Source organism: Thioalkalivibrio sp. ALJ7 (genome assembly GCF_000376865.1).
Lineage (GTDB): Bacteria > Pseudomonadota > Gammaproteobacteria > Ectothiorhodospirales > Ectothiorhodospiraceae > Thioalkalivibrio.
This window is the reverse complement of the sequence record NZ_AQXQ01000012.1, coordinates 286,280-514,598: the sequence shown is the minus strand read 5'-3', so window position 1 is coordinate 514,598 and position 228,319 is coordinate 286,280. Positions and strand designations below refer to the sequence as shown.

Here is a 228,319-nt window from a genome sequence, read left to right as displayed (position 1 = left end):
CCCTGCGCGGCCTGCCGCCGCTGGCTAGCATGATCCTGACCGTGGCGCACAAGCGAGTGGATATGCCCTTGCGTCCGGCGCAGCGCTTCCGCTTTGCGACCCCCAACCCCGCGATGCGACCGGGGCTGGTATCCTCGCGCTCCTCCCATTCCCATTTCCATTCCCAATCCCGAGCGCGCTGAACCGATGGCTGACGAACGCGTGTACATCTATACCGACGGGGCCTGCCGCGGGAATCCCGGGCCGGGTGGCTGGGGCGCGATCCTGCGCTTCGCCGGACGCGAGCGCGAGCTCTACGGGGCCGAGGCGGAGACCACCAACAACCGGATGGAGATGACCGCCGCGATTCGTGCGCTGGAGACCCTGAAGCGGCCCTGCAAGGTGGAGCTGGTGACGGATTCCAAGTACGTGAAACAGGGCGTGACCGAGTGGCTGCCCGGCTGGAAACGGCACAACTGGAAATCCGCCAGTGGCTCGCCGGTAAAGAATCGCGATCTGTGGGAAGAGCTGGATGCGCAGGCCCAGCGCCACGACATTGAGTGGTACTGGGTGCGCGGTCATAGCGGCCATCCGGAGAACGAACGCGCCGACGAACTCGCCAACGCGGGCATCGATGCCCTGTTGGCCGGCGAACCGATCGAGAACTGAAGGAAGCCGCGATGCGCCAGATCGTGTTGGATACCGAGACCACGGGCCTTGAACCCTCCGATGGCCACCGCATCATCGAGATCGGTTGCCTGGAGCTGGATAACCGCCGGCCGACCGGGCGCAAGCTGCATGAATACCTGCAGCCGGATCGCGAGATCGATGCCGGTGCGATCGAGGTGCACGGTATTACCAATGAGTTTCTGGCAGACAAGCCGCGGTTTGCGGACGTCGTAGGCGAGTTCATCGAGTTCATCCGTGGCGCCGAGTTGATCATCCACAACGCACCGTTCGATGTGGGCTTCATCAACCATGAACTGGTCCTACTCGGTGACGCCGCCCCGGCGTCCGAAGTAGCGGAGGTCTCCACGGTGCTGGATTCGCTGGTGATGGCGCGGCGTATGCACCCAGGGGCGCGCAACTCGCTGGATGCGCTCTGCAAACGCTACGAGGTCGATGGCTCCGGGCGCACCCTGCACGGGGCGTTGCTGGATGCCGAGCTGCTGGCGGATGTCTATCTGGCGATGACCGGTGGGCAGGTAGCCCTGACCCTGGATGCCGGAGGCGATGGCGGGGCCGCGGCGGGTCCCGTCAAGGCGCGGCGCTCGGGCAAGCCACTGCCCGTCATCGAGCCGACTCCCGAAGAGCAGGCCGCCCACGAGATACTCCTGCGGACCCTCGACGAAGCGGCCGGCGGTCCCTGCCGCTGGCGCTCTCCTCAAGGCAGCTGAAGTGCGCAGCAGTGCCCGTGAACTCGGTTGCATTTCCTTCCAGGCCGGGTGATCGGGGTCACAGTTACTGCCCGAGATCCGGATAGCGATCCCGGATGAGGGCCGGTATGGGGCTAGGGTAGAAGGAGATCTATACCCGAGGCCTTTGTGGATCCAAATCAACCGCTTCGTTTGACAACCCTTGAGCGCGCGCTGTTGCGCTATTCCATCGTGCTCACATCGGCCGTGGTGCTGGTGGGGCTGGTGGGGCTGATTGTGTGGGCCCTGGGGCAGGTCGTTTCCTTTTTCTATGCCCTGTTGCTGCCGCTGTTGGTGGCCGGTGTGCTCGCCCTGATCCTTTATCCCGTGGTGTGCTGGATCCAGCGCGTGACGCGTTGGCCCCGGGTGACCGTGGTGAGTGTCCTGTTTGCGGCAGTGTTGACGGTCCTTGCGATGGTGGTGGTTGTGGTGGCGCCGGCCGCGAGTGATCAGATTCGGGATTTTGTTGATACCGCGCCCGAGTTGGCCGAGAACGCCTACGACTCGCTCTCGTGGCGTTTTCCGAAGGCGACCGAGTTTATGGCCGATACGATCTCCGAGATGGATTTGGAAAGCCTGCTCCCCAACGTGGAAGGTATCGGCAGCCGGCTGCTGACCTATGCCGGGGTTGTGGTGGGGCTGGGCTTTGTGCCCCTGTATTTGTTCTTTGCATTGCTGTCGGGGGAACGGCTGAAAGATGGCGCGCGCGAGTTGCTGTCGATCTTCAGCCCCCAAGTTCAGACCGACGCGATGTACCTGATGCGGCTGTTCATCGGTTATATCACCGCGTTTTTCCAGGGGCAGGTCGTGATCGCGCTGATCATGGGCGTGTTGCTGGCCATCGGGTTCACCATCGCGGGGCTGGAGGCTGCGATTCTGTTCGGCTTGTTGTTGGGAATGCTGAACATCGTTCCATACCTGGGCACGATCGTGGGACTGCTTCTCGCCCTTCCGGTTGCGTACCTTCAGCCGGGTGGTGGGTTGCTGCTGGTGGCGCTCGTGTTGTCAGTATTTGTGGTGGTTCAGCTCATCGAGAGCTGGTTGCTGACCCCCAAGATCATGGCCGATCGATCCGGTCTGCATCCCGCTATTGTCGTGATCTCGATCTTCTTCTGGGGTACGGCCTTGGGCGGCATCATTGGAATGATTCTCGCCGTCCCGTTGTCTGCATTTTTAGTAAGCCTGTGGAAACACGCCAAGGAGAAATGGGCCTCGGCGGTGGTGGATACCCCTGATCTGCAGCATTCGGAACTGGATATGTCGACCGACTGGCGTGACGCCAACTTGCATCAGGGCCGCGACCACCGTTCCGATTGATGTCCCGCGACGGCAGCCAGCGGGAGCCAAATGGCTGCCATCGGGTAATGGAGACAGTGCAATGGCAACGAAAAGCAGCTCGCAAAAGACGTCGGAGAAGGCGAGCACCGAGAAAGAAGCCGATAGCGCGCCGAATACGACACAGCGCGTTGCCGAGCAGGCCCACGAGGCCGTGGACTGGGCGGCCGAGCATGCCGGACAGGCAGAGGAACGAATCCGCGAGGGCATGAACTCGGCGGATGAGGAGGTCCGTGAACGGGCCGCCAAGGCACGCCAGGGATCGGAGGACGTTCTGCGTGCGGTGGGAAACTATATTCGGGAGAATCCTCTTACGGCAGTGGGTCTGGCATTTGTCGCCGGCTCGCTGTTTTCGTCGCTTACGCGGCGCCGCTAGTCGTTTCCCATGAGTAGTGGTGAAGGCCGCGAGGCGCCGAATCCCCCCAACGAGGATGCGGCGGAGCCGACGGCCGACCCGCAAGCCCTGGCGGATGATGTCGGGCGCATGCTGGCGGATTCGGGTCGTCTGTTCGGGATCGAGACCCGCCGCTTGATCCGAAACACAATCGGTGTGTTGGTGCTGGCCGTTGGGCTGGGTGTCCTGCTCGTGTCGACCTGGTTGGTGGCATTGGCTGCCGGGGTTTTTTGGCTGCACGCACAGTTCACCCTGTCGATGATGCAGGCGTTGCTGCTAACGGCGCTGGGCACCCTGGTGTCCGCGGCGATCGCGATCTGGGGGCTGCGGCAGTTGCTGCGTGGGATGACCTATCCTGAGACTCGGGCGCTCATGCGCGATTTTTTGGCGGCGGTTGGCGCCCGCGGGGAGGCGTAGGTCATGTGGCGTGACTGGATGGGACTGGACCGGCGCGCACGCGGCCTGCGCCGTCAGGTCAAGCAGGACGCTCGTCAAGCGGCGGGTCGGCTGCAGGCGTCCGGTTGGTGGCGGGCCGGACAACGCGTGGCCTCTCCGGAAATGATCCCGAAGGCCTTTCTGGCCGGCTATGCCATGGATCAACTCCGGGCATTGCTGGGCCCACGGCCCGTGCGGGCTGTGGGCGCTGGATTGCTACTGACCGGGAAGCTGATCTGGGTCGCGCGGCACTGGTTACGATAGTGGTGCTGTCCTCAGGGAGACGCTGATTGAATCGCGCGTTCGCGTTAGCCGTGTTTTAGAATACGCGCGCGTTCGCGCTCCCAGTCTTTGTCCTTCTTGTCGGCACGCTTGTCGTATTCCTTCTTCCCCTTGGCCAGCCCGATCTCGAGCTTGGCGCGACCGCGCTTCCAGTACAGCGCCATCGGAACCAGGGTGTAGCCCTTGCGCTCCACGGCGCCGACCAGACGGTTGATCTCGGAGCGGTGCAGCAGCAGCTTGCGCGTGCGGCTGGGATCCGGATTGATATGGGTGGAGGCGGTGGGGAGCGGCGTGATGTGGGATCCGAACAGGAACGCCTCGCCGTTGCGCAGCAAGACGTAAGCCTCGCTGAGCTGCGCGCGCCCGGCCCGCATGGATTTGACCTCCCACCCCTCGAGCTCAAGCCCCGCCTCCAGCCGATCCTCGATAAAAAACTCGTGGCGCGCCTTGCGATTGAGGGCGATGGTGCTGGAGTTGTCTCCGCCTTGTTTCTTCTTCTTTCCCATAGCCCGCGCAGTGTACTGCACGCAGCCGGCAGAAGCAGTTTGCGTCGGTGCCTGCCAGAAACACGCTCGTTGATGTGCACGTTGATCAGCTGCTCTGCAGGGGGAAAGTTGAGCCTGGCGACCCGCTGCCCCACAATTCCCGCGGACTCGGCGATGCGTGTGTGCGGCCAGCCCCGGAGGATTGCGGGCGTGGCGGCGGCATGCGCGCCTTCCGTCTCCGCTCAAAGAGGAGCCACAGATGCCTGCCACGACCTCGATCCACGGGCAATGGACGACCCGCCTGGCCTTCATCCTAGCGGCTACTGGTTCGGCCGTTGGCCTGGGCAATATCTGGCGTTTTCCCTACATCGCGGGCGAGAACGGCGGCGGGGCCTTCGTGCTGGTGTACCTCGGCTGCATCCTGCTGATTGGCCTGCCGGTCATGATGGCGGAGATCCTGCTGGGCAGGCGTGGCCGCCAGAGCCCGATCAACACCATGTCGGCCTTGGCGCGCGAGGAAGGATTGACGCGCTCCTGGGGCATGATCGGCTGGATCGGGGTGTTGGCGGGGTTCCTGATCCTGTCGTTCTACAGCGTCGTCGCCGGCTGGTCGCTGTCCTACGTCTTCAAGTCGGGGACCGGCGGGTTCATGGGGCTGGACTCGGATGGTTCGGAGTCCATGTTCAGCAACATGCTGGCGGACCCGGAAGCTCTCCTGGCCTGGCACACCATCTTCATGGTGATGACCGCGATGGTGGTGGCACGTGGGGTCCAGTCCGGCCTGGAAAAGGCGGTGACCATCCTGATGCCGCTGCTGTTTGTGATGCTGGTCGTGATGGTCGGCTATGCGATGGTGCAGGGGCAGTTCCTCGCCGGATTGCAGTTCCTGTTGTATCCCGACTTCAGTTCGCTCTCTGCGAATGCGGTGCTGCTGGCCATGGGGCAGGCCTTCTTTACGTTGAGCCTCGGCATGGGCGCGATCATGATCTACGGCAGTTACTTGCAGAGCGAGGCGTCCATCGCGCGTACCTCCGCAGCTGTGGTCGGGGCGGATACTCTCGTTGCGATCATGGCCGGGCTGGCGATCTTCCCGATCGTGCTGGGGGCGGGGCTTTCCGCCGAGCAGGGGCCGGGGCTGATCTTCGTGAGCTTGCCACTGGCGTTTTCGGACATGCCGGGGGGGCTGTACTTCGGCACGATGTTCTTTGTGCTGCTGGTATTCGCGGCCTGGACCTCGGCGATCTCCATCATTGAGCCAGCGGTCGCCTTCCTGGTCGAGAACATGGGCTTGAGCCGTGTGATGGCCACTTCGTGGATTGCCATCGCCGCCTGGCTGCTCGGTATCGCGGCGTTGCTGTCGCTGAACGTGTGGTCCGGCTACACCCTGTTCGACATGGGGGTCCTGGACCTGATGGACTACGTCACGGCCAACATCCTGCTTCCGCTCGGCGGGTTCCTGATCGCGATCTTTGTCGGCTGGCGCATGACCGAGCGATCGGTGCAGTCCGAACTGCGCATGAAAAATCCCGTCCTCTACCAGGTCTGGTATTTCCTGGTGCGCTTCGTGGCCCCAGTCGCGATCCTGTTTGTGTTCCTGCGTGCGGTGGAGCTGATTTGATGGCCTCGAAGATTCGCCGCTACGCGGATGTGCCCTACACCCGTGAGCAGATGTTCAACCTGGTCAACGACGTTGACTCCTACCCGGAGTTCCTTCCCGGCTGCCGCAGTGCATCGGCGCGCCCGCGCGGTGAGCACGAGGTCGAGGGGACGATCGAGCTGGCCAAGGGCGCGCTGCACAAATCGTTCACCACCCGTAATACCCTCAAGCGCCCGGAGAGCATCGACATGCGTCTGGTCTCGGGGCCGTTCCGGCGCCTGCACGGCACCTGGACATTCAGCCAGGTCGAGGGGGGCAAGACCCGTATCGCCCTGGAGCTGGAATTCGAGTTTGCCAACCGCATCATGGCCTTTGCGATTGGACCGGTGTTCAACCAGATCGCCAACTCGCTGGTCGATGCGTTTGTTCAGCGTGCGCGTGAGGTTCATGGTGGCGGATAGTCGGGAGGCCCCAGCCGCCGAGGGTGGCATGATCCGGGTAGAGGTCGCGTATGCGTGTCCTGATCGTCAGGTGATCCTGCCATTGGTGGTGCCCGAGGGGACGACGGTGGACACCGCGCTGCGCCAGTCCGAGATCGAAACGCAGTTTCCCGAGATCGATCTGGAGAACGTGAAGGTCGGGATCTTCGGCAAGATCACCCGGCGCGATACCGTGCTCCGCCCGCGTGACCGAATCGAGATCTACCGTCCGCTGATTGCAGATCCGAAAGAGGTGCGCCGCCAGCGCGCCGGCAAGGGGCGCAAGAAGAAGCCGGGCAAGGGCGGTACAGAGACGGACGGCGAGAACACGAAGGACGCGACGGGGGAGTCCGCCGAGGAATAGGCAAAGGCGGCTTAGCCGCCGAAGCTAGTCGTCCATGTCCACCGGGTGTTCGTCCAGCGCGACCGGCTGCGGGATGTCGGCATCCACGTGGCTGACCACGCCGTGGTCGAAATGCACCGTGACCCGCTGGCGCTCGGTCGAGCCGAAGCCCGGGCGGCGGTAGTAGACGTAGTCCCAGCGGTCGTCGGCCCGGAAGGCGGGCTCCAGCTGGGGCGATCCCATCAGGAAGCGGACCTGCTGTGGGGTCATGCCGGGCTGGATCTGCGCGACCTGTACGGGATCGATCACGTTGCCCTGCTGTACGTCCAGACGGAACTGGTTCAGGCCGCCACAGGCGCTCAGCAGGCTTGCGGCCACGGCGATAGAAATGAGAATCTTGATCATCTGAGCGGGCGGTCCTCGGCGTCTGGTGGGCCGTGAACGCGCATGGTACACCAAAGCGTCCTGTAGCTCTCAAGCCAAACGGACCGGGGAATCGAGTGATGGAAACCAGCAATCTCAAGAAGGCGGGGCTCAAGGTCACGCTGCCGCGGATGAAGATTCTCGAGATCCTCGAGAATTCGGAAACGCGGCACCTGACGGCCGAGGCGATCTACCGCGAGCTGCTCGATTCCGGCGAGGAGATCGGCCTTGCGACGGTGTACCGTGTGCTGACCCAGTTTGAGGCGGCGGGGCTGGTTTGCCGTTTGCATCTGGAGGGGAATCAGGCGGTATTCGAGCTAGAGCGCGGTGGGCATCACGACCATATCGTCTGCAACCAGTGTGGCCGGGTCGAGGAGTTTTTCGACGAGACCATCGAACGGCGCCAGCGTGAAGTCGCACAGCATCACGGCTTTGCCATCAAGGACCACGCCCTGGTCCTGTACGGCGATTGCACCGACAACGCCTGTCCGCATCGCCCGGCCTGACTACGCGTCCTCTGCATTCGCGGCGGATCTCCACCGCCATCGCCTGACGTTTCCGGTGGCCTCATCCGGCCGCCAGCCACGGTTGGCTGGTCCTGGTTCATCGCCCGGTGTTTGCGGTGCTTCCGGTCCACATACTGCCCGGCGCTGACTCGCCAGCGCGCCCCGAGTGACTTCTTTGCTCGTGCAAAGAAGTACCCAAGAAACACGCCCGACTGCCGCGACCCCGGCCCGCTGCGCGGGCCGGGGTTTCCCTCGCTCCGAGGCTTTTCGCGGGCGGCGCTGAACTCGCTACGCCTTCGGCTCCGCTCAGACATCCAGCACCTTGAATCCCGCGAAAACCCTCTCCACTCGGCGCGACGACAACGGGGGTTCAAGGTCAAGACAACGGCGGTCCTGACATTCGCGCTATTGGTTGGAGGCTAGGCTTTCCAGCATCTGGGCACGCGCGGCCTTTGGCCGTTGCGTGCCGCGCCCGCACGCGGGCGCCGGGGGCTTTCAGGCGGCAGGGCCCATTGTTGTTTCGTAGAGCCGGAATACCTTCTGTCTTGACCTTCCCCTCCCGTATGGAGCCCCTCGTGGAGGGCGTGATGGGCCGGGAGAAGGCGCTGGATGTTTGAGCGGAGCGCAGCGCAGCGAGTTCAGCGCCGCCGGCCCAGCGCGTCCGGAGCGAGGTTCCCGGGCGAAATCCGGGTGCCCTTCTTTGGGTCCTTTCTTGGGCAAGCAAGAAAGGACCTCGCGGCGCGCTGGCGAGTCAGCGCCGGGCAGTATGCGGACCGGAGCCACCGTAAACACCCGATGCAGAACCAGGACCAGCCTCAACCCGGCAGGCGACCGGCCGGAGGCAGTGCAAACACCCGATGCCGAACGGGGCACGACCCAAGGGGTGAGTGGCCGGTGAAAACCCGGGTCAGGCGGAGGCGTCGAGCTTCGCCGCGAAATGCGCCGGCGCGAAGCCTTCCTGGGCGCGGAGGTAATCCACCAGCTGCGCCGTGAAGTCGGCGGGTACCGAGTCCCGCACGGCCGGCATCTGGCGCAGCTCGTCCCAGCGCGCGGCCAGGCGCGGGAAGGCATCGGCCTCCCAGGGACTGTCCGGATCGGTCAGCAGCGCATAGCGCATCAGGATCGGCGCCAGGGCCGCGTCGATCAGCGAGAATGCGGACCTTCCCAGGCGATCGTCCTGGATCATTTGCTGCTCCAGGCGCTCCAGACCGCGCGCGGCATTGTGGCGCGCCAGCTCGAAGGCATCCTCGGTGGCTGCCGTCATCCAGTGGTACTGGGCGAAGGTCTGCTCGGATAGATACTCGATCCACGCCCGGGTGCGCGCCTGCTCCAGCGGGTCTGCGGGCATCAGTGCGGGCGGGGTGATCGCGTCAATGTACTCATTGATGACCGCCGACTCGAACAGCGCGGTGTCCTGGTCAACGATGAGCACAGGCACTTTTCCCAGCGGCGAGCGCCCGCGGAACCAGTCCGGCGGGTCGGCCAGGTCGATCAGGGTCAAATCGAATGGCGTCTGCTTGTATTTCAGCGTGATCACGCTACGCTGGACGAACGGACAGATGGCGAAACTGATCAGGTGCAGATGCGGCAGATTCATCTTGATTCAAAGCGCCCGCTGGCGGAGACAAACCCACTGGGGATCTCTCCGGGGCGTCAGCTCCTTGTCTCGAAAAGTTGCGCATTGTCCTCCCTCGTGACGACCTGGGAAAGCCTTGGGGCCCGGGACCGCCTTGGGTAAGGGCGGCGGCCACCAGGAACCGCCCAGCCCGGGGCTGCGGGTCGACAAGTGGCTGTGGGCCGCGCGCTTCTACAAAACGCGAGCCCTGGCCAGCGAGGCGGTTGGCGGTGGCAAGGTCCATGTGAACGGCGAGCGCTGCAAGCCCGCGCGACGGGTGCACCCCGGTGATCGTCTGACCGTGCACCGCGGCACGCAGGTCTGGGAGCTGGACGTCGTCGACCTCAACGAACAGCGCCGCCCGGCCCGGGAGGCGCAGGCCCTGTACGAGGAAACCCCGGAGAGCCAGGCTCGGCGCGAGGCCGAAAGTGAACGTCGGCGCGCCGAACGTGCGGTGGCCGACAGCGCGCCCAGCCATCGACCGGACAAGCGCGAGCGGCGCAAGATTCGTCGCTTTATTCGCCAGGAAGACCACGACAGGAGTGGATCCGAGTGACATCTCCCGAAGGCAGTGGCGGCCCACCGGTAACGCCCCTTCTGGCGGTGGATCTGGTGATCCATCATCCGGCCCATCCGGGGCAGGTGCTGGTCATCGAACGGCGTAATCCCCCGCACGGCTGGGCGCTGCCCGGCGGCTTCGTCGACGTCGGCGAGACCACCGAGCATGCAGCGGTGCGCGAGGCGTACGAGGAGACCGGGCTGGAGGTTGAGCTGGAGACCTTGCTGGGCGTCTACTCCGATCCGGAACGCGATCCGCGCGGACACACGGTCAGTGCGGTATACGTCGCCAAAGGTCGGGGTCAGGCACAGGCGGCCGACGATGCCGCCGTCTGCGCCTGGCTGGCCCCGGACGATCCGGGGCAGTCCCTGGCATTTGATCACCGGCGCATCCTCGACGACTACCTGCGCTGGCGCCTGACCGGGGAGACCGCGGCCCTGCACGGCGGGTCAAAGGCAGGATGAAGCCGTTGAAGCTGTTACCATACGGCGCTTTCGACCACCGATACGGTTTCGTGTGACTCAGGCTGACCCCGCAACCCGATCCCGGCCCGACAGCGACCTGCCGGAACCGCGCGTCTATGACCGTGCGGAGCACGGCATCTCGCGCGCTGCGATTGACGACAACGCCCTGAAGGTGCTCTATCGCCTGCGCGATGCGGGGTATCGCGCCTGTCTGGTGGGCGGGGGTGTGCGTGACCTGCTACTGGGGCGCGAGCCCAAGGACTTCGACGTGGCGACGAATGCCACGCCGGAGCAGGTGCGCGGGTTATTCCGCAACTGCCGCCTGATCGGACGACGCTTCCGCCTCGCGCATGTGCTGTTCGGGCGCGAGATGATCGAGGTCGCCACCTTCCGCGCCCCGCACGACGACGAGTCCGAGGACGAAGGCCAGGTCGCGTTGAGCGAGGAGGGCCGCATCCTGCGCGACAACCGCTACGGGACGATCGAGCAGGATGCGATTCGCCGCGATTTCAGCGTCAACGCGCTGTACTACGACATCGAGGACTTCTCGGTGCTGGACTACACCGGCGGGGTCGAAGACCTGCGCAAGGGCGTGCTGCGCCTGATCGGCGACGACGTCGAGACCCGGCTGCGCGAGGATCCGGTGCGTATGCTGCGCGCGGTGCGTTTTTCCGCCAAGCTGGGGCTGAGCATCGCACCGGAGGTCGAGGCCGGCATCCACGAACTCGCCACACTGATGCAGACGGTGGCGCCCGCGCGGCTGTTCGACGAGGTGATCAAGCTGTTCCACAGCGGTGCGGCGGTCACCTGTCTGGACGAGCTGGAACGCTTCGGCCTGTTCGAGCCGATGTTCCCGGAGGCTGCGACCTGCTTCGCCGACCCGGATGCCGGCGCCGAGCGCCGCCAGTTCCTGGTCGAGTCGTTGCTCAATACCGACAAGCGCATCAACGAGGGGTTGGGTGTGAACCCGGCGTTCCTCTATGCCGCGATACTCTGGGCCCCGGTGCAGATCGCCGCGGCTCGACGTATCGAGGACGGCGAGCAGGAGATCCCGGCCTGGCAGCAGGCGATGGCCGAGGTGCTGGAGCGCCAGGTGAAGACCGTCTCCATTCCCAAGCGTTTCAGCCTGATCGTGCGCGAGATCTGGGAGCTGCAGGCACGCCTCGAACGTCACCGGGGGGCACGCGCGCTGCGCCTGTTGTCACACCCGCGCTTTCGAGCTGGCTACGACTTCCTCTGCCTGCGGGCCCGTGCCGGCGATGCCGACTCGGAGCTGTGCCGCTGGTGGACCGAGATCCAGGAACAGGACGAGGCTGGGCAGAAGGCCCTCGCGGGGGCTGCGCCTGGCAAGGGCGCCAAGGGCAAATCCCGCCGCGGCGGGCGTCGCCGCCGACGCGGTCGCAAGGGTGGCGCGGACGGCGCGGGCGATACCCAGGGCAAAGGTTCCGGGGGCGAGAAGGGAGAAGGCGCATGACGGTGGCCAGTGGTGTGCAGGCCTATGTCGGCATTGGCGCGAATCTCGGCGATCCCGAGGCGCAGGTTCGTGAATCCTTCTCCCGTCTGGCCTGCGAACTGCCGCAGACGCGCCTGACCGGGCGCTCGCGGCTGTTTCGCAACCCGCCGATGGGTCCGCAGGACCAGCCGGACTACGTCAATGCGGTCGCCCGCCTGCATACCCGCCTGGAGCCCCTGGCGCTGCTGGAGGGCTTGCAGGCGATCGAGTGCGCCTGCGGGCGCGAGCGCGACGGTACCCGCTGGGGACCGCGCCTGCTGGATCTCGATCTGTTGCTGTTTGCGGATCAGGTGCTGGATCTGCCCGGGTTGCAGGTTCCGCACCCAGGGATCGCCGAGCGCGACTTCGTGATCCTGCCGCTACTGGAGCTGGCGTCGGGGTTGCAGGTGCCGGGTGTGGGCGCGCTGGAGCAACTGGCCGAACGTTTTGATGGGGCGAGCCTGGTCCCGATCGTGGAACCGGGGGAGGCCGTGGCGACCGCGGAGGGGCGCGGATGAGCCTGACCGATTTCGACTTCATCGCGGTGGAGGGCCCCATCGGGGTTGGCAAGTCGAGCCTGGCTCGGCGGTTGGCCGAGCACCTGCAGGCCGAGGGGATCTTCGAGCAGCCGGACGAGAACCCCTTCCTTGATCGTTTTTATCAAGAACCACAGAAACACGCGCTGGCGACCCAGCTGCATTTCCTGGTGCAGCGTGTGCGGCAGCTGACCCCGGTGGCGCAGAAGGGGTTGTTCGAGCAGCGTCATGTGTCTGACTACCTGATGGACAAGGATCCGCTGTTCGCCGAGTTGAACCTGCACCCGGACGAGCTGGAGATCTATCGCGAGATGTTCCGCCACCTGCGAGGCGGGCTGCCGCAGCCGGACCTGGTGATCTACCTGCAGGCGCCGGTGGATATACTGCAAGAGCGCATCCGCCGGCGGGCGCGACCGTACGAACGTCACATCGAGGCCGGTTACCTGGAGCGATTGAACGCCGCCTACGCGGAATTCTTCTATCATTTTGAAGGACCGGCGCTCGTGATTGTGAACGCCACCGAGATCGACTGGGTGAACAACCCCGCCGACTTCGACCAGCTGGTGCAGTTCCTGGAGCCGATTCAGGGTGGGCGGCACTACTTCAACCCGTTGCCGATCACGCTCTGATGGCGGCAAGCCGGACTGCCCGGGAGGCATGACCATGCGGCCGATTACCGTGAACACCCTGGCCAAGCGCAAGCAGGCGGGCGAGCCGATTGCCTGCCTCACGGCCTATGATGCCGCTTTCGCCGGGCTGCTGGACCGCTGCGGGATCGACGTGATCCTGGTGGGCGATTCGCTGGGTATGGTGGTCCAGGGCCATTCGACGACGTTGCCGGTCACGCTGGAGGACATGGTCTACCACGTGACCAGCGTAGCGCGTGGCAGCGAGAACGCCATGATCATGGCCGACATCCCGTTCCTGGGCGACGTCGATCCACCCACTGCGCTGGCTCAGTCTGGGGCATTGCTGCGGGCTGGTGCGCATATGGTCAAGGTCGAATGTGGGGCGGTCGAGGTGCCCATCGTGGAGCGCCTGGTCTCCGCCGGGATCCCGGTCTGTGCGCACTTGGGACTAACGCCGCAGGCCGTGCATCGCCTGGGCGGCCACCGGGTGCAGGGGCGTGACCCGCAGGCCGCGGCCGAGATGGAATCCCTGGCTGCGCGGCTCGAAAATGCCGGCGCGCAGGCCCTGTTGCTGGAGGGCATCCCCGAGAACCTGGCCGATGCCATCGTTCGCAGTGCCGGCATCCCGGTGATTGGCATCGGTGCCAGCCCGCGCTGCGATGGACAGGTGCTGGTGCTGTCGGATGTGCTGGGGTTGACCCCGAACCCGCCGCGCTTTGCCCGCGATTTTCTTGCCGATGGCGGCTCTCTGGAAGGGGCTGTCCGCGGCTATTGCGAGGCCGTCCGCGCCCGCAGTTTTCCTGAATCCGGCGTGCATACGTTCAGTTGATGCTCGCCTTGCAGAGGATGGACCCTGACCCATGAGAATCCTGCGCGATCGGCCGCAATTGGTGGCCATGCACCGAGAATGGTCCCGCAAGGGGCGTGGCACCGTGGCCCTTGTCCCGACCATGGGCAATCTCCACGAAGGGCACATGACGCTCATCCGTCATGCCCGTGCACGCGCCCAGCGCGTCGTCGTGTCGATCTTTGTGAATCCCCTTCAGTTCGATCGTGCCGAGGACCTGGAGCGTTATCCGCGCACCCTGGAAGAGGACGCTCGTCTGGCCACCGATGCTGGAGTGGACGCCCTGTTTTGTCCGACGGATGACGACATGTATCCCGCCGATGGCATGCCGCCGGTCAAGGTCGTCGTCCCGGGGCTGTCCGAGATTCTGGAAGGGGATTATCGTCCCGGGCATTTCGATGGCGTGGCCACCGTGGTCACCAAGCTGTTCAATCTGGTGCGCCCGGATCTCGCGCTATTTGGCGAGAAGGATTTACAGCAGTTCAAGCTGATCGAGCGCATGGTCCAGGGGCTGGATATCCCGACCCGGGTGGAGGCGATCCCCACCGTGCGCGAGCCGGACGGGTTGGCCTTTAGCTCCCGCAACCGCCAGCTATCGGAGACCTCCCGCGCCACCGCGCCGGAGCTCAAGCGGGTATTGGACGAGGTCGCTACGGTCTGCCGCACGGCCACCGTGTTCGATGCCGACCGCATCCCCGAGGTCCAGGCCCGCGCCTGTGATCGCCTGCGCGAGGCCGGGTTCGATCCGGAATACCTGTCCATCCGCCGAGCGGACGATCTTATGGACCCAGAGACCGGTGTGCCGCTGGCCGAACAGGACCTGGTGGTTCTCGCTGCCGCCTGGCTGGAGGGCGTGCGGCTGATCGACAACGTCCGCACCCGCACCGACTGATTCCGTTATTGGATTCACCACGAAGCGCACGAAACCACGAAGAAGGTCAACTTCAAGGGCGGTTTGAACCACAGAGTGCACGGAGGACACGGAGACGATCAGGGTTGAAGGGCAAGACCCATCGAATTCCGCATTCCCCCTCCAGGCATCAGCAATTCGTTTTTTCTCTGTGCCCTCCGTGCCCTCCGTGCCCTCCGCGCCCTCTGTGGTGAAAAATCCTTTGACCTGCTTCGTCTCTTCGTGTGCTTCGTGGTGGAAAATCCATCGGTTCACAGTGGCCGGTTTGCCGTGGCGATCGGGATCGCGGATAATTTTCCGCCCCTCCGCGGTTAAGTCGGGATTGCGCCGTATGTACGTCACCATGCTCAAGGGCAAGCTCCACCAAGGCCGGGTCACGCATTGTGAGCTGGAATACGAGGGCTCGTGCGCCATCGACACCCGCTTGCTGGAGGCGGCCGGGATCCTGCCGTTCGAGCAGATCCAGATCTACAACATCGACAACGGCGAGCGATTTACCACCTACGCGATCGAGGGCGAGGCCGGTTCCGGGATTATTTCGGTGAACGGTGCGGCCGCGCACAAGGCCGCGGTGGGGCACCGCGTGATCATCTGCGCGTACGGCCAGATGGATGCGGCGGAAGCGCGCGAATTTTCCCCCGAGCTGGTTTATCTCGACGCCAACAATCGCATCTTGCGTACCGGCCACGGCATCCCGGTCCAGGCCGCCTGAAGCAAGCTGCAAACCGCGTTTGCAGCGCCGCGCGCGCTGAGATAGCCAAGAGGGCTTTATTCAGTGCTTCCCCAGGAATTCAGAATCCCCATCTTCGCGTGCGCCCCGCAGTTGTAGGCGCGGGGTCGCACCGCTATCCTCGACGCCCATGAATCTCCATGAATTTCAGGCCAAGGCGCGCTTTCGCGACGCCGGCATCCCCGTTCCCGATGGCCGGGTAATCGAATCTGCTGACCAGGTGACTTCCGCCTGGCAGGGCCTGGGCGCCGAGCGTGTCCTGGTCAAGGCGCAGGTGCACTCCGGCGGGCGCGGCAAGGCCGGCGGAGTGGTGATGGCGGACTCCGCGGAGGCCACGCGCGAGGCGGCGGACAAGCTGCTGGGCTCGCGTCTGGTGACCGGTCAGAGCGGCCCCGAAGGCCTGCCGGTGGACCAGCTGCTGCTGGAACCGGCGGCCGAAATTGCCCGCGAGTTCTACTTCGCCATGCTGGTGGATCGCTCGCGCGAGCGCCTGGCCCTGGTGGTCTCGGCCGAGGGGGGTATGGACATCGAAACCCTGGCGGCCGAGCGCCCGGAGGCGGTGGTGACGCTTCCGATCCACCCAGCCACCGGCGTGATGCCGTTCCACGGGCGGCGCGTGGCATCGACTCTCGGGCTGTCCGGCGAGGCGGCCAAGGCGATGGCGCAACTGGTGACCAATGCCCATGCCCTGTTCCAGCAAATCGATGCGCAGCTCCTGGAGATCAACCCGCTGGTGCTGACCCATGAGGATCAGCTGCTGGCGATCGACGCCAAGCTGACCATCGACGACTCGGCCGCCTATCGCCAGAAGACCCTCTTCGCCGAGCGCGACGCGCGCCAGCGCGACCCGGCCGAGGAGCAGGCGCATGAGCATGACCTTAACTACATCCGCCTGGACGGCTCCATCGGCTGCATGGTCAATGGTGCCGGCCTGGCCATGGCGACGATGGACCTGATTCAGCACCACGGTGGCGAACCCGCCAATTTCCTGGATGTCGGCGGCGGCACGACGGTGGAGCGGGTGACCGCGGCGTTCAAGCTGATTCTGTCGGATGCGTCGGTGAAGGCCGTGTTGGTCAATATCTTTGGGGGCATCGTGCGCTGCGACCTGATCGCCGAGGGCATCATCGCCGCCATTCGCGAGGTGCAGGTCCAGGTGCCGGTGGTGGTGCGGCTCGAGGGCACCAACGCCGAACAGGGCCGCAATGCGCTGGCCAACTCCGGTCTCGACGTGATCCCGGCCGCCGATCTGGATGCGGCGGCCCGCGCCGTGGTGGAGGCGGTGGCATGAGTATACTCGTCGACCGCGACACCAAGGTGATCTGCCAGGGCTTTACCGGCAAACAGGGCAGTTTTCACTCCGAACAGGCGATCGCCTATGGCACGCGCCTGGTGGGTGGCGTGACCCCGGGCAAGGGCGGCCAGTCGCATCTGGACCGGCCGGTGTTCGATACCGTCGCCGATGCGGCGGGCCAGACCGGCGCCACGGTCAGCATGATCTACGTCCCGGCACCGTTTGCGGCGGACGCGATTTGCGAGGCGGCCGACGCCGGGATCGAGCTCGCGGTGTGCATCACCGAGGGCATTCCGGTACAGGACATGGTGCGGGTCAAGCAGGTGCTGGCGGGCAGCCCCACGCGCCTGATCGGGCCGAACTGCCCCGGCATCATCACCCCGGATGCCTGCAAGGTCGGGATCATGCCCGGCTATATCCATACGCGCGGCCGCATCGGGATCATTTCGCGCTCGGGCACGCTGACCTACGAGGCCGTCAAGCAGACCTCGGATCTCGGGCTGGGTCAGAGCACCTGCGTGGGTATTGGGGGCGATCCGATTCAGGGGCTGGATTTCGTCGAGTGCCTGCGCCTGTTCCGCGACGACCCGGAGACCGAGGGCGTGCTGATGGTCGGCGAGATCGGCGGTGACGCCGAGGAACGCGCGGCGCGCTTTATCGCGGATGAATTCGACAAGCCGGTGGCCGCCTATATCGCCGGGGCCACCGCACCGCCGGGGCGGCGCATGGGCCATGCCGGCGCAATTATCGCTGGCGGACAGGGTACGGCGGAGCAAAAGATGACGGCCCTCCGCGAGGCCGGCGCGACCGTGGCGGAGAGCCCGGCGGAGCTGGGCTCCGCGATGCAGTCTGCCCTTGCCAGCGCTTGAACCCTCGATGACCTCTGACCAGCCGCTGCGTCTGGCCCTGGCCCAGATCAATCCCGTTGTGGGCGGACTGGATGGTAATCGCCACCTGATCCTCGAGGCCATCGAACAGGCACGCGCGAGTGGGGCCCGGGCGGTCGTCTTCCCCGAACTCGCCGTGACCGGCTACCCCCCCGAAGACCTGTTGCTGCGTCCGGCCTTCCGGCTGGGCGTGGAGCGGGCGGTGGCCGCGATTACCGAGGCGGCACGGGGGATCGACGTAATCCTGGGCGCGCCCGTACGCGCGGGTGGCGACCTGACCAATGCGGCCTTGTGGCTGCGCGACGGCGCCTGCATTGCGCAGTACGCAAAGCAGGTCCTGCCCAACTACTCGGTGTTCGACGAGGAACGCTATTTCGTGGCGGGCGATACCCCCTGCGTGGTCGAGCTGGATGGCTGGCGGATCGGACTCACCGTCTGTGAAGACATCTGGCAACCCGGCCCGGCCGCGAGTGCTCAGGCGGCAGGGGCCGAATTGCTGCTGAACCTGAATGCCTCGCCCTACCACCGCGGCAAGGCTGAGGAGCGCCTGGCGGTGGTGGGCGCGCGGGTCGCCGAGACCGGGTGTCCGGTGGTCTACGTGAATCAGGTGGGTGGGCAGGACGAACTGGTTTTCGATGGCCGCTCCTTCGTGCACGACACGGTGCACGGTGCACGGGCCGTGCTGCCGGCCTGGGCTACCGGTCAGGGACAGGTAGAGGTGCGCCGCACAGCCGCGGGCATCGACCTGAAGCCGCATGAGGAGCACATGCACCTGTCCGCCTGTGGGTTGCGGCCGACGCTGACCGATCCTGGCCCGGAACCGGACGAGGCCGATGCCCGCGATCTTTACCAGGCGCTGATGATCGGCATCCGCGACTACGTATCCAAGAACGGCTTCCCGGGTGTCCTGCTGGGCCTGTCCGGCGGGATCGACTCCGGGTTGACCGCGGCGCTCGCGGTGGATGCCCTGGGCCCGGCGGCGGTGACCGCAGTGATGATGCCGTATCGCTATACCGCGTCCATGAGCATCGAGGATGCCGAGGCCCAGGCCCGGTTGCTGGGCGTGGAGTATCACGAGATCGCGATCGAGCCGATGGTCGAGAGTTTCATGGCCGGGCTGGAGGATGCGCTGGCGGCCTATCCCGCCGGGGCCGGTGACGTGACCGAACAGAACCTGCAGGCGCGCGCCCGGGGCGTGCTGCTAATGGCGCTGTCCAACCGCAGCGGCAAGCTGCTGCTGGCGACCGGCAACAAGTCGGAGATGGCGGTGGGGTACTCCACGCTGTATGGCGACATGAACGGTGGCTTTGCCCCGTTGAAGGACGTCTCCAAGCAGTGGGTCTATCGCCTGGCCCGCTGGCGCAACACCCGTGGCGCGGCAATCCCCGAGCGGGTGATCGAGCGCCCGCCGAGTGCCGAACTGGCACCGGACCAGCAGGATGCCGACTCGCTGCCGCCCTACGAGGTGCTGGATGCGATCCTCGAGGCCTTCGTTGAACAGGAACAGTCGGTGGAGGAGATCGTGGCCCAGGGCTTCGATCAGGCCACCGTGGAGCGCATCGCGCGCATGGTATTCATCGCCGAGTACAAGCGCCGTCAGGCGGCCCCAGGCGTGCGCGTCAGCCCACGCGCCTTCGGCCGCGATCGCCGCTACCCCATCACCTCCGGCTACCGCCCGGACTGATCCGCGCTGCCGCGCGTAGGGTTCACCACGAAGCGCACGAAGGCACGAAGAAGGGCAAGGTCAAGGGCGTTTGCACCACAGAGGGCACGGAGGACACGGAGAAAATCTAGGTTGAAGGGCAAGGCGCATCGAGTTTTCCCTCGCCTCCGGAGATCACAAATATCCGTTCTTTTCTCTGTGCCCTCCGTGCCCTCTGTGGTGACAAGGTTTCTGCCCTTCTTCGTGCCTTCGTGGTCAATCCAGAGCAGCGTCGAACGTCGCGAGTAGGCGAGGATCGCAGCGCGGGGCCGGGGGTTTGATACACTTCAGGTGTTGAGACAAGCGCCCGCGGAGCGGGTACAACCAAAGGGATTCGCATGAAGAAGATCGAGGCGATCATCAAGCCGTTCAAGCTGGAAGATGTCCGCGAGGCCCTGACCGAGATGGGCATCGCCGGGATGACCGCGACCGAGGTCCAGGGCTTCGGTCGCCAGAAGGGCCACACCGAGCTTTATCGGGGCGCAGAATACGTGGTGGACTTTCTGCCCAAGGTGAAGCTGGAACTGGTAGTGGACGACGATCGCGTAGACGCCTGCATTGATGCCATCGTGAAGGCCTCCCGCACCGGCAAGATCGGGGACGGCAAGATCTTCGTGTCCGACATGTCGCGCGTGGTCCGCATCCGCACCGGCGAAGAGGGCAGCGAAGCCCTCTGAACGACCTGCCTTTCGGCGCCGCTTGGATTCACCACGAAGCGCACGAACGCACGAAGGAGGTTAAAAGCCTTTGCACCACAGAGGACACGGAGCACACAGAGAAAGGCCTAAATTGGTGATGTTCGATGACCCAGGAGGAGCTCGATGCGCCTTGCCCTGCAGCCCTGATTTTCTCCGTGTCCTCCGTGCACTCTGTGGTGCAAACGCCCTTGACCTTGCCCTTCTTCGTGTCAGCGTGCGCTTTTCGTGGTGAGTCCAGACAGCGTCGGGAGAGGCTTAGTTGGTGAGGAAGGGGATGCGGTCCATGACGCGCCACAGGCCGCGGCGTTCTTCGCCTTCCAGTTCCACCGGTTCGCCGGCGCGCACGGCCACGGCGGCATCCGGATAGTTCAGTTCCAGCACCGTCATGGTGTTGGTGGCGTGATCTTCCAGGCCCAGCTCGGTGTAGGCGCGGTGCAGTACGGCCAGGGCCTTTGGCGTCACCTCGGCTCCGGGGTAGGTGGAGATCACGTTGCGGGCGCGCTGGGCCGCGGCGACCCAGGCGGTGCGTTCCATGTAGAACTCGGCCACGCGCAGTTCGTAGGCGGCCAGCGCGTTGCGGATGTAGATCATGCGCTGGTAGGAGTCCGGGGCGTAGCGACTGTCCGGGAACTCGCGGATCAGGCGGTCAAAGTCCTGGAAGGCCTGGTCGAAGGGCTCCGGGTCCATCTCGGCGGGGTCGCGCGGGAACAGGTTGGCGAGGAAGCCTTGCTGGCGGTTGAAGTTGATCAGCCCGCGCAGGTAGTACGCATAGTCCAGGTTCGGGTGGCGCGGGTTGAGCTGCACGAAGCGGTCTACCGCGGCCAGGGCGGGTTCCGGCTCGCCGGCCTTGTAGTAAGCGTAGGGGATCTCGATCTGCGCCTGCTGGGCGTAGCGCCCGAACGGGTAGCGGGCCTCGAGTTTCTCGTAGTATTCGACGGCCTGGCTGTAGTTGCCCTCGTTCAGGGCGTTCTTGGCCTCGCCGTAGAGCTGACTGGCCGACCACCCCAGCGTTGGGTCTTCGCGCCCAGCGCAGCCGGCGACCACGAGCGCCACGATCAGAACGACAAGCAGGCGCGACAGGTGCGGGACAGAAATCACGGCGAGGCCTCACAGATGAAACGAAGTGCAGGGATTCTACAACATCAAGCCCCGGTGGCGACGAGCGGGGGTGTGCGCAATGTCCGAACCGCGTGAGGCCATTCTGCCGGACGAGGCCGCTGGACAACGCTTGGATGCGGCTCTGGCGCGGTTGTTCCCGGAATACTCGCGCAGCCAGCTAACCCTTTGGTTAAAGGAGGGGGCGCTGCGGGTGGATGGTGCCCAGCCGCGCCCGCGTACGCCCGTTCAGGGGGGCGAGCGGGTGGAGCTGATCCCGCCGGATGCCCCGGTACTGGAAGCACAGGCGGAGCCGATTGCGCTGGACGTGGTGTACGAAGACGCGGCAGTGCTGGTAATCAACAAGCCGGCTGGGCTGGTGGTGCATCCGGCCGCCGGTCACCGCGACGGGACGCTGGTCAATGCCTTGCTGCATCGGGCGCCGGAACTGGCCCAGCTGCCACGGGCGGGGGTCGTCCATCGCCTGGACAAGGACACCACCGGGCTGATGGTGGTGGCCCGGACGCCGGAGGCCCAGACCGCCCTGGTGCGTCAGTTGCAGGCGCGCAGCGTGCACCGCGAGTACCGCGCGCTGGTCCAGGGGCAGATCATTAGCGGGTCGACCATCGACGAACCCATCGGGCGCCATCCGGTCGATCGCAAGCGCCAGGCGGTAACCGGCGGTGGCAAGCCCGCGGTTACGCATTATCGTGTGGGCGAGCGGTTCCCCGCTCATACCCTGTTAAACGTGCGTCTGGAGACGGGGCGCACCCACCAGATCCGCGTGCACATGGCACATATTCGCCATCCGATTGTCGGCGACCTGACCTACGGGGGGCGTCCGCGCCCGGTCAAGGGTATGGGCGAGGCGGCCAAGGCCGCGATTGCGGCATTCAAGCGCCAGGCCCTGCATGCCGCCCACCTGGAATTCGAACATCCGCAGACCGGCGAGCCCCATGCCTTCGATGCCCCGCTGCCGGCGGATTTCGAGGCGCTTCTGGATGCACTGCGCAAGGACCGGGAGATGCATGATGAGGCATGAACCCCTGCCCATGCTGGGACCGGATCGCGGCGAGCTTCCGCCTGGCGTCTGGGCCCTGCAGACGACCCGCGACGGGGGCGTGAGTACCGGCCCCTGGCGTTCGCTCAACCTCGCGCTGCACACCGGGGACGACCCGGAGGCGGTGGCTGAGAACCGGTATCGCCTGCAGATCGAGCTGGGCTTGATCGAGCCGGTGGCCTGGCCGACCCAGGTGCATGGCACACGAGTGATCACGGCTCAAGACCTGCAGGCTGCGCTGGAGCAGGATCGCACCCCGGAGGCGGACGCTGTCGTCACCGATCAGCCCGGCTACGTCTGCGCGGTGCAGACGGCGGACTGCCTGCCGGTCGTGCTGGCGACCGAGGATGGCGAGGCCGTGGGTGTCGCGCACGCCGGCTGGCGTGGTCTGGCCGACGGTGTGCTGGAGGCCGGGGTCGAGGCACTGCGGCTGATGCGCCCCGGCGTCGGCATTCGCGCCTGGATGGGCGCGGCGATCGGTCCGGAGGCCTTCGAGGTCGGGCGAGAGGTGCGCGATGCCTTCCTCGATCATGATGTGGGGGCAGCTGGGGCCTTCCGCCCCGGGCGCGACGGGCGCCTGCTGGCGGACCTCTATGCGCTCGCTCGGCACCGTCTCGAACGTGTGGGGGTCCTTGATGTATCCGGTGGCGGCCGCTGCACCTTCACCGAGGAACACCGCTTCTTCTCCTACCGCCGTGACGGCGAGACCGGCCGCATGGGCACCCTCGTGTGGATTGCACCGCGCGACGAGGATTAACGTTGTTATGGCGACGCCCCGCAGGGGCCGTGGCTAGCGCCGGGAATGACACCCAGGCCTCGCCCCAGAGGTGTTTTCGGACATCTATCCTTGAACCAGCGGGGATTGTCCCCATCATTCGTGTCAGTTCACACCGATTTGACCGAGGGGTTTCCCAATGCGAATGGATCGCCTGACAACCAAGTTCCAGTCCGCGATTGCCGACGCGCAATCACTCGCGGTTGGCCGCGACCACCAATTCATCGAACCGTCCCACCTGCTATTGGCGCTGCTGGACCAGGATGGCGGGACCGTACGCCATGTGCTCGACCGGGCCGGCGTCAATGTCCGCCAGTTGCGCTCCGCATTGGGCGAGGCGCTGGACCGCATGCCCAAGATCGAGGGGGCGGCCGGCGATGTGCATGTTTCCAATGATCTGGGTCGCCTGCTGAACGTCTGCGACAAGCTGGCTCAGCAGAACAAGGACCAGTACATCTCCAGTGAGCTATTCCTGCTCGCCGCCATCGATGAAAAGGGCGGCGTGGGTGAGATGCTGCGCAATGCTGGCGCCAACAAGGATGCGCTGGACAAGGCGACCCAAGACATCCGGGGTGGTAACCAGGTAGACAACCCGGACGCCGAGGAGAGCCGGCAGGCGCTGGAGAAGTACACGATCGACCTGACCGAGCGCGCCGAGCAGGGCAAGCTTGATCCAGTAATTGGGCGCGATGAAGAGATCCGGCGCTCCATCCAGGTGCTGCAGCGCCGCACCAAGAACAACCCCGTGCTGATCGGCGAGCCCGGTGTCGGCAAGACCGCGATTGTTGAAGGCCTGGCCCAGCGCATCATCAATGGCGAAGTGCCCGAGGGCCTGAAGGACAAGCGCGTGCTCTCGCTGGATCTGGGCGCGCTGCTGGCCGGGGCGAAGTACCGCGGCGATTTCGAAGAGCGGCTGAAGTCCGTGCTGAAGGAACTCTCGCAGGAAGAGGGCCGGGTGATCCTGTTCATCGACGAGATCCATACGCTGGTCGGCGCCGGCAAGGCCGAGGGCGCGATGGATGCTGGCAACATGCTCAAGCCCGCGTTGGCGCGTGGCGAGCTGCACTGCATCGGCGCCACCACGCTGGATGAGTACCGCCAGAACATCGAAAAGGATGCCGCGCTAGAGCGCCGCTTCCAGAAGGTGGTCGTGGACGAGCCGACCATGGAAGACACCATCGCCATCCTGCGCGGCCTGAAGGAGCGCTACGAGGTGCACCACGGCATCGAGATCACCGATCCGGCGATCGTTGCGGCCGCGCAGCTCTCGCAGCGCTACATCACGGACCGCCAGTTGCCGGACAAGGCGATCGACCTGATCGATGAGGCTTCCTCGCGCATCCGCATGGAGATCGACTCCAAGCCGGAGGTGATGGATCGCCTGGAGCGCCGCCTGATCCAGCTGAAGATCGAGCGCGAGGCGCTGAAGAAGGAATCCGACGAGGCCTCGAAGAAACGCCTGGGCACGCTGGAGGAGGAGATCGACCGCCTGGGTCGGGAGTACTCCGACCTGGAAGAGGTCTGGAAGTCCGAGAAGGCCTCGGTCTCCGGCGCCGCGCAGTTGAAGGAAGAACTTGAACGCGCCCGCCTTGAACTGGAGACGGCTCGCCGCGCCGGTGATCTGTCACGCATGTCCGAATTGCAATACGGCCGTATCCCGGACCTGGAGAAGTCCCTGGCCATGGCCCACGAGATGGAGAGCCAGGAAACCCAGCTGCTGCGCACCAAGGTGACCGACGAAGAGGTCGCCGAGGTCGTCTCGCGCTGGACCGGTATCCCGGTGTCCAAGATGCTGGAGGGCGAGAAGGACAAGCTGCTGCGCATGGAAGAGGCTGTCGGAGAACGTGTGATCGGTCAGACTGAGGCGGTGACCGCGGTGGCTAATGCCATCCGTCGTTCGCGCGCCGGGCTTTCGGACCCGAACCGGCCCAATGGCTCGTTCCTGTTCCTCGGCCCGACTGGGGTCGGCAAGACCGAGTTGACCAAGGCGCTCGCCAGTTTCCTGTTCGACACCGAGGAGGCCATGGTCCGCATCGACATGTCCGAGTTCATGGAGAAGCACTCCGTGGCGCGCCTGATCGGCGCGCCTCCGGGCTATGTCGGCTATGAAGAAGGCGGCTACCTGACCGAGGCCGTGCGCCGTAAGCCGTACAGCGTGATCCTGCTGGACGAGGTCGAGAAGGCGCACCCGGATGTGTTCAACGTGTTGCTGCAGGTGCTGGATGACGGCCGCCTGACCGATGGGCACGGCCGCACCGTGGACTTCCGCAACACGGTGATCGTGATGACCTCCAACCTGGGCTCGCAGCAGATCCAGGAGATGGCCGGCGAGGCCAACTACGACGTCATGAAGGCCTCGGTGATGGAGATCGTCGGGCAGCACTTCCGGCCCGAGTTCATCAACCGCGTCGACGACGTGGTGGTGTTCCATCCGTTGGAGCGCGAGCAAATCCGTGCGATCACCGACATACAGCTCCAGTACCTGCGCAACCGCCTGGCGGAACGCGACCTGGGGCTCACGATCTCGGCCGCCGCGCTGGATCATCTGGGCGAGGCAGGCTTCGACCCGGTCTATGGTGCCCGTCCGCTCAAGCGTGCGATCCAGACGCAGCTGGAGAATCCGTTGGCGCAGTCCCTGCTTTCTGGCGAGTTCCTGCCGGGCGATACCATCGAGATCGACATGGACGGCGAGCACCTGCACTTCGGCAAGACTCGCGCCGCCGCTTGATGCACGTCTGCCTCAACCCACCGTGAATGCAAGGCCCGCCGCGTGCGGGCCTTTTTTGTATGGATCAGATGTGCCCCATGGCCTCCATGGCGCGGGCGACCTTGACGAAGCCGGCGATGTTGGCACCGGTGGTGTAGTTGCCGGGCGCCCCGTATTCCTCCGCGGTTTCGAAGCAGGTGCGGTGGATGTTGCACATGATCTCCTGCAGTCGACCCTCGGTGTATTCGAAGCTCCAGGAGTCGCGGCTGGCGTTTTGCTGCATCTCCAGCGCGCTGGTCGCCACGCCACCGGCGTTGGCGGCCTTGCCCGGTCCGAAGGCGATCCCGGCTTCGCGGAAGGCCTGAATGCCTTCCGGGGTCACCGGCATGTTGGCCCCTTCGGCTACGGCAACGCAGCCATTTTCGATCAGCGTCTTGGCGTCTTTTGCGGTCAGCTCGTTCTGGGTGGCGCAGGGCAGGGCGATGTCGCAGGGGATCTCCCAGATACAGCCATCTTCGTTGTATTGCGCGCCCTTGCGGCGTTCGGCATAGGCACTGATCGGGCCGCGTTCGCGCACTTTGATCTGACGTATCAGGTCCAGGTCCAGGCCGCCCTCGTCGAGGATGACGCCGCGGGAATCGGAGCAGGCGATGACCCGGGCGCCCAACAGCTGGGCCTTCTGGATGGCATGGATCGCCACGTTTCCGGCCCCGGAGACCACCACACGCTTGCCGTCCAGCGACTCCTTGCGTGCGTCCAGCATCGCCTCGGTGAAGAACACGACGCCGTAGCCGGTGGCTTCCGTGCGCACGCAGCTGCCGCCCCAGTCCAGGCCCTTGCCGGTGAACACGCCGGACTCGAAGCGGTTGGTCAGGCGTTTGTACTGGCCGAACAGGTAGCCGATTTCCCGTTGGCCAACGCCAATGTCACCGGCGGGCACGTCGGTGTACTCACCAATGTGGCGGTACATCTCGGTCATCATGCTCTGGCAAAAGCGCATGATTTCAGCGTCCGAGCGACCTCTCGGGTCAAAGTCGCTACCACCCTTGCCGCCGCCGATCGGCAGGCCCGTTAGGGCGTTTTTGAACACCTGCGAGAAGCCAAGGAACTTGATGATGCCGAGATATACCGACGGGTGGAACCGCATGCCACCCTTGTAAGGACCCAGCGCGCTGTTGAACTGCACCCGGAAGCCCCGATTGATCTGCAGCTCGCCCTTGTCGTCCTGCCAGGGCACCCGGAAGATGATCTGGCGTTCGGGTTCGCAGATGCGCTGGATGATCTTGAGCTCGGCAAACTCCGGGTACTTCACCAATACGGGCCCCAGTGATTCCAGCACGCCGTGGACGGACTGATGAAACTCGGTTTCTCCGGGATTGCGATGCAGCACTTCCCGGTAGATCGGTTCGAGTTTCTCGTCGAGGCCTTCGCTCATGGATCCGCTCCTTGTCGCCAGAGTGACCTCGCATTAGGACATACCGGTGTGGCCGGAACAATCGTGCCGAGCACTCGTTGAGGGACATCACAAGTCAGCGCGGCGCATCGCTTTACGGTAGGGGTATGGGCTGCACAAGTCGGCCATCATCGATTGCTGGCTGAGCGCCTGCGCGATTTACTCGCTATAAGGCGATGAACAGCCAGTGGACGATTTGCGTGATCCGCGCAATGGATCAAGGAGACGAAAAATGAGTGACTTGAAAGGCAAAGTGATCGCTATTACCGGTGGTGCCGGGGGCATCGGCGAGACCACGGCGCGTCTGGCGTATGCGCAGGGTGCCAGCGTGGTGATCACCGATCGCGAGGCGGGCGCGGTGGAGGCGATCGCCGACTCGCTGGGCGAGCGGGCCGTCGGTGTGGCGGTGGACGTGACCCGGCGCGAGGACAACGAGCGCATGGTGGCGGCCGCACTGGAGCGGTTTGGCCGTCTGGATGGGGTGTTTCTGAACGCCGGGATTGAGGGCGAGGTTGGCCCGTTCGACAGTCGTTCCGATATGGCCTGGGAGAAGGTGTTTGCGGTCAATGTCCACGGTGTACGCTTGGGCGCCGAGGCGGCGCTGCCGGCCCTGCGCAAGAGCGGTGGTGGCAGTATCGTGATCACTTCCAGCGTGGCCGGGCTCAGGGGTGCAGCCGGACTTTCCCCCTACGTGTCGAGCAAGCATGCGGTGGTGGGCATGATGAAGTGCCTGGCCGCGGAGCTCGGCCCAGAAGGCATCCGGGTCAACACCCTTAACCCCGGCCCGGTCGCCAACCGCATGATGCAGTCCATCGAGGAGCAGGCGAACCCTGCTCACCCTGAAGACGTGCACCAATCCTTCGAGGCCCGTATCCCGCTCGGGCGCTATGTCAGCAACGAAGAATGTGCCGGGCTGGCTCTGTTCCTGCTCTCCGACGCGGCATGCGGGTGTACCGGCAATACCTACGTCGTCGACGGTGGCCTCTGCTCGCAGTGAGATCGGGCGTCTTGGTATGCGGCTGGACATGCTCGTGGCTCATTCGGGTCAAAGGTGGTTATGTTTCGAGGTGTGATTTACGACAAGCTGATCCTGGGGATGACCTCACAGTGGTACGGCGAGGTACTGGAGCGGGTGCCCGAGGGGGCCGTGTTGCTGGACGTGGGGGTCGGGACCGCCGGTGCGCTGCTGGCGAACGCGGGCGCGCTCGAGCGCAAGGGCCTGCGTGTCGTCGGTATCGATATTGACTCGGACTATATCGAGCGGGCGAATCAACGCTTGCGGCACGCGGGGATGGACACTCGTGTGGAGGCCCGGCTCGAGTCGGTATATGCGCATCGGGATGGGCCGTATGACGTCGTGTATTTCTCGGCGAGCTTCATGCTGTTGCCCGACCCCGAAGGGGCGTTGCGCCACTGCGCAGGCTTGCTGAAACCGGGCGGGCGCATCTTTTTCACCCAGACGATCCAGGAGCAGCCCTCTCGCTGGATGGAGCGGCTCAAGCCCGTCCTCAAGCGGGTCACGAGCATCGACTTCGGGCGGGTGACCTACCGGGAAGATTTCGAGGCCCAGATCCGCAGTGCCGGGCTGGAGCTGGAGGAATTCACGGTTCTGGGGCGGCACGGCCATCGGGCTTCGTGCCTGGCCGTGGCCACAATCAAGAGAAGCGTTGCCGATGCCCCATCTGATCCTTGAATATGCCGCCGATCGCGAGGCGGCAGTTCCAGCCGCGGCGTTGGTGGATGCGGTGCATCGGGCGGTGCGGGAAAGCGGGCTGTTCCCGGAGTCGCACATCAAGGTTCGGGCGCGCCCGGTATTGGAATATCGGGTTGGCGGTCAGGCCGCTCCCGTTGTGCGTGCCGAGGTGCGGATCCAGTCGGGGCGTGCATTGGAGGAACGGAAGGCCCCTGGCCGAGGGTGAGCTGTAGCGGCTTTTCGAGGTCGCTACACTCAGGGGTTGGAAGGACGCGGAACGGGATGTTCGGAATGGGCGGGTTGCGGGTGGTCGTGGTGCTGGGGCTGGTGATCGGGCTGGCGGGCTGTGCGTTGCTGGATGCGCGCTCGCAGCTGGCACGCATGGGCGGTGCCTGCGTGATCAGTGGCACGGTCGGGCCCGACTCGGAGGCGGTGGAACCAGAGACGCCCGGCGTATACGTGGTGGCGGTGTTCCGTGAGCCGGCCCGCGGTGGCGCGGTACCGGAATTGGTCGATCATGTGGTGCGGGCCCGCGGCGGGAACTGGTTTTTCGCGTTGGAGCCCGGTCGCTACAGCGTCCTGGCATTTCGGGACGAGGACGGCGATCGTGCCCACCCGGCCGGGGCGCCAGTCCAGTACGTGGCCGGTGGCGAGGGCATGGACTGCGGGCCGGGTGGGCGCCTGACCGGGATTGATATTCGTGTGAGGGGCGACGACCGCTTGACCCATGCGATCTACCTGCCGGATTCACGTACCCGGCAGGACGCAGCGGACGATGATGGGCCCATGAGTCTCGGGCGGGTCACGGCCTATGGTGAGGTTGTCCATTTGGACGATCCGCGCTTCGATGCCGAGGTGGCGCGGGGCAGTCAATGGCGGCCTCTGGATTTTGTCATGGACGGCTACGCCGGGGTGTATTTCCTGGAGCCCTATGACCCTGCGCGCACACCGGTGTTATTCGTACACGGGATGAATGGTTCCCCGCGCGATTTCGCGGGGTTGCTGGAGGTGCTGGATCGCGAGCGTTACCAGCCGTGGTTCTACTACTATGCCTCGGGGCTTCCGTTGCAATCCTCGGCGGCGCATCTGGTGCAGATTATCGAGGAGCTGGAAGTGCGCCATGAAATGACTCAGCTGCCAGTGGTGGCCCACAGTATGGGCGGGCTGATCGCCCGCGGGTTCCTGCGGGAGCGGGAGCGTACCGGGGTGGGAGCGGAGATCCCTTTGATGATTGCGCTGTCGACCCCCTGGGCCGGACACGAACGGGCGCAGCAGGGGGTTGATCGCTCGCCGGTGGTGATACCCGTGTGGCGTGACATGGCCCTTGGCAGCGAATACCTCGGCGGCCTGTTCGCGGACTCCAAGCTGGAGGCCACGGAGTTGCACTTGTTGTTCAGCTACCAGCGAGGAGAGACCGGTGCGCGTTCCACGGCGGATGGGGTGGTCTCGCTCGCGAGCATGCTGCACCCGCCCGCCCAGCGAGAGGCGGCCTCGATCTACGGTGTACCGACTACGCATAGCGGAATCCTCTCTCACCCGCTGGCTTTGGATCGGGTGGAGGGGTTGCTTGCGGAACCGGTTGCACCGTGATGACGCGACGCCGTCGAGGGATCGGCGTAGTCTGAACGGATGTCTGCCCCCCGGCCCCCGGGAACGGGTCGGCAAGATCAGCAGTGGGGAAGGTCATGCAGTTATTCGAGTGCGAGGTTTGCCACGCCGCGGTGTACTTCGACAACACCGTTTGCACCAGTTGCGGGCACCGGCTGGGTTTCAGGCCCGATCGGTTGGAGGTGTCGGCGCTGGAGATGGCGGGGGATGGAAACGACAGTCGAGGCCGCCCGATCCCAGGCGGGCTGTGGCGGGTCGCGGACGAGCCCGATGGACGGTTGTATCGCCAGTGCCGGCACTACGCGGTCGATGCGGTTTGCAACTGGATGGTGCCGCATGATGACCCTGACCGCTTCTGCCGGGCCTGCCGCCTGAACCGAACCATCCCGGATCTGAGCGTCCCGGGAAATGCGCGGTTGTGGGAGCGCCTGGAGACGGAGAAGCGGCGGCTGGTCTACGGCCTCCTGCGGCTGGGGCTTCCGGTGGTGCCGAAGAAGAGCGATTCCGCGGGGCTGGCGTTCGACTTTCTAGCCGACCCGGCCCCGGAGTTTCGCGAGGGTGGGGGCGTTGTGACCGGCCATGCCGAGGGGCTCATTACCCTGAACATCGCAGAGGCCGACCCGGCTGTGCGCGAACGTATGCGCGAGGCCATGGCCGAGCCCTATCGAACGATTCTGGGCCACTTCCGGCATGAATCCGCGCACTATTATTGGGACCGCCTGATCCGCGGGACTGACTGGCACGTTACCTTCCGCGATCGTTTCGGCGATGAACGCGAGAACTACGACGAGGCCTTGCGACGGCACTACACCGACGGTCCGCCGAGCGACTGGCAGGCCTCGTATGTCTCCGCCTATGCCAGCTCCCACCCTTGGGAGGACTGGGCGGAGACCTGGGCGCACTACATGCACATCGTGGACACCCTGGATACGGCTGCGGCCTATGGCATGGATATCGTGCCGCAGGCAGGACCGTCGGCGCGGCTGCGAGCGGAGGGTGGGCATCCGGCATTCAATGCCTATGCCACTGATGATTTCGATGTGCTGATCGATCACTGGCTGCCTCTGGCCGGGGCCCTGAACAGTCTTAATCGCAGCATGGGGCATCCTCATGTGTATCCGTTTGTGCTAACGGCCACAGCGATCGACAAGCTGGCCTTCGTGCACCATGTGATTCAGGATTTCCGCACCGGGACGCGCACCGATCATCAGGAAGCCGCGACGGCAAGAGTTTCGAACCTCTGATCGAACCGCGCCAAACGCCATGCCCGGGGCCGGTGCGGATCTTCGTCATTCAATCGAACAGGAAAGGGATACGGGATGTATAACGTCGCCACCCGAGGCCCGTTCAAGGGACTGAATCCAAGGGTCGCGCCGCTGGCGTTGATCTTCGTGGTCATCATTGCGCTGCTGGGGGTGTATCGCACCGAGCAGCTGGGCACGGCGGTGGGCGACGCGCGTGCCTTCGTCACTCCATTACTGGAGTGGTACTACGTGGTGGTCATGGCCTTCTTCCTGGTCATGGTGATCTGGCTCGGGGTCGGGCGGTACAAGAACGTACGCCTGGGCCGGGACGACGAAGTGCCGGAGTTCACTACGCTCTCCTGGCTGTCGATGTTGTTTGCAGCCGGCATGGGGGTGGGCCTGTTGTTCTGGGCGGTGGCCGAGCCCCTTTCGCATCATGGTGGCAACCCATTCTTGCTCGAGAATGGCGATGAGGCCGCTGCAGCCGACATGTCGATGGTCCTGACCTATTTCCACTGGGGCCTGAATGCCTGGGGCGTGTTCGCATTGCTGGCACTGATCCTGGCTTATTTCGGTTTTCGCAAGGGCCAGCCCTTGGCCTTGCGTTCAGCCCTGCATCCGCTGATCGGCAAGTACAGCCACACTTGGCCGGGTGACCTGGTGGACCTGCTGGCGATTCTTGCCACGGTATTCGGTATTGCGACGACGCTGGGTCTGGGCATCCAGCAATTGGAGGCCGGGTTGGGGCATACCGTCGGGTTGTCCTTCAGTGGTGATGTCGGTGTGCTGGTGTTGACGGCCTTGCTGACCGCCATCGCTATCCTATCGGTGGTGGCCGGGATACAGGCCGGCGTACAGCGCGTCAGCCAGCTCAACCTGTGGCTGAGTGTCGCCTTGCTGGGGCTGTTGCTGATCTGGGGGCCGACCCAGTACCTGCTGGCGTTGGTGGTGCAGTCCTCGGGCAGTTACATGCAGAACCTGCTTGGCCTCTCGCTGTACACCCATGCCCACCACATGGACGAGTGGCACTCCGACTGGACGATTTTTTACTGGGGCTGGTGGTTGGCCTGGGCGCCGTTCGTGGGGCTGTTCATCGCGCGTATCTCGCGTGGACGCACGCTGCGCGAGTTCGTTACGGGTGTGCTGCTGGTGCCGACCCTGATCACCTTCTTCTGGTTGGCGTTGCTGGGCGGGACGGCGCTACATGCCGAGGTCGAGGGCATTGCGCCCATCGCGGATCGCGTCGCCGAAGACCTGACCATGGCGACCTTCGCGACCATGGAAACTCTCGAGCCCTGGCTGATCGCGAAGACCGGGGCGGTGCTGATCACGGTGTTGATCGCCACCTACCTGTTGACCTCGGCGAATGCCGGGATCGTGGTAATCAACACCTTGCTGGCGCACGGCTCCACGCAACACCGGGCGATCCATCTGGTGTTGTGGGGTGCGATGATCGGGCTGGTGACCGGAGTGCTCTTGCTGGCGGGCGGCCTGGAGGTGCTGCAGAACGCGGTCATCCTCGCGGCCCTGCCATTCTCGCTGGTGATGCTGATGATGGTGGTGGGCCTGATGCGCGCACTGGAAAGCGAGCGCTTCGCCCCGCGGCCCGGCGAACACACCATCGCACCCAGTGAGCCCTGGACCATCCCACCCGATCGGGTCCAGGAAGACTTTGACCAGGACGACGACGCCCCCGAAGCCCGCGACGACGACACCGACCCCCGTCGCCCCTGACCTGCGCCCAGAATTTTCACCACGAAGCCCACGAAGGCACGAAGAAGGGCAAGACCTTTACACCACAGAGGACACAGAGAAAACACGCGGTACGAGGGCCGCGCATGACGAGGGACTACGTCGATCACCACCGGCCGATCGACACGCCATTCCGTCCAGCCCTGACCTTCTCCGTGTCCTCTGTGCCCTCTGTGGTTCAAACCGCTTTTGAAGTTGCCCTTCTTCGTGCCTTCGTGGTGAACATAAAAGTCGCGAGCGGCAGGGAAAGGCCCGTGCATCCTGCGCCCACTTTCGGGCGAGCGGGGCTTGCCGTAGCCTGTGGGCAACCTTTATTCGAACCGCGAGAGGAACCCCATGAGCGATACCCTGCAGTTGTCCGGCGAGTTGATCCAGAAGGTTCAGGATGTGTTGACCGAAGTCGATCCGAAGGCGCAGCAGCCGATCGTCGCGGTGCAGTACCTGAGTGCTATTACCGGGTTCATGGTCGCGCAGATGCCGGAGTCGGTGAATGAGCGCAAGGAGTACCTGCAGCAGCTCTCTCAATTCACCGAATCCGTGTTTGTGGATGTGGAGAGCCGCAAGCAGGCCGCCCCGCCGCCGCAGGAGGCCAGTGGCGTCTGGCGCCCCGGCGACAGCTGATCTCACCCGGCCGAACGGCCCCTGGGGCGAGGGGCCGTTCAGTCGTTTTTGGTGTCGTCGTTCTTCCCGCTGCGCATCTGGCGCAGCATGGCCTCCTGCTCGTTGAAGCTGGGCATGCGTTGCTTGCCACCCACATCGCGGTTGCGATCATTGCTTCCTGCAATACCGGACTGGCCGGGTTTCTCGCTTTCCTTGATCTTCTGGTACTCGGTCAGCTCCCGCTGTGCGTCCTCGTCGCTGGTGTAGCGACCACGGTAATCCTGTGGTGGCTTGTTGCCCTTGCGCAGGAAGACCTGCTTGCGCAGTTCCTTGTTGTAATCCGTCACGCGGCGGTCGATCCACCACAGATCCACACCGGCCCACAGTAAGCCGGCGACCATGGGGGCTAGCCACCACCCGGTGGGTGCGAGGAAGGCCAGGACCAGCGTGGCGACGCTGAGTATGAGGAAGCCCGCAGCCCCCAGGGGTTCGCGCAGGTAGAAGCGGTGCAGCCCGAGCGGGAACAGGGCCCAGGCCGCGTAGGCCGTCGGGCGGGTGCGCATCTCGCGGGCCAGCCGGGCATTGACGCTCTGCAGTCCCCCGCCTTCCAGATCCAGTTCCTTCCAGGCCTTGCTCATGCCCGCCTCCATTATTTTGGCGTGGATGCACACGGTAGCCGTATCCGGCGCTACCGGGCGATTGTGCGGGTGCCGCGCGGGGTTTTGCGCCTAGGTGTGGAGTCAGCCCGCTTCGCGGGCGGGGTCGCGTTCCAGCAGGCGGCGCACGGTGTCGTGTACCGGGCGGCCCTGATAGAGCACGGCATGCACCTCGGCGCAGATCGGCATCTCCACGTCCAGGGCCTGGGCGCGTGCCACTGCGACCCGGGCGGTCTCTACGCCCTCGACCGACTGCCCGACCTCGGCGCGCGCGCGGGCGAGATCCAGGCCCTGGCCGAGCAGTCGGCCCAGGCGCCGGTTGCGCGACTGGTTATCGGTGCAAGTCAGGATCATGTCGCCCAACCCCGAGAGGCCCGTGAGGGTCTCCGGGCGGGCGCCGACTGCCTCGCCGAAACGCTGGATTTCCGCCAGGCCGCGGGTCATCAGGGCGGCGCGGGCGTTGGCGCCGAAGCCGGCACCATCGGCGATGCCGGTGGCGACGGCCAGGACATTTTTCAGCGCCCCGCCCAGTTCCACACCGATTACGTCCGGGTTGCGGTACAGGCGCAGGGAGCGCCCGTGCAGTGCCTCCACCAGGCAGTCCATGTGCCCCTCGTCGCTGGAGGCGACTGACAGGGCGGTGGGCTGCTCCTGTGCGACCTCGGCCGCGAAGGAAGGCCCGGAGACCAGCGCTGGCGGGTGCTCGGGACCGAGTTCCTGTTCCGCGATCTCGTGCAGCCAGGCTCCGGTGGCCGTCTCCAGGCCCTTGGTGGCCCAGGCGACCACCTGATCGGATGCGATCTGCGGAGAGACCCAACGCAGTGTCTCGCGGAAGGCGCCCGAAGGGACTGCGACCAGGATCAGGTCACGTCCCTCGATGATTTCGGGAGCGGCACTGACGCGCAGGTCTTCGGGGAAGGCTAGACCTGGCAGGTAGCGGGCGTTCTCGCGCTCCGCTTCCAGTTGCTGGGCCTTGTCCTCTCCACGTACCCACAGGGCGACATCGTCGTGCAGGCGTGCGGCGTGAATGGCAAGTGCCGTGCCCCAGGAGCCCCCACCAAGGACTGCGATGCGCATGCGCGCCGTCTCGCGTCAGGCCTGCTGGGTCGGGGCTTCCTGCCCGCCGGCGGCCTGGCCCTGCTGCTGTTCCTTCAGATGCTGGGCGTAGAGCGATTCAAAGTTGACCGGCTGCAGCAGGAGCTGTGGGAATCCGCCCTTGAGCACCAGGTCCGCCACCGTTTCGCGTGCGAACGGGAACAGCACGTTGGGGCAGTAGGCGCCCAGCAGGTGGTTGCGTTGGTCCTCGGGGAAGTTGCGCACGATGAACACGCCGGCCTGCTTGATCTCGACCAGGTAGGCGGTCTTGCCTTCGGATTCCGTGGTCACGGTGAGACCCAGCTCGACTTCGAAGGCCCCGGCCGCTTCATCAATGGGGCGCGCGCCCGTGTTCAGCTGGATGTTGGTCTCGCCCTTCCATTCGTGCATGAACACCTCGGGGGAGTTCGGTGCCTCGAAGGACAGGTCCTTGATGAATACCTTCTGGATGGAGAAGTCCGGGCGCTCGGTCTGTTCGCCCTGGGCCGCGCCATTGCCGCTGTTCGGGGTGTTCTCTTCAGCCATCGTGTTGTCTCGCAGTTGTTTGGGTCGTTGTCTGGAATGGGGGCATTGTAAGGGAGCGGGGCGGGGTCATGTGGGCGCGTGGCCCCTGAGCGTTATCCACCGTGCGCTATCGAGGGCGCAGACTTATCCGGCGGCGCTGTCGGCGGGCGTTTGCAGGCCCGCCTCTGTAGCCAGGCGTGCCAGTTCGCCGCGGCTGTCCATTGCCTGCAGTTCGTCGAAGCCGCCGATATGGGTCTCGCCGAGAAAGATCTGAGGGACCGAGGTGCGCCCCCCGGCGCGTTGTTCCATCTCGGCACGCAGACCAGGCTCGCGGTCGACGGGGTATTCCGTGAACGGATAGCCACGCTGATTGAGCAGGCGGCGTGCCAGCAGGCAGAACGGGCAGCGTCCGCCGGAGTAGACCTCGAACTGCATTACTTCTTCTTGATGGGCATGTTGGCCGATTGCCAGGCCTGGATGCCGCCTTGCAGGTTGACCACGTCCTGAAATCCGGCCGCGGTGAGCTGTTGGGCGGCGCTGGCCGAGCGATTGCCACTGCGGCAATACACCACCACCGGCTTTTCCTTGTACTTCTCGATATCGCCGATGCGCTTTTGCAGGCTGCCGAGCGGGATGTGCTTGGCGCCCCCAATGCGGCCGGAGGCGACTTCGTTGTCCTCGCGCACGTCGAGTACCAGGGCATCATCCTGGTTGATGACGCGGACCGCCTCGACCGGTGACAGCGAGCGGTACTTCCGGTTGAGTCGTCGCAGTTCGACGAACAGGATCATCCCGATCACTGCCAGCAGGGCGCCGGTCAGGATGGGATGATTGGCGAGGAATTCGGGCAGGCGTTCAAGCATTCGGGAGACCGGATCGGAGGGGTGATTGTCAGGAGCTGCAGAAAACGTCCTGCATCATACCGATCAGGCGGAGCGTCCGGGAGTCCCCTACGCGGTAGTAGACCCGGTTGGCGTCCTTGCGCGTGGCGAGAATGCCCTTGTCGCGCAGGATGCCAAGATGTTGCGAGATGTTGCTCTGGGAGGTCCCGACCTGATCCACAATTTCCTGTACGCTGATTTCGCGATCACCGAGAATGCAGAGGATCTTCAGGCGCAGCGGATGGGACATGGCCTTGAGCGAGCGGGAAGCCCGCTCGATATCTTCGTCCTGGGACATCAGACCGTCTTCGACGGACACTTCGTCTTCAACCATTTCGTTGCTCACGACATGCCTCTTGTTCTCGCGAGGAGAGGGCCTACTCGCGTGGGTCAGAATATAAGTACCTAAACGTACCCCGATATGCGAATTTGCGCAATCTTGAATCTTCGAGGCGGCTTCCCTGCCCTGTTCTGGTGCGGGTGGCTGGTCGTTTTTCTGTGGCCTGGCCTGGCGCTGGCGCTGGAGCCGGAGGCCGAGCTGCGCGAGACGCGCGAGGCCATCCAGGACCTGGAGCGTAGCCAGGAGGAGCGTTCTGCTGCGTTGCAGAGGCTGGAAGAACTGTTGGCGGATGCCGCCCGCGGAACCGAGGATTCGCGTCGAGAACTGCGTGAATTGGCCCGTGCACGCTCGCAGCAGGAAGAGGCGGTGGCGGAACAGGAGCAGCGGGTGGACGAGGCCCGGGAGCAGCTGGAAGCCGAGCGCCAGGCTGCCGCACGACTGGTGCGCGATCAGTGGCAGCGCGAGCGTCATCCGGGCCGGTCGCTTGATCAGTCCGGGGAGGGGCGGCACCAAACGGCGTTCGCTAAACGCATCCGTGATGCTCGGGAGGAGGCGCTGGCGCGATTGAACGAGCGCCTGGAGGCCCTGGAAGAGGCGCGTGAGGCACTGGCGCACGAGCGTGCCGTGCTGGCGGAGCAGGAAGAACAGGCACGGGAAGCCGTAGCCGGTCTGGAGCAGGAAGAGGCCCGCCAGCGTCAGGCGATGGCCGAGCTGGAGGCCGCCATCGAGGACGAGGCCCTGGAGTTGGAGCGTCTGCAGCGTAATGCGGAGACCCTGGAGACGGTGATTGAAGAGGTCGAGGCACGGAGTGCGGCTCGGACTCAGGCTCCACGCGATGATTCGGCTCCCACGCGCCCGGACGTCGCCTTCTCTGAACTGGAAGGGGAACTGCCGCGTCCGTCCGAAGGGCGGGTGATCCGCAGCTTCAACGACTCGCGTGGCAATCGTCTGCAATCGCGCTGGCGGGGCGCCGTGCTGGAGGTGGAGAACGGCGCGGCGGTTCGCGCGGTCCATTACGGGCGAGTGGTCTATGCGGACTGGATGCAGGGGTATGGCTTTCTGGTGATCGTGGATCACGGGGAACGCTATTTGACGCTCTACAGTAACGTCGAGGAGATCCTGGTGGCCGAGGGTGACACGGTGGGCGCCGGCGAGCAGCTGGCCGTGGCCGGCGCAGGCAGCGAGGCGATTGCGCCCGGCTTGTACTTCGAAATTCGCCGTAGTGGCGGACCATTGAACCCTGAAGGCTGGTGGCCCTCTCAGTAGTGGATGGTCGTGCCGTCGAGAACGGGCAAAAAAGCCGGTGGGTGGCGTGCATTCAGGCGCCGGTCACATGGCTGGTGCTACCATCGTCACACTAATCACCTCAAGTACGAGGACAGGTAATGAGCAAGTCTTGTCGCACCGGATACGCCCTGATCGTTGGATTGGTGGTCGGGGTCATGCTGAGTGTCTCGGTGGCCGTCTACGCCGACCGCGAGAATGGCGCGCAATCCGCCCTGCCGGTGGAGGACCTGCAGCGCTTTACTGACGTGTATATGCGTATCAAGCGCAATTACGTCACCGAAGTCGAGGACAAGGACCTCCTGGATAACGCGATCCAGGGCATGCTGTCCGGGCTCGACGAGCACTCGTCCTACCTGGACGAGCAGGACTTCGAGGACATGCAGGTCGGGACCTCCGGCGAGTTCGGCGGTCTCGGGATCGAGGTCGGGATGGAAGATGGCTTCGTGAAGGTCATTGCGCCGATCGACGATACCCCGGCCAGCCGGGCGGGGATCGAGGCCGGTGACCTGATCATCCGCCTGGATGGCGAGTCGGTACGAGGGATGTCCCTGTCCGACGCGGTGGCCAAGATGCGCGGCGAGAAGGGCTCGGATATCACGCTGACCGTGATGCGCGATGGCGAAGACCAGCCGAAGGAAATCACCATTACCCGCGACGTGATCCAGGTGCAGAGCGTGCGTTCGGAGATCCTGGAAGACGGCTATGGCTACGTGCGTATCAGCAACTTCCAGCAGCGCACCGCCCGCGATCTGGTGCGAGCAGTAGAGGACCTGCAGGAAAAGGGTGAGCTCAATGGCCTGATCCTGGACCTGCGTAACAACCCTGGCGGTATTCTGAATGGCGCGGTGGGCGTCTCGGATGCCTTCCTCGAAGAGGGCCTGATTGTCTACACCGAGGGCCGTCTGGAGGATTCGCAGTTCCGCTACCAGGCGTCCCCGGGTGACGTGCTGAAAGGTGCGCCGATGGTGGTCCTGGTCAACCGGGGCTCCGCCTCCGCTTCCGAGATCGTCGCCGGTGCACTGCAGGATCACAAGCGCGCCGTGGTCATGGGCCAGAACACCTTCGGCAAGGGCTCGGTGCAGACCATCCTGCCGCTAACTCAGAATACCGGCATCAAGCTGACGACCGCGCGTTACTTCACGCCCGATGGCCGTTCGATCCAGGAGGACGGGATCGAGCCGGACATCCGCCTGCAGGACCTGGTGGTCCAGCGTTCCGGCGATGACAACGGCGGTGCCCGCATGGGCCGTGATGGCCTGCCGGAGGCTGAAAGTGAAGAGGATGACAACGGTGAGACTCTGGCCGAGCGCGATTACGGTATGAACGAGGCGCTGAATCTGCTCAAGGGTCTGACCTTCTACGGCCGTCGTTGAGATCGCGACGTATCGGGAGGATCGATGCCGAACGTACTGGTGCCCCTGGCCGCCGGTTCCGAGGAACTGGAGGCGGTCACGATCATCGACCTGCTGCGCCGCGCGCAATTCGAGGTCACCGTGGCCGGGCTGGAGCCTGGCCCGGTGACCTGCTCGCGGGGCACGGTGATTCAACCGGATACCACCATCGACGCGGTTCTGGATAGCGCCTTTGACCTGATCGTGCTGCCTGGGGGTCTGCCCGGGGCCAACCACCTGCGTGACGACGCTCGGGTACAGGGATTGTTGCGCGCGCAGGCCGAGCGCGACGGCTATCTGGCCGCTGTGTGTGCCGGGCCCAAGGCGCTGGCCGAAGCGGGTCTTCTGGAAGGCCGCACCGTGACTTCGTTCACCGGCGCGCTGGACGAGGCTGGGGTCCCGTCCACCGGGGCTCCGGTGGAGGTCGATGGTCGCCTGATCACCGGCCGCGGCCCCGGCGCCGCGATGGACTTCGCCCTGACCCTGATCGAACAGCTCGCCGGCCGCGAGGCCCGCGACGCCGTCGAAGGCCCGTTGCTACGCCCCTGAGGGATGTTTCGACCACGAAGCGCACGAAGGCACGAAGAAAGTCAAAGGCTTAGCACCACGGAGAGCACGGAGGACACGGAGAAAAGAAGATCATTCAAGGATGCCCCGGGGTCGCCGGGACCTGCATTCCTGCCGATACGCCGATCAATGGCAGTTCTCCGCAATCCTGATTCTTCTCTGTGTCCTCTGTGCTCTCTGTGGTTCAAACCGCTCTTGAAGTTGACCTCCTTCGTGTCTTCGTGCGCTTCGTGGTGAATTCCTAACCCACGGTGGCGTAGCGGGTGGCGGTGCCGAGCCAGCGTTCGATGAGGGCGCCGGTGCGTGATGGGTCGTTTTCGAGACGTGCGGCGAGGGTCGTGGCCTCGTCCAGCAGGTCCTGGTCGCGGGCCCAGTCGGCAACGCGGAAGCTGCGGTCGCCGGTCTGGCGTGTACCCAACAGCTCGCCAGGGCCGCGTAATTTGAGGTCCACTTCCGCAATCTCGAAGCCGTCGTCCGTGCGCCGCATCGCCTCTAGGCGCTCGCGTGCGGTCTCCCCCAGCGGTGGACGATAAAGCAGTACACAGGCCGACGCAGTGTTTCCGCGTCCGACCCGGCCGCGCAGCTGATGCAGCTGTGACAGCCCCATGCGCTCGGCATTCTCGATGATCATCAAGCTGGCGTTGGGGACGTCTACCCCGACCTCGATCACGGTGGTCGCGACGAGCAGGTCGATCGCTCCGGCGCGAAAGCGCTCCATGACCGAGTCGCGCTCCGGCCCCTTCATGCGCCCGTGTGCCAGTCCGATGGTCAGCTCCGGCAGTGCCTCGCGCAGGCGCTCGGCGGTGGCCTCGGCGGATTCCGCTTCCAGTTGTTCCGACTCTTCCACCAGCGGACAGACCCAATAGGCCTGGGTGCCGGAACCGCAGGCGGCGCGGATGCGGTCAATCACCTCGTCGCGGCGTTCGTGGCTGATCAGCGCGGTGCGCACCGGCGTGCGCCCGGGCGGGCGTTCGTCAATCACCGAGCTGGCCAGCTCGGCGTACAGCGCCATCGCCAGGGTGCGCGGGATCGGGGTGGCGGTCATGATCAACTGGTGCGGCATTCGGCCGTTGCCCTTGTCGCGCAGGGCCATGCGTTGATGCACCCCAAAACGGTGCTGCTCGTCGATGATCGCAAGCCCCAGTCGCTGGAACCGCACCTCCTCCTGGAACAGGGCATGGGTGCCGATTGCGACCTGGCGCTGACCCGTGGCCAGTTCCGCGAGTAGCTGCCCACGTTCACCGGCGGTCTGGCGGCCACCCAGCCAGGCGATGGACACGCCCAGCGGCTCCAGCCATTGGGCCAGGTTGCGCCCGTGCTGGCGGGCCAGCAGCTCGGTTGGGGCCATGAAGGCGACCTGATAGCCGGCCTCCACCGCCGCCAGCGTGGCGGCCACCGCGACCAGTGTTTTGCCCGAGCCGACATCGCCCTGGACCAGCCGGTTCATCGGCTGCGTGCGTGCGAGATCGGCCAGGATCTCCTCGGTCACGCGTTCCTGTGCGCCGGTGGGTTCGAAGGGGAGCTGGTCGCGTAGTTGTTGCCACAGGGTGCCGGGGGGCTGAATGACTGGCGCCTTGCGTGTGTCCTGCGGCGTGCGGCTTTGCTGGATGCGAGCGAGTTGATGGGCACACAACTCCTCCAGGGCCAGGCGCGTGCGCGCTGGACTACGGTTCTCCGGTGTATCCAGGGCAACCAGTGCATCGGCCTGAGCCGGCGGGTGGTGCAGTTGTCCCAAAGCGGCGTGTAGACCGGGCAGGCCCTGGTGGGTCAGTTCCGGCAACAGGTCGGGTAGGGCCCGCACCCCCGGCAGGGCATGCGCGACCAGCTGGCGTAGCAGTTTTTGCGAGACGCCCTCGGTGGTCGGGTAGATCGGAGTCAGGTGCGACTCCAGTGCCGGCGGGGTATCGCCCACGGTCTGAAGCTCCGGGTGTACGCATTCCAGTGCGCCGGGGATGCCCCGCGGCTCACCGAAGGCGCGGATGCGCGTGCCGACGCTCAGACGCCGTTGCTGGTTGGCGCCAAAGTGAAAAAATCGCAGCAGAATCTGCGCCTGGTCGTCACTGAGAGTGACTACCAGCATCCGCCGGCGGCGGTGGACGACCTCGGCATGCGCGACGCGACCCTCGAATAGTGCCGCCAACCCCGGTCGCAGCGCCGCGATCGGCGTCAGCCGCGTGCGGTCCTCGAAGCGCAGGGGTAGATGGAACAGCAGGTCCCCGGCCTGTTCCAGCCCGAGGCGTTCCAGTCGTTCCGCCACCGCTGGACCGACACCCTTCAGCGTTGTGAGCGGGGCCTGCAGCTCCACCAGGACGGCCTGCGCGGCGCGATCAGCTGCGCGGGCAGAAGGCGATGGCGTCCATCTCGACCTGGGCGCCCTTGGGCAAGGCGGCCACGCCAATCGCAGCGCGTGCCGGATAGGGTTCGTTGAACACCTCGCTCATGATCTCGTTGACCAGCGGGAAGTGCGTCAGATCGATCAGGAAGATATTCAGCTTGGCGATGTCCGCAGTGCTGGCGCCAGCCGCCTCCAGGACCGCCTGGAGGTTGGCGAACACCTGGCGGATCTGGTTCTCGATGCCGCCGCCCACCAGTTCCATGGTCGCGGGGTCCAGTGGAATCTGCCCGGAGAGATAAAGGGTCTCGCCCGCGCGCACGGCCTGTGAATAGGGGCCAATGGCGGCCGGGGCATTCTCGGTCTGGATGATTTCGCGCGACATGCGGGCTCCTCGTGCTGGCTGGGTAGACGGTTGCAGGGGCGGCGAAAGGCCGCGTACAGGACACCATTCTAAATCATGTGCGCGCTCCTGCTGGCAGGGGTGGGGTCGGCAGCGCTGCCCAAGTGCGGCTACACTGCGAGCCACATTTGGGAACGCGACTAAGGAATCCGACAATGACGGGATACGCACTGGCGAACGTGCTGCATGTGCTGGCGGTGGTGATTTGGGTGGGCGGCATGTTTTTCGCCTACATGTTCCTGCGGCCGGTGGCCGGGCAGCAGCTGGAGGGGATGGCGCGGCTGAAGCTGTGGGAGGCGGTCTTCGGCCGTTTCTTCCCCTGGGTCTGGGCCTCGGTTGTGGTGATCCTGGCGACCGGTTTCTACATGATCTTCGGGGTGTTCGGCGGCATGGGTGACGTGCACCCCAGCGTCCACACGATGCTGTTGCTGGGTCTGATTATGATGGCGATCTTCGCCCACGTGTTCTTTGCCCCGTTCCGCCGCATGCGTCAGGCGATTGCCGCAGACGACGCCTCGGAAGGCCTGCGCCGGCTGGGCCAGATCCGCATCCTGGTGGGAATCAATACCGTGATTGGACTGGTCACGATCCTGGTGGCATCCGGCGGCCGTCTGCCGCTTTAAGCACTGTCCCGGCCCGACACGGCCGGATGCCACACGAGTCGTGGTGCGGCCGGCGGCTCCAGTAGCACGGCCGCATTCTGGTCAAAGTGTTCCAGCCAATCCACCAGTACGGAATCGGATAGATCTGCGATCGCCAGGCCGGGTTCGTCCGGCCAGTGGCCCAGAGGGTCGCGATTGCAGGCTGGCCAGGCGCGTAGGCCGTGGTTGGCTACGGCTTGTTCCAGTCGGCGTTGACGCTGTTGATTGTCCCTGGCGGTCGCGGGCCGGCTTCCAGGGTTGCAGGCGGTGAACAACACGATCCGGCGCAGGCCGTGCGCCTTCATCCAGGATGTGACCTCGGGTGCCGGGGCGCCGATATGCAGGGTGCGGGTTCCGCTTTCGGTCTCCACGTCGTATTCCGCGCTGCGATAAACCGGCTCCAGTTCGGCCCGTTTCGCGACCGTTCGCACAGCCCGATGCCCCTCATCGCTTGAGTTTGTGGCCATCTCGCGGCACCCTCCCGCCTGGATCGTGTAGATGCGATCGATCAAACAGGGGGAAGGGGATGCGCGTCAAGGATGTGGCGGCGGTTCGAAATGCCTGGAGTGGCAGGCGTTCCCGCGCGTTCCTGAAGCCGCCCTGCGCCCTTGTGGGGTGGTGAGCTGCGATGGCTCCGCGTCCCTTTGTCTCCGGTCTGACCAGCGCCTTTGTGGTGGTGATGCTGCTGGTTGTTGCGGTCGCCGTGGCCAGCTGGCTGCGCGTGCAACAGCTGCAGAACGACGTCCAGGCCCTGACCGAGGAATACGTGAACAAGGTGGACCGCGTCCACCGCATGCGCTCATTGGTGCGCGAACGCATGTTGCGCGCATCGCTGGTTATCAGCGCCGAGGACCCGGCGTTGCAGGACCGCTATCAGCGCGAATTCCGGGATCTGGCGGAGCGTTTCCTGGAGGCCCGCGAGGGTGCGGAGCTGTTGGCCCAGACGCCACGTGATGCGGCCCTGCTGGCCGAGCTGCGTGAGCTGACTGCGACCGGCGCCCCCATCCTCTCGGAACTCGTGGACGTAGCCCTGGCCGGTGGGCGCAACGAGGCGCTGGCAATTCTGTATGCCGATGCGATGCCGGTACAGGAAGACGTACTGGATCAGATGGAGGCGATCCTCGCGGCCTTCGAGCAGGACAACGAAGAGGCGGTCGCAGCGATGGCCCAGCGTCACGAGCAGGCGCAGAAGGTGACGCTGGTCGCCACGGGTCTGATCATGATTATGATCACGCTGATGTGGCTGCGGGTGCGGCGGCGGATCTGGCGCGACCATGCCGCCTTGCGCAAGGAGCTGGAGGAACGCCAGCGCATCGAGGTGCGCTTGCGCGAGACGCAATCCGGGCTGGAGGCAGCCGTGGCCCGGCGCACCGCGGCCCTGCAAGAGACGACCGAACGCCTGGAGGAGGCACAGCGCATTGCCGGCGCCGGTTACTGGGACTGGGATATCCGCGGGCAGCGGATGAACTGGTCCTCGCATGTCTTCGAACTGTTTGGCCTGAACGCGCAGACCGATGGGGCCGGGTTCGAGGCCTATATGCGCGCCGTACACCCGGATGACCGCACCCGTGTGCGGCGTGCGACGAACGAGGCCCTGGACCGCGAAAACTTCTATCGCGTGGATCATCGGGTGGTGCGCGGAGACGGGGGCGTCCGCCATGTCCGCGTGGAGGGCGAGATCGACCGCGCTCCCGACGGGCGCCCGGTACAGGTGCTGGGCATGGTGCGCGACATTACCCGCGACAAGGATTCCGAGGAGCGCTTGTGGCATCAGGCGCATCACGACTCCCTGACGGGGCTGCCCAACCGCAGTCTGTTGCAGGAGCATATTCAGCAGGCGTTGCGTCGGGCTCAGCGCGCGGGTACCGGCGTGGCCTTGATGGTCTGTGACCTCGACGGTTTTAAGCCGATCAATGACCGTCTGGGCCACGATGTGGGGGACGTTGTCCTGGTGACCGTGGCTCACCGGCTGCGCGAAGGGATGCGTGGCAGCGACATCGTGGCGCGCGTGGGTGGCGACGAGTTCGTCTTGTTGCTGGAGAACGTGCGCGACCCGGACGCCGTGGCCGGCATCGGACTCAAGCTGATCGAACGCTTCGAGGAACCCGTGGAGGTGAATCGCGAGTCGCTGCGGGTCGGGCTTAGCCTGGGTGGCGCGTTGTTTCCGCAGGATGGGGGCGACGTCGATACGCTCCTGCAGCGGGCAGACCGCGCCATGTACGCCGCCAAGGCCGATGGTGGCAGTCAGGTAGTGCTGTACCAGGATCTGGCGGGCCTGGACCGACCGGTATCGGATCAGGCGCGGCGCCGACGCGGGGCATTGGGATGCGGGTTGGACGAGGCTCCCTGACGACGCGGTACGGGACGGCGGTCCAGGGTGTGGACTCTCACGAGGTTGTGCTCGGTCTACCTGAGGACAACCTCGTGAGACCCCACGCCTAGTTCGACTCGGAGCGCGATGGTTGCAGGAATTGCAGGCTGAAGTCCCCGGACGGGAGCGCTGGGCTGAACAGGAAGCCCTGGAAATGGCTGCAGCCCAGCGCCAGGAGTTGTTCGCGTTGTTCGGCCTGGGCCACGCCCTCGGCGATCACGTCCAGCTCCATGTTGCGCGCGATATCCACGATGTTTTCGATCAGTGTCCGGTCGCCGCCGGCCATCAGTTCGTCGACGAAGGACTTGTCGATCTTCAGTTCGTCCACCGGCAAGTCGCGCAGATAGGCGAGCGAGGAATAGCCCGTGCCGAAGTCATCCAGGGCGATGCGCACCCCGAGCCGGCGCAGGGCGCCGAGCTTGGCAATCGCATCCGGGAGATCGCGCAGCAGTCCGGATTCGGTGACCTCCAGGGTCAGGGCGTCGGCGTCCACCCGGTGCTGGCGCAGCAGGGCCTCGAAGCGGTCCACAAAGTCCGGCCGGGCGAGCTGCCAGGGGGACAGGTTCAGCGCCAGGCGCGGAGGCTGCAGGCCATCGCTCTGCCATCGCGCCAGCTGTACCAACGTCTGCTCCAGCACCCAATTTCCGATGCCGTGGATCAGGCCGGTTTCCTCTGCGATGGGGATGAACAGGGCGGGTGGGACCGCGCCCATCTCCGGGTGCTGCCAGCGCAGTAACACCTCGGCGCCGATCAGGCGGCCGGCCGCGTCGACCTGCGGTTGAAAGTGCAGGGCTAGCTCTCCGCGTTCGACGGCCTGGCGCAGACCTTCCTCGATCTGCAGGCGAGCATGGGCCTCGTCCTGCAGGGCATGGCGGTAGAACTGCACGCCCCCGCGCCCCGCGCGTTTGGCTTGATATAACGCGATGTCGGCATGACGCAGGGCATCGGCCGAGGTCTGGCCGGCATCCGGATACAGTACGCAGCCTAGGCTGGCCCCGACCCCGAAGGTGCGTTCTCCCAGGATGATGGGGCGCTGTAGCGCCTCCAGGATGCGCTCGGCGATGGCGCGGACTTCGGGCTCCAGCGCCTCGCGTCCGGTTGGGCTCGGCGGCAGCACCACCGCAAACTCGTCGCCGCCCAGGCGCACGATGAGTGCGTCCTTCGGGGCGTGACTGCGCAGGCGGTCCGCGACTGCGCCCAGTACGGTATCGCCCACCGCATGGCCGAGGGCGTCGTTGATGGTCTTGAAGTGATCCAGGTCGATCAGGATCAGCCCGCCATGCAGGTCTTCGACGTGGGCTTCCTCGATGTGCCGAGTTAGATCGTCGTGCAGCCGGGTGCGGTTGGCCAGCCCGGTCAAGGAGTCGTGGTAGGCCAGGGCGTGGATGTGCGCCTCGGTATGCAGGCGCTCTAGTTCCGCTGCGGCGCGGTCCGCCATGATCTCGAGGATCTCCATCGCCTTGTCGACATCTTCCACAGGGTGTCGATTGACCATCGCAATGTGCCCGAGCAGGGTCCCCTGGCTGTCCAGCATGGGCGCCCCCAGGTAGCTCTGCGCGTCCATCTCGACCAGCATCTCGTCCTTCGGGAAGCGTTGCTGCACGTCGCAGGGGTAGATGCAGGAGCCGATCTCGATTACCCGTTCGCAGGGGGTCTCGGCCAGGTCATAGCGCAAATTCTCCACGATGCGGCCCTGGGCGCACAGGGCGGCGGTCTCCACCACGCCGGACTGGTCAGAGGCCTCAAGGCCGACCAGGGCGTAGTCGGCGTTAAACAGGTTGCTTAATTTGAGTACAAGCTGCTGGAAGAACTCCTCGCGTGAGCGCGCCTGCAGGCCTTCGGCAATCAATCGCAGGGCGCTCTCGCTGCGATGCTCGGCGGTGATGTCCTCTTGCATCACGATCACGTCTTGCACCTCGCCCCGAGCATCCTGCAGGGGATAGATGCAGCCCCGCAGCCAGCGCTCAGTACCTCCTGTTGCGGCGCCAGAGACGTTGTCCCCGGGGATGTCGGGTGGGGTGTAGGCCAGAGGAGGGATCTCCTGGTACTGACCGCGCATCGCGGCCCGCAGGGGGGCTAGAACTTTCCGGTCGATGGCGTCCGGCCGCGTCAGAACGTTGCCGCCCGGAGCCGACGCCTGTGGACCGTGCAGGCGTTCCCAGGCCGGGTTGGTCTGGCGGATCTCGCCGGTGGGCGTCAGCACCTGGATCCCGATCGGCGATTGCTCGACCAGCGCGCGAAAACGGGCCTCCGAGTCGCGCAGACGCTCCCCGGTCTCGCGGTTCAGAACCACACTCATCATGACCACCATGACCACATAGCCAAATGGCGCGAGCTGGGGCATCTCGATGACACCCGAGCGGGCGAGTACGCCCTGCAGGGTGAACAGCACAAAGATCCCGATCCCGCCCAGCAGGAGCAGGGTGGTGCCCTGGTGATGCCGGCGGTAGTGCCGGGTTAGGTTGGTCAGGGCAAACCCGAAGACGAGAAGGACGGCGGCCACGCCAAAGACGAACCACGGACTGATAGCGCCCTCGGCCAGGGCCACGGTTTCGCCCCAGGGGAGCTCCAGTACGTGGATCGCATCGATGCTGTGGTACTGCATGCTGTAGGGCTGCAGGGCGTTGACCACCCAGGTAATGACCAGAAGTACCAGGAGGCCACTGATGATCGGGGTCGCGCGGGTGCGGGTATGGGCCGCGACAAACGCGGCGAAGAGGACGTAGAACGGAGCGAGCAGAAAAATATTGAGGGTCAAGGCCCGGGCGTAGGCGTCGACACTGGTGGCTTGATAGGTCTGGGCCGAGCTCACGGCGACCACCGCCATTAACGCGCCCATCGCGGCGAACAGGCGGTGTTCCATGCGTCGGGCGCTCTGCCGGCTATACAGCAGGTGGCTGATGGTTGCGTACACGGCGAGGCCCGCCGCGACGTAGAGAGATGGCACCAGAATCCCGTTCATGACCTTCCTGGCCGAATCTTCGACTTTCGTAACATCCCTTTACGCCCCCTGGGAAGAAACGGGTTGATGCATGTACCCGTGCACGAGTATCCCTGGTACCTACAGTACAAAAGACATCGTTGGGGTGTCCCGGTTCATCAGGGTTTACGGATGGGGACGACTAACGCCGTGTCTACGCGCGATGCAATCAGCGTTTCCCTGGGTGTGATCTCTCAATAGGTTGTCCATCGGACGACTCCACACCTAGGGAGACGCTGATTGTCACTCGGGGGTTACAGGTAGGGCGTGAGCAGGCGAGCCGCACCGTCGCGCAGCTGGGTGGCGAGTGGGCGAGTGCGGACTTCCGCGAGCGTCAGGGGGTGCGACTGTTCGCGCAGGTGGTCGGCCCACTCGGCCAGTTCCGACCCCAGTCCGCGGTCCAGACATTCCAGATTGAACTCGAAGTTAAGGCGCAGGCTGCGCGGGTCCCAGTTGGCGGAACCGACCAGGGCCCATTCGCGATCCACCAGCATCAGCTTGGCGTGGTTGAAGGGGGGAGGCGTGAGCCACAGGCGGCAGCCACGTTCCAGTAGCTCGGCCTGTTGGGGTCGGCTGGCCCATTCCACCAGGCGCAGATTGTTGAGGGCGGGAATCAGGATGTTGACCTGCACGCCCCGCAGGGCCGCGGCCTTGAGTGCCCCGGCCAGTGCGACCCCCGGCAGAAAATAAGGGGTGATGATCGTCACCTCTTCGCGGGCCTCGGCCAGAGCCGCCTGCAAGGTGAAATTCAGTACCTCGAAGTCTTCGTCCGGCCCATCGGGAAGCCCGCGACAGGCGCGTGCACCGGCGGTCTCGATGGGATCGGGGAACCAGACCGGTCCGTCCAGGCGTTCCCCCGTGGCGAACTGCCAGTCCTCCCCGAAAACCCGCTGGACCTGGGCGCAGGCGGGCCCGCGCAACTCGAAGTGAAGGTCCTGAATCGGGTGCGATCCGGGATCGATATGGCTGTGCCCCCGGCGGATATTCATGCCGCCGGTGAAGGCGCGGCGGCCATCGATTACCAACATCTTTCGGTGGTTTCGCAGGTTGAAAGCGGCCAGGCTTCGGGGCAGGTGCACCGGCATGAAGGCTGCGGCCGGGATGCCCGCACGCCGAAGCCGGCGCAGGGTATTGCGGCGGCTGTAGCGGGCCCCGACGGCGTCGATCAGTACGCGCACCTGCACGCCGCGGTCGTGGGCCTGCTGGAGGTGGGCGACGAAGCGTTCGCCGACGCGGTCGTAATCGAAGATGTAGGTCGCAAGCGTGATGCTGGCGCGGGCCTGGTCGATGGCGTCCAGCATGCGCGCATAGGTGCGATCGCCATCGAACAGCGGTTCGATGGCATTGCCCCGGACCAACCGAAACGGACTCAGTCGATCTCCGGAATGCAACAGGCGCTCCCAGCGGGCCGGGTGTTCGACCAGGGTATCGTCGTGTGCGCTGGGGTCGGTAATCAGGTAGCCCTCGCGCAGGGCGTGGGCGCGCCGACGGATGCGGTTGACCCCAAACAGCCAGTACAACGCCGAGCCGGCCAGGGGCAGGAGCACAATCAGCCCAACCCAGGCGATGATGGTGCCTGTGTCGCGGCGTTGCAGCAGCGCATGCACTACGCTGACTGCGGCGAAGCCGAAGACGGCCACCGCGACGATACTGGCAACCCAGCCTGTATCCGGCACGAAGTCCTCCTCTGACGCAGTGGTTTTCGGCGGGCCCGTGGAACGGCGGGCGCGTGCCCGCTACAGTACGCGGGCCCGGCCCGGTGTAAAACCCCGGCCCATCCACGTCCGCGAGACCGCCGATGACCGATATCGAGACCCCCAGCCTGTTCGCCAACAGCGGCGAGCAGCTGCCGTTGAAGGACTTCACCGAGAAGGCGTACCTGGACTACTCCATGTACGTGATCCTGGATCGCGCACTGCCGCACATCGGCGATGGCCTGAAGCCCGTGCAGCGGCGGATTATCTACGCGATGAGCGAGCTGGGTCTGTCCGCCACCGCCAAGTACAAGAAGTCCGCGCGCACCGTGGGCGACGTGCTTGGCAAGTTCCATCCGCACGGCGACTCGGCCTGCTACGAGGCGATGGTGCTGATGGCGCAGCCGTTCTCCTATCGCTATCCGTTTGTGGACGGGCAGGGCAATTGGGGCTCACCGGATGATCCCAAGTCCTTCGCCGCGATGCGGTACACCGAGTCGAGACTGTCGCGCTATGCCCAGTTGCTGTTGTCCGAGCTCGGGCAGGGCACGGTGGACTGGGTGCCGAACTTTGACGGTGCGCTGGAGGAGCCGAAGATGCTCCCAGCGCGGTTGCCGAACGTGTTGCTCAATGGCGGTTCCGGAATCGCGGTGGGCATGGCGACTGACATCCCTCCGCATAACCTGCGCGAGGTGGCCGCCGCCTGCGTGCATCTGCTGGAACACCCGAAGGCCACGGTGGCGGAGCTGTGCGAGCACCTTCCGGCGCCGGACTACCCCACCGAGGCCGAGATCATCTCCCCACCGGCGGAGCTCAAGAAGGTCTACGAGACCGGGCAGGGCTCGATCCGTGCGCGTGCCCGCTATGAACGGGAAGGCGACGACATCGTGGTCACAGCACTCCCGCACCAGGTCTCTGGCGCCAAGCTGTTGGAGCAGATTGCCAGCCAGATCCGGGCGAAGAAGCTGCCGATGGTCGAAGACCTGCGCGACGAGTCTGACCACGAGCACCCGACCCGCCTGGTGATCACGCCACGCTCGAATCGTGTGGATGTCGAGGCGCTGATGGCGCACTTGTTCGCGACCACCGACCTCGAGAAGACCTACCGCGTGAACATGAACGTGATCGGCCTGGATGGGCGCCCGCAGGTGCGCGACCTCGCCGGACTGCTGTCGGAGTGGCTGACCTTCCGTATCGAGACCGTGCGGCGTCGTCTGCAGTGGCGCCTGGAGAAGGTGCAGGCGCGCCTGCATGTGCTGGAAGGCCTGCTGATCGCCTTCCTGAACATCGACGAGGTGATTGCGATCATCCGCGAGTACGACGAGCCGAAGCCGGAGTTGATGAGCCGCTTTGGCCTCAGCGATATCCAGGCCGAGGCGATCCTGGAGCTCAAGCTGCGCCACCTGGCCAAGCTCGAGGAGATCAAGATCCGCGGCGAGCAGGACGAGCTCAGCAAGGAACGCGACCAGCTGGAAAAGACCCTAGGGTCCGAGCGCCGTCTGCGCACTCTGGTGCGTCAGGAGATCGAGAATGACGCCGCGGCGTACGGTGACGAGCGCCGCTCGCCGCTGGTCCAGCGGGCGGCGGCACAGGCTCTGGACGAGTCCGCACTGGTGCCCACCGAGCCGTTGACGATCGTGCTCTCGGAGAAGGGCTGGGTGCGGGCGGCCAAGGGTCACGACGTTGAGGCGAGCGGGCTGAGCTACAAGGCTGGCGACGCCTTTCAGGCCGCCGTGACCGGCCGCAGCAATCAGCCAGTGGCATTTATTGATTCCACCGGCCGCACCTACACCATCCCCGCCCATACGCTACCCTCGGCGCGCGGCCAGGGAGAGCCGTTGTCCGGGCGGGTCAACGCACCGGAGGGTGCGTACTTCGTCGGGATCGCCACTGGGGGCGAAGAGGACCGCTGGTTTCTGGGCAGCGACTACGGCTATGGGTTCATTGCCAGACTGGGTGATCTGCTCGGCCGGCAAAAGGCCGGCAAGAACGTGTTAACCGTGCCGCCTGGGGCGACGGTGCTGCAGCCCGCACTGGTACGCAATCCGCACGAGGATCACATTGCGGTGGTGACCGCGCGCGGCTACCTGCTCCTGTTCGCGGCAACGGATCTGCCCGAGTTGGCGCGAGGCAAGGGCAACAAGCTAATGGGGATTCCGGCCGCGGCGCTCAAGGATGGGTCCGAGCGAGTGCTCGGTGTCACCGTGCTGGGACCACAGGACACGCTGGTGGTACACGCCGGAAAACGTTTCAAGGCGCTGGCTCCGGCGGAGTGGGCCGAGTACGTGGGCGAACGCGCCCGACGGGGTCGCCAATTGCCGCGCGGCTACCAGAATGCGGATCGCCTGGAGGTACGTCCGAGTTGAACCCCGGCCGGCGTGGGCGGTCTTCAGATCGCCGGTTTGCGGCTGGGGTTGGCCTTGAATCTTCCGGGTTCGCCCCGATGTTTCCGATATCCTTAACCGATCCTTGCTGGAGTACAGGAAAGCTTCATGAAACGTATTGCGCTGTTTCTGGCGACCAACTTCGCCATCATCATTGTGCTCAGCATTACGCTGCGCATCCTTGGGGTGGAACGCATCCTCGACGAAGAAGGTGTCGGGCTTAACTTTAATGCCCTGCTGATCTTCGCCGCGGTGTTCGGCTTCGGCGGTTCCTTTATCTCGCTGGCCATCTCCAAGTGGATGGCAAAAAAGACGATGAAGGTCCACGTGATCGACAAGCCGCGTAACGCGACCGAGCAGTGGCTGCTGGAGACGGTGACCCGCCAGGCCCGCGAAGCCGGGATCGGGATGCCGGAGGTCGGAATCTACGACTCGCCGGACCCCAACGCCTTTGCCACCGGCATGAGCAAGAACAACGCCCTGGTCGCAGTCAGCACGGGCCTGATGCAGAACATGGGGCAGGGCGAGGTCGAGGCCGTGCTGGGCCACGAGGTTGGCCACGTCGCCAACGGCGACATGGTGACCCTGGCGCTGATCCAGGGGGTGGTGAACACCTTTGTGATCTTCCTCGCCCGCGTGATCGGCCACTTTGTCGATCGCGTGGTGTTCAAGAACGAGGCGGGGCATGGCCCGGCCTTCTGGATCACCACCATCGTGGCCGAGATCATCCTCGCGATCCTCGCTTCGATCATCGTGATGTGGTTCTCGCGCCAGCGCGAGTTTCGCGCCGACGAGGCGGGTGCCCGATTTGCCGGGCGCGAGAAGATGATCGGCGCCCTGGAGTCCCTGGCGCGCGCCTCTGGGCGCAAGGTGGATATGCCGGATCAGATGGCGGCGTTTGGTATCCGGGGTGGCGTGGCTCAGGGGCTGAAAAAGCTGTTCATGAGCCATCCGCCGATCGAAGAGCGGATTGCGGCGCTGCGCGCCAAAGGCTGAACGCGCGGTTTTATCTCTGACCCGCCTGGACCGGCGCTTGCCGGGGCCGGGCGGCAGGGGGATATCGAATCAACCCGCGCGGAGAACCCAACCCCTGTAGCAGCTTGCTCGCAGGCGAAGCAACGCCGGCTCATCGTCGGTGTTGTTCTCTCCCAGAGCGTTTTCAGTACAGCGGTCCTTCGTAGCGTCAATAGTAGCGACCCCGTCCCGTTTCGCCGCTTCCAGTCGCCAGCACGTGGTCGGCAACAAACGGGTTGCTGCGCCGCTCCTCGCCGAACGTCGACTCGGGACCGTGGCCGGGTACGAAGCGGGTGTCGTCGCCCAAGGGCCAGAGCTTGCCGGTGATGGCGCCGATCAGCTCGCGGCCATTGCCGCGCGGAAAGTCACTACGGCCGATCGCGCCGTGGAACAGGACATCACCCACCAGGGCCAGGTGGGTCTCCGGATCGTGAAAGACCACATGGCCGGGTGTGTGGCCGGGGCAGTGCAGGACCTGCAGCGTGGTCTGCCCGAGCGTAATGGTGTCTCCGTCGTCCAGCCACTGGTCTGGGACCAGCGGCGGGATCTCGGGGAAGCCGAAGACCTGGGCCTGCGCCGGGAGCTGATCCAGCCAGAAGGCATCGTCTCGGTGCGGACCGATGACTGGAACGCCCGTGCGCGCGGCGAGTTCGGCGGTTGCACCGACGTGGTCCAGGTGGCCGTGGGTCAGGAGGATCTTTTCCAGGTGGACGCCCTGTTTTTGCGCGATCCGTTCCAGATCCGCGGCGTCCGCGCCTGGATCCACCCAGGCCGCGGCCCCGGTAGCATCACACCAGATCAAGGTCGCGTTCTGTGCCAGGGGCGTAACGGGGTGGCTCAAGTGACGAAGCATGGTGGTCAATCCGTGATGGAAATCGGGTTTTCGTGGATTTTTCGTTTGATTGGCAAGTACCCGGGAATAGATCGGAAAGGTGTGCGTCTTAAAGGGTATGCAGGTCTTCAAGGGTACGTGATATGACGGAACGGTGAAGTGCGACCCCCTGCGCATAAGCCGGTTGACAATAACATCGCCATATTAGAAGATTTGCATACGCTAATCGCTGTCCCCCCTGTCAGTGGTTAGTGGACTCCTCCATCCTCCTTTGGTGGTTTTCTTGGCGCGGGCTCGACCCGCGCTTTTTTTTTTGCCCGTAATTCGCGTCCCGCCGCCTCCCATGGCTACCATGGCTACTCCCTGACCACGCTGCGGATCACTCCCCCTGTCTATGACTCGACGCCTGAACAGCCTGCGTACCGCGGTGTTGTCGTTCGTGCTGCTGCCGCTGTTGTTGCTGATGGCGGCGGTCGTGGCATTGGGGCTGCATGAGTTTCAGACACAGATGGAAAACCGCATGCAGGAGGACATCGAGCTGGTGGCACGTTCGATCCGTTTGCCCGTTGCCAGCGCGATGCTGCAGGAGGACGCGGCAGCGGTGCAGCAGTCGCTGGATTCGCTGTTTCAGATCGAAGAGGTCTTCGGGGTGTATGTCTACGATGCCGAGGGTCGCATGGTGGCGGCCAGTGGGCCGCCGAGTCCGACTCTGCAGCGCCGCGGGGAGGCGCGGGTGATCAGCGAGACCGGTAGTCTCGGGGCCTTCGGGGAGCACCGAGGGCGTGAGATCTTCTCTTTCTTTCTGCCGCTGTCCGACTCGGCAGGACGGATCGTCGGCCTGTTGCAGGTGACGCGAGATGTCACGCCCTTTCGCGCCTACGTGACCCAGCTTCAGTGGCAGGGTCTGCTACTGCTCATGGGCATTGCTGCGTTGTTCCTGTTGGTGGTTCTGTTGGGTTATCACCGGGCGGTAGGGCGGCACGTGTCGCGCCTGATGGGGGCGATGCGCGCCATCGGCGACGGGCAGCGCGGGCTGCGCGCTCCGGAAGATGGGCCGGCCGAGTTGCGCGGCCTGGCGGTGTCGATGAATCGCATGATGGAACGGCGTGAGGCCTCGGAAGCCGAGCTGGAGGCGCAGCGTCGCGAGCAGGTGCGGCTGGAAGAGAAGCTGCGGCACTCGGAAAAGCTGGCGGCCATCGGACAGCTGGCGGCGGGCGTGGCCCACGAGCTGGGTACGCCACTGGGGATTATCGCGGGGCGCGTGCAGCGCGCGATTCGTCATCTGCCCGAGGAGGATCCGGCACGCAAAGAGATGCAGGCCCTGAAGTCCGAGTTGGAGCGGGTGGAGGCCATTGTGCGGCAATTGCTGGATTTTGCCCGGCGCAATCCGTTGCAGGAGCGTTCAATAGCGCTGGGGCCGTTCATGAACGATCTGGTCGACCGCGTCCGCGCGCAACATCCATCGGGCGCGATCGAGTTCCAGGTGGAAGGTGATGCGTTATCGGTCGCGGCGGATCCGCTGCGACTGGGGCAGGCGTTGGAGAATCTGCTGGAGAATGCCGCCCAGGCGGCTGCAAGCCAGGTCCGGGTGGCCTGGCGCGCGGTGCCGGAAGGGGTTGAGCTGGTGGTCGCCGATGATGGTCCTGTCGCCGGAGGCGGGATCGAGGATGAGCAGGCCGAGCGGCTGTTCGAGCCCTTCTTTACGACCAAGCCGACCGGACAGGGAACGGGGCTCGGTCTGGCCGTGGTGCAGGTGGCGCTGGAAGATCATGGGGGGCGGGTCGACCTTGACCGGAGCAAGGCCGGCGAGACTCGGTTCGTCGTGCATTTGCCAAGGGGTTCCGGATCGCCCCCAGCGAACGGCGGAGGCATCGCCGGATGAATACGCAAGCGCAAGCACAAACCTCGTCGCCGGTGCAGGAGGCGGTCCTGGTCGTCGAGGATGATCGCGGTCATCGCCAACTACTACAGGAAGAACTGACCGATGCCGGATATGCCGTCACGACGGTGGAGAGTGCCGAGGATGCCGAGCAGGTCCTGGCACAACACGCCTTCAGTCTGGTGGTCAGCGACCTGCGGCTGCCGGGTGCCGATGGTTTCCATGTGCTGGAAGTGACGCGAGCCCGGGCCCCGGCGCCTGGATTCATCATGTTGACCGGGTTCGGAACCATCGATCAGGCCGTCGCCGCACTCAAAGCCGGCGCCGATGACTTCCTGACCAAGCCGGTGGACCTGGACCACCTGCGTCTGGCGGCCGATCGGGTCACCGAGGCGCGCCGGCTGAAGGACGAGGTGCGCCAGTACCGCGAGATCCTTGCGCAGGCCGATGGCTTCCATGGCATGCAGGGACGCAGCCCTGCGATGCTGCATCTGTTTGACCTGATCCGGCGCATCGCGGTGGCGGACGGTAGCGTCCTGATCACTGGCGAGTCCGGTACCGGCAAGGAACTGGTCGCTCGGGCCCTGCATGCCGAGAGCGAGCGGGCTGCTGGCCCGTTCGTCGCGATCAACTGCGCGGGTATCCCCGAGGCGTTGCTCGAATCCGAGTTGCTCGGTCATGTGGCGGGTGCCTTCAGTGGCGCCAAGGGGGCTCGCCGAGGACTGTTCACCGAGGCGGATGGCGGCACGCTGTTTCTGGACGAGATCGCCGAGATGCCGGTGGCGATGCAGAGCAAGCTGCTGCGCCTGCTGCAGGATGGTCGCGTGCGCCCGGTGGGGGCCAACGAGGAGATCGCGACGGATGTGCGCATCGTCGCGGCCACCCACCAGGATCTGCAGGCTCACATCGCCGATGGCCGTTTTCGCGAGGATCTCTACTATCGCCTCGAAACCTTCCGTATCGAGATTCCGCCCCTGCGTGCGCGCGGCGACGATATCGAGCGCCTGGCCTTGCAGTTCCTGCGCGAGCAGGCGCTGACACGCGGGCTCCCCGAGCGTCGCCTGAGTCCGGAAGCCCTGCGTGCCCTGGTGCGATATTCCTTCCCGGGTAACGTCCGTGAACTGGCGAGCTTGATGGAGCGCGCGGCCACGCTGGCCGCGGGTGAAGTGATCGAAACCCGCGATCTGCCCGAGCGCGTCCTGCAGGGGGCTGCCCACGGCGTCCCCGATGACGCTCCCGACGGGCGCCCCGACTCCATGCCCGTGCCAGGTGTTGAAGACGATCCCCAGTGGCCGACCCTGGAGGAACGTGAGCGTGACTATATCCGCCGCGTCCTGGAGCACGTGGATGGCAACAAGCAACGGGCAGCCCGGATCCTTGGGATCGGGCGCAAGACGCTGTACCGAAAGCTCGGGGAGTCCGACCCGACGTGACATCCTGACACGGGTCGGCCTGACTCATGTGTCATTGTGACCCGCTTTTTGTGCTTTGCATCGCCCGATCCTGGGTAGAAGAAAAACATTAAGATACTGATATTATTATAGATTCGTATTTTGTTCGGTTTTGGCACGGCATCTGCTAACTCCTTCCAGTAGCAATCGAGGGATCAAGGCCTCAAGGCCTGACCACCCTCCTCACACGGTTGCAACGAAATCGGGTCACAGGCGTAAACGCCCGTATGGCCCCGAGATCCGAACGATCATGAAAGGAAGAAGGAGCAAAATGATGAATATGCGCAAGACGATGCTCGCGATGGCCCTGACCTCCCTGTTTGCCGTTGGTGGTGCCGCTTCGGCCCAGACCGGTGGCGCCGAAGGTGGTGCTGGCGGTGACATGGGCGGTGCCCAGGGCGGACAGCCGCCGGCCCAGGAAGGCGGTGCCCAAGGTGGTCAGCCGCCGCAGGGCGGTGCTGAAGGTGGCGCGGCCCAGGGCGGCGCCCCGATGCAGGAAGCCCCCGAGGTTGACCTGAGCGAAGAAGATATCGACACCTTCGTCTCCGCGTTCGTCGCGGTTCAGGAAGTGCGCGAGGACTTCGCCGACCGTCTGCAGGGTGCCGAGGATGAAACCGAGGCCCAGTCCATGCAGCAGGAAGCGCAGGATGAAATGGTTAGCGCCGTCGAAGATGCGGGCATGAGCGTCGAGGAATACAACGAAGTCGCCATGGCTCTGCAGAACGACCCTGAGCTGATGCAGGAAGTGCAGGAACGCGCCGAAGCCCAGCTGTAACCGTTGGTGCCAAGCGCACCCGGGCACGAGCCCGGGGTTTGCTGGGGCCGGCCTTTCGGGGTCGGCCCCTTTCTTTTGCGCCGTAGCGCCATATCCAGACCCCCATACCCAGACCTGATGGGTCCGCCCAGGCGGGGCCCAGTTGTCTATCTAGGGGGCACTGATTGAGTCGCGCCCACGGCGTTGTGGCTCTACCTGTACGCAAAAGCGACCTGAGCGCGGACGCACGATTAAATCTACGTCCGCCTAGCTTGAATCGGGCGCAGGGAAGCGTTATTCTTGCGCGCTTTCTGAATCGCCCCGACCTCGGAGCATCGAACATCATGAGTACCATCAGCGCCAAGCCGGCCGAAGTCGAACGCGACTGGTTTCTCGTCGACGCCGACGGCAAGACCCTCGGTCGACTCGCCACGGAGATCGCAAGCCGCCTGCGCGGGAAGCACAAGCCCGTGTACACGCCGCATGTCGATACCGGCGACTACATCGTCGTGATCAACGCGGAGAAGATCCGCGTCTCCGGCAACAAGGCCATGGACAAGAAGTACTTCCACCACTCCGGTTACCCGGGTGGCATCAAGGAAGCCAACTTCACCCAGATGATCGAGCGTCATCCGGAGAAGGTGCTGGAGCTTGCCGTGAAGGGCATGCTGCCGCGCAACCCGCTTGGCCGGGCCATGTTCAAGAAGCTCAAGGTCTATGCCGGCACCGAACACCGGCACACGGCCCAGCAGCCGCAGCCGCTCGAAATCTGAGCCGCCAGAACCAGCAAGGGAATCGATCCGAATGGCTAGCAATCAATATTACGGCACCGGTCGCCGCAAGACCGCCTCGGCGCGCGTCTTCCTGCGCCCCGGCACGGGCAATATCACGGTCAACGAGAAGCCGCTGGACGACTTCTTCGGTCGCCAGACTTCTCGCATGGTCGTGCGTCAGCCGCTGGAGGCGACCGAGTCGACCGGCAACTTTGACGTGATCGCGACCGTCGAGGGCGGTGGTGGTAACGGCCAGGCCGGCGCGATCCGCCTTGGCATTGCCCGCGCCCTGGTGCAGTACAACGAAGAACTGCGCTCGCCGCTGCGTCGCGGTGGTCATCTCACCCGCGATGCCCGTGAGGTAGAGCGGAAGAAGATCGGCCTGCGCAAGGCCCGTCGTGCGACCCAGTACTCGAAGCGCTAATATCCGCGTCGAGTGGTAACGGGAAGCACGCGACCCGGTTTACTGGGGGATCGTCTAGCGGTAGGACTGCGGACTCTGACTCCGCCAACCCAGGTTCGAATCCTGGTCCCCCAGCCATCCATAGAAAAGGGCCCCCTCGTGGGGCCCTTTTCTATGGATATTTGAGCGAGTCTAGGGTTCGAACCTGGAAGGTTCGGCGTAGCGCAGCGGAGCACTGCACGCGCGAAGCGTGTGCAGCCCGAAGGGTGAGGCGGCGCAGCCGCCGAATCATCCTGGTCCCCCAGCCATGGCAACTCGTCCCTCGAAGGGGCGTGTCGTCATGGCTGGGCCTTGTAGCGATCGAGGACGCGGCGTCCAGGGCGTTTGCGGATGTTTCTCGTGCAGGGGCCCGTATCCTCAATCGCTCCTCGCATCCGGCCTCGGACCTGGCTCAGGCCCATGCCCTGATCGTCGGGTCACGCACCAAACCTGCAACCCCCTCAACTTCTCCCTCGCTCCACTACAATCCCCTGGCAGTAATCGGGAAATGCAGGGAATTCTCCAGGCTTTTTCCCGTCAAAGTCCGCAGAGCCTGGATTGACCGGGCCGAATGGACACCAAAATGGAATGAGGAGAAGAGCACCATGTCGGTACCCGATAACCCCTACGAGCCTGTATCCGTAGACACGACGGCCCATGAAGTGGAGGGCGCGGACACCTGGTACATGATCGGGAAGTCCGGTGTCCCCGACCCGGACAACGAGGGCCATACCTCGAATGCCGGCTTCGTGGTGACCGATGAGGGCGTGGTGGTGTACGACGCTCTGGGGACGCCGCCGCTTGGTTTTGAGATGATCCGTCGCATTCGCGAAGTGACCGACCAGCCGATCAAGTACGTGATCGCGGGGCACTATCACGCGGATCACATCTATGGCCTGCAGGCCTTTGCCGACCATACCGACGCCAAGATCATTGGCCAGTCGCGCGCGCGGGATTACCTGGATAGCCGTGGCGCGGTTTCGCGACTGGAACAGCGCCGAGGTGTGCTTGCCCCGTGGGTCGACGAGGATACTCAGATCATCCCCCCGGACGAGTTCTTCGACGATGAATACACCATCCGCTTGGGTGGCAAGACCTTTCGTTGCGTCCATGCCGGCCCCGCACATTCCCCGGACGACATCATGATGGTGGTGGAAGAGACCGGCGTGGTCTTTGCCGGCGATATCGTGTTCGATGGCCGCATCCCCTTCATGGGGGACGATGCGCTGGACTCGGAGAACTGGGTCAATCGCCTTGAGGAACTAATGGAGATGGACCTGAAGTTTTTGGTCCCCGGACACGGTGATGGTACCGACCAGGCGGCGCGGGCGGTGAAGTTTACCCACGACTACATCGTGTACCTGCGTGAGCACATGGCCACGGCGGTGGAAAACATGGACTCCTTTGACGAGGTATACGCGGCCATGGACTGGTCCGACTACGAAGACCTTCCGGCGTTCGAGGAGACCAATCGCAGCAACGCCAATGCCGTCTATCTGGAGATGGAAGAGAAACTGTTCTGAGATCGCTGAGCCGGTCGCCTGGCGTCTGTAAAGGCGCCGGTGCGATATTGTGCCCGACACGCCACCCCTGACGTACGTGCGAAAGGAGTTATCGCCCATGACGTTACAAGTTGATCCAAGCCTGCTGATGGCCATTCTGTCCCTGGTGGCTGGCATCCTGATCCTGATTCGTCCCCGGTTGTTGAACTACATCGTCGCTATCTATCTGATCGTGATTGGCGTTCTGGGTCTGATCGCCCACTTGTAGGCAGGACCGGTTCTTAGGAGAGGGCGGTCCAAGTGCGCTGACCCTTGAACGGCGCAGACCGGCTCCTCGGGGCCGTTCGCCATCGGCCGATGCCGTGGCGGATGATAGTTTGGTGCCCAAAAGCATGGACCAACAGTGCGAGTTCATGCGCAGGGCGTTCGGACCCGTTACTCTTTGGCCTCATTCTGATCGGGGGGCCACGCCTCAATGACCGCCGAACGCGTTCGAGAAATACCCTATAACTACACGTCCTTCTCCGACCGCGAAATTGTTATCCGTTTCCTGGGATCCGATACCTGGGACCTCCTCAACGAGCTGCGCGGGGAGCGTCGGACCGGTGTGTCCGCGCGCATGCTGTTCGAGGTCCTGGGGGATATGTGGGTGGTTACCCGCAACCCGTATATCCAGGATGACCTGCTGGAGCACAAGAAGCGTCGCAAGGCGCTGATTGATGCCATGCAGCATCGCCTGGACCAGATCACGGCCCGGGCCGACGGCAACGAAAAGGCATTGAAGCTCGCCCAACGCGCGCAGGCGGCGGTGTCCGCGTTTGCCAAGGAATTCACGGATACCGCGGCGTTGCGCGATCAGGTGCGCAAGCGCATAAAGGGCCTGACGCACAAGGACAACATCCAGTTCGGCGGTCTGGCGCGGGTCTCCCATGTAACGGATGCCACGGACTGGCGCGTTGAACTGCCGTTCGTGGTGCTCACACCCGATTCCGAAGAAGAGATGGGCCCGCTGGTTGCGGCCTGCATTGAGCTCGGTTTGACGGTGATTCCGCGCGGCGGAGGTACTGGGTACACCGGCAGTGCGGTCCCGCTGTCCAAGCGCTCGGCGGTCATCAACACTGAAAAACTGGAAGGGATTGGCGAGGTCAAGCGCCGGCCTTTGCCGGGTGTGGATCAGGATGTGCCGGTGGTGCGCGTAGAGGCTGGCGTGGTCACCAAGCGGGTCTCCGAGCTGGCCGGTCGCAATGGCCTGGTGTTCGCGGTGGACCCGACCTCCCAGGATGCCTCCACGATCGGTGGCAATGTGGCCATGAACGCCGGGGGCAAGAAGGCCGTGCTGTGGGGCACCGCGCTGGACAACCTCGCCGCGTGGACCATGGTGACCCCCGAGGCCGAGTGGCTGTATGTCGAGCGGCTGGACCACAACCTCGGCAAGATCCACGACGCCGAGACGGTGCGCTTTCGCGTGAACCGCTACCAGCCGGATGGCAAGACCCCGAAGGGCGACCCCGAGATCCTCGAGATGCCGGGCCAGAACTTCCGCAAGCTGGGGCTGGGCAAGGACGTCACCGACAAGACCCTGATGGGTGTGCCGGGCATCCAGAAAGAGGGCTGCGACGGCCTGATCACCTCCGCCGAGTTCATCCTGCACCGGATGCCGGACAACATCCGTACCGTGTGCCTCGAGTTCTACGGGACCGACCTGCATCAGGCGGTCCCGGCGATCGTCGAGATCAAGGACGCGGTGGATGCCGAGGAAGACGTTCTACTGGCGGGCCTCGAGCACCTGGACGAGCGTTACGTGCGCGCGGTGAAGTACACCCCGAAGGGGGCCCGTGGCGACCTGCCGAAGATGGTCCTGATCGCCGATATCGTGTCGGATAGCGAGGATGCGCTGGGTACGCTGGCGGCCAAAATGGTGCGCGCGGCCAACGCCCGCAACGGCGAAGGCTTTATTGCGGTGAGCCCCGAGGCCCGCAAGCGTTTCTGGGCGGATCGTGCCCGTACGGCCGCCATCGCGCACCATACCAACGCGTTCAAGATCAACGAAGACGTGGTCATCCCGCTGGAACGCCTGGCGGAGTACACCGAGGGCATCGAATCCCTGAACGTGCGCGAGTCGCTGAAGAACAAGCTGACCATGGTCGACGAGGTGCTGGAGTGCATGCGCGGCGACCACCCGGAACTGCGCGAACTGCTGGAGGACACCGGCGGCGAGGGCCAGCAGTGGTTCGAGTCCAAGCGCGAGCGGGCGGTGGAAGTGCTGGAGGCGGTGAAGAAACGCTGGGAGGCGATCTCGGAGAACTTCTTCACCCTCGCATCGGAATGTGACGAGCTGCTGGACGAGCCCGCCCGTGCCGATCGCCGAGACCACGACAAGCTGATGAACCTGCTGCTGCGGCGCAGCCTGCGGATCTCCTATCGCGCCGAGGTCGAACGCCCGCTGTTCGAGATCTTTGGCGGGCACCAGCTGGAGCCGGTGCGCAAGCGCCTGGCCGGAATCCACGACCGCGTGCTGACCAGCCGGCTGTTCATCGCCCTGCACATGCATGCGGGCGACGGCAATGTGCACACCAACATCCCGGTGAACTCCAACGACTATCAGATGATGCATCGGGCCGAAGGCCTGGTGGACGACGTGATGCGTCTGGCGCGGGAGCTGAATGGGGTGATCTCCGGCGAGCACGGGATCGGTCTGACCAAGATGCAGTACCTGGAACCCGAGCGCATCGAGTCGTTCGCGAAGTACAAGAAGCAGGTCGACCCGAACGGTGTGTTCAACGCCGGCAAGCTGCTGGAGGGTTCCGGGCTGTCCAATGCCTACACGCCATCCCTGCGACTGGTGAAGCAGGAGGCGCTGATCCTGGAGCAGAGCGAGCTGGGCGATCTCAACGACGAGATCAAGGACTGCCTGCGCTGCGGCAAGTGCAAGCCGGAATGCAACACGCATGTCCCGCGCGCCAATCTGCTCTACTCGCCGCGCAACAAGATCCTGGCCACCGGGCTGATCGTCGAGGCCTTCCTCTACGAGGAACAGACCCGGCGCGGGCTGTCGATGAATCACTTCGAGGAGATGAACGACGTCGCGGATCACTGCACGATCTGCCACAAGTGCCTGAATCCGTGCCCGGTCGACATCGATTTCGGCGATGTGACCATGCACATGCGCTCGATCCTCAACAAGAAAGGCAAGCGCAAGGCATCACCGGCGACTATGGTCTCCATGGCCTTCCTGAATACGAAGGATCCGGCCACCATCAAGGGCCTCCGCAAGGGCGCGATCCAGATGGGCTACGCCGCTCAGCGCCTGGGGCACTGGTCGTTCAAGACACTCGGGCTGACCGGCGAGGGCAAGACTCCGCGTTCGACGACCGGCAAGGCGCCGGTGCACGAGCAGGTGGTGCACTTCGTGAAGAAGCCGATGCCGGCAGGTCTCCCAAGCCAGACTACGCGCCAGATGTTGGGGCTGGAGGACTCGCGCTATGTGCCCATCCTGCGTGATCCGGTGAAGACGGATCTGGATTCGGATGCGGTGTTCTACTTCCCGGGCTGTGGCTCTGAGCGCCTGTTCAGTCAGGTCGGGCTGGCGACGCTGGCGATGCTCTACGACGTCGGCGCGCAAACCGTGTTGCCGCCAGGCTACCTGTGCTGCGGGTATCCGCAGAATGCGGGTGGCGACTTCGAGAAAGGCCAGCAGATCAGTACCGAGAACCGGGTGTTGTTCCACCGCCTGGCGACCACGCTGAACTACCTCGATATCAAGACCGTGGTGGTGTCCTGCGGGACCTGCATGGATCAGTTGCTGAAGTACGAGTTCGAGCGGATCTTCCCGGGGTGCCGGCTGCTCGACATCCACGAGTACCTGATGGAGAAGGGCGTCCATCTCGAGGGGCTGAAGGGTGTGCAGTACATGTACCACGATCCTTGCCACTCGCCGATGAAGTCGCACAAGCCGACGGACGTCGCCTCCAAGTTGATGGGGCAGGAAGTCCTGAAGTCGGATCGCTGTTGCGGCGAGGCGGGAACCTTCGCCATTAGCCGTCCGGACATTGCCACCCAGGTGCGCTTCCGCAAGCAGGAAGAGCTCCACAAGGGCATCAAGGAACTGACCGGTGAGGAAAAGGCCGAGAACGGCAACGTGAAGATGCTGACTTCCTGCCCGGCCTGCCAGCAGGGGCTTTCGCGCTATCGCGAGGACACCGGGCTGGACACCGACTACATCGTGGTCGAGATGGCCAATCGTCTGATGGGCGATGGGTGGCAGAAGGCCTTTATCGATCGGGCCCGCGAGGGCGGCATCGAGAAGGTCCTGCTGTAGTCCCACGGATGGGGCCCGCCCGGGCGTTCAACACGAGGCGCCCGGGTTGGCTACAATCGGGTGAGCCGGGCGGCCGGGGCGGAATAAAGCACCACTACCCCGCGTCGCTCCAACGGGCGACCAGTACGTCCGACACGGCCGCGGCAGCGTGAGCGGCATGACCACCCGTCCATGCAAGGGAGATCGCATGACATTTCGCTCTTTGAGTCCCCGTCTTGCCGCCATGGCCCTTTGTGTCGGGTTGGCGGGCGCCCCGATCGCGGCCAGTGCTCAGGCCTTTGTCGAATTCCCGGGTCGTAGCCTGTACGAACGATTCGGCGTGGATGCCGTGGATCTGTTCGACCTGCGCGGCCAGTTGTCCCGTTCCACGGTGATCGATGTCCGGCCGCGCCTGGAGTACGACATCCTGCACATTGAGGGGGCCCACCACGTACCCCTGGGCGCGCCGGACTTTGAAGACCAAGTGCGCGCACTGGAAGAAGAGCATGGCGGACCGCTGGTGTTCTACTGCAACGGTCGCGAGAGCTACATGTCGTATCGCGCGGCGGCGCGGGCCAACTCGGCCGGGCTTGGCCCGACTCAGGCCTACGATGCTGGGGTAAGGGATTGGGCGGAACGCTATCCCGGCCTGGCGATGTTGCGTGGCGAGCCGATTGAGGACCCCGAGACCCAGTTGATCGGCGATGAGGCCTTCGAGGCCCGTCTGCTGGATGCGGATACGTTCGCCCAGCGGGTGCGCGGCGATTCCGAGGCGGTGGTAGTCGATGTGCGAGGCAATGATGAACGCGACGAGATCTCGCTGTTCGCGGGCCGCGAGATCTCGTCCCCGATGGAGAACATCGACACGCTGAACCGGGTCCTGGATCGGGCCGATCGCGAGGGTCACGACCTGTTGATTTTCGACCAGAATGGCCAGCAGGTTCGGTGGTTGCAGTACCACCTGGAGGAGCGTGGCATCGAGAATTACCACTTCCTGGAAGGCGGTCTGCAGCGTTTCTACGATGAGGTGATGTCTCGCTGAGCGAGGGAACGCACTCGATTCAGGATGCGAAACGGAAAAGGGGCCGGGATGACAAATCCCGGCCCCTTTTTGCGTGTACAGCTTCAGCGCCGGAAGAGTGCGAGGACGATCGAGACCACGACGCTGATAATGATCATGGTGGTGATCGGAAAGTAGAAGCGCGCGTTCTCGCGTTCGATCACGATGTCACCCGGCAGGCGCCCCCAGGGGATCTTGCCGAGCCACGGCCAGAGCAGGCCGATCAGCACGATCAGCCCGCCGATGATGATCAGCCATTTGCCAGTGTCGGTCATGGCGATCGTCCGGGCCGATTATTTTGCGGTCATCTCCTCGACACCAGAGGACGAACCCACCAGCATTACGTCCGCCGGCCGGCGGGCGAATAGCCCGTTGGTCACCACGCCGGCGATGTGGTCCAGCTCGGATTCCAGCTCCACCGGGTTCATGATGCGCAGGTTATGCACGTCCAGGATCACGTTGCCGTTGTCGGTATTGAAGCCTTCGCGCAGCTCCGGGTTGCCGCCCAATTTCGATAGGGCGCGCGCCACATGGCTGCGCGCCATGGGGATGACCTCAACGGGCAGGGGGAATGCACCCAGATAGTCGACGACCTTGGTCTCGTCTACGACGCACACAAAGGTCTTCGAGGCGGCCGCCACGATCTTCTCGCGGGTCAGCGCGCCGCCGCCACCTTTAGTCAGGTGCAGGTGGCGAGTGGCCTCGTCGGCGCCATCGACATAGATCGGCAGCGGGCCAGCCGAGTTGAGATCCAGCACCTCGATCCCATGGCCCCGCAGACGTTCGGCACTGGCCTCGCTGGAGGCCACGGCGCCGTCGATCTTGCCCTTGATCCCGGCCAGGGCGTCGATGAAGTAATTCGCGGTGGAGCCGGTGCCCACGCCCACGATCCAGCCGCTTTCGATTCGTTCCAGGGCCGCCTCGGCAACGGCCTTCTTCATTTCGTCCTGATTCATCAACGTCTCTCGCATATACGGTCCATAACCCACTGAGGATACCGACTGCTCCGTCCCTGGGACAAGCGGGCCCGTTTCGGCGAGACGCATTGACCTCTCCGGTGCCGTTCCCGTTCATTCGAGCCACTGGCACGGACTGGTGGCGAAGCGGCGACTGCGTCGTTGCACTGGCTTCAATGGCCAAAAAGGGTGCAACCGGCCTCATAAACGTGCCTCTCCGAGCAGATTCGCATGCTATCGTTCGGGCCATGAAAGTCCCCTACCTTGAGAAAATCCTGACGGCGCGTGTGTACGACGTGGCGCGCGAGACCCCACTGGATTTGATGCCGAGCCTGTCGCAGCGTCTGGGTTCTACTGTGTGGCTCAAGCGTGAGGATCTGCAGCCAGTCTTCTCATTCAAGCTGCGAGGGGCGTACAACAAGATCGCCCAGCTGACCCCGGAGCAGCGCGCCAAGGGCGTGGTGGCGGCATCGGCCGGCAACCATGCCCAGGGGGTCGCGCTGGGTGCAAACCATCTTGGCATCAAGGCCGTGATCGTGATGCCGGTGACCACGCCGTCGATCAAGATCGATGCGGTACGGCGTTTCGGCGGCAAGGCCGTTCTGCATGGGGATTCCTTCGATGAAGCGGCGGCCCATGCGCGCGAGCTGGAAGCGACCCATGGCTACACCTTTATCCACCCGTTCGACGATCCCGACGTGATCGCGGGTCAGGGGACCGTGGCAATGGAACTGCTGCGCCAACATCCGGGCCCCTTGGATGCGGTATTCGTTTGCATTGGTGGTGGCGGGCTGGCGGCTGGTATGGCGGCCTACATCAAGCGCCTGCGCCCGGAGATCAAGGTCATCGGGGTGGAGCCGGACGATGCGCCCTCAATGTACAAGGCGTTACGCCAGAATCGCCGGGTCATCCTCAACCAAGTCGGCATCTTTGCCGATGGCGCGGCCGTTCGACAGGTCGGCAAGGAGACCTTCCGTATGGTGCGCGAGCTGGTCGACGAGGTCCTCCTGGTGGATACCGACTCGATCTGCGCAGCCATCAAGGATGTCTTCGACGATACCCGCGTGGTGGCTGAACCGGCGGGTGCGCTAGCGGTCGCGGGTATGAAGCAATACATCCAGCGTGAGGGTCTGCAAGGCGCGAATCTGGCGGCGGTGCTTAGTGGAGCCAATATCAACTTCGATCGACTGCGTCATGTGGCGGAGCGCGCCGAGATTGGTGAGCACCGGGAGGCCCTGTTTGCGGTCACAATTCCGGAACGTCCGGGAAGTTTTCGTCAGTTCTGCCAGGCGATCGGCAAGCGGGGCATTACCGAGTTCAACTATCGCTATGCCGATGACGAACGCGCCCAGGTATTCGCTGGCATCAAGCTGGAGCGTGGTGATGCCGAGCGTCAGGAGATTCTGGCGGCGCTGGGAGGGGCCGGGTACGAGGTCCTGGACATGACCGAGAACGAGGTGGCCAAGCTTCACCTGCGACATATGGTCGGGGGCCACGGCGGCGAGGTCCGCAACGAGCGGATCTATCGCTTCGAATTTCCGGAGCGTCCGGGGGCGCTGCTGAATTTCCTGACCCACATGGGGCAGACCTGGAATATCAGCCTGTTTCACTATCGCAACCATGGCGCGGCCTACGGACGGGTGCTGGTGGGAATGCAAATCCCCACCGAGGATCGTGCTCGGTTCCGCTCCTTCCTGAAGGAAGTCGGCTATCCCTGGCACGAGGAGACGGCCAACCCGGCCTACTCGCTGTTCCTGCGCTGAGCGTGTTTCGCTTGCGCTAGGGTGCAGTGGCTCGGTGCTGTTCGGCCCGGATGTTTCCGGTGGCTGCGGTCAGCCGCCAGCCAACTAGGGCAGGCGGCGGATTGACGCACTTCAACATTGGAGCCCGCACTTCACGTGGCGGGGCGGCCGATGAGGGAGCGCGCTGGACCGCGGGATTTGCGAGACTGATGGTATGGCGATGAAGAAGCGAATCACGGTTGGGCTGGTGGTGCTGGCGGGAGTGGTCGCGCTGGTCTGGGCATTGCGCCCGCAGCCAGTGCCGGTCTCGATCACCGAGGTACACGTCGGCGCCTTCGAAGAGACGGTGCGTGAGGAAGGCCGAACACGGCTGCGCGAGACATACACCGTGTCCGCGCCCATCGCCGGCTATCTGCATCGGGTGCAACTGGAAGAAGGCGATGCTGTGGGCCTGGGCGACACGCTATTCCGCCTGGAGCCCTTGCCGACGCCAGCGCTGGATGCGCGTTCGCGCGAGCAGGCGCGCGAGAATCTGGCCGCCGCGCGCTCGCGGCTGCAAAGTGCCGAAGCGAACCTCGAGAACCTGCGAGCCGAGGCGCGGTTTTCCGAGTCCGAGCATCGCCGCCACCAGGAACTGTTCGAGCGCGGCGCGGTCTCGGCGACCGAGGTGGAGCGCATGGAGACCATGCGCGATCGGGCCCGCTCGGCCGTGCGCTCGGGCGAGGCCGCAGTGGAGGTCGCTCGCAGCGAAGTTGAGAGTGCCCGTCTGGTGCTGGACATCGCCAGCGGCCAGATGCCGGAGTCCGAGGCGGGTACTTTGGCCGTACGCTCGCCCGCCGACGGGGTCGTGCTCGAACGCTATCGCTGTTGCGAGGGAACGATCGGCGCGGGCGAGCCCGTTCTGGTGGTGGGCGACCTGGACGACCTGGAGGTGCAGGTGGACCTGCTGTCGATGGACGCTGTGCGGGTCGTGCCCGGTATGCATGTGCGCCTGACCGACTGGGGCCGTGACGCGCCACTGGAGGCCACGGTGCGTCGGGTGCAGCCGTTCGGGTTCACCAAGATCTCCGCGCTGGGGGTAGACGAGCAGCGTGTGCCGGTGATTTTGGACCTGGATTCGGTAGAGGCACGCCTGGCTGGATTGGCTGTTGGTTACCGCGTGGAGGCCGAGTTCGTCCTGTGGGGGGGCGACGACGTGCTGCAGGTGCCGACCAGCGCGCTGTTTCGTGATCGCGGCGAATGGTCTGTGTTTGTAGTCGAGGAGGGTCGGGCGCAGCCGCGTCCGGTTGATGTCGGTCGCCGGGCCGGCTTTGCGACCCAGATCCTGGAAGGCCTGGAGGCGGGCGAGCGCGTGGTGACGCGCCCCGGCGATCGCGTGCAGGCCGGAACCCGCGTGACCGAGAACTAAGCCTCGATGCCCCAGGCCCCCGATGCTGCGCCGGCCGCGCAGGCGCTGGAGGATTTGCTAAGCCCCCTGGATGCCGCGCTGGCTGCCCACGGGGCGGCCGTGCTGGTGGCCGAACCGGGGGCCGGAAAGACCACACGCGTGCCGCTGCATCTGGCCGCGGGCCCGTCCGAGGGGTGGGTGATCTGTCTCCAGCCGCGGCGTATGGCGGCACGCATGGCGGCTACCTTCATGGCCGATCAGTGTGGCGAGATGGTCGGAGAGACGGTTGGCTACCGTGTGCGTGACGAGCAAAAGGTCTCGGGGCGCACGCGCGTGGAGCTGGTCACAGATGGCCTGTTCCTGCGTCGCATCCAGGCCGATCCGTTGCTGGAGGGTATCGGTGCAGTCGTGTTTGACGAATTCCACCTGCGCCGGCCCGAGGCCGAACTGGCGTTGGCCTTTGCCCTGCAGGTGCGCCGGTTGTTGCGTCCGGAACTGCGCATCGTGGTGATGTCTGCGACGCTTGATGATGAGGCGGTCGCGCGCCTGCTGGCGCTGCCGGAGGCTGATCCGGTTCCGGTGTTGCGGGCCCGGGGACGCCAGTTTCCGGTGGATGTGCGTTTCCTGCCGCCGGAGAGTGAGGCGCCGCTGTCGCACACCGTGGCTTCTGCGGTGCAGGATGCGCTGGTCGCGGAGCCAGGTTCGTTGCTGGTGTTTCTGCCCGGTGAGCGCGAGATCCGCGAGGCGACCGCGCGCCTGGGCGAGGTTGTCGATACCCCGTCTGGTCCTGCTCGGGTCACGCCATTGTTCGGGCGGCTATCTGCGCAGGAACAGAACCGGGCGGTGCGCCCGCCACCCACGGGCGAACGCAAGGTCGTCCTGGCCACCGATATCGCCGAGACCAGTCTGACCATCGAGGGCGTGCGCGTGGTGATCGACGCGGGACTGTCGCGCGAGCCGCGTTTCGATGCGGCGACCGGGCTCTCGCGGCTGGTGACGGTGTCGGCCTCAAAGGCGTCCGCCGAACAACGTGCCGGTCGTGCTGGACGCACCGAGTCCGGTGTGGCCATCCGGCTGTGGGCGCGGGGTGAGGAGGTACAGCGCCCGGACTACGCCACACCCGGCCTGCAGCAGGTCGATCTGCTGCCATTGGCCCTCGAACTGGCTGGCTGGGGCGAGGCGGTAGCCGAACTCGACTGGCTGGAGCCACCCCCTGCGCATGGCCTGGCCGCCGCGCGGGGAATCCTCACGGAGTTGGGGGCGGTGGATACTGACGGGCGGATTACCGAACACGGGCACGCCCTGTTGCGCCTGCCGACCCACCCGCGCCTCGCGCATATGCTGCTGCGTGCCCGCGAGCGGGGGCTTGCGACTCTGGCTTGCGAACTGGCGGTGGTGGTCGAAGAGCCGGGTCTGGTCGGGCCAGGAGCGCCACTGGAATTGGGGGCCCGCCTCGAGGGGGCACGACGCAGCGGCGGGCGGCCCTGGAAGAGTGGGCTGCGGCGATTGGGGCAGGCGCTGGATCGCCTGAATGGGGCTTCCGCAGAAACGACCGCTCTGCTGGATGAGCCCGTCGCGCTGGGGGTGCTGGCGGCGCTGGCCTGGCCCGAGCGCATCGCGCGACATCGGGGCCACCAGGCCGGGCGCTTCGTGATGGGCAATGGCCGAGGCGCCTTGATGCCGGAGCGCGAGCGCCTGGCCCATGCTGATTACCTGGTTGCGGTGGACTGCGTAGATGCCGAGCGCGAGGCGCGCATCCGCTGCGCGGTGGCACTGGACCTGGTTGCGCTGGAGCGTGAGGCCCCGGAGCTGTTCCACCAGGAGACACGCTGCGACTGGGTGGAGGACGGCGCGCGGCTGGAGAATGCACGCATCCGGCGTATCGGTACGCTGGTGGTGGAGCGGCAGATGGTGGCGCTGGACGACCCGTCTGCCACCATCCCGCTCTGGTGCGAGCGGCTGCGCCGCGAGGGGCTGGGGCGGCTGGCCTGGGACGATGCGGCGACCCAGTTGCGCGCCCGGGTCCAGCTACTGCATACCGCGATGCCAGAGGCCGGGTTCCCGGATCTTTGTGATGCCACGCTGCTAAGTGGCCTGGAGGACTGGTTGGGGCCGTACCTGGCGGGGGTCACGCGGATGCGCGATCTGGAGCGACTGGACCTGACGGCGATCCTGCGCGGGCGGCTTGACTGGGCGCGCCAGCAGCAATTGGACCGCGAGGCGCCATCCCGGATCGAGGTGCCCTCCGGTTCCGCGCACCGGATTGACTACACCCAGGAACCTCCGGTGCTGGCAGTCAAGCTGCAGGAGCTGTTCGGGCTGGCCGAGACGCCCGCTGTGGCCGGTGGACGTGTACCCCTCGTGCTGCACCTGCTGTCGCCAGCGCGGCGTCCGGTGCAGGTGACGCAGGATCTGGAAAGTTTCTGGGAGAAGGGTTACCCGGAGGTGCGGCGTGAACTGAAGGGGCGTTATCCGAAACATCCGTGGCCGGAAGACCCCTGGAATGCGCCCGCGACGGGGCGTTCGAAGCGACGGGGATGACCCGACTCAAACAAGGCGCGGGGGCTTCACCTGCGAATAGCCCCCCTACGGGGGCGACAGACGATGCGGCGCGTGGCGTTCTCGGGTAGTGTCGCGTTCAGTGCCGCCCGAGACCCCATGCGAGGACACAACCCCCGATGCTGAAGTTTCTGACCGTGATCCTGATCCTGCTGTTCGTCTGGTGGCGGGTGTCGCGCTGGATGGATGTGCGGCGACGCCGGGCACGCGGGGAGGATGTGTCCTACCAGGTGGACGTGAAGGGGTTTCGTCCGATTACGGTGCTCAGCATCATCTTCCTGATCCTTTATGGCGGCTACGTGATCTGGTTTGCCCTGACCGAATGGGCGGACCTGCTCTAACCGAGTGCCGGCGGATTGCCGACTATTCGATCCCAAGTTTCTTCAGGCGGTAGCGCAGCTGGCGAAAGCTGAGGCCCAGCAGGCGCGCGGCCGCGGTCCGATTGCCGCCGGTCTGTTGCAGGGCGGTGGCAATCGCCTGGCGTTCCTGGGCCGCGAGCTGTTCATCCAGCGCGGGGTCGGTGCCACTGGTCGCGGTCTCCGCGTCGGAGGTATCGTCCAGTGGAGCCTGGCTCGATGGGTGCGTTGCCGCAAAGCCATTGGCGGGTAGGTCGATGTTGTCAGCGTCGATCCGCGGGCCTTCGCATAGCGTGGCGGCCCGCTCCAGGATGTTCTCCAGTTCGCGCACGTTGCCGGGGAAGGAATGCCGTTGCAGAGCCTCCCGCGCCCCAGGTGCGAGTTCGAGTGCCTCCATTCCCCATTGCTCGCTGATGCGCTGGAGGATGTGGGTGGCCAAATGGCCAATATCGCTGTGGCGTTCGCGTAGCGGCGGTACCTTCAATTCGATGACGTTCAGGCGGTAGTACAGGTCCTGGCGGAAACGGCCTTCGCGCACCGCCTTTTCCAGGTCGTGGTGGGTCGCGCTCAGGATGCGCACGTCGACCGGGAGCTCGCGCGTGCCGCCGACTGGCTTGATGGCGCGTTCCTGGATGGCCCTCAGCAGCTTGACCTGCATCGGCAGTGGCAGATCGGCCACTTCGTCCAGAAACAGCGTCCCGCCATCCGCCGACTGGAAGAGACCGGTGTGATCCTGGTTGGCGCCGGTAAAGGCGCCCTTGCGGTGGCCGAAGAACTCGCTCTCCATTAACTCGCCCGGGATAGCACCGCAATTGACCGGTACAAATGGGCGCTCCGCGCGGGCGCCCAGACGGTGAATCTCGCGCGCGACCAGTTCCTTGCCGGACCCCGATTCGCCAGAGATGAATACTGGCGCCTGGCTGCGGGCCAATTTGTGAATCGTGGCGCGCAGCCCCTGCATGGGCTTGGACGCCCCCAGCAGGGGGCTGGTGTCGGTACCAGCGGGTACGCTCAGCGATTGGGCATCCTCGGTGGTCGGGGCCACGGGCTCCAGACGGAGGGCGGCGTCGATCAGCTCGCGGAGTTGCTTCAGGTCTACCGGCTTGCTGACAAAATCGAAGGCTCCCAGCTTCAGGGCTTGAACAGCCGTGTCTACACTGCCGTGGGCGGTGATGACCGCAACCGGCAGCTCGGGACATTGGTGCTGGATATGGCGGACCAGGTCCAGGCCATCCCCATCCGGCAAACGCATATCGGTCAGGCACAGGTCGAAGTCGCGTTCGGCCAGGAGTGCGCGCGCGGGTTGCAAACGATTGGCCGTCGTGGCCTCTAGCCCCATGCGGGCCAGGGTGATCTCGAGTAGTTCGCAGATGTCGGGCTCGTCGTCGACGACCAGCACGTGACGGATACTCATGCGCTTCCTTCCTTGTGCAGCGCTGGCATATCAGCTTCCAGGGGAGCAAACAGGACCCGGAAGCAGCCGCCGGTGGGTGTCCGGACGTACTCCAGCGATGCCCCGTTGTTTTCGCACAGCATGCGCGAGATGTACAGGCCGAGCCCGGTGCCCCCGGCACGCCCGGAGACAAACGGCTCGAACAGATCCTTTTCCTGCTCGGAGGAAATGCCTGGGCCGGCGTCGATCACATCCAGGCTGACCACCCGTGCAACCTGGCCGGCGCCGCCGCGCAGCACGATGGGCGGGGTGCCGGGTTGGTCATGGCCGCCGTGGATGCGGGCGTTGGTGCAAAGGTTCCACAGGGTCTGGTTGAGCTGGGAGGGGTCGAACTGGATCTCGGAGTCCACCGGTTCGACCCGCGCATGCAGTGTCTCCCGGGGTAGTTGCAGTGCACCGCAGAACTCTTCGGCGAAGCGGTCCAGGGCCTCCTGCAGGTTCAGGCGTTCGCGCTCTCCGGTATCCCGGCGCGACAGGCTGAGGACGTTGGAGATCAGCTCGTTCACCCGCTTGCTCTGGTTGTTGATGATGTCGAGCAGCCGCTGGTCATGGGGCTTCAGGTCCGGCGATTCGCCCAACAACTGGGCGCTGTGGCTGATGGCGCCCAGTGGGTTGCGGATCTCGTGGGCGATGCTGGCGGTGAGCCGGCCCAGCGCCTGTAGTTTGCTGGCCTGGGCCTGGCGCTGGAGCTCCGCGGCGTCTTCCAGGATCAGGAGGGTTCCCTGATCCCCTTGATCGCCGAGGGGAGCGAGGCGGATACGCAGGGCGGGCTGGTCGCGGTCCCCGGGCAAATGCTGACTGGTGTTCGGCATGCCATTGCGCTGCCAGTCACGCACCGTGCGGGCGACCGAGGGGGACAGGGACGACAGGTGTCGCCCCGGACGCGGCGGCAGCAGCCGGCGGGCGGCCTCATTGATGGAGCGGATGTAGCCGTTCGGGTCGACGGCGACGACGCCAGCGCTCATGCGCGCGATGATCTGGGCGTTGAGCTCAGCCAGGTTGGCCAGGTCTGCCTCCTGGCGTTCTACCTGGGCGCGGGTTTCACCTGCACGGCGGGCGAAATGGCGGGCCAGCAGGCCGGCCGCGAACAGGGTGGCCCCGAGCAGGCCCGCCTGGGTGATCGCGGTGTCCGTCGGGTGAAGGAACAGGGCGGTAACTCCCTCGGCCAACAACAGCGCAAGGGTCGCGATCGCCGCCAGGGTCAGAGCGAAGCGCGCGCTGGAAAGCAGCACGGTGGCCACCAGGGCGGGGACGAGCAGCAGACCGATGCCGGAGCCGACTCCGCCGGAGACCATCAGTAGCACAATCAGGCCGATGCCATCACCGGCGCCGCCGATCAGGGCGATCCGGCTGAGGCTAGCTGTGTCCGGGTTCTGCGTGCAGCGCCAGGCGAACCCGGCCGCTACCACGGCGAAGGCGAGATAGGCCGTCGCAAAGACGACGTAGAGCGGGGGGGTGAGGACCTGCAGTCCCAGCGGCGTGTCGGGGAACAGGCCGAGCAGCAGCAGGACCGCTGCGACGAACACACGGTACAGCGCGAACAACCAGGCGGAGCGCCGGGTATCGGCATCCAGCGGCGCGTTTCCCTCGGCCTCGGCGCCCATGGGTTCGGGTCAGTCGTCTTCGGTTCGGGAGTCGGCGTCCGACCGGTTGCGGTCGACCTCGGCATGCTGGGGCGAACAGTAAAGACGGTCGCCGTCCCGGTAGGCTTCGGCCTCGGGCACGTGTACGCCGCAAAAGGCGCAGCGGATGACCGCGCCGCCTTCTTTCAGGCGTTCGGGCCGTTCACCCTGATGGACTTGCTTGCGTTGGCTGGTGGAACGCACGAGCGTTCGCACCGCGAGAAATACGGCAACAATGACGACGATCAGCAGGAGCAGGCGCATGTCGGGATTCTATGGAAACACGGCTTGATGTGCACGCGCGAGCGGGTGCCGTCCCTTGCGCGAGGGCATTGCAATAAGGACTGCCGCTGGTTGCAGTCCCTATTTCGGGGGGCGTTAGCCGGTGTTACGCATACCCGCGGCGATCGCGTTGATAGAACGCAGCATGGGTGAGATCCAGGGGTTTTCGGCGTCGTCTTCGGCCTCGGCGTCAAACTGACGCGATTCGCGCAACAGGTGGATCTGGATGCTGTTGAGCGGGTCCAGGTACGGGTTGCGGCGTTGCAGCGAGCGTGCCAGCAGCGGGGTCTCGTCCATCAGGGCGTCCAGCTGTGCGACCCGCAGGACCTCGGTCACGGTGCGGCTGTGTTCTTCGCGTACGCGGGTGTAGATGCGGTCGGCCAGGTCCGGGTCGCTGCACAGGCGGGCGTACTCCGCCGCGGTGCGCATGTCGGCCTTGGTCAGCGCCATCTGGCAGTTGGATAGCAACGAACGGAAGAACGGCCACTCCTGGTACATACGCTGCAGCTGGGCGAGGCGTTCCGGGTCTTCGCCGCGCCAGCGCTCGAGCGCGGTGCCGATCCCGTACCAGGCGGGCAGCGTGTGGCGTGCCTGGGCCCAGCCAAAGACCCAGGGGATCGCGCGGATCGAGCTCTTGGAGCGGTCGGTCTTGCGCCGGTGCGAAGGGCGCGAGCCGATGTTCAGGAAGCCGATCTCCTGGACCGGGGTGACCTCATAGAAGTAGTCGAGCACGCCGTCGGTGCGGTCGATCAGTCCGCGGTAGGCATCCTCGCCGCTTTCCGCGAGCTCGTGCATGGTGGCGCGGTAGTCATCGCGGTCCTGGCGCGGTGGCCGGACCAGGCTGCGCGAGGCGAGCATCACGCCAGTCGCGCCCATACCCAACTCGTACACCGCGGTTTCCACGTTGGAGTACTTGTACGACAGCACCTCACCCTGTTCGGTGAATTTGATGCGTCCCTGCACGGTGGCCGGGGGCTGGGCGAGGATGGACTCGTGGGTCGGGCCACCGCCGCGGCCGACGGTGCCGCCACGGCCGTGGAACAACTGGCAGCGCACGCTGAAGCGGTCGGTGATGCCGACGATCTTCTTCTGCGCCTCGTAGAGGTTCCAGCTGGAGGCGAGAATGCCGCCGTCCTTGCAGGAATCCGAGTAGCCGAGCATGACGTCCTGGATGTTGCCGGAGGCGGCCAGCAGGCGGGCGTACACCGGGTTGGACAGCAGGCCCTCGAGCACGTCTTCCACGTGCAGCAGGTCTTCGATGGTCTCGAACAAGGGCGAGATGCGCAGGCAACAGAAGGGGTTGCCTTGCTCGTCGTTGCCCGCGAGTCCGGCCAGGCGTCCCAGCAGCAGGACCTCGAGCACATGCGAGGCCGCGTGGGTCATGGAGATCACGTAGGTCCCGATGCCGTCCGGTCCGACCTCGCGGCGCATGGCCTGGATCACCTCGAATACGCGCAGGGTCTCGCGGGTGCTCTCGCCGAGGGCTTCGCGGTCCAGCTCGGGGAGCGTATCGGCGGCGATCAGCTCGCTCAGGGCCTTCTGGCGACCGTTCTCGTCCAGTGCGGCGTAGTCGGTATCCGGTGCCAGTTGGCCCAGCAGTTCCGCGATCGCGTCGGAGTGGACGGTGGATTCCTGGCGCACGTCCAGGTGATGGAGGTGAAAGCCAAAGGTCTCGACCAGACGGATCAGGTCGGTTAGCGCGCCGCTGGCGATGTTGCGGTCGCCGTGGCTGATCAGCGAGTCGCGGATCAGCTTCAGGTCCTGCAGGAAGGCCTGGGCATCGGCGTAGGCGCTGTTGGTGGGGAGTACGGCGGCCTCGCCGTGGACTCGGCGCACCACGGTGTCCAGGGTCTCGCGCAGGCGGTAGCGCATGATGTAGAGCTTGCGCCGGTAGGGCTCGCTCTCGAAGCGATCCGAAGCGCCCTGAAACACCGCGTTGGCGATGTTGCCGTCGGATTCCAGGCTGTCGAGGAAGGCCTGCGACGGCTGGCACATGAAGGCCGAGTGCGTGAGCACGTTGCGCAGGTGATTCACCCGCTTGATGTACTCGCGCAACACCTGTTCCATGGCTAGACGACAGGCCAGTTCGGTGACCTCCGGGGTGACATTGGGGTTGCCATCGCGGTCGCCGCCGATCCAGGAGCCGAAATGCAGGAAGGCCGGGATACGCACGGGAAGGCTGCCGTCGGCGTTCACGCCGTAGATGCGGCGGATGGCCTTTTCCAGGAAGCGGTAGGACTGCGGGATGGCCTCGAACAGGCTCTCCTCGAAGTAGAACAGACCGTACTTGATCTCGTCCTGGACCTGGGGCTTCTTCACCCGCACCTCGTTGGTACGCCACAGCAGCTGGATCTGGGTTTCCAGTTCCTCGGTGATCAGGCGGCGTTCTTCTTCGCCCAGGCCCGGCTGGTTCAGCCGGTCGGCGGTCTCGAAGACCCGTCGCTGATTCTCCATCGTGGTCCGGCGTCGGGCCTCGGTGGGATGCGCGGTGAACACCGGCTGGTAGTGCATCTCGTTCAGCAGCCGTTCCAGCTCCTCGGCGGTGATGCCCTCGTCATGCAGTTCACGCAGGGTCTGGTCGAAGGAACCGGTCCATAGCGGTTCGCCGCTGGAGACCTGGGCACGGCGCCAGCGGTAGAACAGATCTTCCTCGGCGATGTTCACCAGACTGAAGTAGATGCTGAAGGCGCGGATCACACGCTCGGTCAGCGCGGCGTCGAAGTGCGTGATGTCGGCCATCAGCTGGCGGCGCAGCTCGGCATCTTCCTCCTTGCGCAGGCTGACGAAGCCGCGTCGCAGCTTCTCCACCGCGTTGAACACGGCCTGGCCTTCCAGCTTGTAGATCACGTTGCCCAGCAGTTCCCCGAACAGGCGCACGCGGGCGCGCAGTTCCTTGTCCTTGGGCAGGAATCGGTCGTGTTGATCGCTTCGAGTCATATCGGGCCTGTACACACAGGACGACTTCCGCCGCGGCCTGTGCTTGCCGGTTGATTGCCGTGAGAGGGTCGGGACGTCGGGAAAAGGACGAGATTATAGCGCAGATGGCGCTTTCGCACGCCGGGTGCGGCGCGGGACCTGCTGGCGGTATAACGCCAGGTAGGCGTCGGCGCTGGCGGTCCAGCCAAAGTCCTGGTTCATTCCGTTGCGTATGAGCTGTTCCCAGCGACCATCAGCGCGCGCTGTGTAAAGCCCCAGCGCTCGTTCCAGTGCCTGTCCGAGGGCGCTGACGCTGTCCGGGGTGAAGCTGAAGCCGGTGGCACTGCCATCGTCCAGGTGCTCTGGGGTTGCATCCACCACGGTGTCGGCCAGGCCGCCAGTCGCGTGTACCACGGGCGGGGTGCCGTAGCGCAGGCTGTAGAGCTGGTTCAGGCCGCAGGGCTCGAAGCGTGACGGCATCAGAAACAGATCGGCGCCCGCCTCGATCTGGTGCGCCAGCGGCTCGTCGTAGCCAATGTGCACGCCCACGCGGCCGGGGTAGGCGCGCGCCAGGGCGCCGGTGGCATGTTCCAGGTCTTTCTGCCCCGAGCCGACCAGCGCCAACTGGATGTGCCCGGCCTCCAGCAGCGGCGTGCAGGCGGCGTGCAGCAGGTCGACGCCTTTCTGCTCCACCATGCGGCCGACATGCCCCAACAGTGGGATATCTGGATTCACGTCCAGCCCCAGACGGGTTTGCAGCGCGGCCTTGTTCGCGGCCTTGCCGGCGAGGTCATCGGCGCTGTAGCGCACGGCGATGTGGCGGTCGCGGCTAGGGTCCCAGTCACGGTAGTCGACCCCGTTCAGGATGCCGTGCAGGTCCGCGCTCCGGGCGCGCAGTACGCCATCCAGTCCCATGCCGGAGGCCGGTTCCTGGATCTCTTGGGCATAGGTAGGGGAGACGGTGGTGACCACATCGGCGAACACCAGACCTGCCTTCATGAAGGAGAGCTGGTCGTGAAATTCCAGTGCCTCCGGGTGCCAGAGATCGGCGGGCAGGTTGAGCTCGTTCAGGGTGCTCGCGGGGAACAGCCCCTGGTAGGCCAGGTTGTGGATGGTGAAGATGGTGTGTGGTCGCTCGACCCCGGTGCGTTCGGGGTCCAGTAGCAGCGGGACCAGACCGGTCTGCCAGTCGTTCAGGTGCACCAGTTCCGGCGTCCAGTCCAGGCCGGCCTCGTCACGCGCCAGCGCCACGATGGCGCGGGCGAAGCCGGCAAAGCGCTGGGCGTTGTCCGGCCAGTCCATGCCGTTGCTTGCGCTGTAGGGGTTGCCGGCGCGCTGGAAGTATTCCGGCCAGTCGATCAGGTAGACCGTCAGGCGGGTCCCGGGCAGCTGTCCCTCGATAATCTGCCACGGGGCGTCCTCCGGGCCTGGGCGCACCGAGGCGTTGACCAGGTTGCGGCAGGCCTCGGGGTACGCGGGCACCACCAAGCGCACATCCTGGCGCCGCCGGCGCAGGGCGGCGGGCAGGCTGGCACTGACATCGGCCAGGCCCCCGGTCTTGACCAGACCGTAGGCCTCGCTGCTGGCGAACAGGATGCGCATGCAACAATCCCCGAATATGGAACCGGCGGGACCGGTTGGGTTTCTATCGATTGTAACGCAGGGGCCGGGGCGGCACTCTGGGCACAGGACAAGGGAGACAGGATGACAGCGGGAGCGGATGTGTCGATGGAGAGTGCCTTGCAGGTAGAGGCCCGCCGACTGGAACAGGAGACGCTGCGCGAGCTGTTTGCGCGCGATCCTGACCGTGTGCAGCGGGATGTTCAGGAGATTGCCGGGCTGCGTCTGGACTGGACGCGTCAGCGTCTGGATGCCCCGGCCTGGGAGGCGCTGTTCGAGCGCGCCGCGGCCAGCGAGGTACCGGAGGCCCTGCGGGCCCTGTTCGCGGGGGAACGGGTCAACACCACCGAAGGTCGGGCGGCCCTGCATACGGCCCTGCGTCTGCCGCGGGAGGCCCGCTGCGAGGTGGGTGGCGAGGATGTAGTGCCGCAGGTGCATGCGGAGCTCGATCGGGTGTCGGACTTTGTACAGCGTATCCATGACGGCACGCACCGCGGGTACAGCGGTCGTCCGATCCGGCGGGTGGTGAATATCGGCATCGGGGGCTCCGACCTGGGCCCGCGCATGGTCTGTCGGGCGCTCGCGCCACACGCGCAGGCCACGGCCGAGGGTGCGCCATTGGCCGTGCAGTTTGTCTCCAACGTGGACGGCGCCGCCCTCTCTGCCGTGCTGCGCGAGGCCGACCCCGAGACGACCCTCTTTATCGTCGCCTCCAAGACCTTCGGCACCCTCGAAACCCTGACCAATGCTCGCGCCGCCCGCGCCTGGCTGCTGCGGCATGCGCCCGACCAACAGGCCATCGCGCAGCATTTTGTGGCGGTGTCCACCGCACGCGATCGGGTGGTCGACTTCGGCATCGACCCCGACAACATGTTCGGTTTCTGGGACTGGGTCGGTGGCCGCTATTCGGTGTGGTCCACCATCGGACTGTCGGTGGCCTTGCTGCTGGGGATGGACGGCTTTCGTGCCTTCCTCGGCGGCGCGCACGCCATGGACGAGCACGTGCGTCACGCCCCCGTGGCCACCAATGCCGCGGTACGCATGGCCCTCGTGGACCTGTGGAACCAGAATCTGCTGGGTGCCCAGTCGCGGGCCGTGCTGCCTTATGACGAACGCCTGTCGTTGCTGCCGCCGTACCTGCAACAGGCGGAGATGGAGAGCTTGGGTAAACGCGTGGGGCTCGGTGGCGATGTGGTGCCCGATGACACCGGGGCGGTGGTCTGGGGCGCGGTGGGCACCGACGGTCAGCATGCCTTCTTCCAGCTGCTGCACCAGGGCACGCGCTTTATCCCTGCCGAGTTCATCGGGGTCGCCCGCCCGGCGCATGACCTGCCGGACCAGCACCCGTTGCTGATCGCGAACCTGATTGCGCAGACCGAGGCGCTGGCCCTGGGCCGGACCGAGGCGGAGGTGCGCGCGGAGATGGCCGCCGCCGGTCAGCCACCCGAGGTGATCGAGGCGCTGGCGCCGCATCGAACCTTCCCCGGTAACCGGCCCAGCACTTTGATCCTGTTGGAGCAGCTCGACCCGGCGACGCTGGGCGCACTGATTGCGCTGTTCGAGCACAAGATCTACGTGCTGGCGACCCTGTGGGGCATCAATGCCTTTGACCAGTGGGGCGTCGAGCTGGGCAAGCAGCTCGCCGGACAGGTCCTCGAAGACCTGCAACCGGGTACGCCACCCGCCGCCCACGATCCGGCAACCACTGCTACCCTCGACTGGCTGCGCCCACGGCTTCCGGCCCGCAGCTGATGTTCGATTGAGACAATCTCAGACGCTCAGGGCGTCGTCCGATTCCTCAATCGTGGGGACATCGGTGGGCAGGGTGATGGTCCGCGTTTCTCCGTCCAGCCAGTAGCGGATCGTGGCTTCTTCGCCTTCCGGCGTTGCCGACACCGCTTCCAGGAAGTCCATCGGGGTCTCCGGCGTCCGGTCGTTGACCTCCAGTATCAGCGCCCCTTGGGTGATCCCCGCCGTGGCGGCGCGGCCCACCGCGCGGCTGACCAGCACACCGGGCTCATCCGGAAGTTGCAGGGCTTCGCGCAAATCGTCGCGGGCCTCCACGACGGTGATGCCCAGAGCGGTTACGACCTCGTCATCGCCCGGTGGGGTGTAGTCGAACGGCACATCGGCCTCGAGGATCTCCGGGGCAACGTGGATCGACGCCCCACTGCGCACGGCCAGCGCCAATGCGTCACTGGGCCGGGTATCAATCCGCCGCGGTTCCTCTTCCCCGGCGACCCGAATCTCCAGCCATCCGAGGTAGGTCCCGTTTTCCAGGCCGTCCACGATTACTCGTTCTAGACGGGCATCCAGTTGCTCGATCAGGTCGATCATCAAGTCGTGCGTCTGTGGCCGGGACAACGGGACCTCATGCATGGCCAGCAGGATCGCACGGGCCTGATCCGTACCGATCACGATGGGCACAACCTCGCCGGAGGCGGGTTGGCGCAGCAGGGCAATCGCGGCGCCACTCCCGGCGTCGATCCCGACGGTGGCCAGCTCCACCGGCAGCAAGCGCTCTGGATCGGTTGCCATGTCGCGGGCCAGAACCTCGCTGCCGACGGCCAGCAAGAGGGTGAACAGTGCGGACAGAAACAGTCGGGGGCGAGGGGTCATGGAGTTGGCCTGAACCAAGGATGTCTCTCGATCATGGCAGCCGTATTCCGGAGCGTCCAGAATTGGGCCCTTCTTGCCCTGACGGATTCTTGCGATGGCCTCCGAAAAGCCCTATGCCCCAGCCGCGGAACAGAACCGCGCACCCATCCTCGCCGTGTTGCGGGAACAGTTTCTCGCCCATGGCCGGGTGCTCGAGATCGGTGCTGGCACCGGGCAGCATGCGGTGCACTTTGCCGCGGCGCTGCCGCACCTTGATTGGTGCCCCAGCGATGTCGCGGACAACCTGCCGGGCGTGGAGGCCTGGCGCCGCGATGCCGCGCTGCCCAACCTGCGCGCTCCGATACCGCTGGACGTGCGGCTGGATACCTGGCCGGAGGGGCCGTTCGAGTATGTGTACAGCGCGAATACCGTGCACATCATGCACTGGCCCGCAGTGGAGGTGATGTTTGCCGGTGTGGCGCGGATATTGGCGCCGGGCGGCCTATTTGCCCTGTACGGGCCCTTTGCCCACGATGGGGTGCATACCGCGGAATCCAACGCCCGCTTCGATCACGCCCTGCGAACGCAGGACCCCGGCATGGGCGTACGCGATCGTGCCGACCTGGACACCCTCGCATCGTCCCACGGCCTTCAGCGCGAGGCCATCATCGATCTCCCGGTCAATAACCAGATCCTCCTCTGGCGCAGGATGTAAACCTTCAGGGCGTGACTACCACGAAGCGCACGAAGGCACGAAGAAATTCAAAGTCGGATCGACCACGGAGTGCACAGAGATCACGGAGAAACCCGAAAGACTTTCAGAGGGGACCAATGGAGTGTTTCCTTAAGATCAGATCGGGACCAGGAACTGCTTACCGCTTGCTCTGGAACAGCCTGCGATCCCGTTAAGCTGAAACAGGGCGAGCGGCGATCAGGATAATCCGCCAGCCCTTTGTCTCTGTGTCCTCCGTGACCTCTGTGGTGGATATGCTTTTGACCTGGCCCTTCTTCGTGTCTTCGTGTGCTTCGTGGTGAATACAGGGGGAATCAGCAGTCGCCGATGCGTTCGCCGCGCATTTCCATGCGGACGTTCACCGTGCCCATGGGCGTATCCATCTCGCTGGTCATTTCGCCCTCGGCGCGATCGCCCATGAAACGCATGCGGCCCTCCATCTGCATTTGCCCGCCCTGTGGGTCGGTGCAGACCATGGTGTAGTCCATGCGGTCGGCGCTCATGTCCATCTGGTCCATGGAGCAGCCCTCGGGGGGCTCGATGATGCTCTCGCCCTGGTCGATGTCTTCCTGAGTGACGCACTCGGTGGTGGTCTCGGTCTGGTCGGGCATGTTGCCCATGCCTTCCATAATCATGGTGTTCTGGTTCTCCCACAGGCCGGGCTGGATGTTCGGGGTCTCGGCCTGGGCGGCGAAGGGCAATGCAATGAGCGGCAGGGCCGCGAAAAGGGCGCGCATCATGAGGGTCTCCTGATTGAGGCGTGTCGTGAGCCGTGCCTCAATGGTGCCTCGCGCGCCAAGAAGGGGCAAACACTGGTTCTCGCGGCAGCTGGGTGGCACCTTGTGGATAACAATTGAGGACGTGTGATGGCACTACCGTTGTGGCTGGTGGGAGGCGTGGGTGCCTTGGCGCTGGGAGTCCTGGTCTGGCAGGAGGCTGATTGGCCGGGCGGTGTTGCCGGGTACATGGTGGCTTCCGAGTGTCAGGTGCCACTGACCCTGCATCTTGAGGCGGTCGATCCCCGCTTTCGGCTGGAACCGGAGGTGGTTCAGGCCGCCCTGGACGCAGCGGTCACGATGTGGGATTCGCAGACGGATGCCGAGCTTTTCCGGCAGCGTGATAGCGAGGGGATGCCGGTGCGTCTGGTTTTTGACCAGCGCCAGGCGACGGCCGAAACGCGGGATCGAACCCGCCAGGAACTGGACAGCCTGCAGGCCGGTATCGCGGCGCGAGAGGAGCGCCTGGACCAGTGGCGCTCGGCGTTGGAAAGCGATTCTGCGAGCTATCAGCGGCGATTGGAGGCCTATCAGGCGCGTCAGCGCGAACACGAACGGGCGGTAGCGGCCTGGAACGCGGGGCGCATGGAGCACAGCGCGGCTAATCGTGATCGACTGGAGCGCGAGCGCGCCGCGCTGGACGCGGATCGGGACGGCTTGGAGCAGCGCCGCGAGGCCCTGGAACGTCGCCGCGGCGAATTGAACCGCGAGATCCGAGAACTGGGGCGCGCGATCGAGGAGTTTAACGAGCAGGTCGCGATGTTGAACCGCGAGGTCAGTGCGACTGGAAGCTTCGATATGGCGGTTTATGAGCAACAGGGGGCACGGCGGTCGATCACCGTGTTCAAGGCCAGTGACGCGGACGAGTTGCGCCTTACGCTGGCGCACGAACTGGGGCACGCACTGGGGATTGGCCACGTCGATGATCCGGCGGCCGTGATGCATTCGATGCTGGGTCCGGCCAATGCGGGGCGCCGGGATTTAAGCGCGGCGGATCGCCGGGCGTTGATGACGGTCTGCGGAGTGGCGTTACGGGACGAATAGGCCGGGGCGAGATTTCCCCGGCCTATGGGGTTCTAGAAGTGATAGCGCATAGCGGCCGAGAGGACGTGCACGTGGCCCTTGGTCGTGCCCTGCATGTTGATGTCGGTCCCATTGAAGCTGCGCGTGATGTCCAGGTCCTCGCTTTCGATGTGGATGTAGCTGTAGCCGAGGTCGAAGGTCAGGCGGTCGCTGCTGGCATAGCTGGCGCCGAAGGAGAACCAGGTGCGGTCACCATCCGGGGTGCGTGTGCTGCGCCCGTCGGTCTGGGTCGGGGTCTGGTCATACTGGATGCCGCCGCGCAGGGTCCAGCGCGGGTTCATCTCGTACTCGGCTCCGACCGCCAGGGCGTAGCTGTTGCGGTAGTTCTGTTCCAGCACCTGGTCGCCGGTTGCGAGCTCAATGCGGATTTCGTCGAAGTTCGACCAGTTGAACCAGGTGTATTGCGCGAGCCCGGTCCAGCGGTCGTTGAAGCGATGGCGGATACCGATCGAGGCAATGTCGGGAAGCTTCAGCTCTGCTTGTCCACCTTGCACGACCGTGTCGCCAACGACTGCTCGGTTGGGGTCGTTCGTAGAGAGTGTTGCGGTAGCAGTGCCCTGAAGCGTGTGCGAGATTCCATCGCGGTAATGAATCCCGAGGCGGGTGTTGTCCGTCAGGTCAAATAGCATCCCGATATTGAAGCCGACATCCCAGTTGTCGCCTTCGAGCTCGAATTCGCCATCGGTGTCTGGATTGGGTCCGGTCGGGTCCGGCGTGGCGCTGCGCAGGGTGGCATCGGCGTACTGGAGGTCGAGGCCGCCGCCGATGGAGATCCGGTCGGTCAGATCGAAGGCGATGCTGGGCTGCAGGTTCAGCACGCGCAGATCGGATTCCAGCGAGTCGTAGCGGGCGAAGAAGTCATCGTTGTATTCGTTCTTCAGGCCGAACGGGGCGCTCAGGCCAAAGCCCAGCCAGACGCGGTCGGAGTACTGTTCCGCCCAGTACAGGTTGGGCACCGGGGTCGGGTCGTAGGGGTTTCCGCTGTCGCGGCCGGGGATCTGGGTGTTGCGCTGGTTGACCTCGGCGTTGGGGATCAGCAGATGCACCCCCGCCTGCACCTCGTTGCGTTCCAGGCGGGTCATGCCGGCCGGATTGAAGTAGATGGTGCTGGCGTCGGAGGCGATGGCGGCCTCCCCGGCATAGGCACGGCCGAGGCCGGAGACGCCCTGTTCCTGGATGTAGAAACCGGCGGCCAGCAGGGTCGTAGGTGCGGCGAACAGGACGGTGCTGACGGCGGCGGTGAGTGCCAGGCGGCGCGATGGTTTCATGGTCATGCGGTCTCCCCCTATTTATTGTTTTTAGGGGCAGCCGTGGAACCATTGGCTGGCCTGTGCCGCCCCGAGCCGGACACTACCGGTTCGAGTGGCTTACGCCAACCACGTCACAGATTTTTCAGGTCAGCAGGATAAGCCCGACCACGGCGGCGAGGCCTCCGCCAATTAGTAATGCAAGCGTGCGTTGCGTAAACCGCCCGAGGAACATTCGGGCGGCGCGTTCGCGCATGCCAAAGGCATCCTGGGCGCCGACGACGACGGCGATCAGGCCGCCCACCAGCAGGATGATGCCGAGGATCTGGATCATGGTGTCTCCCTGGGAAGGTGGATGGATTAGGCTCTTTTGATCAGTCGCAACAGGCCGAGCAGCAGCACGGCCCCGAGTGTCGCAGCGGCAAGGCTGCCGATCAGCCCGCCGGCCTGGACCCCGAGCTGGGTGAACAGCCAGCCGCCGAGGAAGGCCCCGATCACGCCGACCACGATGTTGAGCAGGATGCCCTGCCCGGAGCCGTGCACCAGCAGTCCGGCGAGCCAGCCGGCGATGCCGCCGATGAGCAGGAGGAGGAGAAGGGATTCGACGGCCATGATGTCGCGCTCCTTGCGGGTGACGGAGTATTGGAGTGTGCCGAGGTCGCTGCGTTCCCCGAATCGCACGGTGACGGAGGCTTCGACTGTACAGGGCACGCGGCTGGGCCGCCCATCAGCGGTGGCCTCCGCAAGGGATGGCAACCCCTTCGTCGTGGGTATTTTTGAGAACCATTCCGCAAAACCCTAGTCTCTGTATCGGACATTCATGGATCCGTCATGGACGGGGTCAGCCAATCCGCGCGGCCTGTCGACGGGAAGGAAACCGGAATGCATGAACCGAATCGTCGCTGCGCCGCGGGCCGGCGCCCGTCATCCTGCGGACAGGGCCGCGCGCTGTTGCCTGCCGCGCTGCTGGTGCTGCTCGCGGGTTGTGGCGCCGAGGAGGGGCAATCCGACTCGATGGTCTCGAACGCCAGCGCCAGCGAGCGGCTGGCGCCGGTGGAGGAGACAGGCACGCTGCGCGTGGTGACCCGCAATGCGCCCACCACCTGGTACTTTGACCAGCATCTGGAAGCGGCGGGCACGGAGCATGACCTGGTCGAGGGCTTTGCCCAGGCGCATGGCTGGCAGGTGGAGTGGGTCATGGCCGAATCGGTCTCCGGTGTGCTCGAGGCGCTGGCCTCCGGCGAGGCGCATATGGCCGCGGCGGGGCTGACCCATCTCACCTCGCGCGACGAGCGCTTCCGGCGCGGCCCTGAGTACATGGAGATCACCGAGCAGGTGGTCTGCCATCGCGACTTCGATGCCATGCCCGAATCGGCGGACGACCTGGGGTCGGTCGACCTGGTGGTCTCGGCCGGCAGCAGCTACGTGGAGACCCTTGAGCAGGCGCTTCCGGATTCGGCCGGGTTCGAGGTCCGCGAGATCGGTACCGAGCGGCTGATGGCGCAGGTCGCCCGGCAGGAGATCGACTGCACCGTGGCCGATTCGCATATCGTGCGCTACAACCGTCGCTCCTTCCCGCATCTCGACATCGCCTTCGACCTGTCCGACCCGCGCACCCTGGGCTGGTACGTACAGCCGGACCAGGTGGCGCTGGCTGAACTGGCGGGCGACTGGATGCAGGGTGATGGCGGCCGGGAACTGCGCGAACTCGTGGATGAGCGTTACTACGCCTACATCGATCAGTTCGATTTTGTCGACCTGCGGGCGCTCAACCGCCGCATCGAGGACCGCCTGCCGCAGTTCCAGTCGTATTTCGAGGAAGCGGCCGAAAGCACCGATCTGCCGGCCGATCTGCTGGCGGCCCTGGCCTACCAGGAGTCGCACTGGGATCCGGAGGCGCGCAGCCCCACCGGTGTGCGCGGCATGATGATGCTGACGCAGCGCACGGCCGAGTCCCTGGGAGTGGATCGCCTGGACCCGGTGCAGAGCATCGACGGCGGGGCGCGCTACCTGCAGCGCCAGCACGAACTGTTGCCCGACGACATTGACGAGCCCGACCGCACCTACCTGGCGCTGGCCGCCTACAACATCGGTCGCGGGCACCTGCTGGATGCGCGCCGGCTGGCGCGCGAGCTGGGGCGTGATCCGGATCGCTGGGCCGACATGCGCGAGACCCTGCCGCTGCTGACCGAAGAGCGCTACTACCAGAACCTGCGCTTCGGCTACGCCCGCGGCTACCAGCCGGTGTACTACGTGCAGCGCATTCGCAACTACCGCGACGTGATCCGCCCGGTCTTCGTGGCCGAGGACGAGGTCCCGTCCGACCGGATCGTGGTCAGGCGCGACTGATCCCGGGCCGGCGGGCGTCGCCCGCGACCAGTGCATCCAGCGCCTGCTGCCAGCGCGGTTCCAGCCGAGCCGGCAGCCAGGCGCGCACGTCCGGTGCCGGCGGCGTGCCCTGTTGCAGCCAATGCCGCAGGCGCTCGGTCAGGGCCGCGCCATCGCCGGCGGGATAGCGGCAGGTGTCGGGATACTGCTCGCGGTAGGCCAGGGCGTCCGGGACCAGCGGCGTGGCACCGGCGGCCGTGGCCTCCAGTACGGCCAGTCCCTGGAACTCGTGCAAGGCAGTGCTGACGACAATGCCCGCGCGGCCCAGCAGGTCTTCGTATTCCCGCCGAGGCAGCTTGCCATCCGCCACGATGCGGTCACCGAGGGTGGCGCGCAGCCGCTGCAGGGCCTCGGGGGGCTGGGCGGGCCGCGCCCCCAGCAGGGCGAGCCGGAAGTCCACGCCGGTCTCCCGCAGCCGTAGCAGCGCCTCCGCGAACACCTCCGGCGCCTTGTCGTACTCCCAGCGGTGGTTCCAGAGGATCAGTCCCGGGTCGCGGACGCTGCCCGTCAGGACGGGTGGCGCGACGGGGACGGGCAGGATCTCGCTGCGTGCCTGGAGCCGGGTCCGCAGGCCGTCAGGGACATGATCCGGCATCCGGGCGAGCAGGGCGTCTATGCCGTCCAGGAACGAGTCGCGGTTGAAGGCGGAGTTGAAGGCCACGCGGTCCGCGGCCAACGCCGCGTACAGCTGCACCATCTGGGGGTCCACCGAATCCACCTGGTCGCGTCCGACCGGGTAGGCGAACTGGTTCTCGTGCACGTAGTACAGCGTGGGTGGCCTGGCAAGCGGTGGATGCAGGCCGCGCAAGGTGGCCAGGTCCACCATCGAGGTGGCGATGACCGCATCGGCCTCCACCCCCGCGAGCCGGTCCAGCCAGGAGATCGGGTTGCCGCGGATGCGCCAGCGGAAGTGCCGCCCGGGCAGTTCCAGCACCTCCCAGTCGAATTGACCGAAGGTCGTGGTCAGCCAGTCGACCCAGGCGGCGTGACTGTCGGCCCGGTAGGCGGAGAGCAGGAGGATGCGCGAGCGTGGCGGCATGCAGGCGGGCTGGCGGTCGGGAGCGAGGCCCTACCTTGCCGCTGCGCGGTGCATCCCGCAATCGCATCATCGGCTACGGCCTGCGCGGTCAACGCGCGGTTGCGCTCCAGCGTTCGCTGGCCATGGGCGCGTCGACCGGGGTGCCGGCGATGTGGTTGGTGTAGTTGGACAGCGTCTTCAGGCCGATCGCGAGGATGACCTCCAGCATCTGCGCGGCGGTATGGCCGGCGTCCAGGAAGGCCTGCTGGGTGGGTTCGTCGACCCAGCCGCGCTGTTCGAGCAGGGCGCGGGCGAACTGGCGCAGGGCCTCCAGCTGAGGGTCGTCGATCAGGCGGTCTTCGCGCAGCGCGGCGATGACGTCGTCGGGTACGCCGGTCATGCTGTGGGTGGCCATGCAGTAGTCGCATTCGTGGTAGCGGCTGACGGTCAGCACCAGGACGCCCTGTTCGGTGGGGCTCAGGGAGGTCTTCTGCAGCAGGTCGTTGAGCGCCAGGTAGGCCTCGGCCAGGGCCGGCGCGCTGGCCATCTTGCGAATCAGGTTGGGGACCATGCCGAAGGTCTGTTCGGCTCGGTCAAATACGGCTTGCGCCTCCGGGGCGCTGGCGGCGTCGTGCAGGGGGAAGCGTTCATCGTTCATGGGGTACCTCCGGGGGCGAGTGGGTCAGGAGTGTGACCAGCGCCGGGCCCAGGCGCAGGACCGTCGCCGGGTCCTGGTCGGCCTTGGCCATCACCAGGATCCCTTCCATCAGGGCCAGCCACTGTTCGGCCAGCGCTTCGGTGTTGGTATCGCCGGGCAGTTCGCCGTCCTGCACGGCCTCGTCCAGTACGGAACGGAAATGGGCGGTGACGGCGTCCAGGTGCCCCCGTATCGCCCGGCGCAGGGTCGGGTTGTGGGTCCCCATCTCCACGGCCAGGTTGCCGAAGGGACAGCCGGGCAACTGGCCGGATTCCGCCTGCATGCGAGCCTCGAAGGCGTGGATCGCATGGACGAACGCCTCGATCCGGGCGTGCAGGCCGTTGGCGCCGGCGAGCCCCGGGATCAGCACCTCGCGCTCGAAGTCCGCGTAGAGGGCGTCCAGCATCGCCAGGGTGAGCGCCTCCTTGCCGGGGAAGAAGTGGTACAGGCTGCCCTTGCGCACGCCGGCATGGGCACAGATCTCGGCGATGCCGACGGCGCTGTAGCTGCGACCGACGATCAGTTCGCGCGCAGCCGTCAGGAGTGCGTCGCGGCTGTCGCCGCGGGCCCGGTGGGTCGGGGTTGGGGCTGGGGGCGATGTCATGTCTTTGCACACTAGTTGACCGGTCGGTACAGTGCAAGGAGCAATCGTCCAGGAGGGCACAAGCCGATGTCCTGAATTCCCGACATGCATGAAGCCACTGACGCCGCCGGCGTATCCATTCCCGCGGAGTACGCGGATGCCTGGGAGGATGGCTTTGGGGTGCGTGGCTGGAAGCTGGATCTGCCGGGGCGTGGCGCGGACGTGATCGCGGCGACCCCGTATACCGGCGAGCGTATCCCGACCTCGGTGTTCGTGCATGACATCGTGGACCATCACCTGTGCGGCTTCGCCCTGTCCGGTTATACCGACGAGGCGGGGGCGCTGATTCAGCTGGCGGAACGTACCGGCTCCGATCCGGTGCCGGACTTCGTGCAGATCATCGACGAGGACCTGCTGCCGGGGGCCTTCGAAAGCGGCGACTGGCGCGAACTGCTGCCCGTGTCCCTGGTGACGGCGGTGGAAGCGGCCCCGGGCACGCGGGCCGGCATGGCCCAACTGCGCGCACAGTGGGGTGACGGCGTCCTGCGCGCGCTGTGGCTTGCCGGGTTCGTGGCGACGGGCTGGGGACGGGCCGCGGCTGCGCGCGCGGCCTGGGAACGACACGGTCTGGCGTATGCCAAGCGCGCCGCGACCGCGCGGGCGCTGCAGCGCTTGTTCGAACAGGTCGATGCGCGGGTGCGCGAACAGGGCTGGAGCCGGGCCAGCGGCGTGTTCCGGGTTACCCCGAAGGCGGTGGGCTTCCGCTTCGAGGGGCCGGCGGCCGGCCGCGAAGAGTGGCAGCCGATTACGGACTGAAGGAGACGGTCTGCCGGTTCAGGAAACGATCGCGGGGAGCTCCGGTGACGGGCGGTGCAGGTGATAGCCCTGGGCCATGTCTACGCCCAGTTCGGCCAGCATCTCGAGGGTGGCTGCATCTTCCACGCATTCGGCGATGGTGAGTTTGTCCAGCCCGCGGGCGACATCGACCATCGCACGGATAAAGGCCTGGTTGTCGCGGTTATTGGGCAGGTCGCGCACGAACATGCCGTCGATCTTGAGGACCTGAACGCCGAGGTACTTGAGGTAGGCGAAGGTGGAGAAGCCGGAGCCAAAATCGTCGAGGCAAACCGTGCAGCCGGTGTGTTGCAACGCCTCAATGAAGCGCTGGGCATCCTGCATCTCGGAGACCGCGGCGGTTTCGGTTAGCTCGATGATCAGCCGTCTCGGTTCGATGGCATGCTGTTCCAGTTGCTGGGCGATGTACTGCGGGAGGCTGGGCTCGTCGAAGCTGCGCCCGGAGATGTTGATGGCGATGCCGGCGATCGCCGGGTCGGTGGCCAGCTGGGCGATGCTCTCGCGGATCACCCAGCGGTCGATATCCAGGATCTGGCCGGTCTTCTCGGCGACCGGGATGAACTGGCCTGGCATGGCAATCGCGTCGGGTTCGCGCGGGTCACGCAAGCGCACCAGCGCCTCGAGGTGGTGCAGGCCCCCGTCATTGATGCTGTAGATCCCCTGGTAATGCAGCTCGAAATGATCCTGTTCCAGGGCGGTGCCGATGCGCTGGCTCCAGGACATTCGCTCCAGCATGTGTTCGGCCGTGTTGCGGCTGCGGTCGAACACCGCCCAGGTGTTCTTGCCCAGGTCCTTGGCCTGGTACATCGCGGTGTCGGCATGCGCGACCAGGTCTTCCACGTTGTCGCCGTGTTCGGGGTAATGGGCAATACCGATACTGGCGGTCAGGCGGTAGTTCTGGCCCCGGAAGCGGAACGGGATCGCGGAGATCGCGCGGCCGACGCGTTGCGCCAGTTCGACGGGCTCATGTTCCGACTCGCGGTCGACCAGGATGGCGAATTCGTCGCCGCCCAGGCGGGCGAAGATATCCTGGCTGCGTACCAGCGCGGCGATCTCGCCGGCGGCGCGCACGAGTACGGTGTCCCCGGCACGATGGCCGAAGGTGTCGTTGATGGTCTTGAACTCGTCGAGGTCGAAGTAGAGGAGAGCGAAACGCCCGTCGCGCCGGCGCTCGCTATGGATCACTTTCTCCAGGTGCTTCTGGAAGTGATGGCGGTTGTACAGCCCAGTCAGCGCGTCGTGCTCGGCCAGGTAGACCAGTTGCTGAGCGGTCTGACGCTCGTGCGTTACATCCTCGTACATCCATAGCCGGCCGATGGCCCGCTCGTCGGTATCCTGAACCGGGTAGGAGACCTGGGTCAGGATGCGCCCGTCGTACAGATCCACCTCGAAGCGTTCGCTGATCTCGTGGGTATCGAGTACATGGAGCACGTGACGGGAGGCATGGTCCGGTCGGGCGAATCGGTGTGTAGAGTGTTCCAGCACGTCGCGCGAAGGGCGTCCCACCAGATCCAGATCGTTCCCGATGGCCCACATTCGGCGGAAGGCCGGGTTTACGTACTCCACGCGGCCGTCGCGGTCCTCGAACAGGATCCCAATGCTCATGGCCGATAGCAGGGCAGACATGCGCCCCTGTTCGCGCTGGGTCAGTTCCAGCAGTCGGGTTTGTTCGTCGCGGGAGGATTCCAGCTCGGACAGGGCCTGCAGGAGGGCGTTTTCGTTGCGCTTGCGCTGGCTTATGTCGTGCGAGATGGCGACGTAACGGGCCGTTTCGCCGCGGGGCGCGACCAGCTGCAGGGAGATTTCGACCGGCACATCAAAGCCATCTCGGTGGCGATGCGTGGTCTCGAAGCGGAACTGGTCGCGTTCGCCGCGGCGCAGCGGCTCGATCATCTGGCGGAATTTCGGTTCTGGAAAGTCCGGCTTGATGTCGAAGGGGTGCAGGGTCAAGAGCTCGTCCCGCGGGATGCCGGTCTGATCCACCGCGCCCTGGTTCACGTAGATGAACTGTAGGGTCTCCACGTCGAACAGAAAGACCCCGTCCAGGGTCAGGTCCAGTGTGGAGTGGAAGGCCTCCAGCTCGTTCGTTCGGGCCTGCAGGCGTTCGCTGGTGGTGACCAGGTCGTCGGCGTCGACCACATGCCCTTGCAGATACTGGAGCTGACCCCGGTGGTCGTAGATGCCGACGCCGCGTTCGTACACCCAGCGTGATCCGCCGTTGCGGTGCACCAGGCGCCACTGGATCTGGTACTGTCCTTCGCGCTGCAGCCCCTCGGAGACTTCGTGCCAAACTCGGTCGCGATCATCAGGATGGACCAGGTCGTTAAACGTGAGATTCTCTTCAATAAACGCCTCGCGCGAGTAGCCGGCAAGCTCTTCCGGCGAGCCTTCGATATTGATGACCTCCCAGTTCGGCGTGTTGCGGGAACGATAGACAAAGCCGTTAAGGGTATCGAGGATGCGCAGCAGGTCGTCGCTCTGCTGGGTTCCGAGTGAGCGGGTCAGGGACACGAGCGCGATCACGGCGAGGATGGCCGCAAACATGCGCAGCATTTGCACCGGCAGCCCGATCGTCTCCAGCACATCGCCATGGGTCGGCAGCCAGCCCGGGAGGGCGGAGTCGATCGTGCCCGGAAATGGTGTGACCAGGGCGTAGCCGAGGAAGGCCAGGGCCAGTGTTGCCAGGGCGGGGTAATGGTGGGCGTGATCGTCGCTGGGTCCCTCGGTGCTCCGCAGAGCGGGGAGGCGCAGCAGGGACCAGAAGGCCAGGCCGGTCAGCAGCGCGCCGGGGACGCCCACCAGGTAGCGCCCTCCGTTGGCGAGGCCATGCGAGGGGGCTTCCGCCACCCCAAGCATCAGGATGAGCCCGACGACGATGACCGGGTACAACCACAAAGCATCCAGTTGAATACGCCGCTGCCCTATGTTCAGGGCGCGCCGCCCGAACTCGAGAAGGGGTAGGAACGAGACGAGCTTCCAGGTGGCATTAAGCCAGGGCGCGCGCGCCCACGAATAGTGGAAGCCCGCTGCCTGCAGGAACTCGTAGCTGCCATGGATGAGCCCGAACAGGGCCAGCAGCCAGAAATGTTGGGCAAACGGCAGGGTGCCATCGCCTCGCGGCAGTACCAGCGCAACGACGCCCAGCGAAAAGAACGCCAGACCGTAGACCAGATACAGGACGGTGAAGCCAGTCGTCGACAGGTCCATCAGTGACCGGCTCTCGCGTTAGCGGAAGCGCTGCAGGGCGGTCGAGGTAGGCGGTCAGACACGCAGCTCCCTTTCGGCCATTCTCGGCACTAGCCGAAGCCGTATTACGAGATCAAAGGCGTAGCTTGCGGGGTGGGGTGACGGGGATGCAAGTTGCAGTGCGGTTCAGGGGCGGGAGGTAAAGTATCCGGCCCGGAGGAAGCCGGGCCGGACGGGAGCGTCGGACTTAGGACGATACGTACTCGTCACACCAACCTTCGGCGTTGACCTGCACGCCCTGGAAGTCGGCGTGGAAGCACTGGCCCCATTCGGAGTCACCGCCACCCCAGAAGGCGCAGTTCTTGCATTTTTCGCCATCCGAGTAATCGGCATGGTCGGCGTCGGCGGCGTTGTTCACGTAGCTGTGCGCATGACCATCTTCGGCCCGTTCCTCCGCCTTGGCGTTGGACATGCCAACGAGGCTGACGACCGGGATGGCGGCTACGGCAGCGGACGCCTGACGCAGGAATTTTCGACGGTTCGCATTCGGTTTGTCGGACATGAGTCCTCCGTTTGCAGGTTGGATTTTTGATTTGTGGTCTTCTGAGTACTACGTAGAGTCACCCGGCGGATTCGGCGGGATCATCATTTTCGAGGCCTTGGAGCACCGAGGGTTCCCTCGAATTTCCAATTTTTTTCAAGGGAATGTCGGGGTAGCCCTGCGCGGAGTGATGCAGACGACCGGAAAAAAATTCCATGCCAGGTTCACGAAACGCTGGTGGATGTGATGAACATCACGCCGCTCTGATCTATCATCAGGGTTCGCTTATAGATGACCAAACGGAGGTGCGCAATGGTGTACAAGAAGACGCTGTCGACGCTGGCCCTGGGCGCTTTGGCGCTGGCGCCGTTCGTGCAGGCGAGTGCTGTGGAGCGCGGCATGGAACCCAGTGTCGCGCTACTGGGCGGTGTGGTTTCGCCGGATCTCTCCGATGCCAGCTCCGACGCGGCCTACGGGGTCGAGATCGGGGCGAATTGCCAGCTGTTCCAGCCGGCCACCGGCGTGCTGCGTCATCACCTCAGCGTGAGCCGCTACAGTGATGACCCGCTGAAGATGACCAGCGCCGAGGTGAACAGCCACTGGATGTTCGAACCGAATGAACGCCTGTCGCTGGGCTTTGGTCCGGGTATCGGTTACGTGCGTGCGAAGCTGGACGACGATACCAATGGCCTTTGGGCGGCCCAGGTGGGGGGTAGCCTGAAGTACCAGCTGGATCGTCAGTGGTTTCTGGGGCTGGAGGCGCGTTACCAGTTCACCGAGAGCGATCGCTTCGATGGTCGCCGCGCCGATGCCGACAATATGCGCGTGATGGGCAAGGTCGGAATGCAATTCTGATCCTTCGGCACGCCCGGCACCGGGGGGCTTGCCGCCCCCCCGGTGCCGGGTGACGATAGGGCGACGTTGACACAGCAGGGCGTTGCCCATGGCCGAGACCTCCGAACCCACCGACTCGGATGAAACCCGTGAAGCTCCCGCATGGCACAGCCGGACTGCGGAGGAGGCGCTCGAGCACTGGGATTCTGCGCGTTCAGGCCTGACGGCCGCCACGGCCGAAGAGCGGCTGGCGCACTATGGGCCCAACCAGTTGCGCCCGCCCGAACGGGCCGGTGTCCTGCGGCGCTTCCTGCGCCATTTCCACAATATCCTGATCTACATCCTGCTGGTGGCCGCGCTGGGGACGGCGTTGCTGGGCCACTGGGTGGATACCGGCGTGATCCTCGCCGTGGTGCTCATCAACACGCTGATCGGTTTTGTCCAGGAGGGCAAGGCCGAGAAGGCCCTGGATGCCATTCGACGCATGCTGTCGCCGCGGGCCCTGGTGACTCGGGGTGGCGAACGCCGCGAGATTCCCGCCGAGCAGCTGGTGCCTGGGGATGTCGTGCATCTCCAGGCAGGCGACCGGGTACCGGCCGATCTGCGGTTGTTCGAGACCAAGAACCTGCGTCTGGAAGAGGCGGTGCTGACGGGTGAGTCGGTGGCCGTGGAGAAGGATACGGCTGAGGTCGCGCTGGAGGCCGATCTCGGGGATCGCCGCGGGATGGCGTTCTCCGGGACGCTGGTGGCCTTCGGCCGCGGCACGGGCGTGGTGGTGGCGACTGGCGAGTACACCGAGATCGGCCGCATCTCCACCATGCTGGGGGCAGTCGAAGGTTTGGAGACGCCGCTGGTCCGGCAAATGGAGCAGTTCGGTCGCTGGCTGGCCGCGGTGATTGTGGTGATCGCGATGGCCACCTTCGCCTTCGGCTACTGGGTACGTAGCTATCCGTTGGACGAGATGTTCCTTGCGGCCGCGAGTCTCGCGGTGTCCTCCATCCCCGAGGGGTTGCCCGCGATCATGACGATCGCGCTGGCGATCGGGGTGCAGAAAATGGCGCGGCGCAATGCCATCATCCGCCGCCTCCCGGCGGTCGAGACCCTGGGTTCGGTCTCCACGATCTGTTCCGACAAGACCGGTACGCTGACCCGTAACGAGATGACCGCCCAAACCCTGCGCACGGCAAGCCGCGAGATCTTTGTCAGTGGGGTGGGGTATGCCCCTCAGGGTGGGTTCGTCGAGGACGAGCGGGACATCGATCCGGACGAGGACCCCTTCCTGATCGAGGTGCTGCGTGCGGGGTTGTTGTGCAACGACGCGCAGCTCTATCACAAGGGCGATGACTGGGTCATGGAGGGCGACCCTACCGAGGGCGCGCTGATCACCCTGGCCCGCAAGGCGGGTCTGGACCCCCATCTGGAAGAGGAGCGCCTGCCCCGCACGGACGTGATTCCGTTTGAGTCGGATCACCGCTATATGGCGACCTTGCATCATGACCACGAGGGTCATGCACGTGTGTTCCTGAAGGGTGCGCCAGAGCGGGTGCTCGAGCTGTGTGACCAGCAGCAGGTTGGTGCCGAACGCCGCGAGGCCCTCGATGCGAATCACTGGCACGCCGCGATGGAGGCGGTCGCGGCGCGCGGCCAACGGCTACTGGCCGTCGCGGTGCGTGACACCGACACCGAACGGCGCGAGCTGAACTTCGACGATGTCGAGGCCGGCGGGTTCACTCTGTTGGCCCTGCTGGGGATTATCGACCCGCCGCGCGAAGAGGCTATCCGCGCCGTGGCCGACTGTCAGGCGGCGGGCATCGATGTGAAGATGATCACCGGCGATCACCTGGCGACCGCCCGCGCGATCGGCGTGCAATTGGGCTTGGGGCGTGATGCCGAGGCGCGTTCGGGCCACGAGCTGGAGGGCCTGGAGGAGAGCGAACTGGCGGCGCTGGCAGAGCGCACGGACGTCTTCGCGCGGACCTCGCCGGAGCACAAGCTGCGGCTCGTTCAAGCGTTGCAGAAGAACGGCCGGGTGGTCGCGATGACGGGCGACGGGGTGAACGATGCTCCGGCGCTGAAGCGCGCGGACGTGGGCGTGGCGATGGGTGGCAAGGGGACCGAGGCGGCCAAGGAAGCCTCGGAGATGGTGCTGGCGGACGACAACTTCGCCTCCATCGCCCATGCGGTTGAGGAGGGCCGCACGGTTTACGACAACATTCGCAAGGCCATCCTGCACATGCTGCCGACCAATGCTGGGCAGTCATTGACCATCATGATGGCGATATTGATGGGCCTGGCTCTGCCGCTGACCCCGGTACAGGTCCTGTGGGTCAATATGGTGACCTCGGTAACGTTGGCCATGGCGCTCGCCTTCGAGCGCGCCGAGCCGGGCGTGATGCAGCGCCCGCCCCGGGCGCCGAATACGCCGCTTCTCTCCGGCTTCCTGCTCTGGCGCATCCCCTTCGTGGCCTTGCTGTTGTGGGCCGGCACCTTCGGACATTTCGTGTACATGGGGATGCTCCCAGGCGTGTCCGAAGAGGTGGCGCGCACGGTGGCAATCAACACGCTGGTGGCGGGGCAGGCCTTCTACTTGCTGAACCTGCGGCTGATTCATCAGCCCGTGTTGCCGGGTGGGGAACTGTTTCGCTCGCGCGCGATGTGGCTGGCCATCGGATTGTTGATCCTGCTGCAGCTGGCCTTCACCTACGTGCCGGTGATGCACACGTTGTTCGGCACCACGGCCATTCGTCTCGACGACTGGATTCGCATCCTGGCGTTCGGGATGCTGGTGTTCGTGATTGTGGAGCTGGAGAAACTGGTGGTGCGCCAGGTACTGGCCCGCCGTCGCGGGATATCGCCTCAGGCCGTTTGATTCATCAGCGTCTCCTTAACACCGCATCAGGAGAAGCTGTTGGCGAGCAGGGCGGTTGCGCGGGCGGCGTCTACCGGCGGGGAGTAGTGATACCCCTGGGCGCGGGTGCAGCCGAGCGCTCGCAGGGTGGCAGCGTGGGTATTGCTTTCCACGCCCTCGGCGACCGCCTCCAGTCCCAGGTTGTGGGCCATGTGGATCACGGTCTGGACAAGGCGCTGACTGTATTCGTCGTGGTCCAGGCCGGAGACGAAGCTGCGGTCGATCTTGAGGATGTCCAGCGGTAGCCGGTGGAGGTAGCTGAGCGAGGAGTAGCCGGTGCCGAAATCATCCAGGGCCAGACTGATGCCCAGGCCCTTGAGACGTTGCAGCGTCTCGATCAGCTCGTCCAGATTGCCCAGCGTGGCGGTCTCGGTGATTTCCAGACGTACCTGGGCGGGTGGGACGCCGGTGCCTTCCAGGATCGTCTGGACCTCGTCGACCAGGTCCGGGCGGGTAAGCTGGCGGGCCGACAGGTTGGTGCTGATGGTCAGCGGCTTGTCCGGATAGTCGGTGTTCCATTGCACCAGCTGGCGGCAGGCGGTGTAGAGCACCAGCATGTCGATCAGGTGGATCTGGCCGGTGTCCTCGGCGATCGGGATAAAGTCGTCGGGTGGGACCAGCTCGCCGTTGCGTATCCAGCGCACCAGCCCCTCGAAGCCGGCGATGCAATTGTCGCTCAGTGACATGATGGGCTGGAAGTGGACTTCGAAATCCCCCCGCTCCACCGCCTGGCGCAGATCGGTTTCCAGCGCCAGGCTCAGCCGGGCACGCGTCTGCATACCCGGATCGCAGAATTCGCAGCGGGCCTTGCCCAGCGACTTCGCGCGGTACATGGCCATGTCTGCCTCGCGCATCAGGTCATCCGGGGTGGCCCGGCTTTCGGACTGTCCGGGCGAGTGCCCCGAGAACTCTTGCTGGACCGGGCAGGCCTGGCCGTAGGGACGGGTCGCAATGCCGATGCTGACGGTGACGTAGACATCCTGCCCGGCGATGGAAAACGGTTCGTGCAGCACAGCCTGCAGGCGTTCGGCGACGCGCAGGGCGTCCACCGGTTCATGCAGTCCTTCCAGCAGGATGGTGAACTCGTCACCCCCTAGACGGGCGAGGGTGTCGTCCGGGCGATTGGCCGCGGCGCCCTGTGGCCGTGAGACGGTGTCGTTCTGGCGCAAAGCACTTAGCAGGCGCTGGCCGACGCGCACCAGCAACTCGTCCCCCGCCGGGTGCCCCAGGCTGTCGTTGACGGTCTTGAAGCGGTCGATATCGACGAACAGGACCGCGAACAGGTTGAAGGACTCGCGGGTCGCTCGGGCGATGGCATGGGCCAGGCGGTCGTGAAACAGCCGGCGATTGGGCAGCCCGGTCAACTGGTCGTGCGAGGCGTTGTGGAGCAGGCGTTCCTCGTGGCGGTTGCGCTCGATCACGCGGCCAAGCTGCACCCCGATTTGCCACATCAGCCAGAGCAGGTCAGGGTCGGTGGGCTGATGCTCGGTGGCAAAGAACTCAAGGACACAGGCGACCTCGTCCCCGACCATCACCGGGAAGGCAAACCCGGAACACAGATCGCTGGCGGCTGCCTGTGGTGAACGCGGGAAATTGCCGTCGGTGTTCAGGTCCTCGATCCAGGCGGGCTCGCCGTTGGCCAGCACACGACCGGGCAGGCCCTCCCCAACCTGGAACACGCGGTCCTCGGTGCTTTCGCGAAATGCGGTGAACGGTTTTGCGCTGGCGAGGTGCCAGATGCCGGTGGGATTGAGTTCGCTAGTGCCGCTGTATGCATCATGCCGGGCGAGGTAGGCGTGGCCTACCGGCCAATCGAGGAAACGCCCGATCGCGGAGAGCGCGGTGCGCAGGACATGAGCGATCGAGTCGGACTGGTTGGCGGTCGAGGCGATGGTGTTGAGCAGCTCGATCTGCTGCTGCTTGGCGTAGACGTCCTGCAGCCTGCTCTCGGCCAGGGTCTCCGCATGGCGCCTTGCCTCGCGCTCTTGTTCGGCGAGCGCTTGCAGGCGGAGCAGTTCACCATCCGCGCGGTCTTCGGCGCGTCGATTCACGCATACCCCCGCGAACCGGGAACATCGTCGTGCTGGCAGACATCAAGCATGGGCCACTCCCGGCCGTTCCCCCGAGGGGTGCGTTCCCTGTCGGTATCGACAGGACGCAGATGAGCCGCCTGTCATTCCGGGCGCATTGTACGGTTGGTGCGGGCCCGACGCATCAATGGGCGTGTTCGCCGTGTGTAACCCAGGGTTCGCCCATCGCCTCTTCCCAGTCTTCCTGGGTGGGGTGATTGCGGTCGTAGCGCTGCCAGGCCTCGAAGATCTCGTCCGGCCAGTGCGATTGCAGCCAGGCGATGATGGCTTCGACGTCGTCTTCCGACAGGGTGTCCTCGAAGCTGGGCATTGCGCCGCCGCGCGCCTCGGCCCCATAGCGGATCATGTCCTTTAGCTGCCAGTACGGGTGATGCCAGGTGTGGGCAGTGCCGTCTAGCGGAGGCGGCGGGAGTGTGCCGTCGGGATTTCGCTGACGCCAGTTCTCGGCCCCCTCACGCTGTTCCCCGTGACAGGCGATGCAGTGCTGCTGGTAGAGCCGTTCCCCGCGCTGCAGGATCTCCGGATCGGTCGTGCGCTGGAGATGTTCCGGCTCCCCCGTTGTCGCACCGAAGCCGTCACAGCCCATCAGCCCGGAGGATGCCAGGGCTACGACGATGGCGGCCCCCAGCCAGTGAGTGGGGCGCCGCATCAGTCCTGGAGGTCCGGTTCCTCGGCCTGTCCGGCCGGTTCGTCACTGCCACGGAACGAGTCGCGTACCGAGCCCCACGCCTTGCGCGAGCCGTCGCGGATGCCGCCCCAGGCGTCGCGGGCCCCTTCGCGTACGCCACCCCAGGCACTGGAGGAACGGTCGCGCATGTCGCTTGACCATTCGGCTAGGTTGTTGCGTTCCTCGACCAGGCCATCGTAGGCGCGTTCGCGGCGCTCGCGAGTGGCGTCACTCAGATCATCCCAGCCCTCGCGGATGTTGGTGCCCAGGCGATCCAGTTCGCGATCCATCGCGTCCAGGGTTTCGCGGGTACGCGACCGGGTGGCCTCGTCGGCCTCGGCACCATCTTCCTGGAGTTCCTCGCGGGTCTCGGCCCAGGATTCGCGCAACTCCTCCATCTCGCTGGCGGTGGCATCGTCGTCCATCGCTGCATCCGCGTCGTCGCTGGCCGTGGGTTCGTCCCCCGCGTGCGTATCGTGGTCGGCGCCATACAGGGGGCTTGCGGCCAGCATCAGACCACACAGCCCGGCGAGCAGGATGGGGCGCAGTTCGAGCAGGTTCATGTCGGTTCCTCCGAGGTGCCGCGGGTCGGCAGACCAATGATGTGGATCTCTCATGGTAGGACGTTTCGCGCTCCGGTATGTTTCCTGGGAGAGGATGATTTGCGAGGCAGTCCACGTGATGTACTGGAGAAGGCAGGTTGCAGGGGGTGTGCTGGCGCTGATTCTGGCGGGTTGCGCTACGTCGACCCCGGATCCGGATGATGACGGCGCGTCCGCGGGGCTGCCCGAAGGATGGGAACCCGCGCCGACAGCCTTCGAGGCCCAGGCGGTGCCGTCGCTTGAGCCGATGGTGATGCCGGGTGCCGCGGTGATGGAGTGGTTCGCGGCCAGTGGCTGGAAATCCGGCCTGGCCGTCGACTACGCGGGGCTGGAGATCGACCAGCCGAGGCCGGAATGCGCGGAGGTCCGCCTGACCGGGCTGCGTGATGATGCCGTCGAGGCCTACGAATTCCGCCTGGAACTGGAGGAGAAGGAAGCGGGCTGGGTGGTGCGCGCGGTGGAGCGTCGTGCCATCTGCCGCCGCGGCCTCGGCGACAGCGGCCTCTGCCTGTAAGGCTTCGTTGAGGATATGCGCAGGGAAAAGAATGGGTTCACCACGAAGTGCACGAAGGCACGAAGAAGGGCAAGGTCAACAGCGGTTCACCACAGAGGGCACAGAGATCACGGAGAAGGACAGGGGGGCAGGATGATTGTTCAGGCTGACCCGCAGGCTGGAACAAAGCCGTTCGCCACCAGGAACGCTTACAACAAAAGGATTTTCTTCGTGCCTTCGTGCGCTTCGTGGTGAATCAGCAGACCCTTGAATTTTGAGCCTTGAAGCTCTTCTCTGAGTCCTCCGTGTTCTCTGTGGTGAATCGAGGCTTACGGCCGGATCAGCGGCGGCGGGCGAGGGTCAGGCCGTCGCCGATGGGGGTGAGCGAGAGGTCGATGCGATCGTCATGGTGCAGGGCCTCGTTGAAGGCGCGGATCGCGAGTGTGTCGGTGCGGGTGTCGTCGGGGTCGGCGACCGTGCCGTACCACAGGGTGTTGTCGACCAGGATCAGGCCGCCTGGGCGCACCAGGCGCAGGCAGTGTTCGAAATACCCCGAATAGCCGGTTTTGTCCGCGTCGATGAAGGCCAGGTCGAAGGTGCCGGCCTCGCCGGCGGCCTCCAGCGCCTGTAACGAGTCCCGGGCTTCGCCTTGTTCGAGTCGGATGCGCCCCGCGACACCCGCGCGTTCCCAGTAGCGGCGTGCGGTGGCGGTCCATTCCGCGCTCTTGTCCAGGGTCACGATCTCGCCGTCCTCCGGCAGGGCGAGGGCAATCGCCAGGGCGCTGTAGCCGGTGAAGGTGCCGATCTCCAGGTAGCGTCGCGCACCCATCAGCTTTGCCAGTAAGGCCATAAATTGCCCCTGTTCCGGGGCGATCTGCATGTTTGCCTCGGGCAGAGCCGCGGTCTCACTGCGCAGCTCAGCCAGCAAAGCCGGTTCGCGCAGCGAGTTCTCCAGCAGGTATTGGTAAAGCGTTTCGTCGAGGCCGATGGAGCGATTGGACATTTTCTTCAGCCGCGCTGGCGGGAGATGCGGAGAACGTCGGGCAGGCGTCGCAGGCCGCGCATAATCTGCGCCAGGTGCTGACGGTCGCTTACGGTCAGCAGGAAGGTCATCGCGGTGGAGTGGCCGTCCTGCTCGTTGAACGAGATGTGTTCGATGTTGGAGCCGTGGTCGGCGATGACCGCGGCCATGTCGGCCAGCGCGCCGCGGCGGTTGGCGGTGCGGGTGCGGACCGCGGCGGTGAACTGGAGCTGCGGCTCGTGCGACCACTCCAGCGCGATGGTTCGATCGCTGCGCTCGCGGCTCTCGTGCAGCACATTGCGGCAATTCTCGCGATGTACCACCAGCCCGCGTCCGGCGCTTAGCTGGCCGATGATGGGATCACCGGGGATGGGGTGGCAGCAGCGCGCGTAACTCAGCACTAGACCTTCCGTGCCCTTGACTGCAAGGGTGGTCGTGGCCGCCGTGGTATCCGGTTCCGGACTGTCCTTGCCGACCATCTGGCGGGCAACCAGCGTCGCCATGCGGTTCCCCAGGCCGATATCGATCAGCAGTGCATCCAGATCCTCCAGCTGCATCGCGTCCAGCATCTGGTCCAGCCGCGCCGGCGAGATATGCGACAGGTGGCTGTCCAGGGTCTCCAGGGCCTTCTCCAGCAGACGCTCGCCGAGCGTGCGCGCCTCCTCCGATTGCATGGATTTCAGGCAATGGCGGATGCCGGTGCGGGCCTTTCCGGTGACCACGAACGACAGCCAGGCCGGATTGGGGCGGGCTCCGGGGGAAGTGACGATCTCGACGGTCTGGCCGCTTTGAAGGCGTACGGACAGTGGGGCGAGCTGGCGGTCGATCTTGGCGGCCACGCAGCGGTTGCCGACGTCCGAGTGCACGGCATAGGCGAAGTCGATCGGGGTCGCGTCGCGCGGAAGGACCAGAATGTCGCCGCCGGGGGTAAAGGTGTAGACCTCGTCGGGGAACAGGTCGACCTTCACGTTCTCCAGGAATTCGATGGAGTTGCCGACGCTGTTCTGGATCTCCAGTACGTCCTTCAGCCAGTCGCGTGCGCGGCTCTGCGCGGTACGCGAGGACTCACTGCCGGCCTTGTACTGCCAGTGTGCGGCGATGCCGCTTTCGGCCACGCGGTCCATCTCGGTGGAGCGGATCTGGATCTCGATGGGAATGCCCTGTGGCCCGAACAGGATGGTATGCAGGGACTGGTAGCCGTTGGACTTGGGGATCGCAATGTAGTCCTTGAAACGTCCCGGGACCGGTTTGTAGAGGTTGTGCACCAGCCCCAGGGAGCGGTAGCAGGTGTCGATGTCGTCCACGATGATGCGAATGGCGAAGACGTCGAACACCTCTTCGAAGGAGTGGCGCTTGTCGCGCATCTTGCGGTAGATGCTGTACAGGCTCTTCTCGCGGCCCGAGATGCGCCCGACGATCCCGGCGGTCTCCATCCGCGAGCAGATCGCCTGCTCGATATTGCGCATGGGTTCGCGGCGGTTGCCCCCGGCGCGGTGGACCGCGCGTTCCAGCACCGCGGCGCGCCACGGATGTTTGGCCGAAAAGCCGAGCTCTTCCAGCTCGCGGCGCATGGCATTCATGCCCAGACGCTGGGCAATCGGGGCGTAGATCTCCAGCGTTTCCTTCGCGATGCGGCGGCGCTTGTCCGGCCGCATCACGCCCAGGGTGCGCATGTTGTGGAGGCGATCGGCGAGCTTGATCAGGATCACCCGGATATCGCGGGTGATCGCCAGCATCATCTTGCGGAAGTTTTCGGCCTGGGCTTCGGCCTTGGACTGGAACTGCAGGTGGGTCAGTTTGGAGACGCCATCGACCAGCTCCGCGACCTCTTCGCCAAACTCGGCGTGGATGCGGTCCTTGCTGGTGGCTGTGTCCTCCATTACGTCGTGCAGGATGGCGGCGCTGATCGCCTGATGGTCCATCCGCATCTCGGCCATGGTGCGGGCCACGGCAAGCGGGTGATAGATGTAGGGTTCCCCGGTCTTGCGGGTCTGGCCTTCGTGGGATTCCGCACCCAGGAGGTAGGCGCGATAAACCTCCTCGACCTCGCCCGGCTCGAGGTAGGCCTCGAGCTCGGAGCACAAATCGCTAATCAGGAATCGGGTCGAGTCCCCCGGGGGCGTACTGGTGGCCCCGGGAGCAACTGGCTCGCCAGCGGCCATAAAGGAGAGCTCCTACCGTTCGTCGGCTTCCAGCTGTTCCAGATGGCGGATCGTGCTGAAGTCCAGCATCTGGTTCTGGGGCCGTTCGTCGTGTTCGTCGAACACTTCGGTACCGACCACGCCGGCGGCGATTTCGCGCAGGGCGATCACCGTGGGCTTGTCATTGTCCTCGGGGACGCGAGCTTCCTTCCCGTGGGCGATGTGACGGGCCCGACGGGCAGCCATCAGCACCAGTTGGAAACGGTTTTCGACATTTTCGAGGCAGTCCTCGACGGTGACGCGTGCCATCGGATACTCCGGTCAGTAAATCGTTGAAACTCGTGTAGGGAAAGCACCCCACATCTGCATGTTACGCCGACCCCGGCGCCCCCGCCAACAGATTCCCTATCGTGGATGCGGATCGGATCTCCTGTTCCACGGTGCGCAGGCGGTTGGCGCGAAAGATACTGGCGAGATCGCGCACGGCCTGGTCGAAATCCTCGTTGACCACGGTGTAGTCGTACTCGCGAAAGTGCGTGCAGTCGGATTCGGCGTCGCGCAGGCGGCGCTGGATCACATCTTCCGCATCCTGTCCGCGGCCGCGCAGGCGGCGCTCCAGCTCGTCGCGCGAGGGTGGCAGGATGAAGATGGAGTGGGCATCCGGCACGGCGGCGCGCACCTGGCGCGCGCCCTGCCAGTCGATCTCCAGGATCACGTCGACACCGGCCTCCAGGCGTTCTTCGACGCTGCCGCGAGAGGTGCCGTAGAAATTGTCGAAGACCTTGGCGTGCTCCAGGAGCTGGCCGTCCTCGATCATTCCAAGGAAGGTCTCTGCGCTGACGAAGTGGTAGTGCTCTCCGTCGACCTCGCTGTCTCGCGGCTTGCGCGTGGTGTGCGAGACCGAGACTTCGACCGCCCGCTCGGATTCCAGCAAGGCCGCTACCAGGCTCGTCTTGCCGGCGCCCGACGGCGCGGAAATGATGTAGAGAGTGCCGCGAACGGCCTGGGAATTGGCGGTCATGGACGTGTCCGCAGGACCTGAGCGTGATCGGGACCTGGCCGTCTCCGGGGCGGGCTTTTCAAGCCGGGCCACAGGCCGGAACACCAGGGTCAAGAAGAAGATTGGTCGGAGTGAAAGGATTCGAACCTTCGACCCCTGCCTCCCGAAGGCAGTGCTCTACCAAGCTGAGCTACACTCCGAACCGAGCCCGCTATTATGCCGAGCCTCCGAGGGCGTGTCCATGCCTCGGGCGGCCAAAAATTTGGAATGCGAGCCCTCGTCGTCAAGGGAGGCGCTGGCTAAATCGCGGGTCCCCTCCCTAATGGTTGCGTCCGACTGCGAAGCGGGCCAGATCGATCAGTGCCTGTCGGTGGGGCGAGTCGGACAGGGTGCGGATGGCCTCGATCGCCGCCTCGGTCTCGGCCTCGGCGCGGGAGCGAGTGTAGTTCAGGCTGTCGGTGTCGTGCACCACCTGCAGGACCGGCTCGACCTGTTCGCGGCCGCCATTCTCGATCGCCTGCCGCACGATTCTCTGCTGATCGGGTGTGCCCATGCGCAGTGCATGGATCAGGGGCAGGGTCGGTTTACCCTCAGCCAGGTCGTCGCCCATGCGCTTGCCGGTCACCTCGTCGTCGGAGGAGTAGTCGAGGACATCATCGATCAGTTGGAAAGCGGTGCCCAGGTGCATGCCGTAGCGGGCCAGCGCCTGTTCGTCGGCCTCCGGGCGCTCACCCATGATGGCCCCCAGCTGGCAGGCAGCCTCGAACAGCTTGGCGGTCTTCGACTGGATGACGTGCATGTAGCGCTGTTCGTCCACGTCGGCGTCGTGGCAGTTCATCAGCTGCATCACTTCGCCTTCGGCGATCACGTTGGTCGCGTGGGAGAGGATTTCCATCACGCGCATGGAGCCGACTTCGACCATCATCTCGAAGGCGCGCGAGTAGAGGAAGTCACCCACCAGCACCGCGGCCTCGTTCCCGAAGATGTGGTTGGCGGTCTCGTTCCCGCGACGCAGCTCGGAGGCATCCACGACGTCGTCGTGCAGCAAGGTTGCGGTATGGATGAATTCCACCACCGCCGCAAGCGTTACCGGGTCCTGGCCCTGCACATGGCAGGCCCGCGCCGACAATGTGGCCAGAAGGGGGCGCAGGCGCTTGCCGCCGGAATGGATGATGTAATGCCCGAGCTGATTGATCAGCACTACCGGCGAGCTCAGCCGTTCGCGTATGCACTGGTCGACGGCCTGCATGTCGTCGGCCGCCAGTTCTCGGATCGAATCAATGGGCATGGGGTCAGGCAAGCAGGCTCGTGAGGTCGTCGGGAGTGGCTCTGTAGGCACCCGGTGGGGCGGCGCACTACACTAGGGAAAGGTCGGTCAGTGTACAAGTTCGCGCGTCGGGGCGGAGCGCCCGTATCCCGTGCAGGTCCGCTTTGCCGCCCCGAGGGCGCCAGGGCATCCCGTTTGGGTTGCGTGTAAAGATTGACCCGAGAGGGAAGCGCTGCTAGCATTTCCGCCCTTTCGCGAGACCAGCTCCCAGTCGGCTGGTCCACACAAGGTATCGCAACGGAGTCCCAGGGAAATGTACGCGATCATCGCAACAGGTGGTAAACAATATCGCGTCGCCGAAGGCGACGTGCTTCGCATCGAAAAGCTCGACGCCGAGGCCGGCTCCGAGGTCGAATTCGACCAGGTGCTGATGGTCGGTGCGGGTGATGATGTCCGCGTCGGGGCCCCGCTGGTGGACGGTGGCAAGGTCACCGCCAAGGTCGAAGACCATGGCCGCGCGAAGAAGATTCACATCATGAAATTTCGGCGGCGCAAGCATTCCCAGAAGCAGATGGGACACCGCCAGCATTACACCACCGTGCGCATCACCGGCATCGCCGGCTGATCGCCCGCAGGCATTCAGGAGAGCTGAACCATGGCACATAAAAAGGCAGGCGGTAGTACCCGCAACGGGCGCGATTCCGAGAGCAAACGCCTTGGCGTGAAGCGCTTCGGCGGTCAGGTCGTGCGCGCCGGCAATATCCTCGTTCGTCAGCGCGGGACGCAGTATCATCCCGGCGAGGGCGTGGGTTGTGGCAAGGACCATACGCTGTTCGCCAAGGTCGACGGCCAGGTCGTCTTCAAGGTGGGCGGTCGTCACAACCGCCGTTTCGTGAGTATCCAGCCGCAGCAGTAAGCCGGCCGGTCAGCGAAGCGTTCGCGAAAAGCCCCGTTCGACGGGGCTTTTTTTGTTCTGTACTGCGGGAAACAAGCAATGAAGTTCATCGACGAAGCCACCATTACGGTAAAGGCCGGCGACGGCGGCAATGGCTGTGTCAGCTTCCGCCGCGAGAAGTACATCCCGTTTGGCGGGCCCGATGGGGGTGACGGCGGCGATGGCGGCTCCGTGTGGCTGGTGGGCGACGAAGGCCTGAACACCCTGGCGGATTTTCGTTACCAGCGTCGGTTTGACGCCGAGCGCGGCGAGAACGGCATGGGCCGTCAGCGCACCGGGGCCTCGGGCGAGGATCTGGAGATTGCGGTGCCGGTCGGTACCCAGGTACGCGATGCCGAGACCGACGAGATCCTCGGGGACGTGACCCACGAGGGGCAGCGTCTGCTGGTCGCGCAGGGGGGCTTCCACGGGCTCGGCAACACGCGCTACAAGTCCTCCACCAACCAGGCGCCGCGTCAGAGCAAGCCGGGTACGCCGGGCGAGCTGCGCAAGTTGTCCCTGGAACTGATGGTGCTGGCCGATGTGGGTCTGCTGGGTTTGCCGAATGCCGGTAAGTCCACGTTGCTGGCGCGTGCCTCCGCGGCGCGCCCGAAGATCGCCGATTACCCGTTTACGACCTTGATCCCGCAGCTGGGCGTGGTGCGCATCGGGATTAATCAGAGCTTTGTGATTGCTGATATCCCTGGGTTGATCGAGGGCGCGGCCGAAGGAGCGGGCCTGGGCACGCGCTTCCTCAAGCATCTGGCGCGCACCCGCTTGCTGCTGCACGTGGTAGATGTGGCCCCGCCGGACCCCGAGGCGGATCCGCTGGTGGATCTGCGCACCGCGATCACCGAGCTGGAACGCCACAGTGACGACCTGGCCGCGCTCCCGCGATGGGTGGTGTTGAACAAGCAGGAATTGCTGGACGCCGAGGATCTCGCCGCCCTGGTCGAGCGTGTGCGCGCGGATCAGGGCGAGGAGCACCCGGTGTTCACCATCTCGGCCGCGACCGGCGAGGGTGTCGATGCCCTGCTGCAAGCCGTGATGCGCCACATCGAAGAGACGGCGCAAGCCGCGGCCGAGGCCTCTCGCCGCAATGCGGCCGCCAAGCCGGAGGATACGTCGTGGTAGACGCGGCCGCTACGGCGCGTGCGCTGCCGGCCATCCGGCGGGTCGTGATCAAGATCGGCAGTGCGTTGATCACGGCCGACGGGGCTGGGCTGGATCGTCCGGCCCTGGAGTCCTGGGCGCACCAGATTGCGGCCCTGCGCCGCCGTGGGCTGGAGGTGATCCTGGTCTCCAGCGGCGCGGTGGCCGAAGGGATGCGGCGGCTGGGTATGACCGAGCGGCCGCATCAGCTCCATCGCGTGCAGGCCGCGGCGGCCGTCGGTCAGATGGGTCTGATCCAGGCCTACGAGCGCGAGTTTGCCAGCCACGACCTGCACGCCGCCCAGGTCCTGCTGACCCACGATGATTTGGCCGATCGGTCCCGCTACCTGAATGCCCGGAGCACCATCCAGGCCTTGTTGGAGATGGGCACGATTCCGGTAGTCAACGAGAACGACACGGTTGCCTACGAGGAAATCCGTCTCGGCGACAACGACACCCTGGCGGCCTTGGTCGCCAACCTGGTAGTGGCCGATCTGCTCCTCATCCTGACCGACCAGGATGGCCTGTTCGATCGCGATCCCCGCAAACACGCCGATGCCCAGCTGATCCAGGAGGGGCGCGCCTCGGATGCGGAGCTGCACCGCTACGTCGCCGCCGATTTTGGCCGTCTGGGTCGGGGTGGGATGGCGACCAAGCTATTGGCGGCCGAGCGGGCGGCACGCTCCGGCACGCATACCGTGATTGCCTCCGGCCGCGAGGCGCAAGTGATGGGGCGGGTGCTCAAGGGTGCACCGCTGGGCACCTGGCTGAAGCCGGACCGTGAACCCCTGGCGGCGCGCAAACGCTGGTTGGCGGATCAGTTGCACTCGCGCGGCCAGCTGCAGCTGGATGCCGGCGCCGTCCGTGTGCTGCGCGAATCGGGCAGCAGCCTGCTGCCGGTGGGGGTGGTCGGTGTCGAGGGTGATTTCCGCCGTGGCGAGATGGTCACCTGCGTGGACCCGGAGGGTGTGGCCGTTGCGCGCGGGCTGACGAATTACGCGGCTAGCGAGGTTCAGCGCATCCGTGGACAGCGCGCCGATCGCATCGAGGCCGAACTCGGTTACTTGCTGGAGCCGGAGCTGATCCACCGCGACAACCTCGTCCTGCTCCCCTGATTCGCCTGCGGGCGCGTACGCGTTCGTATCCAGTTGCCCTCGGCGGGACTCCATGCCCCCCTGTGGGAGCGTGCTTGCACGCGAAGCCCCTGCCAGAGTCGGACGCGGGCAGGGGCTTCGCGTGCAAGCACGCTCCTACGGCGTTTGGGGGTGCTGAACAGATATCCGGATTCCCGGCGGGGCTGGCCTTGTAGCGGCCGACCCTGCGCCGCTCCTCCTGATCCCTTCGCGCGCTTCCCGTCTTCCTGTTACACGCGATTTTCTCGGCGCCCTTTGTGCTTAAAGATCAGGAGGTCGAGCGCTTCAGTCGTCGGAGTAGGTGGCGGTCACGTCGAGGTCCAGGCGGCCGCGGGCAAGGCGGGCGCGCAGGTGCTCGCCGCTGGCGGTTTGTTCCGCGCGGCGCAGGACGTCGCCCTGTGTGGTCTGCAGGATCGCGTAGCCCCGCTCCAGTACCGCTTCCGGGTCCAGTGAACGCAACTGGCGGGCGCTGGCGTCCAGTTGTCTCTGGCGGGTGGCCAGGGCCTGGCGGGTGGCCGTTTCGAGCTGGCGATGCAGGCGGGCCAGGGTGTCGCGGCGTTGTGCGATGTCGTGGTCGGGGCGCACGCGGGCAAGGCGTTGGCGCAGGTGGTCCAGGCGCATGCGGGCGGAGGCCAGGCGGTTGCCGGGCGAGGCCCCGGCCAGGCGCAACTGGGCGCGTTGCAGCCGTGCCTGGGCGCGTTCGTACATGCGCGACCAGGCGCGGTTCATGCGTTCGCGCTGGTCGTCCAGACGTTGTGCGTCGCGTTCCAGGAGCTGACGCGGGTGGCGGCGCTCCAGGCGGGTGTGTAATGCGGTCAGGGTCTGCTGGTGACGCGCGATGTGCTGGCCCAGCAGGCCGGTCAGGCGTTCCCGGGCCCGCGCCAGTTGGTGGCGCAGGGTTGCGGCATCCGGACTGACGGCCTCCGCCGCGGCGGTGGGCGTGGAGGCGCGCAGATCGGCGACGAAGTCGGCGATGGTGGTGTCGGTCTCGTGCCCGACGCCGGTCACGACCGGGATCGGGCAGGCGGCGATGGCGCGCGCGACACTTTCCTCGTTGAAGGCCTGCAGGTCCTCCAGCGAGCCACCGCCACGGGCGAGGATGACCACGTCGACCCGGCCCTCGGCCGCCGCCTGTTCTAGCGCCGCGACGATTTGACCGGCGGCCTGCTGGCCCTGGACGGCGGTGGGATAGAGCGTGACCGGCAGCAACAGCGGGAAACGCCTGGCCAGGGTGCGCTCGATGTCGTGGCGCACGTCGCCCTGGGTGGAGGTGATCACGCCCAGACGGTGGGTCCAGGCGGGCAGCGGCTGCTTGCGCTCGGCGTCGAACAGGCCCTCGGCGGCGAGTTTCTCCTTGAGCCGCTGGAAGGCCGCCAGCAGGCGCCCCTCGCCGGCCGGTTGCAGGGCTTCGACGATGATCTGGAACTGTCCGCGCGCGCCATAGATCCCGGCACGTCCCCGGATCTGTACTGCGTCGCCGTCGGCGAAGCGTGCGGCCTGGCGGGCCTTGCCACGGAACAGCACGCAGTTCACCGAGGCGTTCTCGTCCTTCAGCGAGAAGTACTGGTGCCCGGAGGCGTACTGGCGCAGGTTGGAGACCTCGCCTTCCACGCGCACCAGACCGAGACCATCACGCAGCAGCCCATCCGCACACTGGTTGAGTTCGGTAACCGAAAAGACTGGGGGGCTATCGCTATCGCTCATGCGGGCCTCGCGGTTACAAGCGGCTGAAGACGCGCTGGAAGACGTCGGTGCCACGTCCGAACGGGTCGACGCGCAGGCGCGCCTCTTCTTCCGAGAGGGCGTGGAACAGCCCGTCCATGGTGTGTTCCAGGACGTGGCCGACCAGATCCAGACGGACATTGGCCAGGAATGGAATGTCACGCATCTGGGACTCGATCTCGCCGTAGGTGCTCAGGGCGTCGACGGTGCCCAGACTGTTCTCCACCGCCGGGCGCATGGCCTCGGTCAGGCGGGGGCGCATCTCCTGTTCGAGGTACCGGGTGGCTGCGTCCTCGGGGCCGAGCAGGATGCTGCGGGCATCCTCAAGATCCAGCGCGAAGATGGCCCGGATGAAGGGCTCCCGCGCCTCCCAGGCGGCATCTTCGGCCGCGCGGTTCATGCGTTCCTCCAGGGCGCCCAGCGGGGCGGCCATCCCCAGGCGTCCGAGCGATCGCCGCGTCGTTGCCAGCACCTCGGGCAGGGGGATACGGACATCCGGGTTGCCATAGAAGCCGTTGCGCCGGCTCAGCGTCTCGGAGGCCGCATGGGTCGCGATGACCAGGGCCTCGTGCACAGCTTCAATCAACTCCGCGGTGGAGAGCCCAGACAGGTCGGGTCGCCGGGTGATCAAGGACATGAACATGTCCTGGCCGAAGCGCCACCAGTCGGCACGCGCGCTGGCGGGGCTGACCAGCCCCAGACCAGGGGCCAGCAACAGGGCCAGCATACGGCGACGGGTGATGCGGGCCGGGGGCACGCGCTCGGGCATGGATACTCGCCTGGCGAAGGGCTCGGGGTGGATCTGCATCGTATCAGGGTACCGTGCGGGCGTCTGTGTTTGACCCGCGCCGGCGCGATTGTGCTTGTCCCGGAAGGGCCCAAATTCTATACTGAAGGGCTATTTATCTGCCCCCGGGTCTCCTCCCTCTATCGGTCCCGGTGGGCCTGGCCTGGAGTGGTGCATGCGGATACTCGGTGAAGCCCTTACGTTCGATGATGTGCTGCTGATCCCGGGACATTCGAATGTCGTTCCGCGTGATGTTGATCTGACCACGAAGATCACCCGCGAGATCACGCTTTCCGCTCCGGTGGTGTCCGCGGCGATGGACACGGTCACTGAAGCCAATCTGGCGATCGCGATGGCCCAGGAGGGTGGGCTTGGCATCGTCCACAAGAACATGTCGGTCGAGGCCCAGGCCGCCGAGGTCCGACAGGTCAAGAAATACGAAAGCGGTGTGATCAGCGAGCCGATCACCATCGGCCCCGAGGCCAGTATTGGTGAGGTGGTCGCGCTGACCGAGGCCAATCATATCTCCGGCGTGCCGATCGTCTCTGGTAACGATCTGATGGGCATCGTCACCTCGCGCGATCTGCGCTTCGAGACCCGCATGAACGCCCCGGTCTCCGAGATCATGACCCCGCGCGAGCGCCTGGTCACCGTGCCCGAGGGCGCCGACCGCCAGCATGTGCTGGAGCTGCTGCATAAGCACCGCATCGAGAAGGTGCTGGTGGTGAACGATGACTTCCAGCTGCGCGGCATGATTACCGTCAAGGATATCCAGAAGTCCACCGAGCACCCGAACGCCTCCAAGGACGAACGTGGTCGCCTGCGTGTGGGCGCCGCGGTAGGCGTGGGTGATGGCACGGACGAACGGGTGGCCGCGCTGGTCGAGGCTGGCGTGGACGTGCTGGTGGTGGATACCGCGCACGGACATTCCCAGGGCGTGCTGGATCGCGTGGCCTGGGTGAAAAAACACTATCCGGACGTGCAGGTGATCGGTGGCAATATCGCCACGGCGGCTGCCGCGAAGGCACTGGTCGCGGCCGGGGCCGATGGGGTAAAGGTCGGGATCGGGCCGGGTTCAATCTGCACCACCCGCATCGTGGCCGGGGTTGGAGTGCCGCAGATCACTGCCATCTCCGATGTCTCCGCGGCGCTTGAGGGGACCGGCGTGCCGATGATCGCCGACGGCGGTGTGCGTTTCTCGGGTGATCTGGCCAAGGCCATCGCCGCGGGTGCCAACTGCGTGATGCTGGGCTCGATGTTTGCCGGCACCGAGGAAGCTCCGGGCGAGGTCGAGTTGTACCAGGGCCGTTCCTACAAGATCTACCGCGGCATGGGTTCGCTGGGTGCGATGCAGCAGGGCTCGTCGGATCGCTATTTCCAGGACCCGAACAGCTCGGCCGACAAGTTCGTGCCTGAGGGCATCGAGGGACGTGTGCCGTACAAGGGCTCGATCGTCGCGATTATTTATCAGCTGATGGGCGGGCTGCGTTCGTCCATGGGCTATGTCGGCGCGCATAACATCGAGGAGATGCGGACCAAGCCGCACTTTGTGCGAGTGACTGCGGCCGGGATGCGCGAGAGCCACGTGCACGACGTCTCGATCACCAAGGAAGCCCCGAACTACCGCATGGACTGACCGGGCCTCGCCCAGTCCTCGTAAGCACCCCGGCCATCCCTGGCCGGGAAACCGGATGACCTCATGACCCAGGATCTTCACGCCCACCGTATTCTGGTGCTGGACTTTGGTTCCCAGTACACCCAGCTGATTGCCCGTCGCGTGCGCGAGGCCGGGGTGTACTCCGAGGTGCATCCCTGGGACATGCCAGCGGACGATATCCGCGCCTTCGATCCCACTGCGATCATCCTCTCCGGAGGTCCCGAGTCGGTGAATATCGACAACCCGCCGCGCGCCGAGGACGCCGTCTTCGAACGAGGCGTACCGGTACTGGGTATCTGCTACGGGATGCAGACCATGGCCGCGCAACTGGGCGGGCGGGTCGAGCCCTCAGAGCGCCGCGAGTTCGGTTATGCTCAGGTCCGCGCCCGCGGCCACACGCCGCTGCTGCGCGATATCGAGGATCACACCACGCCGGAAGGTTTTGGGCTGCTCGACGTGTGGATGTCGCACGGCGACCACGTGACCGAGCTGCCGGAGGGTTTTCGCCTGATGGCCTCCACTGATTCCGCGCCGATCGCCGGCATGGCCGACCCGGAGCGCGGCTTCTACGGCGTGCAGTTCCATCCCGAGGTCACGCACACGACCCAGGGCCAGCGCATCCTGGAGCGCTTCCTGCACGAGATCTGCGGCTGCGAGTCGCTGTGGACCGCGGACAACATCATCGACGACATGGCCGCGCGGGTGCGCGAACAGGTCGGGGACGACCACGTGGTGCTGGGCCTGTCCGGCGGCGTGGACTCCTCGGTGGTCGGGGCGCTGCTGCACAAGGCGATCGGTGACCAGCTGACCTGCGTGTTCGTGGATACCGGGCTGCTGCGCGAGGGCGAGGGTGACCAGGTGATGGCGACCTTCGCCCGCCACATGGGCGTGAACGTGATCCGTGTGGATGCCGAGGAGCGCTTCATGAGTGCGCTGGCCGGGGTCGAGGACCCGGAGGCCAAGCGCAAGGTCATCGGCGGGCTGTTCATCGACGTGTTCGACGAGGAGGCCGCGAAGCTGAACAACGTGCAGTGGCTGGCCCAGGGCACGATCTACCCGGACGTGATCGAGTCGGCCGACTCGAAGACCGGCAAGGCGCATGTGATCAAGTCGCATCACAACGTGGGCGGGCTGCCGGAGAACATGAAGCTGGGACTGGTGGAGCCGCTGCGCGAGCTGTTCAAGGACGAGGTGCGCAAGATCGGCGTGGAGCTGGGCCTGCCCACCGAGATGGTCTACCGCCACCCGTTCCCGGGACCGGGGTTGGGTGTTCGCATCCTCGGTGCGGTGAAGAAGGAATACGCCGATCTGCTGCGCCGCGCCGATGCGATCTTCATCGAGGAACTGCGCAAGGCCGATCTGTACGACAAGACCTCGCAGGCGTTTGCGGTGTTCCTGCCGGTGAAGTCGGTCGGGGTGATGGGCGACGGCCGGCGCTACGACTACGTGGTCGCGCTGCGCGCGGTGGAGACCATCGACTTCATGACCGCCCGCTGGGCCCACCTGCCGTACGACTTCCTCGACCACGTCTCGCGCCGGATCATCAACGAGATCCCCGGCATCTCGCGCGTGACCTACGACATCTCCGGCAAGCCCCCCGCCACCATCGAGTGGGAATAGTCCTCCTGGACGGCGTCTCCCTGGTTGGGGCAGAAAGCTGGACGTGGCAATATCGGGTATCCCCGAATCGTGCGTGGTCCAATTCCGTTGAAAACGCCTCCCTGTCCCGGCAACGAAAAAGAGCGGCTGCGAGCGCTGCGGGCTCGAGGGCTGCTGGATACCGCGGCTGAGGAGCGGTTCGACCGACTGACGCGTCTGGCGCGGCGGATGTTCGGGGTGCCCATCGCGCTGGTTTCGCTGGTGGACGAGGACCGGCAGTGGTTCAAGTCGCGGCAGGGTCTCGAGGTGGCGGAGACCGGGCGTGATATCTCCTTTTGCGGGCATACGATTCTCGGGGGCGATATCTTCGAGATTCCCGATGCGCGCGCGGACGCCCGGTTTGCCGACAACCCGCTGGTGACCGGGGAGCCGCAGATCCGGTTCTACGCCGGTGCGCCACTGACAACCGCCGACGGTTACCGGATCGGGACGCTTTGCCTGATCGACGGCCAGCCGCGGCAGTTGAGCGAGGACGAGCGACGCTCCCTGCGTGACCTCGCCGATGCGGTCGAGGCGGAAATCGACTCCACCGAGCAACGGGCGCTTGGCAATGCGCTGGGCGATCTGCGGCAGCTTGGCGAGGTGATTACCCGTGCGCAGTCGGCGTTTATTCGCGATGCCGATCAGGACCGTGGGCAGGTCTTTGACGGACTGCTTGCGGATACCCTCGAGCTGACCCACAGCGAATACGGCTTTATCGGAGAGGTACTGCACACGCCTGAAGGTTCGCCTTACCTCAAGACCAGTGCCATCACCAATATCGCCTGGGATGACGCGACCCGCGCCTTCTATGCGGCCAACGCACCCCAGGGGTTGGAGTTTCACAACCTGGAGACCCTGTTCGGCGCGGCCCTGACCGGCGCGGGGCCGGTGATTGCCAATGACCCCGCCGGAGACCCGCGCAGCGGCGGGTTGCCCGAAGGACATCCGCCGCTCAAGGCCTTTCTGGGGATACCCATCGAGCACGGGGGCGAGCGGATCGCCGTGCTGGGGATCGCCAACCGTCCGGGTGGCTACGACCCGGAACTGGTGGAGTTTCTGCAGCCGCTGCTCGCCACGCTGGGGCAGTTGGTGGATGCGGCTCGCACTCGTCGTCGTTACCGGGCGGGCCAGTTGGAGCGGGCGCGGCTGTCCCGGGTGGCGAGCGAGACGACCAATGGCGTGATCATTACCGACGCCGACGGCCGGGTCGAGTGGATCAACGACGGCTTTACCCGCTTGAGTGGCTACACCCTGGACGCAATGCTTGGCCGTCAGCCGGGTGAACTGTTGCAGGGTGCCGGGACCGATCCGGAGACGGTAGCCCGGATCGGTGGGGCGCTGGCGCGAGGCGAACCATTCGTTGAAGAGCTGTTGAACTACCACATCGACGGCCACCCGTACTGGGTGCGGATCCACTGCACCCCATTGCGCGACGAGCAGGGGGTGTTGCAGGGGTTCATCGCGATCGAGTCCGATGTGACCCGGGAACGCGAGGATGCCGAACGGATCCGCGAGAGCGAGCAACAGTTCCGCTCGCTGGTCGACAATATCCCCGGAATCACCTATCGCTGCCTGCCGGATTCGGACTGGACCATGCTCTACATGAGCGACCAGGTGGATCCGCTGTCGGGCTATCCTGCCAGCGACTTCATCGACAATGCCGTGCGCAGTTACGCCAGCGTGATCCACGAGGATGATCAGGCACGAGTCCAGGATGCGGTGGAACAGGCCTTGAGCGCCGGCAACGACTGGTCCGTTGAATACCGTATTTGGCATCGTGACGGCAGTATCCGCTGGGCCCAGGAACGGGGCTCCGCCATTCGTGATCCGGATGGCCGAGTACGCTACCTCGACGGCTTCATCCTCGATGCGACCCGGGAACGGGAACATCGTGAACAGCATCAGCGCCAGCTGGACGCGTTCGCGGCGCTCAACGAGATTGCATCCCTGGTGGCGCTGGACCTCGATGACCAGCTCGAGCGCGCGCTACAGATGGGGGCCAACTTTCTGGGGCTGGAACTGGGCATCGTCAGCCGGATCCGCGGCGACGACTATACGGTGCGGGTGTTCGTCGCGCCGGCTGGCGCCCCCCTCGAGCGTGGTCAGCGCTTTGCGCTCGGGCGTACCTACTGTGCGCTGACCCTTGCGCACAACGACCTGCTGACGATCGAGCACATGGGCGCGTCCGAGCACCAGGGCCACCCGTGTTACGCGGACTTCGGCCTGGAAGCCTACATCGGTGTCGTGCTGGAGGTTGAGGGACAGCGCTTTGGCACCCTGAACTTTTCGTCGGCGCACCCCAGACCGGCCGCGTTCAGCGAGGGTGAACGCATGTTCGTGCGTCTGTTGGGGCGCTGGGTGGCCGCGAGCCTGGAGCGGGAACAGTCGCACGAGCAGTTGAAGAAGCTGACCTCACTGGTCCCGGGTATGGTGTATCAGTATCGGCAGTGGCCGGACGGCCGCGTGGCCTTCCCGTACAGCAGCCCCGGCATCCGGGACATCTACGGCATCAGCGCAGAGGCGGCACGCGAGGATGCCAGCGCGGTGTTCCGCAGTCTGCACCCGAAGGACCGGGATCGGGTGGCGCAGTCCATCGAACGGTCGCGGCGGGAACTGAGTAACTGGCATTGCGAGTATCGCACCCTGCGGGATGATGGTCGCGTGGGGTGGGTGCAGGGTCACGCCTCGCCCGAGCCCCTCGACGACGGCAGTACGCTGTGGCACGGATATATTCGGGATATCACGGATGAAAAGGAGGCCGAGCTGGCCGTCGCGGACAGCGAGGCCCGCCTGCGGGGGCTGTTCGAGCTCTCACCGGTGGGGATTGCGCTGAACGATTACGAGACCGGGGCGTTTGTGGATCTCAACGCGGCCCTGTTGCGCCCGACCGGTTATACCCGCGAGGAGTTCGTTGCACTCAGCTACTGGGATGTCACGCCCCGGGAGTACGCAGCGCAGGAAGCGCAGCAACTGGAGAGCATGGAACAGACGGGCCGTTACGGCCCCTACGAGAAGGAATACATCCGCAAGGACGGCACCCGGTATCCCGTACTGCTCAACGGCATGGTCGTGCACGACAAGTCCGGTCGCAAACTGATCTGGTCCATCATCGAGGATATCTCCGAGCGCAAGCGCATCGAGCGCATGAAAAACGAGTTCATCTCCACCGTCAGCCACGAGCTGCGCACGCCGCTCACGTCGATCTCCGGGGCCCTGGGCCTGTTGACGGGCGGGGCGGCAGGAGCGTTGCCGGAGCGGATGCAGGAGATGCTGGAGATTGCCCACAAGAACAGCCAGCGCCTGGGGCTTCTGATCAACGACCTGCTGGACATGGAAAAGCTGGTGGCCGGCAAGATGCGCTTCGAGCTGCAAGAGCAGCCGCTGTTCCCGTTGCTGGAGCAGGCTGTGCGTAGCAACCAGAGCTATGCCGACCAGTACGGGGTGCACCTGATGCTGGATGCGGAGGACGACGGGGTCCGGGTCGAAGTGGATGCCGACCGCCTGCAGCAGGTGCTGGCCAATCTGCTCTCCAACGCAGCCAAGTTCTCGCCGGAGGGTGAGGAGGTGCGGGTGGCAGTGGAGCGTGACGGCGCCCGGGTGCGCGTCTCGGTGATCGATCATGGCCCCGGGATCCCGGAGGCGTTCCGCGAACGCATCTTCCAGAAGTTTTCCCAGGCCGATGCCTCCGACACCCGCCAGAAGGGTGGTAGCGGCCTGGGGCTGGCGATCACCCGGGAGCTGGTGGAGCGCATGGGCGGTGAGGTCGGGTTCGACTCCGTGCCGGACGCGGGGGCGACTTTCTGGTTTGAACTGGGATGCCACCGTGAGGGGGCCCGCGGATGAGGCAGCAGTGGTCAGGCTCGGTGGAGCGCGGGCTTGCGACGTTGGCGCTGGCCCTGCTGGCGGTGGCCGGCAATTTCTTCCATCTGCCGCTGCTGTTCGGTCTGGACTTCATCTTCGGATCGATCGCGGTGATGCTCGCGGTGCTGCTGTTGGGGACGCTGCCCGCGGTGATTGTCGCGATCGCCGGGGGACTCTACACCTTGGTCCTGTGGGGCGTTCCGTATCCGATGGTGGTGTTCGTGATCGAGGCACTGGTAGTGGGCCTCGTTTACCGGCGCTGGCTGTACAACGTGGTGGTGGCCGACCTGCTGTACTGGCTGGTGATCGGGGTTCCGCTGGTGTTGCTGTTCTATCGCGGCTTGATCGGGATGGACTGGGAACCCACCACCATGATCGCCCTGAAGCAGGCGGTGAACGCGCTGTTCAACACGCTGATCGCCAGCCTGTTGGTGATGTTTTGGCGGTTGTTGCGGCGCGGCGAGCAGGCCTCCCGACTGGGCAGGCCTTCGCTGGCGAGCCTGTTGTTCCACGCGATGCTCCCGGTCACCCTGCTGGCCGGGCTGGCCCCGATCCTGCACCAGAGCTATCAGCAGCGCGACGAGCAGGAGGCCTTCATGGTCGAGCGCCTGCAGGAACGCGCCGAGAGTCTGTCCGAACGGCTCGCGAGCGATTACCGCGAGGGCCGGGTCCGGTATGACTACCATCTGCGGCGGGTGCAGACGCGCGAGGATCTGGGGCTTGCGATTGTGTCCCCGGAAGGTCGGGTGCTGGCCAGTCGGGGCGACGTCCGCAGCGTGCTGGAGGCGTCGGATGGCCAGGTGGAGACCCTGGATCGCGAGCTTTCGATCTGGTTGCCGGACGGTTCAATGTCGGCTGTGGGTCGCTGGGGGCAGGGGGCCTACTTCGTTGCAGCGCCGGTGGGCCTCGTGCCGGATATCGAGCAGGTGTATGCGGAGATGCCGGCGGCACCGGTGGTCCGGGCGCTGGAGCAGCAGCGCGTGGAGTTGTTTGCCCTCCTGACGGTGATCGTGGCCCTGGCCATCCTGGTCTCGGCCGCCTTGAGTTATGCCATCAGCCGTCCCTTGCGCAAGCTGGATGCGGTCAGTGCAGGGCTGAGTTCGGACATTGCCGCGGGGCGTTCGCCGGAACTGCCGGAAAGCCGGATTCTCGAATACGACGGCCTGGCCAGGACCCTGCGCGAGATGTCGCGGCAGCTGGTGGCCAGTTTCCGCCAGCAGGCGCAGGCGCGCAGCGAACTCGAGTCCGAGGTGCAGACGCGCACTGCGGAGCTTGCGCAGACCGCCGATCAGTTACAGGCGGTTCTGGCGGCGGCGTCGGAATTCGCAATTGTGGTGACCGACCGCGATGGTCTGATCACCCTGTTCAATCCGGGTGCGGAAAAGATGACGGGCTATGCTGCCGACGAAATGGTGGGCCAGCAGTCACCCGTCCTGTTCCATGTGCCGGAGGAGATCGCAGCGCGCGCGGCGCAATTGAGCGCTGCCAGTGAACGAACGATCGATGGCTTTCGGGCCTTCGTCGAGATCGCGGATCGCGAGGGAGCGGAAACCCGGGAATGGACCTTTGTGCGCAAGGACGGCATGCGCATTCCCGTTTCCCTGACGGTGACCCCCCAGACCGACAAACAGGGAAATATCAGCGGCTACCTGGGTATCGCCGAGGACATCACCGAGCGCAAGGCCGCCGAACAGGCCCTGCGCGAGAGCGAAAAACGCTTCCGGGATGCCACCCAGCAGTTGACGCTGGCCACCGAGGCGGCGCAGCTGGGTGTATGGGATTTGAACCTGACCAGTGGGCGGCTTGACTGGGATTCCGGGATGTTCCGTCTTTACGGCGTGTTACCCCGCGATTTTGGTCACCATGCCGATGACTGGAGGCGCGCCTTGCTGCCCGAAGACGTGGAGCACGCAGAAGCCAGCCTCGAAACGATCCTTGAACGTCCCGGGACACCCCGCGAGTTCACGTTCCGAATTCTCCGGGGCGATGGGGCGACACGTCATATTCGCGCTATGGCACAGGCGATAACCGATGCGGCAGGTGTGGTCGTGCGGGCGATTGGCGTGAACGAAGACGTAACCGAGCGTATAGAGGCGGAGCGAGCCCTGGCGGAGCAGGCGCTTCGCACGCAGACGATCATCGATAACATCGTAGACGGGATCATTACGATCGATCGCGATGGGTTGATCCAGTCGTTCAATCCGGGTGCAAGTCGCATCTTCGGGTATACGCCCCGTGAGGTTGCCGGTCGCAATGTAAGCGTGTTGATGACCGGGCCTGATCGTGAGAGCCATGACGTATACCTGCGTAATTATCAGGCCACTGGCAACCGGCGGGTGATTGGCACCAGCAGGGAACTGCAGGGGCGTCGCAAGGATGGAACCGTGTTCCCGATGGAAGTTTCTGTATCGGAGGTCAGGCAACACGGCGAACCCCTCTATGTGGGGGTTGTGCGGGACATCACCGAACGCAAGCGGGTGGAGCGCATGAAGAACGAGTTCGTCTCCACGGTGAGCCACGAACTGCGTACGCCACTGACGTCGATCTCGGGGGCCCTTGGGATGGTGGCCAGCGGGGCGCTTGGTGTATTGCCGGAGAAGGTCGGCGAAATGGTCACGATTGCCCAGCGCAACAGCGAGCGGCTGACGCTCTTGATCAACGATCTGCTCGATATGGAGAAGATCGCGGCGGGCAAGCTGCACTTTAATATGCGTGCGGAGCCGCTCGAGCCGCTACTCGCACAGGCGCTCGAGAGCTATCGGGGTTATGCCGAACAGCACCAGGTCCAGCTGGTGCTCGATAGTGGCGTGCCCGGGGTTGCGGTTCGGGTCGATGACCAGCGCCTGTTGCAGGTGCTCGCCAATCTTCTGTCGAACGCAGTGAAATTCTCGCCCCCGGGCGGCAGCGTGCGGGTTTCGGTGCAGGCGTTGAATGAACCGACTGAAGGCGTCCGGGTCAGTGTGGCGGATGACGGGCCGGGTGTTCCGGACAACTTCCGCGAGCAGATCTTCGGGAAATTCGCACAGGCGGATGGCTCCGACAGCCGAACGAAGGGCGGGACCGGGCTCGGCCTCGCGATTAGCCGGGAACTGGTAGAACATATGGGCGGGCGTATAGGCTTTGACTCCGTAGAGGGTGTGGGCGCGACATTCTGGTTCGAGTTGCCGCTTGCCCGCGACACGGATGGTCATCCATCCAGTTCGGAACCAGGGTCCGGCTGCGGCCGGCACGCCACGGACCTGTAGCGGTCCACCCCAGGGGAGTCGAAAATGTCCGAGTTGCAGCGCATTCTCTATGTCGAAGACGAGCCGGATATTCAGGCGATTGCCTCGCTGGCCTTGGAGACGGTGGGTGGCTATACCGTGAAGACCTGTGCCTCGGGTGAGGAGGCGGTACGCGAGGCCGAGGCCTTTGCGCCGGACCTGATCCTGCTGGATGTGATGATGCCGGGGATGGACGGCCCAACGACCCTGGAGGCCCTGCGTGGCATTCCGGCACTGGTCGAGGTGCCGGTGGCCTTCATGACCGCCAAGGTGCAGCCCTCCGAGATCGCACACTACAAGTCGCTGGGGGCGCGTGACGTGATTGCCAAACCGTTCGATCCCATGACGCTTTCCGACGAGGTACGGCGGATCTGGAAGGCTGCGGCATGACGGACGCCACCGCCGAGCAGGCCCTGAAAGACCGCCTGGAGCAACTGCGTGCCCGATACCTGGAACGCCTCCCGGAGGAGCTGACCGGGCTGAACACGCTTCAGGACAGCCTTACCGGACAGGAGCAGGATCGCGAGGTGCTCGACGAGCTGCAGCAGCGTCTGCACAAGCTGGCGGGCAGCGGTGGCAGTTTCGGCTGTGCGGAGTTGAGTGCCGCCGCGCGTTTGCTGGAGCAGCGGATCAGCAGTTGGCTTGGGGCGGAGGCGCTGGCACTGGATGCTGCGAGTCGTCAGTGGCTGGCGGACGAGATCGCAGGACTCTCCCGCACCGTACCCGCCCAATCGATGGAGCCCTCGGAACAACCGGATGTGGGTGTGCTCCCCGAGACTCGACACGCTGTGGACCGCGTCCTGAAGGTATGGCTGGTCGAAGACGATGCGGAACTGGCTGGGCAACTCGGGCAGCAACTCCAGTCTTTCAATTATGCGGTTCGAGTGTTCGACGGCATTGATGCGCTCAAGCGCGCGGTGAAGGGTGAGCAGCCGGATCTGCTGCTGATCGACGTGATGCTGGACGAAGGCCGTGAAAATGCAACCACCAGGCTGGTGGACTGCCCCGAGTTGAAAGCGCTGGGGTGCCCGTTGATCTTTCTCTCCGACAAGGATGATTTTCCGTCGCGTGTGCGCGCGGTTCAGCTGGGCGCGCAGGGGTATTTCCTCAAACCGCTGGATGTACCCCGGCTCGTGAGCCGCATCTCGCAGATCTTCGAGGAGCGCCGTGCGCCGGCGCAACGGGTGCTGGTCGTGGACGACGACGCCGATCTTGCCGAGCATATGCGGCTGGTCCTGACGGCCGCCGGGATGGAAGCCCGGGTGCTGGACGCGCCGCGCAACATCATGGATACGATCGCCGCGTTCCGGCCGGAACTGGTGCTGATGGATCTGTACATGCCCGAATACGCGGGCACCGACCTGGCGGGGCTGATTCGCCAGCACGAGGCCTACATCCATCTGCCGATTGTGTATCTGTCCGTGGAAACCGATATCGAGCGCCAGATCGAGGCCATGGGTCGGGGTGCGGACGACTTTCTGACCAAGCCGATTTCCGACGTGCAACTGGTGGCCGCCGCTCGCTCGCGGATCGCGCGCGCACGCCAGCCGGAGGAGCGGATCAGCAAGGACAGTCTGACTGGACTGCTCAAGCACGCCAGCATCAAGGAGGCCGCCAGTCGGGAGGTGTTGCGCGCTCGCCGGATCGGGCGACCCGTCACGTTGGCGATGCTCGACATCGACCACTTCAAGAGGGTCAACGATGCTTACGGGCATGCCGTGGGAGATGTGGTGATTATGTCGATCGCGACCCTGCTGCGGCAGCGCCTGCGTCAGTCCGACGTCATCGGCCGCTATGGCGGGGAGGAGTTCGTCGCGGTGCTGCCGGAATGCGACGCGGAGAATGCCCGGCGGGTGCTCGAGGATATCCGCCGTAACTTTGCTGCTCTGAATTTCAACCATCGGGATGAGCGCTTCGGCTGCACTATCTCGATCGGCATGGTGTGTTCGGCTGACTATCCCGAGGAGGATGGTCCTGATCTACTGGTCGCTGCCGACGAGGCGCTCTACCGGGCCAAGCGGGGTGGGCGCGACCAAATCCAGCGGGCGTTCCCGGCGCCCGCGCTGCCGGAATGTTCCGAGGCCTCTACGACGTGACGAGCAGGTAGGTCGCGGCTCCGATCACGCCGAGCAAGATCGCCACCGCGACCAGGCCGATCCCGAACAGCGCACGGTTGCTGCCCCGCATGGCATCTGCCGCCTTGCCGCCCGTCGACCCCGCTCCCTCGGCAGGTGCGTTGTCCCGGCCCTGACGCAGCAGGTCCAGCATTGCGTCGATACGGTCATCGTCGAAGGCGAAGGGGTCGAACTGGCGCTGGCCAAAGCGCTGTAGCAGCTGACGGACGTCCCCCGCTGCCGGGACGTATTTCATCGACCATTCGCCAAATCCCGGGCTGTCCAGTGACTGCTCGCGCAGCACTCGGACCTCCTCGTGGCGATCGTCACGCCGGATCCGCTCCAGGGTGTCGCGTACGGCCCGGGGCTCGCCCTCCAGACACTGGAAGAAGTGGCCATCCCCGTAATAGAGCGCGCCGACAATCCCGCTGCGCGGGTTGTTCTGGCGGGACTGCATCAGGATGCGGCCGACTTCGGGCTCGATGCCCTGGCTGGAGGTGTTCTCGCGGAAGGTGGCGCGAGAGGCGTAGACGAGCTGGAGAATGGCGGGCATGCGGGCGTCCGTTCCGGGGCGATATGAAGAAGACCGCCCGCGCCCCGCGGGGTTCATTCGATCATCTGGTTGACGTGTTCCAGGCCGATTGCGTCGTCTTCCCAGTTCAGGCGGGTAGTGCCGGGCTTGGCCGCCAGACGGCGGATGGAGGCGACCGAGCTGCGGTCGATATGGGCCAGGCGATGCCGGGTGGCGTTGTGGCTCTCGATGTTGGCGGCCTGCAGGATGTCGCTGTAATTGACCGGTTCGCCTTCCTCCGGCTCGCGCTTGAGGTTTTCGTGTTCGGCGACGGCACGGATGATCTCCGGCTCGAAGTTCCAGCTCTTCAGCATCGCGCGGCCGATGGCGACGTGCGCGGCATCGGCCGCGGCCTGCAGGGCGCGTGGATCCTCATAAATCTCCTGGGTCTTCTCTGCGCGGCGCAGGATCGGGATCATGCCGATGTCGTGAACGAGTCCGGCGAGCAGAGCGGTGTCCGGGTCCAGATGGGGATGGCGGCGGGCCAGCAGGTAGCTGATGATCGCCACCTCCAGGCTGTGGTTCCACAGCTCTTCCATCCGGATGCGGATGGCCTCGTTCCCGCTCTGGAAGACCTCCTTCATGGACAGCGCGGTGATGGTCTGGCGGGCGCGCTCCATGCCCAGACGGGTGACCGCGGAGCGGATGGTCGCGCAGCGGGTCAGCCCCCGGTAGGCCGGGCTGTTGGCATGGCGCACCAGGCGCGAAGCCAGGGCCGTGTCGCGCGAGATCAGGTTGACCAGATCGGCGATGGAGCTGGATTCGTCCTGGGTGATGAACAGCGCCTGTACTGAGACATCGGGCAGGGTCGGGATCTCGATCTGGTGACGTTCGAGGTCCTCGCGCAGGCGCTCCAGGAATTTTTCGACTTCCGCTCGGGTGGCCAAGGGCAATCCGTGTCCGGCTGGGTAAAGACGCGCCGATTATGCCACAGGCGTTGGCGCGGGCGGGGTGTCGCGGGCCGGTTGACGGGCTGCCGGCCCCTGCCGATGATGAAGGGAGCCGACAGGAGGTCGTGATGCGCCGATTCGTGCTGGATACCAGCGTCTTTACCAACCCGCATGTGGCCGGACAGTTCGGCGAGGATCCGGAGGATATTCTGCGGACCTTCCTCACCCTGGCGCGCCATTGCCCCGCCGAGTTCTATATGCCGCTGTCGGTGTACGAGGAATTTCGTGGGATGCGCGATCTCGAGGCCATGGCGGCCGATTTCGAGACCGTCGTCTGGGTGCGTTCGCCACGGCGGTTCGCGCTTACGCTACCAAGCGACATCCTTTACGAGTTCATCGACGAGGTGCGCACCCGAATCGACCGCGGCCTGCGTATTGCCGAGGAGCACACGCGCCAGGCGGGTGCGGCTGAATCTCTCAAGCCGGAACTCATTACCCAGCTGCGCGAGCGCTTCCGCGAGGCGATGCGCAAGGGTCTGGTGGATTCGCGCGAAGATGTGGATGCCGTGTTGCTGGCAATGGAGCTGGATGCCGAACTGGCCAGTGCCGACGAGGGCATGCGCAAGCTGGGCAATCGCATGGGCATCAAGCTGGTGACGGCCGACTATCTCCGGCAGGTGATGGAGAACCTCTCCGAGTCGGGTCGGGGTGGAAACGCCACTTGAGACCGCGAGTCGGGGCCTTTTCCGAGTTCGCCTGCAAGCAGGCGAAGGGCCTCAGTCGTACTGACGATCGCCGGCCAAGGCCGAGGCCAGGGTACCGGTGATGCGATCGAACAGGCGTTCGAATTCCAGCACCCAGTAGCCGCCTTCCTGGTACGGGGTCCCCTCGACGAAGCGCACATGGCGCCCGCCAGTGGTCTGCATATGGTGGATGAAGCGCCGCGCGCCGGCCTCCTCACGGAAGCGGCAGCGATAGGTATGCGAGACGCGTCCCACGGTTCGGCTCTTGCCAATGGCCCCGTCCAGTCCCGCCAGCAATGCGACCCCCAGTTCCCATTCCAGGGATGCCCGATCCTCGGGCGGGTGTTCAGCCAGGTAGATCGCGAGCCGCGTCAGACGGTTGGTGAAATATTCCGGCGGCAAGTCGAGCAGCTGCTCGGCGCACACCCGGATGTCGTTGATGCAGGACTCGCCGGTCACGTATTTCGCGCGGTGGATGCCGTCGGCGGTCTTCAGCACCAGGCCCTCCGCACCCTCGGCGTCCAGTTTCCGGATCAGTTGGCCCAGGGCTTCGGTGTCCTGCGGAGTGAACTGTCCGTGCAGCGGGGCGGGCGGCAGGTGGTGGCGTTCGATCAGAGCGAACTTTTCGTCCTGGGGTAGAAAGCCGGGCTGGCCCAGGCGCATCAGGTCGAACACGAACAGTTGGACGTCCTCGCTGACCCGAGGTGTGGAACCCTCCAGGTACGGCGTGTCCGGGCCGGCGATCTCCGCACACAGCACCAGGTCCGGTTCGGCATCGAACACCGCCGGGTCGACGAAATCCGGGACCCGGTCGGTACTGAAAGCGCACACGAAACCGCCACGGCTGAAGGCGTAGAGGGCGCCGTCGAGGCGCAGCATGCGTACATTAAAACCGTCGATCTTCTCTTCCGCCCAGAACGGCTGGTCGAACTGGCGCGGGAGCCCCGCCTCCAGTGACTGGATACGGCCAATGGAGGGATACCCGGGTACCACGGCGCCCTGGGGAAGCACGACGCTACCGCGTGGGTAGTGATTGACGGGTTCCAGCAGCCGGGCGTACTCGAGGCCCTCGAATTTCAGGACCTCGGCGCGATGATGTTCGATGGCCTGTTGCAGCGTGTCGAGATCGATCATGCGTTTTCCGGTTCCAGGGTCTTGCGCAGGCCGCGGATCTGGCTTTCCAGGGCCTCGGTGTGGCGGCGCGCCTTGTCGGCCTGGGTGACCAGTCGGCGGGCCGTGCTGATGATGCGCAACTGACGTTCCATCTCGCTCATCGCCAGGGATCCAAAAGTGCCCTCGCGCAGGAGGGCGGCCTTGAGTTCGGCGTACGCGGCCTCGACGGTGCTGACGGCTTCGGTGGCCGCCAGAGCGTGCCCATCGTCACCATCGTCGGATTCCAGATTGCACAGGTCCAGGGCGCGTATGGCCTGCTCCTGCCAAGCTCGGCGCTGCTCGCTGACGATCGGGCGAGCCTCGCCACTGGCTTCGCGCCGCAGGTCGGCGATCTGATCGGCCAGCGCTGCGACTTCGCGGTGGTAGCGGGCGATGCGCACCGTCTCTGCAATACCGTTGCCCACCGCCTCGGGCATGGGGTGGTTGGCCGTGCGAATGGCGAACTCGTTGATCGCCTGCGTGAGCTGCTCGACCGCTTGGCTTCGGCGGTCGAGGGTGTCGGCCGCGGGCGGATTGGGTTGCAGGGCCTCGCGCGCGATCGAATGGCTGATGTCGGCCAGCCGACCGGTTTCCTGCAGCATAGACTGCAGGGCCAGATCCGGGATGCCGGCGCTGTTCTTGTCGAGGTACTGCGGGCGCGCGATGTCTTCCTCGGCGGTGCGGAATCGGCGTTGCAGATAGCGGATCATCGGTCCCGCAAGAGGGACCATCAGCGCCACGCCGAGCAAGTTGAAGGCGGTGTGGAACAACGCCAGCAGCATCGCAGGTGCCGGTGCCTCACCCGTGCTACCCCAGATCCAGGCGATCGCGGCCAGGAACCACGGCAGGATCAGCAGCGCGACGATCGCGGTCAGGCCGTTGAAGATGACATGTGCCGCCGCGACGCGCTTGGCGTTAGGGGTGGCGCCGATGACCACCAGCAGGGCCTTCACCGTGGTCCCGAGGTTGGCACCGATCACTGCGGCAGCCGCAGCCTCCAGCGGTACCGCGCCGCTCATCGCGGCGGTCAGAGCCATGGCCATGGAGGCCGACGAGCTCTGCATCAGTACCGTGAGCAGGGCCCCGATGCCGACCATGATCAGCAGCCCGGCAAAGCCTGGTCGCGTTAGCGCGCCGAGGTCGACGGTAGTGCTCAGGCCCTCGAAGGCCTCGCGCAGCACATCGATGCCCAGAAACAGCAGGCCGAAGCCCGCCAGCGCCAGACCCAGGTGGCGGGGACGGGCGGCCTTCATGAACAGATAGAGCAGGGCGCCGATGCCGATGGCCGGCAGGGCGAAGGCCTCGATCCGGATGTTGAAGCCGATCAGGGCGACCAGCCAGCCGGTCATGGTGGTGCCGACGTTGGAGCCGAAGATTACCCAGACCGACTGGCCCAGCGTCAGCAGGCCGGCGTTGGCGAAGCCGATGGTGGCGACCGTGACCGCGCTGGAGGACTGCACCAGCGCGGTCACGCCCATGCCCGAGGCGAGGGCGCGCGGCCGGGTGCGGGTCCACTGCCCGAGGATATGTTGCAGGGCCTTGCCGCCGGCGGTCTTCAGGCCGTCGGTCAGCAGGGTCATCCCGAGCAGGAACAGCCCGAGACCGCCGAGGAAGCCGGCGATCAGGGCATAGGTGCTGACGGCTTCGGTCTCCGGCATCGGTGCTGTGGGGGTGCCGCGCTACAGGGTGATGGTCTCGCCGAAGGCGGGTACATGCGTCTCGGCCCCCAGCTCGTCGCGCAGGCCGGCGGCCAGGGCCTCGCGCGCTTCCGGCTCGCCGTGGACCAGATGGAACACCGGCTGGTCCTGAAAACCGCGTGCCCAGTCGAGCAGCTGGCTGCGCCCGGCGTGGGCGGAAAAGCCGCCCAGGGTGTGGACCTTCGCGTTCACTGCGACCTCGTCGCCCAGCAGCTTGACTCGCTCGGCGCCGTCCACCAGCCGCCGTCCCAACGTACCCGCCGCCTGGAAGCCGACGATCACCAGGTGCGCCTCGCGCCGCCACAGGTTGTACTTCATGTGGTGGCGGATGCGCCCGCCATTGCACATGCCGGAGCCGGCGATGATGATCGCGCCGCCGGTGATGCGGTTGATTGCCATGGATTCCTCGACCGTGCGGCAAACCTGCAGCCCGGGCAGATAGCCGTTCGGGTCGCCGTTCGCGGCCTCGTGCAGCCGTTCCATGTCGTCAGGATCCAGGTTCCTGCGCAGACGCGCATAGAGCTCGGTGACCTTGATCGCCATCGGGCTGTCGAGGAAGACCTTCTGCTGCGGCAGGCGCCCGGCGTGGTGCAGCATGCTCAGGTGGTAGAGGATCTCCTGGGTGCGGCCGACCGCGAAGGCCGGGATCAGCACGTTGCCGCCGCTCTTGTCGGCCTCGGCCAGGACCTGCGCGAACTCCTCGACTGTCTCCTCCATCGGGCGGTGGTCGCGGTCGCCGTAGGTACTTTCCAGCAGCACGTGGTCGGCGTGTTCCGGGCGCGCGGGCTCGTGCATCAGCACGGCGTCGTCATTGCCGAGATCGCCCGAGAACACCAGGTGCCGGTCACGCCCGCCGGAGGGCACGATCAGATCCACGATCGCGGAACCGAGGATGTGCCCGGCATCGCGGAAGGTCAGGCCGATCCCGCCCGCGATCTTGCGCGCCTGGCCGTAGGGCACGGCCTCGCACAGCCCGAGGGTGGTGGCGACATCATCGATGTCGTAGACCGGCTCCACCAGCGGCTTGTCCGCCCGCCGGCGCCACTTGTTTTCCCACTCGATGTCCTTGCTCATCACGAACGCGGCATCCTCGAGCATGATCTCGAGCAGTTCCTCGGTGCCCGGCGTGCAGTAGATCGGACCGCGGTACCCGTCGCGCACCAGCTTCGGCAACAGCCCCGAGTGGTCGAGGTGGCCGTGCGACAGCACCACCGCGTCGAGGCTTTCCGCCAGCTCGGCGAGCGGGGCGCGGTTCGCCTCGTTCGCATCGCTGTTGCCCTGGTGCATGCCGCATTCCAGCAGGATGCGGGTGTCGTCGGTCTCGAGGAGATAACGCGATCCGGTGACCTCGCCGGTCGCCCCCTGAAAGGTCAGTTGTGCCATACGGTGAAGTGTACGCGCGACGCGGGTGCGATGGGCAAGCAACGGCCGGGGACTTGATCCCGATCAACCCGGGTCCGGATTGCCGTGTGCCCGGGTTGACCCGTATCCCGGCGCGGGCGAGCCTGTAACCGGGTCATGGAGGAGGATGCGGGCCATGCGATTGAGCAGTCCTGCCTTTGCCGATGGAGAACGGATGCCGATCGAGGTCTCGGCGCGGGATGCCAACCAGCTGCCGCAGCTGGAGATCCGCGAGGTGCCGGCGGGCGCGCGCAGCCTCGCGCTGATCCTGGAGGACCTGGACTCGCCGCTGGGGGAGGTCACCCACTGGCTGGTCTGGAACCTGCCGCCGGATACGCATTGCGTGGATGCCCTGCACCTGCCCCGCGAGGGGCGCGTGGGGATGGATGCCTTCGGCAAGGTCGGCTACCTCGGCCCGGTGCCGCCGGAGGGCTGTCACCACTACCGCTTCCGCCTGCTGGCGCTGGATGCCGAGCTGGAGCTGGAGGCGGGGGCGACCCGCAGCCAGTTCGATGCCGCGGCCGAGGGACACGTGCTGGACGAGGCGGATCTCACCGGGGCGCTGTGCTCCGCCGACGAGGGCGCGGATCCCGATGCGCCGGCCTGATCCGGCCCGCGGGGAGGCCGCGGCATGAGTGACTACCGCCCGGAGGCCTTCTTTGCCACGGTGAACCCGACGGTGTTCACCGCCTCCGCGATCATGGTCGTGGTGTTCGTCGCCTTCGGGGTGATCTTCCCCGCCACGGCCAGCGAGGTGTTCGCCAGCATCCACGGCTTCATCACCGAGTATCTCGGCTGGGGCTACCTGCTGGTGGTGACCTTCTTCCTCGGCTTTCTGATCTGGCTGGGCTTCAGCCGCTACGGCGTGATCCGGCTGGGGCAGCCGGATGACCGGCCGGAGTTCGGCTTTGCCGCCTGGTTCGCGATGCTGTTCTCCGCCGGCATGGGGATCGGCCTCGTGTTCTGGAGCGTGGCCGAGCCGATCCTGCACTATCAGCATCCGCCGACCGGCGATGGCGAGACCGACGCGGCCGCGCGCCAGGCGATGGTCTACACCTTCTTCCACTGGGGCCTGCACGCCTGGGCGGTGTACGTGGTTCTGGGACTGTCGGTCGCCTATTTCAGCTTTCGCCACCGTCTGCCGCTGACCATTCGCTCGATCTTCTACCCGCTGCTGGGGGACCGCATCTACGGCCCGATCGGGCATGTGATCGACATCCTCGCAGTGTTCGGCACCCTGTTTGGCCTGGCGACCTCGCTGGGATTCGGCGCGATGCAGCTCAATACCGGGCTCAACGTGCTGGTCGACATGCCGGTCTCACACTGGTGGCAGGTGGGCATCATCACCGCGATCACCGCGGTGGCGGTGCTGTCGGTGATCTCCGGGCTCGATCGCGGGCTGAAGTGGGTCAGCGTGTTCAACCTGGTACTGGCGATCAGCTTCATGCTGTTCGTCTTGGTGGCCGGGCCCACGCTGTTCATCCTGCGCTTCTTCCTCGACTCCACCGGCGGCTATCTGCAGCAGATCGTCCAGCTCAGCCTGCATACCGACGCCATCGGCGGCTCGCAGTGGCAGAAGGACTGGACCATGTTCTACTGGGCGTGGTGGATCGCCTGGTCGCCTTTCGTCGGCATCTTCATCGCGCGCATCTCGCGCGGGCGCACCATCCGCGAGTTCATCGTCGGCGTGCTCGCCCTGCCCAGCCTGTTCGTGTTCGCCTGGATGGCAATCTTCGGCGGCACCGCGCTGCATATGGAGCTGTTCGACGACGGCGCGGGCATCGCTGCGGCGGTCGCCGAGGACACCACCGTGGCCCTGTACGCAACCCTGGCCCAGCTACCCTGGACCACGATTGCCTCCGGCGTGGCGACCCTGCTGATCGCGACCTACTTCATTACCTCGTCGGCCTCCGGCACCTACGTGGTGGATGCGCTGATCTCGCGCGGTTCGAAGCACTCGCCGAAGCGCCAGCGGGTGATCTGGGGGATTACCGAGGGGGCGGTGGCGGCGACGCTGCTGATCGTCGGTGGCGAGCGCGCGCTGGACAGCCTGCAGACCGGATCGCTGACCGCCGGGCTGCCGGTGGCGATCATCCTGGTCTTCTGCTGCTTCAGCCTGATGCGGGCCCTGGGCCGCGAGTACCGCGTCGAGGGCGTGGACCCGCCCTGGCGTTGAGCCGGCGCCCAGGGCTCTCGGCCGCCCGCCCATGGTGTGCCATGCCCGCTCGGAAAGCCGTGCACTGAAGTTATGCTCTCGGCGTGGCGTCTCCGTCGGACGGACTCTGCTCCAGGGTCTTGCGCAGCTGCTCGATCTGTTCCGGCTTGATGCCGGCGATGTCCTTGATCGGCAGGGTCACAGCAAACCCGTGGCCCTGCCGGCTCAGTTCCAGTTCCGCGTCCAGGTGTTCCAGCATGCGGCGGGCCAGATCGGCCTCCAGCACCATTAACAGCACCTTGCGAACGGAGGTGTCCTTCAGGTCCATGACCGGGTTGCGCCGTAGCTGGGCGATGCTTTGGGCATCCAGTAGGGTCAGGCCGGCAGCCCCGTCGCGCTGAACGATCTCGATCGCGCGTTCGGCCAGGCTGCGCGGGATGATGGCGGCGAGCAGAACGAATTGCATGGCAGAGTCTCCGTATCCGGGCGCGTCAGGGCATGGTGGTCAGGTGGCCGACGAACTCCATGCCCTGAAGGGCGCTCACGTCCAGGGTGAAGGCAAGCCCGTTGTAGGGCTGGAGCAGGTCGAGTTCTAGGTTCAGGCGCTGCGCAATGCGTTCGGCCTGCCCGGTCTCCAGCTGCCAGATGCAGACCGATTCGTTGCCCTGGTAGGTCACCCCGAGAAAGATCATGTGCTCGGGGAAACCGAGCCCCGAACCCTGGATCACGGCACCGTCCGCGCCGCCTTCCTCGGCGGCGATGGCCAGGGCCTGCTCCTCACGGTCCTGGTCGACGATCGCGATCAGAAAGGTCTCCTCCATGATGCTGCCCCCCCGTGACGGGCTCCGTCAGTTGCCGAGATAGCGGCGCAGCACGCGCTGCCATTCGTCGGATTCCAGAATCTCGAGGATAGCGACGTTCATCGGGGCGCGCAGTGGCGACCCCTGGGGCAGTGCCAGGGCATAGTCCTGGCGCAGGAACTCGACCGGCAGGACCTCCAGTTGCCCCGCAAAGTGCTCGCGGACCTGATAGCGCAGCAGCGGAGCGTCGTAGACCATAGCGTCGGCGCGGCCCTCGGCGACTGCGCCCAGTGCGGTGGCGAGGTCCACATGGTCGCGGTAGGCAAAGCCCTGGTCGTCCAGCCAGGCGGCGGCACTGGAGCCGCCAATCGTGGCGATGCGCTGGCCCTCCAGGTCGGAGACATTCTGGATGCCGGTATCCAGCGAGCTGACGGTCAGCGTGGTCGCGATCGCGGCGGTGAAGGTGGAGACCAGGATCAGCGCCGCGAACATCCAGACCAGCGCGATCGCGCGGCCGGGCAGGGTGCGCGGAGCCTTGTCGCCATAGCCCACCGTGGTCATGGTCACGGCGGCCCACCAGAATGCGGAGCCGAGCCCTTGTGCGGCACTGCCGCCGAACTCGTCGGCGTTACGCCGGCGTTCGAACAGCCACAGCAGCGCACCCACTAGCAGGAGCAGTCCGGAGAGCGCGAGGATGACCATCAGGAAGGGTACGGAGATGAACGCGCGCAGGGCCCCGGCGATTGGATTGCCTTGTTGGGGCACGGCAATCGACAGCCCGGTGCTGTAGTACGGATGGGTGAAGTCGACCCGTTCGGCGCGTTCGGCGGTTGCGGTGAGGGCCGCGACCGAGATATCGATACGGTCGTCGCCCAGGCCCTCGATGAGTCCCTCGAGGCTGGTCTCCCGGTAGTCGGAGTCCAGTTCCATGCGTTCCGCGACCCGCTCCCACAGTTCGATGGCAATGCCGGAAGGAGCGGCGCCCGGCTCCTCCGGCGCAATCACGAACGGTGGCACGAAGCGCGTCCCCACGCGCAGGGTCGAGTCGGCGCCGATGCCGCTGGCTCCATTTTCCTCGGCCTGAGCGGACGGCAGGGTAAGCAACGTGGCGAACACGAGCACTGCGCCGGCCAGCAGCGACATAAACGGGAGCGAGCAGAGGGTGCGGGGCATGCGGACATCCGGTGGGGGCTTGCCCGTACCATAACCGGAAGATCGTCAACGAGGCAGTCTAGGGAAATACAGCGGGAGGGTGTTCATGCGGAATCCATTCGCCGATCCGAGCAACAGTGAAGCGCGCCCGACGCAGGGAATGGCGGTGGATGTCGGCTTCACGCTGGACTGGGCGAGTGCCGAGGCCCGTCACCGGGAGTGTCTGTTCCTGCCGTGGCTGGAGCCGGAACGGGACCGCTGGCCGGGCGATCTCGGGGCTGCCCTGCGCGGGTGGGGCGCGGGGGCGGCGCACGAGGCCTCCCGCGAAACCGCCGCGGCCCTGGTTCCGCAAGAGGAGCCCGACCGCGTGCTGGAGCTCCCGGCGTCGGCATTCAACCGGGACCTGCGCCGGCATCGCCGGGTGGAGCCCCATGCGGGGCGTTTCTACCCGCGTGCGTTCCTTGCCGGTCATGCGGGGATCGAGGCCGGGGATCGCGAGCTGTTCCGGATCGGGGCGCTGGAGGGTGATCACCTGGTGGCGGATCTGAATCATCCGCTGGCGGGGCACGACCTGCGGCTGCAGGCGCGGGTTATGGCGCGCCACGAGGTTGGGCGTGACGATGAGCGGACGGTGGATGTTGCCCGGCTGCTGACGGCCAGCGGGCCGGGCATGCAGGCCCGCTGGCGTGGACGACCGACCGACTTCTGGGTCGACGGGGCGCTGGGGCGCGAGGACCCGGAGTCCGATGCGGTGTTCTATGCCGCACCGCGCCGGGTGCACCACCTGGACGCGACCGCGCGGGCCGAGATCGCCGCGCTGTATTCCGCCTGCATTCCGGTGGGTGCGCGGGTGCTCGACTTGATGAGCAGCTGGGAGTCCCACCTGGACCGAGTCGAGTCGCCGGAAGCCGTGATCGGGCTGGGCATGAACGCCGAGGAGCTGGCGGACAACCCCCGGCTGACGTCATCCCTGGTGCACGACCTGAACCTCCGTCCGGAACTGCCATATGCGACGGCGAGCTTCGATGCCGTGGTCTGTACCGCGTCGGTCGAGTACCTGACGCAGCCCGAGGCGGTGTTCCGCGCGGTACGCGAGGTGCTGCGCCCGGACGGGGTGTTCATGGTCACGTTCTCCGATCGCTGCTTTCCGACCAAGGCGATTGCGGTGTGGGGGCGGTTGTACGACTTCGAACGCATGGGATTGGTATTGGATCTGTTCCTGCGGTCGGGCTTTAAGGATCTTGCGACCTGGTCCTTGCGCGGCTTGCCGCGTCCGGCGGACGACCCCTACGCCGGGCGCCTGGATCACGCCGATCCGGTGTTCGCCGTTTGGGGGGCGCTGCCCGTGAGCCGGGAGGTCTGCATCATCGGTGTGGATTGCGCGACCCAGCCGCGCAAGACCGGGCTGGCGCGGGCCTCCTGGTCCGGTGACCAGATTCGCCTTGAGGAGGCGCGCCGCGCCCATCCGTCGGAGCCGGTCGCCGACGTACTGTGCGCCTGGATGAGCACGCCGAATCCGGTCCTGCTGTGCCTGGATGCCCCGCTTGGCTGGCCGGCGGCACTGGGCCAGGCGCTGTCGGGCCACCGCGCCGGGGAGGGCATCGCGGAAGCCGCGGATGCGATGTTTCATCGCCATACCGACCGCGTCATTCGGGCGCGGCTGGGCAAGCGCCCGCTGGAGGTCGGCGCGAACTTCATCGCGCGAATGGCGCTGGCGGCTGTCCAGTTGCTCCAGGAGCTGCGTGCACGAAGCGGCCTCGCGTTCGCGCTGCCGCAAAGCGCGGGGCCGATCAACGAGTCCGCCGCGATCGAGGTATATCCGGCGGCCCTGCGTCGCCTGCGGGGCTGGGACGACCGCGCGGCGGTGCACTCGGGATTGGTCGCCACGTTCGCGGACCCGATGCCGAATCTCGCGGATGTCACCGACGATGTTCAGGATGCGGTGCTTTGCGTCCTTGCCGGGGCCGATTTTCTCCGCGGACGAGCGGTGGGGCCTTCCACCGACGAGTTGGTGTTGGCCGAGCGCGAGGGCTGGATCTGGTCGGCCGATCCGGACCCGCTTCTCAGCTCCGAGTCCGGGGCCCCACGCAGGGCGTCTTAACCGGTAAACTGCAAGCTGTTTCGAGATGCCCGCAACCGCGGGCTGGACCAATGGGGAGCACATGGCCGCAAGCAAGGCCAAAACCGGGGGCAAGGGCAAGAAGACCATCGAGCCGGCCGCAGCGCCCAGTCTGAGCGGCCAGTTGCTGCGTGGGCTGCGCGAGGGCGCGCTGCTGATCTTCGGCATGCTGGCGTTGTATCTGTTGGTGGCCCTGGTGAGCTACCACCCGGGGGATGCCGCCTGGTCCACCACCGGCGATGGTGAAGGGCTGCGTAATCTGGGTGGCACCACCGGTGCCTGGTTCGCCGATATCGTCTTCCATCTGCTGGGCTATCTCGCCTACCTGATCCCGCTGGCGGTCGCCGGCATCGGCTGGTGGCTGTTCCGCCACCGCCGCGAGGCGCAGATTGCGAGCCCGATGGAGCTGACGGTGCGTGGCGTTGCCCTGATCGTCGCGCTGATCTCCGGCTCCGCGCTGGCGGCGCTGCACTTGTTGCCGGGCGGAATGCCGGTGCATGCCGGCGGCATCCTGGGAGACCTCTTCGGCGGCTGGGCGGTGGCCGGGTTGAGCCTGGTCGGCGGTACGCTGGTGCTGCTCGCGCTGTTCCTTGCCGGGGTGACGCTTTTCACCGGGCTCTCCTGGTTCCTGCTGATGGACCGTCTCGGTCAGCTGGCCGTGCGCGCCTGGGAACGCACCCGCGCGGCGATCGATTCCGCGCGCGACCGGCGCATTGGCGCCCGCGAACGCGCCGAACGCGAGACCCGCGTGGAGAAGGAGCGCAAGCGCACCGAGAAGCGTGCGCCGTCGCGGGTGGAGCCGCGCATCGAGACGCCGCCCCCCAGCCCGCGGGTACAGAAGGAGAAACAGGTCCCGCTGTTCACCGAGGGCAGCGGGGCCGATCCGCATCCTCCGCTGTCGCTGTTGGACGAGCCGCCTCCACCGCCCGAGGGTTTCTCCGAGGAGTCTCTGCAGGCGTTGTCGCGGCTGGTGGAGCTCAAGCTCAAGGACTTCGGCGTGGAGGTCGAGGTCGTGGCCGTGCAGCCGGGCCCGGTGATTACGCGCTTCGAACTGCAGCCGGCGGCTGGGGTGAAGGCCTCGCGGATTTCCGGGCTGTCCACGGATCTGGCGCGCTCGCTGTCGGTGATGGCGGTGCGCATCGTCGAGGTGATCCCGGGCAAGTCGACCGTGGGTCTGGAGATCCCGAACGAGAATCGCGAGATCGTGGCCCTGTCCGAGATCCTGCGCTCGGATCTGTTCGACTCGAACAAGTCACCGCTGACGATGGCGCTGGGCAAGGATATCGGGGGTGCCCCGGTGATGGCGGATCTGGCAAAGATGCCGCACCTGCTGGTGGCCGGGACTACCGGGTCCGGGAAGTCGGTGGGCGTGAATGCCATGCTGCTGTCGCTGCTGTACAAGGCGACCCCGGACGAGGTTCGGCTGATCCTGATCGACCCGAAGATGCTGGAGCTTTCGGTCTACGAGGGCATCCCGCACCTGCTGTGCGAGGTCGTCACTGACATGAAGGATGCCTCCAACGCCCTGCGCTGGGCAGTGGCGGAGATGGAACGGCGTTACAAGCTGATGTCGGCGATGGGCGTGCGCAACATCGGTGGCTTCAACAAGAAGGTGCGGGATGCCGAGGCGGCCGGAGAGCCGCTGAAGGACCCGCTGTTCAAGCCGGAAGAGGCGATCACCGAGACCGAGGCGCCGGAGCTGGAGACGCTGCCGTTCATCGTGATCGTGGTCGACGAGTTTGCCGACATGATCATGGTGGTCGGCAAGAAGGTAGAGGAGCTGATCGCACGGCTGGCGCAGAAGGCTCGCGCCGCCGGCATCCATCTGATCCTGGCGACCCAGCGGCCTTCGGTGGATGTGATCACCGGCTTGATCAAGGCCAACATCCCTACACGTATTGCGTTCCAGGTCTCCTCGCGGGTGGATTCACGCACCATCCTGGATCAGATGGGGGCGGAGCATCTGCTGGGGCATGGCGACATGCTCTACCTGCCACCGGGCAAGGCGATGCCCGAACGCGTCCACGGGGCCTTCGTCGGCGACAACGAGGTGCATCAGGTGGTCGAGTACCTGAAGTCCACCGGCGAGCCGGACTACAACGAGGCCATCCTCGACGAGCCGGAGGCCGGCGCGGCGAGTATTCCCGGGCTGGAGTCCCCGGGCCAGGGCGAAAGCGAGAGCGACCCCTTGTACGACCAGGCGGTGCAGATCGTGATCGAGTCGCGCAAGGCCTCGATCTCGTTCGTCCAGCGCCGGCTGAAGATCGGCTACAACCGCGCCGCGCGCATGGTCGAGGACATGGAGGCCGCCGGTCTGGTCAGCCCGGTGCAGTCCAATGGCAACCGCGAGGTGCTGGTGCCGGGGTCGAAAGACTGAGGCCTCCGACTCGAACCAAGGGCCCCAAGCGAGGTCCATGTCTCGGGTCGTGTGACACCGTTCGTCATTACCTCCAACGCTATTCACGCCGGGTTAAGCGACCGGGCGCAGCATGATTGAAACGCTTTAACCGGAGTTCGCATGAAGTCTCGTTCTTCTTCGCGCCTGTTGCTGGCCCTGGTGGCCATGGCCTCCCTGATCGTCGGCGCCGCATCGGCGGCCGAGCCGGCGGCGGATGCGCGCGCCGCGCTGGACCGCTTTGTTGATGGGCTGGAGACCTTCTCGGCCGAATTCACGCAAACGGTGCGCGATGAGACCGGCTACGTGTTGCAAGAGTCCGACGGGCAGATGCAGCTCGGCATGCCCAATCGCCTGCATTGGCAGGTGACCGAACCCTTCCCGCAGACCATCGTCTCCGACGGTCAGGACCTGTGGATGTACGACCCGGACCTGTCGCAGGCTACGGTGCGCCCGCTGGGCGATGCGTTTGACGCGACCCCGATCGCCGCGATCACCCAGCCGGAACGCCTCGACGAGCACTTCCGTATGTCGCTTCGTCCGGTGCCGGATGGCGCGGCCTTGCGGTTGGTGCTGATCCCGCGGAACGAGCAGGCGGACTTCACCAGCCTCGACCTCGATCTGACCCCCGATGGGGACCTGACCCGCATGGCCTTCCGCGACATCTTCGGGCAGACGACCGAGATCCGTTTCCATGCAACCGAACGCAACGCCGATCTCGACCCCGCGATCTTCACCTTCGAACCGCCGTCCGGCACCGACATCTACCGTCCGTAACCAAGCCCGCGCCCTGGTTATTCTCCACGAAGCTCACCAAGGCACGAAGAAGGTCAAGGGCGTTTACAGGAAGGTGGGGAGACTGCAAGGAGGGCGCTGGAAGTGTGGCGCTTTGGTCTGAATCCCGACGGCCCGGGCCACGTAACGACGTTGGTGTAACCCCGAACTCCCCACAACGCCGGACCATCCGTCTTGGTGTGTCTGGACGGACGCCCTGCACGCTGTCATTCCGGCCGGAGCATTCGTACATCCTTTTTGTTGTGGAGTTCCCAACGCCAACACCAGCTCTTCTCCGTGTTCTCTGTGCCCTCCGTGGTGCAATCCGGCCTTGACCTTCTTCGTGCCTTCGTGCGCTTCGTGGTGAAAAAAGGGTTTTCGCCCGAAGGGTTACAATCTCCGTTATGAGCGATTCCCTCGATGGCGATCTGTTCGGCCCGGATCCGGACATGGCATCGCCCGAACCCGAACCGGAGCCGTCCCCCGCGGGCCCCGACCCGTCCGCGCCGCTGGCCGAGCGCATGCGTCCGGCGCGGCTGGACGAGATGCTCGGCCAGGACCACCTGGTCGGCCCCGACGCTGCGCTGCGTCAGGCGATCGAGCAGGGCCAGACGCCGTCGATGATCCTCTGGGGTCCGCCTGGGTGCGGCAAGACCACGCTGGCGCGGTTGGTCGCGGCCGCCGGGGCGCAGCGGCTGGTTACGCTGTCCGCGGTGCTCGCCGGGGTCAAGGATGTGCGCGCCGTGGTGGAGGCCGCCAAGGCGCGGCGGCGCAATGGTGTCGGGACGCTGTTGTTCATTGACGAGATCCATCGCTTCAACAAGGGCCAGCAGGATGCCCTGCTGCCGCATATCGAGGACGGGACGCTGACCTTTGTTGGCGCGACCACCGAGAACCCCTCGTTCGCTCTGAATAGTGCGTTGCTGTCGCGGGCACGGGTCTATCGCATGGGCGGGGTTGGTCCTGAGGCCATCGAGGCCTTGATCGAACGCGCGATGAATGACCCGGAGCGCGGCCTGGGTGGGCGCGGCCTGACCCTGGACCCGGAAGAACGTCAGCGTTTGGCACGGGCCGCCGACGGTGATGCCCGGCGCGCCCTGAACTGGCTGGAGACCGCCTCCGACTTGGCGCGTGAAGGCGCCATTACGGGCGACGCCCTGCGCGCGGTGATGGGGGCGCAGTCTCTGGCCTTCGATCGCCAGGGCGACGCCTTCTACGATCAGATCTCGGCCCTGCACAAATCGGTGCGCGGCTCCGATCCGAACGCAGCCGTGTACTGGCTGACCCGTATGCTGGATGCCGGCTGCGACCCGGATTACCTGGGCCGGCGCCTGCTGCGTATGGCCTACGAGGACATCGGACTGGCCGCCGTGGGCCTGGGGGCGCGGGTGCTGGCGGCCTGGCAGACCATGGAGCGCCTGGGCCGGCCGGAGGGCGATCTGGCCCTGGTGCAGGCGGTGATCGAACTGGCCGCCGCACCCAAGAGCAATAGCGCCTATTCCGCCTTGAACGGCGCGCGCGCGGCGATCCGCGACAGCGGTAGCGCGGACGTCCCGCTGCACCTGCGTAACGCCCCGACTGAACTAATGCGCGAGGAGGGCTTTGGCGCCGGCTACCGCTACGATCACGACGAACCCGACGGCTTTGCGCGCGGGCAGGTGTATCTGCCGGAGGGGCTGGAGTCGGAACGTTTCTATACCCCGCGCCACGAGGGTACTGAACGCGCACTGGCGGAACGCCTGGACCGCCTGCGCGGGGACGATGCCCCGCCCGGGAGCGCCGCGTCGGGTGGAGCCTCATGAGGATGCGCCATCACAAGCGCTGGCTGGCGGTCGCCGCGGTCCTTTCCGTGATCTCGGTGGGCTGGATTCTGCTGACCACGGAGTGGCCCAGCCTCGGGTTCCCGCTGGGCGAGGTGGAGGCCTGGCTGCGCGGTTGGGGTGCAGCTGCCTATCTGGTGTTTGTGCTGGCGTTTATGGTGCTAGCGCTGTTTCCACTGCCCAGTACCTTCTGGATTCTGTTGGGCGGGGCCTTGTTCGGGCCTTTCACCGGCGGCGCTTTGAGCCTGCTGGCGGCCACCCTGGCGGCGATCATCGCCTTCATGCTGGCCCGCACCTGGCTGCAGCCGTGGCTGGTCCCGCGCATGGGCGCGCGCAGCCACCGCCTGCGCGCGGATGTAGAGGCCGAAGGCTGGCGGGTAGTGGCCTTGACCCGGCTGGTGCCGGTGTTTCCGTTCGCGCCCACCAACTACGCCCTGGGCCTGGTGCGTCTGCCGCTGCCGGTGTTTGCGCTGACCACCGTGCTGGCACTGATGCCCAGCCTGTTCGCCTATGCCTGGCTGGGGCATGCCACGCGCGAGATGGCCGCCGGCGCCGATAGCGGCGTGCAGCTGGGGTTGGCCGTGTTGGCGGTGCTGGCCCTGCTGCTGTTGCTGCCGCGCCTGGTGCGGCGTATCTGGCTGGGTCAGAAGACGCTGCACGCCGAGGCTCCGCTGACTTCAGTGTCGCCCTCAGACCCAGGTGAGCAGGATCCCGAGACCCAGGGCGAAGAACAGCAGGGCGGCGAGCGCGCGTAGCAGTCGCAGCGGCAGGTGGCAGGCGAAGCGCTGGCCCAGCCAGACGACCGGGGCATTCGCGAGGACCATGCCGATGGTCGAACCGATCACGACGAGGACCAGGCTGTCGAAGGTCGCGGCCAGGGCGGCGGTCGCCACCTGGGTCTTGTCACCCATCTCCACCAGGAAGAACAGCACAGTGGTGGTCCAGAACACGCCGTGCTTCGAGGCGGCGGGTAGTTCGTCTTCGCCATCCGGGATCAGCACCCATGCGGCCATGATGATGAAACCGATACCCAGCCCCCAGCGCAGCCAGTCGTCCGGAACGCTGGTGCCAATCCAGATCCCGGCCAATGCCGCGAGGAAGTGATTGGCTAGGGTCGCTACCACGATGCCCCAGATAATGGGCCAGGTCTGCTGGTAGCGGCAGATCAGGAGCAGGGCCAGGAGTTGAGTCTTGTCGCCCATCTCGGCGATGGCGACGATCACGGTGGAGACGAGCAGGGCTTCCATGGCGTTCTTCCGGGCCGGGTGGGTTTGCAAGACACGTGACATCGCGTCCCCACCCGGCCAAGGATGTTGACGCAACGCCACGGGTCTCGCGGGGCCCGGTGCCGCATCGGCGGCGGGGCTGTCTGCACCACGGTCGACCAGGCGGCCGACCAAATCTGTTGATGCAGACCCCGGTGAGGTCAGGTACTCCCTGAACACCCGGGTCGCTACTCCCCTGAAGCAGGGCGAATTCTAGGTCGGCGCGGGGGTAGTCGCAAGTCGAGAGGCGCTTCAGGTAGGATGCGCGCCATGAAAGCCTTCGTAGCCTGGGTCGATCGGACGCCGTTGTGGCTGTTCGCTGTGTTCGTGGCGACCCTTGGGTTGTCACCCTATGTTCCCGAACCACACATCGTCGAGAAGATTCGCTGGCTCTTCCAGGGCGAGCTGACACGCCCGCTGGACATCTTCGACTTGATCATGCACGCCGTTCCTTGGTTGTTGATGGCTTTCAAGCTCTACCGCATGAGTATCGAGCCGAAAGACGCGCCCTGACTGGAGCGGCGCGCAGACCCGATAGAGTGACGCACTGCGCTAGTGGGAACTCGACGACACGGTTGCAGGTCGCTACGGTTCCTGTGACTTTGAGACGTGACCAAGGAGAGTCCCATGCGCTTTATTGTTGCTGTCACCGCCGGTACCGACGATCCCACCCGCGCGACCCTCGGCATGATCGCCGCGAACGTCGCCAAGCAGCAGGGCCACGACGTGACCGTCTGGCTGCAGGGCGAGGCCGTGAACATCGCCAACCGCAACGTGTACGACAAGATCGTCGGCCACAACATGCCGGCGATGAAGGACATCGTGGATTCGCTGGTGAGTGAAGGCGTCCCGTTCTGGGCCTGCGAGGCCTGCGCCAAGGGTCGCGACGTCGGCGAGCACAACTTCCTGCCGAACGCCGAGATGGCCGGCATGGGCCACTACGTCCAGGCCGTCGCCGAGTTTGATCGCTCCATGAGCTTCTGACCCGGTCGAATTCCGACCCGGGCGGGGTGTGACGCCCCGCCCGTTTGCTGTACCCACCCGGTGCCAGTCATTCGACCTGGCACATTGCATGCTTGCTGGTTCCTGTGAACCTGTCACGGAACACGCGCATGACTTCGAATACCCCCCTGGACGAGACCATCGGCGATTTCCTGGTGGCTTCGCGCAAGTGCGAGGTTGTGAGCCTGGAGCGCCTGCTGGAAGCCGTGCAGTTGGTTGGACTGATCCGCGCCCTGGTGCACCAGCTGCAGCGTGAACGGGGCGCCTCAAGTCTGTGGATCGGCTCGGGCGGGCAACATTACGCGGACGAGCTCGCGCAGTACCGGGAAGATTCTGACGTGGCGGCGGCGGGCTTTAATGGCCAACTGGGTGGCTGGCTCAAGCCGGGTGCCTGCGCCCATGCTCGCAGCCGTCTTCTGGGGCGTATGGCGTTGGCCCTGCACGGCCTTTCGGGGCTGCCAAGTCTGCGCGAGGAGGTATTCGAGGGGACCCTGACCCCGATGGAGGCTATGCGCAGCTTCAGCGAACTGATCCGTACCTTGCTCGCGGTGGTCTTCGAGGCAGCGGATTCGGCCACCGATCCGGAGGTCTCGCGGGCCCTGGTTGCGCTTTTGAATTTCATGCAGGGCAAGGAGTTGGCGGGCCAGGAACGTGCGATCGGTGCCGCCGGGTTTGGTCAAGGGGGATTCGCCGGAGAGCTTCGCCAGGCCCTGTTGCATCGTATTGATGCCCAGGAGCGTTCGTTTCGCATCTTCTCCGAGTTCGCGCCGGAGCCGGCCTGTGCCGCCTGGCGCGAGCTGCAGGGTGCGGGCTTCGCGCCCGAGGTCGAACGCCTGCGCCGCCAGGCCTGCACCCAGGCCGATGGAACGCCGGATCCAGCCCGGGCCGAGGCCTGGTTTGCCTGTACCACCGCACGCATCGACACCATGAAGGAGATCGAGGACCTGCTGGAGATGCATCTGAACGAGTGTTGTGCCGCCCGGATCGAGGCGGACCGGGCCGATCTGGGTGCGGTGCGCGACCGCATCGCGCAGCTCGCCGAATCGGAACTGCGTGACAGCGTGCCCTATGCCGTGTTCTTCGGCGCCCCGGAAGGGCTGGAGCCCCAGGGCGACGGGGATGACGGCGTGCTCGACGTACCGATCGTCGGCCATTCGGTGATGGACCTGGTGCAACGCCAGGCTAGCCGCCTGCAATCCGTGGAGGATGAACTGCAGGCGGCGCGCCAGGCCCTGGCCGAGCGCAAGACCATCGAACGTGCCAAGGCGCTTCTGATCCAACACCGCGGCCTCAGCGAGGACCAGGCCTACAAGCTTCTGCGCCAGACGGCGATGAACCAGAACCGGCGACTGGCCGAGGTCGCCGAGGCGACCGTCGCAATGTCCGACCTGCTGGGCAAGGGCGGCCTGTAGCCCATTCCCCGGGAAAGAGATGCCGCTGGGCGGCGCCTCTGTGGGAGCGGGCTTGCCCGCGAAGCCCCTGCCAGTGTCCACAGTGTCCACCTCTGGCAGGGGCTTCGCCGCCAAGGCGGCTCCTACGGGGATTATCTCACTGACGCACTATTTCAGGTCATCTGCACCGCTGGCGCGCCCCACGCTGGTGCCTCCGGGGTCGGCTTCTGGACTTCGGGCTTCCCGCAAGCGTTCGGCCCGATGTTCGAAACCATCCGATTTTTCCGCGCCATGGCGCGATTGTTTCTGTCGGGGGCGATTAGAAACGGCTAATTGGCACACCTCCTGCAGGAGTATCGGCAAGGCGAGCCAATGGCGGTTCGCCGCCTGACAACAGGGGGTCCCGATGCCCGGGACTCCCGTGGGACTGGACAAAGGCGTCCATCACTCGGCTGCGAAAGCGGTCGGGCTGATGCGACGCCTTTTTTCGTTTTTGGCCATGGGGAGCAACAAGACAATGAAATCGAACGATCGCAGTAACGGAATCTCACGCCGCCGCTTTCTGGGGGGTCTTGCCGCCGGTATCGGGGCGACCACGCTGGGCATGGCCGGCGCCGCGCCCTGGGGCTACGTCCGAGCCGGCAACGGCAAGCCGGAGACCACCGAGGCCAAGCTGGGCTTTATTGCCCTGACCGATGCCGCGCCCTTGTTCGTCGCGCTGGAGAAGGGCTTCTTCGCCGCCCATGGCATGCCCGACGTGCAGGTGTTGAAGCAGTCCTCCTGGGGCACGGTGCGCGACAACCTGGAACTGGGCTCGCGCCGCGGCGGCATCGACGGCTCGCACATTCTGACCCCGATGCCCTACCTGATCCATCGTCGCGGTACGCCGATGAGCATCCTCGCGCGGCTGAACCTGGCCGGGCAGTGCATCTCGGTGGGCGATGAGTACTCCGATCTGAAGGTCGGCCTGGATACCGGGGAGTTCAAGGAGGCGCTGGCGGAGAAGCGCGCCGGCGGCGACGAGGTCCGCGCGGCGATGACCTTCCCCGGCGGCACCCATGACCTGTGGATTCGCTACTGGATGGCGTCCGGCGGGATCGACCCGAACCGCGACATCTCCACCATCGTCGTGCCGCCGGCGCAGATGGTCGCCAACATGCGGGTCGGCTCGATGGACACTTTCTGTGTCTGCGAGCCCTGGAACATGCAGCTGATCAACCAGGGCATCGGCTACACCGCGAACACCACCGGCGAGCTTTGGCACAACCATCCGGAGAAGGCGCTGGGCATGCGCGCGGACTGGGTGGAGGCGAACCCGAACGCGGCCCGCGCCCTGGTCATGGCGGTGATGGAGGCGCAGATGTACTGCGAGGACCCGGCGAACATCGAGGAGGTCGCCGAGATCTGCTCGCGCCGGCGCTACATCCATGCCCCGTACGGCGACATCATCGACCGCATGCAGGGGCACTTTGACTACGGCACCGGCCGCGTGGTCGAGGACCACCCCGATCGCATGCGCTACTGGAACGATCAGGCCTCCTATCCCTTCAAGAGCCACGACCTGTGGTTCCTCACCGAGGACATCCGCTGGGGCTACCTGCCGCCGGACCTCGACATGCAGGCCCTGGTGGACGAGGTCAACCGCGAGGACATCTGGCGCGAGGCGGCCGACACGCTTGGCATCGATTCGGCCGACATCCCCGACTCCACCTCGCGCGGCAAGGAGGAATTCTTCGACGGCAAGATCTTCGACCCGGAAGACCCGCAGGCCTACCTCGACAGCCTGGAGATCAAGGCGCTCGCGTCCTGACGCGAAGGCCCGACGCCCCCTGCACAGACGATTCAAGAGGATTCGATGATGAGTGCCATTCTCGATCGCAATATGACCTTCGGCGCCGGGCGCGAACGCCCGGCGGCAGCGGCGACCCCCACAGACCCAGTGGCCCGCCCCGCCCCGCCGTCGGACCGGTCCGGCGGTGCCCCGCCGCCCGACCCCGGGCTCTGGGGCCGGCGTATGCGCCACGCCGCCACCGTGGTCCTGCCCCCGGTGATAGTGACCGCGATTTTTTTGTTTCTGTGGGAAATGATGACGTCCTCCCAGGGAGCCGTACTGCCCGGCCCGAGTCAGGTGATCACCGACACCTGGGAACTGATCATCGATCCGTTCTATGACTACGGCGGCAACGACGTGGGCATGGCCTGGCAGCTGCTCGCCAGTCTGGAACGTGTGGCCTACGGCTACGCCCTGGCGGTAGTCGCCGGGATCGGTCTCGGGGTGCTGGTCGGCCAGTCCACCTGGGCGATGCGCGGGCTGGATCCGCTGTTCCAGGTGCTGCGCACCGTGCCGCCGCTGGCCTGGCTGCCGATCTCCCTGGCCGCGTTCCAGGCCAGCAACCCGTCGGCCATCTTCGTGATCTTTATCACCGCGATCTGGCCGATCATCATCAACACCTCGGTCGGCATCCGGAACATCTCGCAGGACTACGTGAACGTGGCCCGCGTGCTGCGCCTGAACGGCTTCGAGTACTTCACCAAGATCATGCTCCCGGCCGCCGCGCCGTATGTCTTCTCCGGTCTGCGCATCGGCATCGGCCTCGCCTGGCTGGCGATCGTCGCCGCCGAGATGCTGATCGGCGGGGTCGGCATCGGCTTCTTCATCTGGGATGCCTGGAACGCCTCCATGCTCAGCGACATCGTGCTGGCCCTGGTCTACGTCGGCCTGGTCGGGTTCTTCCTCGACCGTCTGGTCGCGATCGTCGGCAAATGGGTCACCCGCGGCACGCAGGCCGGCTGATCCGGCCCCTCACAGGAGAATCATCATGACCAGCTATCTCTCCATCGAACATATCCACAAGACCTTTGGCGAGGGCCCGACGGCCAGCGAGGTACTGCGCGACGTCGACCTGCACGTGGACCGCGGCGAGTTCATCTCCATCATCGGCCACTCCGGCTGCGGCAAGTCGACGGTGCTCAACATCGTCGCCGGGCTGCTGGAGACCAGCACCGGCGCGGTGATCCTGGACGGCAAGGAGGTCAGCAAGCCGGGCCCGGACCGCAGCGTCGTGTTCCAGAACCACTCCCTGCTGCCCTGGCTGACCGTGCGCGACAACGTGGCGCTGGCGGTGGACAAGACCTTCAAGGGCACCAAGTCCGCCGCCGAGCGCCGCGAATGGGTGCTGCAGACTCTGGACATGGTCGGCATGAGCCACGCGCTGGACAAGCGCCCGGACGAGATCTCCGGCGGCATGAAGCAGCGCGTAGGCATCGCCCGGGCGCTGGCGATGGAGCCCAAGGTCCTGCTGATGGATGAACCCTTCGGCGCGCTGGATGCGCTGACCCGGGCGCACCTGCAGGACGAGGTGATGCGCATCCAGTCGGAGCTGGGCAACACCGTGCTGATGGTCACCCACGACGTGGACGAGGCGGTGCTGCTGTCCGATCGCATCGTGATGATGACCAACGGCCCGGCCGCGACCATCGGCGAGATCCTGGAGATCGACCTGCCGAAGCCGCGCGAGCGCCTGGCGATGGCCGACAACGCGCAATACAACCACTACCGGGCCGAGGTGCTGCGCTTTCTCCACGAGCGCCACAAGAACCCCGAGTCGGAGGCCGCGTGATGGATACCGCGAACGAGAAGCCGCGGCTGGTCCTGATCGGCAACGGCATGGCCGGCATGCGCACGGTCGAGGAGCTGCTGAAGCTCAAGCCGGACATGTACGACATCACCGTGTTCGGCGCCGAGCCCTGGGGCAACTACAACCGCATCATGCTCTCGCCGGTGCTGGCCTCGGAGAAGACCGTCGACGAGATCATGCTGAACGATGATGCCTGGTATGCCGAACGCGGCATCACCCTGCACAAGGGCAAGCGCATCGAACGGATCGACCGCGTGAACCGGCGGGTGATCGCCGAGGACGGCACCGAGGCGCCCTATGACCGCCTGCTGCTGGCGACCGGTTCCGATCCGGTGATGATCCCGGTGCCGGGGCACGAACTGGAGGGCGTGGTCGCTTTCCGCGACATCCACGACGTGGACGCGATGCTCGGGGCCAGCCGCGCACACCAGCATGCGGTGGTGATCGGCGGCGGCCTGCTGGGCCTGGAGGCCGCCAACGGCCTGATGCGCCAGGGCATGGAGGTCACCGTGGTGCACCTGATGGATCACCTGATGGAGCGCCAGCTGGATGCCGAGGCCGCCGGGATGCTGCGCGGCTCGCTGGAGGAGCGCGGCATGCGTTTTCGCATGGCGCACCAGACCGAGGCGATCCTGGGCGAGGACCGTGTCACCGGCGTGCGCTTCACCGACGGCAGCGAGGTCGCGGCGGATCTGGTGGTGATGGCCGTCGGCATCCGCCCGAACACCGCGCTGGCCGCGTCCGCCGGGCTGCACTGCGAGCGCGGCGTGGTGGTGAATGACACGATGCAGACCTATGACCCGTCGATCTACGCGGTGGGCGAGTGTGTGCAGCACCGCGGCGCCACCTATGGCCTGGTCGCGCCCCTGTGGGAGCAGGCGAAGGTCTGCGCCAACCACCTGGCCGAGTACGGCATCGGCCGTTACGAGGGCTCGATGACCTCCACCAAGCTGAAGGTGACCGGGATCGACTTGTTCTCCGCCGGCGACTTCACCGGCGACGAGACCACCGAGGACCTGGTGTTCAAGGACGCCGCGCGCGGCGTCTACAAACGCCTGGTGCTGAAGGACAACCGCATCCAGGCGGCCGTGCTGTACGGCGATACCCTGGACGGCTCCTGGTACTTCCAGCTGATGCGGGACGGAACGCCAGTGGCGGACATCCGCGAGAACCTGCTGTTCGGCCAGGCGCATATCGGCGACTCCGGCCACGGCGACGAGGCCTCGCGGGTCGCGGCCATCCCCGACGAGGCCGAGATCTGCGGCTGCAACGGCGTGTGCAAGGGCGAGATCGTCCAGGCGATCAGCGAGCACAAGCTGTTCACGCTGGAGGACGTGCGCGCCCACACCAAGGCGTCGAACTCCTGTGGCTCCTGCACCGGGCTGGTGGAGTCCGTGCTCGCGACCACGCTGGGCGGCGACTACTCCGACGCCCCGGCGAAAAAGCCGGTCTGTGCCTGCACCGACCACAGCCACGACGAGGTGCGCGCGGCCATTGCCCGCGACGGGCTCAAGACCATGGACGCGGTGTTCGAGGCCCTCGACTGGAAGACCCCGAACGGCTGCCATGTCTGCCGTCCGGCACTCAACTACTACCTGCTGGCGGCCTGGCCGAAGGACTACCAGGACGACGCCCAGTCGCGCTTCATCAACGAGCGCGCCCACGGCAACATCCAGAAGGACGGTACCTATTCCGTCGTGCCGCGCATCTGGGGCGGGGTGACCACCCCGGCCGAGCTGCGCGCGATCGCCGAGGTGGCCGAGCGCTACCAGGTGCCCACGGTCAAGTTCACCGGTGGCCAGCGCATCGACCTGCTGGGGGTCCAAAAGACCGACCTGCCGGCGATGTGGCGCGATCTCGGCGACGCCGGGTTTGTCTCCGGCCATGCCTACGGCAAGGCCCTGCGCACGGTGAAGACCTGTGTCGGCTCCGAGTGGTGCCGCTTCGGGACCCAGGACTCGACCGGGCTCGGCATCCAGCTGGAGCGGATGACCTGGGGCTCCTGGACGCCGCACAAGTTCAAGATGGCGGTCTCCGGCTGTCCGCGTAACTGCGCCGAGGCCACGATCAAGGACCTGGGCGTGGTCTGCGTGGACTCGGGCTACGAGCTGCACGTGGGCGGCAACGGCGGGGTGAAGGTCCGTGCCACCGACTTCCTCTGCAAGGTGGAGACCGAGACCGAGGTGCTCGAATACGCAGGGGCCTTCATGCAGTTCTATCGCGAAGACGCGCGCTACCTGGAGCGCACCGCCCCGTGGATCGAGCGCGTCGGGCTGACCCGGGTGAAGGAACGCCTGGTGGACGACGCCGAGAACCGCGCCGCGCTGTACGCGCGCTTCCTGGAGTCACAGGAGGTGGCGCAGGTGGACCCCTGGGCCGAGCGGGCCGCCGGGCATGCGGCGCACGAGTTCATCCCGATCACGCCGGTGGACGCGGCCCCGCGCCAGGGGGTGTCGGCATGAGCTGGCTCGCGATCTGTCCGCTCGAGGACATCCCGTCGCTGGGCGCGCGGGTGGTGGCGGGCCCGAACGGCGACATCGCCGTGTTCCGTACCGCCGATGACCGCGTCTTTGCCCTGCGCGACCAGTGCCCGCACAAGGGCGGGCCGCTGTCGCAGGGCATCGTCCATGGCGAGCGCGTGACCTGCCCGCTGCACAACTGGGTGATCGACCTTCAGTCCGGCGAGGCCACCGGGGCGGATAGCGGCTGCACCCATGCCTTCCCGATCCGGGTGACCGACGGTCAGGTGTGGCTGGACCTCTCCGGCGCCACGGCCAATTCCGCGGACGATCCCGCGGCGGTGCCGGTCGCCTGCCGCGAGGCGGGCTGAGATGGCCACGGCCGAGCCGGTGACCCGCACCACCTGCCCCTATTGCGGGGTGGGCTGCGGCGTGGAGGTGACCGCGACGCCGGAAGGCGAGTTTCCGGTCGCGGTGCGCGGCGACCCCGCCCATCCGGCGAATGCCGGGCGCCTGTGCTCCAAGGGCGCGGCGCTGGCCGAGACCCTCGGCGACGAGGGCCGGCTGCTGCACCCGGAGATCGGCGGGCGGCGTGTCGACTGGGAGACCGCGCTCGATCATGTGGCGGACGGCTTTCGCGAGACCATCGCGGCGCACGGGCCGGATGCGGTCGCCCTGTACGTCTCCGGGCAGATCCTGACCGAGGACTACTATGTGGCCAACAAGCTGATGAAGGGCTTCATCGGCTCGGCCAATATCGACACCAACTCCCGGCTCTGCATGTCCACGGCCGTGGCCGCCCACACCCGCGCCTTCGGGGTGGATGGCGTGCCGGGAAGCTATACCGACCTCGAGCAGGCCGATCTGGTCGTGGTCACGGGCTCCAACATGGCCTGGGCCCACCCGGTCCTGTTCCAGCGCCTGCAGGCCGCCCGCGCGGCGCGCCCGGAGATGAAGCTGGTGGTGATCGACCCGCGGCGCACGGCCACTGCCCAGGCGGCTGACCTGCACCTGCCGCTGGCGCCGGGCACGGATGCCTGGCTGTTCAACGGCCTGCTGGACCATCTGCGCCGGGAGGATGCGCTGGACCCCGGCTTCCTGGAGCGGCATGTCGACGGCTTTGCCGACGCCCTGGCGGCCGCGCGGTCCTCCAGCCCGTCGATCGCCGCGACCGCCGAGGCCTGCGAACTGGAGCCGGAGTTGGTGGCGACGTTCTTCCAGTGGTTTGCCCGCACCGAACGCACCGTGACCGCCTTTTGCCAGGGCATCAACCAGTCCGACAGCGGCGTGGACAAGGCCGGGACGATCCTCAACGTACACCTGGCCACCGGCCGCATCGGGCGCCCGGGCATGGGACCGTTCTCACTGACGGGCCAGCCGAACGCGATGGGCGGGCGCGAGGTCGGCGGACTGGCCAGCCAGCTGGCCGCGCACATGGGCTTCGACGAGGCGGACCTGGACCGGGTCGGGCGTTTCTGGGGCGCACCCAACCTTGCTCGCCAGCCGGGCCTGAAGGCGCTGGACCTGTTCCGCGCGGTCGAGTCGGGGCAGGTGAAGGCGGTCTGGATCATCGGCACCAATCCGCTGTTCAGTCTGCCCGAAGCCGCGCGCTTCGAGCAGGCCCTGGCCGCATGCCCGCTGGTCGTGGTCTCCGACTGCGTGCGCGAGACCGAGACCACGCGGGTGGCCGACGTACTGCTGCCGGCGACCACCTGGGGCGAGAAGGACGGCACGGTGACCAACTCCGAGCGCCGCATCTCGCGCCAGCGCCCGTTCCGGGCGCCCCCGGGCGAGGCCCGTCACGACTGGTGGGCGCCGGCCCGGGTCGCGCAGCGGCTGGGGTTCGCCGCGGCCTTTCCCTATACCCGCCCGAGCGAGATCTTCCGCGAACATGCGGCGCTGTCCGCCTTCGAGAACCACGGCACGCGCGACTTCGACATCGGCGCGCTGGCCGGGCTTTCCGACGCGGAGTACGACGCCCTGGAGCCGGTGCAGTGGCCGCTGCCGGCGGGGAGCCGGATCGGTGCCGAACACCTTTATGCCGATGGCCGATTCTTTACCGCCAATGGTCGGGCGCGGCTCGCGGCCGTGGCCCCGCAGGCCCCGACCGACCCGGTCGCTGCCGATTATCCGCTGCGCCTGAACACCGGCCGCATCCGCGACCAGTGGCACAGCATGACCCGCACCGCCAGCACCCCGCGCCTGAGTGCGCATCAGCCGGAGCCGTTCGTCGAGATCCATCCGGTGGATGCCGGGCTGTTCCGGCTCCAGCCCGGCGACCTCGCCGAGGTGACCAGTCGTCACGGACGCCTGCTGGCGCGGGTACAGACTAGCCGCGAGCAGCGCCCGGGCAGCGTGTTCGTGCCCATGCACTGGAGCCGGCCGATCGCGCGGCTCGCCCGGGTCGATGCGCTGGTGCCCGCGCATGTCGACCCGGTCTCCGGCCAGCCGGCGTTCAAGCACACGGCCGTGGCCGTGCGCCCGGCGGCGCTGGACTGGCACGGCTTCGTGCTGAGCCGCGAGCCGATCACCACGCCCGAGTCGGACTACGCAGTCACCGCCCGCGGTCCCCGACACCTGCGCACCGAGCTCGCCGGCCGGGGCACACCGCCCACGATGGATGCGTGGCGCGAACGCCTGGACGGGCCGGGGGAATGGCTGGAGTTCGCCGACCCCGCCGGGGGGCGCTACCGCGCCGCGCGGATCCACGAGGGGCGGCTCGCCTGCGTGCTGTTCGCGGGCCCCGACCGGGGCTTGCCCGAGCGCGAGTGGCTGGCCGGCCTGTTCGCGGCCGAGACGATCAGCGATACCGAGCGCATGGCGCTCCTGACCGGGCGTCCACCGAACGGCCAGGCCGCGCGCGGGCGCATGGTCTGCGCCTGCTTCGGCGTGGACGAGATGCGTATCCGCACCGCGATCCGCGAGCAGGGGCTGGCCACCTGCGAGGCCGTGGGTTCGGCCCTTGAGGCGGGGACCAACTGCGGCTCCTGCCGACCCGAGATCCAGACCCTGTTGAATGAAGAAGCCGAGACGCCCACGGACCCCGTGGCGCGGGAGGGATAAGCATGGAACACCTGCCGATCTATATGCAGTTGCACGGCCGCGAGGCCCTGGTGGTCGGGGCTGGACCGGTCGCCACGCGCAAGGCGGCGCTGCTGCTGGAGGCCGGGGCGCGGGTGCGCCTGCGGGCCCCCGAGTACAGCGACGCCTCCGAGCGCCTGCTGCGCGAGCAACCGGAGTCGATCAGCCGCGATCCGGGGGTCTATGACACCGAATGCCTAGATCGTGTGGCGATCGTGATCGCTGCCACCGACGATGCGGCGGTGAACCGCCAGGTCTCGGAGGATTGCGTTGCGCGCTCGATCCCGGTGAACGTCGCCGACCAGCCCGAGCTGTGCAGCTTCATCCTGCCGGCGATCGTGGAGCGCGGGCCGCTGACCATCGCGATCGGCTCGGGTGGCCGCGCCCCGGTGCTGGTGCGCCTGCTGCGCGCGAAGATCGAGAGCCTGATCCCGACCGGCTATGGTCGGCTAGCCGATCTCGCCGGGCGGCTGCGCGACCGGGTGCGCGCCCGTTTCGACCATGTGAACGCCCGCCGCGCCTTCTGGGAGCGGGCTTTTGCCGGGCCGGCCACCGAGCTCGCCCTGGCCGGGCGCATGGACGCGGCCGAGGCGCGCCTGGAGCAGGAACTGGCGGACGCCGCAACCAGCACGCCCGGCGAGGTCTACCTGATCGGCGCCGGGCCGGGCGATCCCGACCTGCTGACCTTTCGCGCGCTGCGCCTGCTGCAGCAGGCGGATGTGGTCGTCTACGACCGGCTGGTGTCCTCCGAGGTGGTGAACCTGGCCCGGCGCGAGGCCGAGCGCTTCTATGTCGGCAAGGAGCGCGACCACCACTGCGTGCCGCAGGAGGAGATCAGCGCGCTGCTCTCCCGCCTGGCGCGCGAGGGCAAGCGGGTGGCACGGCTGAAGGGCGGCGACCCGTTCGTGTTCGGCCGGGGCGGCGAGGAGCTGGACGTGCTGGCGCGCCACGGCGTGGCCTACCAGGTTGTCCCCGGCATTACCGCGGCCAGTGGCTGCTCCGCCTATGCGGGCATACCGCTGACCCACCGCGACCATGCCCAGTCGGTGCGGTTCATCACCGGTCATACCCGCGAAGGGCGGCTGGATGTGGACTGGTCACAGCTGACCAGTACCCGCGAGACCCTGGTGTTCTACATGGGCCGCAAGGGCGTGGGCGAGATCTGCCGGGGGCTGAAGGGTGCCGGCCGCGCCGGGCAGACCCCGGCGGCGATCATCGAAAACGGCACCACTGCCCGCCAGCGCGTCGTGACCGGCACGCTGGATACGCTGGCCGCACGTGCCGAGCGCGAGCAGGTGGGCTCGCCCAGCCTGATCGTGATCGGCGAGGTGGCGGCCTGCCACGCGCGCCTGGCCTGGTTTCAGCCGGATGCCGGGGCCACGACGGTGTTCCCGCAGCCGATGCCGATGTCGAGGGCAGGGTCGCGGGCCGCCGCGGCGAGCGCGGCGTGACGGACGCATCCGTCCTGTCGGAGGCGACGGCCAGTGGCCTCGCGGGTCGCCGCGTGGCCCTGCCGGAGAGCCGGGCGCTGGAGGTCTTCGCCGGCCTGCTGGAGCGGCGCGGGGCCGAGGTCTGGCGCTGCCCGCTGATCGCGATCCACGACAGCCCCGACCGCACGGCGATCGAGGCCTGGCTGCACCGGGCGATCGAGGCGCCGTTCGACCGCCTGATTTTTCTGACCGGCGAGGGCTTCACCCGCCTGACCGGCTTTGCGCAGTGCGCCGGACGCGAGGACACCTGGCTGGCGGCCGTGGCGCGGACGCCGACCCTGGTGCGCGGCCCCAAGCCGGGGCGGGCGATGAAGCCCTTCGGCGTGCGGCCGGATGCGGTCGCGGCCGCGCCGACGACCGAGGGCATCATCGAGACCCTTTCCGGACAGGATCGGGCCGGGCAGCATCTGGCCGGGCAGCGTATCGGGGTGCAGCTCTACGGCGCCGAACCCAACCGCCGCCTGCTCGGGTTCCTGGAGCAGGCGGGTGCCGATGTTTTTCCCGTCTGGCCCTACCGCTATGCGGACGCCGCCGAGACCGGGCGCGTGACCGGGCTGATCGCAGCCCTGATCACGGGGGAGGTGGATGCGATCGCCTTCACCAGCCAGGCCCAGGTGCGGCGACTGCTGCGCGTCGCCCGTGATGCGGGGCACGAGGATGCGCTGCTGTCAGCGCTCGGCCGAACCGTCGTCGCCGCGATCGGCCCGGTGGTGGCCGAGGAGCTGTGCACCCACGGTATTTCCCCCGCGGTGGTCCCCGAGGGCCGCTACTTCATGAAGCCGCTGGTCTCGGCGCTCACCCGGCATCTGCGGGGTACCGCGTAAGGAAGTCTGGCCGCAAATTCTGCTCTATCTTATCGTTTCGCACCCGGACGTGACCTGCACGCTCCCGGCGAAACTTGTCGACTTCCCCGGATTAGGTCCACGCATACCTGGAGGTTTCGGGCTGGTGTAGCTGCCGGTATTCGACCGGCGCCAGGTCCCCCAGGCAATAGGCCGCGATCAGACCCAGTGTTGCCCCTCAATTTCCTTCGCAACTAGTGGCTTGGCAGTGATGAAGCCCTGGTACTGGTCGCATTGAAGCTGATGCAGAAGGTCGAGTTCCTCACGCTCTTCGATGCCTTCGGCAATCACTGTCATGTTCATTGTGTGGCCTAGTTGAACCATGGCCTGCAAGAGGCGCGAATCCCCGGTGTGTGACCAATGCTGCAGGAAACTGCGATCGATCTTGAGTTTTCCCGCCTGTATGCGGTGTAGGTAACTGAGCGAACTGTAGCCGGTGCCAAAATCATCCAGAGCCAGGCAAACGCCGAGATTTCTAAGTGCCTTAATGACCACGCTGGCTTGCTCCCAGTCAGACAGAAGCAGTGACTCGGTGATTTCGATTACCACTGACTCGGGAGGCAATTTATGCTCTGCGAGCAACGCCTCAAGGTGCGCTAGAAATGTCGGCTGCTGGATGTCTATGGCGGACAGGTTCACTGACATATACAGCCCAGGTTGACGACTCTGCCAGCAAGCCAGTTGTGCCAGAGCTTGTGCGAGCATTTGGTGGGTCAGCTCCTTTATTAGGTCCTGTTCTTCCATAAGAGAGATGAATGCGCCCGGCCCAAGTACACCCTCGTCCGGATGCTGCCAGCGGGCAAGGGCTTCAAAACCGACAACGGTTGTGTCATCGATGCTCAGTATGGGCTGATAGGCCGGAGTGAATTGTCCGTCACTCAACGCCTGCCTGATACACTGCGCCCGATTGAATCGACGTTTTTCGTCATCAAGCATGGACTCATCAAAAAAACAAACACTTGCGCCAGCGGATTTCTTGGCCCGAAACAGGGCCGTGTCAGCATGATCAAGCAGCTGGGCAGCGCTTTTAATGTTCGTTGAGGCGATGGCAATGCCCATATCCACGGAAACTGCAATGATGCTTCGATCGGCGTCTACCTTGATGGTTTCCAGTGTCTGGATCATCTGCTTGGCGAAACGGCTGACAGAGTCCCGGCTGTCGTGTCCGTGGCTGAGAACTAAAAATTCATCGCCATTTTCCCGGCTCAGCACATCCGTGCTATTCAGACACCGGGATAGTTCCCAGGCCAGCTGTTGCAGGACCCGATCGCCAAAGAAATTCCCATGCACGTTGTTGATGGTGTGAAAGTCTCTGACGTCGAGTTTCATGACGGCAGAAAAGCGATCCTGAGTGGTATGTTGCAGGGCTTTTTCGGCGGCAATCCGGAATCTTGACAAAGTAGGTAAGCTAGTCAGGGGATCGTGATGAGTTGCGGCCTCAGAGGCTGTCAAAGCACCTCCCTGGGCGCGAAGCAGTCGGCCTCTCGAGACTCTGGATTTGACCACCATTAGCAACCTCCAGGGCTCAATGGGCTTGGAGACGAACTCATCGTTCGCCAGCCGGGCACAGGCCAATTGCACATCGGTGTCGGCTGCGGCAGACATAAACAGCAGCGGAATGGTTGCGTGATCCTCGTGCTGGCGAATAATTTTGCCGAGATCGAGACCACTGCAGTCCGGCATGTAGACGTCGATGATGATCAGTTCTGGCTGCTTGTATTCAAGCATCGACAACGCCTGTTTCGCACTGGTGGCGGTGGAGACGTTGTAGCCCGCCTGGGAAAGGAGCGAACCGTACAGATTGAGTAGATCATCGTCATCATCTACCAGCATGATGCGGTATGGTTCACTGGGTGCCAGATCAAGCTCAGAATGGAGCAGGGATATCAGATTGGGTATGTCCAGTGGCTTGCTTAGGAAATGGTTGCCGCCAGCCCGTGCTGCCGCGAGGCGCAGTTCGAAGGAGTCGAACGCGGATACAAAGAAGACCGGCAAGGGTGTGCCGTCAGTTCGGCGCCAGGAAAATACATGGGCTGACCCGGCAAATTGGTCGCCGTAAAAATCCATGTCCACGATCAGTGCTAGCGGTTGATGCCGCGCAATGGCCTGCTCAAGGCCTGTGATATCTTCCAGGCAATGCACCTGATAGCCACGCTCATTCAGAACTTGGCTGACTTGTGCCGAGAAGTCCGGGTCATCATCTACCAACAGGAGGTTGATGCTTTCCGCGGAGGGAGCGAGTGAATTGATGCTGGCAGGCTCGTCGGTTTCGTCGACATCCTCATCCATGCCTGTGCTGCGTTCAATGCAGCTTAGAAGATCTTGCAGTCGTTCGAATATGGTCGCGTTATATTCAGGCGGAGCGCTTTTTATGGCTTGCTCGCAGGCCCATTCTAGCTCGCTCGCCCTTTGTGATAGCTCGGCAAAACCAAAAGCTGCGCCCGAGCCACTGAGACGGTGGGCAATATTTCTGATGAGGTGCAGCGACTCTGGGATGTTCTGTGTTTCTGCCCACGCCTCCTGAAGCTGTGTTTTGTAACCCAGCAGGTTTTTTTTGTAATGGGCAGTGAGGCTGTCCATCTTTTTTTGGTTCTCTGGCTTTTCCATGCGCTAAACCCAGCCCCTTCTCTGAGATCAGGCAAACACTGATCAATGGCTCTGCATCCGCCTCAATGCCCCCCAGTGCGTTATTTGGGGGGCGGTTGGGCCATCAAGGGTCTCTTGGGGCCCTCTGTAACCGTTTGGGGCGGTCACAGGCGCGTTTTACGGCCATAAGGACACACTACCTGAATCGTACCGCCTTTTCCTGAGGCTCTGACCTGAACCGGACCGACGGTTCCGGAGGCTCTGATCCTTGGGAGGATAGATGTCTGGTAATTGTTGGGTAAAGGATGATTCTATACTGCACAAGAAGGTACTCCCGTTTCGTTGCCGGGAGTGGCTGAGTATGGTGTAGGGCGGGCCCACGCAGGATCGAGAGTATGGCGAGTACGATCCATTCGGACGCGTGCACTGCACCCCAGATCCGACGAGCGCTGCGGGAAGTGCCGCCCAGCGTGATCGATCCCGAGCTGGCCCGGGGCTACGGCATTACGCGCATGACCGTGCGCGAGTGGCGCTATGGCCGGGACGTGGAAGTCCGGGCCCAGCGCCCTAAGCGGCCGCATACCACGCGGATACCGGAGCAGGAAGCGCATCGTGGTCCAGGTCCAAGTCCGAGAATGGGCTCTGCGGTCGCTGGCTGACCTGCTGACCTTCCGCGCGTTGCGCCTGCTGCTGCAGGCGGATGTGGTGGTTTATGACCGCCTGGTCTCCTCGGAGGTGGTGAACCTGGCGCGGCGCGAGGCCGAGCGCTTCTATGTCGGCAAGGAGCGCGATCGCCACTGTGTGCCGCAGGAGGAGATCAGCGCGCTGCTCTCCCGACTGGCGCGCGAGGGCAAGCGCGTGGCACGGCTGAAGGGCGGCGACCCGTTCGTGTTCGGCCGGGGCGGCGAGGAGCTGGACGTGCTGGCGCGCGACGGCGTGGCCTACCAGGTCGTCCCCGGCATCACCGCGGCCAGCGGCTGTGCCGCCTATGCGGGCATACCGCTGACCCACCGCGACCATGCCCAGTCGGTGCGGTTCATCACCGGCCATACCCGCGAAGGGCGGCTGGATGTGGACTGGTCGCAGCTGACCAGTACCCGCGAGACCCTGGTGTTCTACATGGGCCGCAAGGGGGTGGGCGAGATCTGCCGGGGGCTGAAGGGTGCCGGCCGCGCCGGGCAGACCCCGGCGGCGATCATCGAGAACGGCACCACCGCCCGCCAGCGCGTGGTCAGCGGCACGCTGGATACGCTGGCCGCGCGTGCCGAGCGCGAGCAGGTGGGTTCGCCCAGCCTGATCGTGATCGGCGAGGTGGCGGCCTGCCACGCGCGCCTGGCCTGGTTTCAGCCGGATGCCGGGGCCACCACAGTGTTCCCGCAGCCGATGCCGATGTCGGGGGCAGGGTCGCGGGCCGCGGCGGCGAGCGCGGCGTGACGTCCGCATCCGTCCTGACGGAGGCGGCGGCCGGCGCCCTCGCGGGTCGCCGGGTGGCCTTGCCGGAGAGCCGGGCGCTGGAGGTCTTCGCCGGCCTGCTGGAGCGGCGCGGGGCGGAGGTCTGGCGCTGTCCACTGATCGCGATCCACGACAGCCCCGACCGCACGGCGATCGAGACCTGGCTGCACCGGGCGATCGAGGCGCCGTTCGACCGCCTGATTTTTCTGACCGGCGAGGGCTTCACCCGCCTGACCGGCTTTGCGCAGTGCGCCGGACGCGAGGACGCCTGGCTGGCGGCCGTGGCGCGGACGCAGACCCTGGTGCGGGGCCCCAAGCCGGGGCGGGTGATGAAGCCCTTCGGCGTGCGCCCGGATGCGGTCGCCGCGGCACCGACCACCGAGGGCATCATCGAAACCCTTTCTGGGCAGGATCTGGTGGGGCAGCGTATCGGGGTGCAGCTCTACGGCGCCGAACCCAACCGCCGCCTGCTCGAGTTCCTGGAGCAGGCGGGCGCCGAGGTCTTCCCCGTCTGGCCCTACCGCTATGCCGACGCCGCCGAGACCGGGCGCGTGACCGGGCTGATCGAGGCCCTGATCGCGGGGGAGGTGGATGCGATCGCCTTCACCAGCCAGGCCCAGGTGCGGCGACTGCTGGCGGTCGCCCGGGCCGATGATCGTCACGACATGTTGCGGGCAGCGCTGGAGCGAACCGTCGTCGCCGCGATCGGCCCGGTGGTGGCCGACGAGTTGCGCGCCCACGGTATTTCCCCCGCAGTGGTCCCCGAGGCCCGCTACTTCATGAAGCCGCTGGTCTCGGCGCTCACTCGGCATCTGCGGGCAGCTGCGTAGGGAACTTGTGGCGCGGGCGAATGGCCCACGGATTGAATCCCCTGCGGTGATCCGGGCCATGAAACCAACGTCCACACGGCATTCGCGCCGATCCTTCCTGCGGTGCATGGCCGGCGCCACCCTGGCGGCCGGGGCAGGCTGGCCGGTCGTCGCGGGCGCTTCCGAAGGCCGTGAACCGCAGCGCAAGCCGATCCCGTCGTCCGGGGAACGCATCCCGGTGATCGGCATGGGGACCTGGATCACCTTCAACGTGCCGGAGGACCCGGATGCGCTGGCGGTGCGCACGCGCATCCTCGACACCTTCATCCGTCGCGGCGGCGGGATGATCGACTCCTCGCCGATGTACGGCCGCGCCGAGGCGGTGGTCGGGCACGGGCTGCGCGAGCTGGGGCACCCGGAGGGGCTGTTCGCGGCCACCAAGGTCTGGACGCGCAGCACCGCCACCGGGCGCGAGCAGCACAAGAAATCCCGGGAACTGTGGGGCGTCGACACGCTCGACCTGCAGCAGGTGCACAACCTGCAGAACTGGGAGGCCCACCTGGAGACGCTGCGCGAGCGTCGCGCGGCGGGCGAGCTGCGCTATATCGGCGTGACCACCTCGCACGGGCGCCGCCACGACGAGCTGGAGCGCATCCTGCAGCGCGAGGACCTGGATTTCGTGCAGCTCACCTACAACATCCTCGACCGCGAGGCGGAGCAGCGCCTGCTGCCGCTGGCGCGCGAACACGGGGTGGCGGTGATCGCGAACCGGCCGTTCCGGCGCAAGGCGCTGATCAACCAGTTCCAGGGGCATCCGCTGCCGGACTGGGCGGCCGAGATCGAATGCGCGAACTGGCCGCAGTTCCTGCTCAAGTTCATCGTCTCCCACCCGGACGTGACCTGCGCGATCCCCGCGACCTCCGTGGTCGCGCACATGGAGGAGAACATGGGCGCGCTGTACGGCCCGCTTCCGGATGCCGAGATGCGCAGCCGCATGGTCGCCTACGTGCAGGACCTGTAGGGTTGGCCCCTGAATCCGAGCGACCGGGGAGGCGGGATGCTGCCGTTCGATAGCGCCACCTGGCTGGCGATCCTGGGCCAGTACAACACCGCCATCTGGCCGCTGCACGCGGTCGGCGCCCTGCTCGCGCTGGTGGCCGTCGCGCTTGCGTTCACGGGCTGGCGCGGGGCGGCCCGCGTCACGGGCCTGATGCTGGGCGTGCTGTGGATCTGGACCGGAGTGGTCTTCTTCGGCGGTTCGCTGGCACCCTTCCACTTCGCCTCTGAATGGCTGGCCGGGGTCTTCGTCGCCCAGGGCCTGATGCTGCTGTTCGCGCTGACCCTGATGGGCCAGGCCCGCTTCGACTCGCCCGGCTGGCCCGGCGGGCTCGCGGGCAGCGGCGCGGCCTTGATGATCGTCTACGCGCTGGCCGGCTATCCATTGCTCGATCTCGCGCTGACCGGCACGCCCTGGACCCAGTTGCAGTACGTCGGCGTCGCGCCCGGACCGACCATGCTGCTGACGCTCGGACTCCTGCTGCTCGCCCGCCCGCGGCCTCCGCTGGTGCTGGCCATCATCCCGCTCCTGTGGGCACTGGTCACCGGATACATCGCCTGGGAGCTGGACCTCTGGCTGGAATATCCGCCGGCTGCGCTGGGTGTGACCGCCTTCGGGTTGCTGCTGGTGCGCTGGCTGCGTTCGGGTGATCGGGCTCGTTAAGATGACCGCTGATCCCGACAAGGAGACCGTCATGTCCATCGAAGTGATCCATCGGCCGGAGCAGGACCATCTGGAACGCCTGGGGGTGTTCGACTGGCCGGTGTGGGAGAAGGAAGTCTCGACCTTCCCCTGGCACTACGACGAGCGCGAGGTCTGCTACATCCTGGAGGGCCAGGTGACGGTGACGCCGGATGACGGTGGCGAGCCCGTCACCGTGGGCGAGGGCGACCTGGTGACCTTTCCCGAGGGCATGGACTGCACCTGGGAGATTCACCGCGATATCCGCAAGCACTACCGCTTCGGCTGAGTTTCCTTACCGGGCGAGCCACTGGGTGTCGAGCGGGGTATTGAAGGTCTCCTCGACGCGGCGCAGGTAGTAGAGCATGTCGACCGGCAGGTTGATGCCGTCGTGCATCTGCAGGGGATAGAGGTCGGCGGCGATCACGCAGTCGGCGATCGACGGGTGGCCGAGGTAGTAGCGGCTGGCAGCCAGGTGTTTCGCCAGTTCCGGCAGCCGGCTGAGCCTGGCGAGCTGGTTGTAGCCGTCGTAGCGGTCGTTGGCGAGTTCTTCCAGCGACAGGCCGAAGCGGTGCTGCACCTGGGCCTTGTAGTCGGCCAGGGCCTCGGCGCTATCGCCGATGCCGTGGAAGCCCGGCGCCAGCGGCACGTACAGTCGCTCCAGTACCAGGTCGACCTTTGCGCGCCAGTCGAGCAGGGCCTGCCAGGCGTCCTCGGGGATCACGCCGTCGGACAGCGGCTCGCCGCTCGGGAGCAGGCGGTCGATGTCGTGCAGCGCGGCGAGCGTGTCGGTGACCAGGGTGCCGTCTGCCAGCTGCAGGATCGGCGACTGGCGCGCCACGCCCAGCTCGAAGAAGGTCTCGTCGTCGAACCAGTCCAGCGTGCGGGTCTCCAGCGCGACACCCTTGTAGCCACAGGCCAGGCGCAGACGGTCGGCCTTCGCGTCGTGCGGGAAGTGGTAGAGCGTGGCCACGGGTCTATTTACCGCGCTGGGCATGGCTCAGGATGAAGTCCCACTGGTCCTGGGTGATCGGCATCACCGACAGGCGGTTGCCGCGACGCACCAGCGGGCAGTCCTCGAGTTGCGGCTGCTGCTTCAGCCAGTCGAGGGTGATGATGTCGCCGAACTTCTCCTCGAAGGCGACGTCCACGCGCAGCCAGCGCGGGTTGTCCGGGTCGCTCTTCGGGTCGTAGTGCGGGTCTTCGGGGTCGAAGGCGCAGGAGTCCGGGTAGGCCTCCTTCTCGATGCGCAGGATGCCGACGATGCCCGGTGGCTTGGCGTTGGAGTGGTAGAAGAAGGCCAGATCCCCCTTCTTCATCTCGTCGCGCATCATGTTGCGAACCTGGTAGTTGCGGATGCCGTCCCAGGGCTCCACGCCGATGCGTTCCAGGTCGTCGATGCTGAACTCGTCGGGCTCGGACTTCATCAGCCAGTAGGCCATGCGGGCTCCTCGTGCCAAGTGAGCGGTGTGGTCAGGTGTGCGTATTGTGCCGCGCGCGGTCCGGCAGCGCATGCCAGCCCTGTTCGGTGACGACACCATCCAGCGGGACATCCCAGGGCTGGGTGGGAAGTGCCGGCACCCCCTGCAGCGCGTGGGCCACGCCGATCAGTTTCGGCCGCCGGGTGCCGAAGCGGCGCCGGGCGAAATAGCGGTCGTAGTAGCCCGCGCCCATGCCCATGCGGTTGCCGGCATGGTCGAAGGCGACCAGCGGCATCAGTACCACCTGCATCTCGCGGCGCCAGATGCGCGGGGCGTCGGGACAGGGCTCGGCGATGCCGAAGCCGTTGTGGCACAGCGGCGCGTCCGGCGCCCAGACGTGGAAGTGCATGCGGCCGGGGCGTTTGGCGTCCATCACCGGCAGGGCGATGCGGGTCCCGCGTCGGGCCAGGGCCACGGTCAGCGGGGTCAGGTCCACCTCGCCGCGCAGGCCCCGGTAGGCGCCGACGCAGTGTGGCTGCCAGCGCTGGAACCAGCGCAGCAGGTGCGCGCTGATCGCGGCGGAATGCCGGTCGAGCTGGTCGTTCGACAGCGCGGCGCGCTCGCGGCGCAGGCGCAGGCGCAGGGCGCGCAGATCGTCGGGCGACAGCGAATCAGGTGCGTTTTGCGCTGGCATGGGGATTCGGGATCGAAAAGAAGTGGACGCGCCCCGCAGGCGCCGGCGTGACCTTTGACCTTGAACCTGAGGTTCAGGTGGGAGAAGTCTCCGAATCTTTAGGCTTTCCGCTCGAAGACGGACCTGCACAGCGAAACGGAAGTACTCGGTCCCGTGGTGAAGAATTAAGGCTCAAGGGTACCACCGGGCCACAGTCGAACGCCGCAGCGACGCGTCCGGGTTCATTATGGACCAAACCCCCGGGGGCGCGCGCAACCCCCGTCGCAGTAGGGGATAGACAGGCTGGCGGTCAGCACTGCTCCCAGGGCAGGCCGTGGTAGCGCCAGCCGCCGCGGGTGGAACGCTGGTGGTGCTCGTCCAGCGGGCCTTCGAAGCCTTCCTCCACCGAAAAGACATGTTCGATGCCGGCATCGACCAGCGCCTGCCCGGCGGCCAGGGTGCGCTTGCCGCTGCGGCAGATCAGGTACAGCGCGGGCGCATCCGCACCGTGGTCGGCGGCGCCCCCGAGCAGCAGCTTGCGTACCTGGGGGACGAACTGGGGGTTCTCGGTCCAGTCCGGCTCGTCGATCCACGGGATGTGGATCGCGCCGACCGGATGCCCGACGAACAGGAATTCCATGGTCGAGCGGATGTCGATCAGCAGGTCGCGCGGACGCTGCTGCAGCCGCGCGTGCGCCTCCTGCGGGCTGACACGGTGCACGCCGGGAGCGGCGACGGTGGTCTGGTTGGCCAGTGGATCTTCCATAGTGTCTCCGTGGTGGCGCGGGCCGTCCTTGGCCACAAGCCCCCGGTTACATCGCGAAGTCGAGGCGTTCCTGTACGCGGTCGATCCCGGCCTGGGCGCATTCCTCGTCGAGGTCGCCACCCGGGGCGCCGGATACTCCGACCGCACCCACCATGCTGCCGGCCGCCTCGATCGGCAGACCACCGGCCAGCATGATGATGCCGTCCACGTGGTTCATCTCCATGCGGATGTCTTCGCGGTTGTCGCGGAAGTTGGCGGAGCTGGTGCCGGACATGGTCACGGCGCGGGCCTTGTCGCCGGCGATCTGGATGGTCTGCACCGCGGCCATGCGGTCACGCAGCACCACCTGGTTGTTGCCGGTTCGGTCCACGACCACCACCGCGGTCTGGTGGCCCATCTCGCGGCAGGCCTCGACGGCGCCCATGGCGATGTCGTTGGCCAGTTCCAGGGTCATGAAACGCTGGGTGTAGACATCCGCCTGGGCGCTGCTGGCCAGCCCCAGGCAGAGTGCGGCCGCAGTGCCCGTGACGAGGCGGGTCAGGGATTTGGTCATGGTGTCCTCCTTATTTTGGTTTTGGGTGCTGCATCCCGATCATGGCAGACAGGAGACGGTGTTGCCGAGCGGGCCATTCCGTTACCGTTCGACCGGCTGCAGGGTGGGGGAACAGGCGACAGCCGGGCCGGCCGCGGCTACACTACGCGCATGTCGGGAAACAGCTTTGGGCGACTGTTCGTCGTCAGTACCTTTGGTGAGAGTCACGGGCCGGCCCTGGGCGCGGTGGTGGACGGGTGTCCGCCCGGTCTGGAGCTGTGCGAGGCGGATCTGCAGTTCGATCTTGATCGCCGCCGGCCGGGGCAGTCGCGTCACACCACCCAGCGCCGCGAGCCGGACCAGGTGCGCATCCTCTCGGGCGTTTTCGAGGGGCGCACCACCGGCACGCCGATCGGGCTGCTGATCGAGAACGTCGATCAGCGCTCCAAGGACTACAGCGAGATCATGGATCGCTTCCGTCCCGGGCATGCGGACTACACCTATCACCAGAAATACGGCGTGCGCGACTATCGCGGCGGCGGGCGCAGCTCCGCGCGCGAGACCGCGCTGCGGGTCGCGGCCGGCGGCATCGCGCGGCGCTATCTGGAACAGCGCTACGGCATCACCATCCGCGGCTGGCTGGCCCAGCTGGGCCCGATCGCGCTGGAGGCGAAGCAGCCGGAGATCGCCAACGACAACCCGTTCTTCTCCCCGGACCCGGACAAGGTGCCGGAGCTGGAGGAATACATGGACGCCCTGCGCAAGTCGGGCGACTCCATCGGCGCGCGGGTCACCGTCGAGGCCATCGGCGTGCCGGCCGGCTGGGGCGAGCCGGTATTCGACCGCCTGGATGCCGAGCTGGCGCACGCGCTGATGAGTATCAACGCGGTGAAGGGCGTGGAGATCGGCGCGGGCTTCGAGTCCGTGACCCAGCGCGGCACCGAGCACCGCGACGAGATCACCCCCGAGGGCTTCCTCTCCAACCACGCGGGCGGCGTGCTGGGCGGGATCAGCACCGGCCAGGCGGTGCGCGCCAGCATCGCGCTGAAGCCGACCTCCAGCATCCGCCTGCCCGGGCGCAGCATCAACACCGCGGGCGAGTCGGTCGAGGTGGTGACCAAGGGGCGGCACGACCCCTGCGTGGGCATCCGCGCCACCCCGATCGCCGAGGCGATGATGGCCCTGGTGCTGATGGATCACGCCCTGCGCCATCGCGGGCAGAATGCCGACGTGGCGGATACGGGCCTCGCACTGCGCGATCATCCCGGCGAATGACGCGGCCGTTCGGCCGTAGTCTCCTGAACCGGTAGGGCCCTGCAATGGCCGTGACGCAGAACGCGCGCCTGTCCGGGGTCTATTTCTTCTACTTCGCCAGCCTCGGCGCCTTCATGCCGTTCTGGGGGCCGTATCTCTCCGAGGAGGGGTTCAGCGGCGCCCAGATCGGCGAGCTGATGGCGATCGTGCTGGCGACCAAGATCATCGCCCCGAACGTCTGGGGCTGGCTGGCGGATCGCGCCGGTGCGCACATGCCCATCGCGCGCTGGGGCGCGCTGGGCGGGGCCGTGGCGTTCACCGGGGTGCTGCTGTACACCGGCTACTGGTGGCTGGCGGTGGTGATGGCCGCCTACAGCTTCTTCTGGAATGCGATCCTGCCGCAGTTCGAGGCGACCACCATGCGCTCGCTGGGGCAGGATGCGCACCGCTATGCCCTGGTGCGGCTATGGGGTTCGGTGGGCTTTATCGTCGCGGTGGCGCTGCTGGGCTGGGCCTTCGACCACATCGACGTGGCCTGGCTGCCGTGGATCGTGCTGGCGATCCTGATCGCGGTGGTGGCGGCCGCGCAGTTCGTGCGCGAACCGGCGCGCAACCACGAGGAAGACAACAACGCCCCGCCGCTGTTGACCGTCCTGCGCCGTCCCGAGGTGATCGCGCTGTTCGTGGCCTGCTTTTTCATGCAGGCCAGCCATGGGCCCTACTACGCCTTCTTCACTCTGTACCTGGAACAGGCCGGGTTCTCGCGCGCGGTGGCCGGGCAGCTGTGGGCGCTGGGGGTCGCGGCCGAGGTGGTGCTGTTCCTGCTGATGCCGCGGCTGATCCTGCGCTTCGGGGCCTGGTTGCTGGTGTCGGCGGCGCTGGTGCTGACCACGCTGCGCTGGGGGCTGCTGGCGGCGGTGCCGGACTCGTTGCCGATGCTGCTGTTCATCCAGGTGCTGCATGCGGCCAGCTACGGGGTGTATCACGCGGCGGCGATCTCGCTGATCCACTATTTCTTCCCGGGCCGGCTGCAGGGGCGCGGGCAGGCGCTGTACTCCTCGCTGGCCTTCGGGCTGGGCGGGGCGATGGGCTCGCTGGTGGCAGGCTATCTGTGGGACGGCATCAGCCCCGCCTCGGTGTACGTGTTCGCGGCATTCCTGGCCGCGGCCGGGGTGATCGCCTCGGTGTACGGCGAATGGCGTTTCCGCACCCCGGTGCGAACCCTGTAACTGGCACGTTGCGGCAAAGCTTCGTAGGGTGCGCATACCCCGATGGAACGACAGAACCGGATGGAACAAACGATGATTCGAATTGCGATTGCGGGCGCCGGCGGGCGCATGGGCCAGAACCTGGTGCAGGCGGTGGACGAACACCCCGAGGCGCGGCTGGGCGCGGCCAGCGAACGCCCGGGTAGCGAGGCGATTGGCGCGCCCGTCGGTCAGGAGGGCCAGGTGCGCCTGGTCGAGGATCTGGCAACCGTGACCGACGACTTCGACGTGCTGATCGACTTCACCGCGCCGCAGGCCACCATGCAGCACCTGGATCTGTGCGCGCGCGCCGGCAAGGCCCTGGTGATCGGGACCACCGGTCTCGACGCGGATCAGGAGCAGCGTCTGCGCGACGCGGCGGCCACCATGCCGATCGTGTACGCGCCGAACATGAGTGTCGGGGTCAACCTGACCTTCAAGCTGGTGGAGCTCGCGGCGCGGGCGCTGGGCGACAGCGTGGATGTCGAGATCCTGGAGGCGCATCACCGCCACAAGGTCGATGCGCCCTCCGGTACCGCGTTGAAGCTGGGGCGCGTGGTTGCTGAGACTCTGGGGCGGGACCTGGAGCACGATGCCGTGTACGGCCGCGAGGGCCAGACCGGTGCCCGTGACCGGCGCACCATTGGCTTCGCCACGGTACGCGGTGGCGACATCGTGGGGGAACACACCACGCTGTTCGCCGGCGACGGCGAGCGTGTGGAGATCACCCACAAGGCCTCCAGCCGGACCGTGTTTGCTTCCGGTGCGGTGCGGGCCGCCGTCTGGCTTGCCGGTGCCGGGAATGGGCTGTTCGATATGCAGGATGTGCTGGGCCTGCGCGATCTCTAACCGGCGGCGCCTCGTGGCGTTTTACGGGGTGCAGCATTCCTTGTTATTCGGGTTTCGGTCCGCATACTGCCAGGCGCTGACTCGCGAGCGCGCCGCGAGGCACGTAAACACCGGATGCCGAACCGGGACCAGCCACCAGCAGGCAGGCGGCGGGCCGAACGCACGTAGAGACCGGAGGCTGAACCAGGGCCAGCTAAAATCGCCGGACAGCGAGCTCTCGCCAACCATGAATGAAGAGGCGGGTGACGTCGGAAAAGGAGCGTTCGTTGGACGTCGCGCGCGGCGCTCGCGTACACTTGAGGCCATATCCGTACCCGCTCTCGCCTGCATCGAACCGTTGCCGAAACGGGGGTTGTTCCCCGCCGAAACGGTGTGGACGAGGCCGGGTCCATGGTCCCAAACGAAACGCGTTATCGCCGCCGGCACAGGGCCGGGCGGCGGTGTCCAGACCACCCGGAGGTCCCCGTGTCCGCGCCCGCTCTGCTCGTCCTGGAAGATGGCACTGTGTTTCATGGTCAGGCGATTGGCGCCCAGGGCCAGACGGTCGGCGAGGTGGTATTCAACACCGCGATGACCGGGTATCAGGAGATCCTGACGGATCCCTCCTACCACCGGCAGATGGTCACGCTGACCTATCCGCATATCGGCAACACCGGGACCAATCCGGAGGATGACGAGTCCGCGCGTGCCCATGCCGCCGGGCTGATCATTCGCGACCTGCCGCCGCTGGTGTCGAACTGGCGTTCGCGCGAGTCGCTGCCGGATTACCTGCTGCGCCACGGTATTGTGGCGATCAGCGGGATCGATACCCGCAAGCTGACCCGCATCCTGCGCGAGAAGGGCGCGCTGAACGGCTGCATCCAGGCTGGCGAGGTGGACGAGCAAGCGGCCCTGGCGGCGGCGCGCGGGTTCCCCGGCATCAAGGGTATGGACCTGGCGCGCGAGGTCACCACGCGCAGCCGCTACGAATGGCTGGAGGGCACCTGGCAGCTCGGCGAAGAGCCAGCCCGGGTGGACCCGGAGCAGGCCGAATTTCACGTGGTCGCCTACGACTTCGGCATGAAGCAGAACATCCTGCGCATGCTGGCGGATCGTGGCTGCCGCGTGACCGTGGTGCCGGCCGAGACGCCGGTGGACGAGGTGATGGAGCTGAAGCCCGACGGCGTGTTCCTGTCCAACGGCCCGGGCGACCCCGAGCCCTGCACCTATGCGATCGAGGCGATCCGCGACCTCTGCGAGCGGAAGGTCCCGCTGTTCGGTATCTGCCTCGGGCATCAGCTGCTGGGCATCGCCAGCGGTGGCAAGAGCGTGAAGATGAAGTTCGGCCACCACGGGGCGAACCACCCGATCCGGCACGAGGAGAGCGGGCGGGTGATGATCTCGTCGCAGAACCACGGTTTTGCGATCGACGAGGACAACCTGCCCGATACGCTGACGCCGACCTACCGGTCGCTGTTCGACGGCACGCTGCAGGGCATTGCCCGCACCGACTGCCCGGCGTTCAGCCTGCAGGGACACCCCGAAGCCAGCCCGGGCCCGCACGACGTGTCCCCGGCGTTCGACGACTTCGTCGAGATGATGCGCGCCGCGCGCAGTTAGGGAAACATTTGTTTCCCTAGAGACCGTCTTTCCCGATTTCCGATTTCGACAGCCTGCGAGAGCCGTCACATGCCCAAGCGTACCGACATCCAGAGCATCCTGATCCTCGGGGCCGGCCCGATCGTGATCGGTCAGGCCTGCGAGTTCGACTACTCCGGCGCCCAGGCCTGCAAGGCCCTGCGCGAGGAGGGTTACCGGGTGATCCTGGTGAACTCCAACCCGGCGACCATCATGACCGACCCGGAGACGGCGGACGCCACCTACATCGAGCCGGTGGAGTGGGAGACGGTCGCCAAGATCATCGAGAAGGAGCGCCCGGATGCGGTGCTGCCGACCATGGGCGGTCAGACCGCGCTGAACTGCGCGCTGGACCTGTCGCGGGAAGGTGTGCTCGAGAAGTTCGGGGTGGAGATGATCGGCGCCAACGAGGCGGCGATCGACATGGCCGAGGACCGCGATCACTTCAAGGCGGCGATGGCCGATATCGGCCTGGACACCCCGACCGCGATGCTCGCGCATTCCTGGGAGGAGGCGCAGGAGGTCCAGCCGCAGATCGGCTTCCCCGTGATCATCCGGCCGTCGTTCACCCTCGGTGGTTCGGGCGGCGGCATCGCCTACAACCGCGAGGAGTTCGAGTACATCGTCAAGAACGGGCTCGACCTCTCGCCGGTCAACCAGGTGCTGCTGGAAGAGTCGGCGCTTGGCTGGAAGGAGTTCGAGATGGAGGTGGTCCGTGACAAGGCGGACAACTGCATCATCATCTGCTCCATCGAGAACCTGGACCCGATGGGCATCCACACCGGGGACTCGATCACCGTGGCCCCGGCGCAGACGCTGACCGACAAGGAATACCAGATCATGCGTGACGCCTCGCTGGCGGTGCTGCGCAAGATCGGCGTGGAGACCGGTGGCTCCAACGTGCAGTTCGCGATCAACCCGGAGAACGGGCGCATGATCGTGATCGAGATGAACCCGCGGGTGTCGCGCTCCTCCGCGCTGGCCTCCAAGGCGACCGGTTTCCCGATCGCCAAGGTCGCGGCCAAGCTGGCGGTCGGATATACCCTCGATGAGCTGAAGAACGACATTACCGGCGGGCTGACCCCGGCCTCGTTCGAGCCGTCCATCGACTACGTGGTCACCAAGATCCCGCGCTTTACCTTCGAGAAATTCCCGCAGGCGGACGAGCGTCTGACCACACAGATGAAGGCGGTGGGTGAGGCGATGGCCATTGGCCGCACCTTCCAGGAGTCGTTCCAGAAGGCGCTGCGCAGCATGGAGACCGGCATGGACGGGCTCGACGAGCGCATCGACCTGACCGCTGACGACGTAACCGACCAGTTGCGTACGAAGCTCGCGAACCCGACGCCCGAGCAGGTCCTGTATGTGGCCGATGCCTTCCGTGCTGGGTTCTCGATCAAGGACATCTTTGATCTGACGGCCATCGACCCCTGGTTCCTGGCGCAGATCCAGGAACTGGTGGATATCGAAAAGGGCCTGCGCGATCGCATCCTGGGCGAGATTGGTGCCGAGGAGATGTTCCGCCTGAAGCAGCGCGGCTTCTCCGACCTGCGTCTGGCGAAGCTGCTGAACGAGACCGAGAAGGCCGTGCGCAAGCACCGCCACGGCTTGGGCGTACGCCCGGTCTACAAGCGGGTGGATACCTGTGCGGCCGAGTTTGCGACGACCACCGCCTACATGTACTCCTCGTACGAAGAGGAGAACGAGGCGGAGCCGACCGACAAGCAGAAGATTATGGTCCTGGGCGGCGGGCCCAACCGCATCGGCCAGGGGATCGAGTTCGACTACTGCTGTGTGCATGCCGCGCTGGCGATGCGCGAGGACGGCTACGAGACCATCATGGTCAACTGCAACCCGGAGACCGTCTCCACCGACTATGACACCTCTGACCGGCTGTACTTCGAGCCGCTGACCCTGGAAGACGTGCTGGAGGTCGTGGCGACCGAGCAGCCGGCCGGCGTGATCGTGCAGTACGGCGGGCAGACCCCGCTGAAGCTGGCGCGGGATCTCGAGGCGGCCGGCGTGCCGATCATCGGCACCAGCCCGGACTCGATCGACCTGGCCGAGGACCGCGAGCGCTTCCAGGCCCTGCTGAACAAGCTGGGGCTCAAGCAGCCGCCGAACCGCACCGCGCGCAGCGAGGAAGAGGCGGAGAAGCTGGCCGAAGAGATCGGCTACCCGCTGGTGGTGCGCCCGTCCTACGTGCTGGGCGGCCGCGCGATGGAGATCGTGCGTGACCGTGAGGATCTGCGCAGTTACATGAAAAATGCGGTGTCCGTCTCCAATGACGCACCGGTGTTGCTGGACCGCTTCCTGGACGACGCCATCGAGGTCGACGTCGACGCGATCTCGGATGGCGAGAACGTGATCATCGGCGGGATCATGGAGCACATCGAGCAGGCCGGCGTGCACTCGGGCGACTCCGCCTGCTCGCTGCCGCCGTTCTCGCTGTCGATGGCGCTGCAGGACGAGATGGTCGAGCAGGTGCGCAAGATGGCGCTGGGACTGAAGGTCGTGGGCCTGATGAACACCCAGTTCGCGATCAAGGGCGACGATATCTACGTGCTGGAGGTGAACCCGCGCGCTTCGCGTACCGTTCCGTATGTCTCCAAGAGCGTCGGGCGGCCGCTGGCGAAGATCGCGGCGCGTTGCATGGCCGGTCAGACCCTGCCGGAACAGGGCGTGGGTGACGCGGTGTATCCGGACTACTATTCGGTGAAGGAGTCGGTCTTCCCGTTCGCCAAATTCCAGGGTGTGGACCCGATCTTGGGGCCGGAGATGAAGTCCACCGGCGAGGTGATGGGGGTCGGCCGCAGTTTCGCCGAGGCCTTCGCCAAGAGCCAGCTGGGGGCGGGCGTCCTGTTGCCGTCCACCGGCAAGGCCTTCGTGTCGGTGCGCGAGATCGACAAGCCGCATGTGGCCGAGGTCGCCCGGCGCCTGGTCGAGCTGGGCTTCGAGGTCCTGGCGACCCGCGGTACTGCCAAGATCCTGGAGGAGGCTGACATCGCGGTCACGCGCGTGAACAAGGTGACCGAGGGCCGCCCGCATATTGTCGACATGATCAAGAACGACGAGATCAGCTTCATTATCAATACCGTGGAGGGCAAGCAGTCGACCTCCGACTCCTACACCATTCGACGCGAGGCGTTGATGCACAAGGTGGGTTATACGACCACCATCGCCGGGGCCAAGGCCACCGTGCAGGCCCTGGATCATCTGGGGGCGAATGACGTCTTCCGGCTGCAGGACCTCCACCAGGAAAATCTCGGAGGGAAAAGCGCATGAACAAGACGCCCTTGACCGTGACCGGCGCGGAAAAGATGAAGGAAGAGCTGAAAAAGCTGAAGGGTGAGGATCGCCCGCGCGTCGTAAATGCGATTTCCGAGGCGCGCGAGCATGGTGACCTGAAGGAGAATGCGGAGTATCACGCTGCGCGCGAGCAGCAGAGCTTTATTGAAGGCCGTATCCGCGAGCTGGAGTCCAAGCTTTCCAACGCCCAGATCATCGACGTGACGACCCTGCCGCAGACCGGCAAGGTCGTGTTCGGCACGACCGTAGTGTTAGAGGCGACCGAGGACGGGCGTCAGGTGACCTACAAGATCGTGGGCGAGGACGAAGCCGACATCAAGAACAACATGATCTCGGTGTCTTCGCCCATCGCAAGGGCGCTGATCGGGAAGGAAGAGGGTGATGTCGTGACCGTCCAGGCCCCGGGCGGGGAGACGGAATACGAGATCCTGGAGGTTCGTTACGTCAACTGACGCAGCCTGGGCTCGCGTCAGGCCGGGGCCAGGGCGACCTTCGGGTCGTCCGGGTTGCGACGGAACAAGGTGGCGATGTACCCAATGCGTTGCACCCGCTCGGCGCCGGTGCGTTCGCACAGTTCGTCCACGGCCCCGTTGCGGGCATCGCGGTCGCCGATGTTCACCTTGATCTTTACCAGTTCGTGGTGGGTCAGCGCCTGATCCAGCTCCGCGAGCACGGCATCGGTCAGCCCATTGCGGCCGATGGTCACGATGGGCTTGCGCGGATGGGCGAGGCTGCGCAGATGGCGGCGTTGCGCGTCGGTCAGATTCACAGGAGGCCGTTTTTCGGTGTTGAAGCGACGGAATGATAGCACGCCGCTAACCAGTGAAAGGAGCGGGCATGCCCAAGCGTAGCCGCTCCAGCCAACGCTGGTTGAAGGAGCATTTCGACGACCCCTATGTGCAACGTGCGCAGCAGGAGGGGTACCGTGGGCGTGCGGTTTACAAGTTGCAGGAGATTGACGAACGCGATCGGCTGTTGAAGCCCGGGATGCGGGTGGTCGATCTCGGTGCCGCCCCTGGGGGGTGGAGCCAGTACGCCGCCCAGAAGATCGGGCGCAAGGGCGTGTTGGTGGCCACTGACATCCTGCCGATGGATCCGATCCCCGGTGCCGAGCTTGTGATCGGCGACTTTCGCGAGGATGCGGTGCTGCAGGAGATCCTGGCCCGGCTGGGTGATGAGCCGGCCGATCTTGTGCTTTCCGATATGGCCCCCAACCTTACGGGTACGGATGCCGTGGACCAGCCGCGGTCCATCCATCTTTGTGAGCTGGCACTGGAGTTAGCGACCGAGATTCTGAACCCCCGGGGGGCGTTTCTGGTCAAGCTGTTTCAGGGTGAAGGATCCGATGCCTACCTGGCCGCGGTCCGGGCAAGGTTCGGATCGGTCAAGGTGCGCAAGCCGAAGGCTTCGCGCCCACGGTCACGTGAAGTGTATGTATTGGCGCGCGAGCCCAGGGATGTGTAAAGCTCCCTGTAATTGACGATTGATGTTTTTCGAGGTGTCGTTTTGAACGGTCTGGCCAAGAATTTGATCATCTGGGCGGTGATTGCCGTCGTCCTGATGTCGGTTTTCAACAACTTCGGCCCGCAGCAGCAGACGCAGGATGTGCGGAGTATTACCTACTCTGAATTCATCCGCGACGTGCAGGGCGGTCGTGTCGACAACGTGACCATCAAGGGCGACAAGATCGAGGGCACCTCTCTGGAGGGGCAGAAGTTCACTACGGTGAACCCCAATGATCCGGGCCTGATCGGTGACCTGTTGCAGAACAATGTAGAGGTCAATGCCCACGAGGAGGCCGAGCGTTCTCTGCTCATGAGCATCCTCATCAGCTGGTTCCCGATCCTGCTGCTGATTGCCGTGTGGATTTACTTCATGCGTCAGATGCAAGGTGGCGGCGCCGGTGGCAAGGGCGCGATGTCTTTCGGCAAGTCCAAGGCCAAGCTGATGTCCGAGGACCAGGTCAAGGTCGGCTTTGGCGACGTGGCCGGCTGTGACGAGGCCAAGGAGGAGGTCACCGAACTGGTGGACTTCCTGCGCGACCCCTCCAAGTTCCAGAAACTCGGCGGTCAGATCCCGCGCGGGGTGCTGATGGTGGGTTCTCCGGGTACTGGTAAGACGCTGCTGGCCAAGGCGATCGCCGGCGAGGCCAAGGTACCGTTCTTCAGTATTTCGGGTTCCGACTTCGTCGAGATGTTCGTCGGTGTGGGCGCCTCGCGCGTCCGCGACATGTTCTCCGAGGCCAAGAAGCATGCCCCCTGCATTATCTTTATTGACGAGATCGACGCGGTCGGTCGTCAGCGCGGCGCCGGTATGGGCGGTGGTCACGATGAACGCGAGCAGACCCTTAACCAGCTGCTGGTCGAGATGGACGGCTTCGAGGGCACCGAAGGGATCATCGTGATTGCCGCGACCAACCGTCCCGACGTGCTCGACCCGGCGTTGCTGCGTCCAGGTCGCTTCGACCGCCAGGTCGTGGTGCCGCCGCCGGATGTACGTGGCCGCGAGCAGATCCTCAAGGTCCATATGAAGAAGACGCCGATCGCCGACGACGTGCGCCCGGACTTGATTGCGCGCGGCACGCCCGGTTTTTCCGGTGCGGATTTGGCAAACCTGGTCAACGAAGCGGCGTTGTTCGCGGCGCGCTCCAACAAGCGCCTGGTGGACATGTCCGACTTCGAGCGCGCCAAGGACAAGATCATGATGGGCGCCGAGCGCAAGTCCATGGTGATGTCCGAGGACGAGAAAAAGCTGACCGCCTATCACGAGGCTGGGCACGCGATCGTCGGCCTGACCGTGCCCGAGCATGACCCGGTCTACAAGGTCAGCATCATCCCGCGTGGTCGTGCCTTGGGTGTGACCATGTTCCTGCCTGAGGAAGACCGGTACAGCCACTCCAGGACCCGTCTGGAAAGCCAGTTGGCGAGCCTGTTCGGTGGGCGCCTGGCCGAGGAAATTATCTTCGGTAGCGAGAAGGTGACCACCGGCGCCTCCAATGACATCGAGCGCGCGACCCAGATCGCTCGCAACATGGTCACCAAATGGGGCCTGTCGGAGAAGTTGGGTCCGCTGGATTATGGTGAGGAAGAGGGCCATCCGTTCCTCGGCGGGCAGATGGGCAAGTCCAAGCCGATGTCCGACGACACCGCGCGTCAGATCGACGCCGAGGTGCGGCAGGTCATTGACGTGAACTACCAGAACGCGAAGCAGATTCTTGTCGATAACATCGACAAGCTGCACGCGATGGCGCGGGCGTTGATGAAGTACGAGACTATCGACGACAAGCAGATCGAGGACATCATGGCCGGGCGTGAACCCCGCGAACCGGCCGACTGGGATAGCAATAGCGGTTCCGGTGGCTCGGCTCAGGCATCGGATGATGCCGTGGACGGCGAAGGGGCCGACGACGGCCATAAGGGCCAGGATGACGACGACAAGGGCGTTGTTGGCGGCCCTGCGCCGCAGTCCTGATCGTTTGCTGACCGGATCGACCGGGGCCCCGGCCCCGGTCTTGGCCAAAGGCCGCCAGGCCCGGTTCCTGGCGGCTTTTTTGTTTTCATCTGGGGGATCCCGCCGTGCCCGTCGATTCGCTAGCGCTCCAATGTGGACGGCATACCCTTGATCTAGGTCGTGCCCGGATCATGGGGGTCCTCAATGTGACCCCCGACTCGTTCTCCGATGGTGGCCAGTACGACCGTGTCGAGGCCGCCCTGGTGCGTGCCCGCACCATGGTGGCGGAGGGTGCCGAGATCCTTGATATCGGCGGCGAATCCACCCGCCCAGGCGCCGAGCCGGTCCCCCTGGCGGAGGAACGCCGGCGGGTTCTCCCGGTGATTGAGGCCCTGCGCGCGGAGCTCGACGTACCGATCTCGGTGGATACGATGAAGCCGGAGTTGATGCGTGAGGCGGTCGCGGCGGGTGCCGGGCTGCTGAACGATGTGAATGGTTTCCGCGCGGATGGGGCGCTGGCGGTGGCAACGGAGGCGGCGCGTGAGTATGGAGTCGCGCTGTGCGCGATGCATATGCAGGGTGAGCCGCAGTCCATGCAGCACGCACCCCGGTATGCCGATGTGATCGCCGAGGTCCGTGACTTCCTCGATCGGCGGGTCGCCGAACTAACGCGGGCCGGCGTGCCCCGTGGGCAGATCCTGCTAGATCCCGGGTTTGGTTTTGGCAAGACGCTGGAACACAACGTCACGCTGTTCCGGGGTTTGCCACAGCTGACGACGGCCGGCTTGCCGCTGCTGGTGGGGGTGTCGCGCAAGTCGATGATCGGTCAGTTGTTGGGCGATCGTCCGGTCGCTGAAAGGGGACCCGGAAGCGCCATCGCCGCCCTTTTGGCGACGCAGGCCGGGGCGCGTGTCCTGCGTGTGCACGACGTCGCGGCGACGCGCGATGCCCTGACGCTATACTTGGAGCTTGGAGCCGCCGTAGACGATCGCCAGGGAGCACGAGGGAGCTGATGGGCAAATATTTCGGAACCGACGGGATTCGCGGGCGTACCGGCGAGTGGCCGATGACCCCCGAGTTTGCATTGCGCCTGGGCTATGCCGTGGGCGAGGTATTGGGTGAAAACGGCCAGCGTCAGGGGCCGGTCCTGGTGGGCAAGGACACGCGCGTGTCCGGTTATATGTTCGAGTCGGCGCTAGAGGCCGGCCTGTCCGCCGCCGGTCTGGATGTCGCCCTGCTGGGGCCGATGCCGACCCCGGCCATTGCCTACCTCACGCATACCTTCCGCGCGACGGCGGGTGTGGTGATCAGTGCCTCGCATAACCCGTTTCACGACAACGGCTTCAAGTTTTTCACGCCCGAAGGCGACAAGCTCCCGGATGCCACCGAGGCCGCCATCGAGGCCCGCTTGGAGCAGCCGGCACAGGCAATCGATGGCGCCCGTCTTGGCAAGGCCGTGCGTATCGCCGATGCCGCGGGGCGCTACATCGAGTTCTGCAAGAGCGCGATCCCGTCCCGCTCCGAGCTGCGGGGCATGAAGATTGTGATCGATTGTGCCCACGGCGCGACCTATAACGTCTCGCCGCATGTGTTTGAGGAGCTGGGGGCGCGTGTCGAGATCCTTGGCGCGCGTCCGGATGGCTACAACATCAATGCCGGTGTGGGGGCGTTGCACCCGGAGAATGTTGCCGAGCAGGTGCGCGCCACGGGTGCGGATCTGGGGATTGCGCTCGACGGCGATGGTGATCGCGTCATTCTGGCCGATGCCGACGGGAACGTTGTCGACGGCGACCAGATTCTGGGCATCCTTGCGCTGGCGCACCAGGCGAATGGGGGCTTTGACGGTGGCGTGGTCGGAACCCTGATGACCAACCTCGGGCTCGAGCAGGCGCTGTCTGGTGTTGGCATCCCATTTGTCCGCGCCAAGGTGGGCGATCGCTATGTGCTGGAAGAGCTCCGCCGCCGCGAGTGGACGCTGGGGGGGGAAGGTTCGGGCCATATCGTCTGCCTGGAGCACACCACGACTGGGGACGGCACCGTGGCCGCACTGCAGGTGGCCCATCTGATGCACCGCACCGGGCAACCCCTGTCGGCGCTCGCCGCGGCCATCCCCAAACTACCGCAATGCCTCATCAACGTTCCCGTCACAGGGGGTGCCGCCGGTTGTCTGGAAGCCGATCCGGTGCGCGCCGAGGTTGCCGCGATCGAACGTCAGCTCGGCCGGCGGGGGCGTGTCCTGCTGCGGCCCTCCGGCACCGAGCCGTTGGTGCGGGTGATGGTCGAGGGCGAGGATGCCGACGAGACCCGTACGGCCGCCGAGCGCATTGCGGACAGTATCCGCGCCGCGATCTGACCTACCGCGTCGCGCTCAGCCGTCCGCCGCGGGTCGGCTTGGTTGATTTGCTCTCGGTGCGCCGGTAACATCCCGCCGCTCTAACCATCATGATCGGACCCCGTGTATCTGCGTCGGGTCCGACCGCTCGCAGGAGGAAGATCCGCATGCGCACGCCGCTGGTCGCCGGTAACTGGAAGATGAACGGTTCGCGAGACGCGAACCGCGCGCTCCTGTCCTCCCTGAAGGACCGTCTGGGTGCGATCCAGGGCGTGGACGTGGCGGTATGCCCGCCTGCGGTCTATCTGCCCGAGATTGCCGAGTCGCTTTCGGGTTCGGCGATTGCCGTGGGCGCGCAGGACTGCTCCGATGAGGCCTCCGGTGCCTTCACCGGTGAGCTTGCGGGCAGCATGCTGGCCGAGGTCGGCTGCCGCTACGTGATTGTTGGCCATTCCGAGCGCCGCGAGCGCCAGAACGAATCCAGCGCCTGGGTGGCCGCGAAGTTTGTCGCCGCCCAGGCCGCCGGCCTGACCCCGATCCTCTGTGTGGGTGAACAGAAGGTCGACCGCGAGTCCGGGCGTACCGAGTCGGTGGTGTCCGAGCAGCTGGACGCGGTGCTCGATGCGGCGGGTGTTGAAGCATTTGACCGCGCCGTGATCGCCTACGAGCCGGTCTGGGCGATTGGTACCGGTTTGACCGCCACGCCGGAGCAGGCCCAGGAAGTGCACGCCTTTATCCGTAATCGGGTCGCCGGGCGTGATCCGCGGGTGGCGGCCGAGCTGCGAATTCTGTACGGCGGCAGCATGAAGGCTGATAATGCGGCCGGGTTGCTGGCGTTGGACGATATCGACGGCGGTCTGATCGGTGGAGCCTCGTTGGACGCCGAGGCGTTTACCGCGATCGTCCGCGCCGCGGGCGAGCGGGTCGGGGCATGATTTACGGCCTGCTATTGGTCGTCCAGGTGGCGGTGTCGATCGGTTTGATCGCACTGATCCTGATGCAGCACGGCAAGGGTGCCGATGCTGGTGCAGCCTTTGGTAGCGGTGCCTCGGCCACAGTCTTCGGAGCCGCGGGTTCGGCCAACTTCCTGAGCCGTTCGACGGCGTTCCTGGCCGTGGTGTTCTTCCTCAACAGCCTGACCCTAGCCTATCTGGCCGCCTCCAGTCCGGAGGCCGCAAGCCTGATGGATCAGATGGAAGAGGCGATGGAGGAAGAAGGCGATGGCCCGCCGGATCTCCCGGCCGAGGTGGTCCCGGGGCAGGAACCGGCGGACCAGGGCGCGCCGTCGGGCCGTCCGGACGACGTGCCTGACTGAGTACCGACATCCGTACGAATCGGCAGATGTGGTGGAATTGGTAGACACGCTATCTTGAGGGGGTAGTGGCGAAAGCCGTGTGGGTTCGAGTCCCACCATCTGCACCAAATTTCCGTAGGCCCCGGTGTTAGGTATTCCTCTCGCATCGGGCTAAATAATAATAAAATCATTAAGTTACGAAATTACCAATACTTGACACCGTTTTTGGGCATCACCTAGACTCCGTGCCCGGTGTACGGTCCTGCCTCGCCTCGGCGAGATCGACCTGTACCCGCGCTTTCAACCAGCAACGCTGAACGGCTCGCCGGCGCGCTCGATCCACGCGACGCCTCGCGAACCTGCCCGCCCGAGGCGGCGTACGGGAGAGAGAAATGCTGGAAGGTTATCTACCCATCCTGCTGTTCATTGCAGTGGGCATCGTGATCGGCATCGTGCCGTTGGTTGTCGGTATGGCGGTGGGGCCGCGCAAGCCGGATGCCGCGAAGAATTCCCCGTACGAGTGCGGCTTCGAGGCCTTTGAGGATTCGCGCCTGAAGTTCGACGTGCGCTTCTATCTGGTCGCGATCCTGTTCATCATCTTCGATCTTGAGATTGCATTTCTCTTCCCGTGGGCGGTGTCGCTAGACACCATTGGCCTGTTCGGGCTTCTTGCGATGGCCCTGTTTCTTGTCATTCTGGTCGTCGGATTCATTTACGAGTGGAAGAAGGGGGCGCTGGAATGGGAATAGAAGGCGTTCTTGAGAAGGGCTTCGTCACCACCTCGGCGGACAAGCTCATCAACTGGGCCCGCACCGGCTCCCTGTGGCCGATGACCTTTGGTCTCGCCTGCTGCGCGGTCGAGATGATGCACGCGGGCGCGGCCCGCTATGACCTGGACCGTTTCGGGATCATCTTCCGACCCAGCCCGCGCCAGTCCGACGTGATGATTGTGGCCGGTACGCTGGTCAACAAGATGGCGCCGGCCCTGCGCAAGGTCTACGACCAGATGCCCGAGCCGCGCTGGGTGATCTCCATGGGGTCCTGCGCCAATGGTGGGGGCTACTACCACTACTCCTACGCCGTTGTACGAGGCTGTGACCGCATCGTGCCGGTCGATGTCTACGTGCCGGGCTGCCCGCCGACGGCGGAGGCGCTGCTCTACGGCATCATCCAGCTGCAGAACAAGATCCGGCGCACGAACACCATCGCGCGCTGACGCACCCGGGATTTCAGATGGCTGAACAAGACAACTGGATCGACGCCCTGCGGGCGGAACTGGGCGACGCCCTGGAGAGCCTGCACAAGGCGAACGACGAGATTACCGTCGATATCGTGCCTGGATCCTGGCGCGAGGCCGGCGAGAAGCTCCGGGATGCGCTCGGCTTCGAGATCCTGATCGACCTGTGCGGGGTGGACTACCTCGAGTACGGGCAGGATGAATGGGGCACAGACTCGGCGACGAATACCGGTTTCTCACGTGGTGTCGAGGCGGCGACGTCGGGCCGCTTCACGTTTGACGACGCACCGGGTGAGTCCAACTGGGACGGTCCGCGCTTCACTGTGGTGGCGCACCTGCTGTCGGTCGAGCACAACCGCCGAGTGCGCATGCGCGCATGGTTGGATGACGAGGAATTTCCCGAGGTCGAATCGCTGGTGGAGGTCTGGGCCTCGGCCAACTGGTTCGAGCGCGAGGCATTCGACCTGTTCGGGATCCTGTTCTCTGGCCACCCGGACCTGCGCCGTATCCTGACCGACTACGGGTTTGTCGGGCACCCGTTCCGCAAGGACTTCCCGCTGATCGGCCACGTCGAGATGCGCTACGACGCCGAGCAGGCCCGCGTGGTGTACCAGCCGGTGTCCATCGAGCCGCGTGTGCTGGTGCCCAAGGTGATCCGCGAGGACCATCGCTACAGCGATGGCGAGAAGCCGGGCGAAGGAGCCGAGAATGCCTGAGATTCGCAACTTCACCCTGAACTTCGGGCCGCAGCATCCGGCCGCCCACGGCGTGCTGCGCCTGGTGCTGGAGATGGACGGCGAGGTCGTGCAGCGCGCCGACCCGCATATCGGGCTGTTGCATCGCGGTACCGAGAAGCTCGCCGAGAGCAAGCCGTACAACCAGTCCATCGGCTACATGGACCGCCTCGACTACGTGTCGATGATGGCCAACGAGCACGGCTACGTGCTCGCCATGGAAAAGCTGCTGGGTATCGAGGCCCCGCTGCGGGCGCAGTATATCCGGGTGATGTTCGACGAGATCACACGGATCCTGAATCACCTGATGTGGTTGGGCGCTCACGCACTGGATATCGGCGCGATGGCGGTGTTCCTGTACGCCTTCCGCGAGCGCGAGGATCTGATGGACTGCTACGAGGCGGTCTCGGGTGCGCGCATGCATGCGACTTACTACCGCCCAGGTGGTGTGGCGCGCGATCTGCCGGGCACCATGCCCAAGTATCAGCCGTCCTCCTGGAAATCCCAGGAAGTGGTGGATGACCTGAATAAGATCCGCCAGGGCTCGCTGCTGGACTTCATCGAGGCCTTCACCGAGCGCTTCCCGGGGTGCGTGGACGAATATGAGACCCTGCTGACCGACAACCGGATCTGGAAGCAGCGGACCGTCGGCATTGGCGTGGTCGATCCCGATCGGGCCAAGCAGCTGGGCTTTACCGGCCCGATGCTGCGCGGCTCCGGCATCGAGTGGGACCTGCGCAAGAAGCAGCCCTACGAGGTCTACGACCGTCTCGACTTCGATATCCCGGTGGGCGTCAACGGCGACTGCTACGACCGCTACCTGGTGCGCATCGAGGAGATGCGCCAGTCCAACCGCATCATCCGTCAGTGCGTGGACTGGCTGCGCCAGAACCCGGGCCCGGTGCTGCTGGAGGATCACAAGATCACCCCGCCGAAGCGCGAGGAGATGAAGGCCGACATGGAGGCCCTGATCCACCACTTCAAGCTGTTCACCGAGGGCATGTGCCTGCCGGAAGGTGAGGCCTACGCCGCGGTGGAGCATCCGAAGGGCGAGTTCGGGGTGTATCTGGTCTCGGATGGTTCCAACAAGCCCTATCGCCTGAAGGTCCGTCCGCCGGGCTTTGTGCACCTGTCCGCGCTGGACGAGATGGCGCGTGGCCACATGCTGGCCGATGTGGTCGCCATTATCGGGACCCAGGACATCGTATTCGGGGAGATCGACCGCTGATGGCTGCCGAACAGAAAACCGTCGCCTTCCACAAGCCCGCCGGCAAGAAGGTGGAGCTCAGCGACCACGAGCGCGAAGAGATCGACGCCTGGCTGGCGCGCTATCCCGACGACCAGAAGCGCTCTGCGGTGCTTGGCGCCCTGCGCGCGGTGCAGCACGAGGACGGCTATCTCTCTACCGCGAAGATGGATGCCGTCGCCGAATACCTCGGCCTGCCGGCGATCGCGGTGTACGAGGTGGGCTCGTTCTATTCGATGTACGAGCTGGAGCCGGTCGGCAAGCACACCATCATGGTGTGCAACAACATCTCCTGCATGCTGCGCGGCTCGGAACAGATCATCGAGCACCTGGAGAACCGTCTCGGCATCAAGCTCGGCGAGAGCACGCCGGACGGCAAGTTCTACCTGAAGATGGAAGAGGAGTGCCTGGCGGCTTGCTGTGGCGCCCCGATGATGCAGGTGGATCACGTCTACTACGAGAATCTCACCCCCGAGAAGGTGGACGAGATTCTCGACGGTCTGGAGAAGTAGCATGGCCAACCAGATCTGCTTTGCGACCCGCTACCTGGACGATCCTGCCTCGCTCGAGACCTACAAGAGCGTCGGCGGCTACCAGGCGCTGGAGAAGGTCTACAAGGGCAAGATGGCCCCCGAGGACTTGATCGAGGAGGTCAAGACCTCGAATCTGCGCGGCCGCGGCGGGGCCGGTTTCCCGACTGGGCTCAAGTGGTCCTTCATGCCGCGCAACAGCCCCGGGCAGAAGTACATCGTGTGCAACTCGGACGAGTCCGAGCCGGGCACCTGCAAGGACCGCGAGATCCTGATGTACAACCCGCATGCGCTGATTGAGGGCATGGCGATCGCCGGCTACGCGATCGGTGCGACGGTGGGCTACAACTACATGCGCGGCGAGTTCATGGACGAGGTGAACACGCGTTTCACCACTGCGCTGCAGGAGGCCTACGACGCGGGCTACCTGGGCAAGGACATCTTCGGTTCCGGGGTGGATTTTGACCTGCACCCTTCGCTGGGGGCCGGTGCCTATATCTGTGGCGAAGAGACGGCTTTGCTGGAGTCGCTGGAGGGCAAGAAGGGCCAGCCGCGCTTCAAGCCGCCGTTCCCGGCGAACTATGGCCTGTACGGCAAACCGACCACCATCAACAACACCGAGTCCCTGGCCTCGATCCCGACGATCATCCGCAATGGTGGCCAGTGGTTCGCGGATCTGGGTGTACCCAAGTCCGGCGGCGAAAAGCTGTTCTCGGTATCCGGGCACGTGAACAAGCCCGGCAACTTCGAAATCCCGCTGGGTACGCCGTTCAAGGATCTGCTGGACATGGCCGGTGGCGTGTTGAACGGCCGCAAGCTCAAGGCGGTGATCCCGGGTGGCTCCTCGGTGCCGGTGGTGCCGGGCGACGTCATGCTGAAGGCCAACATGGACTTCGACTCCATCGCCCACGCCGGGTCCATGCTGGGCTCCGGCGCGGTGATCGTGATGGACGAGACCGCCGACATGGTGAAGGCCCTGCAGCGTATCTCGCGCTTCTATTTCTCCGAGTCCTGCGGCCAGTGCACGCCCTGCCGCGAGGGAACCGGCTGGCTCTACCGCATGCTGACCCGCATCGTGGAAGGCCAGGGCCGTCCCGAGGACCTGGAACGCCTGGACGACGTGGCGAGCAAGATCGAGGGGCACACCATCTGCGCCCTGGGCGACGCTGCGGCCATGCCGGTGCGCAGCTTCGTGAAGCACTTCCGCCACGAATTCGAATACTACATCCAGCACGGCCGGAGCCCGGTGGCTAACGCCGCCTGACGCTTCGCCGCGCCATCGCATCAGGAATCGAGCATGAGTCAGGATCAGAAACAGGATCTGGTCAGCATCGAGATTGACGGCCGTACGGTGGAGGCGCCCAAGGGGGCGATGCTCATCGATGTTGCCGATGATGCCGATATCCGCATCCCGCGCTTTTGCTACCACAAGAAGCTGTCGGTGGCGGCGAACTGCCGTATGTGCCTGGTCGAGGTCGAGAAGGCGCCCAAGCCGCTCCCCGCCTGCGCGACCCCGGTCATGGAAGGCATGAAGGTCTATACCCAGTCTCCGCTGGCGCTGCGCGCGCAGAAGGGGACCATGGAGTTCCTGCTGATCAACCACCCGCTGGACTGCCCGATCTGCGACCAGGGTGGCGAGTGCGAGCTGCAGGACGTGGCGATGGGGTACGGCGAGAGCGTGTCGGCCTACACCGAGGCCAAGCGCGTGGTGAAGGACAAGGATATCGGTCCGCTGATCGAGACCGAGATGACACGCTGCATCCACTGCACCCGCTGTGTGCGCTTTGGCGAGGAGATTGCCGGCGTGCGCGAGTTGGGTGCGACTGGACGTGGCGAGCATATGCGCATCGGGACCTACGTCGAGAAGACCGTGGCCCACGAGCTGTCCGGCAATGTCATCGACCTGTGCCCGGTGGGTGCGCTGACGGCGAAGCCCTCGCGCTATGGTGCCCGGGCCTGGGAATATGCCCAGGCGGCGACCATTGCCCCTCACGACGCGGTGGGTTCGAACCTGTTCCTGCACACCGACAATGGCCAAGCCATGCGCGTCGTCCCGCGCGAGAACGAGGCCGTCAACGAGACCTGGATCTCCGATCGCGATCGTTTCAGCTACACCGGGTTATATGCCGAAGATCGCCTGACCCGCCCGCGGATCAAGGTGGATGGTCAGTGGCAGGAGGTCTCCTGGGAGACGGCTCTCAGCTATGCCGTCGAAGGTCTGAAGGAGGTCGCTCCGGAACGTGTGGGCGCGCTGCTGTCGCCCTCGCTTTCGCTGGAAGAGCACTACCTCGCGCAAAAGGTGCTGCGTGGCATGGGGGTGACCGACATTGATCACCGCGTGAACCAGCGTGATTTCCGTGACGAGGCGGCCGCTCCGTTGTTCCCCTATCTGGGGGCTGCCATCGGCGACCTGGAGAACGCGGACGCCGTACTGCTCGTTGGCAGTAATCCGCGCCGCGAACAGCCGCTACTGGCGCACCGCCTGCGCAAGGCCGCCTCGCGCGGTGCGCAGGTCTGCCTGATCAACGACATGCTGCTGGACCTGACCTACCCGGTGCAGGCGCAGCTGGTCGGGAGCGAGCGCGACCAGACCCTGGCGCTTGCCGGAATCGCAGGGAAGATCGTCGCGGCCGGCAAGGCCCTGCCGAAAAAACTGGAGAAGGTCGTCAAGACGGCCGAGACCGATGACGCCGCTACTCAGGAAGCCTTTGAGCGCGCGGCGCGCGCCCTCCTGGACGGCAAGCAGCCGCACGTGTTGCTGGGTGCCGCCGCGATGAACGGGCCGGCGTTTGCCACCCTGCGGGCGCTGGCCGGCTGGATCGCCAAGCACACTGGCGCCAGCCTAGGCTATCTGCCGCAGGGCGCCAACGCCGCGGGTGCCTGGCTCGCCGGGACGCTGCCGCATCGTGGGCCGGGTGGCACCGACCTGGATACCAGCGGGGCGAATGCCGCCGAGATGATCGAGCAGGGGCGCGACGCCTTCGTGATTGCGGGGCTTGAGCCGGGGCGCGATGGTGCTGACCCTGTGGCCCTCCGCTCGGCGCTGGAACGTGCCGGTCTTGTGGTCGCCCTGAGCAGTTTCGCCAACTCGGAGCTGGAGGCGGTGGCGGACGTTCTACTGCCCATCACCACCAGCTTCGAGCATTCCGGGACCTTCGTTAATGCTGAAGGGCGGTGGCAGAGCTTCCGCGCCGCCGCCCGTGCGCCAGAGGATGCCCGTCCGGGCTGGAAGGTCTGGCGCGTGCTGGGCAATTTGCTGGAGCAGCGTGGATTCGACTACCTGGATTCGCCCGCTGTGCGGGACGAACTGAAGGGGCAGCTGGCCGATGCCAGCTTTGATACCAGTGTGAACCTGAACAAGGTGCACGTGGATCTGCCCGAGGCCGATTCAGGTGACGACGGGCTTTATCGTGTGCAGGCCACAGCGCTGTATACCGGTGACGCGCTCCTGCGCCGAGCCGAGCCGTTGCAGGTCAGCCCCGAAGGGCAGTTGGCCGAGAGTGTGTTGGTGCACCCCGAGTCCGCCGGCGGGTATGCCCACGGTAGCCGGGTGCGCCTGCGTCAGGGCAAGGCCGAGACGGAACTGACCCTGCTGCTGGATGACTCGGTGCCGCCGGGGTTGGCCGTGACCTTTGCGGGTTCCGCGGCCATGGGGGCCCTGGGGCTGCCGAACACGACGGTCGCGCTGGCGCGGGCCTGAGGGACTTAAGACATGTTCGACTGGATGATGAACCTGTACCAAGGCTTGCCGACGATCATGCAGATCCTGATCGGTATTCAGCTGATCGTGATTCCGCTGATGCTGGCCGTGGCCTATACCACCTTCGCGGAGCGCAAGGTCATCGGCTACGCCCACGTGCGTGTGGGGCCGAACCGCGTGGGACCGCGTGGCTGGCTGCAGCCGATCGCGGATGCGCTCAAGCTGTTGACCAAGGAGGTCATCCTCCCGACCAATGCCAACCGTTTCCTGTTCCTGAGTGCCCCGGTGTTGACGATCGCCCCGGCGCTGGCGGCCTGGGCGGTGGTGCCGTTTTTCGACGGTGGTGCGCTGGCGGATGTGAATGCTGGGCTGCTGTATCTGCTCGCCCTGACGTCCCTCGGGGTATACGGCATCATCATCGCCGGCTGGGCGTCGAACTCGAAGTACGCGCTGCTGGGCTCACTGCGCTCGGCCGCGCAGCTGGTGTCCTACGAGATCGCGATGGGCTTTGCCCTGGTGGGTGTGCTGATGGCGGCTGGCACCCTGAATGTCGGCGGCATTATTGAGGCGCAGTCGGGCAGCATCTATCACTGGTTCCTGCTGCCGCTGCTGCCGTTGTTCTTTGTCTATTTCATCTCCGGGATCGCGGAGACCAACCGCGCGCCGTTCGACGTGGCCGAGGGCGAGTCGGAGATCGTGGCCGGTTTCCATGTGGAATACTCGGGCATGGCGTTCGCGGTGTTCTTCCTCGCGGAATACGCCAACATGATCCTCATCTCGGCGCTGACCGCGATCCTGTTCCTCGGCGGCTGGCTGTCGCCGTTCCAGGGGATCCTGCCGGCCGGTGCCTTCGAGCTGCCGGTGATCGGTGCGCTGCTGGATCACGGCATCCACTGGTTCCTGTTCAAGACCGCCATCTTCCTGTTCGCCTTCCTGTGGTTCCGCGCCACCTTCCCCCGTTATCGCTATGACCAGATCATGCGCCTGGGCTGGAAGGTCCTGATCCCGGTGACCATCGTCTGGTTGTTCGTCGAGGGCGTGCTGGTCGCCTTCAACGTTGGCCCGTGGTTCGCGTGAGGAGTTCGAGATGAAAGCCGTGCGCCGTTTCTTCAAGAGTTTCCTGTTCTTCGAGTTGCTGCTGGGGCTGCGCCTGACCGGGCGCTACCTGCTGAGCCGCAAGTTCACGGTCCAGTATCCGGACGAGAAGACCCCGATGTCCCCGCGCTTCCGCGGGCTGCATGCACTGCGCCGTTACCCCAACGGCGAGGAGCGCTGCATTGCCTGCAAGCTGTGCGAGGCGGTCTGCCCGGCGCTGGCGATCACGATTGATTCCGAAGAACGCGCCGATGGCACGCGTCGAACCACGCGCTACGACATCGACTTGTTCAAGTGCATCTTTTGCGGCTTCTGTGAGGAGGCCTGTCCGGTGGACTCCATCGTCGAGACGCACATCTTCGAGTACCACTTCGAGAACCGGGGTGAGCAGATCATGACCAAGGACAAGCTCCTGGCCATTGGTGACCGCTTCGAGAAAGAGATCGCGCAGGCACGTGCGGTCGACGCCCCCTACCGGTAACGCAGGGAACGCCTCATGACCTTCGAGCTTGTCCTTTTCTACCTGTTCGGCGCGATCCTGCTGGGAGGTGCGCTGGCCATGATCAGCGTGCGCAACCCGGTGCACGCCGCATTGTTCCTGGTGTTGTGCTTCGTCGCAGCCGCGGCATTGTGGTTGCTGGCCGAGGCCGAATTCCTGGGCATCGTGTTGGTGCTGGTCTACGTCGGCGCGGTCATGGTCCTGTTCCTGTTCGTTGTGATGATGCTGGACATCAACCTGGCCACGTTGCGCGAGGGTTTCACCGAATATCTGCCGGTAGGCATCGTGGTCGCGCTGGCCATGGCGACGGTCCTGGTGCTGGTCATCACCCGCTACATCACCATGGATGTCCCCGAGCGCGCCGGACCCGAGTACGCGAATACCGAGGCGCTGGGTGCGATCCTCTACACCGAATACGTCTATCCGTTCGAGATTGCCGCGGTGATTCTGCTGGTCGCGATCATCGCCGCGATCTCGCTGACCATGCGCAAGCGTCCGGACAACAAGTCGATTGACCCGGGCAAGCAGATGGCGGTGTCCCGCGAAGGCCGGGTCCGCATGGTCTCCATGCCATCGGAAAAGAAAAAGGCCCCGCGTCGGGGTGAGGGGTCCGGTACGCGGTCTCCGGACGGCGACGACGAATCCAAGTAAACGAACCGAGTAACTAGGCATCCCGGCGGCTCGTCGGGACCCGGACACCGGGGGCGGACAACGCCCCCGAATGAACTCAGGGCTAGAACATGATTACGCTAGAGCACTACCTGGTGCTGGCCGCGCTGCTGTTTTCCATCAGCGTGGCCGGGATCTTCCTGAATCGGAAAAACGTGATCGTGCTGTTGATGTGCATCGAACTGATGATGCTCGCGGTCAACATCAACTTCATTGCCTTCTCGTTCTTCCTGCAGGACCTCGCGGGCCAGGTATTCGTGTTCTTCATCCTGACCGTCGCCGCGGCCGAGGCGGCCATCGGCCTCGCCATCCTGGTGTTGCTGTTCCGTAATCGCGGAACCATCAACGTCCAGGACATGGATGCAATGAAGGGATAACGGGCCATGGATACGATTTATCTACTCATCGTTCTGGCGCCACTGTTCGGCGCGATCGCCGCCGGCCTGTTCGGCCGCCAGATCGGCCGTACCGGGGCGCATACGGTCACCATCCTTGGGGTGGCGGTGTCCTTCATCCTGTCCGTGGTGGTGTTCTGGGCCCACGTCTTCGGTGATGCCGGGGTCTACAACGAGACCCTCTACACGTGGATGGTCTCCGACGGCATCCATTTCGAAGTCGGGTTCCTGGTCGACAACCTGACCGCGATGATGATGCTGGTGGTCACCTTCGTCTCGCTGATGGTGCACATCTACACCATCGGCTACATGAAGGACGATCCGGGCTACCAGCGCTTCTTCGCCTACATCTCGCTGTTCACCTTCTCGATGCTGATGCTGGTGATGGCGAACAACTTCATGCAGCTGTTCTTCGGCTGGGAGGCCGTGGGTCTGGTCTCCTATCTGCTGATCGGCTTCTGGTACAAGCGCCCGACCGCGACCTACGCCAACATGAAGGCATTCATCGTGAACCGGGTGGGGGACTTCGGGTTCCTGATCGGGATCGCCGCGCTGGTGTTCTACGCCGGCAGCCTGAACTACACCGAGGTCTTCGCCGAAGCGGAGTCCATGCGTGATGCGACCATCACCATCTGGCCGGGCTGGACCTTCGGCCTGCTGGACTTGGCGTTGATCTTCCTGTTCATCGGTGCGATGGGTAAATCCGCCCAGGTGCCGCTGCACGTCTGGCTGCCGGACTCCATGGAGGGCCCGACCCCGATCTCCGCGCTGATCCACGCGGCGACCATGGTGACCGCGGGTATCTTCATGGTGGCGCGCATGTCGCCGCTGTACGAGTTCTCCGTGGCGGCGCTGTCGTTCATCCTGATCATCGGGGCGATCACGGCCTTCTTCATGGGCCTGATCGGCCTGGTGCAGAACGACATCAAGCGAGTGGTCGCGTATTCGACGCTGTCGCAGCTCGGCTACATGACCGTCGCACTGGGCGCCTCGGCCTATGCCGCCGGCCTGTTCCATCTGATGACCCACGCCTTCTTCAAGGCGCTGCTGTTCCTCGCGGCGGGTTCGGTGATCATCGCCATGCATCACCTGCAGGACATGCGCGCGATGGGCGGGCTGCGCCGCCATATGCCGATCACCTATGTGACCGCACTGATCGGCTCGCTGGCGCTCATCGGGTTCCCATTCTTCTCCGGGTTCTTCTCCAAGGACGCGATCATCGAGGCGGTGGGCTACTCCCAGATCCCGGGGGCGACGTTTGCCTACTGGCTGGTGCTGGCCGGGGTGTTCGTCACCGCGCTGTACACCTTCCGCATGTTCTTCATGGTGTTTCACGGCGAAGAGCGCTATGACCAGGCGTACAAGTACATGCCGGATCATGGGGATGATCATGACCACGATGACGACCATCATGATCATGGTCCGCTGCAGCCGAAGGAATCCCCCTGGGTGGTCACCGTGCCGCTGATTCTGCTGGCGATCCCGTCGGTGGTGGCCGGCTACTTTATCGGCCCGATGCTGTTTGGTGACTTCTTCGCCAACAGCCTGTTCGTGTTGCCGGAGCAGGATGTGCTGGCGACCAAGGGCGAGACCTACACCGGGGTCATCGGCTTCGTGCTGCACGGCCTGATGCTGCCAGCGTTCTGGCTGGCCATGGCCGGTCTTGCGACGGCCTGGTACCTGTACATGAAGCGCCCGGAATTGCCGGCGGTGATCGCGGAGCGTCTGAAGCTGGGCGTGCGCATCCTCGAGGACAAGTACGGCTTCGACCGCTTCAACGACTGGTTCTTCGCCGGTGGCACCGTGCGTCTCGGCCGTGCGCTGTGGCGCTATGGCGATGCGCTGATCATCGACGGGCTGTTGGTCAACGGGACCGCGCGTTCGATCGGCTGGATCTCGACGCGCATCCGCCACATGCAGTCCGGTTTCCTCTACCACTACGCGTTCGTGATGATCATCGGCCTGCTGGTCCTGATGTTCGCCTTCGTGATCTGAGCGGCTTCGACACCCATGCGCTCGAAGCCCACCGCTGTTTCAAGGAACGACCATGTTTGCTGACTGGCCTATCTTGAGTCTGTTGATCTGGCTGCCCATTCTCGGCGGCTTCCTGGTGCTCGCGGCCGGGCGCGACGCGCCCCACGTGGCACGGCGCCTCGGACTCGCGGTGGCTGTGGCGACCTTCGTGGCCAGCCTGCCGCTGTGGTTCACCTTCGAACGCGGCACGGCGGACATGCAATTCCAGGAGCTGGCGTCCTGGATCCCGGCGTTCAACGTGAACTACCACCTGGGCGTGGACGGCATCTCCATGCCGCTGATCCTGTTGACGACGCTGATTACGGTCGTCGTCATCGTGGCCGCCTGGGAGTCGGTGAAGGACCGTATCGCCTACTACATGGCCGCGATGCTGGTGATGGAAGGCCTGATGATCGGCATGTTCGCGGCGATGGACGCGGTGCTGTTCTACGTGTTCTTCGAGGCGATGCTGATCCCGATGTTCCTGGTGATCGGGATCTGGGGTGGGCCGCGGCGCGTCTACGCGACGCTGAAGTTCTTCCTCTATACCTTCCTCGGCTCGGTGTTCATGCTGGTGGCGCTGATCTGGATGTACATCCAGTCCGGCAGCTTCCTGATCCAGGACTTCCACGCCCTGCAGATCGGGCTCACCGCCCAGATACTGATTTTCCTCGCGTTCTTCATGGCGTTTGCGGTGAAGATCCCGATGTTTCCGGTGCATACCTGGCTGCCGGACGCCCACGTGGAGGCACCCACCGGTGGCTCGGTGATCCTGGCGGCGATCATGCTGAAGATTGGGGGCTACGGCTTCCTGCGCTTTTCGCTGCCGATCACCCCGGATGCCAGTGCGGTGCTGGATACGATGATGATCGTCCTGTCGCTGATCGCGATCGTGTACATCGGGGTGGTCGCGCTGATCCAGAGCGACATGAAGAAGCTGATCGCCTACTCGTCCATCGCCCACATGGGCTTTGTGACCCTGGGCTTCTTCCTCGCCTTCTACATCTACTCCAACACCGGTGACTGGGAAGGCGCGTCGCTGGGTATCGCTGGCGGCATGGTGCAGATGATCTCGCACGGCTTTATCTCCGCGGCGATGTTCCTCGCGGTGGGCGTGCTCTATGACCGCCTGCACAGTCGCCAGATCGCGGACTACGGTGGTGTGGTCAACACCATGCCATGGTTTGCTGCGTTCTTTGTCCTGTTCGCGATGGCGAATACCGGTCTGCCGGGCACCTCGGGGTTCGTCGGTGAGTTCATGGTCATCCTGGCTGCGTTCAAGGCGGACTTCTGGATTGCCTTCCTGGCCGCGACCACGCTGATCCTGGCGGCGGGCTACACCCTGTGGCTGGTCAAGCGGGTGATCTTCGGGGCGGTGGCCAACGAGAACGTGGCCGGTCTCTCCGACATGAACCGCCGCGAGTTCTTCCTGATGGGCGTGCTGGCCTTCTTCACGCTGCTGCTGGGCGTGTGGCCGGCCCCGCTTCTGGATGTGATGAACGCGACCATCGATCACCTCGTGGCGCATATCGCGCAGTCGAAGCTCTGAAGGGACGCCTGACATGAATTTCGAGATCCCCAATTTCCTCCCCGCCGTGCCCGAGATGTTCGTGCTCGGGATGGCGTGCCTGATCCTGGTGATCGACGCGTTCCTGCCGGATTCGCGGCGCGATGTCACCTATGGCCTGGTGCAGGCGACCCTGGTCGGCGCCGCCGGCCTGACCCTGTGGTTGATGGGCCCGGAGACCATCCTCACCTTCAGCGATACCTTCGTGAAGGACCCGATGGCGGACATCCTGAAGCTGGCGGTCTACGTGACCAGCTTCCTGGTGTTCCTGTATTCCCGGCCGTACCTGATGGAGCGCGGCATCCACAAGGGCGAGTTCTACATCCTGGGTCTGTTTGCCGTGCTCGGGATGATGATCATGATCTCCGGGCACAACCTGCTGACCCTGTACCTGGGTCTCGAGCTGTTGTCGCTGTCGTCCTATGCCCTGGTCGCGTTCTGGCGCGACAACAGCCGGGCGACCGAGGCCGCGATGAAGTACTTCGTGCTGGGTGCGCTGGCATCGGGCCTGCTGCTGTACGGCATGTCCATGATCTATGGCATGACCGGCTCGCTGGACATCGCCGTGATTGCCGCCGAGCTCGTGGCCGCAGACGAGAGCCTGAATATCCCGCTGGTCTTTGGGCTGGTGTTCCTGGTGGTCGCTGTCGCCTTCAAGCTAGGTGCGGTGCCCTTCCATATGTGGGTCCCGGATGTATACGACGGGGCTCCCACGGCGGTCACGCTGTTCATTGCCACCGCCCCGAAGATTGCCGCGTTCGCCTTCCTGATGAGGTTGCTCGTGGAGGGCATGGGCCCGATGCACGCGGACTGGCAGGGTATGCTGATCATCCTGGCCGTTCTGTCGCTGGCGGTCGGCAACGTGATCGCGATCGCCCAGACCAGCATCAAGCGCATGCTGGCCTACTCGACCATTGCCCATATCGGTTTCCTGTTCATGGGCATCCTGGCGGGCACCGACAGTGGCTACGCCTCGGCGATGTTCTACGTGATCGTCTACGCGATTACCGCGGCCGGTGGCTTCGGCATGATCGTGTTCTTGTCGCGCAAGGGCTTTGAGGCCGACCAGATCGACGACTTCAAGGGCCTTGCCAAGCGCAACCCCTGGTTCGCCTTCATCATGCTCCTGCTGTTGTTCTCGATGGCCGGCGTGCCGCCGACCGTTGGGTTCTACGCCAAGCTGGCGGTGATCCAGGCGGCCGTGGGTGCGGATTTGGTGTGGCTGGCGATTGTTGCGGTGATCTTCTCGATCATCGGCGCTTTCTACTACCTGCGCGTGGTCAAGATGATGTTCTTCGATGACCCGCAGGAAGGGGCCGAGGAGCCGGTGCAGCCGAGCGGCGCCCTGGCCACGGCGCTCAGCATCAATGGGCTTGCGGTACTGCTGTTGGGAATTTTCCCGGGGCTGCTGCTGTCTCTCACCCACTACGCAATTATCGGGTAACTCGTGACACAGTGGATTCCATTTGAAGTATTGGTATGGGGCTTTGTGGTTGTCGCTTTCATCAGCGCAAATCTGCCCTGGCTCAGCGAACGCATCGGCCTGATGGTCCTGCCGGAAGAGACCAAGGGTCCGTGGACCCGCATCGGCGAATGGCTGGTGCTGTACTTCCTGATCGGGCTGATCGGCAAGGGTCTGGAGTATCAGGCCACGGGTGGTATTCACACCCAGGGTTGGGAGTTCTACGTGATCACCCTGTCGCTATTCGCGATGTTTGCCCTGCCGGGTTACATCTGGCGCTATGACCTGCGCCCGCATCTGCGCTCCGGCCAGCGCCGGACCCGGTAAAATATCGACAATAATCCTTGCGGGGGCGGTGCCCGCTTTGCTATAGTTCTGCGTCTCGGATGCGGGGTGGAGCAGTCTGGCAGCTCGTCGGGCTCATAACCCGAAGGTCGCAGGTTCAAATCCTGCCCCCGCTACCAATTGTCAGAGAGGCCCCATACGGGGCCTTTTTGTTAAGGACCGACAGGGTCTTTGGCCGCAACTTCTCGCGGCCGGCTCGCAGTCCTTAAGGCCGCGCTCCCGCGCGCCTCGCAGTGGAAGGTTCACTGCTGTCATCGTGAGAGGTGTACGAGGGGCGTTCGGCGCCCTTTTTTTGTTTCCGGGTCCCGGCCAATCGGGACGGAGTCGATCGAGACGCCCTTGTCGCAAAAGGCTGAACAACTGAAAACGCTGTTAACCCCCGTGGTTGAGGGGGAGGGCATGCAACTGTGGGGACTGGAGTATCACGCCGGTTCCAAGCCGCCCGTTGTGCGTATCTATATCGATGGCCCGAATGGCGTCACGGTGGACGATTGCGCGCGGGTCAGTGATCAGGTCGGCGCCGTCATCGAGGTCGAGCAGACCCTGAAAGGCAATTACACCCTGGAAGTATCCAGCCCGGGGGTGGAACGCCCCCTGTTTACCCCCAAGCAATTCCGGCAGTACATCGGGCATGCGGTGAAGGTGCGCCTGACCTGGCCGGAGCACGACCGGCGCAATTTCCGGGGTGTGCTGCTGACGGTGGACGAATCCATGATCGAGGTGGAAGTGGACGGCATGGCCTACGAGCTGCCGCTGGCCGCGATCCACAACGCGCGTGTCCTGGAACAACTGTAGACCCGGTTGTCGTCGAGGGCGCGGCTACGCTTTTGTTGAATCGGCAGGCGACTGTCGAGTGCGGAGAGGCAAGACATGAACAAGGAGATCCTGCTGGTCGCGGATGCCGTGGCGAACGAGAAGGGCGTTGAGAAGGACATTATCTTCGACGCCCTGGAATCGGCCCTGGCAATGGCGACCCGCAAGTACCACGGCGGCAAGATGGACGTCCGCGTAAGCATCGATCGCGAGGAGGGCGACTACGAAGCCTTCCGTCGCTGGACCGTGGTGGACGACGAGGACCCGGAGTTCGAGTCCCCGGAGTACCAGATCCTGCTGTCCTATGCCCAGCAGAAGAATCCGGATGCCCAGATCGGCGACGTGATCGAAGAATCGGTCGAGGCCGTGGACTTCGGTCGCATCGCGGCGCAGACCGCGAAGCAGGTCATCGTGCAGAAGGTGCGCGAGGCCGAGCGCGCGAAGGTGGTCGCGGAATACCAGGATCGCGTGGGTACGCTGGTGATGGGAATCGTCAAGCGCACCGACCGTAATGGGACCTACGTGGATCTCGGGAGCAACGCCGAGGCCTTGATTCCGCGGGAACACATGATCCCGCGCGAGACCGTGCGCACTAATGACCGCCTGCGCGGTTTCCTGAAGGAGATCCGCCCCGAGGCCCGTGGCCCGCAACTGATCCTCAGCCGGACCGCTCCGGAGTTCCTGATGGAGCTGTTCAAGCTCGAGGTGCCGGAGGTCGGACAGAACATCATCGATATCATGGGTGCGGCCCGTGACCCGGGCATGCGCGCCAAGATCGCGGTGCGGTCCAACGATCCGCGACTGGACCCGGTGGGCGCCTGTGTCGGCATGCGCGGTTCCCGCGTGCAGTCAGTCTCCAACGAGTTGGCTGGTGAGCGTATCGACATCATCGTCTGGGACGAGAACCCGGCCCAGTTTGTGATCAACGCGATGTCGCCTGCGGAAGTCCTGTCGATCGTGGTCGATGAGGACAAGCAGTCGATGGACATCGCGGTCGAGGAAGACAAGCTTTCCCTGGCCATCGGTCGTGGTGGTCAGAACATCCGTCTGGCCTCCCAGCTGACTGGGTGGGAGCTGAACGTGATGACCGAGGAACAGGCGGCCGAGAAGAGCGAGGCCGAGGCCCAGCAGTTGGTCACGTTCTTCATGGGGGCCCTGGACGTCGACGAGGAAGTCGCGAGCATCCTGGTGCAGGAAGGCTTTACCACCCTGGATGAGGTGGCCTACGTAGAAGAGGCCGAGCTGCTGGCGATTGAAGAATTCGACGAGGATATGGTCGCGGAGCTGCGTAACCGCGCGAGCGACGCACTCCTGACCAAGGCGATCGCGGCCGAGGATGGTCGCGAGGGTTTCGAGCCCGCCGAGGATCTTCTGGGCATGGATGGCATGACCGAGGCGCTGGCGAACACGCTGGCGTCGCATGGTGTTTGCACCATGGAAGATTTGGCGGAGCAGGCATCCGACGATGTGGTCGAGATGACCGGGCTGGATACGGAGCAGGCGTCGGCGCTGATCATGACGGCACGCGCCCCGTGGTTCGAGACCGGGGACTGATCCCCGGACGTTCGAAGCACGATCCCGTATTACAGGCTGTCGGTTGGCCTGAAAAGAATCTGGAATGGAGGTAGGCGCCATGGCGCAAATGACAGTGCAGCAATTCGCGGAATCGGTGGGGACGCCGGTTGACCGCCTCATGGTTCAGCTCAAGGAGGCGGGTGTCGACGTCGATGGCCCGGAGGCCGCGATCACCGATGCCGAAAAGCGCAAGCTGCTCGATCACCTCCGTCAGTCGCATGGCGAGGGGGGCGACGCCGGGCGCGTCACCCTGAAACGCCGCACGCAAGCGCAGACCCTCAAGGTCAGCTCCGGGCAGGGACGCTCGAAGACGGTCAATGTCGAGGTGCGCAAGAAGCGTACCGTGAAGCGCAAGCCTGCCGAGGCCCCGCCCGAGGCGCCGGTAGAGGAGGCCCCAGCTACCGAGGAACAGACTCCGGCCGTCGCGGAAGAGCCGCGCGCCGCCACTCCGGAACCGGTGGCAGAGCCAACCCCCGAGACCCCGGTCGAGGACACCCCGGTGGCCGAAGAGGCCCCCGTGGAGGAGCCGGCCGCCGAGACTCCGGCGGAGCCGGAAGTCGAGGAAGTCGCGGCCGAGGCCGAGGAACCAGCGCCCGAGCCTGAGCCAGAGCCGGCGAAGCCGAAACGCCCGCTTAGCCGCACGGAACAGCTCGCCCTGCAGGTCGAGGCCGAACGCGAGGCCCAGCGCAAGGCCTCGGAGGCGCGCAAGCAGGAAGCCAGCGAGCGCGAGGAGCGCCAGAAGAAGCGCCAGAAGGAACTGGAGGCCCAGGAGGCCAAGCGCGAGAAGGAAGAACAGGCGCGCCTGGAGCGCGAGGCCGCTGCACGCCAGGCCGCCCCGGCGGCTCCGGCCGCCGATGCCAAGGCCGGCAAGGGCGCCCGCAAGGGCGGCGCGCGCAAGGACGAGCGTAAGGAACTGCACGTGGCGGGTGATCGCCGTGGGCGCCGCAAGAAGGGCGAAAGCCGCAAGGCGCAGACCGCAGCCGCTCAGGCAGTTACCAGCAAGCACGGCTTCGCCAAGCCGACCGCACCGGTTGTGCGCGAGGTCGAGGTGCCGGAGACCATCACCGTCGCCGATCTGGCGCAGGCGATGGCCATCAAGGCCCCGCAGCTGATCAAGTCCCTGATGGGCATGGGTGTGATGGCCACCATCAACCAGTCCATCGATCAGGACACCGCGATGCTCGTGGTCGAGGAGATGGGGCACACGCCGATCGCCGCGAAGGAGACCTCGGTCGAGGACGAGATCGACACCGGTCTGGAGCAGACCGCCGAGGCCAAGCCGCGTCCGCCGGTGGTGACCGTGATGGGGCATGTCGACCACGGCAAGACCTCGCTGCTGGACTACATCCGCAAGGAGAAGGTCGCCTCTGGCGAGGCCGGCGGGATTACCCAGCACATCGGCGCCTACCACGTGAAGAACAATCACGACGGTGTGACCTTCCTGGACACCCCGGGGCACGCCGCGTTTACCGCGATGCGTGCGCGTGGCGCCCAGTCCACCGACATCGTCATTCTGGTGGTGGCGGCGGACGATGGCGTGATGCCGCAGACCATGGAGGCCATCCAGCACGCGAAGGCGGCGGGTGTACCGATGGTTGTCGCCGTGAACAAGGTCGACAAGCCGGAAGCCGAGCCGGATCGGGTCATGAACGACCTGGCCCAGCACGAGGTCATCCCCGAGGCCTGGGGTGGTGACACCCAGTTCATTCATGTCTCCGCCCATACCGGGCAGGGCATTGACGAGCTGCTGGAGGCCCTGGGCCTCCAGGCCGAAGTGATGGAATTGAAGGCCCCGGACGAAGGTCCGGCCCGTGGCGTAGTGATCGAGTCGCGCCTGGAGAAGGGGCGTGGTCCCGTGGCCACCATTCTGGTGCAGTCCGGCCAGTTGAAGCACGGCGATATCCTGCTTTCGGGCAAGGAATACGGTCGTGTGCGGGCGATGTTCGACGATACCGGTGCGCCCGTGAAGGCCGCCGGTCCGTCCATGCCGGTCGAGGTCCTGGGCCTGTCCGGTGTCCCGGAGGCTGGCGACGAAGTGCTGGTGGTTGCGGACGACAAGACCGCCCGCGAGGTCGCCGAGCACCGTGATACCAAGCAGCGTGAGCGCAAGTTGGCCGCGCAGCAGGCCGCCAAGCTGGAAAACATCTTCAACCAGATGCAGGACGGCGAGATCGCCACCGTGAACATCCTGATCAAGGCGGATGTCCAGGGTTCGGCCGAGGCCCTGCGCGAGTCGCTGATCAAGCTGTCGACCGACGAGGTCCGTGTGAAGGTGGTCTCCGCCGGTGTGGGTGGGATCTCCGAGTCCGATATGAACCTGGCGATGGCCTCCGAGGCGATTGTCATTGCGTTCAACGTGCGTGCGGATGCGGGGGCCAAGCGCCTGGCCGCGGAAAACGAGATCGACGTGCGCTACTACTCGGTGATCTACGAGGCCATCGACGATGTCAAACAGGCGCTGTCCGGTCTGCTGTCCGCCGAGATTCGCGAAGAGATCATCGGTCTCGCGCAGGTGCGTGACGTCTTCAAGGCCTCCGGTTTTGGTCAGGTCGCCGGCTGCCTGGTAATGGAGGGTGCGGTCAAGCGGGGCAACCCGATCCGCGTGCTGCGCGACAATGTCGTGATCTACGAGGGCGAGCTGGAAAGCCTGCGTCGCTTCAAGGACGACGTGAACGAGGTCAAGGCCGGTACCGAATGCGGTATCGCGGTGAAGAACTACAACGACGTCAAGGCCGGTGACCAGATCGAGGTCTTCCAGCGCGTCGAGGTGGCCCGGACGCTCTGATGCCCGGCAACCGTGACTTCCACCGCTCGGACCGAGTGGGCGAGCAGATCCAGCGCGAGCTGGCCGAGCTGATCCGCGTAGAACTCAAGGACCCGCGCGTGGGGATGATCACCCTGGCCGGGGTCGAGGTGTCCCGCGACCTGGCTTATGCCAAGGTGTTCTTCACCCAGCTCGGTGGCGAAGAGAATGGCCGCGAGGCGCAAAAGGGGCTCAACAGCGCCGCAGGTTTCCTGCGCCGTGCCCTGGGCCAGCGCATGCGCCTGCGCAGCGTGCCGCAACTGCGCTTTGTCTACGACGACACCCCGGAGCGTGGGGCACATCTGTCGTCCCTGATTGACCAGGCCCTGGCCGAGGATCGCGCCCACCACGTGGACGACGACCCCGAGGCCACCGATGAGGACGCGGGCGACGACGGCCGCAACCCGGACTCGGGGCCGGAACGCGGGGCCTGAGCCCAGGCGGGTCGTTCTCCCCATGGCGAGCAGCAAGCGGCGCGAGGTCGACGGCATTCTGTTGCTGGACAAGCCCCGTGGGCGCAGCTCCAACCAGGCCCTGGGGCGGGTCAAATATCTGTTGCAGGCGAAAAAGGCCGGTCACACCGGGGCATTGGACCCGCGGGCGACTGGCCTTTTGCCGCTGTGCTTCGGGCAGGCCACCAAGGTGTCCGGCTGGTTGCTCGATGCCGACAAGCGCTACATCGCCGAGGCGCAACTGGGAGTCGAGACCGACAGTGCGGATCTCGATGGTGCGGTGATTCGCGAGGCGCCGATCCCGACGATCGACGAAGCCATGCTGCGCGACCTGGAGCGTCGGTTTAGCGGGGCACAGAAACAGGTTCCCCCCATGGTGTCGGCGCTCAAGCATCAGGGCAAGCGTCTGTACGAGTTGGCGCGTCAGGGCGTCGAGGTCGACCGCCCGCCGCGTCCGGTCCAGATTCATTCCCTGAAGATCGAGGCCGTGGGCCCGGATCGGCTGCGTCTGGAGGTCCACTGTTCCAAGGGGACCTATATCCGTTCGCTGGTCGCAGATATCGGGCATGCCCTCGGTTGTGGTGCGGCAGTGGATACCCTGCACCGGGTCGGCCATGGGCATTTCGATGCGGATGCGATGGTCTCGCTGGATGCCATCGAAGCGGCCTTCGAGGCGGGTGGGGCGGCGGCGATCGAGGCCATGCTGCAGCCGGCAGAGGCGGCCTTGGCTCACTGGCCGTCGGTCACGCTGGATGCGGCTGCCAGCGCCGCCATGCGGCATGGCAATCCCGCGTCGGGTACCGCCGTGATCGCCGCGGCGCCGGGCGCTGCCGATGCCCCGGCCGAAGAGGATACAGGGTGGCCCCTGGTACGTGTGTTCGCGGCCGATGGCGGGTTTCTCGCGGTGGGCGTTCAGGATGGCGAGGGTCAGGTGCTGGCCCGGCGGCTGTTTGTGCCCGCAGCATAGGCGATGCTCGTCGGGGCGCCTGCGCGCCCGGGGTCGTGATGCCCAGCGAAGACTCTGATTCGCACCGTTGGTTCCTGTTCACTCGCTCCCGCCTCGTGATACCATTCCCCGCCTATCGCCAGCGCCACTGGTCGGTTAACGGTTCAGAAATTTCAGGAGTCAGGTTTTAATGTCGCTCACTACCGAAGAAAAATCGGCCATTGTCGAGAAGCACAAGCGGGATCCCAACGACACCGGTTCGCCGGAAGTCCAGGTCGCGCTGCTGACGGCCCGCATCCAGCATCTGATGGGCCATTTCGAAAAGCACAAGCAGGATCATCACTCGCGTCGCGGGTTGCTGAAAATGGTGAGTCAGCGCCGCAAGCTGCTGACCTACCTCAAGCGCCATGACCAGGACCGCTATCAGGCCCTGGTTAAGGAACTTGGCCTGCGCCGCTAAGGCCGGCATAACGGGCCCGCGCCATTGGTGCGGGCCCGTTCAGTTTCGGGGCCGGGCACACAGGGGTGTTGCCGGGCCCATCGCACGTAAGAAAGACGCACGCACTACGGGAAACGGGATATAACGTGGCATATAAGAAGTCGTTCCAGTACGGAAACCATACCGTCACCTTCGAGACCGGTGACATCGCTCGCCAGGCCAGTGGCGCCGTCCTCGTCAACATGGCCGAGACCGTGGTCCTGGTCACCGTGGTGGCCCGCAAGGAGGCCGAACCGGGCCGCGACTTCTTCCCGCTGACCGTGAACTATCAGGAACGCACCTACGCCGCGGGCAAGATTCCGGGCGGGTTTTTCAAGCGCGAAGGACGGCCGAGCGAGAAGGAAACTCTGACTTCGCGCCTGATTGATCGCCCCATCCGTCCGCTGTTCCCCGAAGGCTTCAAAAACGAGACGCAGGTGGTTGCGACCGTCATGTCGATCAACCCCGAGGTGGATCCCGATATCCCCGCGATGCTCGGTACCTCGGCCGCGTTGGCCCTGTCCGGTGTCCCGTTTGCCGGCCCCATTGGTGCCGCGCGAGTGGGTTATCGTGCCGGTGAGTACCTGCTGAACCCGACCTATAGCGCCCTGGCGGAATCCGACCTTGATCTCGTGGTGGCAGGTACCGAGAACGCCGTGCTGATGGTGGAATCCGAGGCCAAGCAGCTCTCCGAAGAGGCGATGCTGGGTGCGGTGATGTTCGGGCACGAACAGATGCAGGCCGCCATCCAGGCGATCAAGGAACTAGCCGCCGAGGCCGGCAAGCCGGCCTGGGAATGGGAAGCCCCGGCCACCATCGAATCGCTGGAAGATCAGGTGAAGGGCGTAGTGGGCGACGACCTGATCGCGGCCTACCAGATTGCCGAGAAACAGGCGCGTACCCAACGTATCAGTGAGCTGCGTTCGAAGTCGGTCGAGGCGCTTGCCCGCGACGATGAGTCGGGTCCGAGCGCCGATGACGTGAAGACGGCGTTCCACGATCTCGAATACCGCCTGGTGCGTGACCGCATTCTGGATGGCAATCCGCGTATCGACGGCCGCGACACGAAGACCGTGCGCCCGATCACCATTACTACCGGGGTGCTGCCGCGCGCCCACGGGACCGCCGTGTTCACCCGCGGCGAGACGCAGGCACTGGTGGTCGCGACCCTCGGGACCGACCGTGACGCCCAGGTGATTGATGCGATCGAGGGCGAACGCCGCGATCGCTTCATGCTGCATTACAACTTCCCGCCCTACTGCACTGGTGAAACCGGTTTCGTCGGTTCGCCCAAGCGCCGCGAAATCGGCCACGGGCGCCTCGCCAAGCGGGGTGTCGCAGCCGTGATGCCGAATGACGAGGACTTTCCCTACGTGATCCGCGTGGTCTCCGAGATCACCGAATCCAACGGCTCCAGCTCCATGGCCTCGGTCTGCGGGACCTCCCTGGCGCTGATGGACGCCGGGGTGCCACTGAAGGCGCCGGTGGCCGGGATCGCGATGGGCCTGATCAAGGAAGGCGACCGCTTTGCCGTGCTCTCCGATATCCTCGGTGACGAGGACCATCTGGGCGACATGGACTTCAAGGTGGCGGGGACCACCAACGGCGTCACCGCGTTGCAGATGGACATTAAGATCGACGGGATCACCCGCGAGATCATGGAGCGGGCGCTGGCCCAGGCGCGCGAAGGCCGCATGCACATCCTCGGTTGCATGAACGAGGTGCTGCCAAGCCATCGCGAAGAGATGTCCTCGCATGCGCCGCGCTTTATCACCATGAAGATCAACCCGGACAAGATCCGCGATGTGATCGGCAAGGGCGGCGCCACCATCCGCGCCCTGACCGAAGAGACCGGTGCAAACATCGACATCCAGGACGATGGCACGGTGAAGGTATCCTCCACCGATCAGGCCGCCGGGCTCGAAGCCAAGCGCCGTATCGAAGAGCTGACCGCCGACATCGAAGTGGGTCGTCAGTACACCGGCAAGGTCGCCAAGATCATGGACTTTGGCGCCTTCGTCTCGATCCTGCCCGGACGCGATGGTCTGGTGCATATCTCGCAGATTTCCGACGAGCGCGTCGAAAACGTGAGTGATTTCCTCTCCGAGGGTGATTCCGTCACCGTGCGCGTCCTGGAAGTGGACAAGCAGGGGCGCATTCGCCTGAGCATGAAGGCGGTCGAACCCGAGTCCTGATCGGACTCGGTTCGCTTGCGGTCGCCGGAATCCCGGCGTCCGGCCATTCAGATTCAGGACGCTTCGGCATGGATCTCGTCAGTATTCGTAAGAGCTACCGGCGCTACGCCCGGCATTACGACTCGACCTTTGGGCGGGTCTTTGCTACCGGGCGGGCGAGTGCGCAGGAGACATTGGCGCCGCTGTCCGGCAAGCGCATCCTCGAGGTTGGGGTGGGCACGGGGATCTCGTTGCCGGACTACCCGGATGACTGTGAGGTGGTCGGTATCGATGTCTCGCGGGAGATGCTGGAAGTGGCCCGTGGGCGCCTGAACGGGGGGCTTCCGGCGGTGTCCGGTCTGTGCGAGATGGATGCCGAGCGCCTCGGTTTTGCCGATGACAGCTTCGATGCGGTGGTGGCGATGTATGTCGCCACCGTTGTGCCCAATCCGGATGCCCTGTTCTCCGAGATGTGGCGCGTCTGCCGTCCCGGTGGGCGGCTCCTCGTGGTTAATCACTTTGCCTCACAGCAATGGCTGTTGCGCGGCTTCGAGCGCTGCCTGCGTCCGCTCTCCAAGGCCGTCGGTTTCCGTCCGGACATGGAGTACGAGGACTTCGTGCGGGTGACCGGCCAGGAGCCCTGCATGGTCGCCCCGGCGAGCCTGTTCGGCTACTGGAAGCAGGTCGAATTCCGCAAGCCGGCCTGAGTCCGGCGCCGGGGTTGGCCCCGGAGATCGCCCCTTCACTTCGCTCCTCGCGATAACAGTGCTTCTTCCTGCCCCCCGTCATTCCGGGGCCCCGCACGGGCCGTGGCACAAAAGTGCGAAGCGCGTTGAACGGCCGCAGGCCGGCCCAAAGGGCGAGCGCAGCGAGTAACCTCCGGCCGAAACCCCCGACGTTCGTCCCGGCCGGCGCCGGGGGTTCCCACGGAGGTCGCCACGTCGCTGCGCTCCTCGCGATGACGGTGTTCCGGGTCATCGCGCCGGCAGGGCAGTCAGCGGCGGGTAAACAACGGTAACTCGTGGCGGCGTGCGTTGGCCGCGATGAAGTGACCTCTCCCTTCCTGTTCCTGGTCCAGCGCCGCCCGTTCGCTGGAGGGCTCGCCGATGATGGTCGCCAGGAACACCTCCAGCTCACGTCCGTCCACCCGCAGCGGGCCGAACGCGCTGCCGTCCGCGGCCGGATGCCAAAAAAGCCTCGGTTGCCAGTTGCAGCCCTGAATGCGGGGATGCTGGAAGAGTTCGATCAGGCGTTGGTCGAGTGTCGACGACATCGGGAACCTCGGACGGATGGCAGGGGACGAAAGTACGAGCGCCAGGCGCTCTCCGACGGTTGCACCAGCAGGGTGCGCGGCAAAGGCGTTACTGTAGAGCAACACCATCTCCACGTCAGAGGATCCGACGAATGGCCATCGACTGGAAGCGTTACGACCCCGCCCCGTTCTATGACGAACTGATCAAGAAGCCCGGTAAGCCACGTGCCCCGGGAAAGGCCCTGGCGGAGTACCTGGCCTCGCTGGACGAGGGTGAGATTCAAAGTCGCAAGCAGGCCGCTGACAGCGCCATTCTGGAAATGGGGATCAGTTTTACGGTGTACACCGAAGGCGAGAACATCGACCGCGCGTGGCCGTTCGACATCATCCCCCGCGTGATTGCCCGCAAGGAATGGGATCAGGTCTCGGCCGGCCTCGAGCAGCGTTTGAATGCGCTGAACCTGTTCATCGACGATATCTACAACGAGCAGCGGATCTTCAAGGACAAGGTGATCCCGCGCTACGTGCTGAACCAGTCCAAGAATTTCCGCGAGCAGTGCGTCGGTATCAAGCCTCCCCAGGGCGTCTGGGCGCACATCTGCGGCTCGGACCTGGTGCGTGACGGCAAGGGCCAGTTCTACGTGCTGGAGGACAACCTGCGCGTACCGTCCGGGGTCTCCTACATGCTGGAGAACCGGCAGGTCACCAAGAGGGTGTTCCCGGAATTGTTCGAAAACTCCAGCATCCTCCCGGTGGATGAGTACCCCACACAGCTCTTCGACATGCTGGCGTCGCTCTCGCCACGGCCGCAGGATTACCCCGAGATTGCGGTACTGACCCCGGGGATCTATAACTCGGCGTACTTCGAGCACTCCTTCCTTGCCCAGCGCATGGGTGCCGAGCTGGTCGAGGGTGCGGACTTGGTGGTCGGCGACGATGACTGCGTCTACATGCGCACCATTGATGGTCTGGAACGGGTGGATGTCATCTATCGGCGCATTGATGACGAATTCCTCGACCCCGAGGTCTTCAATCCGGATTCCATGCTCGGCGTGCCCGGGCTGATGCGCGCCTGGCGCCAGGGTAACGTGGGCCTGGCGAATGCGCCGGGCGCGGGGGTCGCGGACGACAAGGTGATGTACGCCTTTGTGCCGGACATTATCCGCTACTACCTGGACCAGGAGCCGATCATCCCCAATGTGCCGACCTATCTCTGCGTGAATGAGAAAGACCGGGCGTATGTGCTGGATCACCTCGACGAGCTGGTCGTGAAGCCGGCCAACGAATCCGGGGGCTACGGCATGTTGGTCGGTCCGCACGCGACCAAGAAGCAGCGCGCCGAGTTTGCCCAGCTGATCAAGAAGGACCCGCGCAACTACATTGCCCAGCCGACCCTGGATCTTTCGGTTGCACCGACCCTTTGCGGCGACGACATCGAGCCGCGCCACCTGGACCTGCGGCCCTTCATCCTGCAGGGCGTGCGCACGGACGTGACGGCGGGTGGCCTGACCCGCGTGGCGATGCGCAAGGGCTCCCTGGTGGTGAATTCCTCCCAGGGTGGCGGCAGCAAGGACACCTGGATCGTGGACGAGGAGAACTGAGATGCTCTCGAGAGTCGCAGAACGTGTGTACTGGATGGCGCGCTACGTCGAGCGCGCCGAGAATACGGCGCGCATGGTCATGGCCTTCAATCTTCTGGCGCTGGACATGCCGAAATCGGTACAGCTGTCCTGGAAGGGACTGGTCGACGTGACCGGGAACGAAGATCTGTTCGATAACCACTACCAGCGGGATGATGAACGCAACTGTGTGAAGTTCCTGCTGGCGGATTCCGACAACCCGAGTTCGGTGCTCAATTCGTTGCGCGCGGCGCGCGAGAATGTGCGGACCACGCGCGACCTGGTGCCTTCCGAGGCGTGGGAGGTGATGAACGAGCTCTATCTGTTTGCCCGCGACCATATCGATCAGGGCATCGGCAAGCGCGGCCGTTTCGAGTTCCTCTCCGCGGTGGTGCAGCGTTGCCAGACCCTGACCGGGCTGCTGGCCGGCACCATGAGCCATGACGCCGCCTACGACTTCATCCGTCTGGGCCGCAACCTGGAACGTGCCGACATGTCCACGCGGCATGTCGACGTCGGTGCGCTGAAGCTACTTAAGAAGGATGGCGAGGATCCCGAGCCCTATGAGGGGCTGCTGTGGACCAGCATCCTGCGCTCGGGGAGCGGCTTCCAGATGTACCGCCAGCACGTGAAGCGCCGGATCAACGGCGTGGACGTGGTGCGGTTCCTGTTGCAGGACACGGCCTTCCCGCGCTCGGTGACCCACGCGCTGACCCAGGTGCAGGACGCGCTGGAGAAACTGCCCAACAACGAACTGCCCCTACGTCTGGTGATTCAGGCACGCCGCCACGCCGCCAGCGCGCATGTGGACGAGCTGATCAACGAAGACGGTCTACACGCCTTTATGGATGTGTTGCAGCGGGATATCGGGGATATTCACGGCGCCAACGTCGAGACCTGGTTCCGGATCGCGCCAGCGCAGACGCAGACCCAGGCCGCATAGACCGGCATTGAAAGGCTTGCAGGCGCACCTGCGAGCCTTTCAGCGGCGGGTTTTCTTTTCCTTGCCCGCAGTGGCCGCGGACTTGCCGGAGCCGCGGCTGACCCGCGTTCCGCGCTGCTTGCGCGTGTGAGCGGACTCCCAGTCGAAGCGCGGCAGGTCGGTAAAGGCCTTCTTGATGTTTGCGTCCCAGGCCTGGGTAAGCGAGCGCAGATAGTCGTCGTCCGTCTCCAGGCACAGGTAATGGTCGAAGGTCAGGGTGCCGCGCTCGTACACCATGACCTCGATCGGCGGGCCCACGGTCAGGTTGGAACGAATGGTCGAGTCGATCGAGACCAGGGCGCAGCGAGCCGCGTCTCCCAGCGGGGTGGTCGGCTCGATGATGCGATCGAGGATCGGCTTGCCGTATTTGCTCTCGCCAATCTGCAGGAACCGCGTCTGCTGCGAGGTGGTGATGTAGTTGCCCTGCGGGTAGACCATATAGATGGCTGGCGTGTCGTCCCCGATCTGGCCACCGATAATCAGGGTGGCCTCGGCCTTGATACCGGAACGGGAGAGCGCCTCGGAGTGTTTCTCGGCCTCTTCGCGATTGAGTCGCCCCAGGTAGTCCGCCGCATCCGACATGCGCTCCACGGTCGCCAGGCTTTCCTCCGCCCCTTCCTCCATATCGCGCTTGAGCTGCTGCACCACCGATTGCGTGGTCGCCAGGTTGCCGGCGGCCAGGACCACGAAGACCCGCTGACCCTCGATCTCGAAGGTGTGCATCTTGCTGTACGTACTGACCTGGTCGACTCCCGCATTGGTACGGGAGTCGGAGGCGAAGACGAGGCCGTCGTCCAGATCAATGGCGACACAATAGGTCATGAGGGCTCGGGGTTCCGGGCAAGGCAGTGACGGCATACTAGGGCTGGTCTCGGGGGGCGTCAACGCGAGCTCCGCTGAACCGGGGCGGCTCGGCGGCGGTCCATTACCCTGCTCGATACCACTTTTTCGGAGGTTCTCATGCTGCGTCGCGGTTTGCTGTGCCTGATCCTGCTGGTCTTCCCGTTGGCGATCGTGTCCGCTGATTCCCTTGAACCAGAGGCGTTGCTGGAACGCATGCAGGAAGGTGGTTTGGTGATCTATTGGCGCCATGCCGCCACGGATCGGAGTCAGCGTGATACCGACCTGTCCGACATGAGTCGCTGCGAGGTGCAACGCAATCTGAATGACCATGGGCGGGATCAGGCGCGCAAGGTAGGTAAAGGCTTCGACGATCACGCCATCCCGGTCGAGCGCATCCTGACTTCGCCATTCTGCCGCAATATCGATAGCGCAAGGATCGCCTTCGGCGAAGAGTCCTGGGAGGTTCGCGAGGACCTCTTCAACGTGCCGCCGGTGCGTGATCGCCAGCGCCAGCAGGACCTGGTCACGGCGTTGCAGCGCTATCTGGTGACCGCCCCGGAGGATGCCGAGAAGAACGTGGTCATCGTTGGGCACAACATCAATCTGCAACGCGCCGCCCGCGTCCAGATTGACGAGGGCGAGATCGCCGTCTTCGAGCCGGGCGGTGACACACCCCGTGTGATCGGAATCCTGACGCCGGACGATTTCCGCTGACGTCGGAGTGGACAGTCACTACGCGGATCGTCTACTCATTGGGATATGCAATGCGGGAAGATCCGAAGGAGTAGACCGGTGCGACGATTGATGACTGCCAGCATGACGGGGCTGTTCATGATGCTGGCTAGCGCCGCCAGTGCCGAATCCCTGGAACCCCCGGTGTTGATCGAGCGCCTCCAGGCCGGCGGGTTGGTGGTGTTCTGGCGCCACGCGGCCACGGATCGTTCGCATGACGACTACGACCTTTCGGATATGGACGACTGCGCGGGACAACGCAACCTGAGTACCCAGGGTCGCGAACAGGCGCGGCAGGTGGGAGAGGGCTTCGAGCGCCACTCTATTGCGGTTGAACAGATCCTGAGCAGCGAGTTTTGTCGTAACTGGGAGACGGCCCACTACGCCTTTGGCGAGTACGACATCCGCTTCGAGCTTTACAATTTGCCGATCATTCGGGATGAGGAACGCCGCGACGACCTTATCGAGGGCCTGCGGCGGCATCTGAACACGCCGCCCGAGGATCTCCAAAAAAACATCGTGGTGGTGGGGCACGACCTGAACCTGCGCCATGCGGTGGATGTGGAGATTGAGGAGGCGGAGATGGCCATATTCGAGTCGCACCCGGACGGGCCGCGTCTGCTCGGTACGTTGAAGCCGGACGATCTGGGAGATTGATGAACCGATCGGGGCCGCGCCATGCCGCGGCCCCGATCGGGTTTGTTAGTACAGGAAGTCGGGCAGATGTTTGCGCAGGGTCGCCGCGTCCGTGGACTTGGTGACGTTCTTCGCCACCTCGGCGGTTACGCTCTGGGCGACGGTCGGGTCGAGCATGTCGCGCAGGGCCCCAAGGAACGAGGGCGCGGCGACAATCACGAGGCGTTTGAAGGTGCCGTCGTGGTAGGCCGACTTCAGGCGCTCGGCGACCTCGCGGGCAAAGCGGTTGCGTTCGTTGGCGGCGGGGTCGGTGCTGTCCTGCATGGCGTGGCGGGCATCCCCGCTGGCACTGCTCCAGCTGCGCCCTGGGCGATCCGAGACGAGATCCTGGTTATGGGCGCGGGACTCGCTGTGCGAGAGCGTTTCGCTCTCGTGCATTCCCTGGCAGGCGCGACCCTCGCAAGCGAAGATGCGGGCGCGTGCGGCGTCGGCGACAACGATCCAGACAGTATCCATGCAGATCCTCCTGTAGCGAAGACGGTGGCCCCTGCGGCCGATCGCCATACTGGCGTTGCCAACCGGTGGGGCCGCTAGGGGGTCGGCCCGGTTGGTGCCGGCCCCGTCTCCGAGTGTAGATGTTCTTCCGGGTGTCGAGAGAGGGTTGGGGGTGGTCGATTCGGAGTTCCGTGCGGATGCGCACAATGCGGTACGCGCTACCCTGAGCCTGTAAACCCTGTGTCCATCATCTGCGCGGAGAGTGAAACCATGAGCCTCCTGACATGGCTGGGCATCCTCGTCTGCCTGTCCCAATCGGCCATCCTGTCCGGGTTGAATCTGGGGCTGTTCTCGCGCAGCAAGCTGGAGCTGGAGGTCGAGGCGCAGAAGGGGGATGCGCGCGCCGAGCGCCTGTTGGCCCTGCGGGGTGATGCCAACTTTGCGCTGGTGACCATCCTTTGGGGCAATGTGGCGGTCAACGTGATGCTGGCACTGCTCTCGGGGTCGGTGATGGGTGGCGTGGCGGCCTTCCTGTTCTCCACCGTGGTGATCACGATCTTTGCCGAGATTCTTCCGCAGTCGTATTTCTCGCGGCATGCCCTGCGGGTGGCGGGCGCCTTGTATCCGGTACTGCGCTTCTATCAAGTCCTGATGTATCCCGTTGCGCGACCGACGGCATGGGTGCTGGACCGCTGGTTGGGGGGCGAGGAAGTCCGCTTCCTTCCCGAGCGCGATCTGCACCACCTGATCGACCTGCATATCCAGGCGCGCGACAGCGAGATCACGCGGGTCGAGGGGCGTGGCGCCCGCAATTTTCTGGAGCTGGACGACATCCTGGTCCAGCATGAGGGCGAGGCCTTGGACCCGGACAGTGTGTTGGAGCTGGAGTTTATGGAGAATCGCCCGGTGTTCCCGGCGATCCAGCCGCGTATCGACGATCCGTTCCTGCACCGGATCAATCGTGCGGGGCGGGGTTGGGTCGTCATTACCGATCGCGAGGGCGAGCCACGGGTGGTGTTACGCGCCGCGGACCTGACCCGCGAGGCCCTTTTTGCGCCGGAGGGGTTCGATCCGCAAGACCATTGTCATCGACCGCTGGTGGTGCGTGACGCCAGTCGCCGTCTGGGCAGCCTGGTGCCCTATTTTCAGGTGCGACCGGCCAGCAGCGGCGACACCGTGGTGGGTAATGATGTGATTCTGCTCTGGACTGAGGGCCAGCGCCGTCTGATCAGCGGGGCGGATATCCTCGGGCGGCTGCTGCGTGGGGTGGGGCGGTTGGCCCCCGAGGCCGAACCGGGGGATTGAGCGTATGGGACGATCGCATCAGAGCGAGCGCATGAGCTGAGGGGAGTCGATGCAGTTCAGGACCGTAGGAGGGGCCGGGATCGCGGCCTATCTGGAAGACGTGGCGCGCCTGCGCATTGCGGTGTTCCGCGAGTGGCCCTATCTCTACGAGGGCACGCCGGAGTACGAAGAGGCCTATCTGCAGGAGTATGTCGACTGCCCCGACAGCACCTTGGTGCTGGCGTTGGACGGGGAGCGCGTCGTTGGGGCCTCCACCGCGCTTCCGCTGGCTGCGGCCGAGGCGGAGTTCCAGGCCCCTTTCGTCGAGCGCGGGCTGGAACCTGCGGCGTATTACTATCTGGCGGAATCGGTGCTGGAGCCCGCCTTTCGTGGCCAGGGGGCTGGGCATCGCTTTTTCGACGAGCGCGAGGCGGCCGCCCGCAGGTTGAGTTTTGCCCATGCCGTCTTCTGTTCGGTGATTCGTCCGGACGATCACCCACGGCGCCCGGCAAACTACCGGCCGCTGGACGGCTTCTGGGCCAAACGCGGTTACGAGAAGGCCGGGGGCCTGGTCTGTGAATTCCCCTGGCCGGACATCGGCATGACCGAGGAGACCTTCAAGCCGCTGCAGTTCTGGTGGCGCCGGTTGTGAACCGAACGCGGTGGGTACGCTATTTCGAGTGGTCGTCTCGATTCAGCAGATCGGCTAGCCCGGCAAACGGGTTGTGCGTGGCCGAAGGACCTGCGGCACTGCCCCCGGTACCAGGGGTGGCATCGGTATAGCGCTGGTGCTCATTATCGTGACAGTACAGGCACAGCAGTTCCCAGTTGCTACCGTCCGACGGGTTGTTGTCATGGTTGTGGTCGCGATGGTGAACCGTCAGTTCGCGCAGGTTCGTGCGGGTGAACTCGCGGCCGCAGCGCCCGCAAACCCAGGAGTACATCTTCAGCGCCTGTTCGCGATAGCCGCGTTCGCGCTCGGCTTGGTCCTGACGGCTGCGTGCGACCAGGTCATCAAGGCGGCTGGATTTCGAATCGGTCATTGCATTGGCTCTTCCGGGGTTGCGTCTCAACCGTAACGCCGATGGCGGGCGGCGGCCAGTGTCGTGCGGTCCCTATTGCTCGCGGAGGTACTCTGCCAGACCGGTCGGGGTGCGTTCGTGCCCGGAGGGGATACGGCCCTCCGGGTCCTTGAGCCATGCGGCGATGTCCTCGAACGTGGTCGCGGCACGGGTGTAGCGGGTGAGCATGTGGTAGCCCTCGGGATACAGGACTGCGCGATGGCCCTCTACCCCTTGCCCGGTCAGCGCATCCAGCAGGCGCGCCAGGGGTTCTGGTGGCACCAGGTCATCGCGGGCCCCGTAGAGCGTCAGGCTGGGCGGGGGCAGGTCGGGTCCCGCCTCCAGGGCATGGGTCATCAGGGTGGTCAGGCCGTCCAGGGCGTCGATGCGGGCATCGCGCAGCACCAGGGGATCGTCGCGCATCTGCTCCAGCACCGCGGGGTCATCCGTGGGGTGGATGTCCAGGTCGGCGGCCATTTCTCCGTCCAGGCGCCAGCCGGGCGCTAGACGCGCCCCCAGCCAGAGGCCGAAGCGCTGATACCAGGGCATGTCGCCGCGGCTCCAGACCGCGGGGGCAATCAGCACCGTACCCGCGATGACGGGTGGTGACCCGACGCTGTCGGTGCGCGTCGCCGCCAGGAGGGCCACACCACCGCCCATGCTCTTGCCGATCAGGTAGGGCGGCTGGTCGGGATAGCGCTCGTGCAGGAGATCAAGGACGGTGCGCGCGTCCTCGGCCATTAGACGGTGGCCGGACCAGTAGCCGGCGTTGCGCGTGGCACCAAAGCCGCGTTGGTCATAGGCGTAGACCGCGATACCGTGTTCGGCCAGGGCCTCGCCCAGGGGCTGCATGCTGCCACCGTGGTCGTTGAACCCGTGCAGGGCGAGCACGATCTGCTCGGGCTGTTCCGGTCCCCAGCGGTGCAGCGGCAGACGGTCGCCGTCGGCCGCGTAGACCGCATCGGGAGCCATCGATGGTGTCCGGAACTCGCTTCCGCCGGCACTGGGGACCGTCCCGGCGCAGCCGGTGAGCATCAGGATCAGACACCCGGCAAGGAGGGACGTGCTAGCGCGCATCGGTCTCGTCGCCCGGCCCCCCATCAGAGGTGGGCGCCGTTCGGGGTGGGAACAGGAACTCGCGAGGGCGCTTCCGCAGATGACGACCGTAGGCGCGGAAGACCCGCCCGAAGGCGCCCATGCGCACCCCACGCGCACGCAGTGCAACATACAGCGCAAGACCGAAGCTGACCCACAGGTTGACCGCCCCAATCAGTAGCACGAACACCAGGAACAGCCCGAACAGGAGCAGTCCCGGGGCCTCGCTGGCGGTGACATAGCCGAGGTTGGCCGAGGCGAAGGCGACGTGCTGGATATCCAGCGGCAGGTTTAGCAGGTAGCCGACGAAGCCGGTCACCCCCAGCAGGACGCCGAACAGGAAGTTGCCGATCAGCGCGCCGTAATTGTAGCCAATCCAGTCGGCCAGGCGATGGCGGCTGGCTTCCGGCAGCAGCCGTCGCAGCAGCGGGTGCTCGCGTAGACGTCCGGGCAGGTCGAGATAGGCGCAGCGGTTGTCGAAAAAGCCGGCAATCAGCCCGGAGACGAACAGCCAGACACCCGCAATGGCGGCGAAAAACAATGCCAGTCCCATGATCGGACGCAGGCTGTCCATCAGATAGTCGATCTCGTGGCTGGACAAGACCGGGGCACTGAACAGGCTGGATGCGAACAGCCCGATCAGGATGGCGGTCGGCAACGCCACGCCGACGTTGCCCAGTACCGCGGCGAACTGCGAGCGCCCCACCCGCATGAGCAGGTCGGCCAGTTTGGAAGGATCCGCGGTTCCGCGCTCGGTTTCCTCGATGGCGGCGGCTAGGCGCGCCGCCGTCATCGCCGGCTGCTTGGTGGCCACGGTGAAGTGCAGGATATGGATCAGTACGAAGCCAAGGCCATAATTCAGGCTGACCCATAGGGTGTTCCAGCCTTCGGACAGCCCCAGGGCCTCGACCTGAATCTTGATCAACGCCATCACCGCAATGATCAGGCCAGCCCCGGCCCCGGAGCGCAGCATCTGGAAGTATTCGCTGCGGTCGCGAGTGATGTAGTGCTCGCCGGTGTCGCTGACATGCTGGGTCACGCTGCGCGAGACCAGGCGGATGTTGTCCTGCCATAGGGCGCGAACGCCGTGGCTGCGGGCACTGATCGTCACCAGATCGCGGAACACGCCGACTGCCGCCTGGCGCGGTTCGTCACCGCTGTTCGGCTCGAGCAGGTCCAGCAGTTTGTGGATACGGGCCAGGGTCTGATCCAGACGTTCCATCAGGTGGGTCAGCGACAGGCTGTTGCCATGGGTGATCGCGCGCCGTCGCAGGCGGTCGATCTGCTCTTTGCACTGCTCCAGCAGGACACGCGCATGGCGATCGTCTACCCGTTCGTAATCAGGGTCTTCCAGCCAGAGCCGGTAGTCGCGTACGTAGGCGGAGATTTCGCGTTCCTGGGCCACAAACGCAGAGTTGCGTTCGGCGATTGAAGGGTCGAGACGCAGCAGCTCCGGTTCCAGCTCCTCCGCCGCGATCCAGATCGAGAGCATCTCCAGCGCGTATAGGGCCTCTTCGCGGGCCCGCTGCAGCACCCCGGGGTGCTCACCGGACAGGCATCCCAGCGCCTGCAGCAGCCGCGACCAGGCATCGTCCGGAAGTCGTGCCACCCAGATCGCGTCTTTCGGATCGTGGAATACGTGGTAGAGCACGTCACGCAGGTCCGCGCGGTCCATCGGCCGCGGATTGATCCGCTCGTACAACAGCTCCGCCGCCTCGCGGAAAAAGCCCTTGCGTGAGAACAGCCCGATCCCGGTATACAGGGTCAGATGGCGGGCATCTTCCAGCCCCTGCTCCAGGCGGTCGCGGAGGTGTTCGCGCAGCTCTGGCCGGTCGCCAAGGGCCAGGACCAGATCCTCGATCCGCGCGATGACTGGCGCGATATTGTCAGGGTCCGGCGGACGCAACCAGCCAATGATGGCGCGCAGGGTCTCGGCGAGATCGTATTGTGGATCGTTCGCCAGCCGGTCGAGCAGCTGAGTGGCATCCTCTTGGCGGGGCATGGCCGTCCCTTGCGTTTACGTGCGTCCATTATACGGGCCTTGCCCAGGCCTGAATCAGCGTTGGCGCAGGTGGTCCAGGCGGCGGATGAGGTCCTCCAGGATGCGCTGGTAAAGCCGCTCGCCCAGTACGGCATCCTCAATCCCGGCATCCAGATTCGGGTTGTCGTTTACTTCGATGACCACCACCCCATGTGCCGTCTGTTTCAGGTCCACGCCGTACAGACCGTCGCCGATCCGGTTAGCGGCGCGCAGCGCGGTCTTGATCACGGTGGGCGGGGCCTCCTCGATGGGCAGGGTACGAAAGCCGCCTTCACGGGCACTGCCCTTGGCCGCGTGGTTCACGATCTGCCAATGCTTGCGCGACATGAAGTACTGGCAGGCGTACAGCGGCTGGCGGTTCAGGATGCCGATGCGCCAGTCGAACTCGGTGTAGGTGAATTCCTGCGCCAGGATCAGGTCGGATTCGCGGAACAGGCCCCGTGCGGTGGATTCCAGCTCGTCACGATTTTCGACCTTGAACACCCCGCGCGAGAACGAGCCGTCCGGGATCTTCAGGACGATCGGGTAGCCGATCGTCTCCTCGGCGGCGAGCAGGTTGTCGCGACTGACGATCAAGGTTCGTGGCGTGGCAATCCGGTGCGCGGTCAGCAGCTCCGCCAGGTAGACCTTGTTGGTGCAGCGCAGGATGGAGTCGGGATCGTCGATCACCACCATGCCTTCGGCCTCGGCCTTGCGGGCGAAACGGTAGGTGTAGTGATCGATGCGCGTGGTTTCGCGGATGAACAGGGCGTCGTACTCCGCCAGCCGCGTGAGGTCGCGGCGTTGGATCAGTTCCACCTCCAGGCCGAGGGCGCGGCCGTGGCGAATGAACTGCTTGAGCGCGCCACGGTTGGACGGCGGCAGTGCTTCCTCCGGGTTTTGCAGGATCGCCAGGTCATAGCGCGCGCCGCGCGCCCCGCGACGCTTGCGCCAGCGGCGCGCCAGATACCCGTCCAGGGCGGCGAAGAAGGCCTCCTCCTGTTCGCTGGTCAGGTCTTGCAGGGACAGTGGGCGCAGGGCCTCGATCCGCCATTGCCCGGCCAGCCGGAACTCGACCCGGAACATTGGGGCGGGGAAGATGGCGAACAACTGCTGGGCGATCTCCTGCATCGCTTCGGGGATGCAGTGACCGAAGAACACGATCATCTCGAAGGCGGTCGCCTGCAGGCTGGCGCGCCGGCCGAGCACTCGGGCCACCTTGCGGTCGATATCGCCGGTGTCCAGGCTGTAGATGGATTTGCGCGACAGGTCCTGCAGGGTGCGTACCGTGGGCACCACCCGGTGGTGACGGGCCTCGGCCAGCAGCGAGCAGTAGTATCCGACACTCAGGTATCGGTGCCCGCGGCACAGGTTGATGACCCGCAGGGGCGGCCCCTCGGTGGCCGGCGGGTGGGCCAGGTAGTCGCGTGCGAGCATGACCGGGTAGTCCGGAAAATGCGGCTTCCAGTCCTCGGGTTGTTCGATCAGCAGCAGGTGGTTGGCCATGTTCAGGGCAGCGTGTCGGGTCGCGGGTAGAGGATCAGGACGGCTCTGAGGCCGGCCTTGCCGTAACGCGCCATGCGGTTAAAGTCCCGGCGTGGAATCGGCATGTTGATGGAGTCCAGGGGGATTTCGTCGTTGTTGTGGTCCACATACGGGTCGTGCATGTAGACGTAGTGCTCGTCGAAGCCGGTGATTACCACCCAGTGTGGAAATTTCTCGCCATAGATACGCCAGGAGCTGATCAGCACCACGGGCACGCCGCCATCGTCGAAGCGGGCCTTCAGGTCGTCTACCGACAAGGTCCCGTAGGTCAGGGGCAGGCCCAGAGTCTGGATCTCCTCCAGCATGTCCTCCTGCACCAGGCGCATCACTTCCTTCTTCTCGGGGCTGCGCACGGAATCCAGTAAAGGCATGCGCTCGTCGTTGATGACCAGCTCCACGCCGAAGCCACGGTGGGCGGCGGCCAGCGCCAGTCCGTACGGGCCGCAGCCGCCATGGCCGGAGGTCATGTAGATGGTTGTGGCCTCGCGCCACAGGCGCAGTTCCAGCTTCCGGTCCAGCTCCAGGTTGGGGGCCAGGGCCTTCATCGCCATCATGATTGCAGCCGGCCCACAGGTGAAGTCCTGGGTCTGCTCGTAGAACGGCACGCGGACCATTTCCTGATCCAGATGCGGCGCGAGCGATTTCTCGTAGCGCCAGGCATCCATGTGGTCCGCGTAGTAGTCGCCGTACTCCCCGATACGGCGGTAGCCGAGTGCCTCGAAGAGGCCATTGGAAGCGGGGTTGTCCTTGCGCACCTCCAGTCGCAACCAGGCACACTCGTGTTCGCGCGCGGCCTCCTCCGCCGCGGCAACAAGTGCCCTGGCTAGGCCTTGTCCGCGTGCCTCGGGGCGTACGGCGATCGAGTACAGCCGTGCCATCGAGGTGCCGCGGCTGAACAGCAGCAGGACATAACCCACCAGGGCCGCGTTCTGTTCGGCCACCAGGAGCCGGGCGTTGGCCCGTGTCAGCATGTAGCGAAACTGGCGCCGCGAGAGCCGGTCGCTGGCAAAGGCTTGCTCCTCCAGCGCCACCAGGGCGGGCAGGTCGTCAAGCAGCGCGGTGCGGATCATAGTCGAAGTATGGCAGTCGGGCGGGGGTATACAAGTGATTTCGTGGGGGGTGCCTAACGGGCCCGAGGCGCCCGTTTCTGAAGGTCACAGCATGGTGGGTGTGGCCTGTCAACGTTGAGCTTCGGGGCTGGGGCGTCCACAATAGCGCCCGTTGTCACGGCCGGGCCGCATCCCGCGGGTGCTGCTCCTGGCCGTTTTCGTTTGCGCCCGGTACGGGCTGCCCTCCCGTTGGCGGGGGGCGGCCTGGTTCGACGGGCCCGAGGAAGCGCCGAACCATCGGTGCCTCCCCATTGGCGGATTCATGATCAAGCTGCGCACCTACGTCTACATGGATTCCCTCCAGCCACAGCTGGCGGAATACATGGCTACGGTCTCCCAGGGCTTTCTGCCCGTGCCGGGGGACTCGTGCCTGTGGGTGGAGGTGTCGCCGGGGATGGCGGTCCACCGTCTGACCGACGTGGCGCTGAAGGCGACCAATGTGCACCTTGCGCAGCAGGTGGTGGAACGCGAGTTCGGCTCCATGGTGATCCATCACCGCGACCAGAGCGAAGTACAGGAAGCGGGGCGGGTGCTTTTGCAACGCCTGGGTGCGAGCCAGGAGGACCGTCAGCCCTGCCGCATCCCCTGGCAGGAGACCATCCGGGGGATGACCCCTGATCACACGGTGCTGATCAACCGCCAGAACCGCCGCGGCAACATGATTCTGCCGGAGCAGAGCATGTTCATCCTTGAGGCGGAGCCGGCCGGGTACATCATCTACGCCGCGAACCAGGCGCTCAAGGCCGCCCATGTCTCGCTCATCGATGTGCGCGCGGTCGGGGCCTTTGGCCGTCTGACCCTGGCTGGCACCGAGGGCAACGTGGACGAGGCCGCGCGCGCGGCGATCCACGCGCTGCACAACCCCGCGGGTACCTGAGATGCATCGCGCCCAGCTACTGGATCTGCTCGCGCGTCACCAGACGCGGTTCATTGAGGAGACCGGCTTCGTGCGTCGGGCGCTGGAGTTCGTCAGCGAGCAACCGGACTGCTTTCATTGCGATCTGCTACCGGCCCATGTGACCGGATCGGCGTGGGTGGTCAGCCCGGATCGCGAGCAGGCGCTGCTCCTGCTGCACGGCAAGCATCACCGCTGGTTCCAGCCGGGTGGTCACGCCGATGGCCAGGCGGACATCCTGCAGGTGGCCCTGCGCGAGACTCACGAGGAGACTGGACTGGCCCCCGAGCAGATTCGGCTGGTGGCGGAGGACATCTTCGATCTCGATATCCACACCATCCCGGCCCGCCCGGATTTTCCGATGCACGAGCACATCGACGTGCGCTTCCTGCTGGAGATCGATAACCACCTGCC

The 228,319-nt window shown here is 65.4% G+C and carries 204 protein-coding genes, 4 tRNA genes, 1 other RNA gene and 4 pseudogenes (2 of these 213 cut by a window edge); 142 read left to right on the top strand and 71 right to left on the bottom strand.

The window, feature by feature from the left end:
• The 7 genes from D002_RS0111050 to D002_RS0111020 all read left to right on the top strand — a co-directional run.
• A protein-coding gene (locus D002_RS0111050; protein WP_018141988.1) for a hypothetical protein crosses the window boundary here: on the top strand, positions 1-182 show its final stretch. The gene continues 586 nt to the left of window position 1, outside the view; 182 of the gene's 768 nt are visible here — the last part of the coding sequence; its start codon lies off the left edge, out of view; the stop codon is at positions 180-182.
• 4 nt (positions 183-186) lie between these two features.
• Complete coding sequence (gene rnhA / locus D002_RS0111045) at positions 187-648, top strand: ribonuclease HI (protein ID WP_018141987.1); 462 nt, start codon at positions 187-189, stop codon at positions 646-648.
• Positions 649-659: 11 nt separating this feature from the next.
• Positions 660-1,376, top strand: a complete 717-nt coding sequence (gene dnaQ, locus D002_RS0111040; RefSeq protein ID WP_018141986.1) for a DNA polymerase III subunit epsilon — start codon at positions 660-662, stop codon at positions 1,374-1,376.
• Between the two features lie 147 nt (positions 1,377-1,523).
• Complete coding sequence (locus D002_RS0111035; protein ID WP_018141985.1) at positions 1,524-2,711, top strand: AI-2E family transporter; 1,188 nt, start codon at positions 1,524-1,526, stop codon at positions 2,709-2,711.
• A gap of 61 nt (positions 2,712-2,772) precedes the next feature.
• Positions 2,773-3,105, top strand: coding sequence for a YqjD family protein (locus D002_RS0111030; protein ID WP_018141984.1), 333 nt, complete (start codon positions 2,773-2,775; stop codon positions 3,103-3,105).
• A 9-nt stretch (positions 3,106-3,114) separates the two neighbouring features.
• Positions 3,115-3,540 (top strand): phage holin family protein, encoded by a 426-nt coding sequence (locus D002_RS0111025; RefSeq protein ID WP_018141983.1) that lies wholly within the window; start codon positions 3,115-3,117, stop codon positions 3,538-3,540.
• Between the two features lie 3 nt (positions 3,541-3,543).
• Positions 3,544-3,822 carry a hypothetical protein gene (locus D002_RS0111020; RefSeq protein WP_018141982.1) on the top strand — a complete coding sequence of 93 codons (279 nt, stop codon included), beginning with the start codon at positions 3,544-3,546 and terminating at the stop codon, positions 3,820-3,822.
• A gap of 44 nt (positions 3,823-3,866) precedes the next feature.
• Here D002_RS0111020 and smpB read toward each other — a convergent pair whose 3' ends face one another.
• On the bottom strand, positions 3,867-4,346 hold the full coding sequence (smpB, locus tag D002_RS0111015) for an SsrA-binding protein SmpB (protein WP_018141981.1): 480 nt from the start codon (positions 4,344-4,346) through the stop codon (positions 3,867-3,869).
• 238 nt (positions 4,347-4,584) lie between these two features.
• Here smpB and D002_RS0111010 point away from each other — a divergent pair, with 238 nt between their 5' ends.
• The 3 genes from D002_RS0111010 to D002_RS0111000 are packed head-to-tail and all read left to right on the top strand — an operon-like array spanning position 4,585 to position 6,765.
• Complete coding sequence (locus D002_RS0111010) at positions 4,585-5,943, top strand: sodium-dependent transporter (RefSeq protein WP_018141980.1); 1,359 nt, start codon at positions 4,585-4,587, stop codon at positions 5,941-5,943.
• The gene (locus D002_RS0111005; RefSeq protein WP_018141979.1) at positions 5,943-6,383 is read left to right on the top strand and encodes a type II toxin-antitoxin system RatA family toxin; all 441 of its coding nucleotides are present in this window, start codon (positions 5,943-5,945) and stop codon (positions 6,381-6,383) included. Before D002_RS0111010 ends, D002_RS0111005 begins: the two co-directional genes overlap by 1 nt.
• Positions 6,370-6,765, top strand: coding sequence for an RnfH family protein (locus D002_RS0111000; RefSeq protein WP_018141978.1), 396 nt, complete (start codon positions 6,370-6,372; stop codon positions 6,763-6,765). The genes D002_RS0111005 and D002_RS0111000 overlap by 14 nt, the downstream gene beginning before the upstream one ends.
• 24 nt (positions 6,766-6,789) lie before the next feature.
• Here D002_RS0111000 and D002_RS0110995 read toward each other — a convergent pair whose 3' ends face one another.
• On the bottom strand, positions 6,790-7,149 hold the full coding sequence (locus D002_RS0110995; protein WP_018141977.1) for an outer membrane protein assembly factor BamE: 360 nt from the start codon (positions 7,147-7,149) through the stop codon (positions 6,790-6,792).
• A 98-nt stretch (positions 7,150-7,247) separates the two neighbouring features.
• Here D002_RS0110995 and fur point away from each other — a divergent pair, with 98 nt between their 5' ends.
• Positions 7,248-7,673, top strand: coding sequence for a ferric iron uptake transcriptional regulator (gene fur, locus D002_RS0110990; RefSeq protein WP_018141976.1), 426 nt, complete (start codon positions 7,248-7,250; stop codon positions 7,671-7,673).
• A 907-nt stretch (positions 7,674-8,580) separates the two neighbouring features.
• Here the strand turns inward: fur and D002_RS0110985 are convergent.
• Positions 8,581-9,270, bottom strand: coding sequence for a glutathione S-transferase family protein (locus D002_RS0110985; protein WP_018141975.1), 690 nt, complete (start codon positions 9,268-9,270; stop codon positions 8,581-8,583).
• Between the two features lie 133 nt (positions 9,271-9,403).
• Here D002_RS0110985 and D002_RS0110980 point away from each other — a divergent pair, with 133 nt between their 5' ends.
• The 12 genes from D002_RS0110980 to D002_RS0110920 all read left to right on the top strand — a co-directional run bounded on the left by D002_RS0110980 (position 9,404) and on the right by D002_RS0110920 (position 20,015).
• Positions 9,404-9,844, top strand: a complete 441-nt coding sequence (locus tag D002_RS0110980; protein WP_018141974.1) for an RNA-binding S4 domain-containing protein — start codon at positions 9,404-9,406, stop codon at positions 9,842-9,844.
• The gene (locus D002_RS0110975; RefSeq protein WP_018141973.1) at positions 9,841-10,311 is read left to right on the top strand and encodes an NUDIX hydrolase; all 471 of its coding nucleotides are present in this window, start codon (positions 9,841-9,843) and stop codon (positions 10,309-10,311) included. The genes D002_RS0110980 and D002_RS0110975 overlap by 4 nt, the downstream gene beginning before the upstream one ends.
• Before the next feature lie 52 nt (positions 10,312-10,363).
• Complete coding sequence (gene pcnB / locus D002_RS0110970; protein ID WP_018141972.1) at positions 10,364-11,785, top strand: polynucleotide adenylyltransferase PcnB; 1,422 nt, start codon at positions 10,364-10,366, stop codon at positions 11,783-11,785.
• A complete protein-coding gene (gene folK, locus D002_RS0110965; protein ID WP_018141971.1) occupies positions 11,782-12,321 on the top strand; it encodes a 2-amino-4-hydroxy-6-hydroxymethyldihydropteridine diphosphokinase in 540 nt (179 codons plus the stop codon). The genes pcnB and folK overlap by 4 nt, the downstream gene beginning before the upstream one ends.
• Positions 12,318-12,968, top strand: coding sequence for a deoxynucleoside kinase (locus D002_RS0110960; protein ID WP_018141970.1), 651 nt, complete (start codon positions 12,318-12,320; stop codon positions 12,966-12,968). The genes folK and D002_RS0110960 overlap by 4 nt, the downstream gene beginning before the upstream one ends.
• A 34-nt stretch (positions 12,969-13,002) precedes the next feature.
• The gene (gene panB / locus D002_RS0110955) at positions 13,003-13,797 is read left to right on the top strand and encodes a 3-methyl-2-oxobutanoate hydroxymethyltransferase (protein ID WP_018141969.1); all 795 of its coding nucleotides are present in this window, start codon (positions 13,003-13,005) and stop codon (positions 13,795-13,797) included.
• Positions 13,798-13,828: 31 nt separating this feature from the next.
• Positions 13,829-14,707 (top strand): pantoate--beta-alanine ligase, encoded by an 879-nt coding sequence (panC, locus tag D002_RS0110950; RefSeq protein ID WP_018141968.1) that lies wholly within the window; start codon positions 13,829-13,831, stop codon positions 14,705-14,707.
• Between the two features lie 349 nt (positions 14,708-15,056).
• Positions 15,057-15,437, top strand: a complete 381-nt coding sequence (gene panD, locus D002_RS0110945) for an aspartate 1-decarboxylase (protein WP_018141967.1) — start codon at positions 15,057-15,059, stop codon at positions 15,435-15,437.
• Positions 15,438-15,585: 148 nt separating this feature from the next.
• Entirely contained in the window at positions 15,586-16,746 is a 1,161-nt protein-coding gene (gene sucC, locus D002_RS13160) for an ADP-forming succinate--CoA ligase subunit beta (RefSeq protein WP_018141965.1), read from the top strand.
• The gene (gene sucD, locus D002_RS0110930; protein ID WP_018141964.1) at positions 16,743-17,618 is read left to right on the top strand and encodes a succinate--CoA ligase subunit alpha; all 876 of its coding nucleotides are present in this window, start codon (positions 16,743-16,745) and stop codon (positions 17,616-17,618) included. The genes sucC and sucD overlap by 4 nt, the downstream gene beginning before the upstream one ends.
• 7 nt (positions 17,619-17,625) lie before the next feature.
• Positions 17,626-19,320 (top strand): NAD+ synthase, encoded by a 1,695-nt coding sequence (locus D002_RS0110925; protein ID WP_018141963.1) that lies wholly within the window; start codon positions 17,626-17,628, stop codon positions 19,318-19,320.
• Between the two features lie 356 nt (positions 19,321-19,676).
• Entirely contained in the window at positions 19,677-20,015 is a 339-nt protein-coding gene (locus tag D002_RS0110920) for a P-II family nitrogen regulator (protein ID WP_018141962.1), read from the top strand.
• 276 nt (positions 20,016-20,291) lie between these two features.
• On the opposite strand, the gene D002_RS0110915 is transcribed toward D002_RS0110920, so the two are convergent.
• Positions 20,292-21,134 (bottom strand): outer membrane protein assembly factor BamD, encoded by an 843-nt coding sequence (locus D002_RS0110915; protein WP_018141961.1) that lies wholly within the window; start codon positions 21,132-21,134, stop codon positions 20,292-20,294.
• Between the two features lie 79 nt (positions 21,135-21,213).
• Between D002_RS0110915 and rluD the strand changes: the two genes are divergently transcribed.
• From rluD to clpB, 3 genes are all read left to right on the top strand, one after another.
• Positions 21,214-22,173 (top strand): 23S rRNA pseudouridine(1911/1915/1917) synthase RluD, encoded by a 960-nt coding sequence (gene rluD / locus D002_RS0110910; RefSeq protein WP_018141960.1) that lies wholly within the window; start codon positions 21,214-21,216, stop codon positions 22,171-22,173.
• Positions 22,163-22,948: a peptidoglycan editing factor PgeF gene (pgeF, locus tag D002_RS0110905; RefSeq protein ID WP_026181668.1), complete on the top strand. Its 786-nt coding sequence runs from the start codon at positions 22,163-22,165 to the stop codon at positions 22,946-22,948. The genes rluD and pgeF overlap by 11 nt, the downstream gene beginning before the upstream one ends.
• Before the next feature lie 163 nt (positions 22,949-23,111).
• Positions 23,112-25,694 carry an ATP-dependent chaperone ClpB gene (gene clpB / locus D002_RS0110900; RefSeq protein ID WP_018141958.1) on the top strand — a complete coding sequence of 861 codons (2,583 nt, stop codon included), beginning with the start codon at positions 23,112-23,114 and terminating at the stop codon, positions 25,692-25,694.
• Between the two features lie 64 nt (positions 25,695-25,758).
• On the opposite strand, the gene gdhA is transcribed toward clpB, so the two are convergent.
• On the bottom strand, positions 25,759-27,108 hold the full coding sequence (gene gdhA, locus D002_RS0110895) for an NADP-specific glutamate dehydrogenase (RefSeq protein ID WP_018141957.1): 1,350 nt from the start codon (positions 27,106-27,108) through the stop codon (positions 25,759-25,761).
• Between the two features lie 250 nt (positions 27,109-27,358).
• Here gdhA and D002_RS0110890 point away from each other — a divergent pair, with 250 nt between their 5' ends.
• The 7 genes from D002_RS0110890 (at position 27,359) to D002_RS0110860 (ending at position 34,044) form a co-directional block, all read left to right on the top strand.
• Positions 27,359-28,123 (top strand): SDR family NAD(P)-dependent oxidoreductase, encoded by a 765-nt coding sequence (locus D002_RS0110890; RefSeq protein ID WP_018141956.1) that lies wholly within the window; start codon positions 27,359-27,361, stop codon positions 28,121-28,123.
• Between the two features lie 60 nt (positions 28,124-28,183).
• Entirely contained in the window at positions 28,184-28,819 is a 636-nt protein-coding gene (locus D002_RS0110885; protein WP_018141955.1) for a class I SAM-dependent methyltransferase, read from the top strand.
• Positions 28,800-29,045, top strand: a complete 246-nt coding sequence (locus D002_RS0110880) for a hypothetical protein (RefSeq protein ID WP_018141954.1) — start codon at positions 28,800-28,802, stop codon at positions 29,043-29,045. The genes D002_RS0110885 and D002_RS0110880 overlap by 20 nt, the downstream gene beginning before the upstream one ends.
• A 65-nt stretch (positions 29,046-29,110) precedes the next feature.
• Positions 29,111-30,409, top strand: a complete 1,299-nt coding sequence (locus tag D002_RS0110875; protein WP_196800130.1) for a lipase/acyltransferase domain-containing protein — start codon at positions 29,111-29,113, stop codon at positions 30,407-30,409.
• A gap of 95 nt (positions 30,410-30,504) precedes the next feature.
• Positions 30,505-31,671 (top strand): putative zinc-binding metallopeptidase, encoded by a 1,167-nt coding sequence (locus D002_RS0110870; RefSeq protein ID WP_018141952.1) that lies wholly within the window; start codon positions 30,505-30,507, stop codon positions 31,669-31,671.
• Between the two features lie 75 nt (positions 31,672-31,746).
• Positions 31,747-33,405, top strand: a complete 1,659-nt coding sequence (locus tag D002_RS0110865) for a BCCT family transporter (protein WP_018141951.1) — start codon at positions 31,747-31,749, stop codon at positions 33,403-33,405.
• Between the two features lie 354 nt (positions 33,406-33,759).
• Positions 33,760-34,044, top strand: a complete 285-nt coding sequence (locus tag D002_RS0110860; RefSeq protein ID WP_018141950.1) for a hypothetical protein — start codon at positions 33,760-33,762, stop codon at positions 34,042-34,044.
• Between the two features lie 38 nt (positions 34,045-34,082).
• Here the strand turns inward: D002_RS0110860 and D002_RS0110855 are convergent, their stop codons facing one another.
• The 6 genes from D002_RS0110855 to D002_RS0110830 all read right to left on the bottom strand — a co-directional run bounded on the left by D002_RS0110855 (position 34,083) and on the right by D002_RS0110830 (position 37,505).
• Positions 34,083-34,661 (bottom strand): hypothetical protein, encoded by a 579-nt coding sequence (locus D002_RS0110855; protein WP_018141949.1) that lies wholly within the window; start codon positions 34,659-34,661, stop codon positions 34,083-34,085.
• Between the two features lie 102 nt (positions 34,662-34,763).
• On the bottom strand, positions 34,764-35,756 hold the full coding sequence (locus tag D002_RS0110850; RefSeq protein WP_018141948.1) for an NAD(P)H-dependent glycerol-3-phosphate dehydrogenase: 993 nt from the start codon (positions 35,754-35,756) through the stop codon (positions 34,764-34,766).
• Positions 35,757-35,771: 15 nt separating this feature from the next.
• Positions 35,772-36,299 (bottom strand): protein-export chaperone SecB, encoded by a 528-nt coding sequence (gene secB, locus D002_RS0110845; RefSeq protein WP_018141947.1) that lies wholly within the window; start codon positions 36,297-36,299, stop codon positions 35,772-35,774.
• Between the two features lie 123 nt (positions 36,300-36,422).
• Positions 36,423-36,713, bottom strand: coding sequence for a glutaredoxin 3 (gene grxC / locus D002_RS0110840; protein ID WP_018141946.1), 291 nt, complete (start codon positions 36,711-36,713; stop codon positions 36,423-36,425).
• Complete coding sequence (locus tag D002_RS0110835) at positions 36,713-37,141, bottom strand: rhodanese-like domain-containing protein (protein ID WP_018141945.1); 429 nt, start codon at positions 37,139-37,141, stop codon at positions 36,713-36,715. Before D002_RS0110835 ends, grxC begins: the two co-directional genes overlap by 1 nt.
• Before the next feature lie 28 nt (positions 37,142-37,169).
• Positions 37,170-37,505, bottom strand: a complete 336-nt coding sequence (locus D002_RS0110830) for a helix-turn-helix transcriptional regulator (RefSeq protein WP_026181667.1) — start codon at positions 37,503-37,505, stop codon at positions 37,170-37,172.
• Positions 37,506-37,580: 75 nt separating this feature from the next.
• Here D002_RS0110830 and D002_RS0110825 point away from each other — a divergent pair, with 75 nt between their 5' ends.
• The 3 genes from D002_RS0110825 to D002_RS0110815 all read left to right on the top strand — a co-directional run bounded on the left by D002_RS0110825 (position 37,581) and on the right by D002_RS0110815 (position 40,726).
• On the top strand, positions 37,581-38,765 hold the full coding sequence (locus D002_RS0110825) for a murein hydrolase activator EnvC (protein WP_018141943.1): 1,185 nt from the start codon (positions 37,581-37,583) through the stop codon (positions 38,763-38,765).
• Positions 38,766-38,884: 119 nt separating this feature from the next.
• Complete coding sequence (locus tag D002_RS0110820) at positions 38,885-40,159, top strand: S41 family peptidase (protein ID WP_018141942.1); 1,275 nt, start codon at positions 38,885-38,887, stop codon at positions 40,157-40,159.
• 24 nt (positions 40,160-40,183) lie between these two features.
• Complete coding sequence (locus tag D002_RS0110815) at positions 40,184-40,726, top strand: DJ-1 family glyoxalase III (RefSeq protein ID WP_018141941.1); 543 nt, start codon at positions 40,184-40,186, stop codon at positions 40,724-40,726.
• A 259-nt stretch (positions 40,727-40,985) separates the two neighbouring features.
• On the opposite strand, the gene recG is transcribed toward D002_RS0110815, so the two are convergent.
• Entirely contained in the window at positions 40,986-43,142 is a 2,157-nt protein-coding gene (recG, locus tag D002_RS0110810; protein WP_081610851.1) for an ATP-dependent DNA helicase RecG, read from the bottom strand.
• The gene (locus tag D002_RS0110805) at positions 43,072-43,461 is read right to left on the bottom strand and encodes a RidA family protein (protein WP_018141939.1); all 390 of its coding nucleotides are present in this window, start codon (positions 43,459-43,461) and stop codon (positions 43,072-43,074) included. The genes recG and D002_RS0110805 overlap by 71 nt, the downstream gene beginning before the upstream one ends.
• Before the next feature lie 173 nt (positions 43,462-43,634).
• On the opposite strand from D002_RS0110805, the gene D002_RS0110800 reads away from it, so the two are divergent.
• Positions 43,635-44,102 carry a CopD family protein gene (locus tag D002_RS0110800; protein WP_018141938.1) on the top strand — a complete coding sequence of 156 codons (468 nt, stop codon included), beginning with the start codon at positions 43,635-43,637 and terminating at the stop codon, positions 44,100-44,102.
• On the opposite strand, the gene D002_RS0110795 is transcribed toward D002_RS0110800, so the two are convergent.
• Entirely contained in the window at positions 44,099-44,587 is a 489-nt protein-coding gene (locus D002_RS0110795) for a DUF3293 domain-containing protein (RefSeq protein WP_018141937.1), read from the bottom strand. The genes D002_RS0110800 and D002_RS0110795 overlap by 4 nt on opposite strands.
• Positions 44,588-44,748: 161 nt before the next feature.
• Here D002_RS0110795 and D002_RS0110790 point away from each other — a divergent pair, with 161 nt between their 5' ends.
• Positions 44,749-46,470 carry a diguanylate cyclase domain-containing protein gene (locus D002_RS0110790; protein WP_018141936.1) on the top strand — a complete coding sequence of 574 codons (1,722 nt, stop codon included), beginning with the start codon at positions 44,749-44,751 and terminating at the stop codon, positions 46,468-46,470.
• A gap of 88 nt (positions 46,471-46,558) precedes the next feature.
• On the opposite strand, the gene D002_RS0110785 is transcribed toward D002_RS0110790, so the two are convergent.
• Together D002_RS0110785 and D002_RS0110780 are read right to left on the bottom strand one after the other, a co-directional pair.
• Positions 46,559-49,453 (bottom strand): EAL domain-containing protein, encoded by a 2,895-nt coding sequence (locus D002_RS0110785; protein WP_018141935.1) that lies wholly within the window; start codon positions 49,451-49,453, stop codon positions 46,559-46,561.
• Between the two features lie 272 nt (positions 49,454-49,725).
• Positions 49,726-51,147, bottom strand: a complete 1,422-nt coding sequence (locus D002_RS0110780) for a phospholipase D-like domain-containing protein (RefSeq protein WP_018141934.1) — start codon at positions 51,145-51,147, stop codon at positions 49,726-49,728.
• Positions 51,148-51,269: 122 nt separating this feature from the next.
• On the opposite strand from D002_RS0110780, the gene parC reads away from it, so the two are divergent.
• On the top strand, positions 51,270-53,531 hold the full coding sequence (gene parC / locus D002_RS0110775) for a DNA topoisomerase IV subunit A (RefSeq protein WP_018141933.1): 2,262 nt from the start codon (positions 51,270-51,272) through the stop codon (positions 53,529-53,531).
• A gap of 126 nt (positions 53,532-53,657) precedes the next feature.
• Positions 53,658-54,545: a protease HtpX gene (gene htpX / locus D002_RS0110770; RefSeq protein ID WP_018141932.1), complete on the top strand. Its 888-nt coding sequence runs from the start codon at positions 53,658-53,660 to the stop codon at positions 54,543-54,545.
• Positions 54,546-54,732: 187 nt separating this feature from the next.
• Here the strand turns inward: htpX and D002_RS0110765 are convergent, their stop codons facing one another.
• Positions 54,733-55,416 carry an MBL fold metallo-hydrolase gene (locus tag D002_RS0110765; RefSeq protein ID WP_018141931.1) on the bottom strand — a complete coding sequence of 228 codons (684 nt, stop codon included), beginning with the start codon at positions 55,414-55,416 and terminating at the stop codon, positions 54,733-54,735.
• Between the two features lie 373 nt (positions 55,417-55,789).
• On the opposite strand from D002_RS0110765, the gene D002_RS0110760 reads away from it, so the two are divergent.
• The 10 genes from D002_RS0110760 to D002_RS0110715 all read left to right on the top strand — a co-directional run bounded on the left by D002_RS0110760 (position 55,790) and on the right by D002_RS0110715 (position 67,535).
• Complete coding sequence (locus tag D002_RS0110760) at positions 55,790-57,277, top strand: ATP-binding protein (protein ID WP_018141930.1); 1,488 nt, start codon at positions 55,790-55,792, stop codon at positions 57,275-57,277.
• Positions 57,274-58,707, top strand: coding sequence for a sigma-54 dependent transcriptional regulator (locus D002_RS0110755; protein ID WP_018141929.1), 1,434 nt, complete (start codon positions 57,274-57,276; stop codon positions 58,705-58,707). Before D002_RS0110760 ends, D002_RS0110755 begins: the two co-directional genes overlap by 4 nt.
• A gap of 292 nt (positions 58,708-58,999) precedes the next feature.
• Positions 59,000-59,500 carry a DUF4168 domain-containing protein gene (locus D002_RS0110750; protein ID WP_018141928.1) on the top strand — a complete coding sequence of 167 codons (501 nt, stop codon included), beginning with the start codon at positions 59,000-59,002 and terminating at the stop codon, positions 59,498-59,500.
• A 323-nt stretch (positions 59,501-59,823) separates the two neighbouring features.
• Positions 59,824-60,252, top strand: coding sequence for a 50S ribosomal protein L13 (gene rplM / locus D002_RS0110745; protein ID WP_018141927.1), 429 nt, complete (start codon positions 59,824-59,826; stop codon positions 60,250-60,252).
• 31 nt (positions 60,253-60,283) lie between these two features.
• A complete protein-coding gene (gene rpsI, locus D002_RS0110740) occupies positions 60,284-60,676 on the top strand; it encodes a 30S ribosomal protein S9 (RefSeq protein WP_018141926.1) in 393 nt (130 codons plus the stop codon).
• Positions 60,677-60,719: 43 nt separating this feature from the next.
• Positions 60,720-60,793, top strand: a tRNA-Gln gene (locus tag D002_RS0110735).
• A gap of 506 nt (positions 60,794-61,299) precedes the next feature.
• Positions 61,300-62,217 carry an MBL fold metallo-hydrolase gene (locus D002_RS0110730; protein ID WP_018141925.1) on the top strand — a complete coding sequence of 306 codons (918 nt, stop codon included), beginning with the start codon at positions 61,300-61,302 and terminating at the stop codon, positions 62,215-62,217.
• A 97-nt stretch (positions 62,218-62,314) separates the two neighbouring features.
• Positions 62,315-62,464, top strand: a complete 150-nt coding sequence (locus tag D002_RS13615; protein WP_018141924.1) for a DUF3096 domain-containing protein — start codon at positions 62,315-62,317, stop codon at positions 62,462-62,464.
• A gap of 207 nt (positions 62,465-62,671) precedes the next feature.
• The gene (locus D002_RS0110720; protein ID WP_018141923.1) at positions 62,672-66,514 is read left to right on the top strand and encodes a DUF3683 domain-containing protein; all 3,843 of its coding nucleotides are present in this window, start codon (positions 62,672-62,674) and stop codon (positions 66,512-66,514) included.
• A 187-nt stretch (positions 66,515-66,701) separates the two neighbouring features.
• Positions 66,702-67,535 (top strand): rhodanese-like domain-containing protein, encoded by an 834-nt coding sequence (locus D002_RS0110715; protein WP_018141922.1) that lies wholly within the window; start codon positions 66,702-66,704, stop codon positions 67,533-67,535.
• A gap of 83 nt (positions 67,536-67,618) precedes the next feature.
• Here the strand turns inward: D002_RS0110715 and D002_RS0110710 are convergent, their stop codons facing one another.
• Entirely contained in the window at positions 67,619-67,828 is a 210-nt protein-coding gene (locus tag D002_RS0110710) for a DUF2905 domain-containing protein (protein WP_018141921.1), read from the bottom strand.
• 18 nt (positions 67,829-67,846) lie between these two features.
• Positions 67,847-68,509, bottom strand: a complete 663-nt coding sequence (gene rpiA, locus D002_RS0110705) for a ribose-5-phosphate isomerase RpiA (protein ID WP_026181665.1) — start codon at positions 68,507-68,509, stop codon at positions 67,847-67,849.
• Positions 68,510-68,757: 248 nt separating this feature from the next.
• Here rpiA and ilvA point away from each other — a divergent pair, with 248 nt between their 5' ends.
• The 4 genes from ilvA to D002_RS0110685 all read left to right on the top strand — a co-directional run bounded on the left by ilvA (position 68,758) and on the right by D002_RS0110685 (position 74,538).
• Positions 68,758-70,272: a threonine ammonia-lyase, biosynthetic gene (gene ilvA, locus D002_RS0110700; protein WP_018141919.1), complete on the top strand. Its 1,515-nt coding sequence runs from the start codon at positions 68,758-68,760 to the stop codon at positions 70,270-70,272.
• Between the two features lie 193 nt (positions 70,273-70,465).
• Positions 70,466-71,659, top strand: coding sequence for an efflux RND transporter periplasmic adaptor subunit (locus D002_RS0110695; protein WP_018141918.1), 1,194 nt, complete (start codon positions 70,466-70,468; stop codon positions 71,657-71,659).
• Positions 71,660-71,665: 6 nt separating this feature from the next.
• Positions 71,666-74,179, top strand: a complete 2,514-nt coding sequence (hrpB, locus tag D002_RS0110690; protein ID WP_018141917.1) for an ATP-dependent helicase HrpB — start codon at positions 71,666-71,668, stop codon at positions 74,177-74,179.
• A 137-nt stretch (positions 74,180-74,316) separates the two neighbouring features.
• Positions 74,317-74,538, top strand: coding sequence for a hypothetical protein (locus D002_RS0110685; RefSeq protein WP_018141916.1), 222 nt, complete (start codon positions 74,317-74,319; stop codon positions 74,536-74,538).
• A gap of 22 nt (positions 74,539-74,560) precedes the next feature.
• On the opposite strand, the pseudogene D002_RS13980 reads toward D002_RS0110685, so the two are convergent.
• The 6 genes and pseudogenes from D002_RS13980 to glgA form a co-directional block, all read right to left on the bottom strand.
• Positions 74,561-74,716, bottom strand: a pseudogene (locus tag D002_RS13980) (helix-turn-helix domain-containing protein); the annotation flags it as partial.
• Positions 74,717-74,790: 74 nt separating this feature from the next.
• Positions 74,791-75,967, bottom strand: a pseudogene (locus tag D002_RS0110680) (sigma-54-dependent transcriptional regulator); the annotation flags it as partial.
• Positions 75,964-77,610, bottom strand: a complete 1,647-nt coding sequence (locus D002_RS0110675) for a PAS domain-containing sensor histidine kinase (RefSeq protein WP_018141914.1) — start codon at positions 77,608-77,610, stop codon at positions 75,964-75,966. The pseudogene D002_RS0110680 and the gene D002_RS0110675, both read right to left, overlap by 4 nt.
• A 9-nt stretch (positions 77,611-77,619) precedes the next feature.
• On the bottom strand, positions 77,620-77,892 hold the full coding sequence (locus D002_RS0110670) for a PP0621 family protein (protein ID WP_018141913.1): 273 nt from the start codon (positions 77,890-77,892) through the stop codon (positions 77,620-77,622).
• A gap of 114 nt (positions 77,893-78,006) precedes the next feature.
• A complete protein-coding gene (gene ppc, locus D002_RS0110665; RefSeq protein ID WP_018141912.1) occupies positions 78,007-80,847 on the bottom strand; it encodes a phosphoenolpyruvate carboxylase in 2,841 nt (946 codons plus the stop codon).
• A gap of 93 nt (positions 80,848-80,940) precedes the next feature.
• Positions 80,941-82,428 (bottom strand): glycogen synthase GlgA, encoded by a 1,488-nt coding sequence (gene glgA / locus D002_RS0110660; RefSeq protein ID WP_018141911.1) that lies wholly within the window; start codon positions 82,426-82,428, stop codon positions 80,941-80,943.
• 126 nt (positions 82,429-82,554) lie between these two features.
• Here glgA and pgi point away from each other — a divergent pair, with 126 nt between their 5' ends.
• Positions 82,555-84,198, top strand: a complete 1,644-nt coding sequence (pgi, locus tag D002_RS0110655) for a glucose-6-phosphate isomerase (protein ID WP_018141910.1) — start codon at positions 82,555-82,557, stop codon at positions 84,196-84,198.
• Between the two features lie 18 nt (positions 84,199-84,216).
• On the opposite strand, the gene D002_RS0110650 is transcribed toward pgi, so the two are convergent.
• Complete coding sequence (locus D002_RS0110650; RefSeq protein WP_018141909.1) at positions 84,217-85,065, bottom strand: bifunctional nuclease domain-containing protein; 849 nt, start codon at positions 85,063-85,065, stop codon at positions 84,217-84,219.
• Between the two features lie 94 nt (positions 85,066-85,159).
• Between D002_RS0110650 and D002_RS0110645 the strand changes: the two genes are divergently transcribed.
• Entirely contained in the window at positions 85,160-85,759 is a 600-nt protein-coding gene (locus tag D002_RS0110645; RefSeq protein ID WP_018141908.1) for a DUF938 domain-containing protein, read from the top strand.
• A gap of 332 nt (positions 85,760-86,091) precedes the next feature.
• On the opposite strand, the gene D002_RS0110640 is transcribed toward D002_RS0110645, so the two are convergent.
• The gene (locus D002_RS0110640; RefSeq protein ID WP_018141907.1) at positions 86,092-86,517 is read right to left on the bottom strand and encodes a DUF3617 family protein; all 426 of its coding nucleotides are present in this window, start codon (positions 86,515-86,517) and stop codon (positions 86,092-86,094) included.
• A 126-nt stretch (positions 86,518-86,643) separates the two neighbouring features.
• Between D002_RS0110640 and D002_RS0110635 the strand changes: the two genes are divergently transcribed.
• On the top strand, positions 86,644-87,597 hold the full coding sequence (locus D002_RS0110635) for a matrixin family metalloprotease (protein WP_018141906.1): 954 nt from the start codon (positions 86,644-86,646) through the stop codon (positions 87,595-87,597).
• A gap of 32 nt (positions 87,598-87,629) precedes the next feature.
• On the opposite strand, the gene D002_RS0110630 is transcribed toward D002_RS0110635, so the two are convergent.
• From D002_RS0110630 to D002_RS0110620, 3 genes are all read right to left on the bottom strand, one after another.
• A complete protein-coding gene (locus tag D002_RS0110630; protein WP_018141905.1) occupies positions 87,630-88,910 on the bottom strand; it encodes an OmpP1/FadL family transporter in 1,281 nt (426 codons plus the stop codon).
• Positions 88,911-89,028: 118 nt separating this feature from the next.
• On the bottom strand, positions 89,029-89,217 hold the full coding sequence (locus tag D002_RS0110625) for a DUF3185 family protein (protein ID WP_018141904.1): 189 nt from the start codon (positions 89,215-89,217) through the stop codon (positions 89,029-89,031).
• A 26-nt stretch (positions 89,218-89,243) separates the two neighbouring features.
• Positions 89,244-89,495, bottom strand: coding sequence for a GlsB/YeaQ/YmgE family stress response membrane protein (locus tag D002_RS0110620; RefSeq protein WP_026181664.1), 252 nt, complete (start codon positions 89,493-89,495; stop codon positions 89,244-89,246).
• A 270-nt stretch (positions 89,496-89,765) separates the two neighbouring features.
• On the opposite strand from D002_RS0110620, the gene mltF reads away from it, so the two are divergent.
• The gene (gene mltF, locus D002_RS0110615; RefSeq protein WP_018141902.1) at positions 89,766-91,232 is read left to right on the top strand and encodes a membrane-bound lytic murein transglycosylase MltF; all 1,467 of its coding nucleotides are present in this window, start codon (positions 89,766-89,768) and stop codon (positions 91,230-91,232) included.
• On the opposite strand, the gene D002_RS0110610 is transcribed toward mltF, so the two are convergent.
• The 3 genes from D002_RS0110610 to D002_RS0110600 form a co-directional block, all read right to left on the bottom strand.
• The gene (locus D002_RS0110610) at positions 91,219-92,310 is read right to left on the bottom strand and encodes a DUF3524 domain-containing protein (protein ID WP_018141901.1); all 1,092 of its coding nucleotides are present in this window, start codon (positions 92,308-92,310) and stop codon (positions 91,219-91,221) included. The genes mltF and D002_RS0110610 overlap by 14 nt on opposite strands.
• Before the next feature lie 88 nt (positions 92,311-92,398).
• Positions 92,399-92,947 carry a carboxymuconolactone decarboxylase family protein gene (locus D002_RS0110605; protein WP_018141900.1) on the bottom strand — a complete coding sequence of 183 codons (549 nt, stop codon included), beginning with the start codon at positions 92,945-92,947 and terminating at the stop codon, positions 92,399-92,401.
• Positions 92,937-93,590, bottom strand: coding sequence for a TetR/AcrR family transcriptional regulator (locus D002_RS0110600; RefSeq protein ID WP_018141899.1), 654 nt, complete (start codon positions 93,588-93,590; stop codon positions 92,937-92,939). The genes D002_RS0110605 and D002_RS0110600 overlap by 11 nt, the downstream gene beginning before the upstream one ends.
• Positions 93,591-93,674: 84 nt before the next feature.
• Between D002_RS0110600 and D002_RS0110595 the strand changes: the two genes are divergently transcribed.
• Complete coding sequence (locus D002_RS0110595) at positions 93,675-94,385, top strand: hypothetical protein (RefSeq protein WP_018141898.1); 711 nt, start codon at positions 93,675-93,677, stop codon at positions 94,383-94,385.
• A gap of 18 nt (positions 94,386-94,403) precedes the next feature.
• Here D002_RS0110595 and D002_RS0110590 read toward each other — a convergent pair whose 3' ends face one another.
• Positions 94,404-97,631, bottom strand: a complete 3,228-nt coding sequence (locus D002_RS0110590) for an EAL domain-containing protein (protein ID WP_018141897.1) — start codon at positions 97,629-97,631, stop codon at positions 94,404-94,406.
• A 226-nt stretch (positions 97,632-97,857) separates the two neighbouring features.
• The gene (locus D002_RS0110585) at positions 97,858-98,172 is read right to left on the bottom strand and encodes a high-potential iron-sulfur protein (RefSeq protein WP_018141896.1); all 315 of its coding nucleotides are present in this window, start codon (positions 98,170-98,172) and stop codon (positions 97,858-97,860) included.
• Between the two features lie 291 nt (positions 98,173-98,463).
• On the opposite strand from D002_RS0110585, the gene D002_RS0110580 reads away from it, so the two are divergent.
• Together D002_RS0110580 and D002_RS0110575 are read left to right on the top strand one after the other, a co-directional pair.
• Positions 98,464-99,006, top strand: a complete 543-nt coding sequence (locus D002_RS0110580) for an outer membrane beta-barrel protein (protein ID WP_018141895.1) — start codon at positions 98,464-98,466, stop codon at positions 99,004-99,006.
• Between the two features lie 88 nt (positions 99,007-99,094).
• Positions 99,095-101,854, top strand: a complete 2,760-nt coding sequence (locus tag D002_RS0110575; RefSeq protein WP_018141894.1) for a cation-transporting P-type ATPase — start codon at positions 99,095-99,097, stop codon at positions 101,852-101,854.
• Positions 101,855-101,880: 26 nt separating this feature from the next.
• Here D002_RS0110575 and D002_RS0110570 read toward each other — a convergent pair whose 3' ends face one another.
• The 3 genes from D002_RS0110570 to D002_RS0110560 all read right to left on the bottom strand — a co-directional run bounded on the left by D002_RS0110570 (position 101,881) and on the right by D002_RS0110560 (position 105,213).
• On the bottom strand, positions 101,881-103,944 hold the full coding sequence (locus D002_RS0110570; RefSeq protein ID WP_018141893.1) for a bifunctional diguanylate cyclase/phosphodiesterase: 2,064 nt from the start codon (positions 103,942-103,944) through the stop codon (positions 101,881-101,883).
• A 163-nt stretch (positions 103,945-104,107) separates the two neighbouring features.
• Entirely contained in the window at positions 104,108-104,632 is a 525-nt protein-coding gene (locus D002_RS0110565) for a cytochrome c (protein ID WP_018141892.1), read from the bottom strand.
• On the bottom strand, positions 104,632-105,213 hold the full coding sequence (locus D002_RS0110560) for a hypothetical protein (RefSeq protein WP_018141891.1): 582 nt from the start codon (positions 105,211-105,213) through the stop codon (positions 104,632-104,634). The genes D002_RS0110565 and D002_RS0110560 overlap by 1 nt, the downstream gene beginning before the upstream one ends.
• A 148-nt stretch (positions 105,214-105,361) precedes the next feature.
• On the opposite strand from D002_RS0110560, the gene D002_RS13975 reads away from it, so the two are divergent.
• Positions 105,362-105,766, top strand: coding sequence for a hypothetical protein (locus D002_RS13975; RefSeq protein WP_018141890.1), 405 nt, complete (start codon positions 105,362-105,364; stop codon positions 105,764-105,766).
• 319 nt (positions 105,767-106,085) lie between these two features.
• Here D002_RS13975 and D002_RS0110550 read toward each other — a convergent pair whose 3' ends face one another.
• The 6 genes from D002_RS0110550 to ispB form a co-directional block, all read right to left on the bottom strand.
• A complete protein-coding gene (locus tag D002_RS0110550) occupies positions 106,086-106,748 on the bottom strand; it encodes an O-methyltransferase (protein WP_018141889.1) in 663 nt (220 codons plus the stop codon).
• 5 nt (positions 106,749-106,753) lie between these two features.
• A complete protein-coding gene (spoT, locus tag D002_RS0110545; protein ID WP_018141888.1) occupies positions 106,754-108,928 on the bottom strand; it encodes a bifunctional GTP diphosphokinase/guanosine-3',5'-bis pyrophosphate 3'-pyrophosphohydrolase in 2,175 nt (724 codons plus the stop codon).
• Positions 108,929-108,940: 12 nt separating this feature from the next.
• Positions 108,941-109,216 carry a DNA-directed RNA polymerase subunit omega gene (gene rpoZ / locus D002_RS0110540; protein WP_017941888.1) on the bottom strand — a complete coding sequence of 92 codons (276 nt, stop codon included), beginning with the start codon at positions 109,214-109,216 and terminating at the stop codon, positions 108,941-108,943.
• Positions 109,217-109,277: 61 nt separating this feature from the next.
• Positions 109,278-109,928: a guanylate kinase gene (gene gmk, locus D002_RS0110535; protein WP_018141887.1), complete on the bottom strand. Its 651-nt coding sequence runs from the start codon at positions 109,926-109,928 to the stop codon at positions 109,278-109,280.
• Between the two features lie 102 nt (positions 109,929-110,030).
• Positions 110,031-110,107: transfer RNA gene (locus tag D002_RS0110530), tRNA-Pro, on the bottom strand.
• A 119-nt stretch (positions 110,108-110,226) separates the two neighbouring features.
• Complete coding sequence (ispB, locus tag D002_RS0110525) at positions 110,227-111,195, bottom strand: octaprenyl diphosphate synthase (protein ID WP_018141886.1); 969 nt, start codon at positions 111,193-111,195, stop codon at positions 110,227-110,229.
• Positions 111,196-111,487: 292 nt separating this feature from the next.
• On the opposite strand from ispB, the gene rplU reads away from it, so the two are divergent.
• From rplU to proB, 4 genes are all read left to right on the top strand, one after another.
• Complete coding sequence (gene rplU, locus D002_RS0110520) at positions 111,488-111,799, top strand: 50S ribosomal protein L21 (protein ID WP_018141885.1); 312 nt, start codon at positions 111,488-111,490, stop codon at positions 111,797-111,799.
• Between the two features lie 30 nt (positions 111,800-111,829).
• Positions 111,830-112,090: a 50S ribosomal protein L27 gene (rpmA, locus tag D002_RS0110515; protein ID WP_018141884.1), complete on the top strand. Its 261-nt coding sequence runs from the start codon at positions 111,830-111,832 to the stop codon at positions 112,088-112,090.
• A gap of 78 nt (positions 112,091-112,168) precedes the next feature.
• Positions 112,169-113,242 carry an Obg family GTPase CgtA gene (cgtA, locus tag D002_RS0110510; RefSeq protein WP_018141883.1) on the top strand — a complete coding sequence of 358 codons (1,074 nt, stop codon included), beginning with the start codon at positions 112,169-112,171 and terminating at the stop codon, positions 113,240-113,242.
• Positions 113,236-114,375 (top strand): glutamate 5-kinase, encoded by a 1,140-nt coding sequence (proB, locus tag D002_RS0110505; protein ID WP_018141882.1) that lies wholly within the window; start codon positions 113,236-113,238, stop codon positions 114,373-114,375. Before cgtA ends, proB begins: the two co-directional genes overlap by 7 nt.
• Positions 114,376-114,678: 303 nt before the next feature.
• Here the strand turns inward: proB and xseA are convergent, their stop codons facing one another.
• Both xseA and D002_RS0110495 read right to left on the bottom strand, forming a co-directional pair.
• A complete protein-coding gene (xseA, locus tag D002_RS0110500) occupies positions 114,679-116,097 on the bottom strand; it encodes an exodeoxyribonuclease VII large subunit (RefSeq protein ID WP_018141881.1) in 1,419 nt (472 codons plus the stop codon).
• A gap of 13 nt (positions 116,098-116,110) precedes the next feature.
• Positions 116,111-116,884, bottom strand: a complete 774-nt coding sequence (locus D002_RS0110495; protein WP_018141880.1) for a DUF4197 domain-containing protein — start codon at positions 116,882-116,884, stop codon at positions 116,111-116,113.
• A gap of 193 nt (positions 116,885-117,077) precedes the next feature.
• Between D002_RS0110495 and guaB the strand changes: the two genes are divergently transcribed.
• The 6 genes from guaB (at position 117,078) to D002_RS0110465 (ending at position 129,420) form a co-directional block, all read left to right on the top strand.
• Entirely contained in the window at positions 117,078-118,538 is a 1,461-nt protein-coding gene (guaB, locus tag D002_RS0110490; RefSeq protein WP_018141879.1) for an IMP dehydrogenase, read from the top strand.
• Positions 118,539-118,601: 63 nt separating this feature from the next.
• Positions 118,602-120,179 (top strand): glutamine-hydrolyzing GMP synthase, encoded by a 1,578-nt coding sequence (gene guaA / locus D002_RS0110485; RefSeq protein ID WP_018141878.1) that lies wholly within the window; start codon positions 118,602-118,604, stop codon positions 120,177-120,179.
• Between the two features lie 153 nt (positions 120,180-120,332).
• Positions 120,333-124,043, top strand: a complete 3,711-nt coding sequence (locus D002_RS0110480; RefSeq protein WP_081610858.1) for a PAS domain S-box protein — start codon at positions 120,333-120,335, stop codon at positions 124,041-124,043.
• A gap of 20 nt (positions 124,044-124,063) precedes the next feature.
• Positions 124,064-127,306 carry a PAS domain S-box protein gene (locus D002_RS0110475; RefSeq protein WP_018141876.1) on the top strand — a complete coding sequence of 1,081 codons (3,243 nt, stop codon included), beginning with the start codon at positions 124,064-124,066 and terminating at the stop codon, positions 127,304-127,306.
• A 24-nt stretch (positions 127,307-127,330) separates the two neighbouring features.
• Entirely contained in the window at positions 127,331-127,714 is a 384-nt protein-coding gene (locus D002_RS0110470) for a response regulator (protein WP_018141875.1), read from the top strand.
• Complete coding sequence (locus D002_RS0110465; protein WP_018141874.1) at positions 127,711-129,420, top strand: diguanylate cyclase; 1,710 nt, start codon at positions 127,711-127,713, stop codon at positions 129,418-129,420. Before D002_RS0110470 ends, D002_RS0110465 begins: the two co-directional genes overlap by 4 nt.
• On the opposite strand, the gene D002_RS0110460 is transcribed toward D002_RS0110465, so the two are convergent.
• Complete coding sequence (locus D002_RS0110460) at positions 129,410-129,991, bottom strand: BLUF domain-containing protein (protein ID WP_018141873.1); 582 nt, start codon at positions 129,989-129,991, stop codon at positions 129,410-129,412. The two genes, D002_RS0110465 and D002_RS0110460, sit on opposite strands and share 11 nt — an antisense overlap.
• 53 nt (positions 129,992-130,044) lie before the next feature.
• The gene (locus tag D002_RS0110455; protein ID WP_018141872.1) at positions 130,045-130,896 is read right to left on the bottom strand and encodes an HDOD domain-containing protein; all 852 of its coding nucleotides are present in this window, start codon (positions 130,894-130,896) and stop codon (positions 130,045-130,047) included.
• Between the two features lie 131 nt (positions 130,897-131,027).
• On the opposite strand from D002_RS0110455, the gene D002_RS0110450 reads away from it, so the two are divergent.
• Positions 131,028-131,624 carry an RNA ligase partner protein gene (locus D002_RS0110450; RefSeq protein WP_018141871.1) on the top strand — a complete coding sequence of 199 codons (597 nt, stop codon included), beginning with the start codon at positions 131,028-131,030 and terminating at the stop codon, positions 131,622-131,624.
• 51 nt (positions 131,625-131,675) lie between these two features.
• On the opposite strand, the gene D002_RS0110445 is transcribed toward D002_RS0110450, so the two are convergent.
• The 3 genes from D002_RS0110445 to D002_RS0110435 are packed head-to-tail and all read right to left on the bottom strand — an operon-like array spanning position 131,676 to position 135,874.
• Positions 131,676-132,776 carry an RNA ligase gene (locus tag D002_RS0110445; RefSeq protein ID WP_018141870.1) on the bottom strand — a complete coding sequence of 367 codons (1,101 nt, stop codon included), beginning with the start codon at positions 132,774-132,776 and terminating at the stop codon, positions 131,676-131,678.
• The gene (locus tag D002_RS0110440; protein ID WP_018141869.1) at positions 132,773-134,452 is read right to left on the bottom strand and encodes a Na/Pi cotransporter family protein; all 1,680 of its coding nucleotides are present in this window, start codon (positions 134,450-134,452) and stop codon (positions 132,773-132,775) included. The genes D002_RS0110445 and D002_RS0110440 overlap by 4 nt, the downstream gene beginning before the upstream one ends.
• A gap of 21 nt (positions 134,453-134,473) precedes the next feature.
• Positions 134,474-135,874, bottom strand: a complete 1,401-nt coding sequence (locus tag D002_RS0110435) for an MBL fold metallo-hydrolase RNA specificity domain-containing protein (RefSeq protein ID WP_018141868.1) — start codon at positions 135,872-135,874, stop codon at positions 134,474-134,476.
• A gap of 193 nt (positions 135,875-136,067) precedes the next feature.
• On the opposite strand from D002_RS0110435, the gene D002_RS0110430 reads away from it, so the two are divergent.
• Positions 136,068-136,499 carry a YbhB/YbcL family Raf kinase inhibitor-like protein gene (locus tag D002_RS0110430; RefSeq protein WP_018141867.1) on the top strand — a complete coding sequence of 144 codons (432 nt, stop codon included), beginning with the start codon at positions 136,068-136,070 and terminating at the stop codon, positions 136,497-136,499.
• A gap of 24 nt (positions 136,500-136,523) precedes the next feature.
• A complete protein-coding gene (locus D002_RS0110425; protein ID WP_018141866.1) occupies positions 136,524-138,068 on the top strand; it encodes a BCCT family transporter in 1,545 nt (514 codons plus the stop codon).
• Between the two features lie 70 nt (positions 138,069-138,138).
• On the opposite strand, the gene D002_RS0110420 is transcribed toward D002_RS0110425, so the two are convergent.
• The 3 genes from D002_RS0110420 to D002_RS0110410 are packed head-to-tail and all read right to left on the bottom strand — an operon-like array spanning position 138,139 to position 140,020.
• Positions 138,139-138,513: a hypothetical protein gene (locus D002_RS0110420; protein ID WP_018141865.1), complete on the bottom strand. Its 375-nt coding sequence runs from the start codon at positions 138,511-138,513 to the stop codon at positions 138,139-138,141.
• A 25-nt stretch (positions 138,514-138,538) separates the two neighbouring features.
• Positions 138,539-138,868 carry a hypothetical protein gene (locus tag D002_RS0110415; RefSeq protein WP_018141864.1) on the bottom strand — a complete coding sequence of 110 codons (330 nt, stop codon included), beginning with the start codon at positions 138,866-138,868 and terminating at the stop codon, positions 138,539-138,541.
• A gap of 27 nt (positions 138,869-138,895) precedes the next feature.
• Positions 138,896-140,020 (bottom strand): transporter substrate-binding domain-containing protein, encoded by a 1,125-nt coding sequence (locus D002_RS0110410; RefSeq protein ID WP_018141863.1) that lies wholly within the window; start codon positions 140,018-140,020, stop codon positions 138,896-138,898.
• An 85-nt stretch (positions 140,021-140,105) separates the two neighbouring features.
• Here D002_RS0110410 and D002_RS13805 point away from each other — a divergent pair.
• From D002_RS13805 to D002_RS0110385, 6 genes and pseudogenes are all read left to right on the top strand, one after another.
• Positions 140,106-141,335 (top strand): annotated as a pseudogene (locus D002_RS13805) (methyltransferase domain-containing protein); the annotation flags it as partial.
• 9 nt (positions 141,336-141,344) lie between these two features.
• Complete coding sequence (locus D002_RS13800; protein WP_196800128.1) at positions 141,345-142,100, top strand: DUF429 domain-containing protein; 756 nt, start codon at positions 141,345-141,347, stop codon at positions 142,098-142,100.
• 61 nt (positions 142,101-142,161) lie between these two features.
• Positions 142,162-144,495: a DNA translocase FtsK gene (locus D002_RS0110400; protein WP_038051456.1), complete on the top strand. Its 2,334-nt coding sequence runs from the start codon at positions 142,162-142,164 to the stop codon at positions 144,493-144,495.
• A 141-nt stretch (positions 144,496-144,636) separates the two neighbouring features.
• Positions 144,637-145,290, top strand: coding sequence for an outer membrane lipoprotein chaperone LolA (gene lolA, locus D002_RS0110395; RefSeq protein ID WP_018141860.1), 654 nt, complete (start codon positions 144,637-144,639; stop codon positions 145,288-145,290).
• Positions 145,291-145,691: 401 nt separating this feature from the next.
• Complete coding sequence (locus tag D002_RS0110390; protein ID WP_018141859.1) at positions 145,692-147,089, top strand: replication-associated recombination protein A; 1,398 nt, start codon at positions 145,692-145,694, stop codon at positions 147,087-147,089.
• The gene (locus D002_RS0110385; protein WP_026181661.1) at positions 147,086-147,862 is read left to right on the top strand and encodes a TVP38/TMEM64 family protein; all 777 of its coding nucleotides are present in this window, start codon (positions 147,086-147,088) and stop codon (positions 147,860-147,862) included. The genes D002_RS0110390 and D002_RS0110385 overlap by 4 nt, the downstream gene beginning before the upstream one ends.
• Here D002_RS0110385 and D002_RS0110380 read toward each other — a convergent pair.
• Entirely contained in the window at positions 147,797-148,354 is a 558-nt protein-coding gene (locus D002_RS0110380) for a TMEM165/GDT1 family protein (protein ID WP_018141857.1), read from the bottom strand. The two genes, D002_RS0110385 and D002_RS0110380, sit on opposite strands and share 66 nt — an antisense overlap.
• A gap of 288 nt (positions 148,355-148,642) precedes the next feature.
• Here D002_RS0110380 and D002_RS0110375 point away from each other — a divergent pair, with 288 nt between their 5' ends.
• The 11 genes from D002_RS0110375 to D002_RS0110325 all read left to right on the top strand — a co-directional run bounded on the left by D002_RS0110375 (position 148,643) and on the right by D002_RS0110325 (position 162,257).
• A complete protein-coding gene (locus tag D002_RS0110375) occupies positions 148,643-148,885 on the top strand; it encodes a hypothetical protein (protein WP_018141856.1) in 243 nt (80 codons plus the stop codon).
• 114 nt (positions 148,886-148,999) lie between these two features.
• Positions 149,000-149,356 (top strand): DsrE family protein, encoded by a 357-nt coding sequence (locus D002_RS0110370; RefSeq protein ID WP_017941855.1) that lies wholly within the window; start codon positions 149,000-149,002, stop codon positions 149,354-149,356.
• Between the two features lie 128 nt (positions 149,357-149,484).
• The gene (locus D002_RS0110365; protein ID WP_018141855.1) at positions 149,485-150,786 is read left to right on the top strand and encodes a nitrate regulatory protein; all 1,302 of its coding nucleotides are present in this window, start codon (positions 149,485-149,487) and stop codon (positions 150,784-150,786) included.
• Between the two features lie 496 nt (positions 150,787-151,282).
• The gene (locus D002_RS0110360; protein ID WP_018141854.1) at positions 151,283-152,575 is read left to right on the top strand and encodes an ABC transporter substrate-binding protein; all 1,293 of its coding nucleotides are present in this window, start codon (positions 151,283-151,285) and stop codon (positions 152,573-152,575) included.
• Between the two features lie 48 nt (positions 152,576-152,623).
• Entirely contained in the window at positions 152,624-153,559 is a 936-nt protein-coding gene (gene ntrB / locus D002_RS0110355; protein ID WP_018141853.1) for a nitrate ABC transporter permease, read from the top strand.
• 25 nt (positions 153,560-153,584) lie between these two features.
• Positions 153,585-154,385, top strand: a complete 801-nt coding sequence (locus D002_RS0110350; RefSeq protein WP_018141852.1) for an ABC transporter ATP-binding protein — start codon at positions 153,585-153,587, stop codon at positions 154,383-154,385.
• A complete protein-coding gene (nirB, locus tag D002_RS0110345; RefSeq protein ID WP_018141851.1) occupies positions 154,385-156,865 on the top strand; it encodes a nitrite reductase large subunit NirB in 2,481 nt (826 codons plus the stop codon). Before D002_RS0110350 ends, nirB begins: the two co-directional genes overlap by 1 nt.
• A complete protein-coding gene (gene nirD, locus D002_RS0110340; RefSeq protein ID WP_018141850.1) occupies positions 156,862-157,233 on the top strand; it encodes a nitrite reductase small subunit NirD in 372 nt (123 codons plus the stop codon). The genes nirB and nirD overlap by 4 nt, the downstream gene beginning before the upstream one ends.
• 1 nt (position 157,234) lies before the next feature.
• Positions 157,235-159,925 (top strand): nitrate reductase, encoded by a 2,691-nt coding sequence (locus tag D002_RS0110335; RefSeq protein ID WP_018141849.1) that lies wholly within the window; start codon positions 157,235-157,237, stop codon positions 159,923-159,925.
• A 2-nt stretch (positions 159,926-159,927) separates the two neighbouring features.
• Positions 159,928-161,394 (top strand): siroheme synthase CysG, encoded by a 1,467-nt coding sequence (gene cysG / locus D002_RS0110330; protein WP_018141848.1) that lies wholly within the window; start codon positions 159,928-159,930, stop codon positions 161,392-161,394.
• The gene (locus tag D002_RS0110325; RefSeq protein WP_018141847.1) at positions 161,391-162,257 is read left to right on the top strand and encodes a uroporphyrinogen-III synthase; all 867 of its coding nucleotides are present in this window, start codon (positions 161,391-161,393) and stop codon (positions 162,255-162,257) included. The genes cysG and D002_RS0110325 overlap by 4 nt, the downstream gene beginning before the upstream one ends.
• Before the next feature lie 177 nt (positions 162,258-162,434).
• Here D002_RS0110325 and D002_RS0110320 read toward each other — a convergent pair whose 3' ends face one another.
• Complete coding sequence (locus D002_RS0110320; RefSeq protein WP_018141846.1) at positions 162,435-164,882, bottom strand: EAL domain-containing protein; 2,448 nt, start codon at positions 164,880-164,882, stop codon at positions 162,435-162,437.
• Positions 164,883-165,518: 636 nt separating this feature from the next.
• On the opposite strand from D002_RS0110320, the pseudogene cobA reads away from it, so the two are divergent.
• The 5 genes and pseudogenes from cobA to D002_RS0110295 form a co-directional block, all read left to right on the top strand.
• Positions 165,519-166,295, top strand: a pseudogene (gene cobA / locus D002_RS0110315) (uroporphyrinogen-III C-methyltransferase); the annotation flags it as partial.
• On the top strand, positions 166,292-167,143 hold the full coding sequence (locus D002_RS0110310; protein WP_018141844.1) for a uroporphyrinogen-III synthase: 852 nt from the start codon (positions 166,292-166,294) through the stop codon (positions 167,141-167,143). The pseudogene cobA and the gene D002_RS0110310, both read left to right, overlap by 4 nt.
• A gap of 106 nt (positions 167,144-167,249) precedes the next feature.
• Positions 167,250-168,143, top strand: a complete 894-nt coding sequence (locus D002_RS0110305) for an aldo/keto reductase (RefSeq protein ID WP_018141843.1) — start codon at positions 167,250-167,252, stop codon at positions 168,141-168,143.
• Positions 168,144-168,179: 36 nt separating this feature from the next.
• The gene (locus tag D002_RS0110300) at positions 168,180-168,842 is read left to right on the top strand and encodes a DUF6064 family protein (RefSeq protein ID WP_018141842.1); all 663 of its coding nucleotides are present in this window, start codon (positions 168,180-168,182) and stop codon (positions 168,840-168,842) included.
• Between the two features lie 31 nt (positions 168,843-168,873).
• A complete protein-coding gene (locus D002_RS0110295) occupies positions 168,874-169,149 on the top strand; it encodes a cupin domain-containing protein (protein WP_018141841.1) in 276 nt (91 codons plus the stop codon).
• 6 nt (positions 169,150-169,155) lie between these two features.
• On the opposite strand, the gene D002_RS0110290 is transcribed toward D002_RS0110295, so the two are convergent.
• From D002_RS0110290 to D002_RS0110270, 6 genes are all read right to left on the bottom strand, one after another.
• Positions 169,156-169,833, bottom strand: a complete 678-nt coding sequence (locus tag D002_RS0110290; protein WP_018141840.1) for a glutathione S-transferase family protein — start codon at positions 169,831-169,833, stop codon at positions 169,156-169,158.
• A 4-nt stretch (positions 169,834-169,837) separates the two neighbouring features.
• Complete coding sequence (locus D002_RS0110285; RefSeq protein ID WP_018141839.1) at positions 169,838-170,302, bottom strand: EVE domain-containing protein; 465 nt, start codon at positions 170,300-170,302, stop codon at positions 169,838-169,840.
• A 31-nt stretch (positions 170,303-170,333) separates the two neighbouring features.
• A complete protein-coding gene (locus tag D002_RS0110280) occupies positions 170,334-170,975 on the bottom strand; it encodes a 5-formyltetrahydrofolate cyclo-ligase (RefSeq protein ID WP_018141838.1) in 642 nt (213 codons plus the stop codon).
• Between the two features lie 27 nt (positions 170,976-171,002).
• Positions 171,003-171,188: non-coding RNA, 6S RNA (gene ssrS / locus D002_RS13595), on the bottom strand.
• Positions 171,189-171,264: 76 nt separating this feature from the next.
• A complete protein-coding gene (locus tag D002_RS0110275; RefSeq protein WP_018141837.1) occupies positions 171,265-171,720 on the bottom strand; it encodes a rhodanese-like domain-containing protein in 456 nt (151 codons plus the stop codon).
• A gap of 46 nt (positions 171,721-171,766) precedes the next feature.
• Positions 171,767-172,273: a heme-binding protein gene (locus tag D002_RS0110270; RefSeq protein ID WP_018141836.1), complete on the bottom strand. Its 507-nt coding sequence runs from the start codon at positions 172,271-172,273 to the stop codon at positions 171,767-171,769.
• A gap of 150 nt (positions 172,274-172,423) precedes the next feature.
• On the opposite strand from D002_RS0110270, the gene aroC reads away from it, so the two are divergent.
• The 6 genes from aroC to greA all read left to right on the top strand — a co-directional run bounded on the left by aroC (position 172,424) and on the right by greA (position 180,980).
• The gene (gene aroC / locus D002_RS0110265) at positions 172,424-173,527 is read left to right on the top strand and encodes a chorismate synthase (protein WP_018141835.1); all 1,104 of its coding nucleotides are present in this window, start codon (positions 172,424-172,426) and stop codon (positions 173,525-173,527) included.
• Between the two features lie 44 nt (positions 173,528-173,571).
• A complete protein-coding gene (locus D002_RS0110260) occupies positions 173,572-174,735 on the top strand; it encodes an MFS transporter (protein ID WP_018141834.1) in 1,164 nt (387 codons plus the stop codon).
• A gap of 72 nt (positions 174,736-174,807) precedes the next feature.
• A complete protein-coding gene (dapB, locus tag D002_RS0110255) occupies positions 174,808-175,602 on the top strand; it encodes a 4-hydroxy-tetrahydrodipicolinate reductase (protein ID WP_018141833.1) in 795 nt (264 codons plus the stop codon).
• 465 nt (positions 175,603-176,067) lie between these two features.
• On the top strand, positions 176,068-177,201 hold the full coding sequence (carA, locus tag D002_RS0110245) for a glutamine-hydrolyzing carbamoyl-phosphate synthase small subunit (RefSeq protein WP_018141832.1): 1,134 nt from the start codon (positions 176,068-176,070) through the stop codon (positions 177,199-177,201).
• A 69-nt stretch (positions 177,202-177,270) separates the two neighbouring features.
• The gene (carB, locus tag D002_RS0110240; RefSeq protein ID WP_018141831.1) at positions 177,271-180,504 is read left to right on the top strand and encodes a carbamoyl-phosphate synthase large subunit; all 3,234 of its coding nucleotides are present in this window, start codon (positions 177,271-177,273) and stop codon (positions 180,502-180,504) included.
• A complete protein-coding gene (gene greA, locus D002_RS0110235) occupies positions 180,501-180,980 on the top strand; it encodes a transcription elongation factor GreA (RefSeq protein ID WP_018141830.1) in 480 nt (159 codons plus the stop codon). Before carB ends, greA begins: the two co-directional genes overlap by 4 nt.
• A gap of 17 nt (positions 180,981-180,997) precedes the next feature.
• Here greA and yhbY read toward each other — a convergent pair whose 3' ends face one another.
• The gene (yhbY, locus tag D002_RS0110230; RefSeq protein WP_018141829.1) at positions 180,998-181,297 is read right to left on the bottom strand and encodes a ribosome assembly RNA-binding protein YhbY; all 300 of its coding nucleotides are present in this window, start codon (positions 181,295-181,297) and stop codon (positions 180,998-181,000) included.
• A 68-nt stretch (positions 181,298-181,365) separates the two neighbouring features.
• Here yhbY and rlmE point away from each other — a divergent pair, with 68 nt between their 5' ends.
• The 31 genes from rlmE (at position 181,366) to D002_RS0110075 (ending at position 213,044) form a co-directional block, all read left to right on the top strand.
• On the top strand, positions 181,366-181,992 hold the full coding sequence (rlmE, locus tag D002_RS0110225; protein ID WP_018141828.1) for a 23S rRNA (uridine(2552)-2'-O)-methyltransferase RlmE: 627 nt from the start codon (positions 181,366-181,368) through the stop codon (positions 181,990-181,992).
• 42 nt (positions 181,993-182,034) lie between these two features.
• Positions 182,035-183,999 (top strand): ATP-dependent zinc metalloprotease FtsH, encoded by a 1,965-nt coding sequence (ftsH, locus tag D002_RS0110220; RefSeq protein ID WP_018141827.1) that lies wholly within the window; start codon positions 182,035-182,037, stop codon positions 183,997-183,999.
• 170 nt (positions 184,000-184,169) lie between these two features.
• Positions 184,170-184,991: a dihydropteroate synthase gene (folP, locus tag D002_RS0110215; RefSeq protein ID WP_018141826.1), complete on the top strand. Its 822-nt coding sequence runs from the start codon at positions 184,170-184,172 to the stop codon at positions 184,989-184,991.
• Positions 184,991-186,331, top strand: coding sequence for a phosphoglucosamine mutase (glmM, locus tag D002_RS0110210; RefSeq protein ID WP_018141825.1), 1,341 nt, complete (start codon positions 184,991-184,993; stop codon positions 186,329-186,331). Before folP ends, glmM begins: the two co-directional genes overlap by 1 nt.
• Before the next feature lie 146 nt (positions 186,332-186,477).
• A complete protein-coding gene (gene tpiA / locus D002_RS0110205) occupies positions 186,478-187,245 on the top strand; it encodes a triose-phosphate isomerase (protein WP_018141824.1) in 768 nt (255 codons plus the stop codon).
• Complete coding sequence (secG, locus tag D002_RS0110200; protein WP_018141823.1) at positions 187,242-187,625, top strand: preprotein translocase subunit SecG; 384 nt, start codon at positions 187,242-187,244, stop codon at positions 187,623-187,625. The genes tpiA and secG overlap by 4 nt, the downstream gene beginning before the upstream one ends.
• Before the next feature lie 22 nt (positions 187,626-187,647).
• Positions 187,648-187,732 (top strand) — tRNA-Leu (locus D002_RS0110195).
• A 264-nt stretch (positions 187,733-187,996) separates the two neighbouring features.
• Complete coding sequence (locus tag D002_RS0110190) at positions 187,997-188,353, top strand: NADH-quinone oxidoreductase subunit A (RefSeq protein WP_018141822.1); 357 nt, start codon at positions 187,997-187,999, stop codon at positions 188,351-188,353.
• Complete coding sequence (locus tag D002_RS0110185) at positions 188,344-188,820, top strand: NADH-quinone oxidoreductase subunit B family protein (protein WP_012982122.1); 477 nt, start codon at positions 188,344-188,346, stop codon at positions 188,818-188,820. Before D002_RS0110190 ends, D002_RS0110185 begins: the two co-directional genes overlap by 10 nt.
• Before the next feature lie 17 nt (positions 188,821-188,837).
• Positions 188,838-189,557, top strand: coding sequence for an NADH-quinone oxidoreductase subunit C (locus D002_RS0110180; RefSeq protein WP_018141821.1), 720 nt, complete (start codon positions 188,838-188,840; stop codon positions 189,555-189,557).
• Positions 189,550-190,803 carry an NADH-quinone oxidoreductase subunit D gene (locus D002_RS0110175; RefSeq protein WP_018141820.1) on the top strand — a complete coding sequence of 418 codons (1,254 nt, stop codon included), beginning with the start codon at positions 189,550-189,552 and terminating at the stop codon, positions 190,801-190,803. Before D002_RS0110180 ends, D002_RS0110175 begins: the two co-directional genes overlap by 8 nt.
• Positions 190,803-191,333, top strand: a complete 531-nt coding sequence (nuoE, locus tag D002_RS0110170) for an NAD(P)H-dependent oxidoreductase subunit E (RefSeq protein ID WP_018141819.1) — start codon at positions 190,803-190,805, stop codon at positions 191,331-191,333. The genes D002_RS0110175 and nuoE overlap by 1 nt, the downstream gene beginning before the upstream one ends.
• 1 nt (position 191,334) lies before the next feature.
• The gene (nuoF, locus tag D002_RS0110165) at positions 191,335-192,615 is read left to right on the top strand and encodes an NADH-quinone oxidoreductase subunit NuoF (protein WP_018141818.1); all 1,281 of its coding nucleotides are present in this window, start codon (positions 191,335-191,337) and stop codon (positions 192,613-192,615) included.
• Positions 192,616-192,648: 33 nt separating this feature from the next.
• A complete protein-coding gene (gene nuoG / locus D002_RS0110160; RefSeq protein WP_018141817.1) occupies positions 192,649-195,051 on the top strand; it encodes an NADH-quinone oxidoreductase subunit NuoG in 2,403 nt (800 codons plus the stop codon).
• 12 nt (positions 195,052-195,063) lie between these two features.
• Positions 195,064-196,128: an NADH-quinone oxidoreductase subunit NuoH gene (nuoH, locus tag D002_RS0110155; protein ID WP_018141816.1), complete on the top strand. Its 1,065-nt coding sequence runs from the start codon at positions 195,064-195,066 to the stop codon at positions 196,126-196,128.
• Between the two features lie 10 nt (positions 196,129-196,138).
• The gene (nuoI, locus tag D002_RS0110150) at positions 196,139-196,627 is read left to right on the top strand and encodes an NADH-quinone oxidoreductase subunit NuoI (protein WP_018141815.1); all 489 of its coding nucleotides are present in this window, start codon (positions 196,139-196,141) and stop codon (positions 196,625-196,627) included.
• A gap of 15 nt (positions 196,628-196,642) precedes the next feature.
• On the top strand, positions 196,643-197,296 hold the full coding sequence (locus tag D002_RS0110145; RefSeq protein WP_018141814.1) for an NADH-quinone oxidoreductase subunit J: 654 nt from the start codon (positions 196,643-196,645) through the stop codon (positions 197,294-197,296).
• An 89-nt stretch (positions 197,297-197,385) separates the two neighbouring features.
• Positions 197,386-197,691: an NADH-quinone oxidoreductase subunit NuoK gene (gene nuoK / locus D002_RS0110140; protein ID WP_018141813.1), complete on the top strand. Its 306-nt coding sequence runs from the start codon at positions 197,386-197,388 to the stop codon at positions 197,689-197,691.
• Positions 197,692-197,697: 6 nt separating this feature from the next.
• Positions 197,698-199,704 (top strand): NADH-quinone oxidoreductase subunit L, encoded by a 2,007-nt coding sequence (nuoL, locus tag D002_RS0110135; RefSeq protein ID WP_018141812.1) that lies wholly within the window; start codon positions 197,698-197,700, stop codon positions 199,702-199,704.
• 52 nt (positions 199,705-199,756) lie between these two features.
• Complete coding sequence (locus D002_RS0110130) at positions 199,757-201,271, top strand: NADH-quinone oxidoreductase subunit M (RefSeq protein WP_018141811.1); 1,515 nt, start codon at positions 199,757-199,759, stop codon at positions 201,269-201,271.
• Positions 201,272-201,284: 13 nt separating this feature from the next.
• Positions 201,285-202,733, top strand: a complete 1,449-nt coding sequence (gene nuoN / locus D002_RS0110125) for an NADH-quinone oxidoreductase subunit NuoN (RefSeq protein WP_018141810.1) — start codon at positions 201,285-201,287, stop codon at positions 202,731-202,733.
• A gap of 3 nt (positions 202,734-202,736) precedes the next feature.
• Positions 202,737-203,078, top strand: a complete 342-nt coding sequence (locus D002_RS0110120; protein ID WP_018875182.1) for a DUF2818 family protein — start codon at positions 202,737-202,739, stop codon at positions 203,076-203,078.
• Positions 203,079-203,138: 60 nt separating this feature from the next.
• Positions 203,139-203,215, top strand: a tRNA-Met gene (locus D002_RS0110115).
• Positions 203,216-203,435: 220 nt separating this feature from the next.
• Positions 203,436-203,891 (top strand): ribosome maturation factor RimP, encoded by a 456-nt coding sequence (gene rimP / locus D002_RS0110110; RefSeq protein WP_026181658.1) that lies wholly within the window; start codon positions 203,436-203,438, stop codon positions 203,889-203,891.
• A gap of 75 nt (positions 203,892-203,966) precedes the next feature.
• Positions 203,967-205,463 (top strand): transcription termination factor NusA, encoded by a 1,497-nt coding sequence (gene nusA, locus D002_RS0110105; RefSeq protein ID WP_018141807.1) that lies wholly within the window; start codon positions 203,967-203,969, stop codon positions 205,461-205,463.
• An 88-nt stretch (positions 205,464-205,551) separates the two neighbouring features.
• Positions 205,552-208,269 carry a translation initiation factor IF-2 gene (gene infB / locus D002_RS0110100; protein WP_231362950.1) on the top strand — a complete coding sequence of 906 codons (2,718 nt, stop codon included), beginning with the start codon at positions 205,552-205,554 and terminating at the stop codon, positions 208,267-208,269.
• A complete protein-coding gene (rbfA, locus tag D002_RS0110095; RefSeq protein WP_018141805.1) occupies positions 208,269-208,721 on the top strand; it encodes a 30S ribosome-binding factor RbfA in 453 nt (150 codons plus the stop codon). Before infB ends, rbfA begins: the two co-directional genes overlap by 1 nt.
• 22 nt (positions 208,722-208,743) lie before the next feature.
• On the top strand, positions 208,744-209,706 hold the full coding sequence (gene truB, locus D002_RS0110090; protein WP_018141804.1) for a tRNA pseudouridine(55) synthase TruB: 963 nt from the start codon (positions 208,744-208,746) through the stop codon (positions 209,704-209,706).
• Between the two features lie 169 nt (positions 209,707-209,875).
• A complete protein-coding gene (gene rpsO / locus D002_RS0110085) occupies positions 209,876-210,145 on the top strand; it encodes a 30S ribosomal protein S15 (RefSeq protein ID WP_018141803.1) in 270 nt (89 codons plus the stop codon).
• Positions 210,146-210,270: 125 nt separating this feature from the next.
• A complete protein-coding gene (gene pnp, locus D002_RS0110080) occupies positions 210,271-212,358 on the top strand; it encodes a polyribonucleotide nucleotidyltransferase (RefSeq protein WP_018141802.1) in 2,088 nt (695 codons plus the stop codon).
• A 68-nt stretch (positions 212,359-212,426) separates the two neighbouring features.
• Complete coding sequence (locus D002_RS0110075; RefSeq protein ID WP_018141801.1) at positions 212,427-213,044, top strand: class I SAM-dependent methyltransferase; 618 nt, start codon at positions 212,427-212,429, stop codon at positions 213,042-213,044.
• Positions 213,045-213,331: 287 nt separating this feature from the next.
• On the opposite strand, the gene D002_RS0110070 is transcribed toward D002_RS0110075, so the two are convergent.
• The gene (locus tag D002_RS0110070) at positions 213,332-213,610 is read right to left on the bottom strand and encodes a hypothetical protein (protein ID WP_018141800.1); all 279 of its coding nucleotides are present in this window, start codon (positions 213,608-213,610) and stop codon (positions 213,332-213,334) included.
• A gap of 131 nt (positions 213,611-213,741) precedes the next feature.
• Between D002_RS0110070 and D002_RS0110065 the strand changes: the two genes are divergently transcribed.
• The gene (locus D002_RS0110065) at positions 213,742-215,190 is read left to right on the top strand and encodes a circularly permuted type 2 ATP-grasp protein (RefSeq protein ID WP_018141799.1); all 1,449 of its coding nucleotides are present in this window, start codon (positions 213,742-213,744) and stop codon (positions 215,188-215,190) included.
• Between the two features lies 1 nt (position 215,191).
• Entirely contained in the window at positions 215,192-216,151 is a 960-nt protein-coding gene (locus tag D002_RS0110060) for an alpha-E domain-containing protein (RefSeq protein WP_026181657.1), read from the top strand.
• A gap of 39 nt (positions 216,152-216,190) precedes the next feature.
• Here the strand turns inward: D002_RS0110060 and D002_RS0110055 are convergent, their stop codons facing one another.
• The gene (locus D002_RS0110055) at positions 216,191-217,012 is read right to left on the bottom strand and encodes a proteasome-type protease (protein WP_018141797.1); all 822 of its coding nucleotides are present in this window, start codon (positions 217,010-217,012) and stop codon (positions 216,191-216,193) included.
• A gap of 138 nt (positions 217,013-217,150) precedes the next feature.
• Here D002_RS0110055 and D002_RS0110050 point away from each other — a divergent pair, with 138 nt between their 5' ends.
• On the top strand, positions 217,151-217,747 hold the full coding sequence (locus D002_RS0110050) for a histidine phosphatase family protein (protein ID WP_018141796.1): 597 nt from the start codon (positions 217,151-217,153) through the stop codon (positions 217,745-217,747).
• Between the two features lie 102 nt (positions 217,748-217,849).
• On the top strand, positions 217,850-218,422 hold the full coding sequence (locus tag D002_RS0110045) for a histidine phosphatase family protein (RefSeq protein ID WP_018141795.1): 573 nt from the start codon (positions 217,850-217,852) through the stop codon (positions 218,420-218,422).
• Between the two features lie 45 nt (positions 218,423-218,467).
• Here the strand turns inward: D002_RS0110045 and D002_RS0110040 are convergent, their stop codons facing one another.
• A complete protein-coding gene (locus D002_RS0110040; RefSeq protein ID WP_018141794.1) occupies positions 218,468-218,917 on the bottom strand; it encodes a host attachment protein in 450 nt (149 codons plus the stop codon).
• A 249-nt stretch (positions 218,918-219,166) separates the two neighbouring features.
• Between D002_RS0110040 and D002_RS0110035 the strand changes: the two genes are divergently transcribed.
• Both D002_RS0110035 and D002_RS0110030 read left to right on the top strand, forming a co-directional pair.
• Positions 219,167-220,201 carry a DUF21 domain-containing protein gene (locus tag D002_RS0110035; protein WP_018141793.1) on the top strand — a complete coding sequence of 345 codons (1,035 nt, stop codon included), beginning with the start codon at positions 219,167-219,169 and terminating at the stop codon, positions 220,199-220,201.
• Between the two features lie 49 nt (positions 220,202-220,250).
• On the top strand, positions 220,251-220,832 hold the full coding sequence (locus D002_RS0110030; RefSeq protein WP_018141792.1) for a GNAT family N-acetyltransferase: 582 nt from the start codon (positions 220,251-220,253) through the stop codon (positions 220,830-220,832).
• A gap of 19 nt (positions 220,833-220,851) precedes the next feature.
• Here D002_RS0110030 and D002_RS0110025 read toward each other — a convergent pair whose 3' ends face one another.
• The 5 genes from D002_RS0110025 to D002_RS0110005 all read right to left on the bottom strand — a co-directional run bounded on the left by D002_RS0110025 (position 220,852) and on the right by D002_RS0110005 (position 226,971).
• Complete coding sequence (locus D002_RS0110025; protein WP_018141791.1) at positions 220,852-221,223, bottom strand: YajD family HNH nuclease; 372 nt, start codon at positions 221,221-221,223, stop codon at positions 220,852-220,854.
• Positions 221,224-221,295: 72 nt separating this feature from the next.
• A complete protein-coding gene (locus D002_RS0110020; RefSeq protein WP_026181655.1) occupies positions 221,296-222,318 on the bottom strand; it encodes an alpha/beta hydrolase in 1,023 nt (340 codons plus the stop codon).
• Positions 222,308-224,338: a site-specific recombinase gene (locus D002_RS0110015; RefSeq protein WP_018141789.1), complete on the bottom strand. Its 2,031-nt coding sequence runs from the start codon at positions 224,336-224,338 to the stop codon at positions 222,308-222,310. Before D002_RS0110015 ends, D002_RS0110020 begins: the two co-directional genes overlap by 11 nt.
• A gap of 54 nt (positions 224,339-224,392) precedes the next feature.
• Complete coding sequence (locus D002_RS0110010) at positions 224,393-225,862, bottom strand: RimK family protein (RefSeq protein ID WP_018141788.1); 1,470 nt, start codon at positions 225,860-225,862, stop codon at positions 224,393-224,395.
• A gap of 2 nt (positions 225,863-225,864) precedes the next feature.
• On the bottom strand, positions 225,865-226,971 hold the full coding sequence (locus D002_RS0110005; RefSeq protein WP_018141787.1) for a GNAT family N-acetyltransferase/peptidase C39 family protein: 1,107 nt from the start codon (positions 226,969-226,971) through the stop codon (positions 225,865-225,867).
• Between the two features lie 301 nt (positions 226,972-227,272).
• On the opposite strand from D002_RS0110005, the gene D002_RS0110000 reads away from it, so the two are divergent.
• Both D002_RS0110000 and D002_RS0109995 read left to right on the top strand, forming a co-directional pair.
• Entirely contained in the window at positions 227,273-227,887 is a 615-nt protein-coding gene (locus D002_RS0110000) for a BMC domain-containing protein (protein WP_018141786.1), read from the top strand.
• A 1-nt stretch (position 227,888) separates the two neighbouring features.
• Positions 227,889-228,319, top strand: partial view of an NUDIX hydrolase gene (locus D002_RS0109995; protein ID WP_018141785.1) — the 5' portion only. The gene runs 148 nt beyond the window's last position; the window shows 431 of its 579 coding nt (coding positions 1-431); it begins with the start codon at positions 227,889-227,891; the stop codon falls past the right edge of the window.

Excerpts from the sequence above, each read along its gene's own strand:
- panD (WP_018141967.1), top strand. The coding sequence starts at position 15,057 with ATGTACGTCACCATGCTCAAGGGCAAGCTCCACCAAGGCCGGGTCACG.
- htpX (WP_018141932.1), top strand. The coding sequence starts at position 53,658 with ATGAAACGTATTGCGCTGTTTCTGGCGACCAACTTCGCCATCATCATT.
- folP (WP_018141826.1), top strand. The coding sequence starts at position 184,170 with ATGGGGGTCCTCAATGTGACCCCCGACTCGTTCTCCGATGGTGGCCAG.
- D002_RS0110060 (WP_026181657.1), top strand. The coding sequence starts at position 215,192 with ATGCTCTCGAGAGTCGCAGAACGTGTGTACTGGATGGCGCGCTACGTC.
- D002_RS0110400 (WP_038051456.1), top strand. The coding sequence starts at position 142,162 with ATGGCCGCAAGCAAGGCCAAAACCGGGGGCAAGGGCAAGAAGACCATC.
- D002_RS0110760 (WP_018141930.1), top strand. The coding sequence starts at position 55,790 with ATGACTCGACGCCTGAACAGCCTGCGTACCGCGGTGTTGTCGTTCGTG.
- D002_RS0110650 (WP_018141909.1), bottom strand. The coding sequence starts at position 85,065 with ATGACCCCTCGCCCCCGACTGTTTCTGTCCGCACTGTTCACCCTCTTG.
- panB (WP_018141969.1), top strand. The coding sequence starts at position 13,003 with ATGCGGCCGATTACCGTGAACACCCTGGCCAAGCGCAAGCAGGCGGGC.
- pgeF (WP_026181668.1), top strand. The coding sequence starts at position 22,163 with ATGAGGCATGAACCCCTGCCCATGCTGGGACCGGATCGCGGCGAGCTT.
- cysG (WP_018141848.1), top strand. The coding sequence starts at position 159,928 with ATGGAACACCTGCCGATCTATATGCAGTTGCACGGCCGCGAGGCCCTG.
- D002_RS0110180 (WP_018141821.1), top strand. The coding sequence starts at position 188,838 with ATGGCTGAACAAGACAACTGGATCGACGCCCTGCGGGCGGAACTGGGC.
- lolA (WP_018141860.1), top strand. The coding sequence starts at position 144,637 with ATGAAGTCTCGTTCTTCTTCGCGCCTGTTGCTGGCCCTGGTGGCCATG.
- D002_RS0110260 (WP_018141834.1), top strand. The coding sequence starts at position 173,572 with ATGGCCGTGACGCAGAACGCGCGCCTGTCCGGGGTCTATTTCTTCTAC.
- gdhA (WP_018141957.1), bottom strand. The coding sequence starts at position 27,108 with ATGAGCGAAGGCCTCGACGAGAAACTCGAACCGATCTACCGGGAAGTG.
- rpiA (WP_026181665.1), bottom strand. The coding sequence starts at position 68,509 with ATGAATCAGGACGAAATGAAGAAGGCCGTTGCCGAGGCGGCCCTGGAA.
- D002_RS0110715 (WP_018141922.1), top strand. The coding sequence starts at position 66,702 with ATGACATTTCGCTCTTTGAGTCCCCGTCTTGCCGCCATGGCCCTTTGT.
- D002_RS0110835 (WP_018141945.1), bottom strand. The coding sequence starts at position 37,141 with ATGCTTGAACGCCTGCCCGAATTCCTCGCCAATCATCCCATCCTGACC.
- ispB (WP_018141886.1), bottom strand. The coding sequence starts at position 111,195 with ATGCCCATTGATTCGATCCGAGAACTGGCGGCCGACGACATGCAGGCC.
- D002_RS0110880 (WP_018141954.1), top strand. The coding sequence starts at position 28,800 with ATGCCCCATCTGATCCTTGAATATGCCGCCGATCGCGAGGCGGCAGTT.
- sucD (WP_018141964.1), top strand. The coding sequence starts at position 16,743 with ATGAGTATACTCGTCGACCGCGACACCAAGGTGATCTGCCAGGGCTTT.
- nuoN (WP_018141810.1), top strand. The coding sequence starts at position 201,285 with ATGAATTTCGAGATCCCCAATTTCCTCCCCGCCGTGCCCGAGATGTTC.
- rpsO (WP_018141803.1), top strand. The coding sequence starts at position 209,876 with ATGTCGCTCACTACCGAAGAAAAATCGGCCATTGTCGAGAAGCACAAG.
- spoT (WP_018141888.1), bottom strand. The coding sequence starts at position 108,928 with ATGGCCGCTGGCGAGCCAGTTGCTCCCGGGGCCACCAGTACGCCCCCG.
- D002_RS0110365 (WP_018141855.1), top strand. The coding sequence starts at position 149,485 with ATGACTTCGAATACCCCCCTGGACGAGACCATCGGCGATTTCCTGGTG.
- nuoG (WP_018141817.1), top strand. The coding sequence starts at position 192,649 with ATGAGTCAGGATCAGAAACAGGATCTGGTCAGCATCGAGATTGACGGC.
- ilvA (WP_018141919.1), top strand. The coding sequence starts at position 68,758 with ATGAAAGTCCCCTACCTTGAGAAAATCCTGACGGCGCGTGTGTACGAC.
- nusA (WP_018141807.1), top strand. The coding sequence starts at position 203,967 with ATGAACAAGGAGATCCTGCTGGTCGCGGATGCCGTGGCGAACGAGAAG.
- D002_RS0110000 (WP_018141786.1), top strand. The coding sequence starts at position 227,273 with ATGATCAAGCTGCGCACCTACGTCTACATGGATTCCCTCCAGCCACAG.
- D002_RS0111000 (WP_018141978.1), top strand. The coding sequence starts at position 6,370 with ATGGTGGCGGATAGTCGGGAGGCCCCAGCCGCCGAGGGTGGCATGATC.
- D002_RS0110695 (WP_018141918.1), top strand. The coding sequence starts at position 70,466 with ATGGCGATGAAGAAGCGAATCACGGTTGGGCTGGTGGTGCTGGCGGGA.
- rluD (WP_018141960.1), top strand. The coding sequence starts at position 21,214 with ATGTCCGAACCGCGTGAGGCCATTCTGCCGGACGAGGCCGCTGGACAA.
- D002_RS0110035 (WP_018141793.1), top strand. The coding sequence starts at position 219,167 with ATGAGCCTCCTGACATGGCTGGGCATCCTCGTCTGCCTGTCCCAATCG.
- nirD (WP_018141850.1), top strand. The coding sequence starts at position 156,862 with ATGAGCTGGCTCGCGATCTGTCCGCTCGAGGACATCCCGTCGCTGGGC.
- D002_RS13615 (WP_018141924.1), top strand. The coding sequence starts at position 62,315 with ATGACGTTACAAGTTGATCCAAGCCTGCTGATGGCCATTCTGTCCCTG.
- D002_RS0110625 (WP_018141904.1), bottom strand. The coding sequence starts at position 89,217 with ATGATCCAGATCCTCGGCATCATCCTGCTGGTGGGCGGCCTGATCGCC.
- D002_RS0111030 (WP_018141984.1), top strand. The coding sequence starts at position 2,773 with ATGGCAACGAAAAGCAGCTCGCAAAAGACGTCGGAGAAGGCGAGCACC.
- D002_RS0110575 (WP_018141894.1), top strand. The coding sequence starts at position 99,095 with ATGGCCGAGACCTCCGAACCCACCGACTCGGATGAAACCCGTGAAGCT.
- glgA (WP_018141911.1), bottom strand. The coding sequence starts at position 82,428 with ATGCGCATCCTGTTCGCCAGCAGCGAGGCCTACGGTCTGGTCAAGACC.
- D002_RS0110755 (WP_018141929.1), top strand. The coding sequence starts at position 57,274 with ATGAATACGCAAGCGCAAGCACAAACCTCGTCGCCGGTGCAGGAGGCG.
- nuoK (WP_018141813.1), top strand. The coding sequence starts at position 197,386 with ATGATTACGCTAGAGCACTACCTGGTGCTGGCCGCGCTGCTGTTTTCC.
- D002_RS0110995 (WP_018141977.1), bottom strand. The coding sequence starts at position 7,149 with ATGATCAAGATTCTCATTTCTATCGCCGTGGCCGCAAGCCTGCTGAGC.
- nirB (WP_018141851.1), top strand. The coding sequence starts at position 154,385 with ATGGATACCGCGAACGAGAAGCCGCGGCTGGTCCTGATCGGCAACGGC.
- pgi (WP_018141910.1), top strand. The coding sequence starts at position 82,555 with ATGGAGAGTGCCTTGCAGGTAGAGGCCCGCCGACTGGAACAGGAGACG.
- gmk (WP_018141887.1), bottom strand. The coding sequence starts at position 109,928 with ATGACCGCCAATTCCCAGGCCGTTCGCGGCACTCTCTACATCATTTCC.
- D002_RS0110560 (WP_018141891.1), bottom strand. The coding sequence starts at position 105,213 with ATGAACCTGCTCGAACTGCGCCCCATCCTGCTCGCCGGGCTGTGTGGT.
- D002_RS0110285 (WP_018141839.1), bottom strand. The coding sequence starts at position 170,302 with ATGGCCTACTGGCTGATGAAGTCCGAGCCCGACGAGTTCAGCATCGAC.
- D002_RS0110075 (WP_018141801.1), top strand. The coding sequence starts at position 212,427 with ATGGATCTCGTCAGTATTCGTAAGAGCTACCGGCGCTACGCCCGGCAT.
- dnaQ (WP_018141986.1), top strand. The coding sequence starts at position 660 with ATGCGCCAGATCGTGTTGGATACCGAGACCACGGGCCTTGAACCCTCC.
- D002_RS0110270 (WP_018141836.1), bottom strand. The coding sequence starts at position 172,273 with ATGACCAAATCCCTGACCCGCCTCGTCACGGGCACTGCGGCCGCACTC.
- D002_RS0110010 (WP_018141788.1), bottom strand. The coding sequence starts at position 225,862 with ATGGCCAACCACCTGCTGCTGATCGAACAACCCGAGGACTGGAAGCCG.
- rpmA (WP_018141884.1), top strand. The coding sequence starts at position 111,830 with ATGGCACATAAAAAGGCAGGCGGTAGTACCCGCAACGGGCGCGATTCC.
- panC (WP_018141968.1), top strand. The coding sequence starts at position 13,829 with ATGAGAATCCTGCGCGATCGGCCGCAATTGGTGGCCATGCACCGAGAA.
- D002_RS0110640 (WP_018141907.1), bottom strand. The coding sequence starts at position 86,517 with ATGATGCGCGCCCTTTTCGCGGCCCTGCCGCTCATTGCATTGCCCTTC.
- D002_RS0110070 (WP_018141800.1), bottom strand. The coding sequence starts at position 213,610 with ATGTCGTCGACACTCGACCAACGCCTGATCGAACTCTTCCAGCATCCC.
- rplU (WP_018141885.1), top strand. The coding sequence starts at position 111,488 with ATGTACGCGATCATCGCAACAGGTGGTAAACAATATCGCGTCGCCGAA.
- D002_RS0110320 (WP_018141846.1), bottom strand. The coding sequence starts at position 164,882 with ATGGAAAAGCCAGAGAACCAAAAAAAGATGGACAGCCTCACTGCCCAT.
- D002_RS0110145 (WP_018141814.1), top strand. The coding sequence starts at position 196,643 with ATGACCTTCGAGCTTGTCCTTTTCTACCTGTTCGGCGCGATCCTGCTG.
- rnhA (WP_018141987.1), top strand. The coding sequence starts at position 187 with ATGGCTGACGAACGCGTGTACATCTATACCGACGGGGCCTGCCGCGGG.
- D002_RS0110025 (WP_018141791.1), bottom strand. The coding sequence starts at position 221,223 with ATGACCGATTCGAAATCCAGCCGCCTTGATGACCTGGTCGCACGCAGC.
- D002_RS0110305 (WP_018141843.1), top strand. The coding sequence starts at position 167,250 with ATGGCCGGCGCCACCCTGGCGGCCGGGGCAGGCTGGCCGGTCGTCGCG.
- dapB (WP_018141833.1), top strand. The coding sequence starts at position 174,808 with ATGATTCGAATTGCGATTGCGGGCGCCGGCGGGCGCATGGGCCAGAAC.
- D002_RS0110175 (WP_018141820.1), top strand. The coding sequence starts at position 189,550 with ATGCCTGAGATTCGCAACTTCACCCTGAACTTCGGGCCGCAGCATCCG.
- greA (WP_018141830.1), top strand. The coding sequence starts at position 180,501 with ATGAACAAGACGCCCTTGACCGTGACCGGCGCGGAAAAGATGAAGGAA.
- D002_RS0110565 (WP_018141892.1), bottom strand. The coding sequence starts at position 104,632 with ATGCGGCGCCCCACTCACTGGCTGGGGGCCGCCATCGTCGTAGCCCTG.
- D002_RS0110985 (WP_018141975.1), bottom strand. The coding sequence starts at position 9,270 with ATGAATCTGCCGCATCTGCACCTGATCAGTTTCGCCATCTGTCCGTTC.
- nuoH (WP_018141816.1), top strand. The coding sequence starts at position 195,064 with ATGTTCGACTGGATGATGAACCTGTACCAAGGCTTGCCGACGATCATG.
- ntrB (WP_018141853.1), top strand. The coding sequence starts at position 152,624 with ATGAGTGCCATTCTCGATCGCAATATGACCTTCGGCGCCGGGCGCGAA.
- D002_RS0110550 (WP_018141889.1), bottom strand. The coding sequence starts at position 106,748 with ATGTCCAATCGCTCCATCGGCCTCGACGAAACGCTTTACCAATACCTG.
- D002_RS0110610 (WP_018141901.1), bottom strand. The coding sequence starts at position 92,310 with ATGCCGCCACGCTCGCGCATCCTCCTGCTCTCCGCCTACCGGGCCGAC.
- clpB (WP_018141958.1), top strand. The coding sequence starts at position 23,112 with ATGGATCGCCTGACAACCAAGTTCCAGTCCGCGATTGCCGACGCGCAA.
- nuoF (WP_018141818.1), top strand. The coding sequence starts at position 191,335 with ATGGCCAACCAGATCTGCTTTGCGACCCGCTACCTGGACGATCCTGCC.
- D002_RS0110015 (WP_018141789.1), bottom strand. The coding sequence starts at position 224,338 with ATGCCCCGCCAAGAGGATGCCACTCAGCTGCTCGACCGGCTGGCGAAC.
- secG (WP_018141823.1), top strand. The coding sequence starts at position 187,242 with ATGATTTACGGCCTGCTATTGGTCGTCCAGGTGGCGGTGTCGATCGGT.
- D002_RS0110065 (WP_018141799.1), top strand. The coding sequence starts at position 213,742 with ATGGCCATCGACTGGAAGCGTTACGACCCCGCCCCGTTCTATGACGAA.
- D002_RS0110600 (WP_018141899.1), bottom strand. The coding sequence starts at position 93,590 with ATGACATCGCCCCCAGCCCCAACCCCGACCCACCGGGCCCGCGGCGAC.
- D002_RS0110425 (WP_018141866.1), top strand. The coding sequence starts at position 136,524 with ATGAGTGACTACCGCCCGGAGGCCTTCTTTGCCACGGTGAACCCGACG.
- D002_RS0110420 (WP_018141865.1), bottom strand. The coding sequence starts at position 138,513 with ATGCAATTCGTTCTGCTCGCCGCCATCATCCCGCGCAGCCTGGCCGAA.
- D002_RS0110275 (WP_018141837.1), bottom strand. The coding sequence starts at position 171,720 with ATGGAAGATCCACTGGCCAACCAGACCACCGTCGCCGCTCCCGGCGTG.
- D002_RS0110445 (WP_018141870.1), bottom strand. The coding sequence starts at position 132,776 with ATGATCGATCTCGACACGCTGCAACAGGCCATCGAACATCATCGCGCC.
- D002_RS0110130 (WP_018141811.1), top strand. The coding sequence starts at position 199,757 with ATGTTTGCTGACTGGCCTATCTTGAGTCTGTTGATCTGGCTGCCCATT.
- rlmE (WP_018141828.1), top strand. The coding sequence starts at position 181,366 with ATGCCCAAGCGTAGCCGCTCCAGCCAACGCTGGTTGAAGGAGCATTTC.
- D002_RS0111020 (WP_018141982.1), top strand. The coding sequence starts at position 3,544 with ATGTGGCGTGACTGGATGGGACTGGACCGGCGCGCACGCGGCCTGCGC.
- D002_RS0110460 (WP_018141873.1), bottom strand. The coding sequence starts at position 129,991 with ATGCCCGCCATTCTCCAGCTCGTCTACGCCTCTCGCGCCACCTTCCGC.
- rplM (WP_018141927.1), top strand. The coding sequence starts at position 59,824 with ATGAGTACCATCAGCGCCAAGCCGGCCGAAGTCGAACGCGACTGGTTT.
- D002_RS0110580 (WP_018141895.1), top strand. The coding sequence starts at position 98,464 with ATGGTGTACAAGAAGACGCTGTCGACGCTGGCCCTGGGCGCTTTGGCG.
- D002_RS0110375 (WP_018141856.1), top strand. The coding sequence starts at position 148,643 with ATGAAAGCCTTCGTAGCCTGGGTCGATCGGACGCCGTTGTGGCTGTTC.
- carB (WP_018141831.1), top strand. The coding sequence starts at position 177,271 with ATGCCCAAGCGTACCGACATCCAGAGCATCCTGATCCTCGGGGCCGGC.
- D002_RS0110635 (WP_018141906.1), top strand. The coding sequence starts at position 86,644 with ATGGCACTACCGTTGTGGCTGGTGGGAGGCGTGGGTGCCTTGGCGCTG.
- glmM (WP_018141825.1), top strand. The coding sequence starts at position 184,991 with ATGGGCAAATATTTCGGAACCGACGGGATTCGCGGGCGTACCGGCGAG.
- D002_RS0110730 (WP_018141925.1), top strand. The coding sequence starts at position 61,300 with ATGTCGGTACCCGATAACCCCTACGAGCCTGTATCCGTAGACACGACG.
- D002_RS0110390 (WP_018141859.1), top strand. The coding sequence starts at position 145,692 with ATGAGCGATTCCCTCGATGGCGATCTGTTCGGCCCGGATCCGGACATG.
- D002_RS0110590 (WP_018141897.1), bottom strand. The coding sequence starts at position 97,631 with ATGGACCTGTCGACGACTGGCTTCACCGTCCTGTATCTGGTCTACGGT.
- D002_RS0110185 (WP_012982122.1), top strand. The coding sequence starts at position 188,344 with ATGGGAATAGAAGGCGTTCTTGAGAAGGGCTTCGTCACCACCTCGGCG.
- D002_RS0110750 (WP_018141928.1), top strand. The coding sequence starts at position 59,000 with ATGAATATGCGCAAGACGATGCTCGCGATGGCCCTGACCTCCCTGTTT.
- D002_RS0110785 (WP_018141935.1), bottom strand. The coding sequence starts at position 49,453 with ATGAACGGGATTCTGGTGCCATCTCTCTACGTCGCGGCGGGCCTCGCC.
- D002_RS0110410 (WP_018141863.1), bottom strand. The coding sequence starts at position 140,020 with ATGCCCCGCACCCTCTGCTCGCTCCCGTTTATGTCGCTGCTGGCCGGC.
- grxC (WP_018141946.1), bottom strand. The coding sequence starts at position 36,713 with ATGCAGTTCGAGGTCTACTCCGGCGGACGCTGCCCGTTCTGCCTGCTG.
- rpsI (WP_018141926.1), top strand. The coding sequence starts at position 60,284 with ATGGCTAGCAATCAATATTACGGCACCGGTCGCCGCAAGACCGCCTCG.
- guaB (WP_018141879.1), top strand. The coding sequence starts at position 117,078 with ATGCGGATACTCGGTGAAGCCCTTACGTTCGATGATGTGCTGCTGATC.
- D002_RS0110710 (WP_018141921.1), bottom strand. The coding sequence starts at position 67,828 with ATGACCGACACTGGCAAATGGCTGATCATCATCGGCGGGCTGATCGTG.
- nuoE (WP_018141819.1), top strand. The coding sequence starts at position 190,803 with ATGGCTGCCGAACAGAAAACCGTCGCCTTCCACAAGCCCGCCGGCAAG.
- cgtA (WP_018141883.1), top strand. The coding sequence starts at position 112,169 with ATGAAGTTCATCGACGAAGCCACCATTACGGTAAAGGCCGGCGACGGC.
- secB (WP_018141947.1), bottom strand. The coding sequence starts at position 36,299 with ATGGCTGAAGAGAACACCCCGAACAGCGGCAATGGCGCGGCCCAGGGC.
- D002_RS0110960 (WP_018141970.1), top strand. The coding sequence starts at position 12,318 with ATGAGCCTGACCGATTTCGACTTCATCGCGGTGGAGGGCCCCATCGGG.
- D002_RS0111025 (WP_018141983.1), top strand. The coding sequence starts at position 3,115 with ATGAGTAGTGGTGAAGGCCGCGAGGCGCCGAATCCCCCCAACGAGGAT.
- D002_RS0110440 (WP_018141869.1), bottom strand. The coding sequence starts at position 134,452 with ATGCCGGAGACCGAAGCCGTCAGCACCTATGCCCTGATCGCCGGCTTC.
- D002_RS0110190 (WP_018141822.1), top strand. The coding sequence starts at position 187,997 with ATGCTGGAAGGTTATCTACCCATCCTGCTGTTCATTGCAGTGGGCATC.
- D002_RS0110465 (WP_018141874.1), top strand. The coding sequence starts at position 127,711 with ATGACGGACGCCACCGCCGAGCAGGCCCTGAAAGACCGCCTGGAGCAA.
- D002_RS0110620 (WP_026181664.1), bottom strand. The coding sequence starts at position 89,495 with ATGGCCGTCGAATCCCTTCTCCTCCTCCTGCTCATCGGCGGCATCGCC.
- D002_RS0110850 (WP_018141948.1), bottom strand. The coding sequence starts at position 35,756 with ATGCGCATCGCAGTCCTTGGTGGGGGCTCCTGGGGCACGGCACTTGCC.
- ppc (WP_018141912.1), bottom strand. The coding sequence starts at position 80,847 with ATGACTCGAAGCGATCAACACGACCGATTCCTGCCCAAGGACAAGGAA.
- aroC (WP_018141835.1), top strand. The coding sequence starts at position 172,424 with ATGTCGGGAAACAGCTTTGGGCGACTGTTCGTCGTCAGTACCTTTGGT.
- D002_RS0110630 (WP_018141905.1), bottom strand. The coding sequence starts at position 88,910 with ATGACCATGAAACCATCGCGCCGCCTGGCACTCACCGCCGCCGTCAGC.
- rbfA (WP_018141805.1), top strand. The coding sequence starts at position 208,269 with ATGCCCGGCAACCGTGACTTCCACCGCTCGGACCGAGTGGGCGAGCAG.
- D002_RS0111010 (WP_018141980.1), top strand. The coding sequence starts at position 4,585 with ATGCCTGCCACGACCTCGATCCACGGGCAATGGACGACCCGCCTGGCC.
- D002_RS0110765 (WP_018141931.1), bottom strand. The coding sequence starts at position 55,416 with ATGCTTCGTCACTTGAGCCACCCCGTTACGCCCCTGGCACAGAACGCG.
- infB (WP_231362950.1), top strand. The coding sequence starts at position 205,552 with ATGACAGTGCAGCAATTCGCGGAATCGGTGGGGACGCCGGTTGACCGC.
- D002_RS0110360 (WP_018141854.1), top strand. The coding sequence starts at position 151,283 with ATGAAATCGAACGATCGCAGTAACGGAATCTCACGCCGCCGCTTTCTG.
- D002_RS0110415 (WP_018141864.1), bottom strand. The coding sequence starts at position 138,868 with ATGGAGGAGACCTTTCTGATCGCGATCGTCGACCAGGACCGTGAGGAG.
- D002_RS0110865 (WP_018141951.1), top strand. The coding sequence starts at position 31,747 with ATGTATAACGTCGCCACCCGAGGCCCGTTCAAGGGACTGAATCCAAGG.
- D002_RS0110885 (WP_018141955.1), top strand. The coding sequence starts at position 28,184 with ATGTTTCGAGGTGTGATTTACGACAAGCTGATCCTGGGGATGACCTCA.
- D002_RS0111005 (WP_018141979.1), top strand. The coding sequence starts at position 5,943 with ATGGCCTCGAAGATTCGCCGCTACGCGGATGTGCCCTACACCCGTGAG.
- D002_RS0110605 (WP_018141900.1), bottom strand. The coding sequence starts at position 92,947 with ATGAACGATGAACGCTTCCCCCTGCACGACGCCGCCAGCGCCCCGGAG.
- D002_RS0110335 (WP_018141849.1), top strand. The coding sequence starts at position 157,235 with ATGGCCACGGCCGAGCCGGTGACCCGCACCACCTGCCCCTATTGCGGG.
- D002_RS0110020 (WP_026181655.1), bottom strand. The coding sequence starts at position 222,318 with ATGCGCGCTAGCACGTCCCTCCTTGCCGGGTGTCTGATCCTGATGCTC.
- truB (WP_018141804.1), top strand. The coding sequence starts at position 208,744 with ATGGCGAGCAGCAAGCGGCGCGAGGTCGACGGCATTCTGTTGCTGGAC.
- D002_RS0110055 (WP_018141797.1), bottom strand. The coding sequence starts at position 217,012 with ATGACCTATTGTGTCGCCATTGATCTGGACGACGGCCTCGTCTTCGCC.
- D002_RS0110820 (WP_018141942.1), top strand. The coding sequence starts at position 38,885 with ATGAGCAAGTCTTGTCGCACCGGATACGCCCTGATCGTTGGATTGGTG.
- tpiA (WP_018141824.1), top strand. The coding sequence starts at position 186,478 with ATGCGCACGCCGCTGGTCGCCGGTAACTGGAAGATGAACGGTTCGCGA.
- D002_RS0110495 (WP_018141880.1), bottom strand. The coding sequence starts at position 116,884 with ATGCCCGAGCGCGTGCCCCCGGCCCGCATCACCCGTCGCCGTATGCTG.
- D002_RS0110050 (WP_018141796.1), top strand. The coding sequence starts at position 217,151 with ATGCTGCGTCGCGGTTTGCTGTGCCTGATCCTGCTGGTCTTCCCGTTG.
- D002_RS0110925 (WP_018141963.1), top strand. The coding sequence starts at position 17,626 with ATGACCTCTGACCAGCCGCTGCGTCTGGCCCTGGCCCAGATCAATCCC.
- D002_RS0110805 (WP_018141939.1), bottom strand. The coding sequence starts at position 43,461 with ATGTCGCGCGAAATCATCCAGACCGAGAATGCCCCGGCCGCCATTGGC.
- D002_RS0110005 (WP_018141787.1), bottom strand. The coding sequence starts at position 226,971 with ATGATCCGCACCGCGCTGCTTGACGACCTGCCCGCCCTGGTGGCGCTG.
- D002_RS0110430 (WP_018141867.1), top strand. The coding sequence starts at position 136,068 with ATGCCGATCGAGGTCTCGGCGCGGGATGCCAACCAGCTGCCGCAGCTG.
- D002_RS0110815 (WP_018141941.1), top strand. The coding sequence starts at position 40,184 with ATGCCGAACGTACTGGTGCCCCTGGCCGCCGGTTCCGAGGAACTGGAG.
- D002_RS0110295 (WP_018141841.1), top strand. The coding sequence starts at position 168,874 with ATGTCCATCGAAGTGATCCATCGGCCGGAGCAGGACCATCTGGAACGC.
- smpB (WP_018141981.1), bottom strand. The coding sequence starts at position 4,346 with ATGGGAAAGAAGAAGAAACAAGGCGGAGACAACTCCAGCACCATCGCC.
- D002_RS0110875 (WP_196800130.1), top strand. The coding sequence starts at position 29,111 with ATGGGCGGGTTGCGGGTGGTCGTGGTGCTGGGGCTGGTGATCGGGCTG.
- D002_RS0110470 (WP_018141875.1), top strand. The coding sequence starts at position 127,331 with ATGTCCGAGTTGCAGCGCATTCTCTATGTCGAAGACGAGCCGGATATT.
- D002_RS0110670 (WP_018141913.1), bottom strand. The coding sequence starts at position 77,892 with ATGCGCCTGCTCCTGCTGATCGTCGTCATTGTTGCCGTATTTCTCGCG.
- D002_RS0110280 (WP_018141838.1), bottom strand. The coding sequence starts at position 170,975 with ATGCCAGCGCAAAACGCACCTGATTCGCTGTCGCCCGACGATCTGCGC.
- D002_RS0110790 (WP_018141936.1), top strand. The coding sequence starts at position 44,749 with ATGGCTCCGCGTCCCTTTGTCTCCGGTCTGACCAGCGCCTTTGTGGTG.
- hrpB (WP_018141917.1), top strand. The coding sequence starts at position 71,666 with ATGCCCCAGGCCCCCGATGCTGCGCCGGCCGCGCAGGCGCTGGAGGAT.
- D002_RS0110870 (WP_018141952.1), top strand. The coding sequence starts at position 30,505 with ATGCAGTTATTCGAGTGCGAGGTTTGCCACGCCGCGGTGTACTTCGAC.
- D002_RS0110435 (WP_018141868.1), bottom strand. The coding sequence starts at position 135,874 with ATGGCACAACTGACCTTTCAGGGGGCGACCGGCGAGGTCACCGGATCG.
- D002_RS0110300 (WP_018141842.1), top strand. The coding sequence starts at position 168,180 with ATGCTGCCGTTCGATAGCGCCACCTGGCTGGCGATCCTGGGCCAGTAC.
- D002_RS0110595 (WP_018141898.1), top strand. The coding sequence starts at position 93,675 with ATGCATGAAGCCACTGACGCCGCCGGCGTATCCATTCCCGCGGAGTAC.
- D002_RS0110045 (WP_018141795.1), top strand. The coding sequence starts at position 217,850 with ATGACGGGGCTGTTCATGATGCTGGCTAGCGCCGCCAGTGCCGAATCC.
- D002_RS0110450 (WP_018141871.1), top strand. The coding sequence starts at position 131,028 with ATGCGCCGATTCGTGCTGGATACCAGCGTCTTTACCAACCCGCATGTG.
- nuoL (WP_018141812.1), top strand. The coding sequence starts at position 197,698 with ATGGATACGATTTATCTACTCATCGTTCTGGCGCCACTGTTCGGCGCG.
- D002_RS0110385 (WP_026181661.1), top strand. The coding sequence starts at position 147,086 with ATGAGGATGCGCCATCACAAGCGCTGGCTGGCGGTCGCCGCGGTCCTT.
- D002_RS0110800 (WP_018141938.1), top strand. The coding sequence starts at position 43,635 with ATGACGGGATACGCACTGGCGAACGTGCTGCATGTGCTGGCGGTGGTG.
- D002_RS0110720 (WP_018141923.1), top strand. The coding sequence starts at position 62,672 with ATGACCGCCGAACGCGTTCGAGAAATACCCTATAACTACACGTCCTTC.
- D002_RS0110675 (WP_018141914.1), bottom strand. The coding sequence starts at position 77,610 with ATGGGCGCCGAGGCCGAGGGAAACGCGCCGCTGGATGCCGATACCCGG.
- D002_RS0110350 (WP_018141852.1), top strand. The coding sequence starts at position 153,585 with ATGACCAGCTATCTCTCCATCGAACATATCCACAAGACCTTTGGCGAG.
- D002_RS0110030 (WP_018141792.1), top strand. The coding sequence starts at position 220,251 with ATGCAGTTCAGGACCGTAGGAGGGGCCGGGATCGCGGCCTATCTGGAA.
- D002_RS0110380 (WP_018141857.1), bottom strand. The coding sequence starts at position 148,354 with ATGGAAGCCCTGCTCGTCTCCACCGTGATCGTCGCCATCGCCGAGATG.
- D002_RS0110685 (WP_018141916.1), top strand. The coding sequence starts at position 74,317 with ATGCTGAAGTTTCTGACCGTGATCCTGATCCTGCTGTTCGTCTGGTGG.
- guaA (WP_018141878.1), top strand. The coding sequence starts at position 118,602 with ATGACCCAGGATCTTCACGCCCACCGTATTCTGGTGCTGGACTTTGGT.
- mltF (WP_018141902.1), top strand. The coding sequence starts at position 89,766 with ATGCATGAACCGAATCGTCGCTGCGCCGCGGGCCGGCGCCCGTCATCC.
- fur (WP_018141976.1), top strand. The coding sequence starts at position 7,248 with ATGGAAACCAGCAATCTCAAGAAGGCGGGGCTCAAGGTCACGCTGCCG.
- sucC (WP_018141965.1), top strand. The coding sequence starts at position 15,586 with ATGAATCTCCATGAATTTCAGGCCAAGGCGCGCTTTCGCGACGCCGGC.
- D002_RS0110370 (WP_017941855.1), top strand. The coding sequence starts at position 149,000 with ATGCGCTTTATTGTTGCTGTCACCGCCGGTACCGACGATCCCACCCGC.
- D002_RS0110795 (WP_018141937.1), bottom strand. The coding sequence starts at position 44,587 with ATGGCCACAAACTCAAGCGATGAGGGGCATCGGGCTGTGCGAACGGTC.
- parC (WP_018141933.1), top strand. The coding sequence starts at position 51,270 with ATGACCGATATCGAGACCCCCAGCCTGTTCGCCAACAGCGGCGAGCAG.
- D002_RS0110040 (WP_018141794.1), bottom strand. The coding sequence starts at position 218,917 with ATGGATACTGTCTGGATCGTTGTCGCCGACGCCGCACGCGCCCGCATC.
- folK (WP_018141971.1), top strand. The coding sequence starts at position 11,782 with ATGACGGTGGCCAGTGGTGTGCAGGCCTATGTCGGCATTGGCGCGAAT.
- D002_RS0110860 (WP_018141950.1), top strand. The coding sequence starts at position 33,760 with ATGAGCGATACCCTGCAGTTGTCCGGCGAGTTGATCCAGAAGGTTCAG.
- D002_RS0110825 (WP_018141943.1), top strand. The coding sequence starts at position 37,581 with ATGCGAATTTGCGCAATCTTGAATCTTCGAGGCGGCTTCCCTGCCCTG.
- D002_RS0110585 (WP_018141896.1), bottom strand. The coding sequence starts at position 98,172 with ATGTCCGACAAACCGAATGCGAACCGTCGAAAATTCCTGCGTCAGGCG.
- D002_RS0110920 (WP_018141962.1), top strand. The coding sequence starts at position 19,677 with ATGAAGAAGATCGAGGCGATCATCAAGCCGTTCAAGCTGGAAGATGTC.
- xseA (WP_018141881.1), bottom strand. The coding sequence starts at position 116,097 with ATGAGCGATAGCGATAGCCCCCCAGTCTTTTCGGTTACCGAACTCAAC.
- rpoZ (WP_017941888.1), bottom strand. The coding sequence starts at position 109,216 with ATGGCACGCGTCACCGTCGAGGACTGCCTCGAAAATGTCGAAAACCGT.
- D002_RS0110855 (WP_018141949.1), bottom strand. The coding sequence starts at position 34,661 with ATGAGCAAGGCCTGGAAGGAACTGGATCTGGAAGGCGGGGGACTGCAG.
- D002_RS0110645 (WP_018141908.1), top strand. The coding sequence starts at position 85,160 with ATGGCCTCCGAAAAGCCCTATGCCCCAGCCGCGGAACAGAACCGCGCA.
- D002_RS0110890 (WP_018141956.1), top strand. The coding sequence starts at position 27,359 with ATGAGTGACTTGAAAGGCAAAGTGATCGCTATTACCGGTGGTGCCGGG.
- nuoI (WP_018141815.1), top strand. The coding sequence starts at position 196,139 with ATGAAAGCCGTGCGCCGTTTCTTCAAGAGTTTCCTGTTCTTCGAGTTG.